This window comes from Pseudochelatococcus sp. B33 (genome assembly GCF_053570585.1).
Genome location: NZ_JBSEFH010000008.1, coordinates 57,063 through 236,061, shown reverse-complemented (window position 1 = coordinate 236,061; position 178,999 = coordinate 57,063). Strand labels below are relative to the sequence as shown.

The window sequence follows — 178,999 nt, the reverse complement described above, 5'->3', positions numbered from 1 at the left end:
TCCCCCGCCCGCTACCGCAGTCTGCATCGCGGCATGCGGAGCTAGGCGAAGCATGTCTTCAAGGAGTGCTGCGTTTTCTAAACAGTGGGTGTTTTCCAAACAAGGATTTCTGATCATGCCGGATAAACCCAAGGAAGGCCTCGACCGTCGGGGCTTCATGCTCGCGTCCATGGCCACGGTCGGCGCGTCGGCGGCTCTCGCCGCAAATGCCGGGACTGCCCATGCGCAGGACAACTCTGCGCCGGCCGCCCCCCCAGCGTCACAAGGCACCGTCTATGTCGGCGATGTCATCGACGGGAAGAAAGTTGTCAGCGCGCTCGATGTCAGCGATCTGGAGCCCGGGCAGAAGCACCTGCTATATTTCCAGGGCGTCGAGATGCCTACCGGACAGCATTGGCATGTGTCCGTGACGGTCGCCAAGGGAGCGCAGCCGGGCAAGCGCGGCGTCCTGGTCAGCGGCGTGCATGGCGACGAGATGAGCAACATACATACGGTCCAGACCGTGATGAACCAACTCGATCCGGCTGAGATGTCAGGCACGGTGATGGCGGTCATGGACGTGTCCCGCCCGGCCCTGGAGAGCATGCAGCGCAGATGGCCCAACCAGGGCAGAGGTTCCGATCTGATCGATATGAACCGCGAGTGGCCCGGGAATGAGAACGGCGTCACAGCGGCCAGCCGGCACGCCGGGCTCCTGTTCAACCGGCTGCTGCGGCCGAACGCCGACTTCGCGATCGACTTCCACACCGGGACAACCGGATTCGAAGTCACGGCATTCAATATTGCCGGCATGGACGTGCCCGAAGTCAAGGCGATGGTGGATCTCTATCCCGTCGGCCAGATCTTCGACAACCATGTCTATCCCGGTGTCCTGCACAACGCGTTCATGGAGGTGGGCATCCCGTCCTTCACGCCGGAGATCGGCGCCGCACGCGTGCTGGACCTCGAGATGATCCCCTTGTTCGTGGAAGGCACCATGAATGTCCTCAAGCATCACGGCATCGTCGCCGGACCGATGGGCCGTACAGGCAAGGACGTGGCCGTATTCGTCGGCAACAGTGCGTTCCCGATCCTGGCCACCGCAGGCGGGATCGTCGAGCATCTGGTCAAGCTCAACGACAAGGTCGAACCCGGACAGACGGTGGCCATCCAGCGCAACAGCTTTGGCGAGGTGGTTGCGGAGTATAGAAGCGGCGTGGCCGGAGAGATAACGGGTCAGCGCAGCGATGCCATGTCCGAGCCGGGCAACCCCTTGGTCTTTATCCTTTTCAACAAGGGAATGCCGGAGGGAGTCGAGATCTATCCAGAGTAGTTCACCGGCGCGAGCGGTCTTCCGGAAGGAGCTTTGCCTGCTTGTCGCCCAACCTCTGCGACCGAGTTCTTGCGGTCGCGCGAAGTTCCGATGCGTCCATAACTGCCCCTCGGGTGAGAGAAACGCTGACCTTCGCCTGTGGCGAAACCGTCGGGCGGGATGCTATATAGGATGAAGAGATCGGACAGGACGTTGATGACGTCGGCGGAGTTGAACCTGCGATCGATGCGGATCACCGGCGGTTCAAGCGTGAACTCGGCGATGATGTTGAGGTTACCTGTTTTCAAACAGGAAGTTGCAACGAATGTCGGCATCGGTAGTTGCGCGCCCCCGCAACCAGAAATCAAGCCCTTGAAACCAAACAAGTTTCAAGGGCTTTTTGATTCCTCCTCCCTCTCCGAAACAATCCACCGTGGAAGCGTCTTGGAAGCGGCAGACAGAAGGCTCTGGAGTAAGAAAACAGGTGGCGAAACACGATAACTGCGATGATATGCCTTATGTAGCGCGAACGCAGACCTCCGAGAGAATTGAGCGCTATTCGTCCGCGCACAAATGGACTTCCTGCAAAACCCCGCAGGTCGCTTCCTCCCCTGCCCACGCAGGCAGAAGGACCGCACAGATCTATCTACTCCCCGAATCGGGCGTGCAGGCGAACCGCGCGGTTTATGTTGATCAATCCGGACTGGTCGATCCGCCTCCCGATACCGGCTGTCCGTCCTCATCGCTGCGTCGTGGGATCGGAACGTCGGATTTTCTGCTTCCGGGACGGCTATCCCGAGAAGCTGCCTACATCAGCTTTCCCCGTAATATCGTCCTATACAGAGTCGCGGCGCGGGAGTCGCACCAAGCGCTTTCGCCAACAAATGCGGGCGCGCCATCATCCTGACCCGCTCACTGTAAAATTTTTCCACATCGAAAGCGACGATCTTCGATCGCGAAAGATGTTAATCGAGGTACTTCCGATCTATCTAATTGGGATGGGAAGGAAGCCGAAGCCGACTGAGAATGCCGATGATGAAATGCGATTGGGTATAACCCCCCTCGCAATTCATGCGGCGACTCCGACCGGAATATTACTCGGACACCAGCGACCGCTCGTCATATGTGCTTGATGGTCCGACGTTTAGCTTCCAGCTCGATACGATCACAGATCGCAATCAGACTCAGGACTTTGAACTCTTCTGCCGCAAGCTATGCGAGCGTGTCATCTGTCCAAACCTACGGCCACAGACAGCTCCAGAAGGTGGCGGAGACAGCAAGGTCGATAGCGAGACCTATCCGGTCAGTGACCAGATCAGTCAGACCTACATCGGTGATTTGAAGGCCGCGCGCGAGCGCTGGGCGTTTGCGTTCAGTGCCAAGAAGGCGTGGGCCGAAAAGGTGCGCGAAGATGTGCAGGGCATAATCGGCACTGGCCGGAAGTACGATCGCATCGTCTGCGTTACCAGCCGTTGCGACAACGACTTTAGGTGCGTCCTTCCACCCTGCAACATACCGGGAACCTAAACATTGTCGCCCAGTATGAAAGGCGATATATTCAAATGTAATTCAGTTCGTTTGGTGCTCAATATGTTCGATGCCACGCTGCTTCGTACGTTTCACGCCGTTGCGCAGGACAGTAGCTTTACCAAGGCCGCAGGCCGGCTGAACCTGACGCAATCGGCCGTCAGTGCACAGATCCGGCGGCTTGAAGAACAGGCCGGCGTCCCATTGCTCGTCCGCAATACGCGTTCGGTGGCCCTGACCCCGCGGGGTGAAATATTGCTGGGCTATGCCCGGGCGATACTCAGGCTCAACGAGGATGCCCGCCAGCAGCTCTCCGGTGCACCGGAAAGCGTGCATATCAGGATCGGGGCCACGGACGACCTGATGAGCACCTGGCTTCCGGGCATCCTCCAGCAGTTCCGCAAGGCTCACCCCGGCAGCACGCTGGAGGTGCGTGTCAACAATGCCGGACTTCTGCTCGCCGCCATGGAACAGGGAGAACTCGATCTCGTCGTGTGCTGTCGATGCCACGGCGACCAGGCCGGTCAGGTGCTGTGGCGGGAACCGCTGCTCTGGACCTGCGCAAGCGACGGCTCTGGCGCCGAGGAAGACCCGCTGCCGCTTGCCCTGTTTCCTGACCCGTGTCCGTATCGCGACGCCGCGCTCGCCGCGCTTGCGGCGGCCGGTCGCGAGTGGCGCATTGCGGCGGTGAGCCCGAGCGTGGCCGGTCTTCGCGGCGCGGTATCGTCCGAGCTTGGGATCAGTCCGCTCAATCGCAGTTCGGTCACATCCCGCATGCGCATCCTGGGACCGGATTCGGGCCTGCCGGAATTGCCCGAGGTCGAGTTCGCAATCTATCTTCGATTGCAGGAAGGTCCGCAGGCGATTTCCAGGATCGCCGACGCGATCAAGGAAGCGGCGCGACGCAGATTCCCGGCATAGGTCGCATCCAGCGGCGCTCGCGGCACGAGCCTCGGCTGACGATATCGGCCGAGGCTCATATATTTTGGGATTGATAACCACCTCCGCCAGACCATGGTGACGTCTCCTGGTCTGCTGCTCCAATCGCCGCGTTGGCAGAGGGCTAATTATCGTCATTCGTACTGAATAGCAGAATGATAAATTGCTTATAATTGTGAGTGAAGTGTGCTCGACTGCGCTGGGGCAACGCAACAGGCAGAAAACTGCGCTGGTCTTGCGATGAGCACCATGGCGATGGGCTCCCGTGCCCGTGCTTACAGTCAAGGCAGGTGTGGTCAAAACCTTGATGTCTAACAATCAACACTGAGGTATGAGCCATGATAAAAGATCTCCGGCACGCTGCTGCGCGCACGGGAACGCTTGCCCGCCAGCCCGGTTCGATCTCGGGCGAGACAAAGCTGCGCGTGGTCGATCAGCCGATTGCCACGCCGGAGCTTCCTTCCGCCATCCCGCTGATGGCGCTTTCGACCGGCTTCTGGGCCTTCAAGACTCTGGCCGCCGCGCACGAGCTGGACCTCTTCAGCCGCCTTGCAGGCGGCGCCGGCATCACGGTCGCGGAGCTGACGCAAGCGCTCGGTCTGCATCCACGCCCGGCCGAGATGCTGTTGACCGGCTGCGCTGCGCTTGGGCTGCTGGAGAAAACGGAGGGCCGTTATCGCAATACGCCGTTAAGCGAAGCCTATCTTGTCAAGGGCAAGCCGTACTATTTCGGTGGCTTCGTGCAGATGGCCGACAAGCGGCTCTACCCGGGCTGGGACAAACTTACTGAGGCGCTGCGCACGAACCGACCGACCACGTGGGACCCGGCAGTGCAATCCTCCCCCTTCGACGGCGAGGATCCGACGATGCTGGCGCTCTTCTGGGAGGCGATGCATTCGCTTTCCACGATGACCGCGCGCAAGCTCGGCGAAGCGGTGGATCTCGGTCATTTCCGCCGCCTCTTGGACCTCGGCGGCGGATCGGGCGCGTACGATATCGAGCTTTGCAAGCAGTATGGGGAGTTGCGCGCGACCGTGCTTGAGTTGCCGCATGTGGCCGCGATCGCCGCGGGAAAGATTGCCGAGGCCGGCATGACCGACCGTATCGAGACCATAGGCGGCAACTTCTTCGAACAGCTTCCCGGAGATCACGACGTGCATCTCCTGTCGATGATCATGCACGATTGGGACGAGGCGAAGGACCGCGCCCTGCTGCGCCGGTCCTTCGAGGCTTTGCCGAGCGGCGGCACAGTCGTCATCAGCGAGCTTCTCGTCAATGACGACAAGACCGGGCCGGCGCCGGCTGCGCTGATGAGTCTCAACATGCTGATCGAGACGGAAGGGCGAAACTACACGCCGGCCGAATATTCGACGTGGCTCGAGGAAGCCGGGTTCCGGCACATCGAGACGGTCTGGTTCGACGCACCTGCCGCGAACGGCGCTGTGATCGGCCGAAAGTCCTAGAGCGCGTTCCGATCAAATGGAATCATTTGATCGATAAGAATTCGATCAAAATCAAAGAGTTAGATCATTTCATCGTTTCCATGAAATGATGAAATGATCTAGAGTCACGGGATGGAGGCAAGCATGAGCATTCACGACTTCGGACCTGCCGCGGCGCGCGTAGCCTCGCAGGCGGCGAGGCGGGTGTTGCCCTCAGCATTCGCGGCGCTGGCAGCGGCGATCGGATCGCCGCCTGCCGGCGCGGCCGACCGCGAGCTGGTCGAGCGGGGGAAATACCTGGTGACCATCGGGAACTGCACCGATTGCCACACGCCGGGACATTTCCTCGGCAAGCCGGACATGACGCGTCACCTCGGCGGCTCCGATGTCGGCTTTGAGATCCCGGGGCTCGGGGTCTTCTACGGCCCCAACCTCACGCCCGACGATGCGACGGGTCTCGGGCGCTGGAGCGAGCGTGATATCGTCACGGCGATCCGGACAGGCAAGCGCCCCGACGGACGCATTCTCGCTCCGATCATGCCGTGGGCCGCACTCGCGGAGCTCACCGAGTCTGACGCCAGAGCGATTGCGGCCTATCTCAAGAGCCTACCGCCGGTGAGCAACAAGGTCCCTGGACCGTTCGGGCCGGGCGAGGCGCCGACTTCGTTCGTGATGAAGATCGTGGCGCCGACGCAGAAATGAGGTCGGTTCCAACGGATCAGCACGAGAAAGGAGCCTCATCTTCCCATACCAGGAGTATGTCATGCCTGAAGCTGGAGACAACGTTTTCATCATTGGTGGCACAGCAGGCCTCGGACTCGCTACGGCCAAAGCCGTTGTTGCCGCAGGTGCTCGGGTCACTATCGGCGGTCGAGGTGCTGAGCGTGCGACGGAGATCGCGCGCTCGATCGGGGCGTCGGCGACCGGCGTTCATATCGATCTGGAAGATCCCGCCAGCATTAAAGCCGCTCTGGGTGCAGGCGACCCAATCGATCATTTGATCTTGACCGCCATGTACGGTCCCAACCTAAGTGTAAGGACCATCGATTACGCCGAAGCCGCTCGTGCGACGAGGGTGAAAGTACTTGGGTATGTCGAAGCGATCAATACCGTCCTGCCGCGGTTGAAGCCGACATCTTCGATTGTTCTGTTTGCTGGGCTGGCCAAGGCTAACCCATATCCAGGTTCAACAATGGTGAGCATTGTCAACGGCGCCACCATCGGGATGCTGCGGACGCTCGCTGTTGAGTTGGCGCCGATTCGCGTCAACGCGATCTCGCCAGGTCTTGTCGAGGACTCTCCGCGGTGGATCAAGCGCGCGGCCGAGGGAAGTCAGCCAGCCATCGACGCAATGAAAGCGCGCACTCCTTCCAGACGTCTGGCCAGCGTCGAAGACATTGTTCATGCTGTGCTGTTCTTGATGGACAATCGGGCAGCAAATGGCATCGATTTAGAACTCGATGGCGGTATTCAGCTGGTATAGAATATTCGTGTCCAGTTCTCGAGCAGGGGCAAGATTTCCGCTCATCCTGCTTGCTCGGCCTGACATGTTAAGGAGCGATGCCTAACCTTCGACAGCAAGCATCGCTTCAGTCGAGGCCCGTCGGGACAAAAGAGCCGTGCCCTGCGCCTGACGCACACCGAGGAAAGAGGCTTCGCCACGACATTTTGCTTACCATCGGACTGGCGGGACCTGTCCGACCTGTAGGGAAGCAGAACGGAAGGACTGTCCCGCATCGCCGATACCTTGCCGACATCATTCGCTGTGGCGAACGCGAATGGCGGGTTTCGGGAAGCTGCTTGCGAAGCCTGAACGGATGGTCGGGGCCGGGCATGTCGTCCGATTGGCATTGACTGCAGCACGGGTGACGTTGCGTTGCCATCCGACGCTTCGGGCCCATTGCGGGCGTTCTTCGATCCCGGTGCTTAAATGAGCCCGCCGAAGGCATTTGTTGCTATTGAGACCGCGGCGCGAGACTCGACTTCGCGCGTGATATAGCCGACAATAGAGTCGAAATAACAAATCATCCCCATGCCAAACTTGATGCTCAAGCGGTTCCCTTCATGAATGGAAGAACGGTGATCTATCGCCTGTTGGCAGAAACAGAACAGTACCTTCGGGAGATCGGCGACGCGTCGATCGAACCGGATCGGCGTGTCGCCGCAAAGGATTTCGCCGAGATATGCCGCGCGGAGGCATCGCAACCGGCCCTGCTTTCGCAAAATAAGTCCCGGTCGGTGAGGGGACTGCGCGATGCGCCTCTCCTGTTTGATGCAGGTCTTTCTCCCGGCCGAACCCCGCTTTTCGAAGCCGCGCTGGACGCCTTCCCCTATGCACGATGGTCCGAGTTCTATGAGGAGTCTCCTTGGTCGCAACCGTTTATTGGAAGCTTCGCGACCGGTGAATGCATCGGTCCTGCGGGCCGCCTCCAAAGCACGGATATCATTCTTGGCCTGTTCATTCTTGGACCGGGCATAGACTATCCTCCTCACGCGCATGCTGCGGAAGAATGCTATATCGTCGTCGCCGGAGAGGCAGAGTTCCAAATCGGCGCGCAATCGGATTTCGTCGTCAAACGGGAAGGGGATGTTGTCTTTCACGGCAGCCATATCAGCCATGCAATACGGACTTCCTCCCGTCCAATGTTCGCTGTCTATGTCTGGCGCGGCGCTCTTAGCGAGCCAAGTTGGTATCGCAACGATATGACGGATGAGACCGAGCCGAGAAAATATCCGAAGCTTCTTTAAGAGACGGGAAGGTCCGGCTTTGAAAGGTGCGCCAGTCTTCCGTCGCAACAATCAACTTGCTATGCGTTCAGCTATTGCCAATAGCAGGTTCTTGCCGCACAGCCCCTCAAGGTACAAATTTGGAGGGTGCCAGCTGTCCGCAAAGTCCCGCATCGCCAACATTCTCGTGCGGATATCACTGCGGCAAGCACGAATGGCCGGTTCCCGGAAGCGACCAGCGCTACCGGTAGGGCGGGAATGGGCAGAATACGCCTGCGGGAGCATGTTTGCAGCGATGGCGCGCCGTGTTATCGCTTACCTGGAGCGGGGTTGGACCCAAGTCTGTCAGCTGTTGTTGGTGTCTGTTGACGTGACTTCACCCGGAGGTTATGGAGCTTTCCATGAAACGCACGACGATCATCGCCAATCTTTGGTGGCTGACCTGCTGACAGGGCGGCCGGACGTTTCGTGCATTCCCGGGGCCGCCGCAAGGGCGGCCTTTCGTTTCGATGATCCCCCATGCGGTGCCCCCCAGCCAATGAGGATAGGATACCCATCACCAGACCCGTCATCCTGACTGGAGACCGTACGACCGGCCCGCTGCACATCGGCCATTACGCAGGATCGCTGCGCAACCGCTTGCGTTTTCAGGACAGCCACGAACAGTTCCTGCTGCTGGCCGACATGCAGGCGCTCACCGATAATGCGCAGCGCCTCTTCAGACCAATGTTCGCCTGGTCACCGACATGAGCGGCCCACACCTGCCATGCGGCCTTTGCAATCAGCTTCCCGAAACCTGCCGCTGCATAATGATCGTCCGTTCCTTGCCGTGGAAGCTATCGCGAACCGCCTTGAAGCCAAGCTTCGCATAGAACTGCTCTGCTGTCACCGACGAGGGGACCGCCAGCGTTCCGACACCGGCTGCGCGGGCCGCCTGCTCGACTGCGGCCATAAGAAGCCTACCGACACCACGGCCTTGAGCGTCGGGGTCTACGAACACGGTGCGGACGACATGCCCGTCGAGACTAGCGGTTCCGACTATTTGTGCCCCCTCCGCGGCAACAAAAACCTTTCGGTTACGCATAAGCTCAAGCACCCCGGCAGGGCTGAAGCTCCGTTCCACGCGCCTGATGATCTCCTCGGAATAATCCCTGGCGTTGGTCCGCCGGAGTGCCGACAGGATGACGGTGCTGACTGCGGAGGCGTCCTCGTCGCGGGCGGCGCGAATTTCATAATTCATCCTTGCTGTCTCCGTCCGCTTCGATGGAAGCTGTCGCTTGCTCCGTTATCGCCAAACGGCATCCTACCAGCTTGACAACCTGTCGGTTAGACAGCCTCGGCCATTCCTGACGGATGCGGCGAATGCGCTCGCTTCTTGATACGGTGGTGTTGGCGTTGTCCGGTTGGTCCCGCATATGCTCTCAATTGAGAAGCTGCCTGATGATCGTCAGGGCCTGCTTCAGATCGCCGAGGGGCGGTCCTCCCAGGCTCAGCCGGACACCGGCCCGCGGGTTGTCGGGATCGACGAGGAACGCTGTCGGCGACGGCACGATCACGCCCCTGTCCGTCGCGCTACGCGCGAGACGCTCGGCGTCGGTCACGAGCATGGGAAGCCAGAGATGGAAACCCGCGGCCGAGATCGGCACACGGCTGAGAGGCAGCAAAGTGCGGGCAAGATCGCAGCGCTTCGCTGTATCGACGCGAATCGACGCTGCAACCGAAGCCGCGGTGCCGTCCGTCAGCCATTCTTCCATCATCGCACAGCTTATCGGGGATGCCATCGAGGACGTGGCCTGAAGCCTGGATACCGCGCTTTCGGCCAATGGTGCAGGCACGGCCAGCACCCCGATCCGCAGACCGGGGCTCAGCGTTTTCGACAGGCCGCTTACGTAGAGCGTTCGTTCGGGGGCGAGTGCCGCCAGCGGCGGAAGGTCGGATGGCGCAAAGATGGAGTACACATCATCTTCCACGATGATGACGTCATGGACTTTGCAGAGCCGAACGATTTCCTCCCGGCGATGAAGGCCCATCGTCGAGGCCGTGGGGTTTTGCAAGGTCGGTGTGATGTAGAGAACACGCCCGGATGCCCTGGCACGGGATTGCAGCGCCCGTTCCAGCGCCTCCGGCTGCAGGCCCTGTTCGTCCATTTCCAGTCCGATCAGCCTGTGACCGTTCTGGCGGGCAAGCGCGATGGCTCCCGGATAGGTCACGGATTCGGTCAGGATGACAGCGTCCCGAGGACAGGTCAGGCCGAAGGCGATGGAAAGAGCGTGCTGAGCGCCATGGCACAGCAAAACGCGGTCGGGTGTGGCCTCCAGCCTTTGCAGGGCCAGCCAGCGTGTCATCTGGCTTCGGTGCGCGTGGCTGCCCGCAGCGGGCGCATAGGCACCGAAGCTCCCGGCATCGAGGCGCTTGGCGAGTTTGGTCAGCGTCGCGGCCAGCAGACGATCGCTCAATACCTGCGGCGGCGTGTTGAGGCTCAGGTCGATGATGCTTGCCGGCCTGGACGGCAGTCCGGTCACGAACATCCCCCGGCCGCGAACGCTATGCACGAGGCCACGCCGTTCAAGCACGCCATAGGCCTTGGTGACGGTGCCGAGACCTATCCCGAGCTGATAGGCAAGATCGCGGTACGCCGGCAAGCGGGCGCCGCTAGGGACAGACCCGCTGGCAATATCGTCCGCAAGCGCGGTGACCAGCCGTTCGTAGGGAAGCCCTTTCGTTTCGGACAGGCGGGGCGTCCAGGGAGAGGCAAGGCGCATGGGGTATCCAGAAAAGTGTCACGTGACGCTTTAGCAATTTATCGCAAAGCGTCACGTTTTTATAGTGTAGCCATCAACCGACCGATCTCTATGGCGCACTGATGACTTTAGACCTCCTTCCGGCCTTTGCCGCCTATGCGTTCGTGACCTCCATCACACCCGGCCCTAACAACACGATGCTGCTGGCATCGGGCGCGAACCACGGGTTCCGCCCGACGATCCCGATGATCCTTGGCATCAGCATTGGCTTCGCAATCATGGTGCTGGCGGTCGGGTTGGGGATTGGAAGCGTGTTCCTTGCCTTTCCGATCCTGCACGATGCGCTCCGCTATGGTGGTGCGGCTTACCTGCTCTGTCTCGCCTGGCGCATCGCCGGCTCGGCAGCAGCAAGCGCCGAAGGTTCGAATGCCAAGCCGCTGAGCTTTTTCCAGGCAGCGGCTTTCCAATGGGTCAATCCCAAGGCGTGGATCATGGCCATCGGCGCAGTTGCAGCCTATACGCCGCAGGACGGCTTTTTCCTGAACATTGCGATCGTGGCGGTGCTGTTCATGGTCATCAACGCCCCCTGCGTTAGCGTCTGGGCGGCGTTCGGGACCATGTTGCAGCGATTCTTGGGCAATCGCGTCTATCTGCGGGTCTTCAATGTCGCCATGGCGCTGCTGCTGGTCGCGTCACTTTATCCCATCCTCACTTCAGCAACGGAAATTCCGCTGAATTAAACGCCGCCAGATTTCGGACGGCATCGCCTCATTGACATAGAATGGCGCAAGCCTCGTCGGCACGCCTTATATGCGTTAACAGGTCCGAATCTTCATGGGAGAAGGCAAGCACATGGGACGTGAATATTCATCGCGCATCGTCTGGACCGGGAACCGTGGAGCGGGCACAGCAGGCTATCGCACGTATGACCGAACCTGGGACATCGCCATGTCGGGAAAGGCTGTCATCCACTGCTCGAACGATCCGTTGCTCGGGGGCGACGCAAGCAAGATGAACCCCGAGGACCTGCTGATCTCGGCTTTGTCCGCCTGCCATATGCTGTGGTATCTGCATTACGCCTCGGATGCCGGGATCGTCGTCACGGCTTACGAGGATTCCCCGATCGGTATTGGCGAGGTCACGGCTGACGGGACGGGGCGGTTCACTTCTGCCATCCTGCGTCCGCGCATCACAGTGCCACCCGGTGCGGATATCGATGCTGCGACGACCATCCATCACCGGATTCACGAGGTCTGCTTCATCGCCCGCTCCGTGAATTTTCCGGTCAGCTACGAGCCGACATTTCTGTTTGCCTGATTGGACCGTCGGCCAATGTGTCAGCGTCGACTGCCCAATCCCGAACATCGCCGTCGGCCGTTTCCAGAAGGCCGGAGATACCCTTACGTTCCCGCTCGCAGTCCAGGTGCATCACGGCCTCGCTGATGGTCTGCATATTCAGCAGTTAGCATCGATACTTGCGGCTCAACGACGCAGCGGAGATAAATTAAAATGAACGATGAATATATCTTTCTCTCCGTCGCGGAAGCCTATGACCGTTGGGCGTCTTTCTATGATGCTTACGACAATCCGATGGTCTTCGGCGCAACTCAGATTGTGGAGCGTCTGTCCGATGATGCCCGTGGCAAAGTCATCGTGGAGTTCGGGTGTGGCACCGGCCGCAATCTTGCGCGATTGAAGCAGGCCGGTGCTGAAAGGCTGATCGGTTGCGATCTTTCGCCGGGGATGCTGGAGCAAGCCCGTGCGCGCGATCCTGATTTCGTGCTTTTCCAGCAGGATATGTCGCAGCCCCTGCCATTGATCAATGGCGTTGCCGATTTAGTGCTCTTCTCCCTGGCTCTGGAGCATGTCGGCGACCTGATATCGCCGCTGCGCGAAGCCCGCCGTCTTCTCCATGAGAAGGGGAAGATCGCGGTAATCGAAATCCATCCATTCCTGTCGCTCGGCAACGTGAGCGCCCATTTCCGGGATGGCAGCGAGACCGTGCGGATGCCGACCTTTCCGCACCGCTTTTCCGACTACATCAACGCTTCCTCAAATGTCGGCCTGGCGATCAATCAATGCCGTGAGTGGCTGCCGCGTGATTTTCAAGGAGCGACGCCGGAAAAGGTATTCAAACGTGGCCCCGATGTTCCGCTGCTTGTCGCGTTCACGCTGACGAAAGCCGAGTCGAGCCGGCCATGAGGTAAGGCAATGCGATACTGTATATTTTCCGGCTCCAGCTGCGGGCGGCCGTCCATTTACGACGAGGCGGCGGAGCAGCTTGGTCATGTCCTCGTCGATTTCGGGATCGGTCTCGTTTACGGCGGCGCCTCCGTCGGCTTGGTGGGGTGCAGGCGCAACCGCTCATGACTGGCAGTTTCCGACCCCAACTTGGTCATCATGGCTGCCAGTTGCCCCCCCCCCCCGAGACAATTTCGTTACGCTATTGCCTGTAATGGCCTCACGGTCCGGCGGCATGACATACAGGTGATTGACTGCATATTCTGCCCATGCAGACGAGAGTGACCTATGGATATGGACAAGATCTTCAAGGCGCCGGGCGATCCGATCCGCCGGAAGTTGCTCGACCTTCTTTGCGAGAAGAACGGGCAGACGCTCGGCCAGCTTTGCGAAAACCTCGACATGGCCCGCCAGTCAGCCACCCAGCATCTCGGGATACTGGAGGACGCCAATCTGGTGAGCACGGTCAGGCGTGGCCGGAAAAAGCTGCATTTTATCAACCCCGTCCCGCTCCACCAGGTCTACGAGCGCTGGGTGCGCAAGTTCGGACGCCAGCGGCTCAGCCTACTGCACGATTTGAAGACGGAACTCGAAGGGAAATGACGATGACCACGGAAAAGACCAGCTTCGTTTACGTCACCTACATCGCCTCGACGCCCGACAAGGTATTCGAAGCCATCACGCGGCCTGATATTGCGCGGCGTTACTGGGGGCACGAGAATGTCTCCGACTGGCAGCCCGGATCGAAGTGGGAGCATAAGTTCAAGTCTCGGGATTTTCATAAGGGTGCGTTTCAAAACCATCGCGTCATAGCCCTGAAGCATATGATGGCGCACGCGAACAGGGTGAATGCAAGATGGATGTCGGCGCGCCGTTCGTATCGGACGGTGAGGCGGCGAGATCTCGAAAGCCACACGAAAGTGCGTTCGACCGACCTCGGCGAGATGTTGAAGCCGTTCTTGCGTGCACCAGCATGCCCGGGCCACGATGGTGAAGCCGGTTCGTTTCCCGGGAGGCGGTTTTCCGGAAAGGGCTGGTCGTTGTTGAGGAAATGGCCCGGTGGAGGAGGCGGACGGGTTGCCCGCCTCCGCGTTTCGATCCGCTCGGGAGCCGCCTCAGGCCATCGCCTGCATCTGCCCGATGGATTTGCGCGCTGCTGTCAGAGCTTCGTGCCGCCATCGACATGGAGGATGTCTCCGGTCATCCATCCCGCCGCATCCGACCCGAGAAAGACGATGGCCCCGGCGATGTCGTCCGGCGCGCCGATCCGCTTCAGGGCTTGCATCGATAGAGCCGTCTCGCGCCCGGCCTCGGTCTTGGTGAAGTGCGACATGTCGGTATCGACGATGCCCGGCGCGACGCCGTTGACCCGTATGTTGCGCGGCCCCAGCAGCACGGCGAAATGCCGAACCAGGGTGTTTAGTGCGCCCTTGGCCGCCGCGTAGACGGGTAGGGCACCCATTGTCGCTCCGGCGGTCACGGAGGTCACCACGACGATGCTGCCCCCGTCGGCGAGCGCCGGCAGGAGCTGCTGGACGAGGAAGAACGGGGCACGGACATTGACCGCGAACAGGTGGTCGAAGTCCTCGATCGTCTGCTCCTCGATCGTCGCTGCCTTGGACACGCCAGCATTCGACACGAGGATATCGATAGTCCCGGGGGTGAGCGCCTTGACCTTCGCGGCGAGCTCTGCCGGACCGTTCGACAGGCCGAGATCCGCGCCGACCGCGTCGGCCTGGCCTCCGGCCGCGCGAATTTGTGCAACCACGTCCCGGGCCTCGTCGGCACCACGTCCATAATGGACGATGAGACGGGCCCCGGCGGCGGCGAGGGCCAGGGCGGCGGCGCGCCCGATGCCCCGTGAAGCGCCCGTTACCAGGGCGGTTTTGTTGGCAAGATCAATCATCATTATCACCTTTGTGGTGGTGGCAGGGCAAGCCGGTCCCACAGCCGGAGCCAAGGATCACCCCGCGCTTGTTCAAGGATGTCGGGTGTTCGGTCGGTGGCCGGCTCAGTCGGTCGCGGTCGGCGTCAGGCGCATGAGTGCGCCGGGGTTTGCATCCTCGATCGCCCATACCGAGCCATCGGGTGCCACGGCGACATCGCGTATGCGACTGCCCATGTCCCAGCGGTCGGCTTCGTCTGCGCCCCCCTGCCTGTCGAAGCTCACGCGCACGATCGCCGTAGACGCCAAGCCGCCGATCAAGGCCGACCCCCGCCAATCCGGAAACAGGTCCCCCTGATAGAAGGCGAGGCCTGCCGGCGCGATCACCGGCGTCCAGTAGAGGACGGGCGGGGTGAACTCGGGACGGGTCGAATGCCTGGGGATCGGCGTGCCGTTGTAATTGTCGCCGTTCGAGACGATCGGCCAGCCGTAGTTCTCGCCGGCGACGATCAGGTTGAGCTCATCGCCGCCGCGCGGTCCCATTTCATGGAGCCAGAGCTGGCCGTTGCCGTCGAAGGCAAGGCCATAAGGATTGCGATGGCCGCTGGTCCAGGTCTGGGCCCTGACGGCGCCTGCCGCAGCGTTCGGGTTGTCGGCCGGCGTCGAGCCGTCCAGGTTGAGACGGAGCACCTTGCCAAGCGCCTGATCGGGATCCTGGGCCGTATCGGGCCGCATGCGGTCCCCGGATGTCAGGAAGAGATGTCGGCCATCGGGTGCAAAGGCGATGATGCCGCCGGGCTGGCCACCGCCGCCTTTCGGCAGTTGGCGCCAGATCACCTCCAGGTCCTGCAGCCGGGCGGAGGATCCCGCTACGCCGAGCACCGACCGTGCAAGCGCCAGGCCGCTTCCGCCATCGCCGGGCTCCATGAAGGTAAAGTAGATGCGCCTGTCATTGGCGAAATCCGGCGAGACCGCGACATGGAGAAGGCCGTTCTGGCCGGACGCCGCGACCGCGGGCACGCCGGCGATCGCGATCTTTTGTCCGTCTGCGGAGACCACGAACATTTGCCCGCCCTTCTCCGTGACCACCATTCTGCCGTCAGGCAGAAACGCGATGGCCCAGGGCGTATCGAACTCCGCGACCACGCTGGTTTCGAATGGCCGGTCGGTCGAGTATGCGTATTCTCCCGCATTGATGCTTTGGCCCAAGGCTGACGCGCTCGCGAGACCCATCAAGGCGCCGACCAGAACCGAAACACCGATAATCCGTCGTTTCATGATCCCAACTCCTGCCTGCTGCTCCTATTCCGGGGGAAAGTCCGCCCCGAGGCCCACTTCCCGCCAAGCCTCGACGTCCGCCAGCGCCGCATGCAGCCGCTTGGTCACCTGATCGACACCGAACGCTCCGAGGACCAGGTGCCTCGGCGGCGCTTGCGTCCCGGCAATGCCGATGATCGCCTGAGCGGCGCGCGCCGGATCGCCCGGCTGCTTTCCGCTCACCTCTTTCGTGCCGCTGAGCCTGACGCCTGCAGTCTCCGCATATTCGGCAATTCTGTTAGGGGTCTGCGTCATGGAACGGCCGGCCCAATCGGTGCGGAACGGGCCGGGCTCGATGCAGGTCACCTTGATCCCGATCGGCTTGCCCTCTGCGGAAAGGGCGTCGGCCCATCCTTCTACCGCATGCTTGCTCGCTGCATAGTAGCCGGAACCGGGGAACCCGACTATGCCGGCGACCGACGTGATGCTGATGACATGCCCGCTGCGCTGCTGGCGCATGACCGGCAGGACGGCGCGCGTCATCGCGAAGAGACCGAAGACATTGGCATCGAACTGGCGGCGGATCTCCACTTCCTCGCCTTCCTCGATGGTCGACATGTAGCCGTAGCCAGCATTGTTGACGAGGATGTCGATCCGGCCGAACCGCGCCACGGCGGCAGCCACGGCCGCGTCGATCTGGTCGGAGCGCGTGACATCGAGATCGAGGGCCAGCGTCGTGTCCTCATGCCCATCGATGAGGCCGGCGAGGCGGGCCTTGTCGCGTGCGGTGACGACCGCGCGGTCGCCCCGCGCGATGACCTGCTTGGCGAGCTCGTGCCCGAAACCGGTCGAGCAGCCGGTGATGAACCACACTGATGATGACATTTCTGCTTCCTTTCATTCGGGCTTTCCTGGCGCGCGTCAAGTCCGGCGCGCGCCAGGGATGCCGACTCCGTCGGGATCAGCCCCGGCTGACGGAGTCGAGTTCGGCAAATTCGGCGTCGCTCAGCGTCACGCTGGCGGCGGCCACGTTCTCTTCGGCATGCGCAACCCGGCTGGTGCCCGGGATCGGCAGCATGACCGGGCTGCGCTTGAGCAACCAGGCGAGCGCGATCTGGCCGGGCGTCGCGCCCTTGGCCTTCGCCAGCTTGTCCACGAGACCGCCGGGCCGGGCGAGACTCCCGGCCGCGAGCGGATACCAGGGAATGAACCCGATCCCGTTCGCCTCGCAGTAGTCGAGCACGTCCTCGTCAGCCCGATTGCCGAGATTGTAGAGGTTCTGCACGGTTGCGACCGGGAACACCTTCCGGGCTGCCTCGATCTGCTCGACGGTCACCTGGCTCAGACCGGCATGACGGATGAAGCCGTCGTCGATGAACGACTTGATCGCATCGAACTGCTCCCCCTGAGGGACGCGGGGATCGATCCGGTGGAGCTGCCACAGATCGATCCGCTCGATCTTGAGACGGCGAAGGCTCATTCGGACCGCCTGGCGGAGATAGTGCGGGTCGCCGATGATCGGCCACGGGTTGGGTTCGATACCCGGCCGCACGAGGCCGCCTTTGGTGGCGATCAGCAGTCCGTCATAGGGGTGCAGCGCCTCGGCGATCAGGTCTTCGCTGATGAACGGACCGTAGCTGTCGGCCGTATCGATGAAGTTCACGCCAAGTTCGGGCAGGCGCTTGAGCACGCGGATCGCCTCCGGGCGATCTTCCGGCTCGCCCCAGATGCCGGGGCCAGTGATGCGCATCGCGCCAAAGCCGAGGCGGTTGACGGTGATGTCGCCGCCGATGGCGAACTGGCCGGACAAGCTTGCGTCGATATTTGCCATGGGAGTGCTCCTTTCGATTTCAGAGTGTCAAAACGGGTATTCGCGCGGCGTGCGCCGGACCGAGATCCAGTGCTCGGTCGTGAAATCCTCGATGACGCCGTGCGCGCCGAACCGGCCGAGGCCGGAGTTCTTCTCTCCGCCGAACGGCATGTTCGCGAGGTCGACTGCGGGCAGGTCGTCGATGTGCGTCATGACGCATTCCTCAGGCTTGGTTTGATCGAGATGCTGCCGCCCCGCCGCGGACCGCGATGACGAGCCCGAGGGTCAGAATGGCGAGGCCGACGATTTGAAGGCCGGTTGGGATCTCGCCGGCGAGGGGAATGCCGAGCAGGATCGCGACCGCAGGCGCGAGGGCCGGGAAAAGGGTGGCGCGCGCCGGCCCCAGGTTCTGGACGGCCTGGGAGAAGGCGAAGAGTGCGACCACGCCGGAGAGCACACCCTGCACGAGGATCTGCTCGGCGATCAGGGTCGTGCTCGCCTTGTCGAGAAAGGCCAGGCCCTCATGCGCCAGATAGAGGGGCGAGAAGATCGCGCCCGAAAGAACGGACACGATGGCCGTCGCAGCCAGCGGCGGAACAGACCAGCGACGCTGCAGGACGGTGAACAGCGCCCACATCGATCCGGCCAGCGCGAACAGCAGATCGCCGATCCAGGCGGTCGAGCTGCCTTGAAGCAGGGATGGCCCGGCGGTGACGACGAGACCGATGATAAGCACGCCGATTCCCGCCAGCCGGCGCAGGCTCGGGCGTTCCCCGACCAGCAGGGCGGCGAGCAGGATGCTCATCAGCGTCAGCATCCCGAGCTGGATCACTGCACCATGCGCCAGCGGCGCGAAATGATAGCCGCTCGCGCCGGCCAGGACGAACGGCGGTCCGGCGAGCATTGCGAGCGCGAGGCCCTTGCGCCAACCGATTCCAGCCAGACGATGCGGCGATCGACGCACCAGCCATGGCAGCAGCAACAGGCCCGCCGTCGCGTAGCGAAGAAACGCCAGATCGGCCGCTTCGAGCCCCGCTCCGATCCCCTGTCGCGATACTGCAAGGAAGCCGCCCCAGATCACGGCAGCGACCAAACCGCACGCGAGGCCGCGCCGCACACGGGTGCCGTCATCGTCGGCGACGGTGCGAGCGAGCGAAATGACGTTCATGGAAGGCTCCTGGTCAGGCCGGTTCGCAGATCCGGCCGGCGGCGAAACTGCCGAGCGCGGCTCACGGGCGCTTGCGCATGTAGGGCAGCACCGCCTGCGTCACCGCAACGGCGCCGACGACATTCACGTCGAACTGGCGACGGAGGTCCTCGAGCGCGGATTCCTCGAACACCCCCTCATGGCCGTACCCGACGTTGTTCACGAGCACGTCGATCGGTCCGATCTCGCGCTTGACGCGCTCGACAGTCGGCTGAATGTTGGCGTTGTCCGTGACATCGAGGATGACGCCATGCGCACGGCCGGGAGAGAGGGCCGCGAACGCCTCTCGCTGTTCCTCGTTGCGCAGCGTGCCGACGACGGTGTCGCCGGCTTCGAGCGCGGCATTGGCGATGGCCCGGCCGAAGCCCGAGCTGACGCCGGTGATGAACCAGGTTTTCATGATCATTCTCCTTGGCTGGAGGGACTGCGATCAGCCTGCCCAGGCGACCGCGCCCGTCGGTTCGAAGTCGGTGGACACTGAGACCTCGCGCCATTGTTCGAGCAGTGCATCCGCCTCGCGCGCCCGGCGTTCGGTCCGCGTCACCGTGTCACTGCCCAGCGGCAGGCGGAGGGGTGGACTGGACAGAGCGGCGATGTCGACGATCACCTCGGCGAGCCTGTCGGGATTGCCGGGCTGATTGTGGTTCGCGCCCCCGGCCGTCTCGCGCATCGCGCCCGATGTCGCGTGATAGTCAGCAATCTCGTTCGCGCTCGTGATGAGCGACGCGGAATCGAGGAAGTCCGTACGGAAGAAGCCGGGCTCGATCACCGTGACCTTGACGCCGAGCGGCGCCAACTCGATTGCCAGGGCCTCGCTCAGCCCTTCGACGGCGAACTTGGTCGAGCCATAGACACCCCAGCCGGCGAACCCGACGATGCCGCCGATCGAGGAGATGTTGATGACGTGGCCAGCGCGTGCGCGGCGCATATGCGGCAGGACTGCCCGGGTGACCGCCAACAGACCGAAGACGTTGGTCCGATAGAGCGCTTCGATCTCTGCAGCGCTCGCCTCCTCAACGGCGCCGAGCAGACCGTAGCCGGCATTGTTCAGCAGGACGTCGATTCGGCCGAATGTCTGGACGGCCTGTTCGGCCGCTGTGTGAGCCTGTCTTTCATCGGTGACATCGAGGGCAAGCGCGAGCAGATTCGGATGCTCGCCGAGGCGCTCGGTCACCTTGCGGGGATCTCGCGCCGTGGCGACGACAGCGTCGCCGTTTGCGAGGGCTCGCGACGCGACGAGCGCACCGAAACCTCTTGCCGCACCGGTAATGAACCAAACTTTCTGAGTCATGCTACATCTCCTGTTCGTTGGACGAAGATGTAGCAGCGCAATCTATGTCGAATTAGAGCATCAATCGGCGAAAGGGTTTGAAGCCGCACTTACGGATCTTGGCAAATTTCATTGATGTCGACGCTTCTTCATCTCGGCGAACAATAAAAGGGGCCGTGACATAAACCATGGTCCCGAGGAGCAGCCCGGGCGGAATCCCGGCGCGGTCGGCTGGTCGCTGACGGGGTGTCCTGCCCGACAACGCGAGCGACCAGACGCCGGTCTATCCCTGCTGGCACCAGCGTGGCTTCGACGAGCGCAGGTCGGGCGCCTGTCGAGATCGGGACTCCACGCGAACCTATCGGAGCGGAGGAAAGACTAGCCGAGCTCGGCCAAGAGGATTTCGGCCGCGCGTTCACCGATCACGACGCAGGGACCCATCGTGTTGCCGGTCGTGATGCGCGGCATGATCGAGGCGTCGGCGACCGTGAGGTTCTCCAAGCCATAGACCTTGAGATTCGGCCCTACGACCGCATCATCGTCTCGACCCATGCGTGCGGTGCAGCTCTGGTGCCAGAACGGCATCGCGCTGTCGCGAATGAAGGCAGCGAGATCTTGCTCAGCGCGCTTTCCAGGAATGATCTCGCGTGAGCCAAGCCGAGCGAAGGGCTCCGCCTTCGCAATGTCACGGCTCAGTTTGACGGCCTCCTCGGCAATGCGGCAATCGTCCGGGTCACTGAGCGCGTTCAGCTCGATGATCGGGGATGCGAGCGGATCGGCGCTTCGCAGGCGCACGCGGCCACGGCTCCTCGGTTGGGCCAGGCCCGCAAACATGCTCCAGCCATGTTGCGGGACACCGCCACGACCGGCTTCGGGGCTGCAGATCGGGAATTCGGCCTGACACATCAGAATGTCCGGAACCGCTCCGGCGGTGGAGCTCGCCGCGTAAAGCATCGCCTCGCTGCCGTTGCCGCGGGGTAAGATGGATGAAGGATGCTCCGACACCACCTGGAACGTCGTGTGGTCTTGCAGTCCGTTTCCGACGCCAGGCAGGTGCTGGATCAAGTCGAGGCCGTGGGCAGCGAGCTGCGCACGATCGCCCACTCCGGAAAGCATCAGGAGCTGCGGGGTATTGATCGCTCCCGCCGAGAGGACCACCTGGGCGGAAGCTCGTAGAACGTGCTTCTCCCCGTTCCAGATCAACTCGACTCCGGTCGCACGGCGTCCCTCGAACATGACGCGCAGGACCCGAGCCGATGTCAGGACGGTGAGGTTTGTTCTGTCGAGGATGGGCCGGACGTATGAGCCGAAGACGGAGAGCCTCAGGCCGCCTTCCATGCGCAGGTCAAGTGGCGCGACGCCGGCCTTCGATTCCATCATCTCGCCGTTGGGGCTGTCGAAGCGTGGAATGCCGAGCTCGACGGCGGCATCGATCATCGCCTGAACGACGGGACTCGGATCGGTCGGCTGCGTGACGGTGAGAATGCCGCCGCTACCCCTGCGTACATCGGGAGCACCGCGCCAGTCCTCGATCCGACGGTAGATATCGAGGACCGAATCGTAGCTCCATCCGGGGTCGCCCGATACTTCGGCATAATAGTCCCAGTCGCGCTTGTGACCACGCGCCCACGCCATGACATTGATACTGGATCCTCCGCCGAGGACCTTGCCCATCGACATCGGAATCGATCGGCCGTTGACGCGTGCGCTCGCTTCGGCGGCGAATCCCCAGTCGGTCTCGCTACCGAGATTCTCCGGCCAGCGTGCGGCTTCCAGGACGCTTGGACGCTGGTCGTCGCCGCCGGCTTCAATCAGGAGAACCTTCAGGTCCGGATTGTCGGCAAGGCGGCGAGCGATAACCGAGCCGGACGAACCCGAGCCGCAGATGATGATATCATGGGTCGGCACTAGCCGACGTCCGTTGAAGGAGGTGTCTGTCATTGTCGTTATTCCTGAAGCGTGGCGCGGCAACAGCTCGACGGCACACCAACCGTCGCGGCTGGGCCGTTGGCATGCGCGCGGATGCGCACCCGAGCGTGATGCCTTGTCCGCCGTCCGGCTGATCCGGTACTCCGGCGAGCGAACGGGGAGCGGGGAGAAACCATACCGGAAGGTTAATTGGCCTTTTGGACCCGCGCTTTCACCAAAGGCTCAAAATTGCACCCGAATGCTATTTTCCACGTCGGACGTCGCTCGGCGTGATCCCGTAGCGCTGGCGGAAAAGGCGGGTCAGATGACCATGGCTCGAAAAGCCGCATGAAAGCGCGACCTCTGTGATCGAAGATGCTCCGGCAACGAGCTGCCCATGGGCCTTCTCGAGCCTTGTCGTGAGGAGGTGATGATGCGGGGTGGTGCCCGTCGCGGCGCGGAACATACGCAGGAAATGCGCGCGGCTATATCCGCTTTCGCGCGCGAGTTCTTCAAGGCCCAGTTCCCGATGATATTCGCTCTCGATCTTATCGAGCACCCGCTGCAGGCGTGTCTTTGGAAGCGCGGCTATCGCCGAGGTTGGGATGCTGCGCTTGCGGGAGATACTGTTGAAGCGCGCCATGATCGCCACAGCCAGCGACTCTCCATATAGCTGGCCATGGACACCATCCTCATCCGCCTCGCGTGCCGCGAGATCGATCAGCCTCGCCAGCGCGTAGTCCTCGACTCCAAGATGCTCATATAGCGGTTGTGGCGGGCCCACCTCCTCCTCTTGGGCGAGCTTGCCAGCAACCGACGGGTCAATCACGCCGGCGATGACGTCGTAACGCGAAGGGGATCTGACGGCCGGAAGATGGCCGGCCGGCCCGACCGATAGTGTGCCGGGTTGCTTGACGACGCGGGTGAAGCGGCCACGTTTGTATTCTCGCTCGGTGATTGTCGGGTGGCCGCGCCAAAGCAGAATGTAGTGCCTGTTCAGCATCTCCTCGGCACGCAGCGTCGGAGGGGCACGTCTTTGCTCGACGACCAGCCCTTTCCAGCCAAGAGCAATGCTGGACCGACCGACAAGGTCCGACCCGCGCAGCAGCGTGTCGATGTCCCCGCATCGAGACGCTGGCACAGGTGTTGTTGGCCGATCTGTCATGACTTCCGCACCGGGATGAGGCTGGATCATCGCTTCATTCTGGAGCATGTCATCATTTCACGGAAACAATGACATGCTCTAACTTTTTGATTTTGAGTGAATTCTTATCGAACAGACGATTCAGTCTGATCGGAACGCGCTCTAGGAGGGCCGGTATCACTCGGGAAAGCGGCCCTCTTATGGTCACATCGTCGAGCGGCGCCAGCCGAGGGCGAAGATGGCGAGGCCGGCGGCCGTAAGGGCGAATCCGGCCCAGGCGGTCGCGAGCAGGCCCATGCCCGCGCCGATCACGACGCCGCCGGCCCAGGCGCCGATCGCGTTGGAGAGGTTGAGCGACGCCATATTCATGGCGCCCATCATGGTCGGCGCTTCGGGCGCCATACGCGTCAGGCGCACCTGGATGGTCGGTATGGCCGTCATCGTCGTGAAACCGACGCCGAACAGCGCGCTCATCAGCACCAGCGGATTGGAGCCAGCGCTGCCAAGAACGGCGAGGACCAGGAGTGCAAGGCCGAATCCGACGATGAGCCCCCGTGCCGGATGGGTGTCCGCCAATCTTCCGCCGACGATATTGCCCAACGTCATCCCGATGCCGAACAGGGCAAGCCCGACCGGGATCAGCGCAGGGGACAAGCCGGCAGCGTCGGTCACGAAGGGGCCGATGAAGGTGTAGACGGCGAAGATGCTGGCGACGGCGATCGCGGCGACGCTCATCATCCACCAGACCCGCGGCCGCGCGAGCGCGGACAATTCCTGCGCCACGGGCCGGCCGGCCAGCGCGTCGCTGCGTGGAATCCAGGCCCAGAGAGCGGCAAAGGCAACGGCGCCCAGCCCGGCCACCGCGACATAGGTCTCGCGCCAGCCGAGATGCTGGCCGAAGAAGGTCGCGAGCGGCGAGCCGAAGATGGTGGCGACGGTCAGGCCCGACACCACCAGGGAGAAGGCCTTGCCGGCGCGTTCGGGGCCGACGATGTGGGTCGCGACGACGGCGCCCGCCCCGAAATAGGCGCCCTGCGTCAGGCCGCTGATGAAGCGCGCGGCGACCAGCAGCGTGATGTCGGGTGCGATCGACGACAGCAGGTTGCCGAGGATGAACAGGCCCATCAGCGCGAGCAACATGGTTCGGCGGTTGAGCCTGGCGGCGGCGAGCGTGATCACCGGCGCACCGACCACCACGCCGAGCGCGTAGGCCGTGATCGCATGCGTCGCGGTCGGGATGTCGATCGCCAGCGATGTCGAGAAGAGCTGCAGGATGCCCATGCTCGCGAATTCGGTCGTGCCGATGGCGAAGCTGGCGAGCGCCAGCGAGAAGAGCGCGAGACTGTTCGAGGACACCGCACGCGACGGTGCCTCGACTGCGAGAGTCGATGTGTTGTCCATTTGAGTTCTTTCTGAGCGAATGAGGAACGGCGCATACGACTTAGATCCGCTCGCGCCCATGGATAAGCCGTGCAATCGCCAAAGGCGCTTGAAGCCGAACTTAAAGGTCTCTTGTGGTGCGTGCTTCCCGCACGGCCAGCTCTGCCGTCCGTTCACAGTCGACGGTTTCCGACAGCGGACGCGCGCTCATCTTGCGCGCGTCAAAACCGGTCGTTTCATCGACTCGAAGCGCAGGTCGCGATGCGCTCAGCTCGGCAGCCTCGGGAGAGGACAGAGTCATGGGAGGGCCGCTGACGGCCCAGGCGGCCAGCAACGCCAGTGCCAGCAGGCTTCCGTCTGTGGCCAGAACTGTCCCGAGCGAGCGGTGCGGGCCTGTGCGGTCGGCAACGTATTCGGGTAGGTCTTCCTTGGACCGGCTCATCGTCAATGCTCCACGGAATAGGGTTTGGATCAGGGATGTCTCCTTGAGGGAGGTCTCCCCGGGATCATGGAACAAGGCATTTATGAGCAGATCGGGCGCGCACGATAATCCGCTTAATCGCGCAATCGCTTTGAAGCCTCGCTTCAGAAAGCAGCCGGCGGTATCTGGACTCCGGTCTTTGATTTCATAATAATCAGAGGCAATTTCCGTTCATTCATAAACCAGCCCGCATAATATCGGAGTCGCAGCATGCTTCGCCAGGATCAGTTCGAGGGGCTGGCCGTCTTCGTCGCGGTGGCACAGGAATCGGGCTTCTCGGCCGCGGCCGTGCGGCTCGGCATCTCGCCGTCCGCGGTGAGTCAGGCGGTCCGCAATCTCGAGCATCGGCTCGGCTTTCCGCTGTTCAATCGCACGACGCGAAGCGTGAGCTTGACGGAAGCGGGCCAGCGCTATTTCGAGCGCATATTGCCTTGCGTCGAGGAGCTGGCCGCCGCAACCGAGGAGCTTGGCGAGCACGCTGATCAGCCATCCGGCTCGTTGCGTCTCAATGTTCCGCGGGCGGCCTACATGATCATCCTGCAGCCGATCCTGCCGGCGTTCTTCGAACGCTATCCGAAGATCTCGGTCGAGGTCGTGATCGACAATGCCCTGGTCGACATTGTCGGCAGGGGCTTCGACGCCGGCATCCGGTTTGGGGACCTGCTGGAGAAGGACATGATTGCGCTACGGATCGGGCCTCCGATCAGCGCCCATATGATCGCTTCTCCCGCCTATCTCGCCAGTCGCGGCACGCCTGTCCATCCCCGGGATCTGCAGCACCACGACTGCATCCAGTTCCGGCATGTCACCACGGGGCAGATCGAACGATGGGAGTTCGCCAAGGACGGCGAAACCATGGAGATGGTGCCGAACGGGCGCCTGATCATCAACGACTCCGAAGCGCTGGTGCAAAGCGCGCTCGATGGTCTGGGCATCGCCTATATGATCAACGGCTATATCGAACGCTTTCTCGATAGCGGCGAACTCGTCCGCGTACTTTCCGACTGGAGCCCGCGCTTCGACGATCTCCACATCTACTATCCTGACCGTCGTCGCGTGCCCGCCAAGCTCCGGGTGTTTATCGATTTCCTGCGATCCACGGGCGCAAGGGCCGGATCGAGCGCATTGCTATACGCTGGCGCGGAACGGAGCATTGCGCCCGCTTGAGCTATTCCCCGGCTTGCTGAACGGGCTCGGCCGCGCCGGCACGCGGGCCGTGCTATCGGCCGATGTGTCTGGGACCGATCGGCCGTTGACGATCTGGATGACGCGTCCGGCGCTCGCGATGGACGCGGGCCGGTGAGCGATGACGATGCGTGTCTGCCGATCGGGCAAGGCCGCGAGATTGCGCAGGACCTGCGCCTCAGTTTCGCGATCGAGCGCTGAGGTCGCCTCGTCCAGGATCAGGAGCGGCGTCCGGGGGAGCAACGCCCGCGCCAGGACGATCCGTTGGCGCTCGCCGCCCGACAGCGTGACCCCGCGCTCCCCGACGAGCGTATCGTATCCGGCCGGAAGACGCGCGATGAAACCGTCGGCGCAGGCTATGCGCGCGACATGTTCGATCTCGGCCAGCGTGGCGTCCGGCCGGCCATAGGCGATGTTGTCGCGGATGGACCGATGAAAGAGCGTCGGTTCCTGGGGCGCCACCGCGACGGCGCGGCGGAGCGACGAGAGGGAGACCCTGGCGATGTCCTGGCCGTCGATCAGGATCCTCCCCGCGCCAAGCGGATAGAGGCGGTGCAGAAGCTTGATGAGCGTCGACTTGCCCGAACCGCTCTCGCCTGTGATCGCAACGCTTTCGCCTGCCTCGATCGACAGGTTCAGGTTCTCGAACACGGATCGGTGGCTATCGCCATAGGCGAAGGACACGCCTTCGAATGCCACAGCCCCGCCGGAGACGACGAGGTCCGGTGCGTTCTCCTCCATTGGCTCCCCCTTCGCCTGGACGAAGCGCAGCGCATCGGCCGTATCGTCGAGCCCTTTCAACAGCTCGCGGACATTGTCACCCAGATTGCGCAGATAGCCGCTCATCAGGATGAAGGCGGTGATGGCGAAAGCAACGTCGCCGGGCGAGGCGCGCCCTGTGAGCCAAGCCTCGACCATCATGCCGGTCACGCCCGCCTGCAAGAGCAGAAGCACGAGGTTCTGCATGATCCCGAGATCGACGAACCGGGCCCAGGTGCGCATGGCCGATGTGCGCCAGTGTGCCGTATCGGCCGCGAACCTCTCCAGCTCCCGGGGCTCGGAAGCGAACCCCTTGACGACGGCGTTTCCCGCGAGCGCGTCGGCGACGGTCGCGTTCATCGTAGCGTCAAGCTCGTTGGAGCGTTGATTGGCGGGGCGAACATAGCGGGCGGTGACGACGAGGTTGAGCACCGCGAAGAGGATGATCGCGACAAGGGCGATGGCTCCCGCGAGCAGGCTGCGCATCATCAGCATCACGGCCAGGCCGCCCAGAACCAGCAGCGAGGGACCGACGCGGATCGTCAGCGCATCGGTGACCTCGTCATAGCCCCACATGGCACGGCTGACGCGACGGACGACACCGCCGGCGAAGGCAGATGCGTGCCAGGCCGCTGGCAAAGTCTGGACCTTCGCGAAGGTCTCATTGGCCAGCTCCTCCATGTTTCGGGCCGCGACCGGAATCCACAAGCGATGGGCGAGGTTCCGCGCGAGCGCGAATCCCAGGAACATGGCGATGAAAATCACCCAAGCGTGCCAGACATCCTCGACGGATGACGGGCCCGAGGCGATCGCATCGACGAGCGCCGCCGAGGCCCAGGGCAAGGCGAGATCGAAGACGGTGGCCAGCAGCGAGACGGCCAGTCCCGTCAGGAACAGGCGCGCACGGCGGCGCCAATAGCCGGCGATGAAGCGCATCACCGAGAGCATCGGCATGGGCGCGTTGGCTTCAGTGTCGCGCGATGGCGTCCCTGACGCCTTCGTCGCCGGAAACATGGCGCGCCGCAGGCGTCCGCCAAGCGGCAAGACGTGGGACCGGAGCAAGGTGAGGGACGACATCATCTCAATCACATGTATTGCGAGGGCTCAGCCCGGCGGCGAGAAGCCGACGACGTGGCGAGGCCAGGATCCTCTCATCATTCATTCCGGAAGATACTGAGGCGGCTTTGGGATGATAACCGGGGCAACGGGGAACAGGCTTTAAAGCGCGACTTCAAAATGAGCCAAGCGCACTTGAGCCAAGCACACTTGAGCCAAGCGAACCTGAGCCAAGTGAACCTGAGCTAACTGAACTTGAGCCAGCCGCACTCCCGGCGCAGCTTTGGAGGTTGCCCCACTGTCCTGTTCTGCTTAAAAGCTCTTGCTCGATTGTGCGTATTATCGCGGGCCAGCAACCACGGCATACCCAACCACGGCATACCGAAGAAAAGCGCGACAGCGCCTTTTGATCGACAACTCGACCGTGGAGACCAAACATGCCTATTCAGCGATGGAAGGGCGCTGCCCTTTTGACGACTCTCAGTGTTCTCGCCGTCGGTGGCGGCGCAACCCTCTTTGACGCCGCCGATCCGGGCGCACGCGCCCAATCTCAATCCAATGCCGTGGCGCCGATATCGGCGGCCGTGACGACAGTGCAGCAATTCGACGTCCCGCTCTGGCAGGACTTCTCGGGGCGGCTGGAACCGGTCGAGGCGGTCGATGTCCGGGCCAGGGTGTCGGGCGCGATCAGCGCGATCCACTTCGTGGAAGGATCGCTCGTGCAGCAGGGCGATCTGCTCGTCGAGATCGATCCCGAGCCATACCGCGCAGAGGTCGAGCGACTTGGAGCGCAGGTCGCCGCAGCGGAAGCGCGGGTCCGCTTCACCCGCGCCGAGGCCGATCGCGCCGACCGTCTGGTCGGGTCGAATGCGATCTCCGCGCGGGACCGGGATCAGCGCACGAATGCCGCGGAGGAGGCCGTGGCCAATCTGGCGATGGCGCGCGCCGCGCTTCGCAGCGCGGAATTGGCGCTCTCCTACACGCAGGTTCGGGCGCCTATCTCCGGGAGGATCGGCCGGCGCGAGATCACGGTCGGCAATCTTGTCGATGCAGGGCCGAATGCGCCGGTGCTCGCTTCCATTCTGTCGGTCGATCCGATCTACGCTGCATTCGAGGCTGATCAGAACACGGTCAGCCGTGCTCTCGCCGACATTGGGGGTGATCGTTCCCGCATCGGCGCTATTCCCGTGAGCGCGGAGTTTGATGGCTTCGCCGCTCCCGTCGAGGGATCGCTGCAGCTCGTCGATAACCGCGTCGACGCGCGAGCCGGGACCGTGCGGCTGCGCGCGACCCTATCCAACCCTCAGGGGGCTCTCACGCCGGGGCAGTTCGCCCGCGTCCGTCTCGGCAGGGCACAGCCGGAGCCGTCGCTCCTGGTTCCCGAAGAGGCGATCGGCACGGATCAGAGCCGTCGCTTCGTCCTCGTCCTCGGACAGGACAACCAGACCGCCTATCGGGAGGTCCAGCTCGGCCAATCGCTCGACGGGATGCGTGTCGTCACGTCAGGCCTTCAGCCCGGTGAGCGGATCGTGGTTTCGAATCTTCAGCGGCTGCGGCCCGGCGTCCAGGTGGAGCCCCGCACCACGTCCATGACCGCCGACGCGAGGTGATGCCATGAACATCGCACCCTTCTTCATCAACCGGCCGATCTTCGCGGGCGTGCTGTCGGCGCTCATCTTCATCGCCGGGCTGATCGCCATCCCCAATCTGCCGGTCTCCGAGTATCCCGAGGTGGTGCCGCCGACCGTCATCGTCACGGCACGCTATCCCGGCGCCAGTCCGGCGGTGATTGCGGAAACCGTGGCGACACCGATCGAAGAGGCCGTGAACGGCGTCGAGAACATGCTCTACATGAGCAGCCAGGCGACGACGGACGGCCTCATGACGCTCGTCGTCACCTTCGAACTCGGCACGAATCCGGACCTTGCCACGCAGCTCGTCCAGAACCGCGTCCAGCAGGCGGAGGCGCGCCTGCCGGAAGCGGTGCGTCGGCTGGGCGTCACCACGATCAAGAGCACCCCGGACCTGACGCTGACCGTGCACCTGTTCTCGCCGGGTGAGCAATACGACATGAACTACCTGCACAATTACGCGCTGTTGCATGTGCGTGATCGCCTCGCCCGCATCCGCGGCGTGGGTCAGGTCATGATCCGCGGCGCCGGCGACTATTCGATGCGGATATGGCTCGATCCCGAGCGGGTGGCGGAGCGGGGCCTGTCGGCCACCGATGTCGTCAATGCGATCCGCAACGAGAATGTCGAGGCGGCCGGCGGCGCGCTCGGCGCAACGCCTTCGGCCGAGGGCGTGCGGACCCAGCTCACCGTCAATGTGCGCGGTCGACTGCGCAACCCCGAGGAATTCGGCAACATCATCGTCCGCACGGGCGAAAACGGCGCGATCACACGGCTCCGGGATGTGGCGCGTGTCGAACTGGGCTCGGCGGAATATGCCGTGCGGGCACACATGGACAACCAGCCGGCGGCGGCGCTGTTCGTTCTCCAGGCACCGGGCTCGAACACGGTCGAGATCGGCCGGCAGGTCCGCGCGGTGATGGAGGAGCTGAAGCAGACGATGCCGGACGGCGTCGACTATCGCATCGTCTTCGATCCGACCCAGTTCGTCGTCGCCTCGATCGAGGCGGTGGTCGACACGCTGTTCGAGGCGGTGCTGCTGGTCGTCCTCGTCGTGATCCTTTTCCTTCAGACGTGGCGGGCTTCGATCATTCCCTTGATCGCGGTTCCGGTTTCCATCGTCGGGACCTTCGCGGTGATGGCACTGCTGGGATACTCGATCAATGCGCTGACACTCTTCGGCCTGGTTCTCGCTGTCGGCATCGTGGTCGATGACGCGATCGTCGTGGTCGAGAATGTCGAGCGCAACATCGAGGGCGGCCTGAGCCCCAAGGACGCCGCGCTGCGGGCCATGCGCGAGGTGACCGGCCCGATCATTGCCATCGCGCTGGTGCTCGTCGCCGTGTTCGTCCCGCTGGCCTTCACCTCCGGGCTCACGGGGCAGTTCTATCGCCAGTTCGCCATGACGATCGCCATCTCGACGGTGATCTCCGCGATCAACTCTCTGACCCTGTCTCCCGCGTTGGCGGCCCTCCTTCTGCGGGCGCCCGATGCGCCGAAGGATTGGTTGACGCGGCAGTTGGAGCGGGTCTTCGGACGGTTCTTCGGCTGGTTCAACCGGGGCTTTCACCGGGCGGGCGAGCGCTATGAGGTCGGCGTCAGGCATCTGCTTGGCCGGCGGCTTGCGATCATGTCGGTCTATGGAGGGCTCGTCGTCGCGACGGCCGTGCTGTTCAACGCCGTGCCGGGCGGCTTCGTGCCCCAGCAGGATCGCACCTACCTGATCGCGAGCGCGACGCTGCCCGACGGGGCGACGCTGGATCGCAGCGACGAGGTCGTCCGCCAGATGACCGAGATCGCCCTGGAGGATCCGGACGTGCGCGCGTCCCTCGCGTTCCCCGGTCTTTCCGTGAACGGCCAGCTCAACAGCACCAATGCGGGCATCGCCTTCATCAACCTGAAGCCGTTTGATGAGCGGCGGGGGGCCGATCAGAGCGCTGCCGCGATCCGCGATCGGCTGAACAGGGCGTTCACGCAAATCGACAACGCGCGGATCGTCATCTTCCCGCCGCCGCCTGTGCGCGGCCTTGGCGCGACGGGCGGATTCCGGTTGCAGATCGAGGATCGTGGTGCGCTCGGCTATGCCGCACTGGATAGCACGGTAAGGGCTTTCCTCGAGCGCGCGGCCCAGCAACCCGAATTGAGCGGCATGTTTTCGTCCTTCCAGATCAACGTGCCCCAGATCGAAGCCGACGTGGACCGCGAACGGGCGCGCCAGCTCGGCGTGGCGATCCCCGATGTCTTCAGCACGCTGCAGGTCTATCTCGGCAGCTTCTATGTCAACGATTACACGCAGTTCGGTCGCACCTATACGGTGCGCGCGCAGGCGGATGCCCCGTTCCGCGCGTCTATGGAAGATCTGGGAGCGCTCAGGGTCCGTTCGGCGTCGGGCGAGATGATCCCTCTGGCGGCGCTGATGACCATCCGCCAAAGCTCCGGCCCGGAACGCGCGATGCGCTATAACGGCTTTCCCACCGCCGACGTGAGCGGGACGGCGGCGGCAGGCTATTCGTCCGGACAGGCTCAGGCTGCCATCGAACGGGTGGCGGCCGAGACGCTGCCACCCGGCATCAGCTTCGAATGGACCGATCTCACCTATCAGCAGATCCTCACCGGCAACAACGGCGTCTGGATCTTCCCGCTGGCGCTGATCCTGGTCTTCATGGTGCTGGCGGCGCTCTACGAGAGCCTGGTCCTGCCGATCTCGATCCTGATGATCGTGCCGATGGCCGCCTTCTCCGCACTCGCCGGCATCTGGCTGACGGGGGGCGACAACAACATCTTCACGCAGATCGGCCTCGTCGTCCTGATCGGCCTCTCGGCGAAGAATGCGATCCTGATCGTCGAGTTCGCGCGGGAGCTGGAGTTTGCCGGGCGCACGCCCTTCGAGGCCGCGCTAGAGGCTGCGCGGCTGCGCTTGCGGCCGATCCTGATGACCTCCTGCGCCTTCATCATGGGTGTCATCCCGCTGGTCCTGTCGTCCGGCGCCGGTTCGGAGGTTCGCCGCGTGATGGGTGTGACCGTCTTCAGCGGGATGCTGGGGGTAACGCTGTTCGGGCTCGTGCTGACACCGGTCTTTTACGTGCTGCTCCGCAGGCTCAGCGGCAACCGGCCCCTGGCGCACCACGGCGGCACATCCGGGGCATTTGCCGACACGGCGCCGGTGCCGGCAGAATGACGGTCGGCAGCTGGTCGAGCGACCGGTGCAGACCCTCGGCGGGACATCTTCGGCGACGGGCGCGATAACTCTTGCATGCGTTTCGATCCGCGGGTCGGCGTAAAGTCGACCCGCACCGAGATGACGGTCGCGCTTATGGTGTGGTTGCAGACCATTCTTAAGCTGGGCTGAAAAGCTCTTCGCGGCCATTCCGTCTAAACCTTCGGGAAGGTTCTGCTTATCCTTCGCGCAAGGTACTCATTCGACAACTCAAGCGATATCGAGGACGCCATGAAACTCAACGACGCATTCGATTATCATACGCCCTCCGTCGGCCTTTCTCCTTCCCACCTCCTCGCAGATGAAGCGGCAGGCCTTCCGTCCGATGAGCTGCACGACGAGGACACGCTCGATGAGGACGTCCTGTTCGAACTCATGAAGGAGACTTTTCCGACCCTGACGGCGCGCCGGTCGGTCTCCGACAATCTTGGCGACGACCCCGGCGCGCTCGGAACCCGTGAGCGGCAGCTGACAATGCTCGCGGTGGTCGCTGCAGTAGGCAGTCCCCGGCAGCTTCGCGAGCATACCCGCGCCGCGGTCGCTTGCGGCATCACCCCGGCCGAGCTCAAGGCGATCGTCCATATCGTAGCCCGTCTGGTTGGCCAGCTCCGTGCGCTCGAGGCGGCGCTGGTGCTGATGACCGGGATCGTCGGACGCCGGACAGGCGTGATCGGATCCTGACTGTGATCGGGCCGTGGGACCGGATGGCGCTCCTGGCTTATTGCCAGGATGCCTGCTTATTTCATGAGGTCTGCGTAAAGTACCTTCGGGTTGGCCGAAAGAGCGCCCTTGACCTGCCGTGTCATGTCGTCGGCCAGCACTTCCCATTCGCCGGCCTCGATTGCGTCGAGCGCGGCATGGGCGACGTTCGCGGGATCGTTCTTGGGCATGTCGATACCCTTCATCATATCCGTGTCGGTGGCGCCGAGCTGCACGCCCACAACGAGGGTGTTCTGGCTTGCGAGTTCGAGGCGAATGCTGTTGGTCAGGCTCCAGGCGGCGGCTTTCGCCGCCGAATAGGCTTCGGCGCCCGGATAGCTGAACCATGACGTCACGGACAGCATGTTGACGATCGCGCCCCCGCCATTCCTCTCAAGGATCGGCGAGAACGCGCGCACCATGCCGAGAAGGCCGTAGAAGTGAGTGTCCATTTCGAGCCGGATCAGATCCATGTCGCCAAACACAAGGCTCTGGTTGGTCGCGATTCCGGCATTGTTGATCAGGATCGTCGTATCGGCCGCGACCGCAGCGGCGGCCTCGATCTGCTGGCGACTGGTGATATCGAGCGCAAGGTACTCGGCGCCTTGGATATCGACGCCTTGGATATCAATGTCGGCGGGGTTCCGCGCCGTCGCATAGACCTTCCTGGCTCCTCGGTCGAGCAGCGCGCGAACATACTCCCGGCCTATGCCCCGACTTGCCCCGGTGACGAGGGCAACGCTTCCTTCAATCTGCATCGATTATTTTACCTTATTGTGAGTCTCGCGAGGACGCGGTCGTCCGGATTGGCGGTTCCCGAGCGGACATGGGTCCATGGTCAATAGCTAAGTCGCGGCTGATGCGAGCCGTCGCAATAGCTGCCGCGCCGCAGTCATGTCGCGGCCCTCCGCCTCTCCTTGGGCGATGCAGCCGCGCATCATGGCAACATCGGCCGCATGCACTTTCACGCCATGATGGCGGGCATTGAACGCAACGTAGTCGAGGGGTGATGCTGCCGCCTCCAGAGCCCTCTGGGTCGCCAGGACGCTCTCGGACGTCAGGGCCTTTGCTGCGAGGGCACCCGCGCTGCCGTGCTCGGACAGCCCGAGAATGGCGCGCATCGCGTCGATTGTAAGCGTCCACAGTTCACCGTCTTCCGCCGCAATATCGGTGATCGGCAGGCCGAGGCCGACGAGCAAATTGATCGGCGCGCTTTCGTGAATCATCATCGCGAAGTGCTCCGGGGTAGCCGTGAAGCACCTGGCAATGCCGCATCGATCGTAGAGCTGTACGAATTGCGCGGCGACACGCGGGTGGCGGGTCTCAAGCAGGAAGCCCCCCTCATTGAGATGGCGGTAAGCAAAGTCGGCTTGCGCAAGCAGAGCCGCATCCGTGGGAGGGTGGATTGGCAGATCGAAGCCATCCACCTGATGCGCCAGCATGGCGAAGAGACCTGCGATGACGCGGTCATCCGAAAGTGCCGTCTCGGCGATGACGAGATCTCGCACACCTATGCCGACCGCGCCCACGACGACAATGGATTGCCGATCGCGGATGGCCTCACCAAGCTCGCGCAACATGGCGCGTCCGGCTTCGCTCGCCAGCGCCGCGCCATCCGGTGTGAGAATGACGAAATCAGGGGCAATGCCGCCTAGCCCCCTGGGGCCGCCGATGACATCGAAGGACAAAAAATCCTTCAGAGACGCATCGTCATAGGAATAGAGGGTGACGGCTGAAGGCGTATCTTCAAGCCGCTCAGGTTTGACAACGAAGACCACCTGAGCGCCAGCGAGATGAAAATGATAGCCGGTAACGACGCCCATGGCGCCGGCGCCGACCACGGCGACCGTTGGCCGTGCCGCCGAGCGGCTGTCCCTGGAACTGCCTTCGGTGCGCGTTGTATCCTGTGCGGCGCTTGCCATTCATTGTCTCCGTTTCTTGGTCTCCGTTTCTTGACAAGCACCTCGTATAGCTATGGAGCATAGTCCATAGTCAATGGGTCGGGAGATGCTCATTTCGGAATTTGCAAGGAAGACCGGCCTGACCTCTGACGCCACAACGCTCAATGGGCATGCTCGGCTCAATGCGCATGCTCGCGCAGTTGGGCTGCGTCCTTGGATGGCGGTCGTCCGAAGAGGCGGGCATATTCCTGTGTGAACTGGGTCGGGCTCTCGTAGCCGACCGAGAAGGCGACCGACGTCGCGGTGCCAGCGCCTGAAATCAGGAGCGAACGTGCTTCGAGCAGCCGTATCCGCTTTTGATACTGCAGCGGGCTCAGTGTCGTGACCGCCTTGAAATGGCGGTGGAAGGCGGAGACGCTCAGTGATGCCATCCTGGCGAGGTCGTTGACCCGGAGTGGCTTCGTGAAGCGACGCGCGGAATACCGGTCTCCGTTCGCCGGTTCTCGGCGTGGGCCGCCAGTCGTCTGAGTTCCTGAAGCTGCGCATCCATCTTTTCGAGAAATGTCATGGCGGTGGCCGACGATCAAGCGAAAAGCAGAAATAGGCAAGGATGAGGCAGAATCGGGTGAGCGTCGTCCCGCTGGCCACCTTACCGTCCTCGCGAACGAGTGGGCGAGGCGTCAATGAAGATAGTTGTGATTACCGGCGGCAGCCGCGGCATTGGGGCGGCGACCGCAGTCGCGTGTGCGAAGGCGGGGATGGGCGTCAGTCATCCTGACCTACAACGCCAACGGCCAGCACGCCCATGCTGTTGTGGCGCGCATCGCGGCGCTTGGCGGGAGGGCCGTCGCGCTTCGTCTGGACGTCACCGAGATTGCGTCGTTTCCCGCCTTCCGGGATGCGGTGAAAAGCACCCTGGAAACCATCTGGGCGCGCACGGATTTCGACTACCTCGTCAACAATGCCGGCTATGGCCTGTACGCGCCGATCGAGACGGTCAGCGAAGAGGAGTTCGACGGGCTTTTCCGGGTGCATCTGAAAGGGCCGTTCTTCCTCACACAGACCCTGCTGCCCCTGATGGTGGACGGCGGCCACATCGTCAACCTGTCGAGCGCCACGACGCGGGTCGCAACGGCAGGTGTCGCTCCCTACGCAAGCTTCAAGGGCGCTCTCGAAGTGCTCACGCGCTACCAGGCCAAGGAATTCGGGGGGCGTGGCATCCGGGCGAACGCGATCGCGCCGGGGCCCACCGTACCGAACTCGGGGGCGGGCTGACGGAGGAATTCGAGACACTGCTTGCGGGCCAGACGGCGCTGGGCCGCGTGGGCGAGCCCGAGGAGGTCGGCAGCGTGATCGCGAGCCTGCTCTCGGAGCAGAACCGGTGGATCAACGCCCAGTCCATTGAGGTCAGCGGCGGCTACATCATCTGATCCAAAGGTAAGGAGGTCGTCATGTCCGAAGCCGTCGAGATCACGACGTTCCGCCTTGCTGACGGGATCGATATCAAAGCCTTCATCGCCGCCAATGAGGACATCAACGCCTGGCTGAAACAGCAGCCGGGCTTCATCTCCCGCCGCATATGCGAAGGCGAGGACGGGCTCGTCGTCGACATGCTCATCTGGACGAGCGTGAAAGACGGCCAAAGGGCGGCGGAAGGCATCATGACCGAGATGGGCTCATCGCCGGTTCACGCCGCGATCGACCAGTCCACTGTGAACTGGTCGATATCAGCGGTCAGATTCACGCTGGCTTAGGTGTCAGCCAGTGCGCCAGGGGGGGATCGGAGATCGCCTCGCGCGCAGTGAACTGGCCTATCGCCCAATCGATGAACAGGCGCAGGCGCGGCGATAGCTGCCGGCTCGTCGGATAGAGCACCGAGACCGGAAGGGCCGAGGCCCGGCAGCATACCGTCACGAAAGCTGTCCGTACCCTCACGGAGAGGGGGTGACGACGTCCATCCGCCGCGTCTCGCCATCATAGTGAACTCGAACGGCGTCAGGCTCCCTGCGGTGGTGGTCCGGGTTCCGACGGCGCGATGACGAATCGTGTCGTCGGGCTGCGACGGGACGCCGTAGCGCTCAGGATAGCACGGTGTGGCGCGGGGATCCGCCTGAGCGTGGTGACGGTCCTCGCCACCAGATCACTATCGGGAAGCGCGCCGTAGCGCAGCACGCAGCCGCATCCCATCCAGCCGGTCCATTTCCTCGCCTGCCTCCCTGACATTGTTCGTTTGAACAGAACAGTAATGTCCAATTCCGGATGATTATCCGGATGCCCACGAGGCGCATGTTTCCACCGCGCACTGAAGCGCAACACCAAGGAGAAACATCATGAGTGACAGCACCAAGGTCGCCCTCGTCACGGGCGCTTCGCGGGGCATCGGTGCGGCGATCGCCCAACGCCTTGCCCAGGACGGCTTCACCATCGTCATCAACTACGCCGGCAATGTCGCCGAAGCCGAGGGACTGGCCGCGAGCATCGAGAAGGCCGGTGGCAAGGCCCTGACCGCCCAGGCCGATGTCAGCGATCCCGCTGCCGTCGCCCGCATGTGGGACGCGGCCGAGACCGCGTTCGGCGGCGTCGACGTCCTCGTCAACAATGCCGGCATCATGCGTCTCGCCACGATCGCCGACGGCGACGACGCGCTGTTCGACAGCCAGGTCGCGATCAACCTCAAGGGCCCGCGCAACACCATGCGCCTAGCGGCACAGCGGCTGCGGAGCGGCGGCCGGATCATCAACCTGTCGTCGAGCGTCGTGGGCCTCTATCAGCCGACCTATGGCGTCTATGCCGCCACCAAGGCGGGCGTCGAGGCGATGACCCACGTCCTGTCGAAGGAGCTGCGCGGCCGCAACATCACGGTCAATGCCATCGCTCCGGGGCCGACCGCCACCGCGCTCTTCCTCGACGGCAAGCCGCAGGCGGTCATCGATCAGCTCACCAAACTGGCGCCGCTGGAGCGCCTCGGCCAGCCCGAGGACATCGCCAACGCGGTCGCCTTCCTCGCTGGTCCCGACGGCGCCTGGATCAACGGTCAGGTCCTGCGCGCCAACGGCGGGATCATCTGATCATCCCCTTCTCAACCCGTTCTCTCCGTCCGCCTTGAGGAGGACGAACCCGAAAGGAATTTCACCATGTCCAGGAAGATCATTCTCGTCACCGGCTCCTCCAGCGGCTTCGGCCGGCTGACCGCCGAAGCCCTGGGCCGCGCCGGCCACACAGTCTATGCCTCGATGCGCGACGTCGCCGGCCGCAATGCCGGAAACGCTGCCGAGCTGTCGGCCATCGCCGGCAGTGACATCCGCCCGATCGAACTCGATGTGCAGTCCGAGCCGTCGGTCAATGCCGCCGTGGAGAAGATCATTGCCGAGAGCGGCCGGATCGACGTCGTCGTCCACAATGCCGGCCACATGATGTTCGGCCCGGCCGAGGCCTTCACCCCGGAGCAGTTCGCCCAGCAGTACGACGTGAACGTGCTCGGCACGCAGCGGGTCAACCGTGCGGTGCTGCCGCATATGCGCGCCCGCCGCGAGGGTCTGCTGGTCTGGGTATCCAGTTCCAGCTCGGCCGGCGGCACGCCGCCTTATCTCGCGCCCTATTTCGCCGCGAAGGCGGGCATGGACTCGTTGGCGGTTCTCTATGCTCGCGAACTCGCCCGCTGGGGCATCGAGACGACGATCGTCGTGCCCGGCGCCTTCACCAAGGGCACCAACCACTTCGCCCATTCCGGCCGGCCGGCCGACGAGGCGCGCGTCGCCGAATATGAGGCCGGGCCCTATGCCGGGTTCGGCGAGCAGGTTCAGAAGGCGTTTGCCGCGATCGTTCCCGACGACGCCGACCCGGCGCCGGTCGCCGAGATGATCGCCGAGGTCGTCGACACGCCCTTCGGCGAGCGCCCGTTCCGGATCCACTACGATCCGACCGAGGACGGCGCCGATGTCGGCTTCACCGTGCTCGACCGCCTGCGGGCCGAAATGCTCCACCGCGTCGGCCTGTCCGATCTGCTGAAGCCGGCGAAGAAGGCCTGAGCCAGACCGCCCATGTCGGGCGCCCGGCGCGCCGGCATGGGCGCTGCTCGCCCCCCGATTGAAGGAGAAATGTAATGGCTTCAATTGCCTCCCCGCGCCAGAGCTTTATCGTGACGACGGTGGTGGCGGCTGCCACCGCAGCGCTCGCGGCAGCCGGCAGCCTGGCATTATCGTTGCCCGTCTGGGCCATGTTCGTCGGCTGGATCGCGTTCTTCACGCGCGGTCTCGATACGCGCAACGCTGTCGAGAACCTCGGCTGTGTCGGTCTGGGCATGGCGATCGGGCTGCTCGCCTCGCTCGCAATTCCCTCGCTGGCGTCAATTGCTGGTCCCGGCCTCGCGCTTCCGGTCGTCGTGTTCGTTGTTGCGCTGATCGTCGTAGCGCTGCGCGGCCTGCCCATGATGAACAACCTGCTGGGCTATTTCCTGGGCCTGGTGGCGTGGTTCGCGGCGCACCTCGAACCTTCGCTCGAGAGTATCGCGCACCTGTTCGGCGCGAGCGCCATCGGCTCCGTTGCTGGGTGGATATCGCACGGTCTGCCGGCGCGTGTCATGAGCCGGAACGCACGGGCTCACTAGGAACAGGCTCGTAACCGGCTACTCCTGATCACCCGGCGCGCTTTCGGCGTCGGCGAGCTGATGCAGCAAAGCCGGGCACCAAGGCGATCATCGCCCGGCGACGCTTGCCGCGACGCTGGGCGATGATCGACAAAAGAACCGAGCGGAAATCCTTCGCCTCCAACAGAGTGAGCGAGAACATGACGAACTTACCTGACCCTATCCAGCGTTTCTTTGAAAGCAGCAATCGCGGCGACCCCGTCGCGGTAGTCTCATGCTTCACGCCAGATGCGATCCTGAATGACTGGGGTCGCCAGTTCGAAGGACATGCAGGAGTGGCTTCGTGGGACAAGACCGACAACACCGGTGTTCAATCCCACCTTCAGATGGTCAGTGCAACCCCTGCCGCCGAAGGCTATGCCGTGACGGTGCAAGTCCGCGGCAACGGCTTCAACGGCAACGGCCGCATGTATTTTCAGCTTGAAGACGACAAGATCGCGAGGCTGGATATCAAGTGAGGCTCAAGCGTCGACCTTCTCGATAACCCATCGACGCGCGAGGAAGGAGCCATACGATTTGACCCAGCGCGGCGCCCTAAGGTCCGTACTCACTTATCTCCATGATTGATTATCGGAATGTGGTTCTCTGCGATTGAAGAAGAAGATCACATGGCCAATGAGTTCGGGTTGAGCGACCAATAATGGGCGGCGATCACCCCGTCTTCCCACGAACCCGGGTGGTCCAAAATCTTCTGGACGTGTTCAGTCCAACGACAGTTGGGTAACCTCCGCAGTCGGAAGCTTCACTTCCATGTCGAGCTCATAAGTGGAGAAGGACCTGTTGAGCGCCGGCAAGATCGCCACGTCCATGGTGCCGAGCTCCGGCTCCATAACAATCATCGCAACGGTTGCCGATTGATTGTTGCCCGACAGCGACGCCCGTGGCGGCCGACAAACCGAGAAGGGGGTTTCAAAATCGTCGAACAGCGCTGTTTTGACAGTCGCGGACGTGATCGATCCATGGTGGCGCTCAAGCAGATCACGGACCCTGATGTCGCGGTAAAGAGAGTCCGGCATGTTCGCGACGCCTTTATCGAGCAGCTTGGTGAGCGCGACAGGGCTCTGAAAGTGGTTGGCATGGACGATCAGGCCGCGCTCGGGGAGAACCTGAAAAGTCTCATCGGGCGCACATTCGAAATTGATCGCGATGCCGTTGGCATGGCTGATGATGATGTTGTTTGAAGCCGATTTCCGCGTTGAGTAGGCCGCCTTTATCGCGAGGGCCAATTGGCTTTGCTCGAGCACCTTGCGGCGAATGAGCGACAGGGGAACCCTGAAGTTGCGGTAGTCGCGGTCGCATTCGAGATAGTTGCCCGTGATGGCGATGCCCACGGAATTGAAGCCGAAGCGAGCGAGCGCTCCGGCCTCCGTAAACGTCATGAGGTCAGGGCCATCGTCGCGGCGGACTTTGAGAATAACGGACGTGTCGGCGCATTCGGCCTTCCAGTCCCAGTTCTGAGCATGGATCAGTCGGCCGGATGTCGAAGCGGGGGGCATCACGACGACGCCGGTGCACCCGTCAGGGTCATCGGGCATCGGTTCGCCGGCCCGGCGGCGCTGCGCCAGCTTCAGCAGTTCGGTGCGGGCGTTCAACAGGAGGATGCCGCCATACTCCACGCCCGCCCCCTCGGCGATGCCACGCATTTCATCGAGGTAGTCCTCGGCAAAGGCTGCTATCGTCGGCTCGAACTTCGCCGTGACTTCGCGTATGTCTTTCCAGGAAATCTCGGATCTGTCGAGCTGGGCGGAGTAGTGCTCGATGCCGAGCTTCACACGTTCTGCAGCCTGTTCGCCATACTGTCGACCCCGCACGCGGGGATTGCCTTTGACCTCAATGAGCGGTGGGTTGGAGGACGTGGGCATGTTCGAAATCTCCATGGCGGCCTTGGCGTCGACTATGATATACCTATGACCCCAATCGGTCTTTTGTGCAACAAAAAACATTTTGGTTCCGGCCATGACAGCATCGCAGCCCAATCCTCAAACCGCGCTGACCGAACGGATCTTCGATCTGATCCACAAGGAAGGTTTGGTGCCGGGCGATCGTATCAACGAACATCAGCTGGCGCGTCGGCTAAATGTCTCGAGGTCGCCGGTGCGGGCCGCGCTCAATGCCTTGGCCGAGCAAGGCGTTGTCGTCCGCCTGCCGCAGAAGGGCGTGCAGCTCGTCGAGCTCCCGCCAAGACTCGAGATCGATGACGGCGGTGAAGGCAGGGAAGAGCTGCTGGTGAGGATCGCCCGGGATCGCGATCATGGCGCGCTGGGCGACGACTTTTCCGAATCCGAACTGATGCAGCGCTATGCCGTGCCGCGTGCCATGGTGCGCGATGCGCTGCAGTCGCTGGCCGATCTCGGCATGGTGCAGCGGAAGCTTGGATACGGCTGGCGCTTTGTCACGAACTGGGGCGCTGAGGTACGGGCGGAGAGCTACCGTTTTCGTATCGTCATGGAGCCTGCTGCCATCCTCGAGACGGGCTTTCGGCTGCCCGACGGCTGGGCCGACGATATGCGTCGCCGGCATCGGGAGATCAGTGAGGCGTCGTGGACCCCAGCGCTGGGGGTGGCCTTGTTCGAGGTGAACGCCGCTTTCCACGAAGGGATCGCGGCGGCCTCCGGCAACCGGTTTTTCCATGAGGCCATTCGACGTCAAAACCGCTTGCGGCGTTTCTCCAACTATAACTGGACGCATGGCCTGGAGCGCGTCCGCGCCAATCATCGGGAGCATCTCGAAATCCTCGATCATCTCGAAGCAGGGGAGAACTTCGCGGCAGCCGGGCTGATGCATCAACATCTCCTCACCGCCAGTCGGATGACGCCCTCATTCGAAAACAAATGATTTTTGTCCTCTGAAAATCATTTATAGTTCGTGTCGGAAGTTTGGCCCTGTCGGAGAAGGATGATGAGCGCCGCGACTGCAGTGGAAGAGGGCAAACGGCATGTTCTGGCCTTTGGAGACAGCCTGACTTGGGGGGCGCGTCCCGGCGGAGGCGGTCGTCATCGCTTCGAGGATCGATGGACAAGCGTTGTCGAGGCGGAACTTCCCGGTGTCCGGATCATTGCGGAGGGCCTTGCCGGCCGCACCACATCCTTCGATGACTACAGCGCGCCGGCTGATCGTAACGGAACACGCATCCTGCCGACGCTTCTCGGCAGCCACTACCCGCTCGACCTCGTCGCCATCATGTTGGGCACCAACGATTTGAAGCCCCATTTATGCGGAAGCGTCCTTGGCGCCGCAGCCGGGATGGAACGGCTTGTCGAGATCGTCCAGACCTATCCGTATGGATACGGCGCAAGACCGCCACGCATTCTCCTCATCAGCCCGCCACACTTCACCCGCCGCAGTGAAGGGGATGGCGTGCCTGCCGGAGGACGAAGCATCGCCGAATCCGAGAAACTCTCCGCCGCGTATGAGGCCGTTGCGGACCGCAGGGGATGCGCTTTCTTTGATGCGGCCGGCGTCGCAAGAGGGTCGGACGTCGATGGCGTCCACCTCGATGCCGAGAACAGCCGCGCCATCGGTAGAGGGGTCGCACCCGTTATCGCCCGACTGCTGGACCTTTGACGGCGTCGTTCCGCTAGCGGCCGACCGCGTAGGCTTGCATCAGGCTTGCGGTCGCGCCGGCGCGCAGTGTTCCGTCTCGCGGCATGGAGACGGCGGCAAGGCGGCCGATCGTGTGGGCTGGAGCGACCTCGACATTGTGGCCGCGGACTCTGAGATCTTCCAGCGTCTGCGATCCGAAGCTCTCCTCCGCGAGAAGGTGTAGAGGTATCCGATTGCGGGGATAGAACGAGCTGTGGATGTCGGAGGTTTGCCAGATGGGCATGTCGATCGCCTCTTGCAGGTTGAGGCCGTGATGCACATGCCGCAGGAACAGCATCAGCGCCCATTGCTCCTGCTGATCGCCACCGGGCGAACCGAACGCCATATAGGGGGCGCCGTCGCGCAGGGCCAGCGTGGGCGTCAGCGTTGTTCGTGGCCGCTTTCCCGGGCCCAGCGATGCCGGCAGCCCTGGTTCGAGCCAGAACATCTGGGCGCGGCTGTTGAGCATGAAGCCCAGTTCGGGGATGACGGGCGAGGACTGCAGCCAGCCACCGGAGGGCATGGCCGACACCAGGTTGCCCTCGCTGTCGACGACATCCACATGGGTGGTGTCGCCGCGACGATCCGAACCCGCCTGCGCGGTACGACGTGCAAGCGCCATGTCGGCACCAACCGGTTCCGCCCCGGCTTCCTCCCTCTTGCTGGCATTGATCCTGGCGAGCATCTCGATCGTTCTGCCGACTTGGCCCTCATAGCCGGGGACGACGCCTGGCCTGAACTCACCGGAAGCTGTATCGCCGATGAGCGCACGACGCTGGTCGGCGTAGCCATCGCTCAGGAGGAAATCGAGCGGGACGGTGGAAAAGTCCGGATCGCCGTAATAGGCATCGCGGTCGGCAAAGGCGAGCTTCATCGCTTCGGTGAGGGTGTGGACGAAGACCGCGCTGGCCGGCCCCATATCCTTCAGGTCGATGTCCTTGAGCAAGGCGAGTGTCTGGAGAAAGACGGGCCCCTGGCCCCAAGGCCCGGTCTTGCAGACCTTGTAGCGGCCGTAATCGTATGTGGTCGGCATCTCATAGCGGGCCTGCCATCCAGCGAGATCGCCGGCCCGGATGACGCCGCGATGGCGGCGCCCGGATCGGTCGAGAATATCGTTCGAGGTCACGAATCTCTCGATCGCCTCGGCAACGAAGCCCCTGTAGAAGCTGTCTCGCGCGGCGTCGATTTCCGCTTCGCGCGAGCGGCCGGGCGCCTCCGCCTCCCGCACGATGCGGTTCCATGTTTCACCGAGCGCCTCGTTTCGCAAGATCGTCCCGGCCTTCGGGGATTCGCCGCCCGGCAGGTAGACGGCTGCGGATGTCGGCCAGGCCTTTTCGAAGAGTTCCCTGAGGCCGGCGATGCGCCCGGCGACGGACGGAAGAAGAGGGTGGCCCTTCGACGCGTAGTAGGTCGCCGGTGCCAGCACGTCCCGAAGCCTCAGGCGGCCATGGTCGCGCAGGAGCAGCATCCAAGCGTCGAAAGCCCCGGGTATGACCGTTGCCAGAAGGCCGTTGGCAGGGACGAGGTCCAGCCCGAGGCCCTTGTAGTGCTCGATTGTTGCGCCCGCCGGCGCCGGCGCCTGGCCGCAGATCACCTCGATCCTGCTGGTCGCTGCGGAGTGGAAGAGGATCGGCACATCGCCGGCAGGGCCTGACTGATGCGGTTCGACCACTTGCAGCACGAATCCGGCGGCCACCGCAGCATCGAATGCGTTGCCACCCTTTTCGAGCATGGCCATGCCCGAAGAAGACGCCAGCCAATGCGTGCTGGCGACGGCACCGAACGTGCCCAGGATTTCCGGCCGTGTCGTGAACATCAAGACTTCCTTCCCTGTCCGGCGCGATCACCAGCGGCCGCAAGATCAACGTTTTTCGTCAGAACCTGCCGTCGGCCGCGGCGGATTTCGACCGGGCGTCAGCGGACCGCATGGCGCGGCGCAGGATGAGGGGCATCATGCCGCCGATTTTCAGGATCTCGACTTCCAGGGCGGTCTCGACGGCCGCCCGGCACTCCATCTCGACGGTCTCGCCGTTGCCACGAACGATCCTGACGCGTGCCGAAGAACGGGGGGCGAGGTCCTGGGGCGGCAGATCGATCTCGATCCAGTCATCGACGGTAAGGTCCAGCCCTTCCGACGTATGACCGGCCGGGAGAAGCAAGGGCAGTACACCCATGCCGATCAGGTTGGACCGATGGATACGCTCGAAGCTCGAAGCCAGGATCGCACGGACACCAAGGAGTTCCGCGCCCTTGGCGGCCCAATCCCGCGACGAACCGGCACCATAGCGTTCGCCGGCGGCGATCACGACGTGAACGCCCTCGGCGGCATATCGGCCAGCAGCCTGCCACAGGGGGAGAACATCACCGGAGCCGGCGTGAATTGTCGATCCGGCGGGCAGGGCAGGGGCCAGGAGGTTGACGACCGTGCGGTTGGTGAAGAGCCCCCGCAACATGACCTCCCAGTTCCCGCGGCGAGATGCAAAGACGTTGAGATTTCTTTGGTCGCCGCCGCGTTCCAGCAGGTAGGCACCGGCTTCGCCTTTGATCGGAATCTGGCCGGCCGGGGAGATGTGGTCGGTGGTGATGTCGTTGCCGAGGGCCAGAAGGGGTTTTGCGCGATATCGGCCCAGGCGCGAGGGTTGGTCGGCAGACACGAAAGGCGGACGGCGGACGTAGGTGGATGCCTCATCCCATGGGAAAAGGTCGGAACCGGGGGCATCCAGGCCAGCCCAGGCTGGATTGGCTTCCGCCTGTTCGAGGGCCTGCTCGAAGTCCGACGGATCGGCCGCACGGCGCTGGAATTCGTCGATCTCGGCGTTCTCGGGCCAGATATCGCGAAGCAGTACTGGCGTTCCGTCGTTCTTGTAGCCGATCGGGTCGCGCAAAATGTCCCGATTGACGTCGCCAGCCAGAGCATAGGCGATGACCAGGGGCGGGGAGGCGAGGAACGCGGCCTGAAGCTGGGGGTGAACGCGGCCGGGAAAGTTTCGGTTGCCCGACAGGACCGCCACGGCGGCGGTCCCTTCCTCGATCGCGGCGTCCATGCGCGCCTCGAGCGGCCCCGAATTGCCGATGCAGGTGGTGCATCCAAACCCGACGATATCGAAGCCCAGGGCGGCGAGATCGTCCATCAGCCCGCTGCGAACCAGATAGCGTGCTGCGGCGGGCGATCCTGGCGCAAGGGAGGTTTTTACCCAGTAGGGGGGCTTCAGGCCCAACCGTCGTGCGTTCCTGGCCAGCAGCCCGGCTGCGATCATCAGCCGAGGGTCGCTCGTGTTCGTGCAACTCGTGATCGCCGCGATCGCCACCGCGCCGTCAGGGGGAGTGTCGCCACCGGCGGATTTGCGAAGCGGCCGCCGATAGAGGATCTCAAGCGCCATCGCCGATTTGCCGGGCGCGATGCGATCCTGAGGCCGTCGCGGGCCGGCGAGGCTCGTGGTAACCCGCGACAGGTCGATATCGACGATATCGGTGTAGCGTGGAGTGATGTCGGGATCGAACCAGAGCCCTTGACGGACGGCGACAGTGCGGACGAGGTCTTGCGCGGCACGTGTCCGCCCGGTTGCCGCGAGATAGCGCACCGTGTTGTCGTCGATCGGGAAATAGCCGCTGGCGCCACCGTATTCGGGCGCCATGTTGGCGACGACCGCGCGATCGCCGGCCGACAGCGTCGAAACCCCGGCACCGAAGAATTCGACAAACTGCCCCGACATGCCGTATGCGCGCAGCTTCTCGGTTACCGTCAGGGCCAGATCGGTCGAGAGGACGCCTTCCCGCAACCGGCCGGTCAGCCGCACGCCGATGATCTCCGGGATGCGCAGCATTACCGGCATGCCGAACATCACGCCCTCGGCTTCCAGTCCGCCTACCCCCCAGGCGAGCGTGCCGATGCCGTTGATCATGGGTGTATGGCTGTCGGTGCCGATGAGCGTATCCGGCACGGCCCAGCGCTCGCCACGGAAAACCGTCAGGCCGATCACGCTCGCCAGCTGCTCGAGGTTCATGGTGTGCATGATGCCCGTGCCCGGCGGATGGACCCTTATGCCAGAGAACGCATTCGTCGCCCATTTCATGAGCCGATAGCGCTCGGCGTTCCTGTCGATTTCTCGGGCGATATTGGTCGCCAGCGCCTGGGGCGAGCCATAGGCATCGACAGCGATCGAATGATCGACCGACACATCGACCGGGAGAACGGGGTTCAACACCGTTGGGTCCACGCCCTTTTCGCTGAGCACCGCCCTCAGCGCGGCCATGTCCACGAGAGCGGGCACGCAGGTGGTGTCGTGCATGAGCAGCCTTCCTGGATGGAACGCGATTTCCTCGGTGCTTCGACCGTGGGCCAGCCAGTCGAGAAAGGGCAGGCAAATCGCGTCGGCGTCACCTTCTCCGTGGCGAAGGGTGTTTTCCAGGATGACGCGCATCAGCCAGGGGAACCGGTCGAGTTCCGTCCCCAGTATGGCGGGCAAGTCTATGAAGCGCGCTGGCTGGCCGCTGTCTGTTGTTATGGTTGATATCATTGTGAGAGGGTGAATCGACATGTTACAAACATCATTGCACGGAGTCACAACTAAATGCAATATGTGAGGCCGCGGTCACTGCCCGCCGATGCGAGAGGAGCCCTATGGGAACTGTACAGTTGACGCCGCAGATCGCCGGCATGATCGTTGATTATGCGCAGACGAATATGCTCAAGCGCGGGGACCACCTTCCAGCCCAAAAGCTCGCGGATGAGTTTCGTATATCCCGCTCACCCGTGAACGAGGCGCTCAAATATCTTGAGAAGCATGACGTGGTGAGGCGGGAACCTAACCGTGGGTACTTTCTCGCGACCGAGCCGGACGGCATATCCCTGGATGTTCCCGAGGCGGTGAATGGAGAGATCGGCGAGGAGGTCTATTTCCAGCTCGCCGATGATCGCCTGTCGGGCAAGCTCCCGGATCGCGTGACCGAGAAGGAGATCATGCAGCGCTACGGCACGACGCGCGGCAAAGCCCTGAAGATACTGCACCGAATGGCGCGCGAGGGGTGGATAGAGCGGTTGCCCGGCAAAGGCTGGGAATTCCACGCCACCCTGACCTCCGCAGAGGCCTATGAAATGGCCTATCTCTTCCGCATTGCGATCGAGCCTGCCGCGATCCTGCAGCGCTCGTTCAGGATTGATACGGTTGCCTTCCGCCGCGCGCGCGAGCAGCAGCAGACTTTGCTGGACGGAGAATACCTGACCCTCTCCCGTGCAGAGCTTTTCCGGATCAATTCGGGGTTCCACGAGATGATCGTCGACTGCTCGAACAACGTCTACTTCATCGAGTCGATCAAGCGCGTCAACGCAAGTCGGCGACTTGCCGAATATCGCAAGACGCTGGACAGGACCCGCCTGGTCGGCCAATCGCTGGAGCACATCCGCATCCTCGACCTGCTTGAGGTGGGTGAGCTCGAAAAAGCGGCTGATTTCATGCGCTTCCACCTCGAATATGCACTCAAGGTGAAGACCGACGACAAGCTCGGTTAGCCCCGAGGGCCGCCGTTTTTTCTCCTCCGTTGCGACGGATAGTGAGTTTGCGGGCAATCAAGGATTGACTTACGTTGCAACTAAATGCAATTTTGCTTTTCGAGAGATCGGGATTGGAGCCGGCCACTTAAGAGGTTGAGACCGGCAATCCATCCCTGGTCGACGATGCCGGCGGTCGCGGCGATTTCGGGAGACGCCGGGCGCGCCTTCTGGAGCGGAAGACCGCCGGAGGGCCAGCACCACCGAAATGGGGATGGATCCAGGGCATGGACGACACGACTGACAGTTTTGCGGCTCGCGCCAGGGCGATGTTCGAATTCGGAAGCACCGCCGTGTTCGCCCTCAAAGCCGATCCTCGGTTCAGCTATTGCCTCTACGTGCCGCAAAGTGCGACCGCAGGGAGCGCGACGGAGTTGGTCGTCGCGATGCACGGGACGGGCCGGACGTTCACGGACTACCGGGACGCGTTCTCCGAGTTTGGACGCTGGAATGACTGCATCATCCTGTGCCCGCTCTTTCCGGTCGGCGTGCGCGGCGACGACAACCGCGACGGGTTCAAGTATCTGCGCGAAGCCGACATCCGCTATGACCGCATCCTCAACGCGATGGTTGACGAGGTCGGGCTCCGCTACGCGCGCCAATTCAATGAGTTTGCCCTGTTCGGCTACTCGGGCGGCGGCCATTTCGTCCATCGCTACTTCATGCTCAATCCAGGCCGGCTTTGGGCGCTGTCGATCGGCGCCCCGGGGTCGGTGACCCTTCTTGATCCCGAACGTGACTGGTGGGTGGGCGTCCGCGATGTCGAGACGATCTTCGGCCGGAAACTCGACCTCGAGGCGATGGCACGCGTGCCGACCCAGATGATCGTGGGCGCCGCGGATATCGAAACCTGGGAGATCACCCATCAGGAGGGGAAGCGGCACTGGATGCCCGGTGCGAACGACGCCGGCCGCACACGGCCGGAGCGGCTTCAAAGCCTGCGCGCATCCTTCGAGAAGGCCGGCATCTCCGTTCAGTTCGATCTCATCGCCAATATGGCTCACGACGGGATGGCCGCAGTCGCGCCGGCCACCGAATTTCTGGCCCAACAGCTTCGCTTGCGCCGCAAAGGGGACGGCGAAGACGAATTCTGAAGCAACCAAAGCAGAGGGAAAACAAATGAAACTGGGACTACCGATTTTCCTTGCGCTGTCATTCGCAGCCGTGCCCGCGCACGCGGCGGACACGATACGCATCGCGCTCAATGCGGATATCCGAAGCACTGATCCGGGTGTGAATCGCGATGACAACACCGATGGTGTCGTTCTCAATGTCGTTGAAGGACTGACGGGGCACCGTGAAGACGGGTCCGCTGCTCCATTGCTCGCCGAGAGCATTGATCTGTCCGAAGACGGATTGACCTACACCTTCCGCCTGCGTTCCGGCGTCAAGTTTCACAACGGTGAAGATCTGACTTCCGAGGATGTTCTGTGGAGCTGGAACCGGTACATGGATCCGGCAACCCAATGGCGATGCCTCGAAACGTTCAACGGTACCACCGGGCTCAAGGTCGAGAGCGTCACCGCGCCCGATCCTTCAACCGTCGTCATGACGATCAATCGCCCCTATGCCCTGTTTCCGGATGCTTTGGCGGCCACGGACTGCGGTGGCACGGCCATCGTCCACCGGGACTCGGTCAATGCGGATGGTACCTGGGACAAGCCGATCGGAACCGGGCCTTTCCAGTTTACCGAATGGCGTCGCGGCGAGTACGTCCTCCTCACGAAGTTCGATGACTACCAATCGCCCCCGGGAGACGCAGTTGACGGCTATGTCGGCTCCAAGCGCCCGCTCGTCGACGAGGTGAGGTTCGTGGTCGTGCCGGATGCAGCGGCCGTCAAGACTGCCCTGCTCTCAGGAACGATCGATGCCTCGCAGGTTCTCGACAGCGACGTGGAAGAGCTCAAGCAGATAGACAAGATCGTCGTTCAGTCCGGTTCTGCAGCGTCCAAGCACACGATCATCATGCAGACGCTCAACCCGGTCCTGTCGAACGTTCTGATTCGGCAGGCCATTGTCTCGGCCATCGACGGCGATGAGCTGGCTTTTGCCACCTCGAACGGCCTGGCGACGCCGAACAACTCCGCAATCTTCCCCACGTCGTTCTATTACAGCGACGTCCAGCGCGAGCGCTACAAGTACGATCCCGATCGCGCCCGGGCGCTGCTGCAGGAGGCGGGCTACAATGGGGAAGAAATCGTCATCATGGCCAATATGCGCGTCCACGTGCCCAGCTATCCCGCCGCGTTGTTTGTCCAGCAGATGCTGCAGCAGGTCGGCATGAATGTGAGGATCGAGGTCGTCGAATGGCCAACGCAGCTCGACGCCTACAATTCGGGCCGGTTCCAGATGATGTCGACGTCCTATTCGGCCCGCCTCGATCCGGCGATGAGCTATGAACAGATCACCGGCCCCAAGGCAACTCAACCGCGCAAGGTTTGGGACAATCCCGAGGCAACGGCCCTGATCGATAAAGCGATGGTCGAATCCGACCCCGCCGCGCGGCAGGCGATCTTCGATCGGCTCCACAGGATGCAGCTCGAAGACGCTCCGCTCTACATCATGTACAGCGGCGTGGAGTCGAACGCCTACAGCAAGCGCATCGACGGCTTCAGCTATTGGCAGGGCAAGCCCCGGGCCTGGGAAGTTCGCATTGCCAATCCCTGAGTGACACTTCGCCGGCGGGCAGGGTCGTTTCATGAGTGACTCCACGCCGGTTTCTTGTGACGGGCGCACCGCCTGCCGTGCCCACCCCGCGCGGCGGCTGGCCGGAGAGTTCCAATGTTGAAGTTCCTACTCTCGCGAATACTGATGGCGATCCCGACGCTGGTCATCGTTGCCGTCTCCGTCTTCGTGCTCATTCGTCTTGTCCCGGGGGATCCTGCCTCCCTGATGCTTGGCGACCTCGCAACGCCGGAAAACATCGCCCGTCTGCAAGCCGACCTTGGCCTCGACAAGAACATCCTGACGCAGTTTGCGATCTGGGCAGCCAACATCCTGAGCGGCGACTTCGGGGTTTCCATCACCAATCGCCAGCCGGTGCTTCCGCTCATCCTGCAACGGTTTGCGATCTCGGCTCAAATCGTCGTCGTTGCCGTCGCCTTTGCCAGCCTCGTGGCCGTTCCCGCCGGTATCATCGCCGCGTGGCGGCAGAATTCGACGCTGGACGTCTTCCTCGTGGGGGTGGCGACATTGCTATTGTCGATTCCCACTTTCTGGCTTGGCCTGTTGATCCTCCTCCTTTTCGGCCTCAAGCTCGGCTGGCTTCCGGTGCTCGGATATGTGTCGATCACGGAGAACGTCACGGCCGGGCTGATCTATTTGATCATGCCGATCATGACGCTCTTCCTCCATGAGATGGGCGTCATCATCCGGATGTCACGGTCCTCGACATTGGAGGTTCTGCGCCTCGACTACGTGACCCATGCTCGGGCCAAGGGGCTTTCGGAAGCGGCCGTGCTGCTTCGCCACGTGTTCCGCAACTCTTTCGGGCCGACCTGGACGCTGCTCGGTCTCGTGTTGGGCAATCTGCTCGGCGGGATCGCCGTCGTGGAGATCGTCTTTACGGTGCCCGGTCTCGGCCGCCTGCTCGTGGATGCGATCTTCGCCCGGGACTATCCGGTCATTCAGGGCTGCCTTCTGTTCGTGGCCGGCACCTACGTCATCGTCAACCTTGTGGTCGACCTCGTCTATCCCGTTTTCGATCCCCGAGTTACGACCGAATGAAACGACTTGCTCCCAACGCCCTCATCGGCGGAACCATCATTGGCTTCATGCTCATCGTCGCGGTGATCGGCGTCTTCTGGCAGCCGGGAGATCCGCTGCGGCTCAACTTCGCCGGCCGTCTCGCGCCACCCAATGCGAACAATCTGCTAGGCACCGACGAATTTGGACGGGACGTCCTGTCCCGGCTGATGGTCGGCGCCGGAACCAGCGCCTGGATCAGCCTGACGACCGTAACCTTCGCGGTTATCTGCGGAACCACGATCGGTCTGGTCACCGGCTTCGTGCGCGGCTGGGTCGACCGGATCGCCATGGCGTTCAACGACGCGTTGCTTGCCTTCCCCGGCATCCTGCTGGCGCTCGGCCTGCTCGCTGTGTTCGGCGCAAACCCATACGGCATCATCGTGGCTCTCGGCATTGCCTATACGCCGTCGGTCGCCCGCGTCGTGCGCGGCACCGTGCTGTCGATCCGCGAGAGGGAATTCATCGACGCCTCGCGTGTCATGGGCAATTCCGAGCTCTACACGATGGGACGCCATATCCTGCCCAACTGCATCGCACCGCTAACGGTGCTCGCTACATCGATGTTCGGTTGGGTCCTTCTGGCGGAGAGCGCGCTGAGTTTTCTCGGGCTGGGCGTCCCGCCCCCTGCGCCGACGTGGGGCAACATGCTCTCCAGCGCGCGATCGTTTCTCAGCCAGGCGCCATGGCTGGGAATCTATCCCGGTCTTTGCATCTCGCTGACCCTGCTCGGCATCAACCTCCTCGGCGACGCGGTTCGCGACAAGCTCGATCCCAGGATGAGGGGGGCCTGATGAACAGCACCGAACAACTATTGCTCGATGTCACGGGCCTCACCTTGACGGTCCGACACGTGGACATCGACGTCGTCAAGAACATCAGCTTCCAGATCGCCCCCGGAGAGATTGTGGGTATCGTGGGGGAATCCGGCTCGGGCAAGACGCTCGCTGCAAGGTCCATAATGGGGCTGGAACCGCCGCCGATCGTGCGCAAGGCCGGATCGATCAGGTATCTCGGTCGCGAGATCACCACCATGCCGCCCGGAGACCTGCGCAAGATCCGCGGGTCGGAAGTCGGCATGGTTTTCCAGGAGCCGATGACCTCGCTCAATCCTTCGATGACGGTCGGCCGCCAGCTTGAAGAAGGCTTGGTCCTGCACACCGGCAACGATGCTGCGAAGCGACGTGCGCTCATCCACGACATGCTCGTGCGGGTCGGCATCGACGACCCGGAACAGGCGGTCACCGAGTTCCCGCATCAATTCTCCGGGGGCATGCGTCAGCGCATCATGCTCGCCTCGGTCATGCTGCTGAAGCCGAAGCTGCTGATCGCCGATGAACCGACAACGGCCCTCGATGCGGTCGTCCAACGGGACGTGCTCGAGCTGATGGTTGATTTGACGAGGGCCAACAACACGGCCGTGTTGATGATCAGCCACGATCTGGCGATGGTCGCCCGCTACACCCACCGCGTGATCGTCATGGAGTCGGGTCGGATCGTCGAGGAAGGGCGCACCGAAACCATCCTCCAATCACCAAAGCATCCCTACACCCGCAAGCTTCTCGCGGCCATGCCGCGGCGCGTCGACGCGCGACCTGCGCCTTCGACCAAAGAGACGCCGGTCGTGGCAGTTCGAGATCTGGTGATAGAGTATCCCGGACGGCGGCATCTGTGGAAGGCCGGAACGCCGAAGCGGGCGCTGAAAGGTGTCAGCCTCGATGTCGCACCGGGCGAGGTTGTCGCTGTCGTCGGCGGTTCGGGGTCGGGGAAAACCACGCTTGGCCGCACAATCGCCGGCCTGCTTCGCCCCACGGAGGGCTCGATCCTCTTCGAAGGCAAATCCATCGCCAGGAGCGAGACGGCTTTTCGGAGCTACCGTGTGAACTGCCAGATGGTGTTCCAGGATCCGTACTCCTCACTCGATCCGCGCATGACGATCGGCCAACTCGTCGGCGAAGCCTTACGTCACGCCGAAGCCATGAGCGGCGCCGAGAAGCGTGCGCGTGTGCGTGAGATGCTTACCGAGGTCGGTCTCGATCGAAGCCATGCCGAACGATATCCGCATGAGCTCTCGGGCGGCCAGCGGCAGCGTATCGCCATCGCGCGGGCTATCATCCGACGTCCTCGCTTCGTGATCGCGGACGAGCCGGTTTCTGCCCTCGACGTGACCGTGCGCGCGCAGGTTCTCGACCTGCTTGCCGAGCTGCAGCAGCGCCACCGCTTTTCGTGCCTTTTCATCAGCCACGACCTGGGCGTGGTGGAACAGGTTGCCGACCGCGTCATCGTGATGAAGGATGGCGAAATCATCGAGGGCGGGACGCGGGACGCGGTCTTCGACAAGCCGGAACATGACTATACGCGCAGGCTGCTATCGGCCATTCCGGCGCTGGCGACGACCGAGACCGGGGGCGTCCGGCTCAAATGGCGCTTCGAGGATGCGGACGCCGGGCCGGCGCCCGCCGGCGGTTCTGGAGGCCCTGTCAGGCCTATCGGCATTTAGAAAGAAGGTTATCTGGACCCAATGTCTCACAATCCATCGCCATCGGTGTCGGAAGCGCGCATGCGAGAGCTGACGCTCGAATTGGTCGGGTGGCCGAGCGTCACCGGAACCGAGGGCGAGGCGGCGTTCGCCGACCGCCTCAAGAACCTGCTGCTTGGGCTCCCGGCCTTCTCGGCATCGCCGGGCAACATCCGCCTTGTAGACAGCCACGGTAATCCGAAAGCGCGAACGGTGGTGGCTCTCGCCAGAGGCACCGGCCGGCGCTGCCTGGTGCTCACCGGCCACTTCGATGTCGTATCCATCGACAACTTCAACGAGCTCACTGGCCTCGCCTTCGATCCGCTGAGCCTCAAGACCGCCATGCTCAAGGAGCTTGCCGAGGCGAAGCGAGGCGGGAAGGAAGAGCAAGCCTACCGGGATCTCTTGAGCGATGACTTTCTTCCCGCGCGCGGCATTCTCGACATGAAGAGCGGGCTGGCGGCCGGCATTGCCGCGCTCGAAGCTTTTGCCGCCGATCCCGAGCGGGTCGGGAATGTGCTCTTTGCCGCGATGCCCGATGAGGAGAACCGCTCCAGGGGCGCGCGCAGTTTCCGCGACGCGCTGCCGGCGCTCGCAGTCGAATGGGACCTCGATATCGTCGGCGCCGTCAATCTCGATTCAAACCATGGTCCGGGCGAGGAGGACGGTCGGTCGGTCTTTTTCGGAACGACCGCGAAATATTCCCCATTCGCCTTCGTCGTCGGGCAGGGGACGCATGTGGGCTCACCCTTCAGCGGTGCGAGCGCCCATCTGATGGCGGCTGAGATCATACGGGCCATCGAGACCAGCGCCGACATGGCGGATGAGAAGTTCGGCGAAAAGGCCGCGCCACCGGTTTGCCTCGAGGCCAAGGATCTGCGGCACGCCTATGACGTGACGACCCCCGATCGCGTCTGGCTGTCGTTCAACTGGCTGTGTTATGCGCGGACGGCGGCCCAAGTACTCGAGGAGTTTCGGACAAAGGTTGCCGCTTCCGCCGCTTCCGCGCTTGCGCTGCAATGGGACAATCGGAAGCGCTTTCTGGGCGCGGAAGGCCAGGCGCCCACGCCGCGAGTGATGACCGTTGCTGAACTCAAAACCGCCACCCTCGGCAGCCGGCCCGAAGCCGCTGCCTGGTTTGCCGAATTCGAGGACTCGCTGGCTTTGGAGGAGAATCCCCTCCGCATGAGCCGCATCGCGGTCGACCAGCTTGTCCGCAAGGCGGACCTGGATGGCCCTCTCGTCGTCATCGGCTTTGCGAGCCTTTATTATCCGGTTGGGCATTGCGGCACGGTCGAAGAAGGCACTGACGGCTTCCGAAGCAGAGTCGAGGCGGCGTGTGAGGCGGTCGAACGCTCGCATCAGACCCGGATTCGACGTAAGGAATTTTTTCCGGGCATTTCGGACATGAGCTTCTTCGGGCGTGGCGCCGCCCTCGGGGATAGCACCTTGGTGGCCGACAATACCGTCGCGTCCGCCCTTTCCGATCGACCGCCGGCAGGAGATCTCGAATTTCCGGTCGTCAACGTCGGACCGTGGGGCCGGGACGCGCACCAGAAGTACGAACGGTTGCACACCGGCTATGCTTTCGGCGTCCTCCCCCATCTGGTCTGCGCCATCATTCGCGAGGCTCTGGCCTGAGTGGTCGTTCCGTATAACCATCAAGGCAATTCCGTGCGATCACTCGCCGAGGCCGCGGCGTGGCAGGCCGGTGAGGACGAGGCGGTGCTCGAACCCGACCTGCCGATTGTCGATCCGCATCACCACATCTGGGTCAAGGAGAACAATGACTATCTCGAGGCCGATCTGGCGCGCGACCTCGGCAGCGGTCACCGCATCGTCGCTACCGTTTTCGTGGAATGCACGACAGAGTATCGCCGAGAGGGCCCGGAGGAAATGCGGCCTGTTGGCGAAACCGAATTCGCCGTGAGGACATTGCCGGCACGGGAAACGGCGCCTCGTTATGCCGCAGGCATTGTCGGGCGTGCTGATCTCACGCTCGCCAACCGCGTTCGGCCCGTGCTGGAAGCGCAGATCGAGGCGGGACAGGGGCGGTTCCGGGGTGTGCGGCAGCCCCTGCGCTGGGATCCGGAGGGGATCGGCCTGTTCGGCCAGTCCTTCCCGCAATCTCTGGCGCTCGATAAGGGCTTCCGACGCGGCGTTGCCGAACTTGGACCGCTCGGCCTCAGCTTCGACGGCTGGCTCTTCCATCACCAGATCGGCGAGTTCGCCGATCTCGCGACCGCCTTTCCCGACACACTGATGATCCTGAACCACATCGGCGCGCCGCTAGGCGTGGGCCGGTTCGAAGGGCGGCGGGCAGAGGTGTTCGATGACTGGCGAGCGGCGATGGCCGAGCTCGCGCGGCGGCCCAATGTCACCGTCAAGATCGGCGGTCTCGGTATGCTTTATTTCGGCTTCGGCTTCCACACCTGGCCGAAGGCCCCGCGGGCGGAAGATCTCGTCCAAGCCTGGGCTCCGTATGTGCGCGAATGCATCGAGCTTTTCAGCCCGTCTCGATGCATGTTCGAAAGCAATTTCCCGGTTGACAAGCAGAGCTGCAGCTATCGTAGTCTCTGGAATGCCTTCAAGCGCATTACGGAAGGCTTTTCGCCCGACGAGCGGGCGGATCTGTTCTCCCGCACTGCGGCCAGGGTCTATCGCCTGTCCATCTGAACCAGACGATCCTGGGCCTCGTCCTCGCATCGCCGTGCAACCAGACCCGCATCGTGGGCACGCCGGACCAGCCGCGACAGGATAGGCAATCGGGAGGAACGGGCGATACCGATGTCGGCGCGCGGATGAAGCGTCAGGCAGGCATAGCCGGCCACTGGCATCAAGGCATCCAGCTCTTCGGTGAGAAACAGCTCGGCGCGCGCATGAGGCAGCCTGCGGCTGAAATGGGTGGAGTCGGACAATCCTTCCGACCAGGGCAACTCGACCATTCCCGGCGCGCCGTCGGCCTCAAGTGCGTAGGGCGCATCGTCGTCGAGCGCGCTGCTATCATAGAGATAGCCGAGACCGGCAAGCAATCGCAGCGTGTTGGGCGAGAGAATGCCGTTCGGCGCCCTGTATCCCCTGGGCGCCCGGCCGGACAAGCGCGTAAGCACGTCATGGGCTTCGCCGAGCACATCGGCTTCCCGCGCCTCGTCCATGACGGCGTGATCCTCAAACGCCCGACCATGGCCGGCGATTTCGTGGTTGTCATCGAGGCAGCGCTGGAAAAGGTTCGGTACGCGCAGCGCTTCGCTCGACGGCCAGAAGAAGGTTGCCTTGACGTCGAGGTCGCGCAGGGCATCGAGCAAACGCGCAAGCCCGATCCGGTAGGCGTAGCGCCCATGCCCGAGACGGCCGTATAAAGCCTCGACATTCCCGCCCCCGGTGGCGGCTTCCGGGCCAAGACCATGAACGTTGACGGTGATGAGAAGGGTGTCAATCATGCCCGCGGCTCCGCCCACGCACCGGGATCGGCGAGACAATGCCGGGCGAGATCCTTGAGCGTGAGGAAGCCGAGCCCCGATACAGCACAGGCCGTTTTCAGGAAGCAGTCGAAGGCCGCGGCCCGCGCCGGCGTCCCGGACCCGTATCCGGCGCGCGGATGCACGGTGAAATGCACATAGCCCTCGGTCTCGACGAGCGCCTCCAGTTCCTCGATCCAGGTGCGGTAGGCTTCCTCGGCCGTCGCCTGACCTCGAACGAACAGCGGCGCATCATCGAGAGAGACCGTGTTGTTCGGAAGTATCACGAAATCCTCGGCAATCTTGCCATTGATCGTCGCAAGATAGGGCAGATCGTCGTCCTTCTCGCTCGCATCGTAGATATAACCCAGACCGCGAAGCGTCGGTAGCGTCACCACGCTCTTGCGGCCGGAGGGCGAGCACCAGCCCACGGGAGCTTCCCCGATGCAATCGGATAGAATGGCATGGGTCTTGGCCAGGAGGGCAGGTTCCCCGTCGCCGAGGTCGAAACCTTCGTGCTTGTAGCCATGAGCCGCGATCTCATGGCTCGCGCGATGAACGTCGCGCATGAGTTCGGGGTAGAGCTCGGCGTCATATCCGCACATGAAGAAAGTCGCCGGCACTCCATGACGCGCCAGGATATCGAGATGTCGGGGCAAGCCCCGCCGGACTGCGTACCTGCCCCTGGAATAGATTCCCAGGCCGTTCTGATTTCGGCCCGCTTCGACCGCCGGGCCGTCCATGTGAACCGTGATGCAGATGACCGCCCGCGCGCCATTCGGCCAACGGCTGGTCCTGAGGGCACGCGTTTCAGTTCCAGCCGACATGAGGCGCCTACGAACCGGGCAGGAGATCAGGCATGCAGGGGTTCACGACCACCTGAGTCGATCTGGAGCCTTCGCCGCAGCAGCATTCCGTAGAGGTCGCGCGGCTCGTCCGGATCGGCCAGGAGATCGAGATTTTGATAGTGTCCGGTCCCGGTCAGCTTGTCACGGACATAGCGCAGCGCCGAGAAGTCCTCGGTCGCGAAGCCGACACTGTCAAAAAGCGTCACCTGGTTCGCTCCACTGCGCCCCTGCGCCGACCCCGCGATGACGCGCCAAAGCTCGGTGACGGGATGGTCCGCGAGGAGCTGCTGGATTTCGCCCTCGATCCGGGTCTGGGGTGGGTATTCCACGAAAATGTCGGACCGCAGGAGGATGTCGCGATGCAGTTCCGTCTTGCCGGGACAATCGCCGCCGACGGCGTTGATGTGGATACCCGCTCCGATCATGTTGTCGGTGAGGATGGTCGCGTTCTGCTTATCCGCTGTTGCCGTGGTGACGATCTGGGCCCCTTCGACCGCATCCTCGGATGAACGGGCGACGTGGATCTCAAACCCCTTGCCCCGCAGGTTCCGCGCGCACCGCTCGGTGGCCGTGGGATCGATATCATAGAGGCGGAGCTTGTTCAGCCCGAGCAGGGCCTTGAAAGCGAGCGCCTGGAACTCGCTCTGGGCCCCATTGCCGATGATCGCCATACAGTCCGCGCCGACCGGAGCAAGGTATTTGGCGGCAACCGCTGATGTCGCTGCCGTACGCAATGCGGTCAGGATAGTCATTTCCGAAATCACGAGCGGGTAGCCGCTGTCGACATCGGACAGCACACCGAAGGCGGTAACTGTCTGTCTTCCGGTCTTGGTGTTCTTAGGATGGCCGTTGACATATTTGAAGCCATAGAGCGTGCCGTCGCTGGTCGGCATGAGCTCGATCACGCCGTCGCGCGAATGGGACGCGACACGCGGCACCTTGTCGAAGATCTCCCAGCGCCGAAAGTCGGCTTCGATATAGCCTGCGAGCTCCTTCAGGAATGTCTCCACCCCGACACGAAGGACAATATCCATCATATTCTCGACGCTGATAAACGGCACGATGTTTAGATTCGGAATGGCAGTCATCAATGGCACTCGTGAGGACAAAGAAGGCAGAATTCTGCTGGATTGAGCGAGACCGGCTTCCCCCTTTTTGAAAGGGCGGAGACGTCGATGCCGCGCTCACAGGTCATCATGCCATAGAGGCAAGCGATATCCAATCTAAAGTTTTTTGGATGACAAAGAACATTTTCCCTTCACGTCTGTGGTTTGGGCTTGCCGTTGGGTGCGCGGGTCAATCATACGAGGCCGTGTTGACTCACACCAAGAGCGCGAGGCCCATCGTTGCATTGAAATAGATTGTCGTCGGGTTGGGAATGCTCGGGATAGTATTTGCAACCTCGGCTCTGGCTCAGGATACAGGTCCTCGAACCATCGCGCACGAGATCGGCGAAACCGTCGTTGAAGGAACATCCGGGCGTATCGTTGCTCTTGAATGCTCCTTCGTGGATGCCCACGAGTCCCTGAGAAAGCTTCCAGCCGGGATCGCCGATCGCTTCCGGCTGTCAGGGCGCCAGCCATCGTTCGTCCGGCTCAGTACGATGGCGGCGGAGGCACCGGAGCGGACGGAGGCAGTGTAGTGGCACTATACGGCGTCGGCCAGCCGACAGATTGACCGACCTTTGTGGTGTGACATCCGGCGAGCGAGACGGAGGCAAGCAGGAGAATGGCGAAGCGGATCATGCGGGCCTCGATATGGGCTGGCGGCAGAATGGTTCCCCGCAACCGCACGGCTTCAGCAGACAGGCCGGCGGTGCCGGATAGCACGGCCTTCATCTGCCATGCTCGTTCCCCATCCGAATAGACGCCATATTCCGGGATTATCCATCCGCATCACCGATAGGCGAGGCGAATGGCCGAACTGCCGAGGCGGACAGACGGCGCATCCGGCAACCTGCCTCGATAGGCTCCGGGTTTACTTCAGCACGTCCGGTCTGATCCGGCACAGGACCTCAGCCGCTCGATCAGCCACCGCCCTGCAGGGCCCGGTGGCTCGTTCGAGCGATAAGCCACCGAAATGGGCAGCTGCAATCCGCTCCCGGGCACATCTTCGATGGCAAGCTCGACCAGACGCCCGCTTTCAATATCCGCTTTCACCGTATGAAACGGCATGCCTCCCCACCCCAGACCATTCAGCAGAAACGTGTGCTTGGCGAAGAGATCGGCAAGCCGCCATGTCTGGGACGACAGTACGCCGAACTCTCGCCCTTTCGACAGGTCGGTACGATCGGTCAGCACGAGCTGGACATGCCTGGAAAGCTCGGCCCTTGGTATCGTGCCCGCATGGGAGGCGAGCGGATGATCCGCAGCCGCGACCAGGCAGAAGCCGATGCTGGAAAGCGGCTCGCTCATGATACCCGGCGGCATCATGGGCAGGGAACCGACGATGCCCACGCTGGCGCGCTGATCGAGCACCAGTTGGAAAGCCCCGCCCAACGCCTCGACATAAAGGCGCAGCGGCACGCCCGGAAACCGTTCACGGAACTCCTTGGCCGCCTCGGCCATGACATGGATGGGAAAGAATACATCGATAACGACGGATAGCTCGGGTTCCAGTCCCGTGGCCATGCCTCTGGCCCGTGACTTCAATGTATCGACGTCCGCAACGATCGAGCGCGCGCTGGTAAGCAGCGCTCTGCCCGCTGCGGTGAGTTGCGGATAGCGTCCCCTGCGATCGAAAAGATCGACACCGAGCTGGAGCTCGAGGCCGCGCACCAGTTCGCTGACGGCGGACTGGGCACGTCCAAGTTTGCGTGCCGCCGCAGAGAAGCTGCCTTCATCGACGGCAACGATGAATGTCCGCAGCTGGTCGAGCGACAGACCGTCGAGCATCCCGTACCTCGTCGTGTATCGGCTCATCCGATGGATAATCCCGGAACATACCATCTGTTCAGATGGACTGCAAACATGGCATAGGGAAGCTGCCATCAGGCCCGTTGCTCAAACCGCGCATGGAAAACCGCGCATAGGGCAAGTGTCTGCGGCAGGGGGGAGCGGCAGAACGGATGAAAGTATAGACCATGGGTGAATTGATCGCTGGGGTCTGGCAAAGGGCCGGTTTCAGCATCGATGCCGAGACGGGGACGCTCAAGCGTCCGCCATCCATCTTCCGCAGCTGGATCACACCGGACGGAACCGCAGGGCAGGGAAAGCGCGGCTTCAAGGCCGAGGCCGGACGCTACCACCTATACGTCTCGCTGGCCTGCCCGTGGGCGCATCGCACGCTGATCATGCGCAATCTCAAGGGGTTAGCCGATATCATCAGTGTCTCGGTGGTCCATTGGCTCATGGGCGCAGACGGTTGGACGTTCAATCCCGGTCCGGGCGTGATCTCCGATACGGTCAACGGCACGGCGAAGCTCCATGAGATCTACACGCTCGCGGATCCGGTCTGCACGTCGCGGGTCACCGTTCCGGTGCTATGGGACAAGAAGGAGCGAACCATCGTCTCCAACGAATCCTCCGAGATCATCCGCATGTTCAATTCGGCGTTCGACCATCTCGGAGCCAGGGAGGGCGACTATTACCCCGCCCATCTGCGCGCCGAGATCGACGACGTGAACGGCCGTGTCTACGACAACCTCAACAACGGCGTCTACAAGACCGGTTTTGCCACCACCCAGGCCGCCTATGAGCGAGAGGTTGCCGCCATATTCGAGACCCTCGACTGGCTGGAAGCACGTCTGGCGCAACAGCGCTATCTGGTCGGCGGGCAACTCACGGAGGCGGACATCCGCCTGCTGCCGACCCTGTTGCGCTTCGATCCGGTCTATTTCGGCCATTTCAAGTGCAATCTCCGCGCGCTCGTCGATTACCCGGCGCTGTGGGCCTATACGCGGCGGCTGTTCCAGCATCCCGACATCCGGCCCACGGTCGATTTCCGGCATATCAAGTCGCACTACTATGCCAGCCATACCTTTCTGAACCCGAGCGGCATCGTTCCGGTCGGCCCGGAACGCGACTTCGATGCGCCGGTCGATCCTCAGGCCACGTTCAGCCCTGTCTGACGGCTTCAGGTCGCCGCCTTCGGCGCCGGATCCTGGAGTCTCGATGCCCGCCGGCTGCTGGCGGTTTCCTGATGCCGATCCGACCGACACAGCAAGGCCCCATCCGGCGATGGCTGGGCCAACTCTTCCGGTTTCGCAACGCCGGACAACCATCTTCAACAGCGAAGGAAAACGACATGTCGACCATTCTCGTCCTCAACAGCAGCGTTCTCGCCGATGAATCCGTTTCCAGGACTCTCGTCGACGACGCCGTACGACGCCTGTCCGGCAACGACCGGGACGCAACCGTCATCCAGCGGGATCTGGGCTCCACACCCATTCCACACCTGACGACCGCCAATGTGGCCGGTGTGCGGGGAGAGCCGAAGACCGATGCGGAGCGGGCTGCGCGGGCGCTCTCGGACGAACTGATCGCCGAGCTGCGCAAGGCGGATACCATCGTCATCGGTGCGCCGATGTACAACTTCAGTATCCCCACCGGGCTGCGGGCGTGGTTCGACCATGTCCTGCGCGCCGGCGAGACGTTCAGCTATTCGGAAGCCGGCCCGCAGGGACTGATCACCGGCAAGCGCGTGATCGTCATCGAGTCGCGCGGTGGTCTCTATTCGGAAGGCCCTGCACAGGCGATCGATTTCCAGGAGCCCTATCTGCGGACGCTCCTCGGCTTCATCGGGTTGACCGACGTCACCTTCATCCATGCCGAGAAGATCGGCTTCGGGCCTGAAGCACGCGAGGCGGCACTCGCCGGTGCCAGGCAGGCGCTCGCCGCGGCGGCCTGACCCATCGCACAGGCAGCCGCAAACCGTCCATGATGTCATTGAGCGTTGCAACTGCGAGCGAACGGTCGGAAGGTCCCGCATCGCCGACGCTTCCCGCGCGCATTTGCTGCGGCAAATACGAATGGCAGGTTTCGGGAAGCTGATTGCGAAGACCGGACGGCGGGGGTCAGGGCCGGGGCACGTCGTCCGACTGGCATTGACTGCAGCACGCGCTGCATTACGTTGCTGTCCGACGCTTCGAGCCCTTTCCGGTCATTCCGTCATCGCGCGTTCGGTGAGAATGCGGTCGATCAGGCCCCATTCCAGCGCTTCTTCTGCCGTCATGAAACGATCGCGATCCATGGCACGCTCGAACTCCTGATAGGTCCGGCCGCAATGGTCAGCATAGAGCCGCGTTATGCGGTGCCTGGTCCGCCTGATTTCCTCGGCGTGGATGAGCATGTCCGACGCCTGCCCCTGAAAGCCGCCTAACGGTTGGTGGATGAGGATGCTGGCGTTGGGCAAGGCGGCACGCGCACCGGGTTCGCCTGCCATCAACAGGAACGATCCCATCGAGCGGGCCGTCCCCATGCAGAGCGTGTGAACAGGTGCCCGGATGTATCGCATGGTGTCGTACATCGCGAAGCCGCTAGTAACGACACCGCCGGGCGAATTGATATAGAGCTGGATCGATTTCCTGGGGTTTTCGGCCTCCAGAAACAACAACTGCGCGCAGATCAGCGCGGACACCTTGTCGTTCACCTCGCCATTCAGAAAGATAATCCTTTCTCGAAGCAAGCGGGAATAGATGTCGAAAGAGCGCTCCCCACGGCTGGATTGCTCGATGACCATAGGGACGAGTTGCATCGTTTCGCGCATAGGCGAACTCCTGTCCGCTGATTTTTCAGTTGCTAGACCGAGATGCTGTCAGGCGGCGCGCATCAGCCGGGGCCAGTTGTTGTTGGCCGCTGGGGGTATACGTGGAGCCAGTCGCGCATCCACCAGCCCATGAACGATTCTGAGTATCGTGCCGCCGTTCGTGTCGGGGCTGACCTGAAACGTGACGATGCTTTCAAGGAATGGCAGCTCGCCATCGCGCATTCTGTAGCGGATTTCCTCGCCTGGTGCCGTGGAGACGGGCTCGGTGTCGGCCAGTTCCCCCTCGGGCAACCATTTTTCCCGAAAAGCCGGGATGCTGATCGCCCGCCAGACCTTTTCAGGTGGTGCGTCGAGTGCGTATTCGAGCACCAGATCCTTCGCCTTTCCTTTGGCCTCCATATCGCTCATTGGTCCATGTCCTTCAGCAAAGCCTTCAATGCATCAATCCGCGCCGGCCAGTAGGCGCGATATTTCGCCAACCATCCGGCGATGAGCGCCAGCCCCTCCGGATCGACCTCGTAGTTCACGAAGCGCCCCCGCCGCTCTTCTCGCACCAGCCCCGCATTGCGCAGCACAGCAAGGTGCTGGGACATGGCCGGCTGGCTGATGTTCATGCCGTCTCGCAAGGCACCGGCGTTCATGCTGCCGCTCGCCAGCTTCTCGAAGATCGCGCGACGTGTCGGGTCGGCCAGAGCTTTGAATATTTCATTCTCGGTCATGCCAACAGATAAGCATACACTTATCTGATTCGCAATGCCGATGCTATTCCAGGCTCACCAGCAAACGACCACCCCCCTCCGCGTCTTCGGCTGCACCGACCCGCAGAAGCGTATCATGGGTGACCGAGTGGCCATCCCGCAGGAAAGATATGCGTCGAAAAAATTATTGATGCACACTCGCGTTTGCGTGCAGCAAAAGCATATTTGATGCACATATCCCGAGGGAACTCGATGACCATAGCCTCCCGTGCCGCGCAGGTGGCTTACTAGGACCTGCTGCGGCTTCATCTCAATGAGACCGCCTCGGAGCTGATCGGCAGCATTGAGGAACGGTCGCGCAACGGGCGCACCTATCTCTACGACAAGTTCCGGATAGGCACCGAGATGAAGAGCCGCTACCTGGGCGAAGGCACCCCCGAGTTGCGTGCCCGCCTCGCGCGCGCCGCCGAGCTGAAAGCTGAGGCCGATGAGCGCCGGAAAACGATGGCGCGGCTCGCCCGCGTATTGCGCGCCGAGGGGTTCATCGGTGTCGATCGTGATACCGGCTCGCTGCTGCTGGCTTTTCCCGCGCGGGGGTCTTTCGCCTTGGCGGCACGCTCGTGGGCACGGCGGCCTACAGCCTTTATCAAGGAGAGCTGGGCGTGCGCTTCGGCTCGGAAGAGCTGGCGCAGACAGGCGATATCGATTTCGCCAGCCTCGAGCGGCTGTCAGTCGCCTTGGGGGACAAAGTCGGGAAAAACCCCGGGGAAATTCTGCAGGCACTGAAGTTCGACCCGGTGCCGGGCAGTCAGGATCGGCAGATCTGGAAGTGGAAGCAGAGCCATGGGGAGGCGATGGTCGAGTTCCTGACGCCCGCCTTCGGCGACGAGCGAGTCAAGCCCCTGCCTGCGCTGAGTGTCAGTGCGCAAGCTCTCAACTATCTGAATTTCCTGATTGCCGCGCCCATTCCGGCAATCGCGCTCTACCGTTCGGGCGTGCTGGTGCAAATCCCGCGGCCCGAGCGTTTTGCGATCCACAAGTTGATCGTCGCCGTGGCGGCCCCGATCAAGCGAAAGCACGCAAAGACCGTGGCCAGGCCGCGTTTTTGAGCTCGATCCTCGCCGAGGACCGGCCCGACGACCTGCGCGAGGTTTTCGAGGACGCCCTCTCGCGCGGCCCGCGTTGGCGCGAACGGCTTGAGGCCAGTCTGGCAAGGCTGCCGATGACCGCTGAGATCCTGCGCGGCATCATCTGAAGTGCCGGGCGGGGAGTGGACGTCCATAGTGACTTGAACGAACGGCTTACAGAGGCCGAAGCACGCCGATGCCAGGGTCTCGTTCGAGGACACCGACGGGAGCGATGAAGGTCGCGCTGGAGATGATCTTCAGCACGGCGGCCGAGTTCCAAGAGGCCAGGGGCTTCGGTGCGGTGGAGCTGGGGCTCCAGACCCTGGGCAAGCTGGCGCGCTTCGTCAGGACCGAGTGAAAAGCTGCGGCCGCCGAAGCGAATGCGGTTTCGATTGGCGTAGTCGAGCGTCTTATGGACGTGGCGGGGAAGCCGGCACGATTCGATCCGGTGACGTTCCGATCGGGACTCTTGCAGAGGTGACTGATACAATTTCCGCGCTTGTGCTCAAAAAACATATAATATCATAAGCTTATCAAAAAGGAAAATGTGCCGCCAAAACTACGCCGCTGCTCGCACTAATCCTCTGCCGTCTTCGGAAATAATCCGTTCAAGGAGTTGCCGATACGTCGAGAAGAATTGCAAGTAAAGATGGTTGCAGGTCCCCACAACCAAATCAGATACAAAAAGCCCCGCTAAGCCAATAACTTATTGGGGCTTTGGTTCGGCCGTTCATGCAGTAAAAAGTCTTCCTCAATAAAATAAATCGATTAGCTTGCCATGCTCAAACCGAGGGGGCATGGCTAGCAGCCAACTATATCCATCCTTTTTGAGCAGGTGGAGCAGTGTCCCTATTATTGCCACCTTGGCGGTTGAGCTAGGGTTCTCTATCGCTGATGGCGATCGTTCTGGACGAACCGGAGGCGGATGTCTCCGCCGCTGTTCTCGAAGCCGAGGATCATTTGCTGATTTCCGCCGGCACGGTTGCCGAAGCGCTGATCGCCGCCAGACGCCGCAATGCGGGCAAGGAGATGGAGCGGCTGATCGGCGGGTTTGGCTTCGAGATCGTCAACGTAACCGCGTCGGCGCGGCGCATTGCCGAGCCCTATGAGACATGGGGAAAGGGCATTCACCCGGCCTCTGAATTTCGGGGACTGTTTTGCTTATGAGTTGGCGAAGGAGTACTGCTGCCAATTGCTGTACGTTGGGCAGGATTTCACGCAAACGGATGTGCAAAGTGTTCTGAGGCAGGCGGCCAAGCCAGGAGGCGACGTGATTTATTATGCGCATACAGGTAAAAGAGCTGACAAAGGTGATTGGCAGCTTCTGAAAGATCACCTGCCGGCTGTTGCCGATCTTGCTGGGGAAATGGCCAGGCCGCTGGGGTTGGAAAACGCCGCCCGTCTGGCCGGCCTGCTGCACGATCTGGGAAAATATACCGTTGCCTTTCAGGCACGTCTTGATGGGGCGTCGGAAGGGGTCGACCATTCGACGGCAGGGGCGCAGGCGGTTCTGTCGCTTACGTCTGGACATGACAAAAGCATTGCCGAACTGATTGCCTATGCCATCGCCGGCCATCATGCAGGGCTGCCGGACCGGCGGGGCGAGGCACGCGGTACGCTGAGCGATCGTCTCGAAAAAAGCATGGGCCCTCTCGATACCGTCTGGGAAATGGAGCTGGCCGCCAGCCCTGAAAGACTCGTTCCCGGATTTTTCTCACGCATCCGCGGGCCCTATGCGGCTTTCCAGATCTCGGTTATCGGGAGGATGATCTTTTCCTGTCTTGTCGATGCTGATTTCAGGGATACCGAGGCTTTCTACATGGCGCTGGAAGGCCGGCAGGTCGACCGCGAATGGGGGGCTCTTCGGGCGCTGCTGCCTGGCTTTCGTAATGCTTTCAACACCTTCATGCAGGGCAAGAAACGCGACACGCCCCTGAATCAATTGCGCAACGATATTCTTGGCTTTGTGCGCGGCCAGGCCGTAAAGAAACCCGGACTCTTTACGTTGACCGTACCGACCGGCGGTGGCAAGACGTTGGCTTCTCTAGCTTTCGCGCTAGACCATGCGCAAGTGCATGGCCATACGCGTATCGTCTATGCCATTCCCTTCACGTCGATCATCGACCAGACGGCGGCGATCTTTCGCGAGATTCTCGGGGATGCGCACGTGCTGGAACATCACTCCGCCATCGATGAGGAGAAAGTCGACCCCGACAGGCCGCCGCAACAGCGGGACAAGCTGAAGCTCGCCATGGAGGACTGGGCCGCGCCGGATCGACACGCTGCTGGTCGCCGTCGGCGGGGGCGGGCTGATCGGCGGCATCGCCGCCTGGTTTGCCGGCCGCAAGCGGATCGTCGCGGTGGAACCCGAAAGCGCGCCGACGCTGCGCATGGCGCTCGATGCCGGCCGGCCCGTCGATGCGCCTGCCGGGGGAATTGCAGCCGATTCGCTCGCGCCGAAGCGGGTCGGCGGCCTGATGTTCCCCATCGCCCAGGCCTATGTCGACCACTCGATCCTGGTCGGCGACGACGATATCAGGCGAGCGCAGGCCGCGTTGTGGGGGGCGGCTCATATCGTTGCGGAGCCTGGTGGCGCGACCGCCTTCGCAGCGCTCTTGAGCGGAAAATATGCGCCCGCACCAGACGAGAAGGTCTGCGTTCTTGTTTGCGGAGCGAATACCACCGCAGTGCAGTTTGACTAGAAGCCTTGGCAACATGGCTTGCAGCTGTCGCGAGTGGCTCGAAACGCACGAGAGATCCCACTCGTCCACTGCTCATTCGCTGCGACGGAAAGTAGGCCGGATGCCGGAACGCCGCTCATCCGATCCTGCCTGATCCTGCTTTTCGCTTGATTGCCAACGGTTCGCGTGACAGAGCTTCGCCATGGACACCCGGCTTCAGGAACTCAGGCAACTCGCGGCGCATGCAGAGAACCGGCGCACCGAGACCGGCATTCCGCGTGTCGCGATGGTGCAGGGCGAAATCCCCGAGCACCGGCTTTCGGCTGTCTACGACCCGATGATCAACCTGATCCTGACCGGCTCCAAGACGCTGACCGTCGGTGACCGGACGTTCCACTATGATCCGGCAACCTATTTCGTGATGTCGGTGGAGCTGCCTGCCGCGGGCTCCGTCCATCCTTCGGAGGCGGGCGAGCCCTATCTGGCGATCAGCCTGACGCTCGCCCCGCCGATCGTCGCGAACCTCCTCGCCGACCTGCCCAGACCTGCCGGTGGCGGCCTCTACGGCTCAGGCTTCTCGGTCGCGCCGGTGACCGCGGAACTGCTCGACGCATGGCTGCGCATGTTGCGGCTGATGGAATGCCCGGACGAGATCGCAGCCCTTGCACCTGCCTATGAGCGGGAAATCCTGTTTCGCGTTCTGCAAGGCCCGCTCGGCTGGATGTTGCGCGACACCGCGGTGCCTGACACGGCCCTGTCGCGGATTTCCGTCGCGATCCGGTGGATACGGGAGAATTTTGCCAAGCCGCTCCGGGTCGAGGCGCTCGCCGAGATGGCGGCGCTGAGCGTGTCCGCCTTCCATCGCCACTTCAAGGCGGTCACGGCACTGAGCCCGCTGCAGTATCAGAAGCACATACGCTTGCTGCACGCGCGTTCGCTGCTGATGGCCGGCGCGGGAAATGCCACCTCGATCTCCTACGGCGTCGGCTACGAAAGCCCGACCCAGTTCAGCCGGGAATACGCCCGGCTGTTCGGGCTGCCTCCGTCGCGGGACATCGCCAAGTTGCGGGAGCATCAGCGCGATTTCGCATAGTGATCGAAGCGCGGGGGAGGACCTTTCCCTTCTTCGAGCCAGGCCAGCTTGTCGGAGACATAGGCGATCATGCGGTCGATGTGGTCGCGCCGTTCCTGCAATTGCCTGAGCTGGCCCTCCAGAACCTCTCTGGTGCGCTCCTGCGTCAGACGTCCCGCTGCATTGTCATGCAGAAGCTGGCTGATCTCGCGCAAGGGCAGGCCGAGCGACTGCTGCATGCGGATCAGGCCGACCGTCTCGACGTCCTTGTCCGAGAAGATCTGGTAGGGACGGTTGCCGCCCTTGGAGCCCGTCGCAGGTTTCAGAAGCCCGAGGCGCACGTAGAAACGCACCGCGTCGGGGGTGAGATCCGTCTTTTTCGCAAATTCCGAGATCAGCATATCATTGCCTATTGACCATGGACTATACTCCACACTTATAGGAGGTGCTTGTCAAGCAATGGAGAGAGTCAATGACAAGCACCCCGACGAAAATCCCCCCGGTCAAACTCGGCGCGAACGGCCCGCTGGTGGGCGCCCAGGGCCTCGGCACCATGGCGATGGCCACCGGCGTCTACGGCGACACCGACGAGAAGGAAGCGGCGGCCACGCTGGAGCATGCCCTTGAGCGTGGCGTCACGCTCTTCGATACGGCCGACATGTACGGCGATGGCCGCGGCGAGGAGTTCGTCGGCGCCTTCGTGCGCAGGCACCGCGACGAGGTCGTGCTGGCGACCAAGTTCGCCTTCGTGCTGAAAGAAGGCACCCAGTACGACTTCGCCATCAGCAACCGGCCCGAATACATCCGCTCCGCCGTCGATGCCTCGCTGCGTCGGCTCGGCGTCGACGTGATCGACCTCTACTATATGCACCGGCGCGACCCGGAGGTTCCGCTGGCCGATTCCGTCGGCGCGATGGCCGATCTGGTCAGGGCCGGCAAGGTGAAGCACCTTGGAATGTCGGAAGTGACCGGTGAGGAACTGCGCGAGGCGCATGCGATCCATCCCATCGCCGCTATCCAGTCGGAATGGTCGCTGTTCTCGCGCGACATGGAGCAGACCTCCGTGCCCGTCGCCGCCGAACTCGGGATCGCCTTCGTGCCCTATTCTCCGCTCGGGCGCGGCATGCTGACGGGCGCGATCCAGTCGGCGAAGTTCGATGCGAGCGACGTGCGCAACTTTTTTCCCCGTTTCGGCGAGGGGGCTCTGGATGCCAACGCCCGGCTCGTCGCGGAAATCGGCAAGATCGCCACGGCGCACGCGGCGACCCCAGCCCAGATCGCCCTTGCCTGGGTGCATGCGCGGAGCGAGGCACATGGTCTTACGGTCGTTCCCATTCCCGGCACCCGCAAGCGCAACCGGCTGGACGACAACCTCGGTGCGCTCGACGTCCGGCTGACTGCCGGCGATCTCGACACGTTGGGCCGACTCGCCGACGAAGTGCGCGGCAATCGCCTGCCGTAGCGTTCGATGGAGCCGTTGTGGTGTCCGGCCGCCGAAGCCTGCCTGCGCGGTGCGCCTTGTTTCGCGGTCCGTCCGGCATGGGAACCGTTCCTGGATGGGGGCGTTACCTGCCTATAGCCGAACTCGCAGCCGGGCCGGACAGGAGGCAATATGATCAAGGTAAACACCGACCGTGTTCGTCTTCATGTCGAGGACACGGAAGGCACCGGATCCCCGGTCGTGCTGATTCATGGATGGCCCCTTTCGGGTGCCGCCTGGGAGCATCAGGTGTCGGTGGTGAGCGATGCCGGATACCGTGTTATCACATACGATCGCAGGGGGTTCGGCCGCTCCGACAAAACCGGCAAGCGATACGACTACAACACGTTGGCAGATGATCTGGCGGCAATTCTTGTCGACCGCGATCTCCACGATGTGACACTGGTCGGCTTTTCGATGGGTGGCGGCGAAGTCGCCCGCTTTGTCGCCCGTCATGGCGAAGAGCGGCTGCGCAGCATTGTCTTCGCCGCCGCCGTTCCGCCCTACCTGCTGAAAACGGCGAACAACCAGGAGGGTCCCCTGTCGAATGACGAGGCGGAGAAGAAGAAAGAAGCGCTGCTCGCGGATCGCGATGCTTTCTTCGAGGAGTTCACGAGGGATTTTTTCAGCACCAGGGAAGGGCTGAAGGTATCGGAGGAAGAACGCCGGAAAGCGGTGCACCTGTGCCGCGAATCCGGCGAGGAGGCGGCGCTCGGCTGTATGGAAGCCTTCAGCACCACTGATTTTCGGGATGATCTGCGGAAGATCACGGTGCCGACACTTGTCCTTCATGGCGACGCCGATCTCATCGTCCCGTTGGAAGGCTCGGGATTGCGCACGCACAAGGCAGTGTCTGGCAGCCAGCTTGCGGTTATCCCAGGTGCGCCGCATGGCTTGAACGTCAGTCACGCCGATGATTTCAACAAAGCATTGTTGGGGTTTCTGTCCAAATAGAACGATCTGATCAGTGAGGCAGCGGGGAGATGAGCCGCCGAAGCGGCGGACGTGGGCCAATACGGTCTCTCGCGCAGGCGAGACCGGCACATCAAACCGGAAAAGCACGAGGTGCAGCCCGGGTGCGGGAGGAACGGATTGTCGAACGCGCGCAAGACGCGATCTGCGGATGCGGGTAAGGCACTGCAGGATCTCGGCCGCGCAGCCGGCGGCGCGCTGATATTCTCGCTGCCGATGCTCATGACCGCGGAGATGTGGTCGCTGGGCTTCACCATGGATCGCCTGCGCTTGCTGCTCCTGCTCGTGATCGCGCTGCCGCTGCTGATCGGCCTGTCGCGCCGGATCGGTTTCGAGAAAGTGCAGAGATGGTCGAGCAGCTTCCTCGACAGTCTCCTGGCGCTGGGGGTCGCGGGTGTGGTGTGCTCGTTGATCCTATACGTTTTCGGCGTGGTCGGACCCGGAATGGGGTGGGACGAGATCGTCGGTAAAATCGTCGTCCAGATGATTCCGGCGGCCATCGGCGCGCTCCTAGCAAGAAGCCAGTTCGGCACCTCCGGTGAAGACGCTCCGGGCAAGGAGGAAACCTATGTCGGCGAGCTTTTTCTGATGGGGGTCGGCGCCTTGTTTCTGGGCCTCAACGTCGCGCCGACGGATGATGTCATGGAAATTTCATACCGCATGACCGACGTGCAGGCATTGATCCTGACAATCCTTTCGCCGCTTCTGATGCATGGTTTCGTCTTTGCCGTGGCCTTCACCGGCGGGTCGGAGCTTTCGCCTGACACGCCGTGGTGGAGCGCCTTCGCCCGCTTCACGCTGCCGGGGTATGCCATCGCGCTGCTGTGCAGCTTTGGCCTGCTCTGGTTGTTCGGACGCTTGGACGGCATGTCTTTCGACAGTGCGGTGGTCGCCGTGGTGGTGCTGGCCTTTCCCTCCGCCATTGGCGCCGCCGCGGCGCGTCTCATCCTATAGGAACGGCAATGCCCGAGGATGTTCAAGTACCCGAGGATCCCGATGCCGATCAGGCCCGGATGCACGGCTGCGGGAGCCGTGTTGTCGAATGGACAATCGCCGGAGCCGCCTCGCTCGTGGTCGGAGCGATGATGATCTACCTTGCCTATCAGGCATTGAACCTCGGAGACCGTCCGCCCGAGTTCATCATCATGACGGAGAGGATCGATCGGGTCGAGGCCGGCACGGTGGTGAGCGTGGCGCTTCACAACCGGGGCGAGGTGGCGGCGGCGGCCGTTACGCTGATATCTTCGATCCGTATGCCATCCGGGGCAGTCGAGACGCAGGAACTCGTGTTCGACTACGTGCCTGCCCGCTCCGTCCGGCGTGGCGCAGTCATCTTTCCTTCCGCGTTGATGATGAACGGGCTCACGTTTCAGATTGGCGGCTATCGCGAACTATAAGTTCCGGTATTCGACTCGGTCAAACAGGAAATATTTCTTGCGAGACCTGTTGCACAGCGTTTCGTTGTTTCCGTAAAATGATGAAACGCTCTAAAATCACGATCAACAGCTTGAAAGGATTGTGCGGGATTCTCCTTCTCAGGGCGATTCGAACGTGCCCATCAGTCTGGCTTCCCCCAGGACATGCTTTCCCACCTCCTTCAGGACATCGTCTATGGGGACCTTTCCACCAAGCCCCAACGTCTCCACGTCGAGCGCCACCAGGCGGAAGTGGTAGCGATGCACGCCGTGTCCCGGCGGGGGCTGGGGTCCGTCATAGTGCGGATTGCCGAAATCGTTGACACCACGCCCGAGGTTTTCTGTCCTCGTACCTGCCGTCGTTCCTTCCGGCAGTGCGGTGCGCTGTGCGTCGATGTCGTAGACAGCCCAATGGCGGAACAGGCCGGAAGGCACATCGGGATCCTCCACCACCAGGGCGAAGCTTTTCGTCCCTTCCGGGGCGTCGGACCATTCCAGCGGTGGCGACACGTTCTCGCCATTGCGGGAATATTTGGGCGGCAGTTTTTCGCCGTCGGCGAAGACAGGGCTTCTGAGGGTAAAGACCACGATTTGTCACCTCCATGGACGGACGCTGTTGGCGCCTAATCGCGCGGGCGCTTTTTTGTTCCTGCGGGGCGGAACCGGAAAGTGGCCGGAAGCGACACGTCAACCACAGGGTCGTTCCGATGCGCGCGGGCGGAACATTCAACGGTCTGCGGGGTTGGGAGGCTCTCGGGTTCCACAGCCTCCCAACCTGACAGCGAATGAAAAGGAGACAAGCCGTGACGGACATCAAAACACGTGTGGATCAGAGTCCAGCGCCGGGCATGCCCGATAATTGCAGTCTGAAGTTCGGGATCGCCGCTCGAACATCGACGTATTCGACTTCAGCATCGCTGAGGACGAAATGAACGTTCTGAATGTCTGAACGAGGAATACTCCTCGCTCGGCAAGTTTTCCTACGTGTAGCAAGCAACCTGAAAGGCGGAATACATGAGCTTTCAGGAGTCAGGGAGGGCCGCCGTCGACAAGGGCTCCCTCCGCCCTGCCGTCCTCATCACCGGCAGCAGCGGCTTTCTGGGCCGCTCGATCGCTCGCGGCCTGATGGAACGGTATCAGGTCATCGGTCTCGACGTCACCAAGCCGCAGCACCCCTTGGATGGCGTCGAGACGATCGAGATCGATCTCACTTCGGATTCGAGCGTGAGGAAGGCGCTGGACGAGGTCCGTGCCCTGGCGGGTGGCCGGATCGCCTCCGTCATTCATCTGGCCGCCTATTACGACACGACAGGCGAGGACAATCCGAAATACGATGAGGTGACCGTCCAGGGAACGCGCCGTCTGCTGGCGGGTCTCAAGGGATTCGATACGGAACAGTTCGTTTTCTCAAGCACGCTGCTCGTGCACGCTCCGAGCCCCGCGACGGGAACGAGGATCGATGAGGATGCTCCGATCGAACCGGCCTGGGCCTATCCGCGCTCGAAGGCCGAAACGGAAACATTGATCCTGAACGAGCGCGACGACATCAAGGTCGCGATCCTGAGGCTCGCAGGCGTTTACGACGAGGATTGCCGGGCGGCGTTCATCGCCCAGCAGATCGCCCGCATCTTCGAGCGCCTGCCGACCGCCTATCTCTTCACCGGCGACATAAAAACCGGCCAGCCCTATCTTCACAGGGACGATCTCGTCGATGCCGTGGTGCGGCTGGTCGACCGGCGCAACGAGCTTTCCGACGAAACCGTGCTGCTGATCGGCGAGGAGGAAACGCCGACCTACGACGAGATGCAGAAGCGCATCGGCCGCCTGCTGCACGGTGAGGCGTGGCGGACGCTGTCGCTCCCCAAGGAGGTGACGAAGCTCGGCGTCTGGATGCAGGAGAAGGTCCTCGACCAGGAGACCGACATCAAGCTGTGGATGGTCGAGAATGCCGACGACCATTACGAGATCGACATCTCGCGCGCGAGGAGGCTCCTCGAATGGCAACCCCGGCACAGTCTGACCGCGACCCTCCCGGAGATGATCCGGCGGCTCAAGGCCGACCCGACCGGCTGGTACGAGACGAACAAGCTTGAACCTGCGACGGTCGCAACGTCCGATCCCGAGCTCGATCAGGCCGCGGAGAGGCTGCGGCAGCCTCTGGAGCGCTCCGAGCAAGAGGTGGAGGCAGAGACGGCAGGGCATCGCGCGCGGACGTTCTGGGCACCGCTGACCAATGCCGTTATCGGGCTGTGGCTCGTGGCTTCGCCCTTTACGCTCGGTCTGTTCGATCCGCCCGCGGCAGTGCCGATACCGCCGGCGCTGGGGCATGACATCGCGGCGCCCGAAACGCGCGACGCCAGCCTCGGCATCAGCGAGATCGTATCCGGAATCCTCGTCATCGCCTGCGCGCTCCTCGGCCTGCGCGGCCGCTGGCACGGACTGCAGTGGCTCACGGCCACCATCGGCGTCTGGGTGATGTTCGCGCCGCTCGTGTTCTGGACCTCGAGCGCGGGAGCCTACGCCATCGATACCTTGGCCGGCATGCTGATCGTGACGTTCGCGGTCATCATCCCGCCGCCGCCGGGCGTCGGCCGGCGGGCGCTGGCCGCCGATGACGACCGGCCGCTCGGCTGGAGCTACTCGCCATCGACCTTCAGCCAGCGCATCCACATCATCGCTCTCGCCTTCCTCGGCCTGCTCGTCTCGCGCTATCTCGCGGCCTATCAGCTCGGGCATATCGAGCACCTGTGGGATCCGTTCTTCGGCCCGGGCGATGCTGCGGTCGCCAATGGCAGCGAGGCGGTGGTCACATCATGGGTTTCCAAGGGCTTCCCCATCGCCGATGCGGGACTTGGCGCCTTCGCCTATGGGCTCGATATCCTGGCGGGTGCGATCGGCGACCGCCGCCGCTGGCGCACCATGCCGTGGATGGTGATCCTGTTCGGTCTGTTGGTCATACCCCTCGGGCTCGTGAGCGTGGGCTTCATCGTGATCCAGCCGCCACTGATCGGTGCGCTGTGCGCGCTCTGCATCGTGCAGGCCGCCTTGACGGTGCTGCTCATTCCCTATTCGATCGACGAGGTGCTCGCGAGCTGCCAGTATCTCTGGAGCGCAAAGAAGGCGGGCGAGCCGTTCTGGCGCACCTTCTGGCGTGGCGGTCCGACGCTCTCGCAAAATCAGTCGCCCGGACCCGATCTCGACCGGCCGCTGTCGGTGCTCCTGCGGGACATCGTCACCGGCGGCGTCAACTTCCCCTGGACGCTGGTCGCGAGCTCTCTCGTCGGCATGTTGCTGATGACCACGCCACTGACCTTCGGCACGGCTCCGCCGCTTTATTACAGCGACCACGTGACGGGCTGTCTTGTCATCCTCGTCGCCGTTACGGCCATGGCGGAGGTGGCGAGGGCGGTGCGCTTCGCCAACGTCGCCCTTGGAGCATGGGTGGCCGTGTCCCCCTTCGTCCTCGATGGCGGCGCGCCGGTGGCGACGATCGCCAATGTCCTGATCGGCGTCGCGCTCGTCGGACTCAGCCTGCCGCGCGGCACCCGCAGCGACGCGCATTACGGCGGATGGGACCGGGCGATCGTGTGAAGTCCCACGGTACGGATGTCCTGTCCGCCGTCGATTATCGCACCACTACGTTGCGGGCACCTGTCTCGTGGAAAGCCCGCTCGGCCTTGGCGACTTCCTCATCCGTCACGTCGGCCGATACTTCGATCTCACCGTGTAGCGGAGCGTCCGAGCGGCTTCCGTTCCCTTGCGCGGCATCTGCGCCCGAGGGTTTCGTGCCCGCGGTATTCTGAGTGTCGGTTGCCTGCACGAAGACATTATTGCGCGCGATCCCATGTTGCTGCACGAGATGCTCCACCGCGCGGTCGGCGGCTTCCCGGGTCTTGAATGTGGCCCGGACTGTTTTCACGCTGTCGTCTGCCATTGTGACATCTCCTGCTATTCCAGGGGCTTCAGGTTTCCAAACACGCGCGGGGACCGGTGGTTCCACGTCCGCCGCGTTCTCGCCTCGCCGCCTGTTTGGGCGAAGAACGTTGAGGATGCCGCTTCAGTTGCCGGAATTGCCGAATTGCTGCGTATCGACCAGCGGGCTGCGCTCGATATTGCTGCGGATTTGCGGTGCGCCGGGCGTTTCCGGCAGTGCCGCTTGAAGATTCTGCGCATAATCATCGGGCAGGATGGGCGGCAGCATCGGCTCGTATCGATCGACCTTCGCCTGGATCAAGACCGGCCCCTTCGCGGAAAACGCCGCATCGAGGATGGTTTCCATATCATCGTGCTTCTCGATGGTGAAACCCGTTGCTCCCATGGCCTGCGCGGCCAAAGCGAAATCGATGGGCGCCAGCTCGCAGGCGAACTGCGGATTGCCGAGAAACATCATCTGCTCCCAGGCGATCTGGTTCAGCATCTCGTTGCGCAGCACGAGCAGCTTGAGCGGCAGTTCGTGCAGCACCGCGGTCGAGAATTCGCCGAGCTGCATCGCCAGTCCGCCGTCGCCCACCACGGCAAAAAGCGGGCGACCGGGATGGGCAATGCCGGCCGCCACCGCGAACGGGACGGCGGAAGCCATGGAGGCAAGAGCGCCGGAAACGGCGAAATCATTCTCCACCCCGAGATCGATATGCCGGGCGGCGAGTTCCGTGTTCTGGCCGGAGTCCGTGACCAGCACGCCATTGGCGGCGATGCGTTTCCCGAACGCCTTCACCACCGCCGCCGGCTTCAGCGGCGATCCGGCGTCCTGCTCCATCTCGGCCAGTTTCCTGCGCCACTCGACCATGCTTTCCTGCGCCTGCTGCAGGAAGCTACGGTCGTTTTTCCGCTCCAGTCGCTCGTTGAGCAGGCGGAGCGTCGGGACCGTATCCCCGACAAGCCCCGCTTCGACCGGATAGCGCAGGCCGACACGCCGGCTGCTGTCGTCGATCTGTACCGCGCGGGCCGCGCCGGGATCGGGATAATATTCGATATAGGGGAAGGACGACCCCACGATCAGCAATGCGTCGCATTCCTTCATGATCTTCTGGGACGGCGCCGTTCCGAGGATGCCGATACCGCCCGTGCAATGCGGATGCACGTCGGCCATCACCGTCTTGCCGAGAAGCGCCTTCGCGACCGGCGCCGCCAGCAGATCGGAGGTGTGCGCGAGCTCCTTCTCCGCGCCCAGCGCCCCACGGCCGGCCAGGATAGCCACCCGCTTCGCCGCATTCAGCAGCTCCACAGCGCGGTCGATCTGCTCCTCGCCGGGCAGGTTGCGGGTGGGGAACCAGCGGTTGGGAACATGGCCGGGCCGGTTGCGCGGGGAGCGCTCACTGTCCTCGATCGATTGCTCCTGCGTGTCGTTGGCCACCGAGAGATGGGCCACGCCCCGCCCGGAAAGCGCCGAGCGGCAGGCAAGGCTCGCGACGTTTTGCATGTGCACGGCATCGTGAACCGTCGCGTTGTAGAGAGCGACGTCGCTGAAGACCTTGGTGAGATCGACATCCTGCTGGGTGAAGGTGTGAAGCAGGTCGTGAAACTGCATGCCGGTGATCGCCAGCACCGGAAGCTGGTCCAGCTTGGCGTCGTAGAGGCCGGTCAGAAGGTTGGTGCCGCCCGGCCCCGAGGTCGCAAGGCAGACGCCCAGCTTGCCGGTGGCGCGGGCGTAGCCTGAGGCCATAAAGGCCGCTGAGGCCTCATGGCGGACCTGGACGAAACGGATCTTGTCCTGACGTGTGCGCAGCGCCTCCATGATGCCGTTTATGCCGTCGCCGGGCAGACCGAAGACGACCTCCACATTCCATTCGATCAGTGTCTCGACGAGCACGTCCGCCGCATTGCGCATTCTCTCCTCCTTCACTAGGGTGGGAACCCCTGCCTGCGTCCTGCCGCTATCGATTGCCTCGGGGGCGATTGCCTCTGGGGCGATCGCGCGGGTTTACACCGCCCGAGCGAGTAGCGTTGTTCTCCGTGTCTCCCTCGAACGTGCTGTTGCCTTTCAGCAGGTCTGCATCTTCGGCCGAACCCAGCCCGGGCGACTGGCCGATGCCGGGGTTTTCCTTCAGGTCCTTGTCGGACGGCTTCCTGGTCTTGCTGTGTTTCTGTGCGGTCATGGGGAACCTCCCTGGGTCGATATGCCCCTCCCAACCACGAAATCCGTTTCAGGTTCCCTCCACGGCGTGCCCGGCCGTGAAAACGCAATCCAAGCGACCGCTCGTCTGCCATCGCTGCCGTTCGCGGTATCACGCGATCCCCTTGCCCCCGGTCACGCCATAGACCTCTCCGTTGATGAAGCTTCCTTCCTGCGAGGCGAGCAGGACGTAGACGGGGGCGATCTCCACGGGTTGCCCGGGCCGGCCGAAATCACTGTCCTTGCCGAAATTGCGCACCTCGTCATCCGGCTGGCCGCCGCTCGGCTGCAGCGCCGTCCAGAATGGTCCCGGGGCGACCGCGTTGGCGCGTATCCCCTTCTTGATGACCTGCTTGGCGAGTGCCTTGGTGTAGGCGACGATCCCTGCCTTCGTGGTCGCGTAGTCGAGCAGGATTTCGGAGGGCTGGTAGGCCTGAATCGAGGCCGTGGTGATGATGGATGCGCCTGCCGGCAGATGCGGCAGCGCCGCCTGCGTGATCCAGTGCAACGCGTAGAGATTGGTCTTGAGCGTCTTGTCGAGATCCTCCGTCGAGACCTGGTCGACCGTCTCCCGATATTGCTGGCGGCCTGCGTTGACGACGAGAATGTCGAGCCCGCCGAGCCCGGTGACGGCCTCCTCCACGAGCTTGCGGTTCCACGCCTCATCCGTTATATCGCCGGGAAACCCGATTGCCTTGCGCCCGCCGGCCCGGATCAGGGCGATGACGTCGTTGGCGTCCGGCTCTTCCTCCGGCAGATAGGAGAGGGCGACATCCGCGCCTTCCCGGGCGAAGGCGATGGCCACGGCCCGGCCTATTCCTGAATCGCCGCCGGTGACCAGCGCCTTGCGCCCCTCGAGCCGGCCCGAACCCTTATAACTCTCTTCGCCATGATCCGGTGTCGGCTGCAACTTGCCGGCAAGCCCGGGCCGCGGCTGCGGCTGATCCGGAAAAGGCGGGTGGGGATATTGTTTCCGTGGATCCTGCATTTCAAGGCGGTCCGTCATATCCGTATCTCCTGATTGAGGGCGACGAAGAGGGTCGTGCGGCATTACGGGCTCTCGCGCGACGGTGCCGATATCCGCTGGCTCGTTCCGCAATCCTCATGGCAATCCTGTGCCCGCGGATCGGGTCGAGGTCTCAAGCGCCCGCGGAAACCCCATACCGAATACCCGGCGTGCGGTCTGTGTTCCTGGCCGGTGGAAGGAATATTCGTCTCTCTCGCGGGTCAGCGGTGGAGGATGCCCAAAAATCCGGACCAATGGTCAAAATCGAAAATCCAACACGGAACCAAGCGACGCGTGTCGCTCTTTCCTTTCAGGCGCTGCATCACCGCGCCGGAAAGGAGAGACCGTGAAAACGACATTCATGACTTTGGCGGCGATTTCGTTCGCTTCCGCCGCAGCGTTCGCTCAGGAGCCGCCGCCGCGTGCGCCCGGCCCTGAAAGCGATCCCCCCACGATCATCACACCCGGCACGCCAGACCGTGCGGCTCCGGTTCCGGGGGAGAACAGTTTCACCGAGGAGCAGGCGCGGGAACGCATCGTTGAGGCCGGCTATACCGATGTTGGTCCCCTGAGCCTCGATCCAAACGGTGTATGGCGGGGAACGGCCGCCAAGAACGGCCTGACCGTCAACGTCGGCGTCGACTATGAGGGCAATGTGGTCGAGCAATGAGGAGGAAGCCATGCCTACGATATCAGGACTGTTCGATACTTACGATGATGCCCGCCGCGCTGTCGCCGCACTTGAGGCGGCGGGTGTCGGCTCCACCGATATCAGCATCATCTCACATGATGAAAGCGTCGATACCGGCAACCTCGCTGCCGAGGGGGCCGGGACCGGTGCGGGAATCGGCGCTGTCGCCGGCGGTGCCGGTGGCCTGCTCGCGGGCCTGGGTCTCGTTGCCATTCCGGGCGTCGGCCCGGTCGTAGCGGCCGGCTGGCTGGCGGCCACGCTCACGGGAGCCGCGGCGGGTGCCGTAGCCGGGGGCGCGGCAGGCGGGCTGATCGGCGCACTGACGGAATCGGGGGTTTCCGAGGGGGAAGCGGAATTCTATGCCGAGGGAGTTCGTCGCGGGGGCACGATCGTCGTGGCGCGGGTCAATGAAGCGCAAGTCGACGCCGCGACCGACATTCTACATCAATCGAATGCTATTGACCCCCAGGTTCGCCGACGCATCTTCGAAGAAGAAGGATGGACGCGTTTCGACGAAAGCGCAGCGCCCTATACGCCGGAAGAGAGGCGACGGTTGCGCGAGCGCTACCGCAATGTGTTGTGACGCGAACATGGCGCGCATAGCCCCCCGACCACGAAACGCCCAGATGAGTTTTTACCCGGAGTGCCCGAGCCTTTCCATGATCGGAAGCTTGGCCACGAGGCGGGTCGCGTTGTGCAGGAGCTCCAGCAGGTATTCCAAACGCTCGGCAGACATTCGCGAGACGGGTCCCTGGATGCCGATGGCGATGCGCGCCGTGTCGCCGCCCGTGGCGACCATTGCAAGTGAGCGCACGCCAAGGTGGCTCTCCTCGTCCTCGACGGCGTAGCCTGTCTGGCGGATGCGTTCGAGGTCCGCCAGCAGGACGTCGGTGCGGGAGATGGAACGGGGCGTCATCGGGTGCAGCCGCCCGAGCGCGGCGACCGTCTGCGCCAGGCTGGCGCCGCCCGATGCCAGCAATGCCTTGCCCATGGCGGAGCAGTGGATCGGTATGCGCTCACCCGCGCGATGCATGAAGCGCAGTTGCTGGGAGGAGCCCGAGGACAGCAGGACGACGACGCAAAGGCCGTCACGGATGCCGAGGCTGGTCGATTCGCCCGTCTCCTCGGCGAGGCCGCGCAGCACGTCGAGCGCGACGCCGTAACCGTTGCTGGAGAAGGTGGAGCCGGCGAGCGCCAGCAGCATCGGTCCGACGAAGTAACGCTCCTCGCCGTCGTTGCGCCGCAGCACGCCGGTGAGCGTCAGCGTCTGCAGCATGCGGTAGGCGGTGCTGACGTTCATGCCGGTCTGGCGGGCGAGCTCCGTCAGGGTCTTGCCTTCGGCGCTGTCGACGAAGCAGCCGATGAGCGCCACCGCTTTCAGGACCGACTGGTTATGGACGACGCTGGGCGCCGCCGAGCCGCTCGACGTGACGCTCTCGTCCCTGTTCGTGCCGCCTGCGAGTACCGTCATGCCTATCCCGCCTGTTCTTCCACGCCGAGTTCGGCAAGCAGTCGCCCGCGCAGACCGACCACCGTCGGGTCCGAGCGCAGGCGCGGGGAGGGGATGTCGACCGCCAGATCGAGGGAAATAACCCCGTCCGTGAGCACCAGGATGCGGTCGGCGAGCTGGATCGCCTCGTCCACGTCGTGCGTCACCAGCAGCACCGCCGGCTGATACTTGGCGCACAGAGCGCGCAGCAGCGCGTGCATCTTCAGGCGGGTCAGGGCGTCAAGCGCGCCGAAGGGCTCGTCGAGCAGCAGGAGGTCGGGGCGGCGCGCCAGGGCACGCGCCAGCGCCACGCGCTGGGCCTCGCCGCCGGACAGCGTCGCCGGCCAGGCGTCGGCGTGGCCCGCCAGGCCCACTTCCGCCAGTACCTGCCGCGCCCGCTCGCTCGCGCCCCCGCCATCGAGCCCGAGCACGATATTGGCCAGCACACGCTTCCATGGAATGAGGCGTGCGTCCTGGAATACGACGGCGCGCTCCGCCGCGACGAGCACGGTGCCCTCGATGTCGGCATCGAGCCCTGCGAGCACGCGCAGGAAAGTGCTCTTGCCCGAGCCGCTGCGCCCGAGCAGGGCAACGAATTCGCCGGGCGCGATATCGACACCGATGCCGTCGAGCACCGGCCTGCCTTCGAAGACACGGCGCAAGCCGGCCGCATGGACTGCGAGGTTTCTGTCGTGGACCGTCATGCCATTTCCCGTTTTGTGTCACGATGCGGCATCGGGTGTGCCAGATAGCTATAACGCGTTACAAGGACCCGCTGCATCGACCGTCGGCCTCATTCCCCAGAATATCGTGTGCCGACACCTCATTCGCCGAGATAGCCCCGCCGCCATGAGAGCAGGGTGCGCTCCAGATAGCGCACGAAGGTGTAGCTCAGGAGGCCGAGCACGGCATAGATGGTGATGACGAGGACCATGACGTCGAGCTGCCACCAGCTCCGCGCCTCGCTCATCAGCGTGCCCAGCCCGTACTTGGCGTTGATCGTCTCGGCGAACACGAGCGCGAGCCAGGCGTTGGTGAGGCTCATGCGCAGGCCGACGAGAAAGCCCGGCAGGGAGCCCGGCAGCACGATGTGCCACACCCGTTGCCAATGGCCGAGACCGAGTGTGCGCGCGGACTCGATCAGGCGGGAGTCGACGTTCCTGATCGCACCGTAGGTATTGATGTAGATCGGCATGCAGACGCTGAGTGTAATCAGCAGCAGTTTGGGCGTCTCCTGGATGCCGAACCAGATGATGAACAGCGGCACCAGCGTGAAATTGGGGATGGCCTTGAAGATCTGCATGACGGAATCGATCGTGTCCTCGAAGCGCGTAGCTGTACCCGCCACCACGGCCAGGAGGAGCCCGATGCCGAGGCCGAAGACGAGGCCGATGAGGGCGCGCTGCAGCGACGCCCACAGGTGCTCCTGCAGCACGCCGTCGAGGGTGAGCTCGATCCCCGCCCGCACGACTTCCCACGGGGCGGGGAAAACGCGCGGTCCGAGTACCTGCGTGGCGCTGAGCAGCGCCCAGATCGCCAGCAGTCCGAGCGGGCCGTAGAGCCTGCGCACCCCCTGCGGCATTCCCGGCCGCTTGCGCTGCCCCGCGAGCGCGCTGATATCCACCATGGCACCCCGAAGGGCCCGCCTGCTCGCACTGCTCCCGGCCGGAGCGGCAGCGGAGGGTGCCCGGGACGCGGCTTGCGGTGTCGCCTGAAGGGCGGTTTGGGGGGCTTCCCCATGGGTAATGATCTGCGTCGACATCAGTTGGTGCTCCCGCCGCGTTGCGCCTCCGCCGATTGCGGGCCGGGATTGGCGGCGATGACGGCGTTGAAGCGGTCGTCGAAGCCGATGGCGGCATCGATCGCGGTCGTGGCGACGCCCGCCTTGTGGAACACTTCCGCCTGGCTCTGGTTGGCGGCGATCACGCCAGCATCGATCGGCACGTAGACGGTGATGCTTTCGGCGGCATTCAGCGCTGCGTCCTGCGGCTTCTGGCGGCCGGCCTTCGCAAAGATCTCCGTTACCTTGTCGAGGTTCTGCGACTGCCAGACGGCGGCCTTCTGCAACCTCACCAGGATGTCGGCGACCGCGGCCTCGCGGGCGGGATCTTTCAGCACCTCCGGGCGCGCGACGAACCAGGAATAGTTGTCGTAGAGCCCCTCGGAGGTCGCGAGCACGACGCCGTCACCGCTCGTGATGAGCGGACGGGCGTTGCTGACCGCCGTCACCAGCGCGTCGACCGAGCCGCCGACGAAGGCGGCGCGCGCCTCGGACAGGGGCATCAGCGCCAGATTGACGCTGGCGAGGTCAAGTCCCGCCTTCTCGGCGGCGATGGCGAAGAAGTAGTGGTTGGCGGTACCCTTGGCGAAGCTCGCCGTCTTGCCGGCAAGATCCTTGACCGAGGCGATGCCGGCGTTGGGGCGGACGATGATCGCCGTGCCCGCCCGGTTGAGCTGGAGATTGGCGCCGACGATCACATAGGGCCTGTCGTCGACCGTCCACGGGCGCGACGCATTGGCCTGATTGAGCACCGGTGTCGAGAAGTTGAGGCCGACGTCGACATCGATCGCACCCGCGTGCAGCGCCTCGACGGCGGCGTTGGCGCCGTCGAAATTGGCCCAGGTGAGCTTGTAGGGCGTATCCGCGAACACGCCGGAAGCCTCCAGCAGGGCGGTCGCGATGCTGTTGCCGCTGCTCTGGATGCCGATGGTCAGCGATACGCCGGAAAGATCGGGCTCCGCCGCGCGGGCATCTGCGGCGAGGGCGAAAGCGCCGGCGAGGGCGAGAGCTGCGGCGCGCAGCCAGACCGGCAGGAGACTGCGGGGGGAACGGAGGCGGGGAAGCGCGGTCATGGTCACTCCTTTCGGGTCGAAGATTAGGCTGCCGATCAGTACGTGGAGCTGGCTGAGGAGGATCTGGAGCAGCGTGATATCCGCCGTCGACCGCGAGATGACCTCGCCGCTCGCGAGGGCGCGTTTCCAGCCTTCCCCCTGTTCCCCGTTGCCCTGGCTCGCTCCGGCGTAACCGATGTCGAGCGCCTGCACGTGGCGGAAGACGGCGTTGCGCAGGTCGTGCTGGACGGAAAAGCCGAAGCCGTTGCCATTCCGGCGGCGGATAACGGTGCTCGCCGCCGAAGCCAGCCCGGGGCGGCCGCCGTCCGCGCCGGCGCCATCCCGACCAACCCGCCGGGGAGCAGGCCGGGATTGGCTGGCATTTCGCTTCGATCCGGGGATCGGCTCCACGATGTCAGGCCACGGAGAGGATGCGGTTGTCCACCAGGTGGAGATAGGTATCGTCCGGCTGAATCAGGTCCCACGACAGCATCCAGTTGTAGGTGCGGTCGAAATCCTTCTGGGAATAAGGTGCAGGATCGGCGTAGCGCAGGCGGCTGCGGGAGAAGTCGTGCGGCTCCAGCTTGACGATCGACGGATCGACGTCGTCGATGAGATACTTGACGTACGGGTAAGGGTCCTGCTGCAGCACGGCCACCGCGCGGCGGACGGCACGGTTGATCGCCTCGAAAGTCTCGGCGTCGAGCTCCGGACTGCCGATCTCGAGACCGACGTAATGGGCTTCCGCGATGGTCTTGTAACCGAGCTTCTCCGCAACCGTGATCCACGGCTCCATCAATGCGACGGCGTCGACGTGGCCGTCGCGCAGGGCGAGGAAGCGGTTGGCGCCCTCGACGTGGACGATCTTGATCTCCTCGCGCGGCAGGAAGCCCTCGAGGAGCTGCAACGCGACGTAATGGGAACCGTGGTGGAAGTTCACGCCGATCGGGATGTCCGCGAGGTCCTGCGGGATCAGCACCGGCGAATCCGGACGCACGATAATGGCCTGGCTGGCGCGCGCCGCGCGCTTGGCGACGACCTGGCCGCCGACGTTGCTGTCCTGCGTCCGGCGCACCTGACCCCATTCGCAGGCACGGTAGAGCAGGGTTTCGCCGGATTCGAACGGCGAAGGACCGCCGAAGGAGGAGACGTTGTGGTGATCCTCAATGAGCTGGATCGCTTCCAGATCGGTCGCATGCCCCTTGCCGCGCCTGATGAATTCAAGCTCAAGACCCTCGTCGGCGAAGAAGCCGAGTTCGCGCGCAACGTAGTAGGGCAGCGAGAAGACGGTGCCGCTAACCTCGTTCCGGATTTTTCTCAAAGCCATTGGTTTCAATCCTCTTAGTCACGGTTATATTGATACAATCTGTCGAAACGGTAGGAAATTATGTCCGTGGCAAAATTTTGTAAAGTAGGTAATTTCAATCTTCGATATCAATTTTCAAAATGAGGCTCGCATACGCAACGAGGGTATTCCCCAGCGCTGAGGGGGTGACTGGTGAGGCAGCGGAAGCGATTGCCGTGTTTGCGTTGCCCAGAGCATTGCCATGGCCGACCAGAGCGGATGGTTCGCCCTGCGTCAAAAGGCTTTCAGAATAAAATTAGTTTTCATTTATGATGTGCGCCATGCGCAGGCTCCATGCGCCGATGTATCCGCATGGCCGCTTGTGAGGCCTCGTCGTTTCTGACGACGGCATCGGGCTGCAGGTCAACCCAGGACCGTTTGCCTGATTGCACCTCTGGGCTTTGTTTTATTGGGGGGCGGTTTGCAAGCAGCCGTCATGCTGCGGGTAGGCGGAAGAGGCCTGGGAGGGGGCGGTATAAACCGCTCATCACCATGCCGGAACTCGCCGCCGAACCGGCCGGGCGGGGCACGGTGGTTGCCCTCCCCGTGGCACACCGGGGAGGGCGCAATCTTACTTACTCCACCGGTTCGCCGTCCGCTTTGCGGGCGACCCAGTAGTTCTCGTAGCCCAGTTCCTTGAGGACCTCATTCAGATAGCTGTCGTCGATCCACTCGTTCAGATCGAATGCCCGGCGGATCAGCTTGTCACCGGCTGCGAAGTCGATGCCGGCCTGCACGTTGGCCTTGTAGAAGTCGTCGAGCAGGGGACTCGCGCGATCTACCAGCCGGTCGCCGTCGTAGTCCTTGACGAAAGACTCCCGGGGCGTGCCTGTCAGCGACCACAGATCGAACAGCTCGTCCCGGTTCTCCTCCTGCGATGCGTAATGAGCCGCCTCGACGTAGTTCTTGACGATACGCTTGACAACGTGGGGATATTTCTCGGCAAAGGCGTCCGTGACGATCAGCGAGCCGAACGTGGTTCCGGGCGCGAGCTTGCCCTTCGTCGAATAGACGACCTCGGCGATCCCCTTGTCGACCAGATGCAGCACGTTGGAGCCGCCGGCGACGATGGCATCTATATCGCCTGTGGTGATTGCCGATATCTGGTCGGCGCTTTGCAGGTCGAAGACCTGCAGGTCCTGCACGGTCAGTCCGGCCTGCTTGAGGATGATGAACAGGCTGAGCTCGTTGATGGTGCCGCGGGCAACGGCGAGCTTCTTGCCCTTGAGGTCGGCGATCGTCTTGATGCCCGACGAGGGCGTCGCGACCAGATAGATGGGACTGGTGCCGTAGGAGGCAAGGACGCGCGTCTTCAGCCCCGCGCCGCGGCCGACGATGTTCGGCAACCCGCCGTAGCTCGCGACGTCCAGTTGCCCGTTGGCGAAGGCCTCGTTGATGGCGGGGCCGGTGCCGCGCGGAAACTGCCAGGAGAACGTGATCCCTTCCTTCTCGAATTCCTTTTCGAGCAGCTCCTTCGCCTTCAGCACCCCGAACGGGCCGCTGCCATAGGGCTTGCCGGTGGCGTTGCCGGGCGCCGCGAGCCGGATCTCCTTGGGGAATTCCTCGGCCGTCTGCGCCCTCACCGGGGTGAAGGAAAGCCCTACCGATAGCGCGAGGGCGCCGCTTGCCAGAGCCTTGAAAATGCCTCTGCGATTGGGATGCATGGCTCGTTGATCCTTTCAGATGATTAGCGTGGGAAGGGAAACTATTCTGCCGCCAAGCGCAGGAAGAGCGTCGGATCGCGGTCTGCGCCCGCCATCTTGCCGCGCTTCCAGCCGAGCAGCCGGGCGTAACTGCCGAACAGGCCGCGCTGTTCGACCTCGTCTTCGGTGATGAGGGTCGGCCCGTCGGCTGCCTCGGCGACGTAGAGGGCGTCGGTCGGGCAGTAGATCTCGCACAGGAAGCACGTTTGGCAGTCGTTCTGGCGGGCGATGACCGGCGCGCCGTCCTCCGTGGCGTCGAAGACGTTGGCGGGACAGACCTTGATGCAGATGTCGCATTCGATACAGCGCCGCTGCGAGACGATTTCGATCATGATGCTACTCCCAGAAATGCGTCGGCCACGGTGTCGGCGCGGATCTCGTCGACGCCCGACAGGATGATGCTGTGAAGGAAGGCGTCGCTGCTCTGCGGATGGTCCGTCCGACGGTGCAGACCGCGGGTTTCCGTGCGCAACAGGGCGGCCTTGAGCGACCAGCGTGCCGTCGCCGCGACTGCGGCGGCCTCCCGGCTGCGCAGACGCTCGACCCCTTCGAGCAGCAGGTGGCCGCGGATGTCGGACCACAGGCTGTCGAGCCTTTGCGCTCCGGCCAATAGCGTTTCTGCGCGGCGGAAATAGTTCTTCTCAAGGGGCACGACCTCCTCCCGCACCGCCTCGACGACGTCGCGCGGCGTCAGGTCGGCGCGCACGTGGGCGGCAGGGCGCAGGCCCGCCCTGCCCAGCGGCTTCGACGTCTGCCGGAACGCGGCTGAAGCGGCGGAACGGCGCGCGCAGGCGGCTGCGCCGGCGCCGGCCCACCAGCCACTGGCGATGGCCCATGACGCGTTCACCGCCCCGCCGCCCGACTGGGCACCCGCGACGCGCTCGCGGCTCGCCGCATCGCCTGCCGCATAGAGGCCGGGGACGCCGGTGCCGCAATCCTCCGTGGCCAGATGAATGCCGCCGGTGCCGCGAACGGTCCCTTCCGCCTTGAGCGTGACGCGGAAGAGATCGCGGAACGGGTTGACGCCCGTGCGGTCGTACGGCAGCACGCAATTGGGCTGTCCGCGCCGCATCCAGTCCTGGACCGCAGGTTCGGCAAGGTCGAGGCGCGCATGGACCGGACCATCGATCATCGCCCGGGCGATGATGCGCTCGTGGTTGCGGCCGCCTGCGTTCCGCAGCGGGGCACTGTCCTCGTCGGTGAGCGGGGTGCCGTCCTCGCGATAGAAGCTCGCCCATCGGTAGGGCAGCCCCTTGTTGAGCGAGGTGCCGAACGGTGCGAGCGTATATTTGCCGGTGAATTCCATGCCCGACAGGCAGGCGCCCGCTTCCGCGGCCATCAGATAGGCGTCCCCGGTCAGGCCGGTGCCACCCAGGATGCGTTCGTAGAAGGCGCATCCGCCCGTCGCCAGCACGACGGCCCGGGCATTCACCTGCCAGTCCCTGAGACGCTGGCGGTCGACGCCCGCCGCGCCCGTCACCGCAGCGCCATCGCTGAGCAGTTCGAGCGCCGGATGGTGATCGAGCACGGTCACGCGCGACAACAGCACCTTGCGGCGCATGAACTGCATGTAGTCCGGACCGCGCAAATTGGCGAGATAAAGCCCACCGCCGTCGTTGGCCGGGAACGGATAACCCCATTCCGCGAGTTTCAGCAGGTTCTCGTAGGCGCGGTCGACACAGCGCACCATCCAGCGCTGGTCGCCGAGGCCCTCCGTGCGCCGCCAGCGCCGTTCCACGGCCGCCTGACGATGCGCGTCGGGCGGCACGCACCAGGTGCCGGTATTGGATGGCGCGGTCGCCCCCGACGTGCCGAGATAGCCCTTGTCGGCCAGCACCACCGAAGCGCCGGCCTGCGCGGCGGCGATTGCCGCCCATGCCGCCGCAGGCCCGCCGCCGATGACGAGAACGTCCGCGTCGAGATGCAACGGCCCGGTGCTGCGCAAATCCTTACGTTTGAGAGTCATGTCGCGAACAACCTATGGCTGGGATCAAGCCGCCGGCCGGGCGGGGAGAAGCCGGACGAAACCTGCGTCCGTCGCGCTGCCCCGCCGTTCGTGACCGCGGGTGAAGCGGAAGCGTGCGCCCTGCGGGGCGTGGGCGTGGCTTCCGATGCTGCGAAGAACGTCGAAATATAATCATACAAATTCTATTGACTCAATAGATATATCTGCCCATTGTGACGGGCGTGATTTCGAGGATTGCGGATTGCGGCCGATGGCAGGGGGCTGGCCCTCTCATGGCATGGGCCGGCAATCGCGGCGCAGTTCCATGCATTTTCCGGAGGCGGTGGACATGGCAGATATCGTTGGGATCGGGAAGGCGTCCTCACCCGGCGCTTCGTTCGAGCTCAATGCCGACGTGCTGGTCATCGGCGGCGGACCGGCAGGCGCGTGGGCAGCGATTGCCGCGGCTGCGCGCGGTGCGAAGGTTGTGCTCGCCGACAAGGGATTCTGCGGCACATCCGGAGCGACCGCGCCGTCGGGCACCGGGGTGTGGTATGTCCCTCCGGACACGGCCAGGCGCAGCGCCGCCATGAACAGCCGCTGGGATCTCGGCGGCAGGCTGGCCGATCCCGCCTGGATGCGGCGTGTTCTCGACCGCACCTATGAAAATCTCAACCTGCTTGCCGAATGGGGCTATCCATTCCCGGATGACGGCGAGGGCGGCAGCATCCGCACCAATCTCGACGGTCCCGATTACATGCGTCTGATGCGCAAGCGGGTGAAGGGCGCGGGCGTGAAGATCCTCGACCACCATCCGGCGCTCGAACTGCTGCGCGATCAGGACGGCGCTGCGGCAGGGGCGATCGGCGTGCGTATCCAGAAGGGCGGCACCTGGCTGGTGCGCGCCGGCGCCGTGGTGATCGCCACCGGCGGCTGCGCCTTTCTCGGCAAGGCGCTCGGCTGCAACGTGCTGACCGGCGACGGCTATCTGATGGCGGCGGAGCTCGGAGCCGAGCTGTCGGGCATGGAGTTCTCCAACGCCTATGCCATGGCGCTGGAGGGCGGCTCTGTCACCAAGACGCGGTTCTACTCGTGGGCGACCTTCACCCACGCCGACGGTACGCCAGTCCCCGGCGCGGCGTCGAAGGGCGGGCGCTCGGCCATCGCGCGGGCGCTGACGCGGGGCAAGGTCTATGCCCAGCTCTCCGGCGTGAGCCCCGAGGCACAGATCGCCATGCGCCATGCACAGCCCAATTTCTTCCTGCCGCTCGATCGCGTCGGCATTGATCCCTTTACCCAGCGTTTTCCCATCACGCTGCGGCTGGAGGGTACGGTGCGCGGCACCGGCGGGCTGCGCATCGTCGACGCCACTTGCGCGACGACCGTCCCCGGCCTCTACGCGGCGGGCGATGCGGCGACGCGCCAGCCGATCTGCGGCGGTTTCACCGGCGGCGGCAGCCACAACGCCGCCTGGGCGACGTCGTCCGGCTTCTGGGCGGGCAGCGGCGCGGGCGACTACGCGCGACGTCCGCAACTGCGCTCGCGGGCTTTCCTGCGCGCCGGCGGTCGCGGGCTCGCAGAGGGCGACGGCCGGCCTGTGCATGCCGCCGGGCTGACCCGGGCCGTTCAGGACGAGGTCTACCCCTTCGAGCGCAACTACTTCCGCTCCGGAGAAGGGCTGACGGATTCCCTCGGCCGTCTTGACGCGCTGTGGCGGGAGGTGGCCGCTGCCGGCGCCGCGCCGCTCGAGACGGCGCAGAAAACGCGCGAGAGCATCGCCATGCTGGCGACCGCGCGGTGGATGTACCGCAGCGCGCTGGCACGCACCGAAAGCCGCGGCATGCACAAGCGGGAGGATCATCCCGCCCGCGACGACGCCCAGCGCCATTACATCACCAGCGGCGGTCTCGATGAGGTGTGGACGCGCGCCGTCGCCGCGCCGTCGCTTGAGGCTGAGGTGCTGGCGGCATGATCGAGGTCATCAGCGAGCAGCGCTGTACGGCCTGCAACATCTGTGTCGCCGTATGTCCGACCAATGTCTTCGATATCGTGCCGGACAAGCAGCCGCCGGTCATCGCGCGGCAGGAAGACTGCCAGACCTGCTTCATGTGCGAGGTCTATTGCCCCGACGACGCGCTCTACGTCGCCCCGGACGCCGAGAACGTGACCGGCGTGACGGCCGATGAGCTGGAGCGCGCCGGGGTATTCGGCTCCTACCGCAAGTCGCTCGGATGGGCGAAGGGCGGCCGCGTCCGGCCGCCGCCGGAAATCATGCGCAGCCTCGATGCGGCGCCGTGAGTTGCCGTGAGCCGTCGCCGCCCGCACGGGGAAGGGCGCCGGCAGACACGCCAGATACTATGTCAGGGAATACGTCATGTCCGATGTCAGCCTCAAGTCGAACGACCGCTCGTTTCTTGCCGCGATAGTCGGCGGCGCTGCAAGGTCCGGGCTGTGGCGCAGGCGGCCGTCCGAGTTTGCCGTGCCGGTGCTGCTCGGTCTCGTCGTGCCGCTGGCGTTGCTGGCGCTGTGGCAGGTGGCGGTGAACAACGCGTGGCTGGCCGAACAGATCCTGCCGGCGCCCGCGCTGGTGTGGGAGACGACCTCCGACCTGATCGCCTCCGGCCAGCTTCAGAGCGAACTGCTCGTCAGCCTCGGCCGCGTCGCCGCCGGTACCCTGATCGGCGGCGGGCTCGGCCTGCTGTTCGGGTTCGCCTTCGGTTTGTCGCGGACGCTCGATGACTACGTGGCCCCGACGGTGCGCGCCATCTGCCTCGTACCCTCCCTGGGCTGGCTGCCGTTCTTCATGCTGCTGTTCGGGATCGGCGAGGCGCTGAAGATCATCCTGATCTCCAAGACCTGTTTCCTGCCGCTGATGGTCAGCGCCTATGAGGGCATCCGCACCCGGCCGCGCAAATACGACGAGGTGGCGGCGGTGCTGGAACTGCCGTTCCTGACGCGCGTCCGCCACGTCGTGCTGCCGTCCGTGCTGCCCGGCGTGCTGACGGGTTTCCGTCTGGCGCTCAGCAAGGGCTGGAAGGCGCTGATCCTGGTGGAGATGATCTCGTCCGCGGCCGGCATCGGCTATCTGATGATGTGGGGCCGCAAATCGTTCCAGCTCGACGTCGTCTTTGCCACCATCGTCGTGATCGGCCTCGTCGGCTGGCTGATGGATCACCTGCTTCTCAAGGGCCAGCACCGGGCCACCGCATGGTCATTCAGAAGCGCAGGCTGAGGGCAACACCACTCGGGGGAATGGAGACCGTCATGTCGCAGCAGGTGTTGGCGCCGCAGGATATTCCGTCGCCGCAGCAGGCCCCGGCCGCGCCCGCGCGTCGCTTTCCGTGGAAGGCGTTCGTTCTTCCCGGCGCGCTCATCGTGCTGTGGATCGTTCTCGATGCGGCGGGGCGGGTCAACAGCAACGTCTTCGTGTCGCCGTTGCAGGTGGTGGCGACGGCGGCCGAGGGGTTTCTCGACGGCTCGATTCCCGGCGCGACCGGCGCCACGCTGCTGCGCACGCTCACCGGCTGGGTTATCGGCGCCTCGGCCGGCCTCGTTGTCGGCGTGATCATCGGGCTGTCCGGCATCGCCCGCAACCTGTTCAACCCGGTCATCAATTCCGCGCGCCAGATCGCGCTCTTCGCCTGGATCCCGCTGCTCAGCGCCTGGTTCGGCAATGGCGAGGCCATGAAGATCACGCTGATCGCGCTCGGCGCCTTTTTCCCGATGGCGCTCGGCGCCCAGGCCGGCTGCTACAACGTGCCCACCCCCTTCCGGGAGGTTGGCCAGGTACTGGAGCTCGACCGGTGGACGACGTTCCGGCGCATCATCCTGCCCGCGGCCACGCCATCGATCCTGGCCGGGCTCGAACTGTCGCTCAACGTCGCCTGGCTCGGCACGTTCGGTGCCGAATACCTGATCGGCACGGGCTACATCAACGGCATGGGCGACGGGCTCGGCGCCTATCTGGCGGCGGCGCGCGAATATTCCCGCATGGATCAGGTGCTGCTCGGCGTCCTGTTCCTCGGCCTGATCGGCCTGACGCTCGATCGGCTGATCGTCGGCTTGTCAAGGAGACTGCTGCCATGGCAGACGCATTGAACCACCAAACCCGGGATCGGGCCGTCCGGGGCGTCGCCGCCGGGGCGGACGTCAGCGCCGGACACGGGCGGCGCGAGGCATCCGGCTTCGTCGAGATCGCGAATGTCAGCCGCACGTTCCATGTCGAGGGGCGGTCGGTGCAGGCGCTGGACGACGTGTCGCTGACCGTCGAGCCCGGCGAGTTCATCAGCATCGTCGGGCCGAGCGGCTGCGGCAAGTCCACCCTGCTGCGCTTCCTCGCCGGTCTCGACCGGCCGGATTCTGGCTCGATCCGGGTTGACGGCGAGGTGGTCGACAAGCCGGGCCTCAAGCGCGGCATCGTGTTTCAGGATCATAGGCTGCTGCCGTGGCTGACGGTGGAGCGCAACATCGCCCTGAGCCTGCACAGCCTGCCCCTGCCGGAAGAACAGAAGCGCCGGCGGGTCCGCCATCTCATCGAGCTCGTTGGCCTTGGTGGGTTCGAGAACGCGCTGCCGCACCAGTTGTCCGGCGGCATGTCGCAGCGTGCGGCGATCGCGCGCGGCCTTGCCCCGCAGCCGCCGCTGCTGCTGCTCGACGAGCCGCTCGGCGCGCTCGATTCGCTGACGCGCAGCTTCCTGCAGGAGGAGCTGCTGCGCGTCTGGGAGCATGAGAAAAGCACCCTGGTGATGGTCACGCACGATGTCGAGGAAGCAGTTTACCTGTCCGACCGGGTCGTTGTGATGGAGCCGCGTCCGGGTCGGGTGAGCCGGATATTCAATCTGCGGGCGAGCCGTCCGAGGCAGCGCAACGATGCGGATTTCGTCGCCGCCCGTCACGAGATCGTCTCGCTGCTGTCCCGCAGCGGCGCGCATCGGCAGGTGCAGTAGTGATGCCGGCCCATCGGTGAGCCTGGACCTCGGGACCAGCGGGACAGGCTCCAGCGCCAAGCCCTCTCGGCGCCCGGCCGACGCCCATCGGGTGGGGAGCGGTATTGCTTTTGCTTTGCTTCTTTCATGATCGGCTGTTGAATCCCGTCGGTTCAACATGCATTGGACTTGCGCCCCGACTCATGCCGCCCCGCCGGCATTGTCAGTTGCCCGGCGCCTGTCTGTGCAGCGCATTCACCCGTTCCCGGACGATTGTCAGCAGATGCCGGACCTGGAGCTTGCGCCCGGCCGCCTGATGGAGCCAGACACCGGCCTTGTATGTCCAGAAGTGGACGGGCAGCCGGGCAAGGCCGTGGGTGGCGGCTTCCGGCTCCATCGGTTCGGGCAGGCAGAACACGGCATTGCTGGCGCCGGCGATGCTGAAGCCGGCGAGCAGCGACGAGGTCTCGATGGCGATGCGCGGCGGCAGCAGCCGCTCCTCCCTGAAACTGTTGTTGATGCGGCCGACCACGTCGAAGTCGTTCTGGTAGATCAGCCACTGATAGGCCAGAAGGTCCTGCAGCTTCACCGTGTTCCCGTCCGTCAGCAGCGGGTGGCCGGCGCGCACGAAGGCACCCATTGCGAATGTGGCAAGCGGCTCATAGTTGAAATCGATCGCCTGCGCACCGCGCAGATCGTCGATCGCTCCGAAACAGAGGTCGAGATCGCCCGACACGGCGCGGTCCTGCAAGGTGCGCGTCACCCCGACCTGCAACGTAATGCGCCATGATGGAAACTGGCGTGTGAAGGCCGTCAGGGCATCCGGCAGATAGCGGCACGCCCACACCGGCCCCGCGCCGATGCGCAGCACCTCGTCCACGCCATTGCGCGAGGCATCGATCTCGACGCGCGCATAGCGATCCTCCAGCGCCATGTTCGAGGCACGCCGATGCAGGATCTGCCCGGCATTGGTCATCGATACACCCCGGCCGTGGCGGCGCAGCAGCGGGCTGCCGACCTCGATCTCCAGGTCGTGGATGGCTTTCGTCAGCGTTGGCTGCGACAGGCGCAGGGCCTTCGACGCACCCCGCAGGCTGCCGTGCTCGACGACGGACAGAAAATAGCGCACGCGCCGATCCAGCATAACCGATAGCTCCAGGGTATCGCTCGGACATTCCTTTTTATATGATAATATCTATAGAATAACTATTAATTCGATGGTTTCCAGACTATGCTTCCTACCGATCGCAGCAATTCGCCGGCAGTTGGTTGTCGGAAGGCGGCCGTCGCGTCGCCCTGTTCGCTTCATGCGGGCAGGGGGTCGGCGGGCTTTGCGTGAAACTGCGGGAATGCGCGCCGCAGGCGCCGACCGTTGCCGGAACCGGCGGCTATCGGGCGAGGCGCGTTTCGTCATCCGTCACCTCTGAGACACGAAGCAATACGGAGTCAGTCTATGAGCGCATCAGCCATTCCCGCCTCTCCGGCCGCTGGGTCCGTGATCCCGGAAGCCGACATCCGGCCGCTGTCGGGCCGCATCGGCGCCGAGATCGCCAACGTCAGGCTTTCGGGCGACCTGCCGGCGGACCTGTTCGCCGACATCAACCGCCTGCTGCTGCAGTACAAGGTGCTGTTCTTCCGCGATCAGGATCATCTCGATGACGCGAAGCAGGAAGCGTTCGGCAAGCTTTTCGGCGAGCTCGTGCCGCATCCCACCGTCGGCTCCGTCGCGGGCACCTCGTCTGTGCTCGAACTCGACGCCAACCGCACGGGCGAGCGCGCTTCGGGCCAGGGCGGCGGGCGCGCCGACCAGTGGCATACGGACGTGACCTTCGTCGACGCCTATCCGAAGATCTCGATCCTGCGTGGCGTCGTGGTCCCCGACTTCGGCGGCGACACGGTGTGGTCGAACACGGTCGCGGCCTACGAGCATCTGTCGCCGGAGCTGCGCCAGCTCGCGGACAGCCTCTGGGCCGTGCACAGCAACGCCTACGACTATGCCGCCGTGCGCCCCCACGCGAGCGACGACGACCACAAGCAGTACGAGAACCATTTCACCAGCACCATCTACGAGACCGAGCATCCCGTGGTGCGCGTCCACCCGGAAACGGGCGAGCGCACGCTGCTGCTGGGCAATTTCGTGCAGCGGTTCGTCGGCCAGAACAAGGCTGACAGCGCGCGGCTCTATGAACTGTTCCAGAGCCACATCACGGCGCCCGAGAATGTCGTGCGCTGGCGCTGGCGGGCGAATGACGTCGCCATCTGGGACAACCGGGCGACGCAGCATTACGCCGTCAACGACTACGGCAACAAGGAGCGGGTCGTGCGTCGGGTCACCGTCGACGGCGACGTGCCGGTCGGCGTCGACGGGCGCACGAGCGTTACGCGCTCCCGGTACGCCAAGCCCCGTCTCGAATCCGTCGAAGGCGGCAAGACCGCGTAAGGCACCCCGTCCTAGCGAAAGGATACGATCATGAAACTGAAGCATTTCGTATCGGCGCTGGCCGCGGTCGTGCTGCTCGGCGGAGCTGCGGCGGCCGAGACGGTCATTCGTTTCGGCCATCCCGGGGTCGGCACGGAGAACCGCCCCTACGCGTTCGGTGACGCGACGACCTATGCCCGCGCCCGCGAGCTGATCGAAAAGGAATTCGAGAACGACAAGGACGTCAAGATCGAGTGGACCCACTTCCGGGGCGCCGGGCCGGCGCTGAACGAGGCGGTCGCCGCCGGTCAACTCGACTTCTTCCATCTCGGCGATCTGCCGGCGATCGTCGGCCGCGCGCGGGGGCTCGATCACAAGTTCATCTTCGCCACCGGCCGCAACAACCCGATCTACCTCGCCGTACCGCCCGAGAGCGACATCAGGTCGGTGGAGGACGTCAAGGGCAAGAAGGTCGCGCTCTTCAAGGGTACGAACCTGCAGAACGCGACCGACAGGATCCTCGCCCTGCATGGCCTGAGCGAAAAGGACGTGCGCTTCGTCAGCCTCGACTCCAACGCCGCCGTCGCGGCGGTCACCTCGGGCAACGTCGATGCCGTCTTCGGCGGTCAGGAGTATATCCCGCTGGCCCAGAAGGGCGTGGTGAAGATCGTCTACACCACCAAGGGCGACAACCCGACGCTCGGCCGCAACTCGTCCTATCTCGTCACCACGAAGTTCGCGACGGAGCATCCCGAGCTGACCCAGCGGGTCGTGAACACCTTCATCAAGGGGGCGCACACCATCTCGCTCGACGAGAACCGCGAAGAGGCCTTCGACGCCTGGGCGCTGTCCGGACTGCCCAAGGAAACTTTCGAGGAGGACTTCAGGGGCGTGCGCCTGTCGCACATCGTCAACCCGCTGATTGATGACTACGTGGTCGCCCGCTACCAGGAGCAGGCGGAAGCCGCGAAGGAATACGGCCTGCTCAAGGGCGATCCCGACATCGACAACTGGTTCGACAGGAGCTTCCTGCAGCAGGCTCTCAAGGACCTGAACCTGGAAGGCTTCTGGTCCGAGCGCGACGCGAAGGGCGAGATCACCAGGCGCGGCTCCATCGACGCGGAAAAGACCAACTGATCCGCCGGGGAAGAAACGCCGGCTGCGTTCTCCCCGCTTCCGGGCGGGGAGAACGCGACCGTTCCGGCAGACCGGCGTTCCCGCAGCAGCGGCCCTTTCATTGAAGAGACCGAGGCAGTGATGACCATTTCCCAGACATTGACCGCATCAGGGCGTTCCTCCGCGCGAAGGGGCAGGGCCGGTGCCCTCCTTTCCCCGGACAGGCTGGCCGTCGTGAAGACCGTTCTTTGGGGCCTGTCGTTTCCGCTCGCCCTGCTGGCGCTGTGGTGGATTTCCTCCGAGGCCGGCTGGCTGCCGGCACAGATCCTGCCCGCGCCCGTCGTGATATGGGACAGCCTCAATGAACTGCTGCAGGACGGTTCCCTGTGGGCGCACACCCTCGCCAGTCTGGAGCGGGTCGCCATCGGCCTCGCCTTCGGCGCGTTGTTCGGCTTGATCTTCGGTGCGGCATCCGGCCTTTCCCGGACGTTCAGGGCCTATTTCTATCCACCGGTGCAGGCGGTCGCGCGGGTCAACGTGCTGGCGTGGATGCCGCTGCTGGCGCTCTTCGTCGGCATCGATGAGGAGTTGAAGTATCTCATCATCGCGTGGTCATCCTCCATTCCCATCATCCTGGGCACGGCGCGCGGCATAGAGAACGTTTCTCCCGCGCTGCAGGAACTGGGAGCGGCGTTCAACTTCCGCACCTTGGACAGGCTGCGGCTCATCGTGCTGCCGGCCTCGCTGCCCTCCATCTTCACCGGCCTGCGCGAGGGCCTCGCCAACGCCTGGCAGACGCTGGTGCTGGTCGAGCTGTTCGCCTCGTTCGAGGGGCTCGGCTATCTGATGGTCTGGGGCCGGCAGCTCTTCCAGCTCGAACTCGTCATCGTCTCGATGATCGTCATCGGCGTGATCGGCCTCATGCTCAGCATCGCCCTGCGGTGGATCGAGAACCTCGGCCAACCCTGGAAGACGGAGGTGGGCGATGAGCGTTGAGAGCATCACCCCGCCGCGGGGCACTGCGGCCGCCTCGCGCCCGTTTCGGGCGCTCGGCCGGAAACTGCGCGCGCTGGACTGGCGGCCGGTGATATCGTTCGCCGGCATCGTCGCGATATGGTTTGCTGCGCATGAGTTCAACTGGGTGCGGGAGAAGTTCCTGCCCTCTCCCGTCGACGTGGTGAACCGCTTCTGGTTCGAGATCCATTCCGGCACCATCCTCTACGACCTCGCCGAGACCCTGCGGCGCAACATCATCGGCTTTGCCATCGGTTCCTTCATCGGGCTGGCGCTCGGTGCGCTGCTCGGCGTTTCGGGCTGGTTCGCGAAGGTCGTCGGCCCCACGGTACTCGCCCAGCGCCAGACGGCGCTGTTCGCGTGGGTGCCGCTGCTGTCGGTGTGGTTCGGCGGCGCGGACGTGGGCAAGATCGCCTTCATCTCGGTCGCCGCGTTCCAGCCCGTGGTGGTCAACACCTGGCGGGGGCTCACCCTCGTGCCGAAGACCTACAGGGAACTGTCGGAAGCGCTCTCCTTCACCCGTTGGGACTATGTGCGGCTGGTGGCCATTCCCAATGCGCTGCCGATGATCTTCACGGGTTTTCACGCGGCGCTGATCTATGCGTGGCTCGCCACGGTAGGCTCGGAGCTGTTCCTCAACATCGCACCCGGTCTCGGCGGCCGCCTCTCCGAGGGCAGCCAGCTTTTCGAGATCGATCTCCTGTTCCTGGCCATCATCCTGTTCGGTCTCGTCGGTCTGTTCTACAACACGCTGGCGGAGCGGATCGAGGCCATCTTCCTGCGGTGGAATTCACGATGAGCAATCCGGCTTCCTCTCACCTGGCAGTGGATCATCTGGCAGCGGACGGCGGCAACGGTGTCCACGCGCTCGATATCCGCAACCTCGACAAGACGTTTCACGTCCGTGACAACGACGTGCACGTGCTCTCGTCCATCAACCTGACGGTGGATGCCGGCGAGTTCATCACCATCGTCGGCGCTTCCGGGTGCGGCAAGTCCACGCTGCTGCGGCTCATCCTGGGGCTTGACCGCGACTATGACGGCGACGTGCGCGTCAACGGCAAGACCGTTTCGGGACCCGGACCCGACCGCGCCATCGTGTTTCAGGAGCACCGGCTGCTGCCATGGCTCACCGCCGAGGGCAACGTCGCGACGGCGCTGCTCTACAGCGGGCTGAGCAAGGCCGAGAAGCAGGAGGCGATCCGCGAGCACCTCGAACTCGTCGGCCTGTCGGCTTTTGCCACAGCCTATCCCGGCCAGCTCTCGGGCGGCATGGCGCAGCGCGTCGCCATCGCGCGGGCGCTCGTCAACCGGCCGCGGTTCCTGCTGCTCGACGAGCCTCTGGGGGCGCTCGACGCCCTGACCCGCCTGCGCCTGCAGGACGAGTTGAAGCGCATCGTCGCCCACGAGGGCAGCACGGCGATTCTGGTCACCCACGATGTCGACGAGGCGGTCTATCTCGGCCACCGGATCGTGGTCCTGCATCCCCGTCCGGGGCGGATCGCGGCCGCGCTGCCCGTGCCGCCGGCGGCGCGCGAGGACCGTTCGAGCCCCGAATTCGTCGCCCTGCGCGACGAGGTGCTGGGGCTGCTCGGCGTCGAGGCCGGAGGGGCGGGGGCTGCCCGATATCAGGCCAAGTCACGGCCTTTGGCGCCATCAACGACCGGCGGGGACGCGTGAAGGTGGTGCTCGACGCCCTTCTGATGCAGGAGAACCTCGTCAACTGCCACCCGCTCGAGAACACGGCCACCATCACTATCGCAAGCCGGGATCTGGTGCGTTTCCTTGAAGATACCGGCCATTCGCCGACCATCATAGTCGTCAGCGAGGAGGCCGTCGCCGCTGCCAGGTAAGGTGCTCCCCGAAATGCGGAGCTGGGGAAGGCGGACTGCTGAGGCGGTCGCCGAGCGGGCGAGGGTGCGTGTCGCCAAGCCGGCCAAGTTTGACAATATCTCGCGCGTGGGCCGTCGAGATAGAACGGACGCGACAGGATTTCGGGGATGAAAGGCGAACTGGAATCGAGAACCACGACCGGCAGCGGCACCGCCAGGCTGACAGCATGACGGTTCCATCCGGTCGGGCAGTGATTTTCAGGGGGTCTGCTGGCGCTGCAACCCCTCCATACCTCGCATTTCTCTCAGCATTCCGGAAGGTTTACCGCGAGACCCCCCAGGCTTGTTTCCTTGAATTTCTCGTTCATCTCCTCGCCTGTCTGGCGCATCGCTTCGATGCAGTTGTCGAGCGGCATGAAGTGAGAGCCGTCGCCACGCAGGGCAAGCGAGGCGGCGGCGACTGCCTTGGTGGCGCCGATGCCGTTGCGCTCGATGCACGGCACCTGAACGAGCCCGGCCACGGGATCGCATGTCATGCCCAGATGATGCTCCAGAGCGATTTCGGCCGCGTTCTCCACCTGCTCGGGAGTGCCACCGAGCACGGCGCACAAGCCGGCCGCGGCCATGGCGGCGGCCGAGCCGACCTCGCCCTGGCATCCCGCTTCGGCTCCGGATATCGAGGCGTTGTGCTTGATCAACCCGCCGATTGCCGCGGCGGTGAGCAGGAAATCGGGGACCTTGCCGGGCTCGGCGCCGGCGCAATGGTCGAGATAGTAGCGCAGCACCGCCGGCACGACGCCGGCCGCGCCGTTGGTCGGCGCCGTCACCACCTTGCCGCCGGCGGCATTCTCCTCGTTGACGGCCATGGCGTAGACGCTGAGCCAGTCGGAGGCTGCATGCGGCTGGCTGGTGTTGGCCAGCCGTTCGGCGAGAAGCTGCTGGTGGATCTTCCTTGCCCTGCGGCGCACCCGAAGCCCGCCGGGCAACTCGCCCTCCTGCGTGAGACCGCGCTCGATGCAGCCGTTCATCACCGACCAGATACCGGCGATCCCGTGCTCAACGTCGTCAGCGGATCGGACGGCGATTTCGTTCGCGCGCTTCATGGCCGCGATCGACAGGCCGCTCTCGCGCGCCATGCGCAGCATCGCGGCGGCGTTCTCGAACGGATAGGGCCACGCGACGGTGTCGAGAGATGCCGCCGCCTGCGGCGCCTCGCGTTCGGCGGCGGTGACGACGAAGCCCCCGCCGATCGAATAGTATGTCTCGGTAACGACCACGGCATCGTCATCGGAAAGCGCCGAGAAGATGAGCCCGTTGGCGTGGCCGGGCAGGGGCGGGCCGAAGTCGAAGACGATGTCGACCGCGGGATCGAACGCAAGTGCTGGCAGTCCCGCCGGCTGCAGCACATGGGTTTCGCGCAGCGCCGCGAGTTCGCGCTCCGCCCGGTCCGGGTCGAGATCGGCGGGCAGGTAGCCGAGCAGCCCGAGGGCCACCGCCCGGTCCGTGGCGTGGCCCCGGCCCGTGAAGGCGAGCGAGCCGCGCAGCGTCGCCCGAAGCTGCCTGACCCGCTGGCCGTGCGGCGATTGCCGCAGCAGGTCGAGAAAGCGCACGGCGGCTGTCATTGGGCCCATCGTGTGTGACGAGGATGGGCCTATGCCGATCTTGAAGACATCGAACACGCTGAGGAACATGCCGCGCCTCGTCTGTCTACGGGGCTCTTCAGGCTGTGACCGGCGAAGGTAGGGCTCCGCCGGCGCGGTTCCGGCCTGCGATCAGGCATAGACGGGGAAACGGCGGCACAGTTCCCGTACTTCGGCGAGCACTTCCTGCTCGACTGCCGCATCGCCTTCCGGCCCCTTTTCCGCCAGCGCATCGATCACCCTGAGGATCAGCTCTCCGACCTTGCGGAAGGCCGCCTCGTCGAAGCCGCGCGTCGTGCCGGCCGATGTCCCGAGCCGCACGCCGGAGGTGACGGCCGGCTTTTCCGGATCGAAGGGGATTGCATTCTTGTTGCAGGTGAGGCCCGCGCGCTCCAGTGCATGCTCGGCGTCGCGGCCCTTGACGCCCTTGGGGCGCAGGTCGACCAGCACGATGTGGCTGTCCGTCCCGCCCGAGACGATATCGAGCCCGCCCTCGATCAGCGTATCGCTGAGCGCCCGCGCATTGGCGAGGACCTGCGCGGCATAGGCCTTGAACTCCGGCTGTAGGGCCTCGCCGAAGGCGACGGCCTTCGCCGCGATGACGTGCATCAGCGGGCCGCCCTGGTTGCCCGGGAACACGGCGGAATTGATCTTCTTGGCCAGCGCCTCGTCATTGGTGAGGATCATGCCGCCGCGCGGGCCGCGCAGGGTCTTGTGGGTGGTCGAGGTCACGACATGGGCGTGCGGCAGCGGATCGGGATAGAGGCCCGCCGCGACGAGGCCCGCGTAATGGGCCATGTCGACCATGAGATAGGCGCCGACCTCATCGGCCACTTGCCGAAAGGCGGCGAAGTCGATGGCGCGGGGATAGGCCGAGGCGCCGGCGACGATCAGCTTCGGCTTCGTCTCCAGCGCGCGCTCGCGCAGGTTGTCGTAGTCGATCAGCTGGTCGGACTCGCGCACCTCGTAGCTGACCACGTCGAACCATTTGCCGGACATGGTCACCGGCGAACCGTGGGTCAGGTGGCCGCCGTGGGCCAGCGACAGGCCCATGATGCGGTCGCCGGGCTGGAGCAGGGCGAGGAACACGGCCTGGTTCGCCTGGGCGCCCGAATGCGGCTGGACATTGGCGAAGGCGGCGCCGAACAGCGCCTTCGCCCGGTCGATGGCGATGGTCTCGACCTCGTCGACGAATTCGCAACCGCCGTAGTAGCGCCGGCCGGGGTAGCCCTCGGCATATTTGTTGGTCAGCACGGAGCCTTGCGCCTTGAGCACATCGACGGAGACGATGTTCTCGGACGCGATCAGCTCGATCTGGTTCTTCTGACGATCGAGCTCACGCCCGATGGCGTCCGCGATCGCGGTGTCGCCGAGCGGGGCGGACAAATTGACATGCGACATGTTTTCTTCCCTTTGAAAGGTCATCAGATATCGAGCTGGATTTCACGGCTCGCCGCCTGGAGGAGACCCCAGACGTGATCCGCGAACGAGCGCCAGACCTCGATCCGGAAGCGGTGATCCGCCTCGCGCACGAGGACGATCTGCGCCCTGTCGAAGATGGTGCGCCGGCCGCTCGGGAACGGCATCTGTCCGACGTCGAAGGCAATCGCCGATTGCAGTACCAGCACGGCATCGGCGCCCTCGATATCGATCCCGACCTCGCGATGGCCGATATCGACGAGGCTGTGGGGTACCTGCGCGTAGAGTTCGGCGAAGGCATTCTCGATGGCCTCCTGGGCGACGAGCGGGGCAATGAGGTGCCATTCGTCCGGGCCGATGGACACGGCGATCTTGCCGCCGGCCGTCGCGACATCTCCGATGGTCGTCGGCAGATCGAGGCCGAACGCCGCCGAGGCCTTCGCGACATCGAGCGGATCGATCCTGAGGCTGAAGCGGGTGTTGTCGGGGGCGGCCCGGATGACGAGGGGGATGGCCTTGCGGATGGAGATTTCGCGGCCAATCAGTGGGTGGTGTTGGGGGATCATGGTCGTACTCCTACGCACTTAGCCGCTTGTTCTCGGGATCGACGGAGACCGTTCCGGTGATGACGGCCGGGATGGCGCGGTCGGGCATCGGGATGTAGACGGTCTCTCCCTCGCGCGAGCGGCCCGCCTCGACCACGGCAAGGGCGATCGAGCGGTCGAGCGACGCGCTCCAGTACGAGGAGGTGACGTGGCCGACCATCTTCATCGGCACCGGCTGGCCCGGATCGAGCACGATCTGGGCGCCTTCCTCCAGCACGGTGCGCGGTTCCTTGGTCAGCAGGCCGACGAGTTGCTTCCGGTCCTTGTTCAGCATGTCAGGGCGCGTCAGCGAGCGCTTGCCGACGAAGTCGGGCTTCGCCTTGCCAATCGCCCAGCCAAGCCCCGCATCGTCCGGCGTCAGGGTGCCGTCCGTATCCTGGCCGACGATGATGTAGCCCTTCTCGGCGCGCAGGACGTGCATGGTCTCGGTGCCGTAGGGCGTGATGCCGTAGGGCTGTCCTTCCTGATAGAGCTTTTCCCACACCGCCCGGCCGTAGCGGGCCGGCACGTTGATCTCGTATCCGCGTTCGCCGGTGAAGCTCATGCGGAAGAGGCGGGTCGGCACGCCGAGAATGCGCCCTTCCGCCACCGACATGTGCGGGAAGGCCTCCTCGGAGAGGTCGACCCCTTCGATAAACGGCGCGATGAGCCGGCGCGCGTTCGGACCGTTGACAGCGATGGTCGCCCATTGCTCGGTGGTGGAAGTCAGCCACACCTTGAGGTCCGGCCACTCGGTCTGGAGGTAGTCCTCCATCATGGCGAGCACCCGGGCAGCACCCCCGGTGGTGGTGGTGACGTGGAAGCGGTCGGTGCTGAAGCGCCCGATCACGCCGTCGTCGCGGATGAACCCGTCCTCGCCCAGGAGCACGCCGTAGCGGGAGCGGCCGGGGGCGAGCTTCGTCCACGGATTGGTGTACATGCGGTTGAGGAATTCGGCCGCATCGGGACCCACGATCTCGATCTTGCCGAGGGTCGAGGCGTCGAAGATGCCGAGCGATTCACGTACGGCCTTGCATTCGCGCGCCACGGCGGCGTGCATGTCCTCGCCGTTCTTCGGGAAGTACCACGCACGGCGCCACAGCGACACCGGCTCGAACACGGCGCCGTTCTCCTCGGCCCATCCGTCGATCGGCGTCTTGCGCGTCACCTCGAACAGGGGGCCGCGATTGTAGCCGATGAAGGCGCCGAAGGTCGTCGGCGTGTAGGGCGGGCGGAAGGTGGTGAGCCCCACAGCAGGGGCCGGCCGCCTGACCGCGTCCGCCGCGATGGCGAGGCCGTTGATGTTCGACGTCTTGCCCTGATCCGTCGCCATGCCGTTCGTCGTGTACCGCTTGACGTGCTCGATGGACTTGAAGCCCTCGCGCACCGCAAGCCGGATGTCCTTGGCGGTGACGTCGTTCTGGAAATCGACGAAGGCCTTGGCCCGCGCCGCATCCCTGTCGGTCGGCAGTTCGCGGTGGCTCGTTCCCGAGAGGGGGATCTCTCCGTCCACCGTGTAGGCCGTCGCCGTTGCGCCGAAGCCGGCGTCGGTTGCTGCGGCCGCGCCTGCCTCGGCGCCTTCCGCAAGCGCTGCCGCAAGGCCGAAGCTGCCGTTGCCCGCGCCCGCGATGCGGCTCGCCTCCGCAGGCTCGCCGGGCAGGAACGCCTGTGCGTCCTCGTGCCAGTCGAGCTTGCCTCGGGTGTGCGAGAAGAGATGCACGCTGGGCGTCCATCCGCCGCTCATCAGAAGGGCGTCGCAAGGGATAGTCCGGGCGGGGCCGACCTTGCCGCCGCTGACGGGATTGACGCGCACGGAGGCGACGCGCAGCCGTCCGCCCGTGCCCGTGATGGTCCAGCCCTTCAGCACCTCGATGCCGAGAGCGGCCGCGCGCGACGTCAGACGTTCCGAGACGTTGGGCCTGACATCGACGACGGCGGCCACCCTCGCGCCGGCCTCGGCGAGGTCGAAGGCCGCGAGCCATGCGCTGTCATGGGACGTGGCGACGACCGGGGCATGGCCGACCTTGACGCCGTAGCGGTTGAGATAGGTGCGCGCCGCACCCGCCAGCAGGATGCCCGGACGGTCGTTGCCGTCGAACACGAGCGGCTTCTCGATGGCGCCCTGCGCCAGCACCACCTGCTTCGCCCGCACCTTCCACAGCCGCTCGCGCGGCGCGCCCTCCGGCGGGGAGGGCAGGTGGTCGGTCAGCCGCTGGGCGAGGCCGACGAAGTTCTGATGGTAGTAGCCGATCGCCGTGGTGCGCGGCAGCACGGTGACATTCTTCAGCGAGGCGAGCTCGTCCGTGGCGCCCTTGAGCCAGTCCCAGCCGGAGCAGCCGTCGATGCGGGCGTCCGTCTCAGACAGCAGCGAGCCGCCGGGCTCGGCCTGCTCGTCGGCGAGGATCACCTTGGCGCCGCTGCGGCCGGCCGCGAGCGCCGCGGCAAGACCCGCCGGGCCGGCGCCGACAACGAGGACGTCGCAATGGGCGAAGCGGCTGGCGTAGGTATCCGGATCGGGCTCGGTCGGCGATTGGCCGAGGCCGGCCGCGCCGCGGATCAGCGGCTCGTAGACCTTGTTCCAGAACGACCTTGGCCACATGAAGGTCTTGTAGTAGAAGCCGGCCGAGAACAGCATGTAGAGCGCGTCATTGACCGCGCCGACGTCCCGCTTCAGCGACGGCCAGCGGTTCTGGCTCGTCGCGGTGAGGCCGTTGAAGATCTCGATCACCGTTGCCCTTGTGTTGGGCTCGAAGCGGCCCGGTCCCCGATCGGTGCCCACCAGCGCGTTCGGTTCCTCGGAACCGGCCGACAGGATGCCGCGGGGGCGGTGATACTTGAAGGACCGGCCCACCAGATGCACGCCGTTGGCGAGCAGCGCCGAGGCGAGGGTGTCGCCCTCGAAGCCGCTGTAACGGGTGCCGTCGAAGGTGAAATGCACCGGCTTGTCGTAGTCGACGCGACCCTTGCGGGAGATGCGGTAGCCGGTCATGCGCGCGCCTCCTCGATTTCGGCCTCGCTCGGACGGGGCAGGCCGGCCTTGTAGGTCAGGACGAACCTGTCGCTGACGGTGTCGCGCACCGCGTTGAAGAACCGGCCACAGCCGTGCTGGTGGCGCCAGCGCTCGTAGTGGATGCCGCGTGCGTTGGTGCGGATGAAGAGGTGGTCGCGCCACTCCTCGTCCGTCAGCTTCGAGGGATCGGCCGGGCGCACGATATGGGCCTCGCCGGCATAGGTGAATTCGAGCTCCGGGAGCTCTGCCTGGCAATAGGGACAGCGGATGAGCAGCATGGTCGGTTGCTTTCAGTGAGCGACGGCCGCGGCCGCGGCTTCGTCGATCAGCCGGCCGGAGGTGAAGCGCTCGAGCGTGAACGGAGCGTTGATGGGGTGCGGTTCGTCGCGCGCGATGGTGTGCGCGAAGACGTCGGCCGATCCGGGCGTCGCCTTGAAGCCGCCCGTACCCCAGCCGCAATTGACGTAGAGCCCCGGCACGGGGGTCTTGCCGAGGATCGGCGAACGGTCCGGCGTGACATCGACGATGCCGCCCCATTTGCGCAGCATGCGCATGCGGGTGAAGATGGGGAACACCTCGCAGATGGCCGCGACCGTGTGCTCGATCAGCGGCAGGCCGCCGCGCTGGCTGTAGGAGGTGTACTGGTCCGTGCCCGAGCCGATGACGAGCTCGCCCTTGTCCGACTGCGATATATAGGCGTGCACCGTGTTGGACATGACGACGCAGGGGAAGACCGGCTTCACCGGCTCCGACACCAGCGCCTGCAGCGGGTAGCTTTCGAGCGGCAGGCGCACGCCCGCCGTGTCCATCACCACGGACGTGTTGCCGGCGGCCGAGACGGCGACCTTCTTCGCCCGGATGAAACCCTTCGCCGTCTCGACACCCATGACCCTGCCGGCGGCATCGCGGCGGATCGCCGTCACCGGGCAGTTCTGGATGATGTCGACGCCGCGCGCGGCGGCGCCACGCGCATACCCCCAGGCCACGGCGTCGTGGCGGGCAACGCCGCCGCGCCGCTGCAGGGCGGCGCCCATCACCGGATAACGCGCATCCCTGGCGATGTTGAGCGGCGGGCAGAATGCCTTGGCCTCTTCGGGCGTCAGCCATTCATTGTCGACCCCGTTCAGCCGGTTGGCGTGGATATGCCGCTTGAAGCTCTGCACGTCGTGCACGCTGTGCGCCAGCATCAGCACGCCGCGCTGGGAGAACATCACGTTGTAGTTGAGTTCCTGCGAGAGCCCCTCCCAGAGCTTCACCGCATGGTCGAAGAGATGGGCGCTCTCGTCGTAGAGATAGTTGGAGCGGATGATGGTGGTGTTGCGGCCGGTGTTGCCGCCGCCGAGCCATCCCTTGTCGATGACGGCGACCCTGGTGATCTGATGTTTCCGGGCGAGATAATAGGCCGCGCCCAGGCCGTGCCCTCCGGCCCCCACGATGACGACGTCGTATTCCGCCTTCGGCTCCGCATCGGGCCATTGTGGCTGCCAGTTCTTGTGACCCGTGAGGGCGTTGGTCAGCAACGATGTAAAAGAAAAGCGGGTCATTGCGCTCCCCTGGTTAATTATCACAGGAGTATTGCGGCAGCGCCCGGTGTTGGACAGGATATTTGCGTCAGCGCGGGATTATCCAAACGACATAGGGCCGGCATCGTCGCCCATGATCCTCAAGGGACGACATCCTGCGCCTGGCCGGAACATCTGACGGCTCAGTGCGCTATGCGGCCTTTTGCGCCTGGTTCAGTCTGCGGAACTCCTGTGGAGTGGCCGCGAAATGGCGACGGAACATGCGGCTGAGATGGGACGAGTCGCAAAAACCGCATTCCGCAGCAATCATGGCGATGGATTTGTCAGTGTTCTCGATCAAATGACGCGCAAATGAAAGCCGGATGCCCAGGAATGCGGCCTGCGGCGAAATGCCCAGCGAGTTCCTGAAGTGTCTTTCCAGTTGACGCTTGCTGTTTCCCAGACGCCGACAGATTTCGGCGACGGAGAGCGGCGTATCGATGTTCTGCTGCATCAGAAGCATCGCCTTCTTGACCAATGTGTCGTTCGTCTTGAGGTCCAGAGGCATGCCCGGCTGAGGGTTCTCCGGTTTCTGTGCATCGTCGATGATCATGATGTGCAGGCTCTTGTGCGCCTGTGCCCGTCCGACGTGCTTCTCGACCAGATAGGCTGCCAGATGCGCCGAACTCGCGCCTCCGGAGCAGGTCAGGCGGTTGCGGTCAACGATGAAAATCTGGTCGGAGACGGGCTTGAGGCCATCGAACTGCTCCAGAAAATCCGTATGATGGAACCAGCTTACGCAGCAGCGGTAGCCATCCATCAAACCGGCACGGTGCAGGATGAAGGCACCGGTGCAGATGCCGACCAGCGGCACCCCGGCTTCGGCCGCATGCTGCAGGTATCGCGTATATTCCGGGCTCAGGTTGGGAATTTCATCGATCAGACCGCCCACCACGACGATATAATCGAATTTCCGCGGGTCTCCGAGCCGCTCGTTGGGCTGCACCTGAATGCCGCAACTGGATGCCACTGCGTTCATCGTATCCGACAGCACCGTCCATTGGCAGAGAATCGGCCGGCTGCGGTCGCCGTCGTCGGCCGCCAACCTCAGGACGTCGACAAAATTGGCGAAGGCGCATAACGTGAAGCGCCGGGCGAGGATGAAGCCCACCGAAAGGCGCGGCGCGCCCGAGCGTCCGCTCTGATGCCCCTCCGAACCGGCGCCGCTTGCTCTGATCCTCCGTTCCATCTTTTTCCCCTCGGTTTTTATGTCGTTTGGGTCATATTACTTTGACGCAAACATACTGTCCAGCGGCCGGCGCTGTCGCAATACTCCCTTCACGGAAAACGGGGATGTGCCCCCCAAGTCTCCCAGCCCGCGGACCACAACCTTGTCCACACCCCTTTTGACGTGGTTGGCGCGTGAGCCGAATGAGAAAAAAATATAAATAAAAATCAGAAGGTTAAACGTGATGCTGGAAAAATCGTACATCCTGAAGCTCACGTGTGACGATAAGCGCGGCATCGTCGCCGCGGTGACGACGGAATTGGCTTCCCGGGGGGCGAACATCGTCGAGTCGAACCAGTTCTGGGATCGGCAGACAAACCAGTTTTTCCTGCGGATCGCCTTCAGCGCCCCGGAGAGCATCGATCGCGCGAGCCTGGAACTGGCCCTCAGGCCCGCATCCGAGCGTTTCGCCATGAAGCTGAGCATCGAGGACCTCGCGCGGCGGCCCAAGATCATCATCATGGTATCGAAGTTCGATCATGCCCTGCTGCATCTGCTTTACCAGATCAAGGTGGGGTGGCTGGATGCGAATGTCGTCGCCATTGTCTCAAACCATGAGTCGGCGCGTGCGACGGCAGAAAATGAGGGCATCGATTTCCATTACTGGAACGTGACGAAGGATAACAAGGCCGAGCAGGAGGAAAAGCTGCTCGATCTCGTCCGGGAAACGGGAGCTGAGCTCGTTGTCCTGGCGCGTTATATGCAGGTTCTGTCAAACGAACTGTCGAACCGCCTCTACGGCATGGTCATCAATATCCACCATTCGTTCCTGCCGAGCTTCAAGGGCGCCAAGCCTTATCATCAGGCGCACGAACGCGGTGTGAAGCTGATCGGTGCGACAGCCCACTACGTGACGCCCGATCTCGACGAGGGCCCGATCATCGAGCAGGAAACCGAACGCGTCAGCCACGCGATGACCACCGACGACTTCGTCGCCGCCGGCAGGGATATCGAGTCGAGAGTGCTCGCGCGGGCTGTGAAGTATCACCTGGAGGGAAGGGTGATGTTGAACCACCACCGCACGGTCGTCTTTCCTCCCTGAGATGACGTTCTTATCGAATTTTTCCTGCCGGAGGCTCGGCGCTCCTTCTGTCAGCGTGTTCGAAACCGACTTTGCGAGGCAAAGCGGCTGCACCCTTCCTTCCTGCTCCCAAACTATATGTGCAGCCCGCCGGGGGGCATGCGTGGAGTCTCGCGTATGGAATCATCCGACGTCCTGCTGGCGCGATTTTTGGCGTTGCATCCCAAGACGATCGACCTGTCACTCGGGCGCATCGAGCGCCTGCTGGCGAAGCTCGGCCATCCCGAACGGCGGTTGCCGCCCGTGATCCATGTCGCGGGTACGAACGGCAAGGGGTCGACCATCGCCTTCATGCGGGCGATTCTCGAGGCGGCGGGGCTCGTGGTGCATGTTTACACCTCGCCGCATCTGGTGCGCTTCCACGAGCGCATCCGCCTGGGGCAGCCGGGGGGCGGGCGTCTCGTCGGCGAGGCCGACCTTATGGAGACGTTCCGCCATTGCGAGGCGGTGAACGCGGGTGAGCCCGTCACTTTCTTCGAGATGACGACCGCTGCCGCTCTGGTGCTGTTCTCGCAGCGCCCCGCCGACGTCCTGCTGCTGGAAGTCGGACTCGGCGGGCGTTGCGATGCGACGAATGTCGTCAGCGATCCCGCGGCCACAGTGGTGACGCCCGTGTCGCTCGACCATGCCGATTTCCTGGGCGACAGGGTGACGCTGATCGCTGCCGAGAAGGCCGGAATCTTCAAGAAAGGCGCGCCCGCAGTGATCGCGCCGCAGGATCCGGAGCCCGCCGCCGTCCTGAAGGCGCAGGCGGCGCAGGTGGGGGCACGCCCGTTCGTCGGGGGGCTGAACTTCACTGTCCATGAGGAAAACGGCCGCCTCGTCTACCGGGACGAGCGGGACCAGTTGGACCTGCCGACGCCGCGGCTGCCCGGTCGCCATCAGCATGTGAACGCGGGCACGGCGATTGCCGCGCTGCGGGCGGCGGGCTTCGGCAGCCTGCCCGCCTCTGCCTTCGAGACAGGCATGCTGCAGGTGGACTGGCCGGCCCGCCTGCAGCACCTCACGCGCGGCCGTCTGATCGGGCTGCTGCCGGAGGGCGCCGACCTTTGGCTCGACGGCGGGCACAATCCCGACGGCGGTCGTGCGCTGGCGGCGGCGATGGCGGAACTGGAGGAGAAGCATCCCGCGCCGCTGGTGATCGTCTGCGGCACACTCGGCACCAAGGATGCGGAAGGCTTCCTTCTGCCCTTCAAGGGGATGGCCAAGGAGGTGCTGGCCGTGCCGATCCTCTCGCAGGCGGCGGCGCGCCGCTGCGAGGAAGTCGCGGCCATAGCCCGCCATGCGGGGCTGCAGGCATCGCATTTCGCGAATGTCGAGGCGGCGCTCGCCTCCACCCGCAACACGGCATGGGAGCGCCCGCCACGCGTGCTGATTGCCGGGTCGCTCTACCTCGCGGGCGAGGTGCTGGCAGAGAATGGCACACCTCCGCAATAGCGCCCGGCCAGTCAAAATTCGCTCAAAATCAACAACGGCGATCCGCGCCACCTTCCGCGCGTCAGGGGCCGCGGCACAACCGGACCATTCTGTCCGGCGGCAGCACGCGAAGAGCCATGAGAGTCTCATAACCATATGATTTGCAGGCCTTAATTTGGCGCCGCACGGCTGCGCAAGAAAGCCGCGCCATGGCGCATAAAACGCTTGACAGAGAAAATGTATAATCTAATGATACATTCATAACAGCGGGGAGTATACAATGAAGACATGCATCCTTTCTATCGCTATGGCCTTCGGGCTGATGGCGGGTGGCGCCGCTCAGGCGCAGAACGCGCTCCTGGTCGGCACTTCGCTGACCCAGATGCCATGGGGCTTTTACGACGATCAGCAGAAGCCCACGGGTGTCGACGTTGCCTTCTGCTCGGCGCTTGCCGAGCAGTTGGGCGCCAGCGCCGAATTCGTCAGTCTGGATTTCAAGGGTCTGATCCCGGCGCTGCAGGCCAACCGTTTCGATATCGTCTGTGCCGCGATGTACATCACGCCGGAGCGTCAGCAGGCGATCCAGATGGTGCCCTACATCCAGGCGAGCCAGACCATCGTCGCCAAGGAGGCCGGTGATCTGACCGATGCGGCGGGGCTGTGCGGCCATTCGGCCAGCGTGCTTCAAGGCTCGGGATCGCTGAAGGTGCTTGAAGAGATCAGCGCCGAATGCACCACCGCGGGCAAGCCTGCGGTCAACATCCAGTCGTTCGACTCTCAACCCGTTGCGATGCGCGCGCTGGAAAACGGCAGCGTGGACGCATTCATCGCGACTGACTCGCTCGTCTCCTACTACATGAAGCAAAGCCCCGGTCTCAAGAAGATCGCCACCGGCATCAAACCGAGTACCCTCGGGATCGGCGTGCCGCTGGGCAATGATGCGCTTGCCAATAGACTGCGCGATGGCCTCAAGCAGATGAAGGAGAACGGCACCTACGACGCCCTGCTCCGTGAATGGGACATCGAAGGCGCTGCGATCGAGAGCTTCGACTGAGCGGTCTCAACGCTCCGAAAGCGGGGCCGAATACGTTGTGCCTGTCGCGGATTCTCGAAAGGCGCGCGGGACGGAACACAAGGTCCTGGGCCCCGTGCAGTCAACAATTCTTGAAAAGGCTGATAGCCATGAAGACCGAACTCAAGGGCATCTTGAGCGCAATTGTGACCCCGTTCGACGCGGGTGGTGCCGGTGTGGACGAGGCGGCTTATGAGGCGTTGATCCGCTCGCAGGTCCGCGCCGGCATTCACGGGATCGTCGTGAGCGGATCGACCGGCGAGCATCCGGCCCTGAGCGTTGCCGAGCGTCGGCGTATGTACGAGATTGCCAGGGACGCAGCGGCCGGCGGATGCGACGTCATCGCCCATGTCGGTTCGAACAATGTCCGCGATGCGCTCGAACTCACGCGCGCGGCCAAGGCAGTGGGCGTCGATCAGATGCTCGTCCTGACCCCCTATTTCGACCGCCTGAAGTTCTCCGAAGTCCAGCGTTTTCTTGAAAAAGTGGTGAACATCGCCGGAGGGCCGGTCATCTACTACGACACCCCGGGCATCACCGGGCTGGAGATTAGCGAAGCGCAGATGGTCAGCCTGCGCAAGGACGGCTTTGTCTCGCATATCAAGGACAGCCCGCAGAACTTCACCCGCACCATGCGGATACTGTCGAACCCCGAGGCGCCCGCAGTGCTGGCAGGCTCTGACCCGGCGCTGCTGGCGGTACTCGCGCATGGCGCTCCCGGAACGATCATCGGTGCTTCGACCTTCGTGCCCGAGCTTTGCGTTGAGCTTTATCACGCAATCTCGGTCGAAAAGGACCTGCCTCGCGCGCTGGCGGTCTGGGACAGGCTCTGGCCGATCCTGAACTTCATGCTCCTCAACGGCTATGTTGCGCTCGCCAAGGCAGGCTCCGCGATCCGCGGCCTCCCGCTCGGCGAGCCGCGCGAGCCGATTACCCCGGCCACTGTCGAACTTCGCGAACGTTTCAAGGCGATCCTTGAGCAATCGCAGGTGGGCCCGCTGACCCGCGGTTGATCAGGGAGAGGCCGCAATGGCAGTCTGGGACTGGTCCGTCTTTTTCCAAAGCCTCGTGCACCCGTCGATCCTTGCCGGGCTTTGGACGACGATCTGGCTGACGCTGGTCACATTGTTCCTGGCCATCGTGCTGGGGACAATCGTCGCGCTTATCGGACGCATCGACAATTTTGCGACCCATAGCTTCTACCAGGGTTATGTCGCGTTCTTCCGGGCGACACCGCTTCTGGTGCAGCTCGTATTCCTCTACAGCGCGCTTCCGCAGATGGGCGTGCGGCTCTCGGTCGTCGAGGCCGCGATCATCGGCCTGATGCTGTCGGAAAGCCCCTACGTAGCCGAAATCGTCCGCTCGTCGATTTCCGCCGTTCCGGTGGCGCAATGGGAAGCGTCGAAGGCGATCGGCATGCGCCCGGTGAAGATCATGCGAAAGATCATCTTCCCGCAGGCACTGCGTATCGCAATTCCGCCTCTGGGCAATGAATTCGTGCGCCAGCTCAAGAATACATCGCTGGTATCGGTGATTTCCATGACCGAGCTTTTCCGGGCCACGGACAACCTGACGCAATCGAACTTCCGTGTACTTGAGGCGCTGACGGTTGCCACGATCTACTATCTGGGCGTCACCGCGATCTGGACGATCCTTCAGGCGGCTTTTGAACGTCGCAATTCCCGGTGGTTCATTGACACCCGGAAGTTGGACAAGGTGGGGATCTCCTCATGAGCATGGCGGGGCAACCTCAGGCGTTCATCAAGGTCGATCAAGTTGTCAAGCACTACGGCTTGTATACAGCGCTGAAATCGGTCTCGCTCATGGTCGACAAGGGCGAGGCGGTGGCGCTGATCGGACCGAGCGGCTCGGGCAAAAGCACGCTTCTGCGCTGCATCAACGCGCTGGAGACCATTTCTTCGGGCACGATCCAGGTTGAGGGCGTCGACATTGGCTATGAGCCGAATTCATCGGGCAAGCGCCGTCTTGGCGAGGCGAAGATCGCCCGGCAGCGCGAAGACATCGGCATGGTGTTCCAAAGCTTCAACCTCTTCCCGCACATGACGGCCGAAGAGAATGTGGCTTCGGGCCCGAGGCTGGTGCGCGGGGTGAGCCATGCCGAAGCCAAACGTCGCGCGATGCACCTGCTCGAACGCGTGGGGTTGGCCGACAAGGCGGGAAACTATCCCCGACAACTGTCGGGTGGGCAGCAGCAACGCGTGGCGATTGCCCGCGCGCTCGCGATGGACCCCAAGGTCATCCTTTTTGACGAGCCGACCTCGGCGCTCGATCCCGAAACGGTGCAGGAAGTGCTCAACGTCATTCGTGAGGTCCGTGAATCGGGCATGACCATGCTCATCGCAACGCATGAGATGGATTTCGCGCGCCATGTCTCGGATCAAACCGTGTTCATGGAAGCGGGTCAGATCGTGGAGATGGGGCCTTCGCGCGACGTGTTGTTCAACCCGCGCACCGAACGTTGCCGGCGCTTTCTGTCAGGCCTGACCGGAGAGCGCGCCTGAGGCGTTCGACATGCATCGGCCTATGCGTGCGCCCCTCGCACGCCCTGGCTCTTTCGACCAGACATCGTGCCGGCCATCGTGCCCGCAATGGTTTCCCATCATTTGGAGTAAGTCATGATTATCGACGTACGGATCGGCATCGTTGGGGGCAACGGATGGCTCGGCAATGCGATCGCGAGTGCAGCCGTTGCCAGCGGTACGATCGACGGTGGCAAGATCATCGTCTCCGGCCGCTCGACCCGGCCCGGCCTGCTCAAGGTTCCGGGCGCGGAATTTACGCATGACAACAGCGAGCTTGTCGCTCGGTCCGACGCGATCGTCCTGTCGGTTCGTCCCGACCAGTTCGGCGCGGTGGAGGTTGATGCGAAGGGCAAACTCGTCATCTCGGTGATGGCGGGTGTAACGGCCGATCACGTCATGGCTCGGACCGGCGCCACCTCGGTCGTGCGCGCGATCCCGAACGCCGCGGCCGCCATCGGCCGCTCGTTCACGCCATGGTTTGCGACTCCTGAAGTCACCCAGGCCGACAAGGCCATCGTGCAGGCGCTCTTTTCCTCCTGCGGTGATGCAGCCGAGGTTCCGCTCGAATCGCACATCGACTACTGTGTCGGCATGACCGGCTCGGGTGCGGCCTTCCCGGCGCTTTTGGCCGAGGCGCTGGTCGCGCACGCCAAGTCGCGGGGGTTGCCCGAAAATTTCGCAAGACGCGCGGCCAAGGGCATCGTCGCAGGCGCAAGTCAGCTCGTTGCCGATGAAACCGCCGATACGGCCGCTATTGTGAAGGAAATGATTGACTACGGCGGCACGACGGCCGCCGCCCTTCGGACCATGTTGGACATGGACTTCAACGGCATCGTTGGAGCGGGGCTTACTGCCGCCACAAGGAAGGCAGAGGCAATGATGAAGGGCTCTGCCTGAGGTGTAGGCCCATCGTCACAAAATTTTCCTGTTTCATGTCCGGTAGAGACTGGAGAGACTGAGTGCAAAGGTAGTATAGGGCGGGGTTGGTGCCCAGGAGATCGTTCTGGTTCAATCCGAAGCATCCATCCACGAGGCGGTCGGAACGGATCCGAGCGTTTCACTCCCTGCGGAAAGATAGCATGAGAAACGGCAAATCGGCGCTTTACGAAGAGTTGCGACATCAGATCCTGACCTTGCAACGTGATCCGGATGAGGATCTCGATGAGGTCAAGCTGAGCGAGCAGTATGGTATTTCGCGTACGCCGGTGCGCGATGTCCTGCGTCAATTGGCCGTCGAAGGCTATGTTTATATTCGGGAGAACCGCGGTGCGCGCGTCGTTCCGATGAATCACGCGACATTGCGGGATTTCTTCTCGGTCGCGCCGATCATCTACGAGGCGGTGGGCCGGCTTGCGATTCAGAATTACAAGCGCGAGCATCTGGAAGAGCTCCAGCGCCGCCAGAATGAATTCGCCGCCGCCGTGGCGGCCCGCGATCCTGTCGGTATGGTTGTTGCAAACAATCATTTCCACACGATCATTGGACTCATGTCCAACAGCACATTTCTGCTGCCAAGCTACAGCAAGCTTCTGATAGATCACGAGCGGATCGGCCATACGTTCTTCCGCCCCACGAACGAGGAGATGGAGAACGACCTCCTGCGCTCGTGCCAGCAGCACGAAAGCATGATCAAAGCGCTGATCGACCGCGATGAAGGCCGGATGGTGCAACTGACCTACGAGCATTGGGACCTATGCCGTGGCAACATGGAAAGCTTCATCGCGCCAAAAGAACTCAAGTCCCGTGCGCTTGATACGGTGTTCAACGGCGCGTGACGTGCGCGGCATGGCGTCCCGTGGCAGATTGGCTCGTGTAGCGGGTCTTTCGAATCCGTTCGGTCTCAATCCTGCCAGTTGTGGGAAAGCGCGACCGAGGGGAGCGGCCGGTCAGCCGCGCAGGGCAGGGAGGTTCGTGATCGCCTCAAGCAGGTAGGCTACGAACTCCCGAACGTAGGGATTCTCCCGCGCGCCGGCGCGGATCTTCAGAAAGTAGGAACGCTTCGCATCCAGCGGCAGGTCGAACATGCGCACCAGCCTGCCCTGCGCCACGGCCTTGTGCACCAGATGGCGCCAGCCGAGGATGGCACCCTGGCCATCGAGCGCGGCTTCGACCAGCAAGCCGTAGCTGTTGGTGACAAAACCCGGGAGTGGCTCCTCGATATCCGGGCAGTGATGCCGGAACCAGTCGCGCCAGGTCAGCGGATACCAGGAGATCGCATCCGAGCTCCAGTGCATGCGGTGCAATTCCATCAACTCTGCGTGCAGGAGGTCTTCGGGGCGGCGAAACGGACCGCGGGCTTCCAGATAGGCGGGAGAACAGACCGGATCGACGACTTCGGGAAAGAGGTGGATCAGGTCCTGGCCGATTTGAGAGCGTTCGTTGCCGCAAATGATCGCGAGATCGACCTCCTCGAAATCCTGCAGCCTGTCATTTTCGTCGGAGGCCAGAAGCGTGAAGCGGATGTCGGGATGCAGACTGCGGAAGGTATCGGTGATCGGCTTGACGAAATGCGAGACACCCGCATAGGTCCCGGCGATGGTAATGGCCTTGCTGTCGATGCTTTGGCCGATCTGGAAGATTCCGTCGCTGAGCCGGTCGAGGCCTTGCGTCACGGCGTTGAGAAGTGTGTGGCCCTCGGCTGTCAGTTCCATCCCGTTTCGCTTGCGCACGAACAGATGGCACCCCAGGGCCTTTTCCAGCCCCCGGATTTGTTGACTGACTGCCGCTTGCGAAACGTGCAGTTCGTTGGCTGCCAGCGTGAAGCTGAGATGCTTGGCGGCGACCTCGAACGTGGCGAACGACCCGAGGGACGGCAGATACCGACGCTTCGGTGGCCGGAGGGCCGGTGGAGCACCCTTATGCGGCAGTACGTCCTTTTCGTCGGGTCCATTCATCTCGATCATTCATTGTGGGCACGCCATTCCCTCCAACGAATGAACAGGTTCGCACCGATTTTTGCAAGGGGTGCAGGGGGCAGCCGCGGCGGCCTGGGTTGAGCTGCGAGGAAGCGGGTGACCTCGGATTCGATGCCGAGCGCAGTCTCTGCTGCTGCGATGCCGGTCAATGTGCTGCGTGTCGTCCCCAATCCGTTGCATACGCAGGCAGCATACAGATCGTCATCGAGCCGCCCGGTGACCGATACGCTGTTCGAGGTCAGGCAGAGATGGCCGGACCACGAATATTCCATCTTCACGCTGTCCAACCGGGGATAGCGGGCATCGAATTTCTTGCGCATCAATCGCTGCGCGTGTTCCATCTGCCGGGGTGAGGTCTCCATGTCAGGCAGGAACTGCGCCATCGTCCGGGTGATGATCCGGTTGCCGCCCTGGGTCGTCGATATCCGGCGCATCGTCGTGCCCATCGGATCCGATGGCGTCACGCCCCAGCATTCAGCCCCTCCCATGCGACGCAGGGCCTCAGCCGACAGTTCTTCGGTCATGCAGGCGAAGAGGAAGATGTGCATCAGGCGGCCGCATGCGAGGCCGAAGCTCTCCAGATGACCGTTGTTGGCCAGGATCACGGTGCCAGCGTCGATTTGGCCACCGGGCGTGCGCACGGACCATCCTTGTGCGAGGCGGACCAGCTCGGTGACGGGGCTGTTTTCGTAGATGCTGATGTGCTGCGACAGTCCCTGCATCAGACCGCGGATATAGCCGGCCGGCTGCAACATGACCGTGCCGGGCGTGAACAGCCCCGACTGGTAATGCGCCGATCCGGTCAGCTCCTTCATCGCTTGTGCGTCCAACATTTCGCTGGCTTCGTTCAATGTCGTCAGATGCTTCGCATAGGCCAGGTTCTGGGCGTGGGCATGCGCGCTGACGGCTCCGTTCACCTTGCCGTCACGGCGGAAATAGCCTTGCGGTATCGCATATTCCCGCACGGCCTCGGCCGCGAAGGCGATGGCCTGACGATTGAGGGCGATGATTTGGCGATCGCTGCCGGAGCTATCGCCCGCGTAATCCTCGGACGTCAGCTCATGGGGCAGGTCGATCATGAAGCCGGAATTGCGGCCGGCAGAACCTCGCGCGATCTCGCCCGCCTCGATGAGGGCGATACGCGCGCCGGGTGCGAGCTGATGCAGACGGCGTGCTGCCGAAAGACCGGCGAAGCCGCCGCCAATAATGGCGAAATCGACGACGGCCCGTCCGTTCAGGGAGGGGAACAGGTGGCGAGGACCAAGTATGGTGTCCCAAGCCGCAGGCCCGGCAAGTTTTGGAAGCCGTTTGGCGCGATAGAGTTCAGACATGCGGAACCTCGAAGGAAAAGACCGGAGGCAAGAGCCGCTCGCCTCCGGTCCGATCGAACCGCAGATGTGGTTTGCGCATCCGCAGCTTCTGCAAGATGTCTCAGTCGATCGCGTCGCTGGCGCTGTCGGACAGGTCGAGCCAGATGGTCTTGAGCTGGGTGTATTGATCGTGCGCGTGGATCGAGTTGTCGCGTCCGCCAAAGCCCGATTGCTTGTAGCCGCCGAAGGGTGTCGAGATGTCGCCCTCGCCAAAGCTGTTGACGGTCACGGTGCCCGCCCGCAGCAGCCGCGCGCCGCGCAGCGCCCGCTTGACGTTGGAGGTGAAGATCGACGCGGCCAGACCGTATTCGGTGTCGTTGGCGATGCGGATCGCCTCTTCGAAACTCGCCACCTCGATGACGGTCAGAATCGGACCGAAGATCTCCTCGCGGGCCAGCTGATGATCGTTTCCGGCGACTTCCACGACCGTTGGTTCGACATGGGTGCCGCCATGGCTCTTGCCGCCAATCACCACCTTGCCCGACTGGGCGCTGTCGAGATAGGACACGACCTTGTCGAAATGCGACTTCGACACCAGGGCGCCGATGCGCACCGAGGGGTCCAGCGGGTCTCCCACGTTCCATTCGCGGGCATGGGCCTGCACTTTTTCGAGGAGCCTGTCCTTGACACCCTTCTGCACGATCAGCCGCGAGGCGGCCGAGCAGTTCTCGCCCATGTTCCAGAAAGCGCCCTGCACCACATGCGCGGCCACGACGTCGAGGTTTTCGGCGTCGTCCAGAACGATGCACGGGTTCTTGCCACCCATCTCAAGCACGACTTCCTTGAGGTTGGAGTCGGCGGAATAGTGCAGGAAACGACGGCCCGTCACGGTCGAGCCGGTGAAGGACACCATATCGACGTCGGGATGGCGTCCCAGAGGCTCACCCACTTGCGAGCCCGAGCCGGTGACGATGTTCAGAACACCCGCGGGCAGGCCGGCCTCAAGGGTCAGTTCCGCCACCCGCAACGCACTGAGTGAGGTCTCGGCCGCGGGCTTGACCACCACCGAACAGCCGGCGGCGAGGGCCGGGGCGATCTTCCAGGCCAGCATCAGCAGCGGGAAGTTCCACGGCAGGACGAGGCCCACGACGCCGATGGCTTCACGGACGACCAACGCGATGTGGTCGTCCGACGCCGGTGCGACCTGATCGTAGATCTTGTCGATCAGTTCGGCGTGCCACTTCAGGCAATGGATGGTCTCGGGAATATCCACTGTCTCGCAATCATAGATGGGCTTGCCGCTGTCAATGCTTTCCAGAACCGAAAGCTCATGGCGGTTCCGCTCCATCAGTTTGGCAAGGCGGAGCAGGACCTCTTTGCGTTCGCCGGGATGGATGCGGGACCAGCGGCCGTCCTCGAAGGCGTCACGCGCTTTCCGAACGGCGAAGTCGACGTCCTCGGGGCCGCAGGCGGCAACGTCGGCAAGCTTGGCACCGGTGGCGGGATTGGTTGTAACGAACGTCTTGCCGGAGATGGCAGGACGAAAGCCGCCGTCGATAAAGGCGTTCGAAGGCAGTCCGATCGATTTGGCAAGTGACTTGGCAAGTGCCACGTATTCGGCTTGAGTCAGGAGCTCGCTCATGGATCAATTTCCTGCCTTGATGTCTGCAATGGTGGTTTTCAGGACGGCGATAACCTGTTCCAGCTCGCGCTTCTCATCCTTGTTCAGGCCCTTGAGCGGCGGGCGCATCGGGCCCGTGGGAATGCCGGCCAGGGTCGTGCCGTGCTTGACGCACTGGATGAACTTGCCGCCCTGCTCGAGCACGCGCATGAGAGGCATCATCGCGGACATGATCTTGCGGCCCTTGACGAAATCGCCGTTCAGCACGCAGGTCTCGTAAAGGTAGACATGCTCCTCGGGAAGGAAGTTCGATCCGGCGCAGATCCAGCTGCGCGCACCCCAGGCAAAGAATTCCAGCGCCTGGTCATCCATGCCGCAGGACAGCTGGATGTGCGGGTAGTCGCGGGCGAGAAGATGGACGCGGTTGATATCGCCCGAGCTTTCCTTGATCCCGATGACGTTGCGGGAGCGCCCGACACGGTCCAGGAACTCTTCCCCCATCGCGACACCCATGCGGCCGGGATAGTTGTAGAGGATCACCGGAAGATCGGCTGCCCGGTCGATGGTCAGCGCGTTCAGGGCATTCTCGCGCTCGGTCGGGACCGAATAGGGTGGCGTGCCGAGCAGCAGGGCATCAGCCCCGATTTCGCGTGCGCCTTTGGCCAGCTCGATGCTGTCCGGGGTGCGCATCGCGCCGGTGCCGACGATGACAGGCAGCCGGCCCTTGACGCGGTCGGCGACGAACTTCGCAAGTTCAAGTCGTTCCTCCACGGTCTGGGAATAGTTCTCGCCGGTGGAGCCGCCTGAGATCAGGCCGTGTACACCCCTGTCAATCAGGTACTCTATGAGATCGGCAAGATGGTCGACCGCAAAGGACCCGTCCTCCTTCAGGGGAGTGACGAGAGGTGTATAGATCCCCTCAAGTGTCATTCTGAATGTCATTATAGCATCACCAGTTGCCGAATTTCAGGGAAGACGGACCACATGAGATCGCGCAGCGGGTCAGGAACAGCGAAACGTCATGCCCGCAGGTCGGATGCCCTCAGGAGGCTCCCCCAACAAAGGGCATCGCCTGAACAGCGGAAGCCGATCATCAGATTTTCATCGCGTTTTTCTCATTCGATGCAAGCGAGAATTTCCATCGCCCTGATATAAGAAAAAACTTATGCCTATGAGCCGGACGCGCCTCCCGGCGTCGCGTTTTGAACGGCAGCACCTGCGGTCCGGGAACCGCAGCAATTTTTGGGCTTGTGGCGCAAATATTCTTTAGCTTCGTCGTATTCTTTCAATCGCTGGTGATTTGCCGATTTTAGTTTTCCAGAATATGCTGCTGTGGAGTCCGCAATTGGGGTTTCAGAAGCACAGGAATGCGACGATCAGGCCCGGTCTTGGGCGTATCGAACGGTGACGCAGGCGGCTGTCATAGGGCCTCTGGGATAAAGTCAAAACTTATCCCAAAGGCCCAACCTCCTGGCGACAGCAGGGTATCAGCCTGGCCAGCTTCCCGAGGTTTCTGCAGTCGTTATCCGTCGATTCCGCGTTGGCATATAGTGGGGAACAACTTGTTAAGCGGGAGATGAAGAAATGAAAGCTGTCTGGAAGACGCTCTGCGTTGCAGTCGCGCTGGGGATCACGGCCCTGCCGGCCTGGGCACAGGAAAAAGTCATCAAGATGGGGACCCACGTCTACGAGGACCTGACCCCGATCACCGGAATCACCAAGAAGGTACTTGAGGACAAAGGATACAAAGTCGAGGTCACCGAGTTTTCGGAATGGGGCATCGCCTACGCGGCTCTCGCCAAGGGCGATATCGAAATTCTGGCTTCTCAGATAGATTATGTCGCGCAGGATTACTGGAATCGTAACAAAAGACGGCTGGAGAAACTCTCGCCGGTGTCGCACGGTCTCTATCAGGCATTTGCCGTGCCGAGCTATGTCGACATTGCGTCCATTGAGGATCTCAACGCCAATGCCCAGAAGTTCGGCGGTCGCATCGTCGGAATCGAGGCTGGTTCCGGATTGATGCGGGAAGCGGCGGAGGCCGTCAAGGCTTATGGGCTGAATCTTCAACTGATTGAAGGCAGCACCGCGGCAATGACCGCTACGCTGAAGGCTTCCATCGATCGCCAGGAGTGGATCGCCGTCACGGTCTGGGAACCGTCCTGGATGATGCAGAGGTTCAAGCTCCGCTTCCTCGAAGATCCCAAGGGCATTTTCGCTCCGCCGCAATCCTACTACTGGATCGCCCAGGCAGGGTTCGCGGAGAAGAACCCCGAGGCGCGTGAGATAATAGCCGGCGTCTACGTGCCCCTGGCGGCGATCAACGCGATCAATGGTGCGGTCAGCGACGGCAAAACCATGGACGAGGCCGTCGCGGAGTGGGTCGAGGCCAACGCCGATCTGATCTCACGCTGGGAAAACATAAAGGACTACTGAGCCCGATCATATTCTGCCAGCCCGTGCACGGCGTGGGCTGGCGATTGGGCATTCAGCAGGCCGATCGCCGGAGGGGCAAGACATTGAATGAGAGCAATGCTGATGTGCTGATTGAGTGTCAATCAGTATGGAAGATATTTGGCGCTTACTCCGACGCTGCCATCAAGGCCGTGTCTGAAAAAGGCGCAACGAAGGCCGAGGTGCTTCAGACATTCAACTGTGTCGTCGGCGTGGCCGGAGCGTCTCTGCAAGTGCGGCGCGGCGAGATTTTCTGCATCATGGGCCTGTCGGGATCGGGCAAGTCGACCCTGATCCGTATGTTGAACCGCCTGATCGACCCGAGCCTCGGGACGGTCGCGATCAAGGGTGAGGATATATCGAGGCTGGACGCGGCACGGTTGCGGGAGGTGCGCGCGCGTCATATCGGCATGGTGTTTCAGTCGGTCGCGCTCTTGCCGCATCGCACGGTTCTGGAGAATACGGGATTTGGTCTGGAAGTGCGCGGGGTCCGGCGAGCGGAGCGGGACAAGGCGGCAAAGGCCGCACTGGCCAAGGTCGGGCTGTCCGAATGGATCGAGCGCTATCCCTCGGAACTGTCAGGCGGGATGCAACAGCGGGTTGGGCTCGCGCGGGCGTTGACCTCGGATCCGGAAATCATTCTGATGGACGAGCCCTTCTCCGCCCTTGACCCATTGATCCGCCGCCAGTTGCAGGACGAGTTTCGCCAACTCACCAAGGAACTCGGAAAGTCGGCCGTGTTCATCACCCACGATCTCGATGAGGCGATCCGCATCGGCGACCGCATCGCCATCATGAAGGATGGTGCGATCATCCAGACCGGGACCGCCGAGGAGATCATCCTCAATCCGGCCGACCAATATGTGGCCGACTTTGTTGCGGGCATCTCGCGCCTTCATCTGGTCAAGGCCCATTCCGTCATGATCCCTCCCGCGGACTATCTGCGAGGCGCACCCGGCGCGGATCTGGCATCCTTGCCGAAGACCGAGCCGGAGGCCGATATCGACGCGCTGATCGCGCTGATCACCGGTTCCGGCCAGGATGCATTGGCGGTGATCGATGAGGGGCGAATTGCCGGTGTCGTCACCACGCGCAACCTGCTCCTGAGCGTGAGAGGCGATACTCCGCCGACTGAGAAGGTGGCGCTACATGGATAATGCCGCCTTCGTCCGCGAGTTCGACCGGATTGTCGATGACGCGATTTACTGGCTGGGCGATCATGCGGCTTTCTTGTTCGACGGCGTCCGTTATGCGTTGGAAGGCCTGTACGGATCGATTCTTGCGGTGGTCAGTCTGCCGCCGTTCTGGCTGATCGCCCTGGCTTCGGCGCTTCTTGGCTGGCGGGTGGTCGGCCGTGTCTTCGGCGTCCTGACCCTGCTCGGACTCTTGCTTTGTCAGTTTCTCGGACTTTGGCCCGCGACGCTGGACTCTCTTGCGCTGGTCATCAGTGCCGTTGCGGTCGCGCTTCTTATCGCGCTGCCGATCGGCGTCATTGCCGGGTATCTCGCCTCCCTTGACCGGGTGATCGAGCCGGTGCTGGATCTGGTCCAAACCCTGCCTCCCTACATCTACCTGCTGCCGGCCATCGCACTCCTCGGCTATGGGTCGGCGACGGCGCTGCTCGCCACGATCATCGTCTCCATTCCCCCGGTGATCCGGCTGACCTCGCTCGGGATCCGGCGCACCCCGAAGGAATTCATCGAACTGGGCGAGGCGACCGGGATTACCGCCGCGCAGATGTTTTTCAAGATCCGGCTGCCCTTTGCCTTGCCGTCGATCATGGCCGGCATCAACCAGAGCCTGATGATGGCGTTCGGCATGGTGGTCATCGCAGGTATCGTCGGCGCCGGCGGCCTCGGTGCGACGATCTATGAAGCGATCCGCACGCTGGACATCGCCAAATCGATCGACGCAGCCCTCGCCATTGTCGTTCTGACGATGGTGATCGACCGTATTACGCAGGGCCTCGTCAATGCAGGCAGGGGAGCGAAGTGATGGATCTCTCCGCGTTCCGGATTTCTGTGGGGGCATTCCTTGCTCCGGCCGTGGAATGGCTCAACATGAATTTCCACGGCTTTTTCGCTGTCATCAGCCTGGCGATAGAGACCGGTCTTTCCGGGCTGGAGGCCGCGCTGCTGTTCCTGCCTCCGCTGGCGCTGATCGGCTTCGTCACGGTACTGGTCCTCATAATGCTCGGCTGGCGGTTGGCGTTGCTCGTCGCAGGATGCCTGGGCTTCAACTTGCTGATGGGCTTGTGGCAGGCGACGATGCAGACGATCGCCCTGGTCGCCGTTTCGGTGCTGATATCGGTCATCATCGCCTTTCCCCTGGGCATTGTCGCGGCCCGGCGTGCCTGGATGGAGGCGGCCTTGCGCCCGATCCTGGACATCATGCAAACCGTGCCGCCCTGGGTTTATCTGATCCCAGCCGTGATGATCTTCAGCCTGGGCCGCGTGCCTGCGATCATCGCGACGATCGTCTATGGCATTCCGCCGATGCTCCGTCTGACCACGCTGGCCTTCAAGCAGGTGCCGAACGACCTCAAGGAACTTGGCGCCGCCATCGGCGCATCGCCGCGGACGATCCTGCTCAAGATCGAGATCCCTGCTGCAAAACCCACCCTGCTGGTTGGCCTGAACCAGTGCATCCTGCTGTCATTGGCGATGGTGGTTCTCGCCGGCCTCGTCGGCGCGGGCGGTCTCGGCGCCGAGGTGACGCGCGGTCTCATGCGGATGGAAATGGGCTTGGGCCTGCGGGCGGGGCTGGCAATCGTGGCTGTCGCGGTGTTGCTGGATCGCGTGTTGCGCAGCGCTCTGCAGCGCAGCCACACGGGACAAACAAGTAGCGGATGAGAGAGGCCGGGAAGGACCGGGAGGGATCGCGACCTGGCCGTGCCGTGTTTGCGGCGTCGTGGGGCGCCGAGCACCTATTCTATGAACTTGAAGAATTCGGTACAGAACTGGTCCACGATAGCCGCGTTCGGTCTCAGCGTGGAGCGGATAGCCTGAAAGCCGGCGTCGATGAAAACGCTCAATGGCTTGATGACGACCCCCCGGTCCTTGAATTCCGCTCCCACCAGCGCGCCGACGATCGCAACGCCGCCGCCTTCGGCGACCATGAGACAGGCGGTGTGCGACATGCGTGTTTCAAACACGACATGACGGGGGACATTGGCGAGCGCAACGTCGACGCGCGCCGCGAAGATGCTGCCGGGCCTCAGGTTGATGAAACGCTCCCCGGCGAGATCGGCAGGCTCGATGAGCAGCTTGTTGGCGAGCCGATGATGTTGCGGCAATGCGACGACGGCGGGCAATACCTTCGGCTCCAGAGAGAAGCCGGAGCGCTCCAGAGGACCGTCAGCATACCCGATATCCGCATGTCCGCTGGCCACGGCATCCACGACCTGATGCGAGGGCATCCCTGTGAGCGTTGCAAGAATCCCCGGCCGTTCATCGAGGAAGCGGACCAGAAACCGGGCCAGCACGCCTGTGGCAAGCACCGGCATCGCCGCAATGCGCAGGCGGCCGGCCGACTGGCGGCTGATGGCATCGGCATGCGCCGCAATGCGTGACAGTCCAGAGAAGGAACGCTCCACCTCCGTCATGAGCTCTATGGCGGCAGGCGTGGGGTGGATCTGATTGCCACGACGTTCGAACAGCTTCAGATGGGTTGCTGCTTCGAAATCCTGAATCAGTCGGCTGACTGACGGCTGGGTGATGCGCAGCAATTCCGCTGCGCCGGTCATGCTTCCGGCCTGCATGACTGTTCGAAACGCTTCAACCTGCCGAAAGTTGAGGGACAACGGTTCGCTCCATAGCATTTGCGCATCATGAGGCTTCTTTTTCGAATTTGACCGCATTTGTTCAGATTGTCTATAATTTTTATATCCTTTGTGTTCCAGGCCGCAGCACGATGGATCGGCAACCTGTGTGCCGCGGCCGATCCGTTTCATGCTTCCAGGAAAGAACTCATGGTCAAGGTCGTGTTGCAAGTCGCGTTCGACATGGATTTTTCAAAGAACGAATCTCACGAGGCTACGCTGGAGCGGGCGCACAGGCTCACCACACAGCCCGGGCTGATCTGGAAGGTCTGGTTGCGTGATGAAAAAGCCGGCCGGGGAGGGGGCATCTATCTGTTTGAAAACCGTGAAAGTGCCGATGCGTGGCTCAACGGAGGATTCGCCAAGGCGCGCTCTCCCTGGGTGAGCAATTCGACGCGGGAAATCCTCGAGGTCCAGGAGGACTTCAGTGCCGTGACTCACGCAAAGTTGCGCTGAGGCCGGAGGCGGACGGGATACAGCCGATGGCGAGAAACAATCCGGACCTGTCGGCTTCAGTTGAACCGGCGCTCCTGCAGAACACCCCGCAAGCGCCTCTCCAGGTTGTGCCGAGAAAGAATATCGGCCAATTATGCTTTGCGCCGATTGTCGGATCGGCGTTCCTGCTGGTGGCATACTCGTTCGTGACCAACGAAGCTTGGGAATGGGACGTCGTTTTTCGCTATTTTACTGAAGAAACAGTCCTGACCGGCCTGCTCATGACGCTTGAGCTGACGGCCATCTGCGGGGGCCTGGGCTTTCTGGGCGGGACCATGCTCGCGTTGATGAAGCTGTCGAAGTCGCAAGTCCTACGATTGTCTGCGGACCTGTACATATGGATATTCCGCTCCGTGCCGCTCATGCTGCAGCTCGTCCTGTGGTATAACATTTCATATCTCTATCCAGCCATTGCCTTTTCCCTGCCGCTCGTCGACTTGTCGGTCTATCTCGATACGCGCGATATTCTCGACAAGTTTGGTGCTGCCGTTCTCGGCCTGTCGCTTTATCAGGCGGCTTATTGCGCCGAGATCGTGCGGGCCGGCATATTGACGGTCGACAAAGGGCAGATGGAGGCGGCTGCAGCAATGGGGATGCCTCATTCGCGCCAGTATCTGCGCATCGTGTTCCCCCAGGCGCTGAGATCCATAGTTCCCAATGCCATCAACGAGATCATCGGCTTGCTCAAGGGAACCTCGATCGTCTCGATTCTCGGTCTCGGAGAGCTGTTCCATATCGTCCGCATCATCTACGGCAGAACCCAACAAATTCTCCCCATGTTGATGGTTGCCGCTCTCTGGTACCTGGTCGTCACGACGCTCATCACGCTGATCCAGCGCGCCATCGAGCGGCGGCTCAACCGTGCGGCGATCGCAGCGACATCTGCGCCAACGCTCAAGGAAGATCGCTTGCCGCTCCTCAGCCGGTTTGTTCCGCGCCAACTCTGATTTCGGTATCCCGGCTGATATTCAGTCGGTCAAAAGGAATCCTATCGATGAAAACAGCAATCTCCCCAAGGCTTCGATCTTTGCTGCCGGCGCTGGCCCTATCGGCCGTGCTGGTGTCGGGAGCGGCCCCCATCGCCATGGCCGACGCCGCAGACAAGACGCTGGTGCTCGACACCACGCCGCAGCAGGCCGGGCGTTTCCATGCCACGGCGGACGCTGCCGCCGCTGCGGCCCTGCCAGAAGCCATACGGAAGCGCGGCATATGGCGGGTCGGTGTCATGCCCTGGGCCCCTCCGACCATTTTCTTCGCGGAAGACAACCGGACGCCGATCGGTCACGACGCAGATATTGCCCACCTGATCGGGGACGCATTCGGCCTGCAGACCGAAGTCAGGGAAGTGCCCTGGGATACCTGGGCGCTTTCCCTGCAGGTCGGCGAGGTCGACGCGATCATTTCATCCACGCTGGTGCAGGAAGAGCTGAAGGACCGCTTCGACTTCGTCAACTATCGCACCTCGAAATACTCCTTCCTCGCACGCGCGGGCAGCACCCTCAAGGTCGAAAAGCCTGAAGACGTCTCCGGCAAGCTCGTGTCGGTCGGTTCGGGGACGGCGCGAGAGCAGATCCTCCTCGGCTGGAATGAGATACTGGTCGAAAAGGGGTTGCCCCCGATAAAACTGGAATACTTCGAGAGCAACGACATTGCCGTTGTCCAGTTGCTGTCCGGAAGGACCGAGCTGCACTTTTCCGGTGGCGATGGAGCCGACTACAGCGTGGCCACCGCTCCCGACAAGTTTACAATCGCCGGAGAAGTCGAGTCGGGCTGGCCGAGCGCTGCCGATGCCGCGATCGTTCTCAGCAAGAAGTCCGACCTTGCGGAAGCGGTCCGGCTGGCCGCGCTGCATGCGATCAACGACGGCAGCTACGAAAAGTCTCTGGAACGGTGGGGTCTGCTGAAGCGGGCAATCAAGGCACCGGAAATCAACCCGCCGGGACTGCCGAAGCCGGAGAAGAACTGACCTGTCGGCCATCGACATCACCGGCAGACCGCGCGGGGGCATGGGGCAGGCATCGATGTCGCCCGGCGCCCCCCGGAACGGCAGGAACGGAGTCCGGGTGCCTCCCACGACGCCACGCGGGAGAGACGAGAATGGCATTCGTCGGCCCCGGAAGGCCGATAGCGTCAGGCGGGCAGGCTATGAGAGAATTGAAACTGGGTTTGTTCTTCTTCGCAACCGGCTATCACCCCGCCGGGTGGCGCCTGCCGGAAGCGAAGAGCGACGGCACGTTCGATATTGCGTTCGTCATCAGCGTCGCCCGGCAACTGGAGGCCGCGAAATTCGATTTTCTGTTTCTTGGCGACACGCTGAGCACGCCGGCACGGCTGCAGTATCAGCGGCCTTCGCAAATCATTCGATATGAACCGTTCACGCTGCTTTCGACACTGGCAGCCCATACGACGCGGCTCGGCTTCGTCGTGACGGCCAATACCTCCTATACGGACCCCTTCCATCTCGCCCGCATGACCGCGTCTCTGGATCACCTGAGCCATGGAAGGGTGGCGCTGAATGTCGTGACGGGTCTCTATCAGCATAACGTGCCCGGCTTCGGGAAAAACGGCGAACCGGATGCCGATGAGCGATACGATCGCGCAGAGGAATTCGTCGAGGTGATGAAGCAGTTGTGGGATAGCTGGGATGATGGCGTATACGTGCGCGACAAGACCACCGGCCGGTTCATCGACGAGGCACTGGTAACGGATGTCAGGCACAAGGGCGCCTATTTCGACATCCGCGGTCCCCTGAACGTGCTGCGGCCGCCGCAGGGGCATATCCCTTTGCTGCATGCCGGCAGGACGGAACGTTCGAGGAATTTCGCGGCGAAACATGCCGACGTACTCTTTTCGATGGCGACGCGCACAGAGCACGCCATCGCGTATCGGGAAGACATCGAGCGGCGCCTTCCGGCATTCGGCCGCACGCCGGAGACCCTCATTCTGCCGGGACTTATCCCGATCGTCGGCAGGACGACGGAAGAGGCGAGGGCGAGATATGAACAGTTGAACTCCCTTCTGGTGCCGGATCCGCAAAATATCGTCGAACTGTCCAAGACCATAGGCCGGGACCTTTCGGTCATCGATCCGGAGCTTGCGATCAGGCGTATCGTGCCCTCATATGCGCCAGACGACTATACGGAAGACCTGATCTTCCAGACGAGCGCGAACACCGGCAAGGCCGACCCGACGCTGCAAGATGTCCTTGCCTATTTCCAGGCGACGAAACACAGCCGCTTCCTGCTCGCGGTCGGCAGCCCCATCGACGTTGCGGATCTGATCGAGCGCTGGTTTGCGACCGGCGCGGCGGACGGATTCATCATATGTCCTGCCTATTATCGCGAAGGTCTCGATCTGTTCATCGATGAAGTCGTGCCCGAGTTGCGGCGTCGCGGTCTGTTCAAGTCGGATTATGCAGGACAGACATTCCGCGAGCATTTCGGACTTGAGCGGCCGAGGAACGGGCATCCGGGCGCAAGGCCGGCCGACCTCGCCACGCCATGAATTGCAGGCCATGAATTGCAGGCCATGAATTGCAGGCCATGAATTGCAGGCCGGGAATTGCAGGCCGGAAGCCATCATGCTGTCCGGTGCACGGACACCACGTTTTTCCGCGAACAGGGAAGGAATTGAATCATGGCCAAGGTCGTTCTGAAGGTTGCATTCGATATGGACTATTCGAAAAATGAACCCTTCGAGGCAACCCTGGAGCGCGCGCAGAGGCTGGCGCAGCAGCCCGGACTGATCTGGAAAGTCTGGTTGCGCGATGAGAAGAACGGCCGGGGAGGAGGAGTCTATCTTTTCGAGGACCGTGAAAGTGCGCAAGCCTGGATCGATAACAATGTATCCAAGGCGAACTTTCCCTGGGTCAGCAATTCGGTCCGGGAAATTCTTGAGGTTCAGGAGGATTTCAGCGCCGTAACACATGCAAAGCTCGGGTGAAGCGGGCTGTCATGGCCGCCAGCGAAAGGTCGAAACGGTGAGTGGAAGTCGGGTTACGGTTGATCGCGTCACCAAGCTGTACGGTGCAAACCGCGCGGTGAATGACGTCAGCCTGGATATCGACGCGGGCGAGGTCGTCTGCATCATCGGCCCTTCCGGATCTGGAAAGTCGACGCTGCTTCGCCTTATCAACAATCTGGATAAGCCGGACAGAGGCGCTGTTTTCATTGATGGCAGCCCGATCGGCTATGACCTTCGGGACGGCAAGCTGTATGAGAAGCCGGAAAGCGAGATTCGCCGTCAACGGCGAGGGATCGGCTTCGTTTTTCAGTCCTTCAATCTGTTTCCGCATCTCACCGCCCTCGAGAACGTGCGCGAGGGGCTCCTGTGCCGCGATTCCGCAAGCCGGAATCGACGGCATCAGAGGGAAGAGGCGCTCGAACTGCTGGCGAAGGTCGGCCTGCGCGACAAGGCCGGCAGCTATCCCGGCATGCTGTCGGGCGGGCAGCAGCAGCGCGTTGCCATTGCAAGGACCCTGGCGTGCAATCCCAGACTCATGCTGTTCGATGAGCCGACGAGCGCCCTCGATCCCGAACTTGTGCGCGAGGTGATCGATGTCATAAAGGATCTGGCGGATTTCCGTTCAACGCGGATTATCGTGACGCACGAACTGGGGCTGGCCAGGGACATAGCCAACAGGATCGTGTTCATGGATGGCGGGCGCATCGCCGAGGTGGGCACGCCCGATCAGATATTCAACTTCCCGCAGCAGAAGAGAACGGCCGACTTTATGTCGAGTATTCTGTAGTTTCCATGCAACCTGCGTTTTTCATAGATGCGTGCCGGGCTGTTCCGGACAAGCGGGTATCGCACCCGCGTCACATGAGGCGATGCGATGACACGTGATCTGCAATTCTTCGGCCTGCTGCAGCCGAGCTTCCGCTCCGAGATCCACCCTGCGAGCGGGGCGGCCGTCGATCCGGCCCATCTGAAACGCTCTGCCCGCGACCATGAGCATTTCGGCTTCGACGGCGTGCTTGTCGGAGCATCGGCCGAAGCCCCGGACAGCCTCCAGATCGCCGGCTATGCGGCTGCACACACCGAGCGGCTGCGTTTGCTCATCGCTCACAGGCCGGGGCCGGTTCATCCGACGCTCGCGGCGCGCCAGCTCGCGTCTCTCGACCATCTCAGCGGCGGACGCGTCATTGTGCACCTGATCTCCGGCCGCGACGGAGAAACCGGCCACGAGGGCGATACACCCGACAAGGCGGGGCGTTATGCCCGTGCCCGTGAACATCTGCAGGTTCTGAAAAAGGCGTGGACAGCGACCGAGCGCTTCGATTATGCCGGCGAATACTATCGTTTCGAGGGTTTCCGCAGCGAGGTGCTCAGCTATCAGCAGCCACGCATCCCGATCTCGTTTGCCGGCGATTCCGAGGCGGCCCAAGAGGTCGGCACCTCGGAGGCGGACATCTACGCGCTCTATGCGCAACCCCTCGCGGCCTTCGAGACCCATGTCCGGGCGCTGCAATCGAGAGCACAATCCGGACAGCGAACGGCGCCGCTCGCGTTCACGCTGATCGCCCGCCTGATCATCGGCCCCACCGAAAAACAGGCATGGCTTCGCGCTCGCCACATTCTCGGGAAGGTCAGCAGTCTGTCTCGTTATCAGGGGGCGCAGAACATCTCAAATCGCCATTTCAATGGCCTGCCCAGCGTCGGGGATGAGCGGATCGTCGACCTGAGCGCGGGCGACGGCCGTCACGACGCGGCACTTTGGGCGGGAATCTCGGGTGTTACGAGACGTGGCAACAGTGCTGCTTTCGTCGGCACGCCCGATGTCGTGGCCGAAGCGCTCCTGCGATACGCGGATATCGGCGTCGCGAATTTCATTCTGCATGGCTTCGAGCCGTATGAGGACGTTGCCGACTATGGGCGCCATATCATCCCGCTTGTGCGGCAGGGATGGCGCTACCGGCAGTTGACCCTGGCCGAGCAGACCAGCGCGAACAGGACGGTCTCATCCGCGCAGAACGACATCCAAAGCTGAAGCGTGTCCCGCCGCCAGCCATGGCAAGGTTCCAGACCGTGACGATCATGGATTGCGCGATATCAGCAGCAGCCTCGCCGGTCGCCCGCTTGCGCAGTTCAGCGATATGGCCGCCGCGTCGCGCAAGCCATTCCTCGGAACTCTGCAGCAACGCCACCTTCACCGGATCCCGCGCGTTCCGGACACGGTTGCAAACGAAGTCAGCGGAAAGCGCTGAAGACGATTGCATGCCACCCCGCCAAGGTGGATATTCGGGGCCAGAGGATCGGCGGGTTTCCCTCCCGCGATGGCAGGAGACCATTTGATGAAGGGATTGATTACGGCAAAGGATGTCGCGCGCTATGTCGGGGTGTCGCAATCGGCAGTCTCGCGCACCTTTACCGAAGGCGCCAGCGTCGCCCCCGAAACCCGGGCGAAGATCATCGAGGCGGCGCGCAAGCTCGGATACCGGCCGAACGCCCTGGCGCGTTCGCTGATCACGCATCGTTCGTACATGATCGGGGTTCTGGTCGGACACCCCGAGAACAAGTTCTACCAGTATGTCCTGGATATCTTGGTGGGGCGGCTGCGCGCCCGCGGATACAAGATCCTGCTCTTTAGCGGCGTCGATGCCCCCCAGGAGGAAACGGTCGTTGAAGATATCCTGCAATATCAGCTTGATGGCCTTGTCCTGATATCGTCGAACCTGTCCGAGCTTCTGGCGCGGGAATGCGAGGCGGCGGGGGTTCCGATCGTCATGTACAACCGCAAGACCAGCCTGCCCTCGGGCTCGTCGGTGACGAATGACAATCGCAACAGCAGCCGCGAACTCGCGCAGTTCCTGATTGCCGGCGGCCACCAACGCTTTGCCTATGTCGCGGGAATCTCGTCCTCGTCCACCAATCAGGACCGCGAGGCGGGATTCTATGAGGGGCTCGAGGCGGCCGGTATTCGCGATTGCATCCGCGTCTCGGGGCAGTACACCCATTCCGGGGCGTCCGAGGCAGCCCGCTATCTGTTTTCCCATCCCATGCCGCCCGATGCAGTCTTCTGCGCGAATGACTACATGGCCGCGGCGGTCATGGATGTCGCGCGGTACGAATTCGGGCTCGAGATCCCGCGCGATCTGTCGGTGGTGGGCTACGACGACGCCTGGCATGCCGCCTGGTCGAGCTATGCGCTGACCACGGTGGACCAGTCGGCCTCGGTGATGGTGGACCACGTGATCGAGACGCTGCTCGGGCATCTGGACGGGACTATTGCCAAGCCGGTTCATATAGTTGTGCCGAACAGGATCATCGTGCGGAAAAGCGCGCGGCTGCCCCCAACAGGGCTTGTCGAGACGGACGGCCATCTGACCTGGATGCTGCCCGAGACACCGCCCCAGGCCCCGCCCGGGCCCCTGCCCGAGGACTGATCGGGTCCTCGGCACAGGGGCGTTGCATTCGTATTCAATGCAGCTTATACAACTCGGGTGCAGCAATCGCCCGAGGAGGCATGAGCGATGGTCGAGCGGTCCGAGGCGCCCGTGGCTTTCCCCGTTGCCCCCCCAGTTGCTCCGGTCGCTTTCGTCACCGGGGCCTCGCAGGGGATCGGGGCGGCGACGGCGGTCGCCCTGGCCTGCGGCGGGTTCGATATGGTGATCTCGGCGCGCGACCGCGGCACGCTGTCCGAGACGGTCGGCAGGATCGAGGCGGCGGGGCGCCGGGCACTGCCCGTCAGCCTGGAGATCCGCGATCAGGACAGCATCGAGCGCGCCTATCGCGCCGCTCTGGACACCTTCGGTGCCCTGGACGTGCTGGTCAACAACGCCTCGCTGCCGTCGCTGCGGAAGGGCGCGATCGAGGTCGCCCGCGACGAATGGAGCCACCTGGTCGAGGTCAATCTGACCGGCACGTTCTTTATGGCCCAGGGCATGGGCCGCTATCTGATCGGGGCGCGCCGGGCGGGAGTGATCGTCAACATGGCCTCGACCCATGGCCTGGTGGGCTTCCCGGGGGCCTCGGCCTATGGCGTCACCAAGGCGGCGGTCATCCACATGACCCGGGTACTGGCCGTGGAATGGGCTGAGTTCGGCATCCGGGTGAATGCGATTGCACCGGGGCGGACGGTCACCTCGTCCCGGGAAGCCATGTTCAACCCGGAGCACGAGCGGCGGGCGCGGGCGCGCATCCCCCTGGGGCGGTCGGGCCGGGTAGAGGAGATGGCGGCGGCAGTGGCCTATCTGGTGCGCCCCGAAGCATCCTACATCACCGGGCAGACCCTGGTCCTGGATGGCGGGGTGACGGTGGTCTGAGTCCGGGCTTGCGCCCACCCGTCCGTTCCCGCAAGCCTATTCAGCCAGCAGCGTGGCGGCGGCCAGGATCGCGGCCATTCCGGTGGCGATCCCCGCGGGCATCCGGCGCCCGGCGGCCTGGAAGGCCACGGCACCCAGCGCCAGCGCGCCCAGCCGCGCCCAGAGCGGCACCACCGCCAGCGCCGGGGGCGGCTGCATGACCAGCTTGATCACCACCGCGGTGACCAGGGTGGTCGCCACCAGCCGGATCCAGGTGAAGATCTCGGATGTCGCGTCGATCCAGCCCGCCAGCAGCGCGCTGCCCGCCCGCCAGATCTCGCTGGGCAGGAAGCCCACCAGGACCACCAGCGCATAGGGCCACAGCCCGGCGAACTCGCCCGCCGCGCCGCTCATCGCCCGGCCCCGCGCGATTGTCCGGCCCTGCGCGCGAGATAAGCCAAGCTACCGCCCAGCAGCCCCACCGCCAGAAGGTCCAGATCCGGGCCGACCAGCGGCGTCGCCACCGGCATGAGCAGAACGCCGAGGCCAACGGCCAGCCCATCCGCCGTGCTGCGCGTCCCCGCGAGCAGCGACAGCGAGAAGAACAGCGGGGTCAGGAACAGAAGCGCCGCGGCGAGGACGGGGGGCACCGCCGCGCTCATCACGAAGCCCAGCGCGGTCAGCAGAGTGGCCAGCAGCACGGCGGTATTCGCGAACCCCAGATAGTAGGGCGCGCGCCGCTCCGGCGCCAGCGCGGGCAGGCGCCGCTGGCCCTCGGTCCAGGTGACGACGACGGTGTAGTGGGCCAGCAGCAGCCGCATGGCCAGGTTGCGCCGCGGCTGCTCCATCAGCGGCAGCAGCGACAGCCCCATCGGCAGCAGCCGCATCGAGGTCAGCGAGACCGCTACCGCCACCGCCACCAGCCCCGCACCGCTGGCAAGGCTGCCGAAAAGGACGAATTGCGCGGGCCCGGCCCAGATCAGCGGCGTGGACAGCACGGCCGCCCAGAAGGGAAATCCCAGGTCATGGGCGAGCGATCCGACCCCCAGCATGACCACGCCGCTGACCCAGGCGGGAAAGCGCAGCGCGTCCCAACATCCCCTGATCGCGGCGGCCCGATTTCCGCCGGCGGCCGGCATATCCGCTTGTTCCATTGATCCGATCTCGTGCAGGTCTTCGGCGTTTCGGTTCCGTGGGTTCTGGCCCCGGCCAGGGCCGGAGCCTGGTCCGCGCCGACGCTACAGCATCGGCGGCGGGTTCGTGCTTCGCTTGGTCTCTACCGTGACGAAGCCCAGCGTTGTGGTGCCGATGTCTGTCAGGCGCCTTCGGGTTGGGCGGGGGAAATCCGGATACAAGTTATCAGTCTATAAATGAAGTGCAACACCTGTTTCTGATGAAGCCTCCTGCAGGGATGTACGTCGTCGTCCTCGAACGCATCCGGGGGCTGCGGAAGCGAAACCTACCCGGACAGATCGGGATGGAGGGTTCAGAGGGGTTTGCCATTGCCCATGTTGATGATTCCGCCGGGCTGTTCGCCTTTGAAGAATCGCAGGATGTTCCTCATGCAGGCGGGATGATCCAGATCGCGGGAACGATAGGATCCGCCGCCGATATGCGGTGTCAGTACGACATTGGACAGCTGGTTCAGCGGGCTATGCGCGGGAAGTGGTTCGTCACGAAAGACGTCCAGCCCGGCCATTGCCAGTTTTCCCGTGCTCAACGCTTCCGTCAATGCGTCCTCATCGACAACCCTGCCTCTGGCGACATTGATAAGCGTCGCCGAACGCTTCATCTGCCGAAGTTCCTTCGTTCCAATCAGATGTTCTGTCTGGGATGAAAAGGGAATGGCCAAAATGAGGTAATCCACAGTGCGCAACAACTGCTCGAAGGTTAGAAACTCCGCTTGCAACGCCGCCTCGATATCGGTCGTGTGCCTGCGCCGTTGATGGTAGAATACCTTCATTCCGAACGCGCGGCAGCGCCGGGCGATCTCCATCCCTATGTCGCCCAATCCGATGATGCCGACAGAGGCGCCCGTCAACTCGACGACATCCGGTATCTTCGCCCAGTTGGCCCGATATTCGCCTTGGGAGGTCCTGACGGGTTCGATACCCAATTCGAGGTAGATCGAGTTGACCACCGCCCGATGTGCCGGAACGATCTTGCGGGCGCAGGCGATCATCAGGGCGAAAGCGTGTTCCGCGACAGAAATGCTGCGGAGCAGAGGCCACGTCGCCACCGGAATACCCCGTTCCGTTGCGGCGCCTATGTCGATGTTATTGCAGTTCAAACCATGTTTCTGGATGAATCTGAGATTGGGGGCCGATCCGATTGCTTCGGCCGGAAACGGGTGATGATAGATGTAGGCGGCTTCCGCATGCTGAAGAAATTGATAGCTCTCTTCCAGATTCGCCTCATCGTACATCAACAGATCGAAGTCGGATGCTTCGGGCAGTGCCCTGACCTGAGCGACAAAGTTCGGGGATGTCGAATCGAGAAGGAGACGGATTTTTGGCATGATCATCGGAATGTCCCGGTCAATGATATCCGCAGCAGGAAACATCATCTGCGTTGCCAGAACGATGCCGGCTGATGTTGTCGCGGCCTTGGCAGGGTTGCTGGTTCGTGGAGGCTTTGGTCTTTGCTTCTTCGCCTTGATCGCTCTCGGCGACGGTTTACTGCATGCCAGTTCACGTCATGCGAGCCAGCGGCGGGCTTCTTCGCGAACCTGCAATTCCCGATCCGAACCTTTTATGCAGATGTTTCTTGCGGGCGGGAATCCGACCATGTCGTTCCTCCAGCAGTGAAAGCGAATCTGCTGAGGATATTGCGACAGCTCCATGGATGAAAGAAAGGCTGCGGGGAACCCCTTGGGATCAACGGCATCCATGCGGTCTTTTTCATAGATCATGGTCAGATGCGAGATCCTCCATTCACCGTCACGATTCTCCAGAAGATCGATGCGCCGGCTCCAGGTGGTGAAATCAAGAAGCACCCCGCTCACAAGGCGGCGCTGATACAGGATCAGGTCGCATTCCGAAACGGCTCTTCTGCCATTCAATCGGACCATAAGATTGCTGGTCATATGCTTCTGGCTTTCGGCGTCGCTGCGGGAAATCTTCATCTCCTGCGATGCCTTGACAAACTCCGCCGGGCTTCCGCTGAACCACGACATCGTCAGGACCGCGTCCGGATGGTAGCACTCGGCCAGATCGCTCCAAAGCCCGGTATCCCTTGCAATGATCGCGGTTGCGACAACATTCTGGGCGCGGACTTTCTCGATCGTTTCCAGGGATGCAGATGTCATCATTATCGTATCCATTTCTCGGTCGTTGTCGGTAACCGGACGGGGTGAGAGGCATCAGGCGGCTTTCCGATAGATGACGCGCCGCCGCCTGAAGCTCGAGACGAAACCCCATGCCAGAAGAGCCGCGGCCATTGCCATTACTGTCGCGCTGATGGGGCGGCTGATGAAGGTGGTGAAATCTCCGCGTGAAAGCACCATGGCCCTGAGGAAATTCTGTTCCATCAGCGGACCCAGGACGAACCCCAGCAGCAGGGGGGCGGGCGGCAGTTCGAAGATCCGCATCAGATAGCCGACGAAGCCGAAGAAGAGCACCATCCAGATATCGAAGGGACTGTTGTTGACGCTGTAGGTTCCGATGCAGATAAACATCAGCACAGCAGGATAAAGCAGATGATAGGGGATCATCAGAAGGCGGACCCAGATCCCGATCATCGGAACATTCAGAACGACCAGCAGCACGTTGCCGATCCAGAAACTCATCACCAGCCCCCAGAACAATCCGGGCTGGGCCGACATCAGATTGGGGCCGGGCGTGATTCCATGAATGATCAGCGCGCCGAGCATCAGCGCCATGGTCGCACTTCCAGGAATTCCCAGCGTCAGGGTCGGAATGAACGAGGTCTGGTCGGCGGCGTTGTTCGCCGACTCGGGGGCCATGATTCCTTCGATCGCGCCTTTTCCGAACCGCTCGGGCTCTTTCGCCACCCGGACTTCGGTGGCATAGGCCATGAAGGCGGCAATGGAGGGGCCGGTTCCGGGCAGGGTGCCGAAGAACGAGCCGATACCTGCGCCGCGCAGCATGGGAAACCACGAGCGCCGGACGTCGTCAGCGGTAGGCTGCATCGAGCGGAAGGTGACGCTGTTGCGATCTATGTCCCCGACATGCACGTTCCGCACGCTGGCAATAACCTCGGACACGCCGAAGATCCCCATCGCCAGGGCGATGAGACTGAGCCCGTCGAAGAGTTCGATGAAGCCGAAAGAAAAGCGCGAGATGCCGGTGTTCTGATCCATTCCGACGGTGCCGAACAGGAGGCCGAGCGCCATCATGGCAAGGCCCTTCACCGGCGAACCATGGGAAATCATCGAGGCGCCGACCAACCCGAGCACCATCAGCGAGAAGTATTCGGCCGACTGGAACCTCAGCGCATAGCCCGCGATGATAGGGGAGAACAGCATCAGCAGGATGATCCCGATCGAGCCGCCGACAAAGGAGGCGACGGTCGTCATGAACAGGGCAACACCCCCCCGCCCCTGACGCGCCATCGGATATCCGTCGAGACAGGTCACCGCATTCGCGGGCGTGCCGGGAATATTGAGAAGGATCGAAGCGGTGTTCCCGCCGTAGGAGGTCCCGTACCAGATTCCCGCCAGCATGATCAGCGCGGTCGTCGGGTCCAGGTAAAACGTCATCGGCAGCAGCATGGAAATGGCTGCAAGCGCCCCGATCCCCGGAATGACTCCGATCAGCGTCCCCAGGAAGACGCCTATGAAGCAGTAGAGCAGATTCGAGAAGGACAGGGCGACACCCAATCCCAGCGCGATATTGTCGAAGATGTTCATGCGGCCTGCTCCTGGAACTCTTCCAGAGGGTTGAATACATCTTTTCAGGCGGGACGACGGTCGCGAACCCAGCGGGGTGAGGTCCCGACGGGCGTCGGGGCGGCGCTAGAAAGGCCAGCGGTACATGGCGATCGGCAGCCCGAGCCCGACCTTGAAGATCAGCCAGGCAATGAGGCACAGCGACAGCGTGAGCGCGGCGAGGCTGAGAGGGCGAATCTTGAGTTCGGCGAAGGAAGAGATGATCGTCAGGGCGACGATGGCCGGGAGCAGACCGAAGGGGCGAATCAGGAAGGCGAATGCGGCGACGCTGGAGAAGACGAATATCGGCGTCCAGACGCGGATCCTCGGCCTGACCCCCTGGCGGAACAGCGCGGAGATCGAGATGAACAATCCAAGCGCCGCCAGGATGTAACCCAGCCCCATGGGGAACATGCCCGGGCCCATCCGGTTGATCGTCCCCAGGTTGTTGCTGGCCACGGAGTGCCAGGCGGCGGCGACGCCAACGACGAACAGCAGCGCCCCTGCGGCTACGTCTCTGTAATCGCGCGAGAGCATCATCTTCCTCCTCCTGAGCGATGTATCGGGCTAAGCCATGTATCGGGGTGTCCGGATGTCCTCACCCTTCCGGTTCTATCGGGCCCGGAACGCGGGGCCCGCTCGATCGCGCCTGTCACCACGGGGTACGCGGACGCCTCACGGATACTTGCATATGTATGCACAACTCATTCTGCATAACAAGCTCTTGTATAGCTCCGCGGTGTGGCAGGGTCGCGATCTCCGTCATCGCGCGGGGCTGGCCTTCCGGATCGTGGCTTCGATTCCGGTCGGTGCCTTGGGGCGGCATTGGCACGCGCCGGCTCGGGCCTTGCCCCGCTTCGGATAGGCCATGGCCATGAAGGCGTTCCTCCCCGTCGTTCCCGCCGCTGCCTCGGAGGAGGTGCCGCAGGAATAGTTATTATATATCAAATGATAATTAAATCGAATGCGCTGTGCAAGGGTTGTGATGTCGGCCCTAAGACGGGTGGCGCGGAAAAGCCGGATCGAGCTTGCCCCAGCAGCAGCATTGTTCGTCAAGTGATTGCTAATCCAGGGTGGAATGCCGGGCGGTCGACGTCTGCCGCCGGTGTCGCCCGGGACAGCGTTCCTCAGGTCACGAAAGCCGCACATCGGCGGTATCGCCGTCGATCACCAGGCTGGTCCCGTAGGGACGCGACAGGCGCGCGATCCGTTCGATGATCCGCTGCGCGGCCTCGCCGCGGGCCAGCATCGGCCGGCCCCGCTGGGCGCGGGAACTGCCATGGCCCAGAACGATGGGATGCAGGCGCAGGCGCGATAGCGACCAGTCGGTGAATACGCATTCAGCGACGTAGCTCTCCCAGTATTCGCGATGCGCGGGGAAGCCGCGGGTGCCGTTGCCGGTGCGCGCGTCGAAGAAATCCGCCGGCGTGGCGTCGGGGCCCAGGCCGAACCTGTCGTAGGAATCGGCCGGCACCGCCCGCACGGTGTCGTTCTGCAGGATGAAGTTCCCCAGGCTGTAGAGGATGGGGCGGCCGTCGTGGAGCTCGACCCCCAGGGTCAGATGCGGCCCGTGGCCGGCCACCACGTCGGCGCCGGCCTTGATCGCCTCGCGCGCGAAGGATTTCACGAAATCGGCCGGCTCTTCGAGATCGACATTGGTGCGGGCCGACAGCCGGCCGGCGCTGCCGAATTCATGATAGTGGAACGAGAACAACACCCAGTCGGCCTGCCGCCGCGCCTCGCGGATCCAGCGCAGGTTGGCGTCGGCATCCCGGCGATCGACGACGGTGCGCACCCGCGATGCGGTGCCGCGGCGGATGGTCTTGCCGAACAGGCTGATCGTCGCCTCGCTGTCCTTCGGAGCCTCGGATTCGCTGAAGAACTGGGCACGCAGCCGCTCGCGCTCTTTCGACAGCCCCAGTTCCCGGCCGATCCGGCTCAGGACCTCGAAATCCCCCTCGGCCACATCGTATTCCGACTCGAAGCCCAGCGGATTGATGCCGGGCCGGCCCGCGGCATCGGGGCGCTGATCGCCCGCGCGATCGCCCGGCTTGAAATACGAGGTCACCGAGACCAGCCCCACCCGGCCCGCCGGCGTGTCGCGGTAGCCGGGCGCGCGCGCCTGCGCCAGGGTCTCGCCGATCCCGGCATAGGCGAGACCGGCCCGCCGCAGGTGCCGGGCGGTGGCCACCATCCCCTCGCCGCCGTAGTCGCTGGCGTGGTTGTTGGCCGAGGAGACCAGATCGAAGCCCAGCCATTGCAGATCCGCCAGCAGCTCGGGCGGCGTGGTCATGGGTGTGCCCTGGGTCAGGATGGGCACGCCCTCATGGGGCTCGCGGACGTTGGTTTCCAGGTTGGTGAAGGCCAGGTCGGCTCCCCGGAGCAGTTCGCGCAGCGCGGTGTAGTCCGGCTCGTCGAAGGGAGACAGCTGCCTGGTCAGCATGGTGTCGCCGGTGAATGCCATGCGGATATCGCCCTTGTCGCCCTTGTACAGCACCTCTGCCTCCCTCGTCCGGTCGGGTCATCTGGGGTCGCGGGGGAGGGTTCCCCCCGGCGCGGGCGCTCAGTGCCCGGTCTTCAGCGGCGTGTCGCCCCGGTGCTTCTGCTGGATGATGCGCGCCAGATTCTCGCGGAAGGCGTCGTTGCCGGCCGGGGCGTGCAGCATCGTCGCCGCGTCGCGGGTGATCTTCTCGATCACGGTGCCGCGCCCCACGCCATAGCCGCCGAACAGCTCCAGCGCGCGCCGGCTGACATCGGCCACCAGATTGGTCGCGGTGATCTTGGCGATGGCTTCCAGCCGCGGCGCATCCTCGGGGTCGTTGTCCACCGCCCAGGCCGCGCGCCAGTTCAGCGTCCGCGCCATCTCGATCTGGCGAGCCAGATCGGCGATGGTATGGGCGATCGCCTGATGCTCGATCAGCAGCTTTCCGCCCTGCTTGCGCTGGCGCACCCAGGCGATGGCCTCTTCGAAGGCCGAGCGCGCGATGCCCACGGCCCGGGCCGCGCCCTTGACCTTGGTGCCGCGGCCGAAGCGGTGAACCACCGCCGAGCCCCTGTTGATCTCGCCCAGCAGGTTGGTTCTGGGGATGCGGCAGTTTTCGAAGACGATGTCGCCGTTGGGGTTGAGCCGCAGGCCGATCTTGTCCTGCAGGCGTTCGACCCTGACGCCCGGCGCCGAGGTGGAGACGAGGAAGAGCGAGAAGCCCTCGTTCCACGGCACGGTCTTGTCGGTGCGGGCGAAGAGGATGATCACCTTCGAGTTGTTGACGTTGGTGATATAGCGCTTGGTGCCGTTGAGGACCCATTCGTCCCCATCCAGCACGGCGGTGGTCTGGGGCCCGGCTTCCAGGTCTTCCGCATAGGGGATCGAATGATCCGAACCGGCGTGCGGTTCGGTCAATGCATAGGATGTCATATAGGTGTCGTCCGCGAGGAACTCGGGCAGGAAGCGCTCGCGCTGCTCGGGCGTGGTGGCGCCGGCCAGGATCGCGCCTTCGCGCCAGGGGTGCTGGATCAGCATTGCAAAGCCGCCGTCGCCAGCCGCCAGTTCCTCCAGCACCAGAACCTCGGTCAGGGTATCAACCTCCAAGCCTCCGTATTCCCGAGGGATTTTCAGCGTCCGCAGGCCGAGGGCCGAGGCGCGCCTGATCAGGTCGATCGGATAGATCTCGGCCGGATCCACGATCGGATCCAGCTTGAGCGCCTGCGGCCGCACCTCTTCATAGGCGAATTTGCGCGCCAGGTCGCGCAGGCGAAGCTGCTCTTCGGTCAGATGGAAGCTCAGCCCGGCGATGGCCGGAGTCACTTGCTGATTCATGGAATCGCCCTCTGTCGTGAGGCGGGCGGTGGCGGTCGGTGCCCCACCCGCAATTGCATTCGTATGCAGACTAAACACAGGTTCACGGCCATGCAACCAGATAGTGAAACGGGCGCCCGCCTGTTTCCGGTTGTCGGGGCCGGTCAGATCCGCCTGAGCGGCATCGTCCAGGCCATCCAGGCGACGATCGCCGCGAACAGTGCCACGGCCAGGAAGGCGAAGGCGAAGGACGCGGCGATGACCGCCTGCAGGCCGGCGTCGATCTCCTGCGCCGCGGCGTCGCCGTGCTCGATCAGGGTTCCGAAAGCCGCGACCGCGTCCGGATGGCCGTAGCCCAGGGCCGAGAACAGTACCATTCCAACGGTCGCGGTGCCCACTCCGGCTCCCAGCGACCGCGACAGCTGCACAGTGCCCGCGGCCGCCCCCAGATTGGCGGGGCCGGCGGCGACCTGGACCGTGACCTGCACCACCGGCATCGTCGCGCCCATCGTCAAGGTGATCGCGAACAGCAGGGCGGCGATCTGATAGAGGCTCAGGCTGCCCGCCGACAGCGACAGCACCAGCAGCAGGCCGCAGGTGGCTGGCGCGGTGGCCGCGGGAAAGATCGCCGTCCGCCCGGTCCGGTTGACCAGCCGCCCGGTGATGGCGGCGCCGGTGCCGATGCCGATGGTCATCGGCACCAGCGCCCCGCCGATCTCGGCCGGTGAAAGCCCATGCACCGTGCGCAGATAGAGCGGGATGAAGGTCAGCAGCGAGACCAGCGCCGCGCCGTGGAACGCCGCCATGGCATCGGCCCGCCAGACCGAGGGGTTGCTGATCACCCTAGGCGGGATCAACGGGTTTGGCGCGCGTGTCTGTTGCCTGAGGAACAGCAGCAGCGCGATCGGTATCACCAGACCGAGCCCGGCCAGCATCAGGCGCGCCGGCACGGGCTGCTGCAGCTGATACAAGGCCAGAAGCGAAGAGGTCACGAAGATCACGAACAGCAGAAGCCCCGGAAAGTCGAAGCGACCACGCTCGCCGGTTCCCGCCCGCGCTTCCAGCCGCAGCGCCAGTGCGAAAGCCAGTATCCCCAGCGGGAGATTCATGTAGAAGATCGAGCGCCAGCCGATGTATTCGGCCATGTTGCCGCCGATCACCGGGCCCAGCGTGTTCGCCGAGACTATGACGACCGCCAGATAGCCCTGATACTTGGCCCGCTCGCGCGCCGGGATCGCCTCGCCGATCAGCGCGTGCGACAGCGTCAGCAGCCCCCCGCCGCCGATCCCCTGCACCAGCCGCCCGACGATCAGCGTCCAGACATTGGGGGCCAGTGCGCTGATCAGCGAGCCGGCAATGAAGATGCAGAGCGCCAGCAGCAGCAGGCGCCGGCGGCCGAGGATGTCGCCCATCCGCCCGTAGACCGGCGCGGTGATCGTCGTCGCGATCAGATACGACACCACGATCCAGGGCAGCTGGTTGGCATGGCCCAGGCTTTCGGCGATTTCGGGCAGTGCGGCCACGACGATCGTCTGGTCGAGGACGCCCAGGAACATCGTCATGGCGATCGAGGTGAACAGCTTCCGGAAGCGCCGGCTGTCGGCAACCGGCTCCTGCGGCGCCTCCGCGGTCATTGCGGACAGGTTCCGGACGCCGCGACGGGGCGTGCGGACGGGTGCATGTGGGCAGTTGATCGGATCATCCAGGAGCCTATTTCGGTGGCCGGCCAGCCGGCAGCCGCCTGCGCGTGCGGAACCACCTGGGTCGTGATGCACGGCGCTGCAGGCCAAGCGAACGATAGCGATCCGTGCAGCCGATTGCAATAGCGATACCATACCCTTCCCAGCCTGCCCGGCGCGCGAACGGGCGCCCTGGAGGGCGGGGTTTGCAGGGGATTTAATGGTGCGACGGGTTCGGGCAGAACAGATCTTCGACCGGAGCAACCCGGCGAATCGGCTGTTGCAATCGCATTCAATGCGGGTAAATATAGAAATCGCTGGCTGCGCGATGTGTGTCGGGACGCGCCGTGTCGAGCGCAGAGGGAGGCTTCTTGCCGGCGTTGCCCCGGATCAGGCATCCCCGGCGGAGAGCGTGATCCTTCATGTCCCGACCAGAACGCGCAGGCCGAACGCGCGGGCGGATCAGACCCGCGCGCGGAAAGGCCGGAAACTCCGGAAACGCGGAAGGCCAGAAATCCGATGCGGGATTGAACGCATCTTTCACCGGGAGGAAAACATGAACGTGAGCAGGGGTCTTATCTGTATGGCGGTCTGTATGGCGGCGGCGTTTGCGGCGCCGGTTGCCAGAGCACAGGATTTTCCACAGCAGACGGTAACGATCCTGGTTCCGAATGCGGCCGGCGGGCCGCCCGACGTGATCGCCAGGCTACTGGCCACCGGGCTTTCCGAAATCTGGTCGCGCCCGGTGATCGTCGAAAACCACGATGGGGCCAACGGTGCGCTGGGCGCCATGCAGGTCGCGCGCGGAACCCCCGATGGCCATCTGCTCATGCTGACCACCAGCGGCACCATGGTCGGCCTGCCCGCCATGGCGCAGAACCCCCAGTTCGATTCCGAGGCCGATTTCACCCCGATCGCCTATGTGGGCCACCAGACCATGGTCCTGGCGGCGCATCCCTCGGTCGAGGCCAATGACGTCGGAGAGTTCATCGAATACGCCCGGGCCAATCCGGGCGCCCTGCGCCACGGCCTGACCGGGGCCAGTTCGGTGCTGTCGGCGGCCTATTTCTTCCAGGCGGCGGATATCGAGGTGCTGGACGTCAACTACAACAGTTCCATGCCGGGCTTCCTGGCCACGGTCGCGGGCGAGGTGGATTTCACGCTGTCCACGCCGGCCACCACGATGGGCCACTACCATGCGGGCCAGGTCAAGCTTCTCGGCGTGACCTCGCGCGAGCGTTCGTCGCTGCTGCCGGACGTGCCGACCTTCATCGAGGGCGGGCTCGAGGATTTCGAATACACGATCTGGTACGGGCTCTTCGCCCCGGCGGGCCTGCCCGAGAAACTCGTCGCCCAGATCAACGAGGCGGTGGTGGGCATCGTCGAGTCCGATGCCTTCATCAAGCGGCTGGCCGCCCTGAGCATCGAGCCCTCGGGCTCCACGCCGGAGGAACTCGCGGCGATCCTGAACCGGGATCTGACCATCACCCGCAAGATCGTCCGCGCGGCCGGCATCCCGCTGCGCTGACCCGCACCACCTGCGCTCTGCCGGCCCGGCGGAGCGCTTCACCGGCGCGGATCTCCGGCATCACCCGCCGGCGACGGATGCTGAGGACGGATGCTGACATACCAAGGATAGGACCATGCCCACGACGACTCCCAAGATGACCGAGGTGCCGCGCGGCATCATCCAGTGCCCGATCACTCCCTTCACGTCCGAGAACACGCTGGATCTGGACCTGTTCGGGCGCGGGATCGAATTCCTGATGAAGCAGGGCTGCGACGCGCTGTGCGCCAACCTGCATGTGGGGGAATCGCTGAACCTGACGCTGGACGAGCGCCAGAGGCTGGTCGAGGTCGCGGTCGAGGTCGCCGGCGCGATCCCGGTCATCGCCAATGTCTCGACCCCCGGCACCGATCAGGCGGTCACGCTGGCCAGACACGCCGAGAAGGCCGGGGCGGCCTGCATCATGGCGATCAGCCCCTATTACTGGAAACCGCCGGTGGATGCGCTCTACGAGCATTTCTCGGCCATCCTGTCGGCGACCGGGCTGCCGTTCATCGGCTACAGCTCGCCCACGATCATGGACGGGGTGGGCATCACGCCCGAGCTGCTGATCCGGCTGATGAAGGCCTATCCGCAGTTCATCGGCCTGAAGGAGGCCAGCCACAACTGGGAGACCTATATCGCCATCGGCAAGGCCGGCCGCAGCATGAACCCCGATTTCGGCCTGTTCGTAGGTACCGAATGGATCATCCCCTCGCTGACCCTGGGCGGCGTGGCCTGCATGTCGGTCCAGGGCGGCGTCGCGCCCGGGCTGGTCCGGGACCTCTATGCCGCGGTCGTCGAGGGGCGGTTGAAGGAGGCCCTGCCGATGCAGGAGAAGATCGCGACGCTCTACGCCCTCGGGAAGGGCGAATATCCGGCGCCGACGAAGGCGATGTGGGAGATCATGGGGCGGCCCATGGGCAAGCCGCGCCTGCCCAACCGGCCGGTCTCGCCCGAAAGGTACAAGGATATAGAGCAGAATCTGGACGCGCTGGGCATTCTGGCGAGCGAGCATCACGGCTGGTGAACCTCGGGCCTCCGCCCGGCCCGGCGACCCGCAACATCCGACCCATGGACGAACGATGAAAAACCACGCTCCCGCCTACAAGGCCCTCGCCCATGCGTTCTTCGCCGAAGGGGTGAGGGAACATTTCACCCTGATGGGTGACGCCAACATGCATTGGGCGATCGCGCTGTCGGATTACCCCGAGGTGCAGACGGTCCATGCCCGGCACGAGCATTGCGCCTGCGGGATGGCCATCGGCTCGGCCATCGCCACGGGGCGGGTGGGGGTGGCTTCGGTCACGCTTGGCCCCGGCTTCACCCAGACGATGACCGCGCTGACCACCGCGGCGCGCGGGCGGGTGCCGCTGGTGCTGTTCGCCGGCGAGATGCCGGTCAATCCGGAAAACGCCAAATGGTACAACCAGGGGATCGACCAGGCCCCGCTGGCGCTGGCCACCGGCGCGCATTACATCGCCGCTCACAGCCTGGGCCGGCTTCTGCCCAGCGTGCGCGAGGCCTTCTACATCGCCCGGACCGAGCGGCGGCCGGTGGTGCTGGGGGTGCCCTTCGATCTGCAGAAGCAGCCGCTGCCGATCGACGAGAGCTATCAGCCATCCACGGCCTGGCTGCCCGCGATCGACCCGGTTCCGCCTAGCCCGCAGGCGCTGGCCAAGGTGGTGGCCCGGATCGAGGCCGCCCGCCACCCGGTGATCATCGCCGGGCGGGGCGCGGTGGCCTCTGGCGCCCGGGCGGCGATCCTGGAGCTGGCCGATCTCGGCGGGGCGCTTCTGTCCACCACGCTGCCGGCGCGGGGCCTGTTCGATTCCGATCCGTTCAGCCTGGGCATCGCCGGCGGCTTCTCGAACCAGGCCGCGCGCGACGAGTTCGCCGGCGCGGATCTGGTCATCGCGATCGGGGCCAGCATGACCGCCTATACCTGCGACGGCGGCAGCCTGTTCCCGGATGCCTTCGTCATCCAGATCGACGAACATCCCACCGGGTTCAAGGACGGCGCCCCGGTCGCCGATCTCTATGTGAAGGCCGATGCCAGGACCGCGGTCGAGGCGATCGTGGCAAGGCTCAGGGCCGCGCCCCCGCGGGCGGCGCGGGCCCGGACCCCGGAGGTCGCGCAGCGGATCCGCGAGCGCTCGGTCGATCGCCGCCAGTTTCCCATCGCCCCGGGCACCCTCGATCCGCGCGAGATCGTGGCCGAGCTGGACCAGGTGATCCCAAAGGATTGGGAGATCGTCAGCGGCACCGGGCATTGCGCCTATTTCCACTCGCAGATGAGGGACCGCGCGCCCGAAAACTACCATATCGTGCGCGAGTTCGGGGCGATCGGCAACGGGATCTCGATGGCGATCGGCGTGGCGGCGTCCAAGGGCAACGGCAAGGTGGTGCTGATCGAGGGCGACGGCAGCTTGGTGATGCATATCCAGGAGCTGGAGACGATACGGCGCCAGGGGATCAAGCTGCTGATCTGCGTGCTGAACGACGGGGCCTATGGCGCCGAGATCCATAAGCTGCGCTCGGAAGGGATCGACGACAGCGGCGCCATCTTCGGCAGGACCGATTTCGCCGCCATCGCCCAGGGGTTCGGGCTGCGGGGGGCCAATATCGACACCCTGGGCAGGACCCGCGAGCTGTTCGAGCGCCATGCCGCCCAGGACGGGGCCGAGGTCTGGAACGTCCATATCTCGGATCAGGTGATGTCGCCGCAGATGCAGAAGATCACCACCCACGGGCTGCGTTGAGAAGGGGGGCGGGGCGGCCGGGCAGTAACTCAGGCGGCGTCCAGCCGGCGGAAGGCGCCGCCGCCCTGAAAAGGGGCATCCCTGAGCAACTCAAGTGTTCGCACACCATAGATGATGCCGGATGCGCCACTGATCCCGACGATCAACCTTGTCGCCATTACCGGTCTCACGTCGATGTTCTTGCGCGAACACGCCTTCGTGCGCCTCTTAGGACACGGATCGTTGCCTGGAACATCGGCCGTGCAGCGCTCTGCCGCGACATCACGTAATCCTGAGATTCTACTTGCAGAGTTCCGGATGCTTGTTGCGGACTGCCGGAGGCAGACCACGTTGACTTCCAGCGCCGAAAAGCCGGGCTGACCCGTGCTGCTTCTCTCCCCAATCACAGGAAAGTGGCATCACATACCCCGCTCAAAGCCAGAGGTTCTTAGAACCGTCCGGCATGCTCATGCCGCGCCGCGCCGATGTGCTGCTGCGCCCGGCGAGGGAAAAGAGCATCGGAACACGCGTATGGACGGCTTCCAATTCTCAAACAAAAGTATAATTTATGTCGACAGCGTTTTCGTTTGATCAGAGGATCCTGCCTTGACCGTTGAAGAGATGCGTTCCGTTCCCGAGCGCAAGCGTGGCTCCGGCGTGAAGCTCGTTTATGACATGCTCCGCGACGAAATTCTCGGTCTCGAACTGCCGCCGGGCAGCCCTATCGACGAAGTGCAACTGGCCGAGAAATTCGGCATGTCCCGCACGCCGATCCGTGAGGCGCTGGTGCGTCTGGCGGGCGAGGGGCTGGTGGAGACGCTGCCGAATCGCTCGACGATGGTGTCGAACATCGATTTCCTGAACCTGCACACGTTCTTCGACGCCATCACGCTCATGTACCGTGTCACCACGCGCCTTGCTGCCAGGAATCACCGGCCGGAGGATCTGGAACGGATACGCGCCCATGCGGAAGAATTCGCGGCGGCGGTGGCGGCGAAGGATGCGCTGGCGATGATCGCGACCAACCGGGATTTCCATGCCGCCATCGCCGAGGCCGGACGCAACCCCTATTTCACCAGCCTCTGCCTGCGCCTGCTCGACGAAGGGCGACGCATCCTGCGCCTCTACTACCAGTCCTACGACGATCGCCTGCCCCGCCAGTTCGTGGAGGAACACGAGCAGATGGTCGGCGCGATCGCCGCACGCGACATCGAGCTCGCCGACCGGATCGCGAAGCAGCACGCCGACCAGATCGTGCGACAGATCCAGCAGCTCTTCGCCCGGGACGAGAGGCAGGACATCACTCTCTGACCGTTGCCCAGAATCTTGTCGACAATTAATATGCAAATGACTAGGGTAGGTGCCGGAGATCGAACTGGCGCCCCGACGGCGTTGGCGATCTGTCAAATAAGAAAGGCAAAGAGGAGTTCGTGATGAAGGCCCCGATTTTCACAGGCGTCATTCCCGCGCTGATGACCCCGGCCAGGGAGGATCGCACCCCTGACTTCGACGCGCTGGTGCGCAAGGCAGAGGAGTTGATCGGCCAGGGGATGTCGGCCGTGGTCTATTGCGGTTCCATGGGCGACTGGCCGCTGCTGACGGATGCCCAGCGGCAGGAAGGCGTGGCGCGGCTCGTCAAGGCGGGCATCCCTGTCGTTGCCGGCACCGGCGCGATCAATACCGCATCGGCGGTGTCGCACGCCGCCCATGCGCAGGAGGTTGGCGCGCAGGGGCTCATGGTCATTCCACGCGTCCTGTCGCGCGGTTCCTCGCCGGCAGCGCAGAAGGCGCACTTCAAGGCGATTCTCTCCGCAGCCCCGAATCTGCCGGCGATCATCTACAACAGTCCCTATTACGGATTCGCCACACGCGCCGATCTCTTTTTCGCCCTGCGTGCAGAGCATCCGAATCTCGTCGGCTTCAAGGAGTTCGGCGGCGCTGCCGACATGCGCTATGCGGCGGAGTACATCACCAGCGGCGACGATGACATCTCGCTGATGATCGGCGTCGATACGACGGTCGTCCACGGCTTCGTCAACTGCGGCGCCGCCGGCGCGATCACCGGCATCGGCAATGTGCTGCCGAGGGAGATCGTCCATCTGTGCAAGCTGTCGCTGGCCGCCGCCGCGGGCGACGTCGAAGCACGCCAGCGCGCGCAGGAGCTCGATCAGGCGCTCGCGGTCCTGTCCTCCTTCGACGAGGGGCCGGACCTGGTGCTCTACTTCAAGTACATGCTGGTGCTGAAGGGCTACCCGGAGTACACCCTGCACTTCAACGAGACGGACGCCCTCTCGGCAAGCCAGCGCGGCTATGTGGAGACGCAGCTCAAGCTCTTCGATTCCTGGTACGCCGAGTGGAGCAAGCTCCCGGGTGCCGTCCAGACCTACAAGGGCTGAGCCGCCGGCCAATCCCGCCGGTCAAGCCCGACGGCTCGCCGGCGTCGGGCTCCTGGGTCGCCCTGGCCGGCTTCTCAGGCCACGGCGTCCAGTCCGAGATCGAGCAGCCGGTCGAGTTGAGCCGTTTCGGCAGCCGTCAGGTGAATGCCTTCGGCCTCCGAGCGGGCGCGGGCGACAAAGCGGCGCTGTGACGGCAGCCGGGCGCCCTGGTCCAGGATGGCCTCGAACAGGTGTTCGGCCCGCTCAAACGGATCTCCGGCGCGTCCGGCCGCGAAACGCACGGGGTCGAATGCCAGAATCAGCTCGCCGTGACGGGGGATGAGGGTGGTGGCGCCGAGGTAGTCGAACGCTTCGGGGCTCGTCAGGTCGCCGATCATCACGCCCGCGAGCAGTTCGATCATGGTGCCGATGGCGGAGCCCTTGTGCCCGCCGAAAGGCAGCATGGCCCCGGCAAGGGCGGCTTCGGGGTCGGTTGTCGGTTGCCCGTCGCGATCGATTGCCCAGCCTTCCGGAATCGGCTTCCCGGCCCTCCGGTGCAACTCGATCTCGCCGCGGGCGGCGACGGAGGTGGCGAAGTCGAAGACGTAGGGCGGTTGCCCCTTGCGCGGCCAGCCGAAGGCCAGCGGATTGGTGCCGAGCAGTGGCCGATTGCCGCCCGCCGGGGCCACGGTCGCGTAGCTCGGACACATGACGAGTGCCGCAAGGCCCTGTTCCGTCAGCGCTTCCACCTCGTGCCAGAGTGCCGAGAAATGCGTGCAGTCATTGATGACCAGCGCGGCAAGGCCGGTGGCCTTCGTGCGCTCCACCAGTTCCGGCAACCCGGCTTCGAAGGCCGGGTTGGCGAATCCGCCGCCGGCGTCCACGCGCACGATCGCCGATCCCTCCTCGCGTACGAGGCGGGGGACGGCGTCCGCCTTGACCTTCCCGGCTTTCAGCGTCCGCAGGCAGCCTTCTATGCGATAGATGCCATGGGACTTGCATGCATCGCGCTCGCCCGCGACAATGACACGCGCGACTGCGCCCGCCTGGGCGGCGTTCAGTCCCGCTTTGTGAAAAATGGCTTCCACGCGTTCAAGCAAGGCATTGACTGGCAGGATGGTCATCAGTTTCACTCCGCTCCCTTTTTCGGCCGCTTCCCGCGTGAAAAGCAGGACAGACGACATAAAACGCGTATTGACCATACACGCATAGCATACATAAAATATACATGTTCGGAACGAAGGCCAGCCCGCATCGTTTCGCCCTGCACCGACCGTTCTCGACGAAGGGAGCAGAAAACTTCCGGCCACGCTGTATACATGTTGTATATTTTATTTGATTTGTGCGGTCCAATGGGGGATAGTTGGCACCGTTCATCAACCAAGAAGACACACTCAGAGGGGTGAATGATGAAGATGAAGCTGAAGCTTTCCGTACTTGGCCTCGCGGCCGCCATCGCGATGACCGGCCCGGCGCAGGCCGACAAGCTGGATGACATCATTTCCTCGGGCGTGCTGCGTTGCGCGGTCGTGCTCGATTTCCCGCCCATGGGCTCGCGTGACGAGTCCAACAATCCGATCGGCTTCGATGTCGATTACTGCAACGATCTCGCAGCGGCGCTCGGCGTCAAGTCGGAGATCGTCGAGACGCCGTTCCCCGAACGTATTCCGGCGCTCATGTCGGGCCGCGTCGACGTGGGCGTCGCTTCCACATCGGACACGCTGGAACGCGCCAAGACGGTGGGCATGTCGATCCCATATTTCGCATTCGAGATGGCGGTCACGGCCAATGACAAATCGGGCATCGCGTCCTTCGAGGATATGAAGGGCAAGACGGTGGGCGCCACGGCGGGCACCTATGAGGCCATTGCGCTGGAAGCGCAGGTCAAGGAGTGGGGTGAGGGGACCTTCCGGCCCTACCAAACCCAGGCGGACGTCTTCCTGGCGGTGAGCCAGGGGCACCTCGACGCCACTGTCTCGACCTCGACAGTCGCCCAGGCCAACGTGAAGTCCGGCAAGTTCCCCGGCATTTCCGTCGTCGGCACGGCTCCTTTTGATATCGACTACGTCGCGCTCTTCACCGTGCGGGATGAATACGGCCTTCTCAATTATCTGAACCTGTTCGTGAACCAGCAGGTTCGTACCGGTCGCTATGCTGAACTCTATGAAAAGTGGATTGGCGGCGAAGTGCCGGATCTGACTGTCAACGGCGTCTACCGCTGACCTTACCGTCCGTGGGCGGCGGGGAGTGCAGGCCGCCGCCTCACCCGATTGTAATGTGAGGCGGGAATGCTGAACTATTCATTTCGCTGGAACCAGGCGTTCAACGCCTTACCCCAGCTTCTGGACGGCGCTCTGGTGACCCTGCAGATCGCCGTCCTGTCGATGGTCATAGGCATTGCCTGTGCCATTGCCCTGACGTTGTTCCGCAGGTCGGGCAACCGTGTTCTGACCGGTTTCGCCGTTGCCTGGGTGGAGGTCGCCCGCAACACCCCCGCCCTGTTCCAGATCTACATGGCGCATTTCGGACTGGGCAATTTCGGCATCCATCTGAGCCCCTATGCTGCGCTGCTCGCCGGCATCGCCTTCAACAATGCCGGCTATCTGGCGGAGAACTTCCGCGGGGCCCTCAAAGCCATACCCGATACCCAGGTGCGCGCCGCCCGCTCGCTCGGCATGACCGGGCTCCAGTCGTTCCGACTGATCGTTCTGCCGCAAATGCTGCGTGTCGCCTTCCTGCCGATGACGAACCAGATGGTGTGGGCCATCCTGATGACGTCGCTCGGCGTCACGGTGGGCATGAACACCGATCTTGCCGGCATCACCCAGGAACTGAACGCGCGCTCCTTCCGCACCTTTGAATTCTTCGCTCTGGCCGCCGTGATCTATTACGTCATCGCCAAGGCGGTCACCCTGTCGGCCCGCCTCCTGGCCTGGCGCCTGTTCCGTTACTGAGAGAGAGGTGAGTGATGTTCGAGACAGCTCTCACTTGGAACGACCTGCTCTTCCTTGCCCAGGGCGCGTGGATGACGCTGCAGGTCACCGCTATTGCCGTGGCGGCGGGCACGCTGCTTGGCGTCGTGTTCGGCATTATCCGGTTCGAACTGGGGCCTTACTGGTCCATACCGCTGGCCCTCGTGCTGGATGTCTTCCGGTCGGTGCCGCTTCTGATTCAGCTCGTGCTGGGCAACGCGTTCCAGTCGATCGCGCAGCTCGGCTGGGGGCCGTTCGTCACCTCCTGCGTCGTGCTGTCGCTCTATACCGCCGCCTACTGCACGGAGATCGTGCGCGGCAGCATCGAGGCCGTGCCCCCGACCACGCGCCGCGCTGCGCGTTCCCTCGGGATGACATGGTGGCAGGACACGCGCTACATCGCGGCGCCGCTCGCGACCCGCGTCGCCTTGCCCTCGTGGATCGGTCTCACGCTGGGCGTGATGAAGGACTCGACGCTCGTGCTCTGGCTTGGCCTGATCGAGCTGCTGCGCGCATCGCAAATCCTCGTTACCCGGCTGCAGGAGCCGCTCTTCATCCTGATGATCTGCGGAGCCATCTACTTCATCATCAGCTTCCCCGTAGCCCGGCTGGGTGGGTATCTCGAACGACGGTGGTCCCCGAATGATTGAGATCGAAAATGTCCACAAGTCCTTCGGCTCGCTGAAGGTTCTGAAAGGGATTGACCTGATTGTCAGCAAGGGCGAGGTTGTCACCATCATCGGCGGATCGGGATCGGGCAAGTCGACGCTGCTGACCTGCATCAACGGGCTCGAGCCGATCGATAGCGGCCGGATCGTGATCGACGGCACGGAAGTGCACGCCAGAACCACCGATCTCAACAAGCTGCGCCGCAAGGTGGGCATCGTTTTCCAGCAGTGGAACGCCTTCCCGCACCTGACCGTGCTGGAGAATGTGATGCTCGCCCCGCGCAAGGTGCTGGGGCTGTCGAAGCGCGAGGCCGAGGAGATCGCGGTCAGGCAATTGACCCATGTCGGGCTTGCCGAGAAGCTTTCGACCTATCCCAACAGGCTCTCGGGTGGGCAGCAGCAGCGCATGGCGATTGCCCGCGCGCTGGCGATGTCCCCCGCGTACATGCTGTTCGATGAAGTGACCTCGGCGCTTGATCCCCAGCTTGTGGGCGAGGTGCTCGATACCCTGAAGATGCTCGCCGAAGAAGGGATGACGATGATCTGCGTCACCCATGAAATGGCCTTCGCGCGCGACGTATCCGACAGGGTGGCCTTCTTCCATCAGGGTATCATGGCTGAAATAGGCACGCCGGAACAGATATTCGGCTCGCCGCAGAATCCGGAGACGAAAAAATTTCTCTCGAGCGTCCGTTGATATCAACGCCCGATGTCATCGTCGTCGGTGCGGGCGTTGTCGGACTTTCCGCCGCGATCGCCGCGCAGGAACGCGGACTGTCGGTCCGGGTCCTCGATCGCGAGGGGCCTGCGGCGGGCGCATCGGCCGGCAATGCCGGCGCGTTCGCCTTTACCGACATCCTGCCGCTCGCATCCCCTGGCATCCTGCGGAAGGCGCCGAAATGGCTGCTCGACCCGCTCGGACCGCTCACGGTGCCGCCTGCCTATGCGTTGCGGATCGCGCCATGGATGTTCCGTTTCTGGCGCGCCTGCTCGCCGGAGCGGGTCGCCCTGTCGACCAGAGCGCAGACGGCCCTGATGGACCTGTCGAAGGCGGAACTGGAGCCCTTCCTCGCCAGAACCGGAACGCAGGCCATGCTTCGCAAGGCGGGGAACCTGCAAGTCTACGAGGGCGAGGCCGAACTCAAGGCATCCCTGCCCGGATGGAAGGCGCGCGAGGCGCATGGCATCGATTTCCGCCACCTGACGGCGGCGGAGATGGCCGACATCCAGCCGGGCCTGTCGCCACGTTTCACGCACGGCACTTTCACGCCGGGATGGTATTCCATCGCCGATCCGAAGCTCTATACCCTTGCGCTGGCGGAGCATTTCGTCGCCGCGGGCGGCGCGATCGACATCGCCGAAGCGTCCGGCCTGCAACCCGTCGACGGCAGTGTCGAGGTGCTGACGGCGGGGGGAGGCTCCCGCCGTGCCGGACAGGTCGTGCTGGCGGCCGGCGCCTTCTCCCACCGCCTTGCCCGGACGATCGGCGAGACGATTCCGCTGGAGACCGAGCGCGGCTACAACACGACCCTGCCGCCGGACGCCTTCGACCTGCGCACGCAGGTGACATTCGGCGGCCACGGTTTCGTGGTTTCCCGCCTGTCGACCGGCATTCGTGTCGGTGGGGCCGTGGAACTGGGCGGGCTCGATCTGCCGCCCAACTTCCGCCGCTCGGAAGCCATGCTGACGAAGGCGCAAGGCTTCCTGCCCGGGCTCAGAACCGCGGGCGGCGTGCAGTGGATGGGGTTCCGCCCCTCTCTGCCGGACAGCCTGCCCGTCATCGGCCGCGCCCGCGCCGCCCCGCGTGTCGTTTACGCCTTCGGTCACGGCCATCTCGGCCTCACCCAATCCGCGGGGACAGCCCGGCTCGTCGCCGACCTGCTGACGGACCACGCCCCCGTCATCGATCTTGCACCTTTTTCATCCCAGAGGTTCTGAACCATGGCCACCCACACCTTTTCCTGTATCGACGGGCATACGTGCGGTAACCCCGTCCGCCTGGTTTCGGGTGGCGGGCCCCGGCTCGAAGGCGCCAACATGCTGGAAAGGCGCGCCCATTTCCTGCGTGAATTCGACTGGGTCCGCACCGGGCTGATGTTCGAGCCGCGTGGGCACGACATGATGTCCGGCGCGATCCTCTACCCGCCGACCCGGCCCGACTGCGATGTGGCGGTGCTGTTCATCGAAACGTCGGGGTGCCTGCCGATGTGTGGCCACGGGACGATCGGCACCATCACCATGGGCATCGAGAACGGGCTCATCATTCCGCGCGAGCCGGGGAGGCTGTCCATCGACACGCCCGCCGGCAAGGTCGACATCACCTACCGGCAGAAGGGCCGCTTCGTCGAGGAAGTTCGGCTCACCAACGTCCCGAGCTTCCTCTACGCGGAGGGCCTGACCGCAATCGTGGAGGGGCTGGGCGAGATCGTGGTCGACGTGGCCTACGGCGGCAACTTCTACGCCATCGTCGAGGAGCAGAAGAATTTTCGCGACATGGCCGATCATACGGCGGGAGAACTTGTCGGCTGGTCCCCGAAGCTGCGGGCGGCACTGAACGAGAAATACGAATTCGCGCACCCCGAACATCCGGAAATCAGCGGCCTGAGCCATATCCAGTGGACGGGAAAGCCGTCGGCGCCGGAGGCGCATGCCCGCAACGCCGTGTTCTACGGCGAGAAGGCGATCGACCGCTCACCCTGCGGCACTGGCACCTCGGCCCGGATGGCGCAGCTTGCCGCCAAGGGAAAGCTCAAGGTCGGCGACGAGTTCGTGCACGAGAGCATCATCGGCTCGCTGTTCAGGGGGCGGGTGGAGGCGGCAGCCTCCGTCTCCGGCCGCGAGGCGATCATTCCCTCCATCGCGGGCTGGGCGCGCATGACCGGATACAACACGATCTTCATCGACGACCGCGACCCCTTCGCCCACGGTTTCGTCGTGAAATGATTGCTGCAGGTGCGCGATACGGCTCATGGCCTGCGCACCGGCCGTCTGAATTCGAAGGAGCAACACACACGCAGCAGAGCGTTTCCACCCACACCGGCGTCAATATCCAAAGCTGACGTTGACACAATAGATTTTATACAACACACTTGTCGACAACAAATATCCGAGCAATCGGAAGCGGGGAACAAGTTATGCAGCACGCTGAAAACACGGGGCCGCAGTCGCTTGTCTTGTGGCGTGATATTGTTTGGTTATCTGAAAAACTGCTTTCAGTGGAGCGAAGAGCCATTATACTGCTGATGTTCCTTCTGATTGGCGCGATACTTCTCAATGTGGTGACGCGCTATTCTAGTCATCCGATTTACTGGGTGGATGAATGCGCGGTTTATTGCATCGTCTGGCTCACCTTCATCGGGGCCTCGGTCATGACACGGCTGAGGCTCGTCGGCTCAGGGAATCGACGTGAGGTCCGCGCGGCCATCGCGTAATTGACGAGGAGCGATGTTGACGAAATCCGATATGCCCTGTGCGGCGGCTGCTCCCGAAGCCCTCAGCATCCTTGCGGGTTCGGCGAGCGGACCTGTGGTCGCGTCGCCGGAAGCGCTGAGCTTCTGGGGCGGCGTGGACCCGGCGACCGGTCGCGTCATCGACGTTCATCATCCCCTGCATGACGTATGCCTGACCGGCAGCATCCTGATGATGCCGACGAGCCGGGGCTCGTGCACGGGGTCGGGCGTGCTGCTCGACCTGATCCTGAGCGGGCGGGCACCGGCGGCGCTCGTGTTCTGCGAATCCGAGGACGTGCTGACGCTCGGTGCGCTGATTGCAGCCGAAATGTTCGGCAGGCCGCTGCCGGTGCTGCGGCTCGATCCCGTGTCTTTTGCCGCGCTCTCGCGGGCGAAGACGGCCCGCATCCGCCCGGGCGCCATCGAGGCGGAAGGGCTGAATATGCCGGTATCGCGGCCGGAGGCTGCGGCCCTTGATCTCACCGGTGCCGACAGGGCCATGCTGGACGGCGCTGCGGGTGCGGCGGCGAGCCAGGCGATGCGGATCGTCTGCGCCATGGCGCTGCAACAGGGCGCGCGCAGCCTGGTCGACGTGACACAGGGCCATATCGATGGCTGCATCTATGCCAGCCCTGCCAATCTGACTTTCGCCGAAAAGATGGCGGACATAGGCGCAAGGGTGCGCATTCCCACGACGATGAACGCGATCTCCGTCGATCGGGCCAACTGGCGGGCGCAGGGCCTGCAGCCATCGTTCGGAGACCCGGCCGCACGGCTTGCGGATGCCTATGTCCGCATGGGTTGCCGGCCGACGTTCACCTGCGCCCCCTATCTGCTCGACAGCGCGCCCCACGCGGGGGAGTCGATCGCCTGGGCGGAATCGAACGCCGTGGTCTTCGCCAATTCCGTGCTGGGAGCGCGGACGGCCAAGCACCCGGATTTTCTCGACCTTTGCATCGCCCTGACCGGCCGCGCCCCGCTCGCGGGCGTCTATCTCGACGACAACCGCAGGGCGCAGCGCGTTATCGACTTCGACCTGCCGCCCGTGGTCGACGACGCGTTCTGGCCGCTCGTCGGCTATGTCGCGGGCAAGGCCTCGCCCGACCGCATTCCACTCCTGCGCGGTCTTGCGGCCGCCGCGCCGTCCCGCGACGATCTGAAGGCGCTGTGCGCGGCCTTCGGCACGACATCCGCCGCGCCGATGCTGCATGTGGACGGCATCACGCCCGAAGCCGACGGGGCGCTCGCTTCCGCTGCGGACGAGCTCGCCATTTCACGCGCCGACATGGCGGCGGCATGGGACATGCTGAACGATGGTCCCGAGGCAGTCGAACTCGTCGCCATCGGCAGCCCGCACGCGTCGCTCGAGGAATGCCGGGCGCTAGTGCACGCGCTCGGCGGCCGCCGACGGCATCGGGACGTGGCCGTGATCGTCACGGCGGGTCATGCCGTCATCGCACAGGCCCGGGAGGACGGCACGCTTTCCCGGCTTGAGAACAGCGGTGTTCAGGTTCTGCCTGACCTTTGCTGGTGTTCGATATCGGAACCGGTCTTTCCAGTCCGGACACGCGCGGTGATGACCAATTCCGGCAAGTATGCCCATTACGGCCCCGGCCTTTCCGGAAGGGCGGTACGCCTTGGGAGCCTTGCCGACTGCATCACCGCCGCGCTGACGGGACGCGTTCCCGTCCACCGGCCGGACTGGCTTTTGTGAGCAACCCGTCCTCGTGAGGATCTCATGCGCAGTTCAAGAACCATCCATGTCATCTCCGCCCATGCCGAAGGCGAGGTTGGCGATGTCATCGTGGGCGGCGTCGCCCCGCCGCCGGGCGACACGCTGTGGGAACAGAGCCGCTGGCTCGCAAAGGACAACACCTTGCGCAACTTCGTCCTCAACGAACCGCGCGGCGGCGTCTTCCGGCACGTCAATCTTCTGGTGCCGCCCAGGCACCCGGAGGCGGATGCGGGGTTCATCATCATGGAGCCGGAGTACAACCCGCCGATGTCCGGTTCGAACTCGATCTGTGTCGCGACCGTCCTGCTCGATTCAGGGATCGTGCCGATGCAGGAGCCGGAGACCCATCTCACGCTCGAAGCGCCGGGCGGACTGGTGAAGGTGCGGGCCGAATGCCGCAACGGCAAGGCCGAGCGCATCTTTGTCCAGAACCTGCCGAGCTTCGCCGCCCAGCTCGATGCGACACTCGAGGTGGAGGGGCTGGGTACGCTGACGGTCGATACCGCCTATGGCGGCGACAGCTTCGTCATCGTCGATGCTGCCGCCATGGGGCTGCGCCTTGTCGCGGACGAAGCCCACGACATCGCCCGCCTCGGCGTGCGCATCACAAAAGCGGCGAACAGCGCGCTGCGCTTCGAGCATCCGGAGAATCCCGACTGGAATCATTTCTCGTTCTGCCTGTTCGCCGGTCCGGTGGAGCGGAACGGCAACGACCTGCGGGCGGGATCGGCCGTGACCGTCCAGCCCGGCAAGATCGACCGGTCCCCGACCGGCACCGCCCTGTCCGCCCGCATGGCGGTCCTGCACGCGCGCGAACAGATGGGACTTTCCGACAGGCTGACGACCGTTTCCGTGATCGGCTCGACATTCGTCGGCCGGATCGTCGGCACCACGACGGTTGGCGGCCACAGGGCGATCCTGCCCGAAATATCCGGCCGTGCCTGGATTACCGGTATCCACCAGCACATGCTGGACCCGGCCGATCCCTGGCCGGAGGGCTACCGCGTGGCGGACACCTGGGGCGTGCGATAGGAGGGGCGTGCGATAGGAGAAATCCGTGTTCCGATCGGATGGAATCGTCCGATCATGCGTTCACGACAAAGGAACGGGGGGCATGTCACCATTTTCATGAATCCTGACCCCTCGTCGAGCGGAATGCAACAGCGGCCCTGACGGTTGCCAGTCGCTGTTATGTGATGAAGGTGGGGCGTATCGTCATGGTGTGGAGGCAGACATTCTGCTGAACAATCCGGAGATTCGGAAGGCCCATCCCGGCGGATAGACGATCGACGGAGGACTGCATGCAACACATTGATCCATAGAATGGAGATGGGGGCACGACCGGTGCCGCACCCGCCTCCTCGGAAGCTGCATGATTTTTGGTCGATGAAAACTCAGAACAGAGGGAAGAAGTCAGATGATACGCAAAACAATGTATGTGGCGGCTGCCGTCACGGCGATGCTGCTCGCCGGCACCGCCTCTGCCAAAACCCTGATCTATTGCTCGGAAGGATCACCGGAGGGCTTCGATCCCGCGCCCTACACCGCCGGAACAACCAACGATGCGTCGTCGAAGGCGATCTATAACCGCCTGGTGGAGTTCGAAAAGGGTGAAACGACGCTCGTGCCGGCACTTGCCGAGAGGTGGGAGGTCTCCGACGACGGTCTCGAATACACGTTTCACCTGCGTCAGGGCGTGAAGTTCCATACCACGCCGTTCTTCACGCCGACCCGCGAGTTCAATGCCGACGACGTGCTCTTCTCCTTCAATCGCCAGCGCGACAAGGACAACCCGTGGTATCAATATACGGCGGGCATCGCGTGGGACTATTTCGACAGCATGGACATGTCCAATCTCATCAAGGACATCGTCAAGGTCGACGATCACACGGTGAAGTTCGTGCTGAACCATCCCGAGGCGCCGTTCGTCGCCAATCTCGGGATGGACTTCGCATCGATCCTGTCGAAGGAATATGCCGACAAGCTTGAGGCTGATGACAATAAGGCGAATATCAACCTTGCGCCGATCGGTACCGGGCCTTTTGCCTTCGTTGCCTATCAGAAGGACGCCGTCATCCGTTATGCTGCCCATCCGGATTACTGGGGCGGCAAGCAGCCGATCGATACTCTCATCTTCGCCATCACCAACGATCCGGCCGTGCGCGTGCAGAAGCTGAAGGCCGGCGAGTGCCACGCGGCGCCCTATCCGCCGCCGGCCGACCTCGCGGGGCTTCAGGCCGATCCCAATCTGCAGGTCGATGAGCAGGCGGGTCTGAACATCGCCTATCTCGCCTATAACACCCGTATAGCGCCGTTCGACAAGCCGGAGGTGCGTCGCGCGCTCAACCAGGCCATCAACAAGCAGGCGATCATCGACGCCGTGTTCCAGGGCTCCGGTCAGGTGGCGAAGAATCCGATTCCGCCGACGATGTGGGGCTATAACGAGAGCATCGTGGACGACAGCTACGACCCCGAGGCCGCCAAGAAGGCGCTTGAGGCCGCCGGCGTCGAAAACCTCAAGATGAAGGTCTGGGCGATGCCGGTGAGCCGGCCCTACATGCCCAACGCACGCCGCACCGCGGAGCTGATCCAGGCCGATTTCGCCAAGGTGGGCGTCGAGGTCGAGATCGTCTCGATGGAATGGGGTGAATACCTCAAGAAGGCAGCGGAGGTCGATCGCGACGGTGCCGTCATCCTCGGCTGGACGGGCGACAACGGCGATCCCGACAACTTCATGGGTGTGCTGCTGGGCTGCGCCGGCGTCGGCAACAACAACCGGGCCCAGTGGTGCTACAAGCCCTTCGACGACCTCGTCCAGAAGGCGAAGACCCTGTCCGATCAGGCCGAGCGCACGAAGCTCTACGAGGAGGCGCAGCAGATCTTCAAGGACCAGGCGCCGTGGGCGACCCTCGCTCATTCCACGGTCTTCCAGCCGCTGTCCAAGAAAGTGACCGGCTACAAGATGGATCCGCTCGGCTCGCACCGCTTCGACGGTGTCGATCTTACCGACTGAACCCTTGTAGAACGACGTTTGTCCGCCCGACGGAGCTCGCTGCCGGGCGGAACGTGCATTGGCCGGACGGGCCTCCCGCTCCTCGGGATAAGTCTCGTTGCCCGGGAAACCCGCCCGGACGTCCAGGTTGCGGGGGAGGTTGCGAACGGCGTTCGCGCCTCCTCCATTGAGGTGTCTCCATGTTCCGTTTCATCCTCGGACGGCTGCTCTATCTGGTGCCCACGCTCATCGGCATCACGATTGTGGCCTTCGGATTCGTGCGTGTGCTGCCGGGCGATCCCGTGCTGCTGATGGCGGGCGAACGGGGCGTCAGCCCCGAGCGCCATGCCCAGCTGATGGCGCAATTCGGCTTCGACCGGCCGCTGTGGGAGCAATATCTGGAGTATGTTGGCGGTCTCCTGCAAGGCGATCTCGGCCAGTCCCTCATCACGAAAGCCCCCGTGGCACGGGAATTCCTCGCGCTGTTTCCGGCGACCGTCGAACTGAGCCTGTGCGCGATGTTCGTTGCCGTCGTCATCGGGATCCCGGCAGGCGTGATCGCGGCCGTCAAGCGCGGATCGTGGTTCGACCAGACGTCGATGGGGCTTGCCCTCGTCGGCTATTCCATGCCCATCTTCTGGTGGGGCCTGCTGCTGATCATCGTGTTCTCGGGCATCCTGCAGTGGACCCCGGTTTCCGGCCGTATCTCGCTCCTCTACTATTTCGAGCCGGTGACGGGCTTCATGCTGATCGACAGCCTGCTGTCGGGGGAGAAGGGGGCCTTCGCCTCCGCCGTCCAGCATCTCGTCCTGCCCACCGTCGTGCTGGCGACCATCCCGCTTGCCGTCATCGCCCGCCAGACCCGCTCGGCGATGCTGGAGGTGCTCGGCGAGGACTATGTGCGCACGGCCCGCGCCAAGGGCCTGTCGCCGCTGCGCGTGGTCGGCATCCATGCGCTGCGCAACGGCATGATCCCGGTCATCACGACGATCGGCCTGCAGGTGGGGGTGCTGCTCGCGGGCGCGATCCTCACGGAGACGATCTTCTCCTGGCCGGGGATCGGCAAGTGGCTGATCGATTCCATCTTCCGCCGCGACTATCCGTCGGTGCAGGGCGGGCTGCTGCTCGTCGCGCTGGTGGTCATGGCGGTCAATCTCACGGTCGATCTGCTCTACGGCCTCATCAATCCCCGCATCCGTCATCGCTGAGGCCGACATGAACGATACATCTTCCTTCGACAACGGCGCCATTCCGGCGGCCGGCGAAGCGCCGAGGCAGCGGGCGCTGGCCGCCTTCTGGTTCTACTTCAGCGAGAACCGCGGCGCGGTGATCGGCCTTGCGGTCTGCGTCGGCCTCGTGCTGATGGCGCTGCTGGCGCCATTCCTCGCGCCCCACGATCCGAGCGCGCAGTTCCGCGATGCCCTGCTCGCCCCGCCTGTCTGGCAGGACGGCGGGAGCACGCGATTCCTTCTCGGCACGGATGCGGTGGGGCGCGACATTCTTTCGCGCCTGATCTACGGTTCGCAGTTCTCGCTGTTCGTCGGCGTCGTCGTGGTCAGCATCGCGCTCGTCGTGGGCGTGACCACCGGCCTGATCGCCGGTTATTTCGGCGGTTTCATCGATGCCACGATCATGCGGATCATGGACGTCATCCTGTCGTTTCCCTCGCTGGTGCTGGCGATCGTGCTCGTCGCCGTCCTCGGGCCGGGTCTGACGAACGCCATGATCGCCATCGCGCTGATCCTGCAGCCGCATTTCGCGCGCCTCACCCGCGCTGCGGTGATCGCGGAGAAGAACCGTGAATATGTGACGGCGGCGCGGCTGTCCGGCGCGGGGCGGCTGCGGCTCATGTTCGTCACCATCCTGCCGAACTGCCTCGCGCCGCTGATCGTGCAGGCGACGCTATCCTTCTCCAACGCCATCCTCGATGCCGCGGCGCTGGGCTTCCTCGGCATGGGTGCACAGCCGCCGACGCCGGAATGGGGCACGATGCTGGCCGAGGCGCGGGAGTTCATCCTGCGGGCATGGTGGGTCGTCACCTTTCCCGGCCTCGCCATCCTGGTCACGGTGCTCGCCATCAATCTGGTCGGCGACGGGCTGCGCGACGCGCTCGATCCCAAACTGAAGAGGAGCTGACCGTGGCCCTGCTCGAAATCAGGAATCTCACAGTCTCGTTCGATACGTCGACGGGGCCGTTCCGGGCGGTCGATGGCATCGATCTGCATGTCGACCACGGCGAGGTCCTTGCCATTGTCGGCGAATCCGGGTCCGGCAAGTCGGTCGGCATGCTGGCGGTGATGGGGCTTCTGCCGCCGACCGCCACCGTGACGGCCGAGCGCATGGCCTTCGACGGCATCGACCTGCAGACGATGGGGCCGAAACAGCGCCGCAGCATCGTCGGCCGCGACATCGCCATGATCTTTCAGGAGCCGATCGCGAGCCTCAACCCGTGCTTCACGGTCGGCTTCCAGATCGAGGAAGTGCTGAAGTACCACGGGGGCTTGCGCGGGCGCGTCCGCCGGGCGCGGGCGGTGGAGCTGCTCGAGGCCGTGGGCCTCAACGAGGCGCACAAGCGGCTTTCGGCCTTTCCGCATCAGCTCTCCGGCGGGCAATGCCAGCGCATCATGATCGCGATGGCCATCGCCTGCAATCCGAGGCTGCTCATCGCCGACGAACCCACGACCGCGCTCGACGTCACCATCCAGAAGCAGATCCTCGACCTCCTGATGCGCCTGCAGGCCGAGCACGGCATGGGGCTCATCATGATCACCCACGACATGGGTGTCGTCGCGGAGACCGCGGACCGGGTGGTGGTTCAATACAGGGGCCGCAAGATGGAGGAGGCGGACGTCCTGTCGCTGTTCGAGGCGCCCAAGCACGCCTACACCCGCGCGCTGCTGTCCGCGCTGCCCGAGAATGCGGTCGGCGACCGGCTGCCCACGGTCGGCAGCTTCCTGCAGGAGACGACGGGAGACGCGCCATGACCGCCTATGCCCTTGAAACGCGCGCCATCTGCCGTGACTACGCCCTCGGTGGCGGCCTGTTCACGGCGAAGCGGGTTCTGCACGCCGTGAAGGATGTCAGCTTCCGGCTGGAAAAAGGCAAGACGCTCGCGGTCGTCGGCGAGAGCGGCTGCGGCAAGTCGACATTGGCGCGGATCCTGTCGCTGATCGATCCGCCGACATCCGGCGAACTCTATATCGACGGCGCGCGCATCGACCTCGCCGGCGAAGGTCTGACCCGCGACATGCGGCGCAAGGTGCAGATCGTATTCCAGAACCCTTATGGGTCGCTCAACCCGCGCCAGAAGATCGGCGACGCGCTGATGGAGCCGCTGCTGCTCAACACCGCCCTTCCGGGGGCCGAGCGGCGCGGGCGCGCCATGCATATGCTGCGCAAGGTCGGGCTGGGGCCGGAACACTTCAACCGCTATCCGCACATGTTCTCGGGCGGCCAGCGCCAGCGCATCGCCATCGCCCGCGCCCTCATGCTGAGTCCCGGCCTGCTGGTGCTCGACGAGCCGGTGTCGGCGCTCGATCTCTCCGTGCAGGCGCAGGTGCTGAATCTGCTCGCCGATCTGCAGGACGAGTTCGGCCTCACCTATGTCTTCATCAGCCACGATCTTTCCGTCGTGCACTACATCGCGGACGAGGTGATGGTGATGTACTACGGCGAGGTGGTGGAGGCGGGAACGCGCGATGCCGTGTTCGGCAACCCGCAGCACGACTATACGAAGAAGCTGTTCGCCGCGACGCCGCGCGCCGATGTCGACTCGATCCGGGAGCGGGTCGAGCGCCGGCGCAGGGCGCGGGCCGCGCAGCCGGCCTGAACCGCTCGCACGGCCGGCTCCGGTCATGAACCGGGGACGGGCATCATGCGCCGGCGAAGGGCTCGGTCGGGCCTTTCGCCGGCTCGGTGAACCAGCGCGGTCCCTCATCGGTCATGTAGACGTGGTCTTCCAGCCGGATGCCGAAGGCGTCGGGAACCACGATCATCGGCTCGACGGAAAAGCACATCCCCGCTTCCAGCAAGGTGGCGTTGCCGCGCACGATATAGGGCGGCTCGTGGATGTCGAGGCCGAGGCCGTGGCCGGCGCGGTGGGGCAGGCCGGGAAGCCGGTAGTCGGGCCCGAGGCCGGCCGCCTCTATGACGCCCCGCGCCGCAGCGTCGAGCGCCCCTGCGGGAGCGCCGATCCGCGCCGCCTCGAACACGGCCTGTTGCGCCGCGCGCTCGACAGCCCAGATCCGCGCCACCTCCGGTGACGGCTCGTCGAGCGTGTAGGTGCGGGTGAGGTCGGAGTGATACCCGTCGAGCCGGCAGCCCGTATCCACCAGGATGACGTCGCCTGCGGCAAGCGTCTGTTCGCCGTCGGCGCCGTGGGGCAGGGCGGTTGCCTTGCCGAAGGAGACGATGCAGAACGACGATCCCTCCGGCGCGCCGAGTTCACGGTGCTGCTCGTCGATGAAGCGCGTCACCTCCGACGTCCGGATGCCCGGCCGCATGATGGCGTGCGCGCGCCGCTGCACTTCGAGTGTCAGTGCCATGGCGTGGCGGATGATGGCGATCTCGGCGGGAGACTTGCGCAGGCGCAGGCCCCGCAGCAGGGGCGCGCCATCCATGACGCGCTCGATCCCGAGCGCGATGGCGAGGGGATAGAAGGCGAACAGCGGCAATGTGTCGTCGAGAGCCACCCTGCCGCCCGGACCGGCGAGATCGGCGACGAGAGCGGCCGCGTCCTCGTGCTCTTCCCAGATTGCGATCTCTCCGTCGACGTGCGGCAGGCTCTCCACGCGCGAGCGCTCGAAGCCGGGCACGATGTAGACGAGACGCGTCGGCAGCACGAGTGCGCCGAGCAGCCGCTCGCTCGGATGCCAGACGAGCCCGGTAAGGTAGCGCAGGCTTTCCGATGCGCCGAGCAGGACGGCGTCGATCCCCGCCGTCTGCATGAGCGCCCGCAGCCGTTCGAGACGCTGGGCGTATTCGGCGGGAGCGATGGGCGGCACGGCGTGTGGCCAGGACGCTGTCATCGAGGCTGTCATTGTTCTCGTCCGTTCTGTCATCGGTTGGAGAGAATTGCGTGGAGTCACGGGGAGTGATGTTCGCACCGCGATCGGGGCGAGCCGGCTGTGCCCCGCGCGGGGATGAACCGGATGGCACCATACATGAAAAACATCTTCTGCCGCTATCGCCGAGAGGGTGGAGGGTTCGAAAAACCTCTGGCTTTGAAAGCCGGTTTGCGATTCCGCTTTTCTGCGATTTCCCGTGCTGTCGATTTCGAGCCTCTCCGCCCGGAACTGGAGGCCGCGCTTTCCTGTGGCTGGTGTACGCCGGGGCCGGCGCGGCACTCTGGAATTGATATAAACTATTGCTATTGCATGGGAATTTTAAGGGCCGTATGAATAGCCCGTTGACGCTTTGCTCCTCCTGACCGCGTGTCGCCGCCATCTGACAGCGGTTTCGCGCCGGTTTTATGGAACGATCACGTCATTCTTCCGCTTGTGTGCGGCTGGTGCATGGTGCAGCCGGTCGGACGTCGTGTCGTGAAGCGGCGGCCCGCATCCGCCGCCCGTTGTGAGGATTCCATGAAATGGGATCTCGAGAGCCTGTTCGTCCGGCATGCGCGCGATATCAATCGCTTTCTGCGCCGGCGCGGGCACAGTGCTGAAACTGCGGACGATCTCACGCAGGACACCTTTGTGCGCGTGCTGGCGTCTCCACCGCCGGAGAGGGGACTCAATCATAACCCCAGGGCCTATCTCTATCAGGTCTCGCGCAATCTCAGCATCAACCACTGGCGCCGTGAAAGCCTGATCCGGACCGAGGACCTGACGGACGACGAGGCCGCCAGCGTCGCCGATCCGTCGCCGTCGGCAGAGGCGCTGGTCTATTCCCGCCAGTGTCTCGCCCAGGTCGAGAGCGCTCTTGCCGAACTGCCCGAGCGAACCCGGACCGCCTTCGAGATGCACCGGCTGGGGGAGAAGACCATCGCCGAAGTGGCGGAGGAACTCGGCTTGTCGACAGGACGCACCTGGGGGCTGATCCGTGAAGCCTACAGGCATCTTCTGACACGGGTCGACGATCCCTGAAATTTTTCATCCGAAGGTGAAATTTGAAGCCGTTCGCTTGTAATAAAAAGAGCAGGCGCGATTCTCGGCCTCTGATCGCAGCTTGTCGAAGGATGACGAATGAGCGAAGCGGGTAAGGGCGATGATCGGTTGATGGACGAAGCCATCGACCTCCTGATCCGTTTGCAGAACGATTCCGATAATCCTGTTGCGATCGAGATGATACAGGCGTGGCGGGCGCGCGGTCCCGAGCATGAACGTATCTGGGAACGCGTGTCGCGGATTCACGGCGCCAGCGGCAAGATCCTGACCGACCGCCGAAAGGCCGAGCGCCGCCAACGCCTTGGGCTGACCCGGCGAAATCTCGCGATCGGCGGCGCGGTCGGCCTCGGTGCGCTCGGCGCAGGGCGTTTCCTGCTTCCGGAGATGCTGGTGCGCGCACGCGCCGACTTCGTCACCGGCACAGGCGATATTCGCTATGTGACGCTGCCTGACGGCAGCGCCGTGACGCTCGGCCCCGACAGCGCCCTGGCCGTCGATTTCTCGGACGCCGATCGACGCATCGAGTTGCTGGCGGGCATGGCGTTTTTTGAGGTGGCGCATGAACCTGCAAGGCCCTTCTCGGTGGCGTGCGGGGAAGCCACCGCGACGGCATTGGGCACTGCCTACGACGTTTCCAACGACGCCGGTTATATCACCATCGGTGTCGACCATGGCGTGGTCGAGGCCCGCGCCGGGACCGCGATACCGGCAGCCGGTATCCGGCTGGAGACCGGCGACTGGCTGACGTTCGATCCGGTGTCGGACGAGGTGGAACGCGGCAGGCGCGAAGCGGGCCAGATCGGCTCGTGGCGCGACAATTTCATCGTTGCCGAGCGGGAGACGGTTTCGGCTCTCATCGCGCGCATCGGCCGCTGGATTCCCGGCCGGATCGTCATGGCCGATCCATTCGTCGGTTCCCAGCGCGTGAGCGGCATTTTCGACCTGAATGATCCCGGGCGGGCCCTTGAAGCCGTCGTCCATCCGGCAGGTGCACGCGTTCGGCGGGTGTCCTCTTTCCTCACCGTCATCTCGCCTCTCTGAAAAAATCCGCTGAAAAAGTGAAAATCCGGCGGCCCCGTTTGTATCAGCCTTAGGGGCTGACGCGATCGGCATGCTCACGCACGCAAGCCCTCCCGACGATCGACTATGGAGAGGCTTTGATATGGGACACGGGTCCGGGACGTCTGCTGCGAGGGGAATGCGCAAGCGAATGGTGGCTGCAGCCTTGCTGGCGACGGCGGCCATCGCTGCCGGCGCCGTCGTGACGGGCCGCGTCGCCAGTGCGCAAAGCGCTGCGCAGACGTCGTTCAACGTCCCGTCAGGCCCGCTCAGCCGGGCGCTGACGACGTTCGGCCGTCAGGCCGGCCTGCAGGTCACCTACCTTGCGGCCACCACTGCCGGCAAGACGTCGCCCGGTATCTCGGGGCCGGCGACTGCGGAGCAGGCGCTCGCGCGCATTCTTCAGGGGACCGGCCTCGTCTACGCGTTCACGAACGCGACGACGGTCGCGATCTCGCAGCCGCGTGCCGATGCGGGAAGCGTCGCTCCCGACGGCTCGCTCGCGCTGGATACGATCACGGTCGAGGGACAGGGCGAAAGCGCGTGGGGCCCGGTCGACGGCTTCGTGGCGAGGAGAAGCGCCACGGCGACGAAGACCGACACGCCGATCGTCGAGACGCCGCAATCGATTTCCGTCGTGACGCGCGCGCAGGTCGAAGCACAGGGCGCGCGCCGGCTGGAGGAAGCGCTTACCTACACGCCGGGCGTCAACGTCGGTTCCTACGGCTCGAATCCGGAGCAGGACTATGTCTTCCTGAGAGGGTTCCAGAGCCCCTTTCTGATCGACGGCACGCGCCAGTACCGCGACTACATTGTCGGCGCGCAGTTCGGCGTCGAACCCTACGGCTACGAGCGCATCGAAGTGCTGCGCGGGCCCTCGTCCGTGCTCTACGGACAGATCTCTCCCGGCGGCGCGGTCAATCTGGTCAGCAAGCGACCCACATCCGAACCGCGGCGCGAGGTCCAGATGACGGGCGGCTATCCCGGGCGCGCCCAGGCCGCATTCGACCTCAGTGGGCCGATCGACGCCTCGGGCCAGTTCCTCTACCGGCTCACCGGCCTCGGGCGGTTTGCGGAAGGGCAGATGGACTTTCAGGACGACGACCGCCTCTTCATCGCCCCCGCCTTCACCTGGCAGCCGCAGGAGGGGACGCGGCTCACGTTCTTCGGGCATTACCAGCGCGACCGGGGAGCCCTGCGGCCGGTGCCGCTGCCGCCCTACGGCACCCTGTTCCCGAACGTCAACGGCAAGGTGCCGCGGGCGCGTTTCCTCGGCGAGCCGGATTTCGACGCCTTCGAGCGCGACCAGGTGTCCGTCGGCTACGAGTTCGAGCATCGCTTCAACGAAGTCTGGTCGTTCCGGCAGAACCTCCGCTACACGTATGTCGACCAGCTCGAGAATTTCACGCTGGTGGATTTCAACGGGTCGTTCCTTGATGACGGCCGCACGGTGGACCGGGTCGGCTGGCACGATGTCAACAGGATCGGCACGCTGGGCATCGACAATCAGGTGCTGGCCGAGTTCGACACCGGGCCGGTTTCCCACAAGGCGCTGTTCGGTCTCGATTACAGCCGTTCGCGCAGCGACTGGAAGTTCGCCTCGGCGACGATGGATCCGATCGACGCCTTCCTGCCGCGTTACGGTTTGCCGCTCGGTCCGCTCGTTCCCGGCATATCCGAGCTGAAGACGGCAACGCAGGTCGGCTTGTACGCGCAGGACCAGATCGCCCTCGACCGCTGGCGCCTGACGCTCGGCGGCCGTCAGGACTGGGCGGAGGGCACCACCAGGGACCGGCTGTATGGTGGTTCGACGACGCAGAAGGACGACAAATTCACCGGCCGGGTCGGGCTGACCTATCTCTTCGACAGCGGCTTCGCACCCTATGCCAGCTATTCGACGTCGTTCGAGCCCGAGATTGGGCTCGACAGCCAGGGCAACCCCTTCAAGCCCACGACCGCGCAGCAGTACGAGGTTGGCATCAAGTATCAGCCGCCGGGGGCAAACAGCTTTATCGCGGTTTCGGCCTTCGATCTCAAGCGCCAGAATATCCTCACGCGCGACCCCGATGCGGTCGTCTACGCCCAGATCCAGACCGGCGAGGCGCGGGTGCGGGGTATCGAATTCGAGGCAAAGGCGAACCTCGCATCCGGCTTCGACATCATCGGCGCCTATACGTACCTCGATTCGGAGATCACCAAGAGCAACAACGGCGACGAGGGGAAACCCCTGTTCCTCACCCCGCGGCATCAGCTCGCGCTCTGGGGCAGCTACAGCCTTCAGGGCGGGCCGCTTGCGGGACTCGGGCTCGGTGTCGGCGTCCGGTATCGCGGCAAGATGTGGGGATCGAGCCATGAGATCGAGGTCCCGTCGTACACGGTTGTCGACGCATCCGTTTTCTGGGATTTCGGCAAGCTGAACAAGGAATTCGAGGGGCTCAATCTCGTCATCAGCGCCCGCAACCTGCTCGACAAGGACTACATCTCCACCTGCTCGCACTGGGAGGGGTGCTTCTACGGAGAAGGGCGCACCGTGCTCGCGACCCTGAAGTATCAATGGTGACGGGGCCATCGCGGCGAAGCGTCTGCCTCGGGATCGCCGCGTCGTTTCAGGCCGCTGTTCCGACCCTGGCCGTTTCCGCCGGCGGGATGCGGATCGCCGCGCTGGAGCATCGCATCGTGGAAACCGTGCTGGCTCTGGGCGTCACCCCGTTCGCCATGCAGGATCCCTTCAACTACCGCCGCTGGACGGTCGAGCCCGCGCTGCCGTCGGGAGTGCATGACCTCGGCACCGAGCCCGAACCCAATGCCGAGTATCTCGCTGAGTTGCGTCCCGACCTCATCCTGATCCCCTCCGAAAGGAGGGATCTGGTGCGGCTCGGAGCCATCGCGCCGCTGGTGCGGCTGCGCATGACGCCAGCGGAAGGCGTATCCGAATATGATCATTTCGCTGGGCTC

The 178,999-nt window shown here is 63.7% G+C and carries 169 protein-coding genes and 9 pseudogenes (1 of these 178 running past the window's edge); 108 read left to right on the top strand and 70 right to left on the bottom strand.

What is annotated here, in order from left to right; genetic code table 11:
* The first annotated feature begins 115 nt into the window (after nt 1-115).
* Nucleotides 116-1,312, top strand: coding sequence for a M14 family metallopeptidase (locus ACUSIJ_RS11345; RefSeq protein WP_449308494.1), 1,197 nt, complete (start codon nt 116-118; stop codon nt 1,310-1,312).
* Here the strand turns inward: ACUSIJ_RS11345 and ACUSIJ_RS11340 are convergent.
* Nucleotides 1,300-1,626, bottom strand: coding sequence for a hypothetical protein (locus ACUSIJ_RS11340; protein ID WP_449308493.1), 327 nt, complete (start codon nt 1,624-1,626; stop codon nt 1,300-1,302). The genes ACUSIJ_RS11345 and ACUSIJ_RS11340 overlap by 13 nt on opposite strands.
* 790 nt (nt 1,627-2,416) lie before the next feature.
* Here ACUSIJ_RS11340 and ACUSIJ_RS11335 point away from each other — a divergent pair.
* From ACUSIJ_RS11335 to ACUSIJ_RS11305, 7 genes and pseudogenes are all read left to right on the top strand, one after another.
* The gene (locus ACUSIJ_RS11335) at nt 2,417-2,818 is read left to right on the top strand and encodes a hypothetical protein (protein WP_449308492.1); all 402 of its coding nucleotides are present in this window, start codon (nt 2,417-2,419) and stop codon (nt 2,816-2,818) included.
* A gap of 63 nt (nt 2,819-2,881) precedes the next feature.
* Nucleotides 2,882-3,739 (top strand): LysR substrate-binding domain-containing protein, encoded by an 858-nt coding sequence (locus ACUSIJ_RS11330; protein WP_449308491.1) that lies wholly within the window; start codon nt 2,882-2,884, stop codon nt 3,737-3,739.
* Nucleotides 3,740-4,182: 443 nt separating this feature from the next.
* Nucleotides 4,183-5,220, top strand: a complete 1,038-nt coding sequence (locus ACUSIJ_RS11325; RefSeq protein ID WP_449308490.1) for a methyltransferase — start codon at nt 4,183-4,185, stop codon at nt 5,218-5,220.
* Between the two features lie 123 nt (nt 5,221-5,343).
* On the top strand, nt 5,344-5,901 hold the full coding sequence (locus ACUSIJ_RS11320; protein ID WP_449308489.1) for a c-type cytochrome: 558 nt from the start codon (nt 5,344-5,346) through the stop codon (nt 5,899-5,901).
* 61 nt (nt 5,902-5,962) lie between these two features.
* Complete coding sequence (locus ACUSIJ_RS11315; RefSeq protein WP_449308488.1) at nt 5,963-6,682, top strand: SDR family oxidoreductase; 720 nt, start codon at nt 5,963-5,965, stop codon at nt 6,680-6,682.
* 596 nt (nt 6,683-7,278) lie between these two features.
* Nucleotides 7,279-7,947, top strand: a complete 669-nt coding sequence (locus ACUSIJ_RS11310; RefSeq protein WP_449308487.1) for a dimethylsulfonioproprionate lyase family protein — start codon at nt 7,279-7,281, stop codon at nt 7,945-7,947.
* Nucleotides 7,948-8,445: 498 nt separating this feature from the next.
* Nucleotides 8,446-8,634, top strand: a pseudogene (locus ACUSIJ_RS11305) (hypothetical protein); the annotation flags it as partial.
* Nucleotides 8,635-8,707: 73 nt separating this feature from the next.
* Here the strand turns inward: ACUSIJ_RS11305 and ACUSIJ_RS11300 are convergent.
* Both ACUSIJ_RS11300 and ACUSIJ_RS11295 read right to left on the bottom strand, forming a co-directional pair.
* A complete protein-coding gene (locus ACUSIJ_RS11300; RefSeq protein ID WP_449308486.1) occupies nt 8,708-9,166 on the bottom strand; it encodes a GNAT family N-acetyltransferase in 459 nt (152 codons plus the stop codon).
* Nucleotides 9,167-9,347: 181 nt separating this feature from the next.
* Nucleotides 9,348-10,688, bottom strand: a complete 1,341-nt coding sequence (locus tag ACUSIJ_RS11295) for an aminotransferase-like domain-containing protein (RefSeq protein WP_449308485.1) — start codon at nt 10,686-10,688, stop codon at nt 9,348-9,350.
* A 101-nt stretch (nt 10,689-10,789) separates the two neighbouring features.
* Between ACUSIJ_RS11295 and ACUSIJ_RS11290 the strand changes: the two genes are divergently transcribed.
* The 6 genes and pseudogenes from ACUSIJ_RS11290 to ACUSIJ_RS11265 all read left to right on the top strand — a co-directional run.
* On the top strand, nt 10,790-11,407 hold the full coding sequence (locus tag ACUSIJ_RS11290) for a LysE family translocator (RefSeq protein ID WP_449308484.1): 618 nt from the start codon (nt 10,790-10,792) through the stop codon (nt 11,405-11,407).
* Nucleotides 11,408-11,615: 208 nt separating this feature from the next.
* The gene (locus ACUSIJ_RS11285) at nt 11,616-11,984 is read left to right on the top strand and encodes an OsmC family protein (protein WP_449308483.1); all 369 of its coding nucleotides are present in this window, start codon (nt 11,616-11,618) and stop codon (nt 11,982-11,984) included.
* Nucleotides 11,977-12,180, top strand: coding sequence for a CatA-like O-acetyltransferase (locus tag ACUSIJ_RS11280; protein WP_449308482.1), 204 nt, complete (start codon nt 11,977-11,979; stop codon nt 12,178-12,180). The genes ACUSIJ_RS11285 and ACUSIJ_RS11280 overlap by 8 nt, the downstream gene beginning before the upstream one ends.
* Nucleotides 12,177-12,869, top strand: a complete 693-nt coding sequence (locus ACUSIJ_RS11275; RefSeq protein WP_449308481.1) for a class I SAM-dependent methyltransferase — start codon at nt 12,177-12,179, stop codon at nt 12,867-12,869. The genes ACUSIJ_RS11280 and ACUSIJ_RS11275 overlap by 4 nt, the downstream gene beginning before the upstream one ends.
* 327 nt (nt 12,870-13,196) lie before the next feature.
* A complete protein-coding gene (locus ACUSIJ_RS11270) occupies nt 13,197-13,511 on the top strand; it encodes an ArsR/SmtB family transcription factor (protein ID WP_449308480.1) in 315 nt (104 codons plus the stop codon).
* Between the two features lie 2 nt (nt 13,512-13,513).
* Nucleotides 13,514-13,666, top strand: a pseudogene (locus ACUSIJ_RS11265) (polyketide cyclase); the annotation flags it as partial.
* Between the two features lie 35 nt (nt 13,667-13,701).
* Here the strand turns inward: ACUSIJ_RS11265 and ACUSIJ_RS11260 are convergent.
* The 13 genes and pseudogenes from ACUSIJ_RS11260 to ACUSIJ_RS11200 all read right to left on the bottom strand — a co-directional run.
* Nucleotides 13,702-13,839, bottom strand: a pseudogene (locus tag ACUSIJ_RS11260) (IS5/IS1182 family transposase); the annotation flags it as partial.
* Between the two features lie 228 nt (nt 13,840-14,067).
* On the bottom strand, nt 14,068-14,817 hold the full coding sequence (locus ACUSIJ_RS11255; RefSeq protein WP_449308479.1) for an SDR family NAD(P)-dependent oxidoreductase: 750 nt from the start codon (nt 14,815-14,817) through the stop codon (nt 14,068-14,070).
* A gap of 102 nt (nt 14,818-14,919) precedes the next feature.
* Entirely contained in the window at nt 14,920-16,071 is a 1,152-nt protein-coding gene (locus ACUSIJ_RS11250) for a PQQ-dependent sugar dehydrogenase (RefSeq protein ID WP_449308478.1), read from the bottom strand.
* 24 nt (nt 16,072-16,095) lie between these two features.
* Nucleotides 16,096-16,935: an oxidoreductase gene (locus tag ACUSIJ_RS11245; RefSeq protein ID WP_449308477.1), complete on the bottom strand. Its 840-nt coding sequence runs from the start codon at nt 16,933-16,935 to the stop codon at nt 16,096-16,098.
* A 76-nt stretch (nt 16,936-17,011) separates the two neighbouring features.
* A complete protein-coding gene (locus ACUSIJ_RS11240; protein WP_449308476.1) occupies nt 17,012-17,881 on the bottom strand; it encodes an aldo/keto reductase in 870 nt (289 codons plus the stop codon).
* 27 nt (nt 17,882-17,908) lie between these two features.
* On the bottom strand, nt 17,909-18,073 hold the full coding sequence (locus ACUSIJ_RS11235; protein ID WP_449308475.1) for a hypothetical protein: 165 nt from the start codon (nt 18,071-18,073) through the stop codon (nt 17,909-17,911).
* Between the two features lie 10 nt (nt 18,074-18,083).
* Entirely contained in the window at nt 18,084-19,028 is a 945-nt protein-coding gene (locus tag ACUSIJ_RS11230) for a DMT family transporter (protein WP_449308474.1), read from the bottom strand.
* A gap of 61 nt (nt 19,029-19,089) precedes the next feature.
* Nucleotides 19,090-19,467 (bottom strand): SDR family NAD(P)-dependent oxidoreductase, encoded by a 378-nt coding sequence (locus tag ACUSIJ_RS11225; protein WP_449308473.1) that lies wholly within the window; start codon nt 19,465-19,467, stop codon nt 19,090-19,092.
* Nucleotides 19,468-19,497: 30 nt separating this feature from the next.
* Nucleotides 19,498-20,358, bottom strand: coding sequence for an oxidoreductase (locus ACUSIJ_RS11220; protein WP_449308472.1), 861 nt, complete (start codon nt 20,356-20,358; stop codon nt 19,498-19,500).
* 357 nt (nt 20,359-20,715) lie between these two features.
* Nucleotides 20,716-22,278 (bottom strand): GMC family oxidoreductase, encoded by a 1,563-nt coding sequence (locus ACUSIJ_RS11215; RefSeq protein ID WP_449308471.1) that lies wholly within the window; start codon nt 22,276-22,278, stop codon nt 20,716-20,718.
* Between the two features lie 229 nt (nt 22,279-22,507).
* Nucleotides 22,508-23,458: a helix-turn-helix domain-containing protein gene (locus tag ACUSIJ_RS11210; protein ID WP_449308470.1), complete on the bottom strand. Its 951-nt coding sequence runs from the start codon at nt 23,456-23,458 to the stop codon at nt 22,508-22,510.
* A 135-nt stretch (nt 23,459-23,593) separates the two neighbouring features.
* Entirely contained in the window at nt 23,594-24,790 is a 1,197-nt protein-coding gene (locus ACUSIJ_RS11205; RefSeq protein WP_449308469.1) for an MFS transporter, read from the bottom strand.
* A 100-nt stretch (nt 24,791-24,890) separates the two neighbouring features.
* Entirely contained in the window at nt 24,891-25,211 is a 321-nt protein-coding gene (locus ACUSIJ_RS11200) for a hypothetical protein (protein ID WP_449308468.1), read from the bottom strand.
* 249 nt (nt 25,212-25,460) lie between these two features.
* On the opposite strand from ACUSIJ_RS11200, the gene ACUSIJ_RS11195 reads away from it, so the two are divergent.
* The gene (locus ACUSIJ_RS11195; RefSeq protein WP_449308467.1) at nt 25,461-26,417 is read left to right on the top strand and encodes a LysR family transcriptional regulator; all 957 of its coding nucleotides are present in this window, start codon (nt 25,461-25,463) and stop codon (nt 26,415-26,417) included.
* Here ACUSIJ_RS11195 and ACUSIJ_RS11190 read toward each other — a convergent pair.
* Nucleotides 26,379-28,274 (bottom strand): ABC transporter ATP-binding protein, encoded by a 1,896-nt coding sequence (locus ACUSIJ_RS11190; RefSeq protein ID WP_449308466.1) that lies wholly within the window; start codon nt 28,272-28,274, stop codon nt 26,379-26,381. The two genes, ACUSIJ_RS11195 and ACUSIJ_RS11190, sit on opposite strands and share 39 nt — an antisense overlap.
* Before the next feature lie 9 nt (nt 28,275-28,283).
* On the opposite strand from ACUSIJ_RS11190, the gene ACUSIJ_RS11185 reads away from it, so the two are divergent.
* The 4 genes from ACUSIJ_RS11185 to ACUSIJ_RS11170 all read left to right on the top strand — a co-directional run bounded on the left by ACUSIJ_RS11185 (nt 28,284) and on the right by ACUSIJ_RS11170 (nt 33,779).
* Nucleotides 28,284-28,499 (top strand): pentapeptide repeat-containing protein, encoded by a 216-nt coding sequence (locus ACUSIJ_RS11185; RefSeq protein ID WP_449308465.1) that lies wholly within the window; start codon nt 28,284-28,286, stop codon nt 28,497-28,499.
* Between the two features lie 188 nt (nt 28,500-28,687).
* Complete coding sequence (locus ACUSIJ_RS11180; protein ID WP_449308464.1) at nt 28,688-29,860, top strand: efflux RND transporter periplasmic adaptor subunit; 1,173 nt, start codon at nt 28,688-28,690, stop codon at nt 29,858-29,860.
* 4 nt (nt 29,861-29,864) lie between these two features.
* A complete protein-coding gene (locus ACUSIJ_RS11175) occupies nt 29,865-33,059 on the top strand; it encodes an efflux RND transporter permease subunit (RefSeq protein WP_449308463.1) in 3,195 nt (1,064 codons plus the stop codon).
* 270 nt (nt 33,060-33,329) lie between these two features.
* A complete protein-coding gene (locus tag ACUSIJ_RS11170; protein ID WP_449308462.1) occupies nt 33,330-33,779 on the top strand; it encodes a carboxymuconolactone decarboxylase family protein in 450 nt (149 codons plus the stop codon).
* A 56-nt stretch (nt 33,780-33,835) separates the two neighbouring features.
* Here the strand turns inward: ACUSIJ_RS11170 and ACUSIJ_RS11165 are convergent, their stop codons facing one another.
* The 3 genes from ACUSIJ_RS11165 to ACUSIJ_RS11155 all read right to left on the bottom strand — a co-directional run bounded on the left by ACUSIJ_RS11165 (nt 33,836) and on the right by ACUSIJ_RS11155 (nt 36,129).
* A complete protein-coding gene (locus ACUSIJ_RS11165) occupies nt 33,836-34,555 on the bottom strand; it encodes an SDR family oxidoreductase (RefSeq protein WP_449308461.1) in 720 nt (239 codons plus the stop codon).
* 87 nt (nt 34,556-34,642) lie between these two features.
* On the bottom strand, nt 34,643-35,719 hold the full coding sequence (locus tag ACUSIJ_RS11160; RefSeq protein WP_449308460.1) for a 2-dehydropantoate 2-reductase N-terminal domain-containing protein: 1,077 nt from the start codon (nt 35,717-35,719) through the stop codon (nt 34,643-34,645).
* Nucleotides 35,720-35,877: 158 nt separating this feature from the next.
* Entirely contained in the window at nt 35,878-36,129 is a 252-nt protein-coding gene (locus tag ACUSIJ_RS11155; RefSeq protein WP_449308459.1) for a helix-turn-helix transcriptional regulator, read from the bottom strand.
* Between the two features lie 252 nt (nt 36,130-36,381).
* On the opposite strand from ACUSIJ_RS11155, the pseudogene ACUSIJ_RS11150 reads away from it, so the two are divergent.
* Both ACUSIJ_RS11150 and ACUSIJ_RS11145 read left to right on the top strand, forming a co-directional pair.
* A pseudogene (locus ACUSIJ_RS11150) lies at nt 36,382-37,128 on the top strand (SDR family NAD(P)-dependent oxidoreductase).
* A 21-nt stretch (nt 37,129-37,149) separates the two neighbouring features.
* Nucleotides 37,150-37,452, top strand: coding sequence for a hypothetical protein (locus ACUSIJ_RS11145; RefSeq protein ID WP_449308458.1), 303 nt, complete (start codon nt 37,150-37,152; stop codon nt 37,450-37,452).
* Here the strand turns inward: ACUSIJ_RS11145 and ACUSIJ_RS11140 are convergent.
* Nucleotides 37,439-37,612, bottom strand: a complete 174-nt coding sequence (locus ACUSIJ_RS11140; protein ID WP_449308457.1) for a hypothetical protein — start codon at nt 37,610-37,612, stop codon at nt 37,439-37,441. The two genes, ACUSIJ_RS11145 and ACUSIJ_RS11140, sit on opposite strands and share 14 nt — an antisense overlap.
* A gap of 416 nt (nt 37,613-38,028) precedes the next feature.
* Here ACUSIJ_RS11140 and ACUSIJ_RS11135 point away from each other — a divergent pair, with 416 nt between their 5' ends.
* The 3 genes from ACUSIJ_RS11135 (at nt 38,029) to ACUSIJ_RS11125 (ending at nt 40,304) form a co-directional block, all read left to right on the top strand.
* Nucleotides 38,029-38,766, top strand: a complete 738-nt coding sequence (locus ACUSIJ_RS11135) for an SDR family oxidoreductase (protein ID WP_449308456.1) — start codon at nt 38,029-38,031, stop codon at nt 38,764-38,766.
* 66 nt (nt 38,767-38,832) lie between these two features.
* Complete coding sequence (locus ACUSIJ_RS11130) at nt 38,833-39,726, top strand: SDR family oxidoreductase (protein WP_449308455.1); 894 nt, start codon at nt 38,833-38,835, stop codon at nt 39,724-39,726.
* Nucleotides 39,727-39,800: 74 nt separating this feature from the next.
* Nucleotides 39,801-40,304, top strand: a complete 504-nt coding sequence (locus tag ACUSIJ_RS11125; RefSeq protein ID WP_449308454.1) for a DUF1097 domain-containing protein — start codon at nt 39,801-39,803, stop codon at nt 40,302-40,304.
* Between the two features lie 28 nt (nt 40,305-40,332).
* Here the strand turns inward: ACUSIJ_RS11125 and ACUSIJ_RS11120 are convergent, their stop codons facing one another.
* Nucleotides 40,333-40,485: a hypothetical protein gene (locus tag ACUSIJ_RS11120; RefSeq protein WP_449308453.1), complete on the bottom strand. Its 153-nt coding sequence runs from the start codon at nt 40,483-40,485 to the stop codon at nt 40,333-40,335.
* Here ACUSIJ_RS11120 and ACUSIJ_RS11115 point away from each other — a divergent pair.
* Nucleotides 40,484-40,801, top strand: a complete 318-nt coding sequence (locus ACUSIJ_RS11115; RefSeq protein ID WP_449308452.1) for a nuclear transport factor 2 family protein — start codon at nt 40,484-40,486, stop codon at nt 40,799-40,801. The two genes, ACUSIJ_RS11120 and ACUSIJ_RS11115, sit on opposite strands and share 2 nt — an antisense overlap.
* Nucleotides 40,802-41,044: 243 nt before the next feature.
* Here ACUSIJ_RS11115 and ACUSIJ_RS11110 read toward each other — a convergent pair whose 3' ends face one another.
* Nucleotides 41,045-42,205, bottom strand: coding sequence for a C45 family autoproteolytic acyltransferase/hydolase (locus ACUSIJ_RS11110; protein WP_449308502.1), 1,161 nt, complete (start codon nt 42,203-42,205; stop codon nt 41,045-41,047).
* Nucleotides 42,206-42,299: 94 nt separating this feature from the next.
* Here ACUSIJ_RS11110 and ACUSIJ_RS11105 point away from each other — a divergent pair, with 94 nt between their 5' ends.
* Together ACUSIJ_RS11105 and ACUSIJ_RS11100 are read left to right on the top strand one after the other, a co-directional pair.
* Nucleotides 42,300-43,178: a GntR family transcriptional regulator gene (locus ACUSIJ_RS11105; protein ID WP_449308451.1), complete on the top strand. Its 879-nt coding sequence runs from the start codon at nt 42,300-42,302 to the stop codon at nt 43,176-43,178.
* Between the two features lie 63 nt (nt 43,179-43,241).
* Nucleotides 43,242-43,907 carry an SGNH/GDSL hydrolase family protein gene (locus tag ACUSIJ_RS11100; RefSeq protein WP_449308450.1) on the top strand — a complete coding sequence of 222 codons (666 nt, stop codon included), beginning with the start codon at nt 43,242-43,244 and terminating at the stop codon, nt 43,905-43,907.
* A 13-nt stretch (nt 43,908-43,920) separates the two neighbouring features.
* On the opposite strand, the gene ACUSIJ_RS11095 is transcribed toward ACUSIJ_RS11100, so the two are convergent.
* Nucleotides 43,921-45,741 (bottom strand): gamma-glutamyltransferase family protein, encoded by a 1,821-nt coding sequence (locus ACUSIJ_RS11095; protein ID WP_449308449.1) that lies wholly within the window; start codon nt 45,739-45,741, stop codon nt 43,921-43,923.
* Between the two features lie 58 nt (nt 45,742-45,799).
* A complete protein-coding gene (gene acnA / locus ACUSIJ_RS11090) occupies nt 45,800-48,442 on the bottom strand; it encodes an aconitate hydratase AcnA (protein WP_449308501.1) in 2,643 nt (880 codons plus the stop codon).
* A 119-nt stretch (nt 48,443-48,561) separates the two neighbouring features.
* Between acnA and ACUSIJ_RS11085 the strand changes: the two genes are divergently transcribed.
* From ACUSIJ_RS11085 to ACUSIJ_RS11050, 8 genes are all read left to right on the top strand, one after another.
* Nucleotides 48,562-49,434 carry a GntR family transcriptional regulator gene (locus ACUSIJ_RS11085; RefSeq protein WP_449308448.1) on the top strand — a complete coding sequence of 291 codons (873 nt, stop codon included), beginning with the start codon at nt 48,562-48,564 and terminating at the stop codon, nt 49,432-49,434.
* 266 nt (nt 49,435-49,700) lie between these two features.
* Nucleotides 49,701-50,567 carry an alpha/beta hydrolase gene (locus ACUSIJ_RS11080; RefSeq protein WP_449308447.1) on the top strand — a complete coding sequence of 289 codons (867 nt, stop codon included), beginning with the start codon at nt 49,701-49,703 and terminating at the stop codon, nt 50,565-50,567.
* A 25-nt stretch (nt 50,568-50,592) separates the two neighbouring features.
* Nucleotides 50,593-52,140: an ABC transporter substrate-binding protein gene (locus tag ACUSIJ_RS11075; protein WP_449308446.1), complete on the top strand. Its 1,548-nt coding sequence runs from the start codon at nt 50,593-50,595 to the stop codon at nt 52,138-52,140.
* Nucleotides 52,141-52,254: 114 nt separating this feature from the next.
* Entirely contained in the window at nt 52,255-53,199 is a 945-nt protein-coding gene (locus tag ACUSIJ_RS11070; RefSeq protein WP_449308445.1) for an ABC transporter permease, read from the top strand.
* Nucleotides 53,196-54,011 (top strand): ABC transporter permease, encoded by an 816-nt coding sequence (locus ACUSIJ_RS11065; protein ID WP_449308444.1) that lies wholly within the window; start codon nt 53,196-53,198, stop codon nt 54,009-54,011. Before ACUSIJ_RS11070 ends, ACUSIJ_RS11065 begins: the two co-directional genes overlap by 4 nt.
* Nucleotides 54,011-55,717, top strand: a complete 1,707-nt coding sequence (locus ACUSIJ_RS11060; protein WP_449308443.1) for a dipeptide ABC transporter ATP-binding protein — start codon at nt 54,011-54,013, stop codon at nt 55,715-55,717. The genes ACUSIJ_RS11065 and ACUSIJ_RS11060 overlap by 1 nt, the downstream gene beginning before the upstream one ends.
* 60 nt (nt 55,718-55,777) lie before the next feature.
* Nucleotides 55,778-57,376 carry a M20/M25/M40 family metallo-hydrolase gene (locus ACUSIJ_RS11055; RefSeq protein WP_449308442.1) on the top strand — a complete coding sequence of 533 codons (1,599 nt, stop codon included), beginning with the start codon at nt 55,778-55,780 and terminating at the stop codon, nt 57,374-57,376.
* 33 nt (nt 57,377-57,409) lie between these two features.
* On the top strand, nt 57,410-58,411 hold the full coding sequence (locus ACUSIJ_RS11050) for an amidohydrolase family protein (protein ID WP_449308441.1): 1,002 nt from the start codon (nt 57,410-57,412) through the stop codon (nt 58,409-58,411).
* On the opposite strand, the gene ACUSIJ_RS11045 is transcribed toward ACUSIJ_RS11050, so the two are convergent.
* The 4 genes from ACUSIJ_RS11045 to ACUSIJ_RS11030 all read right to left on the bottom strand — a co-directional run bounded on the left by ACUSIJ_RS11045 (nt 58,393) and on the right by ACUSIJ_RS11030 (nt 62,935).
* Complete coding sequence (locus tag ACUSIJ_RS11045) at nt 58,393-59,175, bottom strand: polysaccharide deacetylase family protein (RefSeq protein ID WP_449308440.1); 783 nt, start codon at nt 59,173-59,175, stop codon at nt 58,393-58,395. The genes ACUSIJ_RS11050 and ACUSIJ_RS11045 overlap by 19 nt on opposite strands.
* A complete protein-coding gene (locus ACUSIJ_RS11040; RefSeq protein WP_449308500.1) occupies nt 59,172-59,936 on the bottom strand; it encodes a polysaccharide deacetylase family protein in 765 nt (254 codons plus the stop codon). The genes ACUSIJ_RS11045 and ACUSIJ_RS11040 overlap by 4 nt, the downstream gene beginning before the upstream one ends.
* A gap of 110 nt (nt 59,937-60,046) precedes the next feature.
* On the bottom strand, nt 60,047-61,129 hold the full coding sequence (locus ACUSIJ_RS11035; protein WP_449308499.1) for an ornithine cyclodeaminase: 1,083 nt from the start codon (nt 61,127-61,129) through the stop codon (nt 60,047-60,049).
* 894 nt (nt 61,130-62,023) lie between these two features.
* A complete protein-coding gene (locus ACUSIJ_RS11030) occupies nt 62,024-62,935 on the bottom strand; it encodes a LysR family transcriptional regulator (protein ID WP_449308439.1) in 912 nt (303 codons plus the stop codon).
* Between the two features lie 188 nt (nt 62,936-63,123).
* Here ACUSIJ_RS11030 and ACUSIJ_RS11025 point away from each other — a divergent pair, with 188 nt between their 5' ends.
* Together ACUSIJ_RS11025 and ACUSIJ_RS11020 are read left to right on the top strand one after the other, a co-directional pair.
* A complete protein-coding gene (locus ACUSIJ_RS11025; protein WP_449308438.1) occupies nt 63,124-64,110 on the top strand; it encodes a glutathione S-transferase family protein in 987 nt (328 codons plus the stop codon).
* Between the two features lie 176 nt (nt 64,111-64,286).
* Entirely contained in the window at nt 64,287-64,889 is a 603-nt protein-coding gene (locus tag ACUSIJ_RS11020; protein ID WP_449308437.1) for an FMN-dependent NADH-azoreductase, read from the top strand.
* A gap of 252 nt (nt 64,890-65,141) precedes the next feature.
* Here ACUSIJ_RS11020 and ACUSIJ_RS11015 read toward each other — a convergent pair whose 3' ends face one another.
* Genes ACUSIJ_RS11015 through ACUSIJ_RS11005 form a run of 3 tightly spaced genes read right to left on the bottom strand, consistent with a single transcriptional unit; the run spans nt 65,142 to nt 66,466 of the window.
* Nucleotides 65,142-65,747, bottom strand: a complete 606-nt coding sequence (locus ACUSIJ_RS11015; protein WP_449308436.1) for an ATP-dependent Clp protease proteolytic subunit — start codon at nt 65,745-65,747, stop codon at nt 65,142-65,144.
* A gap of 48 nt (nt 65,748-65,795) precedes the next feature.
* Nucleotides 65,796-66,155: an SRPBCC family protein gene (locus tag ACUSIJ_RS11010; protein WP_449308435.1), complete on the bottom strand. Its 360-nt coding sequence runs from the start codon at nt 66,153-66,155 to the stop codon at nt 65,796-65,798.
* Nucleotides 66,152-66,466, bottom strand: coding sequence for an ArsR/SmtB family transcription factor (locus tag ACUSIJ_RS11005; RefSeq protein ID WP_449308434.1), 315 nt, complete (start codon nt 66,464-66,466; stop codon nt 66,152-66,154). The genes ACUSIJ_RS11010 and ACUSIJ_RS11005 overlap by 4 nt, the downstream gene beginning before the upstream one ends.
* Nucleotides 66,467-67,065: 599 nt before the next feature.
* On the opposite strand from ACUSIJ_RS11005, the gene ACUSIJ_RS11000 reads away from it, so the two are divergent.
* The 7 genes and pseudogenes from ACUSIJ_RS11000 to ACUSIJ_RS10970 all read left to right on the top strand — a co-directional run bounded on the left by ACUSIJ_RS11000 (nt 67,066) and on the right by ACUSIJ_RS10970 (nt 71,346).
* Nucleotides 67,066-67,554 carry a GSU2403 family nucleotidyltransferase fold protein gene (locus ACUSIJ_RS11000; RefSeq protein ID WP_449308433.1) on the top strand — a complete coding sequence of 163 codons (489 nt, stop codon included), beginning with the start codon at nt 67,066-67,068 and terminating at the stop codon, nt 67,552-67,554.
* On the top strand, nt 67,551-67,700 hold the full coding sequence (locus ACUSIJ_RS10995; RefSeq protein WP_449308432.1) for a hypothetical protein: 150 nt from the start codon (nt 67,551-67,553) through the stop codon (nt 67,698-67,700). The genes ACUSIJ_RS11000 and ACUSIJ_RS10995 overlap by 4 nt, the downstream gene beginning before the upstream one ends.
* A 43-nt stretch (nt 67,701-67,743) precedes the next feature.
* Nucleotides 67,744-67,930 (top strand): annotated as a pseudogene (locus tag ACUSIJ_RS10990) (SRPBCC family protein); the annotation flags it as partial.
* Between the two features lie 536 nt (nt 67,931-68,466).
* Nucleotides 68,467-68,815 (top strand): annotated as a pseudogene (locus tag ACUSIJ_RS10985) (type II toxin-antitoxin system VapC family toxin); the annotation flags it as partial.
* Nucleotides 68,801-69,367, top strand: a pseudogene (locus tag ACUSIJ_RS10980) (CRISPR-associated endonuclease Cas3''); the annotation flags it as partial. The pseudogenes ACUSIJ_RS10985 and ACUSIJ_RS10980, both read left to right, overlap by 15 nt.
* A gap of 478 nt (nt 69,368-69,845) precedes the next feature.
* A pseudogene (locus tag ACUSIJ_RS10975) lies at nt 69,846-70,274 on the top strand (pyridoxal-phosphate dependent enzyme); the annotation flags it as partial.
* 181 nt (nt 70,275-70,455) lie between these two features.
* Entirely contained in the window at nt 70,456-71,346 is an 891-nt protein-coding gene (locus ACUSIJ_RS10970; RefSeq protein ID WP_449308431.1) for an AraC family transcriptional regulator N-terminal domain-containing protein, read from the top strand.
* Here the strand turns inward: ACUSIJ_RS10970 and ACUSIJ_RS10965 are convergent.
* Nucleotides 71,328-71,726, bottom strand: coding sequence for a helix-turn-helix domain-containing protein (locus ACUSIJ_RS10965; RefSeq protein ID WP_449308430.1), 399 nt, complete (start codon nt 71,724-71,726; stop codon nt 71,328-71,330). The two genes, ACUSIJ_RS10970 and ACUSIJ_RS10965, sit on opposite strands and share 19 nt — an antisense overlap.
* 71 nt (nt 71,727-71,797) lie before the next feature.
* Between ACUSIJ_RS10965 and ACUSIJ_RS10960 the strand changes: the two genes are divergently transcribed.
* The 4 genes from ACUSIJ_RS10960 (at nt 71,798) to ACUSIJ_RS10945 (ending at nt 75,174) form a co-directional block, all read left to right on the top strand.
* Complete coding sequence (locus ACUSIJ_RS10960; RefSeq protein ID WP_449308429.1) at nt 71,798-72,787, top strand: aldo/keto reductase; 990 nt, start codon at nt 71,798-71,800, stop codon at nt 72,785-72,787.
* A 150-nt stretch (nt 72,788-72,937) separates the two neighbouring features.
* On the top strand, nt 72,938-73,759 hold the full coding sequence (locus tag ACUSIJ_RS10955; RefSeq protein ID WP_449308428.1) for an alpha/beta fold hydrolase: 822 nt from the start codon (nt 72,938-72,940) through the stop codon (nt 73,757-73,759).
* Nucleotides 73,760-73,897: 138 nt separating this feature from the next.
* Nucleotides 73,898-74,731 carry a TIGR02587 family membrane protein gene (locus ACUSIJ_RS10950; RefSeq protein ID WP_449308427.1) on the top strand — a complete coding sequence of 278 codons (834 nt, stop codon included), beginning with the start codon at nt 73,898-73,900 and terminating at the stop codon, nt 74,729-74,731.
* An 8-nt stretch (nt 74,732-74,739) separates the two neighbouring features.
* Nucleotides 74,740-75,174 (top strand): hypothetical protein, encoded by a 435-nt coding sequence (locus ACUSIJ_RS10945; RefSeq protein ID WP_449308426.1) that lies wholly within the window; start codon nt 74,740-74,742, stop codon nt 75,172-75,174.
* A gap of 138 nt (nt 75,175-75,312) precedes the next feature.
* Here the strand turns inward: ACUSIJ_RS10945 and ACUSIJ_RS10940 are convergent, their stop codons facing one another.
* Nucleotides 75,313-75,780, bottom strand: a complete 468-nt coding sequence (locus tag ACUSIJ_RS10940) for a YbhB/YbcL family Raf kinase inhibitor-like protein (RefSeq protein WP_449308425.1) — start codon at nt 75,778-75,780, stop codon at nt 75,313-75,315.
* 426 nt (nt 75,781-76,206) lie between these two features.
* Here ACUSIJ_RS10940 and ACUSIJ_RS10935 point away from each other — a divergent pair, with 426 nt between their 5' ends.
* Nucleotides 76,207-78,783 carry an NAD-dependent epimerase/dehydratase family protein gene (locus ACUSIJ_RS10935; RefSeq protein WP_449308424.1) on the top strand — a complete coding sequence of 859 codons (2,577 nt, stop codon included), beginning with the start codon at nt 76,207-76,209 and terminating at the stop codon, nt 78,781-78,783.
* A gap of 34 nt (nt 78,784-78,817) precedes the next feature.
* Here the strand turns inward: ACUSIJ_RS10935 and ACUSIJ_RS10930 are convergent, their stop codons facing one another.
* The 4 genes from ACUSIJ_RS10930 to ACUSIJ_RS10915 form a co-directional block, all read right to left on the bottom strand.
* Nucleotides 78,818-79,126 carry a hypothetical protein gene (locus ACUSIJ_RS10930; protein ID WP_449308423.1) on the bottom strand — a complete coding sequence of 103 codons (309 nt, stop codon included), beginning with the start codon at nt 79,124-79,126 and terminating at the stop codon, nt 78,818-78,820.
* A gap of 123 nt (nt 79,127-79,249) precedes the next feature.
* Nucleotides 79,250-81,019, bottom strand: coding sequence for a thiamine pyrophosphate-binding protein (locus ACUSIJ_RS10925; protein ID WP_449308422.1), 1,770 nt, complete (start codon nt 81,017-81,019; stop codon nt 79,250-79,252).
* A 46-nt stretch (nt 81,020-81,065) separates the two neighbouring features.
* Nucleotides 81,066-81,287 (bottom strand): hypothetical protein, encoded by a 222-nt coding sequence (locus tag ACUSIJ_RS10920; RefSeq protein WP_449308421.1) that lies wholly within the window; start codon nt 81,285-81,287, stop codon nt 81,066-81,068.
* A 129-nt stretch (nt 81,288-81,416) separates the two neighbouring features.
* The gene (locus ACUSIJ_RS10915) at nt 81,417-82,310 is read right to left on the bottom strand and encodes an SDR family oxidoreductase (protein WP_449308420.1); all 894 of its coding nucleotides are present in this window, start codon (nt 82,308-82,310) and stop codon (nt 81,417-81,419) included.
* Between the two features lie 346 nt (nt 82,311-82,656).
* Here ACUSIJ_RS10915 and ACUSIJ_RS10910 point away from each other — a divergent pair, with 346 nt between their 5' ends.
* The gene (locus ACUSIJ_RS10910; RefSeq protein WP_449308419.1) at nt 82,657-82,980 is read left to right on the top strand and encodes a PepSY domain-containing protein; all 324 of its coding nucleotides are present in this window, start codon (nt 82,657-82,659) and stop codon (nt 82,978-82,980) included.
* A 10-nt stretch (nt 82,981-82,990) separates the two neighbouring features.
* A complete protein-coding gene (locus tag ACUSIJ_RS10905; protein ID WP_449308418.1) occupies nt 82,991-83,584 on the top strand; it encodes a general stress protein in 594 nt (197 codons plus the stop codon).
* 51 nt (nt 83,585-83,635) lie between these two features.
* Here ACUSIJ_RS10905 and ACUSIJ_RS10900 read toward each other — a convergent pair whose 3' ends face one another.
* The 8 genes from ACUSIJ_RS10900 to ACUSIJ_RS10865 form a co-directional block, all read right to left on the bottom strand.
* The gene (locus ACUSIJ_RS10900; RefSeq protein WP_449308417.1) at nt 83,636-84,472 is read right to left on the bottom strand and encodes an IclR family transcriptional regulator; all 837 of its coding nucleotides are present in this window, start codon (nt 84,470-84,472) and stop codon (nt 83,636-83,638) included.
* Nucleotides 84,473-84,474: 2 nt separating this feature from the next.
* Nucleotides 84,475-85,194 (bottom strand): ABC transporter ATP-binding protein, encoded by a 720-nt coding sequence (locus ACUSIJ_RS10895; RefSeq protein WP_449308416.1) that lies wholly within the window; start codon nt 85,192-85,194, stop codon nt 84,475-84,477.
* A gap of 119 nt (nt 85,195-85,313) precedes the next feature.
* Nucleotides 85,314-86,117 carry an ABC transporter permease gene (locus ACUSIJ_RS10890; protein ID WP_449308415.1) on the bottom strand — a complete coding sequence of 268 codons (804 nt, stop codon included), beginning with the start codon at nt 86,115-86,117 and terminating at the stop codon, nt 85,314-85,316.
* Nucleotides 86,118-86,251: 134 nt separating this feature from the next.
* Nucleotides 86,252-87,733 (bottom strand): ABC transporter substrate-binding protein, encoded by a 1,482-nt coding sequence (locus ACUSIJ_RS10885; protein WP_449308414.1) that lies wholly within the window; start codon nt 87,731-87,733, stop codon nt 86,252-86,254.
* A gap of 4 nt (nt 87,734-87,737) precedes the next feature.
* A complete protein-coding gene (locus ACUSIJ_RS10880) occupies nt 87,738-88,649 on the bottom strand; it encodes an ABC transporter substrate-binding protein (RefSeq protein ID WP_449308413.1) in 912 nt (303 codons plus the stop codon).
* 593 nt (nt 88,650-89,242) lie between these two features.
* Nucleotides 89,243-90,331 (bottom strand): ABC transporter substrate-binding protein, encoded by a 1,089-nt coding sequence (locus ACUSIJ_RS10875; protein ID WP_449308412.1) that lies wholly within the window; start codon nt 90,329-90,331, stop codon nt 89,243-89,245.
* A gap of 41 nt (nt 90,332-90,372) precedes the next feature.
* Nucleotides 90,373-90,702: a 4Fe-4S dicluster domain-containing protein gene (locus tag ACUSIJ_RS10870; protein WP_449308411.1), complete on the bottom strand. Its 330-nt coding sequence runs from the start codon at nt 90,700-90,702 to the stop codon at nt 90,373-90,375.
* Nucleotides 90,699-92,336, bottom strand: a complete 1,638-nt coding sequence (locus ACUSIJ_RS10865; RefSeq protein WP_449308410.1) for an FAD-binding protein — start codon at nt 92,334-92,336, stop codon at nt 90,699-90,701. Before ACUSIJ_RS10865 ends, ACUSIJ_RS10870 begins: the two co-directional genes overlap by 4 nt.
* Before the next feature lie 328 nt (nt 92,337-92,664).
* Here ACUSIJ_RS10865 and ACUSIJ_RS10860 point away from each other — a divergent pair, with 328 nt between their 5' ends.
* The 5 genes from ACUSIJ_RS10860 (at nt 92,665) to ACUSIJ_RS10840 (ending at nt 97,261) form a co-directional block, all read left to right on the top strand.
* A complete protein-coding gene (locus ACUSIJ_RS10860) occupies nt 92,665-94,287 on the top strand; it encodes an FAD-dependent oxidoreductase (RefSeq protein WP_449308409.1) in 1,623 nt (540 codons plus the stop codon).
* On the top strand, nt 94,284-94,613 hold the full coding sequence (locus tag ACUSIJ_RS10855; protein WP_449308408.1) for a 4Fe-4S binding protein: 330 nt from the start codon (nt 94,284-94,286) through the stop codon (nt 94,611-94,613). Before ACUSIJ_RS10860 ends, ACUSIJ_RS10855 begins: the two co-directional genes overlap by 4 nt.
* A gap of 76 nt (nt 94,614-94,689) precedes the next feature.
* A complete protein-coding gene (locus ACUSIJ_RS10850) occupies nt 94,690-95,547 on the top strand; it encodes an ABC transporter permease (protein ID WP_449308407.1) in 858 nt (285 codons plus the stop codon).
* A 32-nt stretch (nt 95,548-95,579) separates the two neighbouring features.
* The gene (locus ACUSIJ_RS10845) at nt 95,580-96,413 is read left to right on the top strand and encodes an ABC transporter permease (protein WP_449308406.1); all 834 of its coding nucleotides are present in this window, start codon (nt 95,580-95,582) and stop codon (nt 96,411-96,413) included.
* Nucleotides 96,398-97,261: an ABC transporter ATP-binding protein gene (locus ACUSIJ_RS10840; protein ID WP_449308405.1), complete on the top strand. Its 864-nt coding sequence runs from the start codon at nt 96,398-96,400 to the stop codon at nt 97,259-97,261. Before ACUSIJ_RS10845 ends, ACUSIJ_RS10840 begins: the two co-directional genes overlap by 16 nt.
* Before the next feature lie 202 nt (nt 97,262-97,463).
* Here the strand turns inward: ACUSIJ_RS10840 and ACUSIJ_RS10835 are convergent, their stop codons facing one another.
* Nucleotides 97,464-98,384, bottom strand: a complete 921-nt coding sequence (locus tag ACUSIJ_RS10835; RefSeq protein ID WP_449308404.1) for a LysR family transcriptional regulator — start codon at nt 98,382-98,384, stop codon at nt 97,464-97,466.
* 309 nt (nt 98,385-98,693) lie between these two features.
* Here ACUSIJ_RS10835 and ACUSIJ_RS10830 point away from each other — a divergent pair, with 309 nt between their 5' ends.
* The 6 genes from ACUSIJ_RS10830 to ACUSIJ_RS10805 all read left to right on the top strand — a co-directional run bounded on the left by ACUSIJ_RS10830 (nt 98,694) and on the right by ACUSIJ_RS10805 (nt 103,642).
* Complete coding sequence (locus tag ACUSIJ_RS10830) at nt 98,694-99,680, top strand: TauD/TfdA dioxygenase family protein (protein WP_449308403.1); 987 nt, start codon at nt 98,694-98,696, stop codon at nt 99,678-99,680.
* 30 nt (nt 99,681-99,710) lie between these two features.
* Entirely contained in the window at nt 99,711-100,796 is a 1,086-nt protein-coding gene (locus tag ACUSIJ_RS10825) for an ABC transporter substrate-binding protein (protein ID WP_449308402.1), read from the top strand.
* A gap of 213 nt (nt 100,797-101,009) precedes the next feature.
* Nucleotides 101,010-101,771 carry an ABC transporter permease gene (locus ACUSIJ_RS10820; protein WP_449308401.1) on the top strand — a complete coding sequence of 254 codons (762 nt, stop codon included), beginning with the start codon at nt 101,010-101,012 and terminating at the stop codon, nt 101,769-101,771.
* Nucleotides 101,761-102,588, top strand: a complete 828-nt coding sequence (locus tag ACUSIJ_RS10815) for an ABC transporter permease (protein ID WP_449308400.1) — start codon at nt 101,761-101,763, stop codon at nt 102,586-102,588. The genes ACUSIJ_RS10820 and ACUSIJ_RS10815 overlap by 11 nt, the downstream gene beginning before the upstream one ends.
* Complete coding sequence (locus ACUSIJ_RS10810; protein ID WP_449308399.1) at nt 102,585-103,469, top strand: ABC transporter ATP-binding protein; 885 nt, start codon at nt 102,585-102,587, stop codon at nt 103,467-103,469. The genes ACUSIJ_RS10815 and ACUSIJ_RS10810 overlap by 4 nt, the downstream gene beginning before the upstream one ends.
* Nucleotides 103,466-103,642 carry a hypothetical protein gene (locus ACUSIJ_RS10805; RefSeq protein WP_449308398.1) on the top strand — a complete coding sequence of 59 codons (177 nt, stop codon included), beginning with the start codon at nt 103,466-103,468 and terminating at the stop codon, nt 103,640-103,642. Before ACUSIJ_RS10810 ends, ACUSIJ_RS10805 begins: the two co-directional genes overlap by 4 nt.
* A 284-nt stretch (nt 103,643-103,926) precedes the next feature.
* On the opposite strand, the gene ACUSIJ_RS10800 is transcribed toward ACUSIJ_RS10805, so the two are convergent.
* The 7 genes from ACUSIJ_RS10800 to ACUSIJ_RS10770 form a co-directional block, all read right to left on the bottom strand.
* Complete coding sequence (locus tag ACUSIJ_RS10800) at nt 103,927-105,312, bottom strand: L-serine ammonia-lyase (protein WP_449308397.1); 1,386 nt, start codon at nt 105,310-105,312, stop codon at nt 103,927-103,929.
* Between the two features lie 81 nt (nt 105,313-105,393).
* On the bottom strand, nt 105,394-106,662 hold the full coding sequence (gene glyA / locus ACUSIJ_RS10795) for a serine hydroxymethyltransferase (RefSeq protein WP_449308396.1): 1,269 nt from the start codon (nt 106,660-106,662) through the stop codon (nt 105,394-105,396).
* Nucleotides 106,663-106,685: 23 nt separating this feature from the next.
* Nucleotides 106,686-107,246 carry a sarcosine oxidase subunit gamma gene (locus ACUSIJ_RS10790; protein WP_449308395.1) on the bottom strand — a complete coding sequence of 187 codons (561 nt, stop codon included), beginning with the start codon at nt 107,244-107,246 and terminating at the stop codon, nt 106,686-106,688.
* A 10-nt stretch (nt 107,247-107,256) separates the two neighbouring features.
* On the bottom strand, nt 107,257-110,253 hold the full coding sequence (locus ACUSIJ_RS10785) for a sarcosine oxidase subunit alpha (RefSeq protein ID WP_449308394.1): 2,997 nt from the start codon (nt 110,251-110,253) through the stop codon (nt 107,257-107,259).
* Complete coding sequence (locus ACUSIJ_RS10780) at nt 110,250-110,552, bottom strand: sarcosine oxidase subunit delta (RefSeq protein WP_449308393.1); 303 nt, start codon at nt 110,550-110,552, stop codon at nt 110,250-110,252. Before ACUSIJ_RS10780 ends, ACUSIJ_RS10785 begins: the two co-directional genes overlap by 4 nt.
* A 12-nt stretch (nt 110,553-110,564) precedes the next feature.
* Entirely contained in the window at nt 110,565-111,818 is a 1,254-nt protein-coding gene (locus ACUSIJ_RS10775) for a sarcosine oxidase subunit beta family protein (protein WP_449308392.1), read from the bottom strand.
* 169 nt (nt 111,819-111,987) lie between these two features.
* Nucleotides 111,988-113,025 carry a GlxA family transcriptional regulator gene (locus ACUSIJ_RS10770; RefSeq protein ID WP_449308391.1) on the bottom strand — a complete coding sequence of 346 codons (1,038 nt, stop codon included), beginning with the start codon at nt 113,023-113,025 and terminating at the stop codon, nt 111,988-111,990.
* A 223-nt stretch (nt 113,026-113,248) separates the two neighbouring features.
* On the opposite strand from ACUSIJ_RS10770, the gene purU reads away from it, so the two are divergent.
* The 8 genes from purU to ACUSIJ_RS10730 all read left to right on the top strand — a co-directional run bounded on the left by purU (nt 113,249) and on the right by ACUSIJ_RS10730 (nt 120,951).
* Nucleotides 113,249-114,106, top strand: a complete 858-nt coding sequence (gene purU / locus ACUSIJ_RS10765) for a formyltetrahydrofolate deformylase (RefSeq protein ID WP_449308390.1) — start codon at nt 113,249-113,251, stop codon at nt 114,104-114,106.
* Nucleotides 114,107-114,262: 156 nt separating this feature from the next.
* A complete protein-coding gene (locus ACUSIJ_RS10760; protein ID WP_449308389.1) occupies nt 114,263-115,582 on the top strand; it encodes a bifunctional folylpolyglutamate synthase/dihydrofolate synthase in 1,320 nt (439 codons plus the stop codon).
* Between the two features lie 259 nt (nt 115,583-115,841).
* Nucleotides 115,842-116,615 carry an ABC transporter substrate-binding protein gene (locus ACUSIJ_RS10755; protein WP_449308388.1) on the top strand — a complete coding sequence of 258 codons (774 nt, stop codon included), beginning with the start codon at nt 115,842-115,844 and terminating at the stop codon, nt 116,613-116,615.
* Nucleotides 116,616-116,743: 128 nt separating this feature from the next.
* Nucleotides 116,744-117,646 carry a dihydrodipicolinate synthase family protein gene (locus ACUSIJ_RS10750; protein ID WP_449308387.1) on the top strand — a complete coding sequence of 301 codons (903 nt, stop codon included), beginning with the start codon at nt 116,744-116,746 and terminating at the stop codon, nt 117,644-117,646.
* 16 nt (nt 117,647-117,662) lie between these two features.
* Nucleotides 117,663-118,367 (top strand): amino acid ABC transporter permease, encoded by a 705-nt coding sequence (locus ACUSIJ_RS10745; protein ID WP_449308386.1) that lies wholly within the window; start codon nt 117,663-117,665, stop codon nt 118,365-118,367.
* Nucleotides 118,364-119,155 (top strand): amino acid ABC transporter ATP-binding protein, encoded by a 792-nt coding sequence (locus ACUSIJ_RS10740; protein WP_449308385.1) that lies wholly within the window; start codon nt 118,364-118,366, stop codon nt 119,153-119,155. Before ACUSIJ_RS10745 ends, ACUSIJ_RS10740 begins: the two co-directional genes overlap by 4 nt.
* Before the next feature lie 114 nt (nt 119,156-119,269).
* Nucleotides 119,270-120,073: a pyrroline-5-carboxylate reductase family protein gene (locus tag ACUSIJ_RS10735; protein WP_449308384.1), complete on the top strand. Its 804-nt coding sequence runs from the start codon at nt 119,270-119,272 to the stop codon at nt 120,071-120,073.
* A 182-nt stretch (nt 120,074-120,255) separates the two neighbouring features.
* On the top strand, nt 120,256-120,951 hold the full coding sequence (locus ACUSIJ_RS10730) for a GntR family transcriptional regulator (RefSeq protein ID WP_449308383.1): 696 nt from the start codon (nt 120,256-120,258) through the stop codon (nt 120,949-120,951).
* 111 nt (nt 120,952-121,062) lie between these two features.
* On the opposite strand, the gene ACUSIJ_RS10725 is transcribed toward ACUSIJ_RS10730, so the two are convergent.
* From ACUSIJ_RS10725 to ACUSIJ_RS10710, 4 genes are all read right to left on the bottom strand, one after another.
* Nucleotides 121,063-122,079 carry a LysR substrate-binding domain-containing protein gene (locus ACUSIJ_RS10725; RefSeq protein ID WP_449308382.1) on the bottom strand — a complete coding sequence of 339 codons (1,017 nt, stop codon included), beginning with the start codon at nt 122,077-122,079 and terminating at the stop codon, nt 121,063-121,065.
* Nucleotides 122,076-123,422 carry an NAD(P)/FAD-dependent oxidoreductase gene (locus ACUSIJ_RS10720; RefSeq protein WP_449308498.1) on the bottom strand — a complete coding sequence of 449 codons (1,347 nt, stop codon included), beginning with the start codon at nt 123,420-123,422 and terminating at the stop codon, nt 122,076-122,078. Before ACUSIJ_RS10720 ends, ACUSIJ_RS10725 begins: the two co-directional genes overlap by 4 nt.
* Nucleotides 123,423-123,522: 100 nt before the next feature.
* Nucleotides 123,523-125,043: an aldehyde dehydrogenase gene (locus ACUSIJ_RS10715; protein ID WP_449308381.1), complete on the bottom strand. Its 1,521-nt coding sequence runs from the start codon at nt 125,041-125,043 to the stop codon at nt 123,523-123,525.
* A 3-nt stretch (nt 125,044-125,046) separates the two neighbouring features.
* Nucleotides 125,047-125,952, bottom strand: coding sequence for a dihydrodipicolinate synthase family protein (locus tag ACUSIJ_RS10710; protein WP_449308380.1), 906 nt, complete (start codon nt 125,950-125,952; stop codon nt 125,047-125,049).
* Between the two features lie 654 nt (nt 125,953-126,606).
* On the opposite strand from ACUSIJ_RS10710, the gene ACUSIJ_RS10705 reads away from it, so the two are divergent.
* From ACUSIJ_RS10705 to ACUSIJ_RS10690, 4 genes are read left to right on the top strand one after another with little or no spacing between them, the layout of a single operon-like run.
* Entirely contained in the window at nt 126,607-127,458 is an 852-nt protein-coding gene (locus tag ACUSIJ_RS10705; RefSeq protein WP_449308379.1) for a glycine betaine ABC transporter substrate-binding protein, read from the top strand.
* Between the two features lie 44 nt (nt 127,459-127,502).
* Nucleotides 127,503-128,633, top strand: coding sequence for a quaternary amine ABC transporter ATP-binding protein (locus ACUSIJ_RS10700; protein ID WP_449308378.1), 1,131 nt, complete (start codon nt 127,503-127,505; stop codon nt 128,631-128,633).
* A complete protein-coding gene (locus ACUSIJ_RS10695; protein WP_449308377.1) occupies nt 128,626-129,471 on the top strand; it encodes an ABC transporter permease in 846 nt (281 codons plus the stop codon). The genes ACUSIJ_RS10700 and ACUSIJ_RS10695 overlap by 8 nt, the downstream gene beginning before the upstream one ends.
* The gene (locus ACUSIJ_RS10690) at nt 129,471-130,328 is read left to right on the top strand and encodes an ABC transporter permease (RefSeq protein ID WP_449308376.1); all 858 of its coding nucleotides are present in this window, start codon (nt 129,471-129,473) and stop codon (nt 130,326-130,328) included. Before ACUSIJ_RS10695 ends, ACUSIJ_RS10690 begins: the two co-directional genes overlap by 1 nt.
* A gap of 74 nt (nt 130,329-130,402) precedes the next feature.
* Here ACUSIJ_RS10690 and ACUSIJ_RS10685 read toward each other — a convergent pair whose 3' ends face one another.
* A complete protein-coding gene (locus tag ACUSIJ_RS10685; protein ID WP_449308375.1) occupies nt 130,403-131,428 on the bottom strand; it encodes a LysR family transcriptional regulator in 1,026 nt (341 codons plus the stop codon).
* 18 nt (nt 131,429-131,446) lie between these two features.
* On the opposite strand from ACUSIJ_RS10685, the gene ACUSIJ_RS10680 reads away from it, so the two are divergent.
* From ACUSIJ_RS10680 to ACUSIJ_RS10635, 10 genes are all read left to right on the top strand, one after another.
* Nucleotides 131,447-131,752: a YdhR family protein gene (locus ACUSIJ_RS10680; protein ID WP_449308374.1), complete on the top strand. Its 306-nt coding sequence runs from the start codon at nt 131,447-131,449 to the stop codon at nt 131,750-131,752.
* A 26-nt stretch (nt 131,753-131,778) separates the two neighbouring features.
* On the top strand, nt 131,779-132,738 hold the full coding sequence (locus ACUSIJ_RS10675; RefSeq protein ID WP_449308373.1) for an amino acid ABC transporter permease: 960 nt from the start codon (nt 131,779-131,781) through the stop codon (nt 132,736-132,738).
* 137 nt (nt 132,739-132,875) lie between these two features.
* Nucleotides 132,876-133,757: a transporter substrate-binding domain-containing protein gene (locus ACUSIJ_RS10670; RefSeq protein ID WP_449308372.1), complete on the top strand. Its 882-nt coding sequence runs from the start codon at nt 132,876-132,878 to the stop codon at nt 133,755-133,757.
* Nucleotides 133,758-133,936: 179 nt separating this feature from the next.
* Nucleotides 133,937-135,295, top strand: a complete 1,359-nt coding sequence (locus tag ACUSIJ_RS10665; protein ID WP_449308371.1) for an NtaA/DmoA family FMN-dependent monooxygenase — start codon at nt 133,937-133,939, stop codon at nt 135,293-135,295.
* A 132-nt stretch (nt 135,296-135,427) separates the two neighbouring features.
* Nucleotides 135,428-135,733 carry a YdhR family protein gene (locus ACUSIJ_RS10660; protein ID WP_449308370.1) on the top strand — a complete coding sequence of 102 codons (306 nt, stop codon included), beginning with the start codon at nt 135,428-135,430 and terminating at the stop codon, nt 135,731-135,733.
* Nucleotides 135,717-136,541 (top strand): amino acid ABC transporter ATP-binding protein, encoded by an 825-nt coding sequence (locus ACUSIJ_RS10655; RefSeq protein ID WP_449308369.1) that lies wholly within the window; start codon nt 135,717-135,719, stop codon nt 136,539-136,541. The genes ACUSIJ_RS10660 and ACUSIJ_RS10655 overlap by 17 nt, the downstream gene beginning before the upstream one ends.
* Before the next feature lie 87 nt (nt 136,542-136,628).
* A complete protein-coding gene (locus ACUSIJ_RS10650) occupies nt 136,629-137,783 on the top strand; it encodes an LLM class flavin-dependent oxidoreductase (protein ID WP_449308368.1) in 1,155 nt (384 codons plus the stop codon).
* A gap of 52 nt (nt 137,784-137,835) precedes the next feature.
* Complete coding sequence (locus tag ACUSIJ_RS10645; protein ID WP_449308367.1) at nt 137,836-138,000, top strand: hypothetical protein; 165 nt, start codon at nt 137,836-137,838, stop codon at nt 137,998-138,000.
* 87 nt (nt 138,001-138,087) lie between these two features.
* Nucleotides 138,088-139,179: a LacI family DNA-binding transcriptional regulator gene (locus ACUSIJ_RS10640; RefSeq protein WP_449308366.1), complete on the top strand. Its 1,092-nt coding sequence runs from the start codon at nt 138,088-138,090 to the stop codon at nt 139,177-139,179.
* 87 nt (nt 139,180-139,266) lie between these two features.
* Nucleotides 139,267-140,058 (top strand): SDR family NAD(P)-dependent oxidoreductase, encoded by a 792-nt coding sequence (locus ACUSIJ_RS10635; protein ID WP_449308365.1) that lies wholly within the window; start codon nt 139,267-139,269, stop codon nt 140,056-140,058.
* 36 nt (nt 140,059-140,094) lie between these two features.
* Here ACUSIJ_RS10635 and ACUSIJ_RS10630 read toward each other — a convergent pair whose 3' ends face one another.
* The 9 genes from ACUSIJ_RS10630 to ACUSIJ_RS10590 form a co-directional block, all read right to left on the bottom strand.
* On the bottom strand, nt 140,095-140,451 hold the full coding sequence (locus ACUSIJ_RS10630; RefSeq protein ID WP_449308364.1) for an AzlD domain-containing protein: 357 nt from the start codon (nt 140,449-140,451) through the stop codon (nt 140,095-140,097).
* A complete protein-coding gene (locus ACUSIJ_RS10625) occupies nt 140,448-141,191 on the bottom strand; it encodes an AzlC family ABC transporter permease (RefSeq protein ID WP_449308363.1) in 744 nt (247 codons plus the stop codon). Before ACUSIJ_RS10625 ends, ACUSIJ_RS10630 begins: the two co-directional genes overlap by 4 nt.
* 332 nt (nt 141,192-141,523) lie before the next feature.
* Nucleotides 141,524-142,603 carry a 2-hydroxyacid dehydrogenase gene (locus ACUSIJ_RS10620; RefSeq protein WP_449308362.1) on the bottom strand — a complete coding sequence of 360 codons (1,080 nt, stop codon included), beginning with the start codon at nt 142,601-142,603 and terminating at the stop codon, nt 141,524-141,526.
* A 129-nt stretch (nt 142,604-142,732) separates the two neighbouring features.
* On the bottom strand, nt 142,733-143,347 hold the full coding sequence (locus tag ACUSIJ_RS10615; protein ID WP_449308361.1) for a nuclear transport factor 2 family protein: 615 nt from the start codon (nt 143,345-143,347) through the stop codon (nt 142,733-142,735).
* 51 nt (nt 143,348-143,398) lie between these two features.
* On the bottom strand, nt 143,399-144,907 hold the full coding sequence (locus tag ACUSIJ_RS10610) for a tripartite tricarboxylate transporter permease (RefSeq protein ID WP_449308360.1): 1,509 nt from the start codon (nt 144,905-144,907) through the stop codon (nt 143,399-143,401).
* A gap of 105 nt (nt 144,908-145,012) precedes the next feature.
* The gene (locus ACUSIJ_RS10605) at nt 145,013-145,465 is read right to left on the bottom strand and encodes a tripartite tricarboxylate transporter TctB family protein (protein ID WP_449308359.1); all 453 of its coding nucleotides are present in this window, start codon (nt 145,463-145,465) and stop codon (nt 145,013-145,015) included.
* Between the two features lie 592 nt (nt 145,466-146,057).
* Nucleotides 146,058-147,422 (bottom strand): CapA family protein, encoded by a 1,365-nt coding sequence (locus ACUSIJ_RS10600; RefSeq protein ID WP_449308358.1) that lies wholly within the window; start codon nt 147,420-147,422, stop codon nt 146,058-146,060.
* 66 nt (nt 147,423-147,488) lie between these two features.
* Entirely contained in the window at nt 147,489-148,742 is a 1,254-nt protein-coding gene (locus tag ACUSIJ_RS10595) for an acyl-CoA dehydrogenase family protein (protein WP_449308357.1), read from the bottom strand.
* Nucleotides 148,743-148,885: 143 nt separating this feature from the next.
* Nucleotides 148,886-150,355: an MFS transporter gene (locus ACUSIJ_RS10590; RefSeq protein WP_449308356.1), complete on the bottom strand. Its 1,470-nt coding sequence runs from the start codon at nt 150,353-150,355 to the stop codon at nt 148,886-148,888.
* Between the two features lie 601 nt (nt 150,356-150,956).
* On the opposite strand from ACUSIJ_RS10590, the gene ACUSIJ_RS10585 reads away from it, so the two are divergent.
* The 5 genes from ACUSIJ_RS10585 to ACUSIJ_RS10565 all read left to right on the top strand — a co-directional run bounded on the left by ACUSIJ_RS10585 (nt 150,957) and on the right by ACUSIJ_RS10565 (nt 157,083).
* On the top strand, nt 150,957-151,928 hold the full coding sequence (locus ACUSIJ_RS10585; RefSeq protein WP_449308355.1) for a Bug family tripartite tricarboxylate transporter substrate binding protein: 972 nt from the start codon (nt 150,957-150,959) through the stop codon (nt 151,926-151,928).
* Nucleotides 151,929-152,043: 115 nt separating this feature from the next.
* Nucleotides 152,044-152,976: a dihydrodipicolinate synthase family protein gene (locus ACUSIJ_RS10580; RefSeq protein ID WP_449308354.1), complete on the top strand. Its 933-nt coding sequence runs from the start codon at nt 152,044-152,046 to the stop codon at nt 152,974-152,976.
* A 55-nt stretch (nt 152,977-153,031) separates the two neighbouring features.
* Entirely contained in the window at nt 153,032-154,708 is a 1,677-nt protein-coding gene (locus ACUSIJ_RS10575; RefSeq protein ID WP_449308353.1) for a thiamine pyrophosphate-binding protein, read from the top strand.
* Nucleotides 154,709-155,308: 600 nt separating this feature from the next.
* Nucleotides 155,309-155,998, top strand: a complete 690-nt coding sequence (locus ACUSIJ_RS10570) for a GntR family transcriptional regulator (protein WP_449308497.1) — start codon at nt 155,309-155,311, stop codon at nt 155,996-155,998.
* A 122-nt stretch (nt 155,999-156,120) separates the two neighbouring features.
* Nucleotides 156,121-157,083 carry a dihydrodipicolinate synthase family protein gene (locus tag ACUSIJ_RS10565; RefSeq protein WP_449308352.1) on the top strand — a complete coding sequence of 321 codons (963 nt, stop codon included), beginning with the start codon at nt 156,121-156,123 and terminating at the stop codon, nt 157,081-157,083.
* Between the two features lie 74 nt (nt 157,084-157,157).
* On the opposite strand, the gene ACUSIJ_RS10560 is transcribed toward ACUSIJ_RS10565, so the two are convergent.
* The gene (locus ACUSIJ_RS10560; protein ID WP_449308351.1) at nt 157,158-158,186 is read right to left on the bottom strand and encodes an Ldh family oxidoreductase; all 1,029 of its coding nucleotides are present in this window, start codon (nt 158,184-158,186) and stop codon (nt 157,158-157,160) included.
* Nucleotides 158,187-158,477: 291 nt separating this feature from the next.
* Here ACUSIJ_RS10560 and ACUSIJ_RS10555 point away from each other — a divergent pair, with 291 nt between their 5' ends.
* The 14 genes and pseudogenes from ACUSIJ_RS10555 (at nt 158,478) to ACUSIJ_RS10490 (ending at nt 172,707) form a co-directional block, all read left to right on the top strand.
* The gene (locus ACUSIJ_RS10555) at nt 158,478-159,284 is read left to right on the top strand and encodes an ABC transporter substrate-binding protein (protein WP_449308496.1); all 807 of its coding nucleotides are present in this window, start codon (nt 158,478-158,480) and stop codon (nt 159,282-159,284) included.
* Nucleotides 159,285-159,350: 66 nt separating this feature from the next.
* The gene (locus ACUSIJ_RS10550; RefSeq protein ID WP_449308350.1) at nt 159,351-160,016 is read left to right on the top strand and encodes an amino acid ABC transporter permease; all 666 of its coding nucleotides are present in this window, start codon (nt 159,351-159,353) and stop codon (nt 160,014-160,016) included.
* A 14-nt stretch (nt 160,017-160,030) separates the two neighbouring features.
* Nucleotides 160,031-160,684, top strand: a complete 654-nt coding sequence (locus ACUSIJ_RS10545) for an amino acid ABC transporter permease (RefSeq protein ID WP_449308349.1) — start codon at nt 160,031-160,033, stop codon at nt 160,682-160,684.
* Entirely contained in the window at nt 160,677-161,399 is a 723-nt protein-coding gene (locus ACUSIJ_RS10540; protein ID WP_449308348.1) for an amino acid ABC transporter ATP-binding protein, read from the top strand. The genes ACUSIJ_RS10545 and ACUSIJ_RS10540 overlap by 8 nt, the downstream gene beginning before the upstream one ends.
* Nucleotides 161,399-162,640, top strand: coding sequence for an NAD(P)/FAD-dependent oxidoreductase (locus ACUSIJ_RS10535; protein WP_449308495.1), 1,242 nt, complete (start codon nt 161,399-161,401; stop codon nt 162,638-162,640). The genes ACUSIJ_RS10540 and ACUSIJ_RS10535 overlap by 1 nt, the downstream gene beginning before the upstream one ends.
* A gap of 3 nt (nt 162,641-162,643) precedes the next feature.
* Nucleotides 162,644-163,645, top strand: coding sequence for a 4-hydroxyproline epimerase (locus tag ACUSIJ_RS10530; RefSeq protein WP_449308347.1), 1,002 nt, complete (start codon nt 162,644-162,646; stop codon nt 163,643-163,645).
* Nucleotides 163,646-163,836: 191 nt separating this feature from the next.
* Nucleotides 163,837-164,088 (top strand): annotated as a pseudogene (locus ACUSIJ_RS10525) (TRAP transporter small permease); the annotation flags it as partial.
* A 58-nt stretch (nt 164,089-164,146) separates the two neighbouring features.
* On the top strand, nt 164,147-165,865 hold the full coding sequence (gene lhpI, locus ACUSIJ_RS10520; protein WP_449308346.1) for a cis-3-hydroxy-L-proline dehydratase: 1,719 nt from the start codon (nt 164,147-164,149) through the stop codon (nt 165,863-165,865).
* Between the two features lie 24 nt (nt 165,866-165,889).
* On the top strand, nt 165,890-166,918 hold the full coding sequence (locus ACUSIJ_RS10515) for a trans-3-hydroxy-L-proline dehydratase (RefSeq protein ID WP_449308345.1): 1,029 nt from the start codon (nt 165,890-165,892) through the stop codon (nt 166,916-166,918).
* Nucleotides 166,919-167,303: 385 nt separating this feature from the next.
* Nucleotides 167,304-168,899 (top strand): ABC transporter substrate-binding protein, encoded by a 1,596-nt coding sequence (locus ACUSIJ_RS10510; protein ID WP_449308344.1) that lies wholly within the window; start codon nt 167,304-167,306, stop codon nt 168,897-168,899.
* 179 nt (nt 168,900-169,078) lie between these two features.
* Nucleotides 169,079-170,086 carry an ABC transporter permease subunit gene (locus ACUSIJ_RS10505; protein ID WP_449308343.1) on the top strand — a complete coding sequence of 336 codons (1,008 nt, stop codon included), beginning with the start codon at nt 169,079-169,081 and terminating at the stop codon, nt 170,084-170,086.
* A gap of 7 nt (nt 170,087-170,093) precedes the next feature.
* Nucleotides 170,094-171,014, top strand: a complete 921-nt coding sequence (locus ACUSIJ_RS10500; protein ID WP_449308342.1) for an ABC transporter permease subunit — start codon at nt 170,094-170,096, stop codon at nt 171,012-171,014.
* Nucleotides 171,015-171,016: 2 nt separating this feature from the next.
* Entirely contained in the window at nt 171,017-171,862 is an 846-nt protein-coding gene (locus ACUSIJ_RS10495) for an ABC transporter ATP-binding protein (protein ID WP_449308341.1), read from the top strand.
* Nucleotides 171,859-172,707: a dipeptide ABC transporter ATP-binding protein gene (locus ACUSIJ_RS10490; RefSeq protein WP_449308340.1), complete on the top strand. Its 849-nt coding sequence runs from the start codon at nt 171,859-171,861 to the stop codon at nt 172,705-172,707. Before ACUSIJ_RS10495 ends, ACUSIJ_RS10490 begins: the two co-directional genes overlap by 4 nt.
* Before the next feature lie 43 nt (nt 172,708-172,750).
* Here ACUSIJ_RS10490 and ACUSIJ_RS10485 read toward each other — a convergent pair whose 3' ends face one another.
* Entirely contained in the window at nt 172,751-173,905 is a 1,155-nt protein-coding gene (locus tag ACUSIJ_RS10485; RefSeq protein ID WP_449308339.1) for a M24 family metallopeptidase, read from the bottom strand.
* Between the two features lie 135 nt (nt 173,906-174,040).
* Here ACUSIJ_RS10485 and ACUSIJ_RS10480 point away from each other — a divergent pair, with 135 nt between their 5' ends.
* The 5 genes from ACUSIJ_RS10480 to ACUSIJ_RS10460 form a co-directional block, all read left to right on the top strand.
* The gene (locus ACUSIJ_RS10480) at nt 174,041-174,277 is read left to right on the top strand and encodes a hypothetical protein (protein ID WP_449308338.1); all 237 of its coding nucleotides are present in this window, start codon (nt 174,041-174,043) and stop codon (nt 174,275-174,277) included.
* A 183-nt stretch (nt 174,278-174,460) separates the two neighbouring features.
* Nucleotides 174,461-174,964 carry an RNA polymerase sigma factor gene (locus tag ACUSIJ_RS10475; RefSeq protein ID WP_449308337.1) on the top strand — a complete coding sequence of 168 codons (504 nt, stop codon included), beginning with the start codon at nt 174,461-174,463 and terminating at the stop codon, nt 174,962-174,964.
* A 99-nt stretch (nt 174,965-175,063) separates the two neighbouring features.
* Entirely contained in the window at nt 175,064-176,026 is a 963-nt protein-coding gene (locus tag ACUSIJ_RS10470; protein WP_449308336.1) for a FecR family protein, read from the top strand.
* 169 nt (nt 176,027-176,195) lie between these two features.
* Entirely contained in the window at nt 176,196-178,604 is a 2,409-nt protein-coding gene (locus ACUSIJ_RS10465; protein ID WP_449308335.1) for a TonB-dependent siderophore receptor, read from the top strand.
* Nucleotides 178,598-178,999 carry the 5' portion of an ABC transporter substrate-binding protein gene (locus ACUSIJ_RS10460; protein WP_449308334.1) on the top strand. The gene runs 483 nt beyond the window's last position, so only the first 402 of its 885 coding nucleotides appear in the window; it begins with the start codon at nt 178,598-178,600; its stop codon lies off the right edge, out of view. The genes ACUSIJ_RS10465 and ACUSIJ_RS10460 overlap by 7 nt, the downstream gene beginning before the upstream one ends.

What these genes read in the sequence shown, in the direction of transcription:
- ACUSIJ_RS10705 (WP_449308379.1), top strand. Translation starts at nt 126,607, where the DNA reads ATGAAAGCTGTCTGGAAGACGCTCTGCGTTGCAGTCGCGCTGGGGATC.
- ACUSIJ_RS11135 (WP_449308456.1), top strand. Translation starts at nt 38,029, where the DNA reads ATGAGTGACAGCACCAAGGTCGCCCTCGTCACGGGCGCTTCGCGGGGC.
- ACUSIJ_RS10955 (WP_449308428.1), top strand. Translation starts at nt 72,938, where the DNA reads ATGATCAAGGTAAACACCGACCGTGTTCGTCTTCATGTCGAGGACACG.
- ACUSIJ_RS10555 (WP_449308496.1), top strand. Translation starts at nt 158,478, where the DNA reads ATGAAGCTGAAGCTTTCCGTACTTGGCCTCGCGGCCGCCATCGCGATG.
- ACUSIJ_RS11170 (WP_449308462.1), top strand. Translation starts at nt 33,330, where the DNA reads ATGAAACTCAACGACGCATTCGATTATCATACGCCCTCCGTCGGCCTT.
- ACUSIJ_RS11080 (WP_449308447.1), top strand. Translation starts at nt 49,701, where the DNA reads ATGGACGACACGACTGACAGTTTTGCGGCTCGCGCCAGGGCGATGTTC.
- ACUSIJ_RS10475 (WP_449308337.1), top strand. Translation starts at nt 174,461, where the DNA reads ATGAAATGGGATCTCGAGAGCCTGTTCGTCCGGCATGCGCGCGATATC.
- ACUSIJ_RS11055 (WP_449308442.1), top strand. Translation starts at nt 55,778, where the DNA reads ATGCGAGAGCTGACGCTCGAATTGGTCGGGTGGCCGAGCGTCACCGGA.
- ACUSIJ_RS11270 (WP_449308480.1), top strand. Translation starts at nt 13,197, where the DNA reads ATGGATATGGACAAGATCTTCAAGGCGCCGGGCGATCCGATCCGCCGG.
- ACUSIJ_RS10615 (WP_449308361.1), bottom strand. Translation starts at nt 143,347, where the DNA reads ATGATGACATCTGCATCCCTGGAAACGATCGAGAAAGTCCGCGCCCAG.
- glyA (WP_449308396.1), bottom strand. Translation starts at nt 106,662, where the DNA reads ATGTCGCATGTCAATTTGTCCGCCCCGCTCGGCGACACCGCGATCGCG.
- ACUSIJ_RS11030 (WP_449308439.1), bottom strand. Translation starts at nt 62,935, where the DNA reads ATGCTCGACGGTCTGTCGCTCGACCAGCTGCGGACATTCATCGTTGCC.
- ACUSIJ_RS11120 (WP_449308453.1), bottom strand. Translation starts at nt 40,485, where the DNA reads ATGTTCTCGCTCACTCTGTTGGAGGCGAAGGATTTCCGCTCGGTTCTT.
- ACUSIJ_RS10970 (WP_449308431.1), top strand. Translation starts at nt 70,456, where the DNA reads ATGGACACCCGGCTTCAGGAACTCAGGCAACTCGCGGCGCATGCAGAG.
- ACUSIJ_RS10510 (WP_449308344.1), top strand. Translation starts at nt 167,304, where the DNA reads ATGATACGCAAAACAATGTATGTGGCGGCTGCCGTCACGGCGATGCTG.
- ACUSIJ_RS10505 (WP_449308343.1), top strand. Translation starts at nt 169,079, where the DNA reads ATGTTCCGTTTCATCCTCGGACGGCTGCTCTATCTGGTGCCCACGCTC.
- ACUSIJ_RS11175 (WP_449308463.1), top strand. Translation starts at nt 29,865, where the DNA reads ATGAACATCGCACCCTTCTTCATCAACCGGCCGATCTTCGCGGGCGTG.
- ACUSIJ_RS10865 (WP_449308410.1), bottom strand. Translation starts at nt 92,336, where the DNA reads ATGACTCTCAAACGTAAGGATTTGCGCAGCACCGGGCCGTTGCATCTC.
- ACUSIJ_RS10890 (WP_449308415.1), bottom strand. Translation starts at nt 86,117, where the DNA reads ATGGTGGATATCAGCGCGCTCGCGGGGCAGCGCAAGCGGCCGGGAATG.
- ACUSIJ_RS11165 (WP_449308461.1), bottom strand. Translation starts at nt 34,555, where the DNA reads ATGCAGATTGAAGGAAGCGTTGCCCTCGTCACCGGGGCAAGTCGGGGC.
- ACUSIJ_RS10605 (WP_449308359.1), bottom strand. Translation starts at nt 145,465, where the DNA reads ATGATGCTCTCGCGCGATTACAGAGACGTAGCCGCAGGGGCGCTGCTG.
- ACUSIJ_RS11220 (WP_449308472.1), bottom strand. Translation starts at nt 20,358, where the DNA reads ATGACTCAGAAAGTTTGGTTCATTACCGGTGCGGCAAGAGGTTTCGGT.
- ACUSIJ_RS10665 (WP_449308371.1), top strand. Translation starts at nt 133,937, where the DNA reads ATGAGAGAATTGAAACTGGGTTTGTTCTTCTTCGCAACCGGCTATCAC.
- ACUSIJ_RS11105 (WP_449308451.1), top strand. Translation starts at nt 42,300, where the DNA reads ATGACAGCATCGCAGCCCAATCCTCAAACCGCGCTGACCGAACGGATC.
- ACUSIJ_RS11205 (WP_449308469.1), bottom strand. Translation starts at nt 24,790, where the DNA reads ATGGACAACACATCGACTCTCGCAGTCGAGGCACCGTCGCGTGCGGTG.
- ACUSIJ_RS10690 (WP_449308376.1), top strand. Translation starts at nt 129,471, where the DNA reads ATGGATCTCTCCGCGTTCCGGATTTCTGTGGGGGCATTCCTTGCTCCG.
- ACUSIJ_RS11145 (WP_449308458.1), top strand. Translation starts at nt 37,150, where the DNA reads ATGTCCGAAGCCGTCGAGATCACGACGTTCCGCCTTGCTGACGGGATC.
- ACUSIJ_RS11290 (WP_449308484.1), top strand. Translation starts at nt 10,790, where the DNA reads ATGACTTTAGACCTCCTTCCGGCCTTTGCCGCCTATGCGTTCGTGACC.
- ACUSIJ_RS11275 (WP_449308481.1), top strand. Translation starts at nt 12,177, where the DNA reads ATGAACGATGAATATATCTTTCTCTCCGTCGCGGAAGCCTATGACCGT.
- ACUSIJ_RS11180 (WP_449308464.1), top strand. Translation starts at nt 28,688, where the DNA reads ATGCCTATTCAGCGATGGAAGGGCGCTGCCCTTTTGACGACTCTCAGT.
- ACUSIJ_RS10580 (WP_449308354.1), top strand. Translation starts at nt 152,044, where the DNA reads ATGCCCACGACGACTCCCAAGATGACCGAGGTGCCGCGCGGCATCATC.
- ACUSIJ_RS11185 (WP_449308465.1), top strand. Translation starts at nt 28,284, where the DNA reads ATGTATTGCGAGGGCTCAGCCCGGCGGCGAGAAGCCGACGACGTGGCG.
- ACUSIJ_RS10785 (WP_449308394.1), bottom strand. Translation starts at nt 110,253, where the DNA reads ATGACCGGCTACCGCATCTCCCGCAAGGGTCGCGTCGACTACGACAAG.
- ACUSIJ_RS11195 (WP_449308467.1), top strand. Translation starts at nt 25,461, where the DNA reads ATGCTTCGCCAGGATCAGTTCGAGGGGCTGGCCGTCTTCGTCGCGGTG.
- ACUSIJ_RS10840 (WP_449308405.1), top strand. Translation starts at nt 96,398, where the DNA reads ATGGCAGACGCATTGAACCACCAAACCCGGGATCGGGCCGTCCGGGGC.
- ACUSIJ_RS10930 (WP_449308423.1), bottom strand. Translation starts at nt 79,126, where the DNA reads ATGGCAGACGACAGCGTGAAAACAGTCCGGGCCACATTCAAGACCCGG.
- ACUSIJ_RS11320 (WP_449308489.1), top strand. Translation starts at nt 5,344, where the DNA reads ATGAGCATTCACGACTTCGGACCTGCCGCGGCGCGCGTAGCCTCGCAG.
- ACUSIJ_RS10565 (WP_449308352.1), top strand. Translation starts at nt 156,121, where the DNA reads ATGAAGGCCCCGATTTTCACAGGCGTCATTCCCGCGCTGATGACCCCG.
- ACUSIJ_RS10845 (WP_449308406.1), top strand. Translation starts at nt 95,580, where the DNA reads ATGTCGCAGCAGGTGTTGGCGCCGCAGGATATTCCGTCGCCGCAGCAG.
- ACUSIJ_RS11010 (WP_449308435.1), bottom strand. Translation starts at nt 66,155, where the DNA reads ATGAGCGATATGGAGGCCAAAGGAAAGGCGAAGGATCTGGTGCTCGAA.
- ACUSIJ_RS11100 (WP_449308450.1), top strand. Translation starts at nt 43,242, where the DNA reads ATGAGCGCCGCGACTGCAGTGGAAGAGGGCAAACGGCATGTTCTGGCC.
- lhpI (WP_449308346.1), top strand. Translation starts at nt 164,147, where the DNA reads ATGTTGACGAAATCCGATATGCCCTGTGCGGCGGCTGCTCCCGAAGCC.
- ACUSIJ_RS11005 (WP_449308434.1), bottom strand. Translation starts at nt 66,466, where the DNA reads ATGACCGAGAATGAAATATTCAAAGCTCTGGCCGACCCGACACGTCGC.
- ACUSIJ_RS11075 (WP_449308446.1), top strand. Translation starts at nt 50,593, where the DNA reads ATGAAACTGGGACTACCGATTTTCCTTGCGCTGTCATTCGCAGCCGTG.
- ACUSIJ_RS10935 (WP_449308424.1), top strand. Translation starts at nt 76,207, where the DNA reads ATGAGCTTTCAGGAGTCAGGGAGGGCCGCCGTCGACAAGGGCTCCCTC.
- ACUSIJ_RS10685 (WP_449308375.1), bottom strand. Translation starts at nt 131,428, where the DNA reads ATGAAACGGATCGGCCGCGGCACACAGGTTGCCGATCCATCGTGCTGC.
- ACUSIJ_RS10870 (WP_449308411.1), bottom strand. Translation starts at nt 90,702, where the DNA reads ATGATCGAAATCGTCTCGCAGCGGCGCTGTATCGAATGCGACATCTGC.
- ACUSIJ_RS10640 (WP_449308366.1), top strand. Translation starts at nt 138,088, where the DNA reads ATGAAGGGATTGATTACGGCAAAGGATGTCGCGCGCTATGTCGGGGTG.
- ACUSIJ_RS11300 (WP_449308486.1), bottom strand. Translation starts at nt 9,166, where the DNA reads ATGAATTATGAAATTCGCGCCGCCCGCGACGAGGACGCCTCCGCAGTC.
- ACUSIJ_RS11125 (WP_449308454.1), top strand. Translation starts at nt 39,801, where the DNA reads ATGGCTTCAATTGCCTCCCCGCGCCAGAGCTTTATCGTGACGACGGTG.
- ACUSIJ_RS10575 (WP_449308353.1), top strand. Translation starts at nt 153,032, where the DNA reads ATGAAAAACCACGCTCCCGCCTACAAGGCCCTCGCCCATGCGTTCTTC.
- ACUSIJ_RS11255 (WP_449308479.1), bottom strand. Translation starts at nt 14,817, where the DNA reads ATGATGATTGATCTTGCCAACAAAACCGCCCTGGTAACGGGCGCTTCA.
- ACUSIJ_RS10595 (WP_449308357.1), bottom strand. Translation starts at nt 148,742, where the DNA reads ATGAATCAGCAAGTGACTCCGGCCATCGCCGGGCTGAGCTTCCATCTG.
- ACUSIJ_RS10650 (WP_449308368.1), top strand. Translation starts at nt 136,629, where the DNA reads ATGACACGTGATCTGCAATTCTTCGGCCTGCTGCAGCCGAGCTTCCGC.
- ACUSIJ_RS10730 (WP_449308383.1), top strand. Translation starts at nt 120,256, where the DNA reads ATGAGAAACGGCAAATCGGCGCTTTACGAAGAGTTGCGACATCAGATC.
- ACUSIJ_RS10660 (WP_449308370.1), top strand. Translation starts at nt 135,428, where the DNA reads ATGGCCAAGGTCGTTCTGAAGGTTGCATTCGATATGGACTATTCGAAA.
- ACUSIJ_RS10515 (WP_449308345.1), top strand. Translation starts at nt 165,890, where the DNA reads ATGCGCAGTTCAAGAACCATCCATGTCATCTCCGCCCATGCCGAAGGC.
- ACUSIJ_RS10750 (WP_449308387.1), top strand. Translation starts at nt 116,744, where the DNA reads ATGAAGACCGAACTCAAGGGCATCTTGAGCGCAATTGTGACCCCGTTC.
- ACUSIJ_RS11110 (WP_449308502.1), bottom strand. Translation starts at nt 42,205, where the DNA reads ATGCCCACGTCCTCCAACCCACCGCTCATTGAGGTCAAAGGCAATCCC.
- ACUSIJ_RS11190 (WP_449308466.1), bottom strand. Translation starts at nt 28,274, where the DNA reads ATGATGTCGTCCCTCACCTTGCTCCGGTCCCACGTCTTGCCGCTTGGC.
- ACUSIJ_RS11225 (WP_449308473.1), bottom strand. Translation starts at nt 19,467, where the DNA reads ATGAAAACCTGGTTCATCACCGGCGTCAGCTCGGGCTTCGGCCGGGCC.
- ACUSIJ_RS10710 (WP_449308380.1), bottom strand. Translation starts at nt 125,952, where the DNA reads ATGACACTTGAGGGGATCTATACACCTCTCGTCACTCCCCTGAAGGAG.
- ACUSIJ_RS10590 (WP_449308356.1), bottom strand. Translation starts at nt 150,355, where the DNA reads ATGACCGCGGAGGCGCCGCAGGAGCCGGTTGCCGACAGCCGGCGCTTC.
- ACUSIJ_RS10745 (WP_449308386.1), top strand. Translation starts at nt 117,663, where the DNA reads ATGGCAGTCTGGGACTGGTCCGTCTTTTTCCAAAGCCTCGTGCACCCG.
- ACUSIJ_RS11045 (WP_449308440.1), bottom strand. Translation starts at nt 59,175, where the DNA reads ATGATTGACACCCTTCTCATCACCGTCAACGTTCATGGTCTTGGCCCG.
- ACUSIJ_RS11230 (WP_449308474.1), bottom strand. Translation starts at nt 19,028, where the DNA reads ATGAACGTCATTTCGCTCGCTCGCACCGTCGCCGACGATGACGGCACC.
- ACUSIJ_RS10670 (WP_449308372.1), top strand. Translation starts at nt 132,876, where the DNA reads ATGGCCGACGCCGCAGACAAGACGCTGGTGCTCGACACCACGCCGCAG.
- ACUSIJ_RS10965 (WP_449308430.1), bottom strand. Translation starts at nt 71,726, where the DNA reads ATGCTGATCTCGGAATTTGCGAAAAAGACGGATCTCACCCCCGACGCG.
- ACUSIJ_RS10735 (WP_449308384.1), top strand. Translation starts at nt 119,270, where the DNA reads ATGATTATCGACGTACGGATCGGCATCGTTGGGGGCAACGGATGGCTC.
- ACUSIJ_RS11200 (WP_449308468.1), bottom strand. Translation starts at nt 25,211, where the DNA reads ATGAGCCGGTCCAAGGAAGACCTACCCGAATACGTTGCCGACCGCACA.
- ACUSIJ_RS10610 (WP_449308360.1), bottom strand. Translation starts at nt 144,907, where the DNA reads ATGAACATCTTCGACAATATCGCGCTGGGATTGGGTGTCGCCCTGTCC.
- ACUSIJ_RS10655 (WP_449308369.1), top strand. Translation starts at nt 135,717, where the DNA reads ATGCAAAGCTCGGGTGAAGCGGGCTGTCATGGCCGCCAGCGAAAGGTC.
- ACUSIJ_RS10855 (WP_449308408.1), top strand. Translation starts at nt 94,284, where the DNA reads ATGATCGAGGTCATCAGCGAGCAGCGCTGTACGGCCTGCAACATCTGT.
- ACUSIJ_RS10900 (WP_449308417.1), bottom strand. Translation starts at nt 84,472, where the DNA reads ATGACGGTACTCGCAGGCGGCACGAACAGGGACGAGAGCGTCACGTCG.
- ACUSIJ_RS11035 (WP_449308499.1), bottom strand. Translation starts at nt 61,129, where the DNA reads ATGACTGCCATTCCGAATCTAAACATCGTGCCGTTTATCAGCGTCGAG.
- ACUSIJ_RS10550 (WP_449308350.1), top strand. Translation starts at nt 159,351, where the DNA reads ATGCTGAACTATTCATTTCGCTGGAACCAGGCGTTCAACGCCTTACCC.
- ACUSIJ_RS10725 (WP_449308382.1), bottom strand. Translation starts at nt 122,079, where the DNA reads ATGATCGAGATGAATGGACCCGACGAAAAGGACGTACTGCCGCATAAG.
- ACUSIJ_RS11060 (WP_449308443.1), top strand. Translation starts at nt 54,011, where the DNA reads ATGAACAGCACCGAACAACTATTGCTCGATGTCACGGGCCTCACCTTG.
- ACUSIJ_RS11340 (WP_449308493.1), bottom strand. Translation starts at nt 1,626, where the DNA reads ATGCCGACATTCGTTGCAACTTCCTGTTTGAAAACAGGTAACCTCAAC.
- ACUSIJ_RS10875 (WP_449308412.1), bottom strand. Translation starts at nt 90,331, where the DNA reads ATGCATCCCAATCGCAGAGGCATTTTCAAGGCTCTGGCAAGCGGCGCC.
- ACUSIJ_RS10625 (WP_449308363.1), bottom strand. Translation starts at nt 141,191, where the DNA reads ATGGAACAAGCGGATATGCCGGCCGCCGGCGGAAATCGGGCCGCCGCG.
- ACUSIJ_RS11285 (WP_449308483.1), top strand. Translation starts at nt 11,616, where the DNA reads ATGTCGGGAAAGGCTGTCATCCACTGCTCGAACGATCCGTTGCTCGGG.
- ACUSIJ_RS10570 (WP_449308497.1), top strand. Translation starts at nt 155,309, where the DNA reads ATGCGTTCCGTTCCCGAGCGCAAGCGTGGCTCCGGCGTGAAGCTCGTT.
- ACUSIJ_RS11095 (WP_449308449.1), bottom strand. Translation starts at nt 45,741, where the DNA reads ATGTTCACGACACGGCCGGAAATCCTGGGCACGTTCGGTGCCGTCGCC.
- ACUSIJ_RS10850 (WP_449308407.1), top strand. Translation starts at nt 94,690, where the DNA reads ATGTCCGATGTCAGCCTCAAGTCGAACGACCGCTCGTTTCTTGCCGCG.
- ACUSIJ_RS11245 (WP_449308477.1), bottom strand. Translation starts at nt 16,935, where the DNA reads ATGTCATCATCAGTGTGGTTCATCACCGGCTGCTCGACCGGTTTCGGG.
- ACUSIJ_RS10860 (WP_449308409.1), top strand. Translation starts at nt 92,665, where the DNA reads ATGGCAGATATCGTTGGGATCGGGAAGGCGTCCTCACCCGGCGCTTCG.
- ACUSIJ_RS10790 (WP_449308395.1), bottom strand. Translation starts at nt 107,246, where the DNA reads ATGATCCCCCAACACCACCCACTGATTGGCCGCGAAATCTCCATCCGC.
- ACUSIJ_RS10905 (WP_449308418.1), top strand. Translation starts at nt 82,991, where the DNA reads ATGCCTACGATATCAGGACTGTTCGATACTTACGATGATGCCCGCCGC.
- ACUSIJ_RS10695 (WP_449308377.1), top strand. Translation starts at nt 128,626, where the DNA reads ATGGATAATGCCGCCTTCGTCCGCGAGTTCGACCGGATTGTCGATGAC.
- ACUSIJ_RS10920 (WP_449308421.1), bottom strand. Translation starts at nt 81,287, where the DNA reads ATGACCGCACAGAAACACAGCAAGACCAGGAAGCCGTCCGACAAGGAC.
- ACUSIJ_RS10540 (WP_449308348.1), top strand. Translation starts at nt 160,677, where the DNA reads ATGATTGAGATCGAAAATGTCCACAAGTCCTTCGGCTCGCTGAAGGTT.
- ACUSIJ_RS10835 (WP_449308404.1), bottom strand. Translation starts at nt 98,384, where the DNA reads ATGCTGGATCGGCGCGTGCGCTATTTTCTGTCCGTCGTCGAGCACGGC.
- ACUSIJ_RS10760 (WP_449308389.1), top strand. Translation starts at nt 114,263, where the DNA reads ATGGAATCATCCGACGTCCTGCTGGCGCGATTTTTGGCGTTGCATCCC.
- ACUSIJ_RS11115 (WP_449308452.1), top strand. Translation starts at nt 40,484, where the DNA reads ATGACGAACTTACCTGACCCTATCCAGCGTTTCTTTGAAAGCAGCAAT.
- acnA (WP_449308501.1), bottom strand. Translation starts at nt 48,442, where the DNA reads ATGATATCAACCATAACAACAGACAGCGGCCAGCCAGCGCGCTTCATA.
- ACUSIJ_RS10480 (WP_449308338.1), top strand. Translation starts at nt 174,041, where the DNA reads ATGAAAAACATCTTCTGCCGCTATCGCCGAGAGGGTGGAGGGTTCGAA.
- ACUSIJ_RS11215 (WP_449308471.1), bottom strand. Translation starts at nt 22,278, where the DNA reads ATGACAGACACCTCCTTCAACGGACGTCGGCTAGTGCCGACCCATGAT.
- ACUSIJ_RS10470 (WP_449308336.1), top strand. Translation starts at nt 175,064, where the DNA reads ATGAGCGAAGCGGGTAAGGGCGATGATCGGTTGATGGACGAAGCCATC.
- purU (WP_449308390.1), top strand. Translation starts at nt 113,249, where the DNA reads ATGCTGGAAAAATCGTACATCCTGAAGCTCACGTGTGACGATAAGCGC.
- ACUSIJ_RS10485 (WP_449308339.1), bottom strand. Translation starts at nt 173,905, where the DNA reads ATGACAGCGTCCTGGCCACACGCCGTGCCGCCCATCGCTCCCGCCGAA.
- ACUSIJ_RS10775 (WP_449308392.1), bottom strand. Translation starts at nt 111,818, where the DNA reads ATGACCCGCTTTTCTTTTACATCGTTGCTGACCAACGCCCTCACGGGT.
- ACUSIJ_RS10780 (WP_449308393.1), bottom strand. Translation starts at nt 110,552, where the DNA reads ATGCTGCTCATCCGCTGTCCCTATTGCCAGGCAGAGCTCCCGGAGCTC.
- ACUSIJ_RS10825 (WP_449308402.1), top strand. Translation starts at nt 99,711, where the DNA reads ATGAAACTGAAGCATTTCGTATCGGCGCTGGCCGCGGTCGTGCTGCTC.
- ACUSIJ_RS10880 (WP_449308413.1), bottom strand. Translation starts at nt 88,649, where the DNA reads ATGGCTTTGAGAAAAATCCGGAACGAGGTTAGCGGCACCGTCTTCTCG.
- ACUSIJ_RS10925 (WP_449308422.1), bottom strand. Translation starts at nt 81,019, where the DNA reads ATGCGCAATGCGGCGGACGTGCTCGTCGAGACACTGATCGAATGGAAT.
- ACUSIJ_RS10740 (WP_449308385.1), top strand. Translation starts at nt 118,364, where the DNA reads ATGAGCATGGCGGGGCAACCTCAGGCGTTCATCAAGGTCGATCAAGTT.
- ACUSIJ_RS10545 (WP_449308349.1), top strand. Translation starts at nt 160,031, where the DNA reads ATGTTCGAGACAGCTCTCACTTGGAACGACCTGCTCTTCCTTGCCCAG.
- ACUSIJ_RS11155 (WP_449308459.1), bottom strand. Translation starts at nt 36,129, where the DNA reads ATGGCATCACTGAGCGTCTCCGCCTTCCACCGCCATTTCAAGGCGGTC.
- ACUSIJ_RS10895 (WP_449308416.1), bottom strand. Translation starts at nt 85,194, where the DNA reads ATGACGGTCCACGACAGAAACCTCGCAGTCCATGCGGCCGGCTTGCGC.
- ACUSIJ_RS10490 (WP_449308340.1), top strand. Translation starts at nt 171,859, where the DNA reads ATGACCGCCTATGCCCTTGAAACGCGCGCCATCTGCCGTGACTACGCC.
- ACUSIJ_RS11250 (WP_449308478.1), bottom strand. Translation starts at nt 16,071, where the DNA reads ATGAAACGACGGATTATCGGTGTTTCGGTTCTGGTCGGCGCCTTGATG.
- ACUSIJ_RS11020 (WP_449308437.1), top strand. Translation starts at nt 64,287, where the DNA reads ATGTCGACCATTCTCGTCCTCAACAGCAGCGTTCTCGCCGATGAATCC.
- ACUSIJ_RS11315 (WP_449308488.1), top strand. Translation starts at nt 5,963, where the DNA reads ATGCCTGAAGCTGGAGACAACGTTTTCATCATTGGTGGCACAGCAGGC.
- ACUSIJ_RS10770 (WP_449308391.1), bottom strand. Translation starts at nt 113,025, where the DNA reads ATGGAACGGAGGATCAGAGCAAGCGGCGCCGGTTCGGAGGGGCATCAG.
- ACUSIJ_RS10465 (WP_449308335.1), top strand. Translation starts at nt 176,196, where the DNA reads ATGGTGGCTGCAGCCTTGCTGGCGACGGCGGCCATCGCTGCCGGCGCC.
- ACUSIJ_RS10500 (WP_449308342.1), top strand. Translation starts at nt 170,094, where the DNA reads ATGAACGATACATCTTCCTTCGACAACGGCGCCATTCCGGCGGCCGGC.
- ACUSIJ_RS10720 (WP_449308498.1), bottom strand. Translation starts at nt 123,422, where the DNA reads ATGTCTGAACTCTATCGCGCCAAACGGCTTCCAAAACTTGCCGGGCCT.
- ACUSIJ_RS11345 (WP_449308494.1), top strand. Translation starts at nt 116, where the DNA reads ATGCCGGATAAACCCAAGGAAGGCCTCGACCGTCGGGGCTTCATGCTC.
- ACUSIJ_RS10800 (WP_449308397.1), bottom strand. Translation starts at nt 105,312, where the DNA reads ATGTTCCTCAGCGTGTTCGATGTCTTCAAGATCGGCATAGGCCCATCC.
- ACUSIJ_RS10630 (WP_449308364.1), bottom strand. Translation starts at nt 140,451, where the DNA reads ATGAGCGGCGCGGCGGGCGAGTTCGCCGGGCTGTGGCCCTATGCGCTG.
- ACUSIJ_RS10715 (WP_449308381.1), bottom strand. Translation starts at nt 125,043, where the DNA reads ATGAGCGAGCTCCTGACTCAAGCCGAATACGTGGCACTTGCCAAGTCA.
- ACUSIJ_RS10635 (WP_449308365.1), top strand. Translation starts at nt 139,267, where the DNA reads ATGGTCGAGCGGTCCGAGGCGCCCGTGGCTTTCCCCGTTGCCCCCCCA.
- ACUSIJ_RS11210 (WP_449308470.1), bottom strand. Translation starts at nt 23,458, where the DNA reads ATGCTCCAGAATGAAGCGATGATCCAGCCTCATCCCGGTGCGGAAGTC.
- ACUSIJ_RS11065 (WP_449308444.1), top strand. Translation starts at nt 53,196, where the DNA reads ATGAAACGACTTGCTCCCAACGCCCTCATCGGCGGAACCATCATTGGC.
- ACUSIJ_RS10680 (WP_449308374.1), top strand. Translation starts at nt 131,447, where the DNA reads ATGGTCAAGGTCGTGTTGCAAGTCGCGTTCGACATGGATTTTTCAAAG.
- ACUSIJ_RS10945 (WP_449308426.1), top strand. Translation starts at nt 74,740, where the DNA reads ATGCCCGAGGATGTTCAAGTACCCGAGGATCCCGATGCCGATCAGGCC.
- ACUSIJ_RS11330 (WP_449308491.1), top strand. Translation starts at nt 2,882, where the DNA reads ATGTTCGATGCCACGCTGCTTCGTACGTTTCACGCCGTTGCGCAGGAC.
- ACUSIJ_RS10560 (WP_449308351.1), bottom strand. Translation starts at nt 158,186, where the DNA reads ATGACCATCCTGCCAGTCAATGCCTTGCTTGAACGCGTGGAAGCCATT.
- ACUSIJ_RS10755 (WP_449308388.1), top strand. Translation starts at nt 115,842, where the DNA reads ATGAAGACATGCATCCTTTCTATCGCTATGGCCTTCGGGCTGATGGCG.
- ACUSIJ_RS10530 (WP_449308347.1), top strand. Translation starts at nt 162,644, where the DNA reads ATGGCCACCCACACCTTTTCCTGTATCGACGGGCATACGTGCGGTAAC.
- ACUSIJ_RS11295 (WP_449308485.1), bottom strand. Translation starts at nt 10,688, where the DNA reads ATGCGCCTTGCCTCTCCCTGGACGCCCCGCCTGTCCGAAACGAAAGGG.
- ACUSIJ_RS10815 (WP_449308400.1), top strand. Translation starts at nt 101,761, where the DNA reads ATGAGCGTTGAGAGCATCACCCCGCCGCGGGGCACTGCGGCCGCCTCG.
- ACUSIJ_RS10585 (WP_449308355.1), top strand. Translation starts at nt 150,957, where the DNA reads ATGAACGTGAGCAGGGGTCTTATCTGTATGGCGGTCTGTATGGCGGCG.
- ACUSIJ_RS10675 (WP_449308373.1), top strand. Translation starts at nt 131,779, where the DNA reads ATGGCGAGAAACAATCCGGACCTGTCGGCTTCAGTTGAACCGGCGCTC.
- ACUSIJ_RS11070 (WP_449308445.1), top strand. Translation starts at nt 52,255, where the DNA reads ATGTTGAAGTTCCTACTCTCGCGAATACTGATGGCGATCCCGACGCTG.
- ACUSIJ_RS10915 (WP_449308420.1), bottom strand. Translation starts at nt 82,310, where the DNA reads ATGACGGACCGCCTTGAAATGCAGGATCCACGGAAACAATATCCCCAC.
- ACUSIJ_RS10830 (WP_449308403.1), top strand. Translation starts at nt 98,694, where the DNA reads ATGAGCGCATCAGCCATTCCCGCCTCTCCGGCCGCTGGGTCCGTGATC.
- ACUSIJ_RS11240 (WP_449308476.1), bottom strand. Translation starts at nt 17,881, where the DNA reads ATGGCAAATATCGACGCAAGCTTGTCCGGCCAGTTCGCCATCGGCGGC.
- ACUSIJ_RS10620 (WP_449308362.1), bottom strand. Translation starts at nt 142,603, where the DNA reads ATGATGTTTCCTGCTGCGGATATCATTGACCGGGACATTCCGATGATC.
- ACUSIJ_RS11130 (WP_449308455.1), top strand. Translation starts at nt 38,833, where the DNA reads ATGTCCAGGAAGATCATTCTCGTCACCGGCTCCTCCAGCGGCTTCGGC.
- ACUSIJ_RS11015 (WP_449308436.1), bottom strand. Translation starts at nt 65,747, where the DNA reads ATGCGCGAAACGATGCAACTCGTCCCTATGGTCATCGAGCAATCCAGC.
- ACUSIJ_RS11040 (WP_449308500.1), bottom strand. Translation starts at nt 59,936, where the DNA reads ATGGACGGCCCGGCGGTCGAAGCGGGCCGAAATCAGAACGGCCTGGGA.
- ACUSIJ_RS11160 (WP_449308460.1), bottom strand. Translation starts at nt 35,719, where the DNA reads ATGGCAAGCGCCGCACAGGATACAACGCGCACCGAAGGCAGTTCCAGG.
- ACUSIJ_RS10960 (WP_449308429.1), top strand. Translation starts at nt 71,798, where the DNA reads ATGACAAGCACCCCGACGAAAATCCCCCCGGTCAAACTCGGCGCGAAC.
- ACUSIJ_RS10810 (WP_449308399.1), top strand. Translation starts at nt 102,585, where the DNA reads ATGAGCAATCCGGCTTCCTCTCACCTGGCAGTGGATCATCTGGCAGCG.
- ACUSIJ_RS11235 (WP_449308475.1), bottom strand. Translation starts at nt 18,073, where the DNA reads ATGACGCACATCGACGACCTGCCCGCAGTCGACCTCGCGAACATGCCG.
- ACUSIJ_RS11025 (WP_449308438.1), top strand. Translation starts at nt 63,124, where the DNA reads ATGGGTGAATTGATCGCTGGGGTCTGGCAAAGGGCCGGTTTCAGCATC.